The sequence below is a fragment of the Occallatibacter gabretensis genome (genome assembly GCF_001449115.1).
Classification (GTDB): Bacteria; Acidobacteriota; Terriglobia; order Terriglobales; family Acidobacteriaceae; genus Telmatobacter; species Telmatobacter gabretensis.
Genome location: NZ_LAIJ01000010.1, coordinates 230,686 through 461,371, shown reverse-complemented (window position 1 = coordinate 461,371; position 230,686 = coordinate 230,686). Strand labels below are relative to the sequence as shown.

General features: G+C 57.5%; 164 protein-coding genes, 2 tRNA genes and 3 pseudogenes (1 of these 169 cut by a window edge). 89 read left to right on the top strand and 80 right to left on the bottom strand.

Annotation, left to right across the window (positions count from 1 at the left end):
- On the bottom strand, positions 1-540 hold the 5' portion of the coding sequence (locus tag VO84_RS18125; protein ID WP_058189138.1) for a bifunctional YncE family protein/alkaline phosphatase family protein. 2,373 nt of this gene lie to the left of the window's left edge; the window shows 540 of its 2,913 coding nt (coding positions 1-540); its start codon is at positions 538-540; its stop codon lies beyond the left edge, outside the window.
- Between the two features lie 96 nt (positions 541-636).
- Here VO84_RS18125 and nagA point away from each other — a divergent pair, with 96 nt between their 5' ends.
- Positions 637-1,788: an N-acetylglucosamine-6-phosphate deacetylase gene (nagA, locus tag VO84_RS18120; RefSeq protein WP_058189137.1), complete on the top strand. Its 1,152-nt coding sequence runs from the start codon at positions 637-639 to the stop codon at positions 1,786-1,788.
- On the opposite strand, the gene VO84_RS18115 is transcribed toward nagA, so the two are convergent.
- Both VO84_RS18115 and VO84_RS18110 read right to left on the bottom strand, forming a co-directional pair.
- Complete coding sequence (locus VO84_RS18115) at positions 1,785-3,656, bottom strand: VWA domain-containing protein (RefSeq protein WP_058189136.1); 1,872 nt, start codon at positions 3,654-3,656, stop codon at positions 1,785-1,787. The two genes, nagA and VO84_RS18115, sit on opposite strands and share 4 nt — an antisense overlap.
- Positions 3,657-3,729: 73 nt before the next feature.
- Complete coding sequence (locus tag VO84_RS18110) at positions 3,730-4,668, bottom strand: N-acetylglucosamine kinase (protein ID WP_058189135.1); 939 nt, start codon at positions 4,666-4,668, stop codon at positions 3,730-3,732.
- Positions 4,669-4,795: 127 nt separating this feature from the next.
- On the opposite strand from VO84_RS18110, the gene VO84_RS18105 reads away from it, so the two are divergent.
- From VO84_RS18105 to VO84_RS18095, 3 genes are all read left to right on the top strand, one after another.
- The gene (locus tag VO84_RS18105) at positions 4,796-5,236 is read left to right on the top strand and encodes a VOC family protein (RefSeq protein ID WP_197414100.1); all 441 of its coding nucleotides are present in this window, start codon (positions 4,796-4,798) and stop codon (positions 5,234-5,236) included.
- 69 nt (positions 5,237-5,305) lie between these two features.
- On the top strand, positions 5,306-5,755 hold the full coding sequence (locus tag VO84_RS18100) for a BlaI/MecI/CopY family transcriptional regulator (RefSeq protein WP_058189133.1): 450 nt from the start codon (positions 5,306-5,308) through the stop codon (positions 5,753-5,755).
- Positions 5,752-8,127, top strand: coding sequence for a M56 family metallopeptidase (locus VO84_RS18095; RefSeq protein WP_058189132.1), 2,376 nt, complete (start codon positions 5,752-5,754; stop codon positions 8,125-8,127). Before VO84_RS18100 ends, VO84_RS18095 begins: the two co-directional genes overlap by 4 nt.
- An 84-nt stretch (positions 8,128-8,211) precedes the next feature.
- Here VO84_RS18095 and VO84_RS18090 read toward each other — a convergent pair whose 3' ends face one another.
- The 6 genes from VO84_RS18090 to VO84_RS18060 all read right to left on the bottom strand — a co-directional run bounded on the left by VO84_RS18090 (position 8,212) and on the right by VO84_RS18060 (position 14,042).
- Positions 8,212-9,138, bottom strand: coding sequence for a proline dehydrogenase family protein (locus tag VO84_RS18090; protein WP_058189131.1), 927 nt, complete (start codon positions 9,136-9,138; stop codon positions 8,212-8,214).
- A 42-nt stretch (positions 9,139-9,180) separates the two neighbouring features.
- Positions 9,181-10,554 (bottom strand): glycoside hydrolase family 27 protein, encoded by a 1,374-nt coding sequence (locus tag VO84_RS18085; protein WP_231738059.1) that lies wholly within the window; start codon positions 10,552-10,554, stop codon positions 9,181-9,183.
- A 482-nt stretch (positions 10,555-11,036) separates the two neighbouring features.
- Positions 11,037-12,002 (bottom strand): ferrochelatase, encoded by a 966-nt coding sequence (gene hemH, locus VO84_RS18075; protein ID WP_058189128.1) that lies wholly within the window; start codon positions 12,000-12,002, stop codon positions 11,037-11,039.
- Complete coding sequence (hemE, locus tag VO84_RS18070; protein WP_058189127.1) at positions 11,995-13,101, bottom strand: uroporphyrinogen decarboxylase; 1,107 nt, start codon at positions 13,099-13,101, stop codon at positions 11,995-11,997. The genes hemH and hemE overlap by 8 nt, the downstream gene beginning before the upstream one ends.
- A gap of 44 nt (positions 13,102-13,145) precedes the next feature.
- On the bottom strand, positions 13,146-13,571 hold the full coding sequence (locus VO84_RS18065) for a hypothetical protein (RefSeq protein WP_058189126.1): 426 nt from the start codon (positions 13,569-13,571) through the stop codon (positions 13,146-13,148).
- A 108-nt stretch (positions 13,572-13,679) separates the two neighbouring features.
- A complete protein-coding gene (locus VO84_RS18060; protein WP_058189125.1) occupies positions 13,680-14,042 on the bottom strand; it encodes a (2Fe-2S) ferredoxin domain-containing protein in 363 nt (120 codons plus the stop codon).
- A 120-nt stretch (positions 14,043-14,162) separates the two neighbouring features.
- Between VO84_RS18060 and VO84_RS18055 the strand changes: the two genes are divergently transcribed.
- From VO84_RS18055 to VO84_RS18045, 3 genes are all read left to right on the top strand, one after another.
- The gene (locus VO84_RS18055) at positions 14,163-14,645 is read left to right on the top strand and encodes a hypothetical protein (RefSeq protein ID WP_058189380.1); all 483 of its coding nucleotides are present in this window, start codon (positions 14,163-14,165) and stop codon (positions 14,643-14,645) included.
- A 44-nt stretch (positions 14,646-14,689) separates the two neighbouring features.
- Complete coding sequence (gene recJ / locus VO84_RS18050) at positions 14,690-16,435, top strand: single-stranded-DNA-specific exonuclease RecJ (RefSeq protein ID WP_058189124.1); 1,746 nt, start codon at positions 14,690-14,692, stop codon at positions 16,433-16,435.
- Positions 16,436-16,602: 167 nt separating this feature from the next.
- Positions 16,603-17,337 (top strand): Stp1/IreP family PP2C-type Ser/Thr phosphatase, encoded by a 735-nt coding sequence (locus VO84_RS18045; RefSeq protein WP_231738057.1) that lies wholly within the window; start codon positions 16,603-16,605, stop codon positions 17,335-17,337.
- Positions 17,338-18,169: 832 nt separating this feature from the next.
- Here the strand turns inward: VO84_RS18045 and VO84_RS18040 are convergent.
- A complete protein-coding gene (locus VO84_RS18040) occupies positions 18,170-19,918 on the bottom strand; it encodes an MFS transporter (protein ID WP_058189123.1) in 1,749 nt (582 codons plus the stop codon).
- A 157-nt stretch (positions 19,919-20,075) separates the two neighbouring features.
- Complete coding sequence (locus VO84_RS18035; protein WP_058189122.1) at positions 20,076-20,957, bottom strand: ROK family protein; 882 nt, start codon at positions 20,955-20,957, stop codon at positions 20,076-20,078.
- A 115-nt stretch (positions 20,958-21,072) separates the two neighbouring features.
- Between VO84_RS18035 and VO84_RS18030 the strand changes: the two genes are divergently transcribed.
- The 5 genes from VO84_RS18030 to VO84_RS18010 are packed head-to-tail and all read left to right on the top strand — an operon-like array spanning position 21,073 to position 28,013.
- Positions 21,073-22,410, top strand: a complete 1,338-nt coding sequence (locus VO84_RS18030) for an NAD(P)-dependent oxidoreductase (protein WP_058189121.1) — start codon at positions 21,073-21,075, stop codon at positions 22,408-22,410.
- A 2-nt stretch (positions 22,411-22,412) separates the two neighbouring features.
- The gene (preA, locus tag VO84_RS18025) at positions 22,413-23,795 is read left to right on the top strand and encodes an NAD-dependent dihydropyrimidine dehydrogenase subunit PreA (RefSeq protein ID WP_058189120.1); all 1,383 of its coding nucleotides are present in this window, start codon (positions 22,413-22,415) and stop codon (positions 23,793-23,795) included.
- A 34-nt stretch (positions 23,796-23,829) separates the two neighbouring features.
- Positions 23,830-25,230 (top strand): dihydropyrimidinase, encoded by a 1,401-nt coding sequence (gene hydA, locus VO84_RS18020; RefSeq protein WP_058189119.1) that lies wholly within the window; start codon positions 23,830-23,832, stop codon positions 25,228-25,230.
- Positions 25,220-26,473 (top strand): hydantoinase/carbamoylase family amidase, encoded by a 1,254-nt coding sequence (locus VO84_RS18015; RefSeq protein ID WP_058189118.1) that lies wholly within the window; start codon positions 25,220-25,222, stop codon positions 26,471-26,473. Before hydA ends, VO84_RS18015 begins: the two co-directional genes overlap by 11 nt.
- A gap of 4 nt (positions 26,474-26,477) precedes the next feature.
- Positions 26,478-28,013, top strand: coding sequence for a CoA-acylating methylmalonate-semialdehyde dehydrogenase (locus VO84_RS18010; protein ID WP_058189117.1), 1,536 nt, complete (start codon positions 26,478-26,480; stop codon positions 28,011-28,013).
- A 51-nt stretch (positions 28,014-28,064) separates the two neighbouring features.
- On the opposite strand, the gene VO84_RS18005 is transcribed toward VO84_RS18010, so the two are convergent.
- Both VO84_RS18005 and VO84_RS18000 read right to left on the bottom strand, forming a co-directional pair.
- Positions 28,065-29,459, bottom strand: a complete 1,395-nt coding sequence (locus VO84_RS18005; RefSeq protein WP_231738055.1) for an NCS1 family nucleobase:cation symporter-1 — start codon at positions 29,457-29,459, stop codon at positions 28,065-28,067.
- Positions 29,460-29,537: 78 nt separating this feature from the next.
- Positions 29,538-30,473 carry a LysR family transcriptional regulator gene (locus VO84_RS18000; protein ID WP_058189115.1) on the bottom strand — a complete coding sequence of 312 codons (936 nt, stop codon included), beginning with the start codon at positions 30,471-30,473 and terminating at the stop codon, positions 29,538-29,540.
- A 119-nt stretch (positions 30,474-30,592) separates the two neighbouring features.
- Here VO84_RS18000 and VO84_RS17995 point away from each other — a divergent pair, with 119 nt between their 5' ends.
- Positions 30,593-31,525, top strand: coding sequence for a YeiH family protein (locus tag VO84_RS17995; RefSeq protein ID WP_058189114.1), 933 nt, complete (start codon positions 30,593-30,595; stop codon positions 31,523-31,525).
- Positions 31,526-31,542: 17 nt separating this feature from the next.
- Here the strand turns inward: VO84_RS17995 and VO84_RS17990 are convergent, their stop codons facing one another.
- The 7 genes from VO84_RS17990 to VO84_RS17960 form a co-directional block, all read right to left on the bottom strand.
- Positions 31,543-32,445 carry an SCO family protein gene (locus tag VO84_RS17990; protein ID WP_058189113.1) on the bottom strand — a complete coding sequence of 301 codons (903 nt, stop codon included), beginning with the start codon at positions 32,443-32,445 and terminating at the stop codon, positions 31,543-31,545.
- Positions 32,446-32,511: 66 nt separating this feature from the next.
- The gene (locus tag VO84_RS17985; protein ID WP_058189112.1) at positions 32,512-35,160 is read right to left on the bottom strand and encodes an FG-GAP-like repeat-containing protein; all 2,649 of its coding nucleotides are present in this window, start codon (positions 35,158-35,160) and stop codon (positions 32,512-32,514) included.
- 283 nt (positions 35,161-35,443) lie between these two features.
- On the bottom strand, positions 35,444-36,904 hold the full coding sequence (locus VO84_RS17980; RefSeq protein WP_058189111.1) for an alpha-L-fucosidase: 1,461 nt from the start codon (positions 36,902-36,904) through the stop codon (positions 35,444-35,446).
- Between the two features lie 186 nt (positions 36,905-37,090).
- Positions 37,091-38,182: an NHL repeat-containing protein gene (locus VO84_RS17975; protein WP_058189110.1), complete on the bottom strand. Its 1,092-nt coding sequence runs from the start codon at positions 38,180-38,182 to the stop codon at positions 37,091-37,093.
- An 8-nt stretch (positions 38,183-38,190) separates the two neighbouring features.
- Positions 38,191-39,657, bottom strand: coding sequence for a c-type cytochrome domain-containing protein (locus VO84_RS17970; protein WP_058189109.1), 1,467 nt, complete (start codon positions 39,655-39,657; stop codon positions 38,191-38,193).
- Between the two features lie 72 nt (positions 39,658-39,729).
- Positions 39,730-43,272, bottom strand: a complete 3,543-nt coding sequence (locus VO84_RS17965; RefSeq protein ID WP_058189108.1) for a DUF1553 domain-containing protein — start codon at positions 43,270-43,272, stop codon at positions 39,730-39,732.
- 31 nt (positions 43,273-43,303) lie between these two features.
- On the bottom strand, positions 43,304-44,854 hold the full coding sequence (locus tag VO84_RS17960; RefSeq protein WP_197414099.1) for a DUF1501 domain-containing protein: 1,551 nt from the start codon (positions 44,852-44,854) through the stop codon (positions 43,304-43,306).
- Between the two features lie 358 nt (positions 44,855-45,212).
- Here VO84_RS17960 and VO84_RS17950 point away from each other — a divergent pair, with 358 nt between their 5' ends.
- Both VO84_RS17950 and VO84_RS17945 read left to right on the top strand, forming a co-directional pair.
- Complete coding sequence (locus VO84_RS17950) at positions 45,213-46,757, top strand: TolB family protein (RefSeq protein WP_058189106.1); 1,545 nt, start codon at positions 45,213-45,215, stop codon at positions 46,755-46,757.
- 30 nt (positions 46,758-46,787) lie between these two features.
- Complete coding sequence (locus VO84_RS17945; RefSeq protein WP_082662198.1) at positions 46,788-50,354, top strand: glycosyl hydrolase 2 galactose-binding domain-containing protein; 3,567 nt, start codon at positions 46,788-46,790, stop codon at positions 50,352-50,354.
- 272 nt (positions 50,355-50,626) lie between these two features.
- On the opposite strand, the pseudogene VO84_RS23385 reads toward VO84_RS17945, so the two are convergent.
- Positions 50,627-50,716 (bottom strand): annotated as a pseudogene (locus tag VO84_RS23385) (glycoside hydrolase N-terminal domain-containing protein); the annotation flags it as partial.
- Between the two features lie 48 nt (positions 50,717-50,764).
- A tRNA-Gln gene (locus tag VO84_RS17940) sits at positions 50,765-50,838 on the bottom strand.
- Positions 50,839-51,161: 323 nt separating this feature from the next.
- On the opposite strand from VO84_RS17940, the gene VO84_RS17935 reads away from it, so the two are divergent.
- From VO84_RS17935 to VO84_RS17920, 4 genes are all read left to right on the top strand, one after another.
- A complete protein-coding gene (locus VO84_RS17935; RefSeq protein ID WP_058189105.1) occupies positions 51,162-51,551 on the top strand; it encodes a hypothetical protein in 390 nt (129 codons plus the stop codon).
- 117 nt (positions 51,552-51,668) lie between these two features.
- Complete coding sequence (locus tag VO84_RS17930; RefSeq protein WP_231738053.1) at positions 51,669-52,919, top strand: TolC family protein; 1,251 nt, start codon at positions 51,669-51,671, stop codon at positions 52,917-52,919.
- A complete protein-coding gene (locus VO84_RS17925) occupies positions 52,916-54,070 on the top strand; it encodes an efflux RND transporter periplasmic adaptor subunit (protein WP_058189103.1) in 1,155 nt (384 codons plus the stop codon). Before VO84_RS17930 ends, VO84_RS17925 begins: the two co-directional genes overlap by 4 nt.
- Positions 54,070-57,228 carry an efflux RND transporter permease subunit gene (locus VO84_RS17920; RefSeq protein ID WP_058189102.1) on the top strand — a complete coding sequence of 1,053 codons (3,159 nt, stop codon included), beginning with the start codon at positions 54,070-54,072 and terminating at the stop codon, positions 57,226-57,228. Before VO84_RS17925 ends, VO84_RS17920 begins: the two co-directional genes overlap by 1 nt.
- Positions 57,229-57,230: 2 nt before the next feature.
- Here the strand turns inward: VO84_RS17920 and VO84_RS17915 are convergent, their stop codons facing one another.
- Together VO84_RS17915 and VO84_RS17910 are read right to left on the bottom strand one after the other, a co-directional pair.
- The gene (locus tag VO84_RS17915; protein WP_231738051.1) at positions 57,231-59,795 is read right to left on the bottom strand and encodes an ABC transporter permease; all 2,565 of its coding nucleotides are present in this window, start codon (positions 59,793-59,795) and stop codon (positions 57,231-57,233) included.
- 22 nt (positions 59,796-59,817) lie between these two features.
- Positions 59,818-60,525 (bottom strand): ABC transporter ATP-binding protein, encoded by a 708-nt coding sequence (locus VO84_RS17910; RefSeq protein WP_058189100.1) that lies wholly within the window; start codon positions 60,523-60,525, stop codon positions 59,818-59,820.
- Between the two features lie 80 nt (positions 60,526-60,605).
- Between VO84_RS17910 and VO84_RS17905 the strand changes: the two genes are divergently transcribed.
- On the top strand, positions 60,606-61,229 hold the full coding sequence (locus VO84_RS17905; protein WP_231738049.1) for an arylesterase: 624 nt from the start codon (positions 60,606-60,608) through the stop codon (positions 61,227-61,229).
- Between the two features lie 3 nt (positions 61,230-61,232).
- On the opposite strand, the gene truB is transcribed toward VO84_RS17905, so the two are convergent.
- The 5 genes from truB to VO84_RS17880 all read right to left on the bottom strand — a co-directional run bounded on the left by truB (position 61,233) and on the right by VO84_RS17880 (position 64,957).
- Positions 61,233-62,111, bottom strand: coding sequence for a tRNA pseudouridine(55) synthase TruB (gene truB / locus VO84_RS17900; RefSeq protein ID WP_058189099.1), 879 nt, complete (start codon positions 62,109-62,111; stop codon positions 61,233-61,235).
- 32 nt (positions 62,112-62,143) lie between these two features.
- Positions 62,144-62,746 carry a GTP cyclohydrolase I FolE gene (gene folE / locus VO84_RS17895; protein WP_058189375.1) on the bottom strand — a complete coding sequence of 201 codons (603 nt, stop codon included), beginning with the start codon at positions 62,744-62,746 and terminating at the stop codon, positions 62,144-62,146.
- Positions 62,747-62,808: 62 nt separating this feature from the next.
- Positions 62,809-63,216 carry a 6-carboxytetrahydropterin synthase gene (locus VO84_RS17890; RefSeq protein ID WP_231738047.1) on the bottom strand — a complete coding sequence of 136 codons (408 nt, stop codon included), beginning with the start codon at positions 63,214-63,216 and terminating at the stop codon, positions 62,809-62,811.
- 38 nt (positions 63,217-63,254) lie between these two features.
- The gene (locus tag VO84_RS17885) at positions 63,255-63,674 is read right to left on the bottom strand and encodes a 6-pyruvoyl trahydropterin synthase family protein (protein ID WP_058189097.1); all 420 of its coding nucleotides are present in this window, start codon (positions 63,672-63,674) and stop codon (positions 63,255-63,257) included.
- Positions 63,675-63,748: 74 nt separating this feature from the next.
- Positions 63,749-64,957: a glycosyltransferase gene (locus tag VO84_RS17880; protein ID WP_082662132.1), complete on the bottom strand. Its 1,209-nt coding sequence runs from the start codon at positions 64,955-64,957 to the stop codon at positions 63,749-63,751.
- 51 nt (positions 64,958-65,008) lie between these two features.
- Here VO84_RS17880 and VO84_RS17875 point away from each other — a divergent pair, with 51 nt between their 5' ends.
- The 3 genes from VO84_RS17875 (at position 65,009) to VO84_RS17865 (ending at position 65,989) form a co-directional block, all read left to right on the top strand.
- Positions 65,009-65,518 (top strand): TlpA family protein disulfide reductase, encoded by a 510-nt coding sequence (locus VO84_RS17875; RefSeq protein ID WP_157439984.1) that lies wholly within the window; start codon positions 65,009-65,011, stop codon positions 65,516-65,518.
- Positions 65,519-65,530: 12 nt separating this feature from the next.
- On the top strand, positions 65,531-65,806 hold the full coding sequence (locus tag VO84_RS17870; RefSeq protein WP_058189096.1) for a hypothetical protein: 276 nt from the start codon (positions 65,531-65,533) through the stop codon (positions 65,804-65,806).
- A 106-nt stretch (positions 65,807-65,912) separates the two neighbouring features.
- Positions 65,913-65,989 (top strand) — tRNA-Arg (locus tag VO84_RS17865).
- Positions 65,990-66,138: 149 nt separating this feature from the next.
- Here the strand turns inward: VO84_RS17865 and VO84_RS17860 are convergent.
- Both VO84_RS17860 and VO84_RS23380 read right to left on the bottom strand, forming a co-directional pair.
- The gene (locus VO84_RS17860) at positions 66,139-66,882 is read right to left on the bottom strand and encodes a substrate-binding domain-containing protein (protein ID WP_231738045.1); all 744 of its coding nucleotides are present in this window, start codon (positions 66,880-66,882) and stop codon (positions 66,139-66,141) included.
- Positions 66,883-66,954: 72 nt separating this feature from the next.
- Positions 66,955-67,131 (bottom strand): annotated as a pseudogene (locus VO84_RS23380) (helix-turn-helix domain-containing protein); the annotation flags it as partial.
- 337 nt (positions 67,132-67,468) lie between these two features.
- Between VO84_RS23380 and VO84_RS17855 the strand changes: the two are divergent.
- The 4 genes and pseudogenes from VO84_RS17855 to VO84_RS23080 all read left to right on the top strand — a co-directional run.
- Positions 67,469-71,140 carry an FG-GAP-like repeat-containing protein gene (locus VO84_RS17855; protein ID WP_157439983.1) on the top strand — a complete coding sequence of 1,224 codons (3,672 nt, stop codon included), beginning with the start codon at positions 67,469-67,471 and terminating at the stop codon, positions 71,138-71,140.
- A 90-nt stretch (positions 71,141-71,230) separates the two neighbouring features.
- On the top strand, positions 71,231-74,842 hold the full coding sequence (locus tag VO84_RS17850; RefSeq protein WP_058189093.1) for an Ig-like domain repeat protein: 3,612 nt from the start codon (positions 71,231-71,233) through the stop codon (positions 74,840-74,842).
- Positions 74,843-75,478: 636 nt separating this feature from the next.
- On the top strand, positions 75,479-77,689 hold the full coding sequence (locus tag VO84_RS17845; protein ID WP_197414098.1) for a GAF domain-containing sensor histidine kinase: 2,211 nt from the start codon (positions 75,479-75,481) through the stop codon (positions 77,687-77,689).
- A 163-nt stretch (positions 77,690-77,852) separates the two neighbouring features.
- Positions 77,853-77,966, top strand: a pseudogene (locus VO84_RS23080) (transposase); the annotation flags it as partial.
- A 58-nt stretch (positions 77,967-78,024) separates the two neighbouring features.
- Here VO84_RS23080 and VO84_RS17835 read toward each other — a convergent pair.
- On the bottom strand, positions 78,025-78,846 hold the full coding sequence (locus VO84_RS17835) for a hypothetical protein (protein ID WP_058189090.1): 822 nt from the start codon (positions 78,844-78,846) through the stop codon (positions 78,025-78,027).
- A gap of 221 nt (positions 78,847-79,067) precedes the next feature.
- Between VO84_RS17835 and VO84_RS17830 the strand changes: the two genes are divergently transcribed.
- Both VO84_RS17830 and VO84_RS17825 read left to right on the top strand, forming a co-directional pair.
- Entirely contained in the window at positions 79,068-79,421 is a 354-nt protein-coding gene (locus VO84_RS17830; RefSeq protein ID WP_058189089.1) for a PadR family transcriptional regulator, read from the top strand.
- Position 79,422: 1 nt separating this feature from the next.
- Entirely contained in the window at positions 79,423-82,116 is a 2,694-nt protein-coding gene (locus VO84_RS17825) for an ABC transporter permease (protein WP_058189088.1), read from the top strand.
- 7 nt (positions 82,117-82,123) lie between these two features.
- On the opposite strand, the gene VO84_RS17820 is transcribed toward VO84_RS17825, so the two are convergent.
- Positions 82,124-84,934: a serine/threonine-protein kinase gene (locus VO84_RS17820; protein ID WP_058189087.1), complete on the bottom strand. Its 2,811-nt coding sequence runs from the start codon at positions 84,932-84,934 to the stop codon at positions 82,124-82,126.
- A 264-nt stretch (positions 84,935-85,198) separates the two neighbouring features.
- Here VO84_RS17820 and VO84_RS17815 point away from each other — a divergent pair, with 264 nt between their 5' ends.
- Complete coding sequence (locus tag VO84_RS17815; RefSeq protein ID WP_058189086.1) at positions 85,199-86,836, top strand: phospholipase C; 1,638 nt, start codon at positions 85,199-85,201, stop codon at positions 86,834-86,836.
- Positions 86,837-87,043: 207 nt separating this feature from the next.
- Positions 87,044-88,603 (top strand): multicopper oxidase family protein, encoded by a 1,560-nt coding sequence (locus VO84_RS17810; RefSeq protein ID WP_058189085.1) that lies wholly within the window; start codon positions 87,044-87,046, stop codon positions 88,601-88,603.
- Here the strand turns inward: VO84_RS17810 and VO84_RS17805 are convergent.
- From VO84_RS17805 to VO84_RS17795, 3 genes are all read right to left on the bottom strand, one after another.
- Complete coding sequence (locus VO84_RS17805) at positions 88,600-89,349, bottom strand: response regulator transcription factor (protein ID WP_058189084.1); 750 nt, start codon at positions 89,347-89,349, stop codon at positions 88,600-88,602. The genes VO84_RS17810 and VO84_RS17805 overlap by 4 nt on opposite strands.
- Positions 89,350-89,378: 29 nt before the next feature.
- Positions 89,379-89,750, bottom strand: coding sequence for a PilZ domain-containing protein (locus VO84_RS17800; RefSeq protein WP_058189083.1), 372 nt, complete (start codon positions 89,748-89,750; stop codon positions 89,379-89,381).
- 147 nt (positions 89,751-89,897) lie between these two features.
- Complete coding sequence (locus VO84_RS17795) at positions 89,898-91,217, bottom strand: ATP-grasp domain-containing protein (RefSeq protein WP_058189082.1); 1,320 nt, start codon at positions 91,215-91,217, stop codon at positions 89,898-89,900.
- A gap of 274 nt (positions 91,218-91,491) precedes the next feature.
- On the opposite strand from VO84_RS17795, the gene VO84_RS22635 reads away from it, so the two are divergent.
- The 3 genes from VO84_RS22635 (at position 91,492) to VO84_RS17785 (ending at position 93,661) form a co-directional block, all read left to right on the top strand.
- Positions 91,492-92,073, top strand: a complete 582-nt coding sequence (locus VO84_RS22635) for a hypothetical protein (protein ID WP_157439982.1) — start codon at positions 91,492-91,494, stop codon at positions 92,071-92,073.
- An 86-nt stretch (positions 92,074-92,159) separates the two neighbouring features.
- The gene (locus VO84_RS17790) at positions 92,160-92,942 is read left to right on the top strand and encodes a hypothetical protein (RefSeq protein WP_157439981.1); all 783 of its coding nucleotides are present in this window, start codon (positions 92,160-92,162) and stop codon (positions 92,940-92,942) included.
- A 344-nt stretch (positions 92,943-93,286) separates the two neighbouring features.
- Positions 93,287-93,661 (top strand): hypothetical protein, encoded by a 375-nt coding sequence (locus VO84_RS17785; RefSeq protein WP_058189080.1) that lies wholly within the window; start codon positions 93,287-93,289, stop codon positions 93,659-93,661.
- Positions 93,662-93,788: 127 nt separating this feature from the next.
- Here VO84_RS17785 and VO84_RS17780 read toward each other — a convergent pair whose 3' ends face one another.
- From VO84_RS17780 to VO84_RS17745, 8 genes are all read right to left on the bottom strand, one after another.
- Positions 93,789-94,790 carry an aldo/keto reductase gene (locus VO84_RS17780; protein WP_058189079.1) on the bottom strand — a complete coding sequence of 334 codons (1,002 nt, stop codon included), beginning with the start codon at positions 94,788-94,790 and terminating at the stop codon, positions 93,789-93,791.
- 73 nt (positions 94,791-94,863) lie between these two features.
- Positions 94,864-95,910, bottom strand: a complete 1,047-nt coding sequence (locus tag VO84_RS17775; RefSeq protein ID WP_058189078.1) for an aminopeptidase — start codon at positions 95,908-95,910, stop codon at positions 94,864-94,866.
- A gap of 163 nt (positions 95,911-96,073) precedes the next feature.
- The gene (locus VO84_RS17770; RefSeq protein ID WP_058189077.1) at positions 96,074-97,180 is read right to left on the bottom strand and encodes a carboxylate-amine ligase; all 1,107 of its coding nucleotides are present in this window, start codon (positions 97,178-97,180) and stop codon (positions 96,074-96,076) included.
- A 75-nt stretch (positions 97,181-97,255) separates the two neighbouring features.
- Positions 97,256-97,744: a DUF3592 domain-containing protein gene (locus tag VO84_RS17765; RefSeq protein WP_058189076.1), complete on the bottom strand. Its 489-nt coding sequence runs from the start codon at positions 97,742-97,744 to the stop codon at positions 97,256-97,258.
- Between the two features lie 59 nt (positions 97,745-97,803).
- Positions 97,804-98,871: an ATP-grasp domain-containing protein gene (locus tag VO84_RS17760; RefSeq protein ID WP_058189075.1), complete on the bottom strand. Its 1,068-nt coding sequence runs from the start codon at positions 98,869-98,871 to the stop codon at positions 97,804-97,806.
- Between the two features lie 96 nt (positions 98,872-98,967).
- Positions 98,968-101,196 carry a DUF4139 domain-containing protein gene (locus tag VO84_RS17755; RefSeq protein WP_058189074.1) on the bottom strand — a complete coding sequence of 743 codons (2,229 nt, stop codon included), beginning with the start codon at positions 101,194-101,196 and terminating at the stop codon, positions 98,968-98,970.
- Positions 101,197-101,301: 105 nt separating this feature from the next.
- Complete coding sequence (locus tag VO84_RS17750; RefSeq protein ID WP_058189073.1) at positions 101,302-101,790, bottom strand: DinB family protein; 489 nt, start codon at positions 101,788-101,790, stop codon at positions 101,302-101,304.
- Positions 101,791-101,808: 18 nt separating this feature from the next.
- Positions 101,809-102,519 (bottom strand): esterase family protein, encoded by a 711-nt coding sequence (locus VO84_RS17745; RefSeq protein WP_058189072.1) that lies wholly within the window; start codon positions 102,517-102,519, stop codon positions 101,809-101,811.
- A gap of 199 nt (positions 102,520-102,718) precedes the next feature.
- On the opposite strand from VO84_RS17745, the gene VO84_RS17740 reads away from it, so the two are divergent.
- Complete coding sequence (locus tag VO84_RS17740; RefSeq protein ID WP_058189071.1) at positions 102,719-103,549, top strand: alpha/beta hydrolase; 831 nt, start codon at positions 102,719-102,721, stop codon at positions 103,547-103,549.
- On the opposite strand, the gene VO84_RS17735 is transcribed toward VO84_RS17740, so the two are convergent.
- Together VO84_RS17735 and VO84_RS17730 are read right to left on the bottom strand one after the other, a co-directional pair.
- Positions 103,546-104,952, bottom strand: a complete 1,407-nt coding sequence (locus VO84_RS17735) for a Gfo/Idh/MocA family protein (RefSeq protein ID WP_058189070.1) — start codon at positions 104,950-104,952, stop codon at positions 103,546-103,548. The two genes, VO84_RS17740 and VO84_RS17735, sit on opposite strands and share 4 nt — an antisense overlap.
- Positions 104,953-104,965: 13 nt before the next feature.
- On the bottom strand, positions 104,966-106,153 hold the full coding sequence (locus tag VO84_RS17730; RefSeq protein ID WP_058189069.1) for a Gfo/Idh/MocA family protein: 1,188 nt from the start codon (positions 106,151-106,153) through the stop codon (positions 104,966-104,968).
- Positions 106,154-106,257: 104 nt separating this feature from the next.
- On the opposite strand from VO84_RS17730, the gene VO84_RS17725 reads away from it, so the two are divergent.
- The 3 genes from VO84_RS17725 to VO84_RS17715 all read left to right on the top strand — a co-directional run bounded on the left by VO84_RS17725 (position 106,258) and on the right by VO84_RS17715 (position 111,191).
- The gene (locus tag VO84_RS17725; protein WP_058189068.1) at positions 106,258-107,238 is read left to right on the top strand and encodes an ABC transporter ATP-binding protein; all 981 of its coding nucleotides are present in this window, start codon (positions 106,258-106,260) and stop codon (positions 107,236-107,238) included.
- Positions 107,231-108,262, top strand: a complete 1,032-nt coding sequence (locus VO84_RS17720; RefSeq protein ID WP_058189067.1) for an ABC transporter permease — start codon at positions 107,231-107,233, stop codon at positions 108,260-108,262. Before VO84_RS17725 ends, VO84_RS17720 begins: the two co-directional genes overlap by 8 nt.
- Positions 108,263-108,377: 115 nt before the next feature.
- Complete coding sequence (locus VO84_RS17715) at positions 108,378-111,191, top strand: M16 family metallopeptidase (protein ID WP_231738043.1); 2,814 nt, start codon at positions 108,378-108,380, stop codon at positions 111,189-111,191.
- A 112-nt stretch (positions 111,192-111,303) separates the two neighbouring features.
- Here the strand turns inward: VO84_RS17715 and VO84_RS17710 are convergent, their stop codons facing one another.
- Together VO84_RS17710 and VO84_RS17705 are read right to left on the bottom strand one after the other, a co-directional pair.
- Complete coding sequence (locus VO84_RS17710; RefSeq protein WP_058189066.1) at positions 111,304-111,594, bottom strand: hypothetical protein; 291 nt, start codon at positions 111,592-111,594, stop codon at positions 111,304-111,306.
- Entirely contained in the window at positions 111,591-111,860 is a 270-nt protein-coding gene (locus VO84_RS17705) for a hypothetical protein (protein ID WP_058189065.1), read from the bottom strand. The genes VO84_RS17710 and VO84_RS17705 overlap by 4 nt, the downstream gene beginning before the upstream one ends.
- 708 nt (positions 111,861-112,568) lie before the next feature.
- Here VO84_RS17705 and rpsP point away from each other — a divergent pair.
- The 3 genes from rpsP (at position 112,569) to rimM (ending at position 113,983) form a co-directional block, all read left to right on the top strand.
- On the top strand, positions 112,569-112,823 hold the full coding sequence (gene rpsP / locus VO84_RS17700) for a 30S ribosomal protein S16 (protein WP_058189371.1): 255 nt from the start codon (positions 112,569-112,571) through the stop codon (positions 112,821-112,823).
- A gap of 239 nt (positions 112,824-113,062) precedes the next feature.
- A complete protein-coding gene (locus tag VO84_RS17695) occupies positions 113,063-113,332 on the top strand; it encodes a KH domain-containing protein (protein ID WP_197414097.1) in 270 nt (89 codons plus the stop codon).
- Between the two features lie 75 nt (positions 113,333-113,407).
- Positions 113,408-113,983 (top strand): ribosome maturation factor RimM, encoded by a 576-nt coding sequence (rimM, locus tag VO84_RS17690; RefSeq protein WP_058189064.1) that lies wholly within the window; start codon positions 113,408-113,410, stop codon positions 113,981-113,983.
- 3 nt (positions 113,984-113,986) lie between these two features.
- Here the strand turns inward: rimM and VO84_RS17685 are convergent, their stop codons facing one another.
- Complete coding sequence (locus tag VO84_RS17685; RefSeq protein ID WP_058189063.1) at positions 113,987-114,574, bottom strand: hypothetical protein; 588 nt, start codon at positions 114,572-114,574, stop codon at positions 113,987-113,989.
- A complete protein-coding gene (locus tag VO84_RS17680) occupies positions 114,571-115,758 on the bottom strand; it encodes a DUF2157 domain-containing protein (RefSeq protein WP_058189062.1) in 1,188 nt (395 codons plus the stop codon). The genes VO84_RS17685 and VO84_RS17680 overlap by 4 nt, the downstream gene beginning before the upstream one ends.
- Positions 115,759-115,830: 72 nt before the next feature.
- On the opposite strand from VO84_RS17680, the gene trmD reads away from it, so the two are divergent.
- Together trmD and VO84_RS17670 are read left to right on the top strand one after the other, a co-directional pair.
- Positions 115,831-116,646: a tRNA (guanosine(37)-N1)-methyltransferase TrmD gene (gene trmD / locus VO84_RS17675; RefSeq protein WP_058189061.1), complete on the top strand. Its 816-nt coding sequence runs from the start codon at positions 115,831-115,833 to the stop codon at positions 116,644-116,646.
- A 292-nt stretch (positions 116,647-116,938) separates the two neighbouring features.
- Positions 116,939-117,487: a hypothetical protein gene (locus VO84_RS17670; RefSeq protein ID WP_157439980.1), complete on the top strand. Its 549-nt coding sequence runs from the start codon at positions 116,939-116,941 to the stop codon at positions 117,485-117,487.
- A 51-nt stretch (positions 117,488-117,538) separates the two neighbouring features.
- Here the strand turns inward: VO84_RS17670 and VO84_RS17665 are convergent, their stop codons facing one another.
- Complete coding sequence (locus VO84_RS17665) at positions 117,539-119,509, bottom strand: peptidylprolyl isomerase (RefSeq protein WP_058189059.1); 1,971 nt, start codon at positions 119,507-119,509, stop codon at positions 117,539-117,541.
- A gap of 303 nt (positions 119,510-119,812) precedes the next feature.
- Here VO84_RS17665 and VO84_RS17660 point away from each other — a divergent pair, with 303 nt between their 5' ends.
- Positions 119,813-121,900 (top strand): putative bifunctional diguanylate cyclase/phosphodiesterase, encoded by a 2,088-nt coding sequence (locus VO84_RS17660; protein WP_058189058.1) that lies wholly within the window; start codon positions 119,813-119,815, stop codon positions 121,898-121,900.
- A gap of 76 nt (positions 121,901-121,976) precedes the next feature.
- Here the strand turns inward: VO84_RS17660 and VO84_RS17655 are convergent, their stop codons facing one another.
- The 3 genes from VO84_RS17655 to VO84_RS17645 all read right to left on the bottom strand — a co-directional run bounded on the left by VO84_RS17655 (position 121,977) and on the right by VO84_RS17645 (position 126,565).
- On the bottom strand, positions 121,977-123,320 hold the full coding sequence (locus VO84_RS17655; protein WP_058189057.1) for a BON domain-containing protein: 1,344 nt from the start codon (positions 123,318-123,320) through the stop codon (positions 121,977-121,979).
- 195 nt (positions 123,321-123,515) lie between these two features.
- Complete coding sequence (locus VO84_RS17650; RefSeq protein ID WP_058189056.1) at positions 123,516-125,384, bottom strand: sensor histidine kinase; 1,869 nt, start codon at positions 125,382-125,384, stop codon at positions 123,516-123,518.
- Between the two features lie 122 nt (positions 125,385-125,506).
- Positions 125,507-126,565, bottom strand: coding sequence for a YpdA family putative bacillithiol disulfide reductase (locus tag VO84_RS17645; RefSeq protein WP_082662127.1), 1,059 nt, complete (start codon positions 126,563-126,565; stop codon positions 125,507-125,509).
- 148 nt (positions 126,566-126,713) lie between these two features.
- On the opposite strand from VO84_RS17645, the gene VO84_RS17640 reads away from it, so the two are divergent.
- Positions 126,714-127,931: an SGNH/GDSL hydrolase family protein gene (locus tag VO84_RS17640; protein ID WP_058189055.1), complete on the top strand. Its 1,218-nt coding sequence runs from the start codon at positions 126,714-126,716 to the stop codon at positions 127,929-127,931.
- Between the two features lie 105 nt (positions 127,932-128,036).
- Positions 128,037-129,563, top strand: coding sequence for a fumarate hydratase (locus VO84_RS17635; RefSeq protein WP_058189054.1), 1,527 nt, complete (start codon positions 128,037-128,039; stop codon positions 129,561-129,563).
- A gap of 112 nt (positions 129,564-129,675) precedes the next feature.
- Here the strand turns inward: VO84_RS17635 and VO84_RS17630 are convergent, their stop codons facing one another.
- Complete coding sequence (locus VO84_RS17630; RefSeq protein WP_058189053.1) at positions 129,676-130,431, bottom strand: hypothetical protein; 756 nt, start codon at positions 130,429-130,431, stop codon at positions 129,676-129,678.
- Positions 130,432-130,662: 231 nt separating this feature from the next.
- Between VO84_RS17630 and VO84_RS17625 the strand changes: the two genes are divergently transcribed.
- The 4 genes from VO84_RS17625 (at position 130,663) to mqnC (ending at position 132,845) form a co-directional block, all read left to right on the top strand.
- Positions 130,663-131,286, top strand: coding sequence for a c-type cytochrome (locus tag VO84_RS17625; RefSeq protein ID WP_058189052.1), 624 nt, complete (start codon positions 130,663-130,665; stop codon positions 131,284-131,286).
- Positions 131,287-131,441: 155 nt separating this feature from the next.
- Positions 131,442-131,570 carry a hypothetical protein gene (locus tag VO84_RS23195; RefSeq protein WP_269431429.1) on the top strand — a complete coding sequence of 43 codons (129 nt, stop codon included), beginning with the start codon at positions 131,442-131,444 and terminating at the stop codon, positions 131,568-131,570.
- Positions 131,571-131,637: 67 nt separating this feature from the next.
- Positions 131,638-131,781: a hypothetical protein gene (locus tag VO84_RS22630; protein WP_157439979.1), complete on the top strand. Its 144-nt coding sequence runs from the start codon at positions 131,638-131,640 to the stop codon at positions 131,779-131,781.
- A gap of 17 nt (positions 131,782-131,798) precedes the next feature.
- Positions 131,799-132,845, top strand: a complete 1,047-nt coding sequence (gene mqnC / locus VO84_RS17620) for a cyclic dehypoxanthinyl futalosine synthase (protein WP_058189051.1) — start codon at positions 131,799-131,801, stop codon at positions 132,843-132,845.
- 9 nt (positions 132,846-132,854) lie between these two features.
- On the opposite strand, the gene VO84_RS17615 is transcribed toward mqnC, so the two are convergent.
- Entirely contained in the window at positions 132,855-133,334 is a 480-nt protein-coding gene (locus VO84_RS17615) for a MogA/MoaB family molybdenum cofactor biosynthesis protein (protein WP_058189050.1), read from the bottom strand.
- Between the two features lie 21 nt (positions 133,335-133,355).
- Positions 133,356-134,276 carry an alpha/beta hydrolase gene (locus VO84_RS17610; protein ID WP_058189049.1) on the bottom strand — a complete coding sequence of 307 codons (921 nt, stop codon included), beginning with the start codon at positions 134,274-134,276 and terminating at the stop codon, positions 133,356-133,358.
- A gap of 116 nt (positions 134,277-134,392) precedes the next feature.
- Here VO84_RS17610 and VO84_RS17605 point away from each other — a divergent pair, with 116 nt between their 5' ends.
- A complete protein-coding gene (locus VO84_RS17605; RefSeq protein WP_058189048.1) occupies positions 134,393-134,863 on the top strand; it encodes a CcdC family protein in 471 nt (156 codons plus the stop codon).
- Positions 134,864-134,919: 56 nt separating this feature from the next.
- On the opposite strand, the gene VO84_RS17600 is transcribed toward VO84_RS17605, so the two are convergent.
- Positions 134,920-135,849 carry a 2-deoxy-5-keto-D-gluconate 6-phosphate aldolase domain-containing protein gene (locus tag VO84_RS17600; RefSeq protein ID WP_058189047.1) on the bottom strand — a complete coding sequence of 310 codons (930 nt, stop codon included), beginning with the start codon at positions 135,847-135,849 and terminating at the stop codon, positions 134,920-134,922.
- Between VO84_RS17600 and VO84_RS17595 the strand changes: the two genes are divergently transcribed.
- From VO84_RS17595 to VO84_RS17560, 8 genes are all read left to right on the top strand, one after another.
- Complete coding sequence (locus VO84_RS17595; RefSeq protein ID WP_231738041.1) at positions 135,848-136,705, top strand: MarC family protein; 858 nt, start codon at positions 135,848-135,850, stop codon at positions 136,703-136,705. The genes VO84_RS17600 and VO84_RS17595 overlap by 2 nt on opposite strands.
- A gap of 88 nt (positions 136,706-136,793) precedes the next feature.
- Complete coding sequence (locus VO84_RS17590) at positions 136,794-138,863, top strand: beta-L-arabinofuranosidase domain-containing protein (RefSeq protein ID WP_058189046.1); 2,070 nt, start codon at positions 136,794-136,796, stop codon at positions 138,861-138,863.
- A gap of 90 nt (positions 138,864-138,953) precedes the next feature.
- Positions 138,954-139,991 (top strand): LacI family DNA-binding transcriptional regulator, encoded by a 1,038-nt coding sequence (locus VO84_RS17585; protein ID WP_058189045.1) that lies wholly within the window; start codon positions 138,954-138,956, stop codon positions 139,989-139,991.
- 219 nt (positions 139,992-140,210) lie between these two features.
- Positions 140,211-143,957: a TonB-dependent receptor gene (locus VO84_RS17580; RefSeq protein ID WP_058189044.1), complete on the top strand. Its 3,747-nt coding sequence runs from the start codon at positions 140,211-140,213 to the stop codon at positions 143,955-143,957.
- A 188-nt stretch (positions 143,958-144,145) separates the two neighbouring features.
- Positions 144,146-148,531 carry an alpha-mannosidase gene (locus VO84_RS17575; protein ID WP_082662126.1) on the top strand — a complete coding sequence of 1,462 codons (4,386 nt, stop codon included), beginning with the start codon at positions 144,146-144,148 and terminating at the stop codon, positions 148,529-148,531.
- Positions 148,532-148,609: 78 nt separating this feature from the next.
- Complete coding sequence (locus VO84_RS17570) at positions 148,610-150,931, top strand: GH92 family glycosyl hydrolase (RefSeq protein ID WP_082662125.1); 2,322 nt, start codon at positions 148,610-148,612, stop codon at positions 150,929-150,931.
- 18 nt (positions 150,932-150,949) lie between these two features.
- Positions 150,950-152,056, top strand: a complete 1,107-nt coding sequence (locus tag VO84_RS17565; RefSeq protein WP_058189043.1) for a glycoside hydrolase family 76 protein — start codon at positions 150,950-150,952, stop codon at positions 152,054-152,056.
- A 125-nt stretch (positions 152,057-152,181) separates the two neighbouring features.
- The gene (locus VO84_RS17560) at positions 152,182-154,266 is read left to right on the top strand and encodes a glutaminase family protein (protein WP_058189042.1); all 2,085 of its coding nucleotides are present in this window, start codon (positions 152,182-152,184) and stop codon (positions 154,264-154,266) included.
- A 69-nt stretch (positions 154,267-154,335) separates the two neighbouring features.
- On the opposite strand, the gene VO84_RS17555 is transcribed toward VO84_RS17560, so the two are convergent.
- Complete coding sequence (locus VO84_RS17555; protein ID WP_082662124.1) at positions 154,336-155,487, bottom strand: lactate/malate family dehydrogenase; 1,152 nt, start codon at positions 155,485-155,487, stop codon at positions 154,336-154,338.
- A 254-nt stretch (positions 155,488-155,741) separates the two neighbouring features.
- On the opposite strand from VO84_RS17555, the gene VO84_RS17550 reads away from it, so the two are divergent.
- Positions 155,742-158,504: a GH36-type glycosyl hydrolase domain-containing protein gene (locus VO84_RS17550; protein ID WP_197414096.1), complete on the top strand. Its 2,763-nt coding sequence runs from the start codon at positions 155,742-155,744 to the stop codon at positions 158,502-158,504.
- A gap of 68 nt (positions 158,505-158,572) precedes the next feature.
- On the opposite strand, the gene VO84_RS17545 is transcribed toward VO84_RS17550, so the two are convergent.
- Both VO84_RS17545 and VO84_RS17540 read right to left on the bottom strand, forming a co-directional pair.
- The gene (locus VO84_RS17545; protein WP_058189040.1) at positions 158,573-161,317 is read right to left on the bottom strand and encodes a GH116 family glycosyl-hydrolase; all 2,745 of its coding nucleotides are present in this window, start codon (positions 161,315-161,317) and stop codon (positions 158,573-158,575) included.
- A 202-nt stretch (positions 161,318-161,519) separates the two neighbouring features.
- The gene (locus tag VO84_RS17540; protein ID WP_058189039.1) at positions 161,520-164,831 is read right to left on the bottom strand and encodes a vitamin B12-dependent ribonucleotide reductase; all 3,312 of its coding nucleotides are present in this window, start codon (positions 164,829-164,831) and stop codon (positions 161,520-161,522) included.
- A 633-nt stretch (positions 164,832-165,464) separates the two neighbouring features.
- Here VO84_RS17540 and VO84_RS17535 point away from each other — a divergent pair.
- Complete coding sequence (locus VO84_RS17535; RefSeq protein ID WP_058189038.1) at positions 165,465-166,133, top strand: GNAT family N-acetyltransferase; 669 nt, start codon at positions 165,465-165,467, stop codon at positions 166,131-166,133.
- 45 nt (positions 166,134-166,178) lie between these two features.
- Here the strand turns inward: VO84_RS17535 and VO84_RS17530 are convergent, their stop codons facing one another.
- From VO84_RS17530 to VO84_RS17520, 3 genes are all read right to left on the bottom strand, one after another.
- Positions 166,179-168,650: a sodium-translocating pyrophosphatase gene (locus VO84_RS17530; RefSeq protein WP_082662122.1), complete on the bottom strand. Its 2,472-nt coding sequence runs from the start codon at positions 168,648-168,650 to the stop codon at positions 166,179-166,181.
- A gap of 416 nt (positions 168,651-169,066) precedes the next feature.
- A complete protein-coding gene (gene lptE / locus VO84_RS17525; RefSeq protein WP_058189037.1) occupies positions 169,067-169,588 on the bottom strand; it encodes an LPS assembly lipoprotein LptE in 522 nt (173 codons plus the stop codon).
- A gap of 53 nt (positions 169,589-169,641) precedes the next feature.
- Positions 169,642-170,496, bottom strand: a complete 855-nt coding sequence (locus tag VO84_RS17520; protein WP_058189036.1) for a class I SAM-dependent methyltransferase — start codon at positions 170,494-170,496, stop codon at positions 169,642-169,644.
- A gap of 170 nt (positions 170,497-170,666) precedes the next feature.
- On the opposite strand from VO84_RS17520, the gene VO84_RS17515 reads away from it, so the two are divergent.
- The 8 genes from VO84_RS17515 (at position 170,667) to VO84_RS17480 (ending at position 175,806) form a co-directional block, all read left to right on the top strand.
- On the top strand, positions 170,667-171,086 hold the full coding sequence (locus VO84_RS17515; RefSeq protein ID WP_058189365.1) for an EamA family transporter: 420 nt from the start codon (positions 170,667-170,669) through the stop codon (positions 171,084-171,086).
- 35 nt (positions 171,087-171,121) lie between these two features.
- Complete coding sequence (locus VO84_RS17510) at positions 171,122-171,652, top strand: shikimate kinase (RefSeq protein WP_058189035.1); 531 nt, start codon at positions 171,122-171,124, stop codon at positions 171,650-171,652.
- A gap of 104 nt (positions 171,653-171,756) precedes the next feature.
- Complete coding sequence (locus VO84_RS17505; RefSeq protein WP_058189034.1) at positions 171,757-173,181, top strand: hypothetical protein; 1,425 nt, start codon at positions 171,757-171,759, stop codon at positions 173,179-173,181.
- A gap of 57 nt (positions 173,182-173,238) precedes the next feature.
- On the top strand, positions 173,239-173,499 hold the full coding sequence (locus VO84_RS17500) for a hypothetical protein (protein ID WP_058189033.1): 261 nt from the start codon (positions 173,239-173,241) through the stop codon (positions 173,497-173,499).
- On the top strand, positions 173,477-173,926 hold the full coding sequence (locus tag VO84_RS17495) for a PIN domain-containing protein (protein ID WP_058189032.1): 450 nt from the start codon (positions 173,477-173,479) through the stop codon (positions 173,924-173,926). The genes VO84_RS17500 and VO84_RS17495 overlap by 23 nt, the downstream gene beginning before the upstream one ends.
- Positions 173,927-173,992: 66 nt before the next feature.
- Positions 173,993-174,961 (top strand): heme o synthase, encoded by a 969-nt coding sequence (gene cyoE / locus VO84_RS17490; RefSeq protein ID WP_082662121.1) that lies wholly within the window; start codon positions 173,993-173,995, stop codon positions 174,959-174,961.
- Positions 174,962-174,967: 6 nt separating this feature from the next.
- Positions 174,968-175,519 (top strand): DUF420 domain-containing protein, encoded by a 552-nt coding sequence (locus VO84_RS17485; RefSeq protein WP_058189031.1) that lies wholly within the window; start codon positions 174,968-174,970, stop codon positions 175,517-175,519.
- Between the two features lie 17 nt (positions 175,520-175,536).
- On the top strand, positions 175,537-175,806 hold the full coding sequence (locus VO84_RS17480; protein WP_058189030.1) for a hypothetical protein: 270 nt from the start codon (positions 175,537-175,539) through the stop codon (positions 175,804-175,806).
- A gap of 68 nt (positions 175,807-175,874) precedes the next feature.
- Here VO84_RS17480 and VO84_RS17475 read toward each other — a convergent pair whose 3' ends face one another.
- Positions 175,875-176,672 (bottom strand): hypothetical protein, encoded by a 798-nt coding sequence (locus VO84_RS17475; RefSeq protein WP_058189029.1) that lies wholly within the window; start codon positions 176,670-176,672, stop codon positions 175,875-175,877.
- 249 nt (positions 176,673-176,921) lie between these two features.
- On the opposite strand from VO84_RS17475, the gene VO84_RS17470 reads away from it, so the two are divergent.
- Both VO84_RS17470 and VO84_RS17465 read left to right on the top strand, forming a co-directional pair.
- Positions 176,922-177,404, top strand: a complete 483-nt coding sequence (locus VO84_RS17470) for a single-stranded DNA-binding protein (RefSeq protein ID WP_058189028.1) — start codon at positions 176,922-176,924, stop codon at positions 177,402-177,404.
- A gap of 189 nt (positions 177,405-177,593) precedes the next feature.
- On the top strand, positions 177,594-180,617 hold the full coding sequence (locus VO84_RS17465) for a glycosyl hydrolase family 28-related protein (RefSeq protein ID WP_058189027.1): 3,024 nt from the start codon (positions 177,594-177,596) through the stop codon (positions 180,615-180,617).
- Between the two features lie 90 nt (positions 180,618-180,707).
- On the opposite strand, the gene VO84_RS17460 is transcribed toward VO84_RS17465, so the two are convergent.
- Positions 180,708-184,136: an FG-GAP-like repeat-containing protein gene (locus tag VO84_RS17460; RefSeq protein WP_058189026.1), complete on the bottom strand. Its 3,429-nt coding sequence runs from the start codon at positions 184,134-184,136 to the stop codon at positions 180,708-180,710.
- Between the two features lie 65 nt (positions 184,137-184,201).
- Complete coding sequence (locus VO84_RS17455) at positions 184,202-188,227, bottom strand: protease pro-enzyme activation domain-containing protein (RefSeq protein WP_197414095.1); 4,026 nt, start codon at positions 188,225-188,227, stop codon at positions 184,202-184,204.
- Between the two features lie 348 nt (positions 188,228-188,575).
- On the opposite strand from VO84_RS17455, the gene VO84_RS17450 reads away from it, so the two are divergent.
- Positions 188,576-190,624, top strand: a complete 2,049-nt coding sequence (locus VO84_RS17450; RefSeq protein ID WP_058189024.1) for a winged helix-turn-helix domain-containing protein — start codon at positions 188,576-188,578, stop codon at positions 190,622-190,624.
- Between the two features lie 27 nt (positions 190,625-190,651).
- Here VO84_RS17450 and VO84_RS17445 read toward each other — a convergent pair whose 3' ends face one another.
- Both VO84_RS17445 and malQ read right to left on the bottom strand, forming a co-directional pair.
- Positions 190,652-192,832, bottom strand: coding sequence for a hypothetical protein (locus tag VO84_RS17445; protein ID WP_197414094.1), 2,181 nt, complete (start codon positions 192,830-192,832; stop codon positions 190,652-190,654).
- 138 nt (positions 192,833-192,970) lie between these two features.
- The gene (gene malQ, locus VO84_RS17440; RefSeq protein WP_058189022.1) at positions 192,971-194,509 is read right to left on the bottom strand and encodes a 4-alpha-glucanotransferase; all 1,539 of its coding nucleotides are present in this window, start codon (positions 194,507-194,509) and stop codon (positions 192,971-192,973) included.
- A gap of 138 nt (positions 194,510-194,647) precedes the next feature.
- Between malQ and VO84_RS17435 the strand changes: the two genes are divergently transcribed.
- Positions 194,648-197,341: a glycosyl hydrolase 2 galactose-binding domain-containing protein gene (locus VO84_RS17435; protein WP_082662194.1), complete on the top strand. Its 2,694-nt coding sequence runs from the start codon at positions 194,648-194,650 to the stop codon at positions 197,339-197,341.
- A 417-nt stretch (positions 197,342-197,758) separates the two neighbouring features.
- Here VO84_RS17435 and VO84_RS17430 read toward each other — a convergent pair whose 3' ends face one another.
- Both VO84_RS17430 and VO84_RS17425 read right to left on the bottom strand, forming a co-directional pair.
- Entirely contained in the window at positions 197,759-198,835 is a 1,077-nt protein-coding gene (locus VO84_RS17430) for a tetratricopeptide repeat protein (RefSeq protein ID WP_058189021.1), read from the bottom strand.
- Positions 198,836-199,567: 732 nt separating this feature from the next.
- Entirely contained in the window at positions 199,568-200,035 is a 468-nt protein-coding gene (locus tag VO84_RS17425) for a hypothetical protein (RefSeq protein WP_058189020.1), read from the bottom strand.
- 84 nt (positions 200,036-200,119) lie between these two features.
- Here VO84_RS17425 and rplS point away from each other — a divergent pair, with 84 nt between their 5' ends.
- Positions 200,120-200,491 carry a 50S ribosomal protein L19 gene (rplS, locus tag VO84_RS17420; RefSeq protein WP_058189019.1) on the top strand — a complete coding sequence of 124 codons (372 nt, stop codon included), beginning with the start codon at positions 200,120-200,122 and terminating at the stop codon, positions 200,489-200,491.
- 82 nt (positions 200,492-200,573) lie between these two features.
- Here the strand turns inward: rplS and VO84_RS23190 are convergent, their stop codons facing one another.
- A complete protein-coding gene (locus VO84_RS23190) occupies positions 200,574-200,705 on the bottom strand; it encodes a hypothetical protein (protein WP_269431428.1) in 132 nt (43 codons plus the stop codon).
- Between the two features lie 24 nt (positions 200,706-200,729).
- Between VO84_RS23190 and VO84_RS17415 the strand changes: the two genes are divergently transcribed.
- The 4 genes from VO84_RS17415 (at position 200,730) to VO84_RS17400 (ending at position 207,622) form a co-directional block, all read left to right on the top strand.
- Positions 200,730-201,407 (top strand): ribonuclease HII, encoded by a 678-nt coding sequence (locus VO84_RS17415; RefSeq protein ID WP_082662119.1) that lies wholly within the window; start codon positions 200,730-200,732, stop codon positions 201,405-201,407.
- A gap of 8 nt (positions 201,408-201,415) precedes the next feature.
- Positions 201,416-202,675: an MSCRAMM family protein gene (locus tag VO84_RS17410; RefSeq protein WP_058189018.1), complete on the top strand. Its 1,260-nt coding sequence runs from the start codon at positions 201,416-201,418 to the stop codon at positions 202,673-202,675.
- 30 nt (positions 202,676-202,705) lie between these two features.
- On the top strand, positions 202,706-205,507 hold the full coding sequence (locus VO84_RS17405) for a PIG-L family deacetylase (RefSeq protein WP_058189017.1): 2,802 nt from the start codon (positions 202,706-202,708) through the stop codon (positions 205,505-205,507).
- Between the two features lie 270 nt (positions 205,508-205,777).
- Positions 205,778-207,622, top strand: coding sequence for a hypothetical protein (locus tag VO84_RS17400; protein WP_058189016.1), 1,845 nt, complete (start codon positions 205,778-205,780; stop codon positions 207,620-207,622).
- A gap of 64 nt (positions 207,623-207,686) precedes the next feature.
- On the opposite strand, the gene VO84_RS17395 is transcribed toward VO84_RS17400, so the two are convergent.
- Positions 207,687-209,102 carry an amidase gene (locus VO84_RS17395; RefSeq protein WP_058189015.1) on the bottom strand — a complete coding sequence of 472 codons (1,416 nt, stop codon included), beginning with the start codon at positions 209,100-209,102 and terminating at the stop codon, positions 207,687-207,689.
- The gene (locus VO84_RS17390) at positions 209,099-212,518 is read right to left on the bottom strand and encodes an FG-GAP-like repeat-containing protein (protein ID WP_231738039.1); all 3,420 of its coding nucleotides are present in this window, start codon (positions 212,516-212,518) and stop codon (positions 209,099-209,101) included. The genes VO84_RS17395 and VO84_RS17390 overlap by 4 nt, the downstream gene beginning before the upstream one ends.
- 107 nt (positions 212,519-212,625) lie before the next feature.
- Here VO84_RS17390 and VO84_RS17385 point away from each other — a divergent pair, with 107 nt between their 5' ends.
- The 5 genes from VO84_RS17385 to VO84_RS17365 all read left to right on the top strand — a co-directional run bounded on the left by VO84_RS17385 (position 212,626) and on the right by VO84_RS17365 (position 217,316).
- Positions 212,626-213,834: a hypothetical protein gene (locus tag VO84_RS17385; RefSeq protein WP_058189014.1), complete on the top strand. Its 1,209-nt coding sequence runs from the start codon at positions 212,626-212,628 to the stop codon at positions 213,832-213,834.
- A gap of 16 nt (positions 213,835-213,850) precedes the next feature.
- Complete coding sequence (gene neuC / locus VO84_RS17380; protein ID WP_058189013.1) at positions 213,851-215,014, top strand: UDP-N-acetylglucosamine 2-epimerase; 1,164 nt, start codon at positions 213,851-213,853, stop codon at positions 215,012-215,014.
- Between the two features lie 296 nt (positions 215,015-215,310).
- A complete protein-coding gene (locus tag VO84_RS17375; RefSeq protein WP_157439976.1) occupies positions 215,311-215,688 on the top strand; it encodes a hypothetical protein in 378 nt (125 codons plus the stop codon).
- Positions 215,689-215,836: 148 nt separating this feature from the next.
- Positions 215,837-216,688 (top strand): 2,3,4,5-tetrahydropyridine-2,6-dicarboxylate N-succinyltransferase, encoded by an 852-nt coding sequence (locus VO84_RS17370; protein ID WP_058189011.1) that lies wholly within the window; start codon positions 215,837-215,839, stop codon positions 216,686-216,688.
- A gap of 148 nt (positions 216,689-216,836) precedes the next feature.
- Positions 216,837-217,316, top strand: a complete 480-nt coding sequence (locus VO84_RS17365) for a hypothetical protein (protein WP_157439975.1) — start codon at positions 216,837-216,839, stop codon at positions 217,314-217,316.
- 21 nt (positions 217,317-217,337) lie between these two features.
- Here VO84_RS17365 and VO84_RS17360 read toward each other — a convergent pair whose 3' ends face one another.
- From VO84_RS17360 to VO84_RS17350, 3 genes are all read right to left on the bottom strand, one after another.
- A complete protein-coding gene (locus VO84_RS17360; RefSeq protein ID WP_082662117.1) occupies positions 217,338-220,091 on the bottom strand; it encodes an ABC transporter permease in 2,754 nt (917 codons plus the stop codon).
- Positions 220,088-220,441, bottom strand: a complete 354-nt coding sequence (locus VO84_RS17355) for a PadR family transcriptional regulator (protein ID WP_058189009.1) — start codon at positions 220,439-220,441, stop codon at positions 220,088-220,090. The genes VO84_RS17360 and VO84_RS17355 overlap by 4 nt, the downstream gene beginning before the upstream one ends.
- A 296-nt stretch (positions 220,442-220,737) precedes the next feature.
- Positions 220,738-221,673, bottom strand: a complete 936-nt coding sequence (locus VO84_RS17350) for a LysR family transcriptional regulator (RefSeq protein WP_058189008.1) — start codon at positions 221,671-221,673, stop codon at positions 220,738-220,740.
- Positions 221,674-221,777: 104 nt separating this feature from the next.
- On the opposite strand from VO84_RS17350, the gene VO84_RS17345 reads away from it, so the two are divergent.
- Positions 221,778-222,551, top strand: coding sequence for an SDR family NAD(P)-dependent oxidoreductase (locus VO84_RS17345; protein WP_058189007.1), 774 nt, complete (start codon positions 221,778-221,780; stop codon positions 222,549-222,551).
- An 88-nt stretch (positions 222,552-222,639) separates the two neighbouring features.
- The gene (locus tag VO84_RS17340) at positions 222,640-223,512 is read left to right on the top strand and encodes an NmrA family NAD(P)-binding protein (RefSeq protein WP_058189006.1); all 873 of its coding nucleotides are present in this window, start codon (positions 222,640-222,642) and stop codon (positions 223,510-223,512) included.
- Positions 223,513-223,623: 111 nt separating this feature from the next.
- Here VO84_RS17340 and bshC read toward each other — a convergent pair whose 3' ends face one another.
- Together bshC and VO84_RS17330 are read right to left on the bottom strand one after the other, a co-directional pair.
- Entirely contained in the window at positions 223,624-225,249 is a 1,626-nt protein-coding gene (gene bshC, locus VO84_RS17335) for a bacillithiol biosynthesis cysteine-adding enzyme BshC (protein ID WP_231738037.1), read from the bottom strand.
- Between the two features lie 134 nt (positions 225,250-225,383).
- Positions 225,384-226,517 (bottom strand): ferritin-like domain-containing protein, encoded by a 1,134-nt coding sequence (locus VO84_RS17330; protein WP_058189005.1) that lies wholly within the window; start codon positions 226,515-226,517, stop codon positions 225,384-225,386.
- 336 nt (positions 226,518-226,853) lie between these two features.
- On the opposite strand from VO84_RS17330, the gene VO84_RS17325 reads away from it, so the two are divergent.
- The 3 genes from VO84_RS17325 (at position 226,854) to VO84_RS17315 (ending at position 228,657) form a co-directional block, all read left to right on the top strand.
- Positions 226,854-227,453 carry an NUDIX hydrolase gene (locus tag VO84_RS17325; protein ID WP_058189004.1) on the top strand — a complete coding sequence of 200 codons (600 nt, stop codon included), beginning with the start codon at positions 226,854-226,856 and terminating at the stop codon, positions 227,451-227,453.
- A gap of 205 nt (positions 227,454-227,658) precedes the next feature.
- On the top strand, positions 227,659-227,898 hold the full coding sequence (locus VO84_RS17320; protein WP_058189003.1) for a cold shock domain-containing protein: 240 nt from the start codon (positions 227,659-227,661) through the stop codon (positions 227,896-227,898).
- A gap of 141 nt (positions 227,899-228,039) precedes the next feature.
- Positions 228,040-228,657 carry a hypothetical protein gene (locus tag VO84_RS17315; RefSeq protein WP_058189002.1) on the top strand — a complete coding sequence of 206 codons (618 nt, stop codon included), beginning with the start codon at positions 228,040-228,042 and terminating at the stop codon, positions 228,655-228,657.
- A 34-nt stretch (positions 228,658-228,691) separates the two neighbouring features.
- Here the strand turns inward: VO84_RS17315 and VO84_RS17310 are convergent, their stop codons facing one another.
- Positions 228,692-229,519, bottom strand: coding sequence for a hypothetical protein (locus VO84_RS17310; protein ID WP_058189001.1), 828 nt, complete (start codon positions 229,517-229,519; stop codon positions 228,692-228,694).
- 202 nt (positions 229,520-229,721) lie between these two features.
- Between VO84_RS17310 and VO84_RS17305 the strand changes: the two genes are divergently transcribed.
- On the top strand, positions 229,722-230,651 hold the full coding sequence (locus tag VO84_RS17305; RefSeq protein ID WP_058189000.1) for a GntR family transcriptional regulator: 930 nt from the start codon (positions 229,722-229,724) through the stop codon (positions 230,649-230,651).
- Positions 230,652-230,686 lie beyond the last annotated feature (35 nt).

The following is a 230,686-nucleotide window of genomic DNA, read 5'->3' as shown; positions in this document are numbered from 1 at the left end:
CTTGCGGCCTGGGGCTAGTTGTTGAACAGGCAGCGGGATGAACCGCTGCTGCGCTACTTTGCCAGCACTAAAGCTGTACACGGCGATGCCGTTCCCGGTGTCGCCGGGCTTTTCGCCGTTAGGGTCTGAGATTGAGCCCATGCTGGCGTAGATGTGGTTTCCATCGTGGCTGAAAGCGAGGCCGGAATAGAGGGTTTGCTTGCCGCCGACGCGCATGCGGAGCTGCGTGCGGTTATCGGGAAAATCCGCTACCTTTCCGGTCTGCGTGTCATAGACGGCCAGCGACTGATCGTAGTGTGACTCATATGTGCTGTAGCCGTCATTGAGCGTGACTACGTAACGCTTATCGGGCGAGACGGCAATCGAGACCGGCAGGCTGTTGAGCCGCTGCGGATGCCCTGGGACTTCTTCCATGAGCTGCTTGCTGGTAGGTAGATCAATCGTCTGGGAAGGTGTCTGCGTGGCGCTTTGAGCAGCCAAAGCCGCTCCGCCCGTCAACAGAACCGAAATAGCGTACGCAACAAGGCTCTTCGGCTTCATGCAGACAACCGTAGCAAATTTGAAGCTGTCTGTTGTTACAAAAATGTAAGTTGTCGGCTGAAGGCAACGCCCTGCTGCCTGCGATAATGGCCAGTTATGCGTTCAGTATTTACTGCGGACCGTCTGTGGGATGGCCACACGGTTGTCGAATCGCCGGTCATTGTTGCTGAAGATGGCCGGATTGTCTCCATTGCAAGCCAGACAGCAGCTGCGATTCCGGGGGGCGAGTTGCATGCATTTCCCGGGCTCACGCTGGGGCCCGCGTTCTTCGACGTGCACATCCACGGCTCTGCCGGGCATGACGTGATGGAAGCTACGCCGGCGGCGCTGCTCACGATTGGAAAGTTCCTGGCCAAGCGGGGCGTGGGCGCGTACCTGGCTACCACGGTTACCGCGCCGATGGATGCGACGCTGCGCTCACTGAATGGGCTGGCGAAGCTCATCGAGAAGGCTCCTGAGGGCGCGCAGACTTGGCCTATTGGCATTCATCTGGAAGGACCGTTTCTCTCCCATGCCAAGCGGGGCGTCCATCCGCCCGATCTGTTGCTTGCCCCGCAGATTGATATCTTTGACAAGATGTTTGAAGCTGCCCAGGGCCACGTACGTCTGATGACACTTGCGCCTGAGCTGCCCGGAGCTGCTGAGCTTGCCGCTCATGCCGCGGCTAAGGGCGTGCGCGTGTCGGTTGGCCACTCAAACGCTACCGCTGCCGAGACCGCTCCGGTGCTGGCTGCCGGAGCTACCAGCGCTACGCATACCTTTAATGCCATGCGTGCGCTGGATCATCGCGAGCCGGGCATACTGGGCGTCGTGCTGACGAGGGACGATCTTTTTGCCGAGCTGATCTGCGATGGCATCCACACTGCGCCGGAGCTGGTACGGCTGTGGTGGAAGGCTAAGGGCGCCGAGCGCGGAATTTTGATTACCGACGGGATGGCTGCCGCTGGAATGCCCGATGGCGAGTACATGCTGGGCGGATTTCCTGTGCAGGTGGCGGATGGCAGGGCTACTGCAAACGGCGTGCTGGCCGGAAGCGTACTTACGCTGGATCGTGCGCTGAAAAACTTTATCGAGTTCACAGGTGCGACTGTGGAGAATGGCTTGCGGTTGCTGGGCGCGAACCCTGCTGCGATGACAGGGTTCAGCGATCGGGCTGGCTCTGTTGCGGTTGGGCAGCCTGCCAACCTGGTCGTTGTGGACGCGGCGGGCAGGCTGGTGCAGTCGATTCACATGGGGGCGCTGGTCTAGCGCGAGGCCAGGGCAAGCGGCACTACGTTCGGATGTACCTGGTCAACCGGAATCTCCACTGCGCCTACGCGGTCACTGCTGAGATCATGAACGCCTATGCGCAGGAAGTAATTCCCTTTTACAGGCACGGAGATTTGCAGCTTCACCGGCAACCCGTCTTTCAGCAGGTTGCGGTAACCGGCGTCCGTCACGTCGAGGTCGATCTTTCTCTCAATGGAGTTGATCATGTCGCCATCCGGCGTGTAGAGCGCGGCCACAAACTGCAGTGAGCCATGGCGTTTGCCGTCCGGCGACTGCGTAATGCTCAGCGCGCTCGGATCGGTGTGGATGTCGAGATTGAAGTTGTGGAACGGCTTGTCTTTGTATTCCGGCTTGAGGTAATTGTCCTTCGGCAGCGCGTCACTTTTGCTCAGCTTCACCAAGCTGTTATCAATGTCCACACTGGCTGTAAAGACAATTTCTGTTGGCGGAACTGCGCCGAGCGCCATGACTGCGTCAAAGCCGCCTTTGGGCCGCTTGATCGTTGCACCATTTTCGTCTACGACAGGGGCATCCTGCGATGCCTGTGGCTGTGCCTGGGCCACTTGCTGCCCGGCCGCCATGCGCTTCTGAAGCGAGGCAAGCTGCCTCTGCTCGAGCTGCGTGCGGTCCACGGCATAGTAGCCAGGTCGGTACTGCAGCTTTACGCCGGGGCGGTTGACCGCAATCCGGATGTGACGGAACTTTCCGTCCCACTGCTGGTTGGTGGTGGAATAGGCCAGAGTGTAGTAGTTGGAGCCGTTGTTTACGATCTCTGTGAGTGTTTCCTTGAGCCCGTTGGTGTTGTAGTAAGCCTTGCCGCCGGTGGCATCGGCAACCTGATCCAGTTCCATGTGACCGAAAGCCTGCCTGTTGTAGAAGCCGGTGTTGCTGACCGGCCGGCGGCGGGAGGCATCAAAGCTGGGCAGCGTCTGCAGGCCGCGGGCATCGATGGGATAGACAGCAACGCGGCTGAGGCTCATGGCGTCAGTGAGCCCGGCCATTTGATCGTCAAATACGTTGAAACTGTCTTTGAATGGGTTGCCGACACGGCGCTCCACCTCTTCCAGTGTGGGCGAACCAGTAGCCCATTGGGGAACGGAGCCGGTGAACCAGACCAGGTTCTTGCGTCCAGGGAAACCGGCCAGGTAGCGTCCTATCGATTGCATTCCTTCGCCCAGAATCTGGTTCTTTGAGACGACGTTGTAATAGTGGTCACCGCGGACCGGCTTCTGCAGCGAGGGCATGTTCCGTTTGCCATCGGCTGCCGACAGCAGAACTTTGGGGTCGGTGGAGAAGCCCTGGACCAGACGCATCTCGGTATCGAGCTGGAAGATGGCGATCGGCGTTCCCGGCTCCATGTGCTTGAGGTAGGAGATCAACTGCCCGCGCAGTTCCATCTGTGCGTCGAGGGGCGTGTTGAGTGCGTCGAGCAGAATGACGGTGTAGGCATTGCTGTTGGCCACTGGCGTGAAATTGGTGAAGGTATTCGACGGCAGAGGCGGCGTGGTTTTCAGTTTGGCCACGTCGGCTGCGCTCAAGGTTGCGTGCTCTTCCATATGCCGTAGGACCTGCGGCTGCTTCTCCTCCGTAATGGTGAAGTCCGCCGCGGTGAGGCCGGTTAGGGGACGGTGCTGCTGGTCAGTAACAACAAGATCGAGCAGAACCTCACGGCTGGTAATGGTAAGCGAGGGCGCTGGCTGCGCGGCGATACTGGCTGGATCAGGAGTGGGGTTTGAGGCTGGAGCTTGCGGCTGTTGGGGCGTCTGGGCTGTAAGAGCCGATGCCAGAATGGCTGCGAGAAGGGCGGAGATGCGAGCGGGGTTCGCAAGAGACACCAAGGTAGGCATACGACAGGTCTCCTAATAGTCCTACTATATGAGACATGACAGCTGGCCGGAAAGTTTCTTTGCGAATTGACATCTATGCGGTTGTTTGAGCAAATACGCCGGCCAACCGTTCGGCGCGCCATACCGCTCCATCAATCCCGTTGATTTCGCGGTCCAGCACCAGCATCTCAGGAGCTGCGGCATGTAGACCGGCGAAAAAGCCTTCCCGCACCAGACGCGCCTTGCCGACGACGCTGCCGATCCATGCGACGGGCACTTCCTGGCTGAGATTGTGCTTGCGGCGCAGCTTGGCGCGCACCAGCAACACCGATTCCACCAGATCCGCTGCGGCCTGTTTCAACACGCCCTGGGCCACAGCATCGCCTTCCTCGGCAAGCTGGCTGATGTGCGGTGCGAGGGCGGCAAAGTCCGGCCCCGGCGAGGCATCGCCAATATTGATCAGCTCGTCGATATCCTTTGCATCCCAGAGGTTGCTCACTACGTCGAGAATCCGCGTTGGCTGCTCGTGATCGTAAGCGCGCAGCGCGCGGCGCACGGCATGCAGGCCAATCCAGTAGCCGGAGCCTTCGTCTCCCAGGCGCGAGCTCCATCCGCCGCAGCTCTCCCAGCCGCCGTCCGGCGCGCGGCCAATGCAATTGGAGCCTGTGCCGGCAATCTGCAGAATCCCGGGGCCGCCCTTGAAGGCCGCGTCCAGTGCAATGACCTCGTCTCCTACGACCTCCGAGCGGGTGATTTTGAAATCGGTGAAGACGGCCTGGATCCACTCCTGGACGCCGGGCATCTTGGAGGAAGCCACTCCGGCACAGGCCGCAGCAAGCTCGGTTACGCCGGCCTGCTTGTAGACCTCTGCCAGCAGGTCGCGCAGATTCTCTTCAGCCACAGCCGCACCCACGCGCAGCCGCTTGATGGAACCGTTTTCCGCAAAGGCCAGAATGCGGCCTTCCTGGGAAACGGACACACGCGTCCGCGTTCCGCCGCCATCCAATCCCAGCACCATTGCGCTTTCGATCATTCCCTGCCTTGCCCCGCTGAACTGATAACCATTGTACGGGCCTGATGGTTAACAACGGCCCGAGCAGATTTCTAAAGACTCTTCTTTGACGATCTTTTCAACGCTTTGGTGTAACGTTACCACCATCATGAATAACCGCTCCGTACCCACCGATACCATTTTGCCTCACGTGATCTACCGGAACCTGCCTGAAGCGATCGCGTGGCTCACGAGCGTCTTCGGTTTTGTGGAGCACTATCGCTATGGCGACCCGAATTCTCCCTCAGGAGCGCAGATGCGCGCCGGCCGCGCATGGATTATGGTGCGCGACACGCGCGGCAGTGAGCAGACACCCGCCGAGCTCGGCTACGGAACCCAGAGCCTGACCATCTTGATTGACGACGTAGAGAAGCATTACGCGCACACTCAGACTGAGGGAGCAAAAATCGTGGAAGAGCTGCGCATAACCGAATACGGAGAATTCCAGTACGCGGTTCTCGACCTGGATGGCCATCATTGGGTTTTCTCACGCCATGCGCGAGACGCGGATCCCGCAAGCTGGGGCGCGCAGGTCACGAATTTGTTTTAGCACTCTGATTTTTTCACTAAAAAATTTCTTGTACGCTTACCTTCTTTGTATGTTACTGTCAGTAACACTATGACACGTAACACTAGCCCCATTCATGATCCGGCTGTTCACGATCCGAGTGACCTTGGCGAGCTGGAGCGGGATCTGCTCTCGATCGTCTGGCGGCTGGGCACGGTCACCGCTGAGCAGGCTCGCGAAGAGCTTGCCCGCCCGCTCAAGGACTCGACCATCCGCACTGTTCTGCGGCGGCTGGAAGAAAAAGGCTACGTGGCGCACTCGGTGGACAATCGCACCTTTCTTTACCGTCCTGCGGAGTCTCGCCAGCATGTTGCGGCGCGCGCGGCCAAGCGAATTGTGGACTGGTTCTGCGAGGGCTCGGTGGAGGCACTGCTGGTAGGCCTTGTGGACCAGAAGGTGCTCGACCGGGGCGAGCTGGCGCGGCTGGCCCGACGCGTCGCCGAGGCCCAGAATCAATCCGACCCAGCCAGAAAGTCCGCACAGAAGGAGGAGAAGCAATGATCGCCTTTGTTTCCTCAGCAGTGGTTCCGGTGGCCGCAGCGGCGCTTCGCGGCCTGGCTGCGGCGCTTGCCGTCGCGGGCGGGATTACGGTCCTGCGCCTGCGTCATGTGGTGGCGCAAAAGGCAGCCTGGACGCTGGTACTGGCCGGCGCGATGCTTATGCCGCTGACCTCTCCATGGCTTACTCCGTGGGTTGCGCGGCAGAACTGGCTGCCAGCATGGCTGCCAACCGCATCTAGCGCGTCTGCGGCCGCGTCCACAGTGATGACGCAATCGCAAGCCTGGCTGAAATCCTTCCGCACATGGCGAGAGGAGCATGTTGCAACACCTGTTGCAGCTCCGGTAAGCGAAACGCGTGCGCCGTCGTACGAAAACGCAGCTTCCGCCGCTCCCGTTTCCGCTGTGCATGCTTCGGAGATTCCAACAGTGGAACGCACCTCCGTGCCGCAGGAGCTTGCCGGCCCGCTGGGGCCGCAATATCCGCCCCGTGCGGTAGAAGCTTATGCTGCACAGCGCATCTCGCCGATACTGACCGCCGCTGCGGATGCGGCGTGGGCACTCTACCTTGTCGTTGCCGTAGCAATGCTGGGGCGACTCTTGTATGGACTGAGCGCTGCTATGCGCCTATGGCAATCTGCGTGGCCGGTTACGCTTGCGAACACAAGCCTTCCGGTTCGGGTGCACGGGGAAATTACTTCGCCCGTTACGATCGGCTCCGGCATTCTGCTTCCCGCCGATTACGCCGAATGGGATTCGGACAAGCTCGACATCGTTCTCGCGCATGAAAGCTCGCATGTGCGCCAGCGCGACTTCTACCTGCAGTTTGCTGCCGGCCTTTATGCGGCCATCTTCTGGTTCAGCCCGCTGGGCTGGTGGCTCAAGGGCAAGCTCTCCAACCTCAGCGAGGCTATCAGCGACCACGCCGCCGTAGCTCATGCGGCCAGCCGCACCTCTTATGCGCAAATTCTGCTGGAATTCGCAAGCCAGCCTAACACCACTCACTTCGAAACTCGACTGGGGGTCGCCATGGCGCGCAAAGAACGTATCACCGAACGCATTGAATGGCTGTTGAACGAAACCCGCTTCCGGCAGGCATTTGCCGGTGGCCGGTCGCGCATCTTCGCCGCGGCAATTCTTGCTCCACTGGCTGTCTTCGCCGCGACTGCTCTTGTCCGCGTGGAGGCCAAGGCGCAGCAGGCTCCTGCTGCGCAACAACCTAATCCGGCCCAGCAGACCGTGCCGGCACAAGGGCCGGCCAGCGCTCCGCAGAGCACACCAGCCCCCACGACCGGCGTCTCACGTCCTGATGAAGCACCTATCAGCATCCCGCTTGCTCCGGTAGTGACGGATCTTGCTCCGGCAGCGCCGGATATTGCCCCGGTTGCGGCTCCCGCCCCTGCTCCTATAGTGGCACCGGTTGTAATCCCGCCTTTCCCGCAGGCCTCCACGGATGTGAAGGTGTCCGTCGGCGCCATCCATCCGGATGTGAACGTTTCCGTCGGGTCGTACGCGAATGTCGATACCACCTCCTACGGGCGAGGCTACTCCTATGCTTATGCCAATTCCGGCCAGGACAAAGGTGATTCCTATGCCGTGATTACCGGCCAGGGGCAGCAGCATGTGCGCTTCTCGGGCGACTACCACACAGACACGCTCGACAAGGCTAAGCGGCAGGCGCATGGGGATTTTCTCTGGTTCACCCGGGACGGCAAGGAATACATCGTGGATGATCCCGCGGTGCTTGCGCGGATCCATACCATCTACCAGCCGATGGAGCAGCTTGGCGAGCAACAGCGGCAGAGTGCGGAGGCCGCGAAGGCCGAGGTTGATCGCGAGATGGCTGATTCCAACTTGAACCAAGCAGGATTCGACGAGCAACGGGTTGAAATGCTCGCCCGCGAGCCGGAGTTTCAAAAACAGATGGCCGAGTTGAGCGCGCAAATCGGCAAGATGCAAATGCCGAAGATCAGGGCGGTCGATCAGAAGCAACTCGATGACCTGAAACGGCAGATGGCGCAGCTTCAGGCGTCGCAGCCTGACTTCAATAAGAAGCTGAGTGATCTGATCAACAAGATGGTCAGTCTCGAAATACCGAAGATCGACGCGATTGATCAGGAGAAGCTTGCCTTACTGAACGCACAGATGAGCACGCTCAGCAAACAATATTCCAAAGATCAGCTACGCATTGCGGAAAAGTATTCCGTGGACGCGAAAGTTTACAGCAAGCAATACTCCGATGCCTACAGCAAGATGGGTGAAAAAATGGGCAAGCTGGGCGGCGAGATGGGACGCATGGCAGGCGAAGCGGACAAGCAGATGCGCTCCATTATCGATGAGAGCGTGAAGGACGGCAAGGCGCGGCCAGTGCAATAAGGCAGGGACTAGAGACTAGGGATTAGAAGCAAAAACCCGCTCGGAATTCATCCGGGCGGGTTTTATGTTTTCATTTTTCTTTCGTTATGATTTCAACAGACTTTTCGCCAAGAACAGCACATTCGCAGGCCGCTCGGCCAGGCGCCGCATGAAGTACGGGTACCACTCGCGGCCAAAGGGGATGTAGATGCGAACGTTGTAGCCCTCGTGTATCAGTTGCCGCTGCAGATCGCGCCGCACGCCAAAGAGCATCTGGAACTCAAAGCGACTGGGCTCAATGTCATGCTGCGCAGCGTAAGATTTTGCCGCTTCAATCATCTTTGGATCGTGCGTTGCCAGGCCGTGATAGACCGCGCTGTCCAACAGCTTGCAGCTCAGACGGATGTAGTTCGCATCCACATCGGCCTTGCTGGGAAAGGCTACGCCGGCCGGCTCCTTATAGGCACCCTTGCACAGCCGCACGCGAATGCCGTCGGCCAGCAGCTGATCAATATCTGCCTGCGAGCGATACAGGTACGACTGGATCACAATGCCGATGGCGCCACGCATGCCCGCCTGCGCGTGGACCCGCCGGACAATATCCAGCGTGACCTGCGTCAGCGAGGAATCCTCCATATCAATGCGGACAAAGGAGCCGATGGAGCGCGCGTGCTCTGCAAGATTGCCGGCGATTGTTTCCGCCAGATCGGACGAGAGCTCCAAGCCCATCTGGGTCAGCTTGACACTCACGTTGGCGTTCAGCTTGCGCGCGGCAATCGCATCCAGAAGCTGGTGATAAATCTCAGCGGCCCGGTGTGCTTCGGACTCGTTGGTGACGCTTTCGCCCAGGGCGTCGAGCGTCACCGCCATTCCCTGGCGGTTCACGGCTTCCGTTACGCGCAGTGCGTCGTTAATCTCCATCCCCGCCACAAAGCGGGAGCTGAGTTTAACACCAATGCGGGAGCGCTCACCAAAGCGGCGGAGGCTGCGATTACGGGAGAGTGCGATAAAAGTGGAGCGCAAAAAGGGCATACGTCTACAGCGCTATTTTCTCATGTTCGGCCTGCATCCTGGCTACTCTACGCGATACAGGGCACAAGCATGTGGCGCAAGCTCCATATGCAGAGTTTTCGAAGCGGGAATATGCTTTCCCGTCCATACGTCGTAGGCTGCGTGCGGCTTTTCAGCAAGGTGGAAACTGAGCCACGCAACATCGGTTTTGACTGGCTCATCGCTCACATTGAAGACCGCGGCGTAAGTCTTGCCGCCTACGTGGGCGTACCATGCCCGCCAGGACAGCGGAGAACCGTCATTCATCGGCATGAGCGCCGGTCCGCTTTTGTCAGCCTTCTGGTTCATCTCCATGACCTCTTTGTTCGTCAGCAGCGAGCGAGCGAGGTCATCCAGCTTCGTCAGGTTTCCGCCAAAGATCAGCGGCGAGCGGGAGATGGCCCACAGCGTGAACTCAGTCCGCGTCTCGTCCTGCGTGTAGCGGGACTGACGCGGCTGACCCCAGCCGGGATGCGGTGTCAGCGACCCCTCGGGCAACATATCCGGATCGGGCCAGAAGCCCGGCCGCGAATATTTGTTCCACGATGCAATGCGGTCGAACTCCTCATTTAGATCGAAGGGAAACTCTGTTTTCTTGTCAGGAGTTTTCCATGCGTCCCAGTGATCGTCGGCGATACGAGTCATCTGCGCGTATTTCATGACTAGGTCCGCATTGGAGAGATTCGTCGGCCCCGGCGAGAGACTCAGCAGAATGGGCCGGCCGGTCTTGCGGATGGCTTCGGCGACCTGGCGGATCTCGGTCGGACGGTATTTGTGGTCGGAGATGCAGTCCACCTTGATGAAGTCCAGGCCCCACTCGGCATAACGCTTCAGCATGGAGTCGTAATAGGCCTGACCGGCTGCATTATCCTTCACGCCGTAGTTGGCGTCATCCCAAGGGCAGGTTTCGGTGGTGTCCGCGGCGTCGGCTGCATGAAAGGCTGAGCCGCCGATGGGCAGATTCGCCTGCACTACCTGTTTAGGAATCCCTCGCACAATGTGGATGCCGAATTTGAGGCCCTGGCTGTGCACCCAATCGGCGAGCGGTTTAAAGCCAGCGCCATTGACCGCTGAGGGAAAACGCGCTTCGACTGGCATCAATAAGCCGTTGGGATCGTATAGGTACTTGCGTTCGGCGAGGTCATGCCCTGCCGGATTCTGCATATACCAGCCTTCATCAATGACCGCATATTGCCAGCCAAGCGCACGCATGGATGCAAAGACCTGCACGTTGGCTTTAAATTGCGCTTCATCGATGGTGAAGCCGTAGGCATCCCAGCTGTTCCAACCCATCGGTGGGGTTGCAGCCAACTTCTGGGCGAGGGACGAGGCGCACAGCGCCAGGACTAGAGACAAAACACCTGCCGTACGCTTGAACGGGAGGAAAGCTGGATTCACGATGGATGCGCTCCGGTTAATTCTGGAGAATTATACCGGCTCTTGAGCAGTGGCAGCACGCTTGTGCTTGCGTTCCCCGCGGCAGCGGAAGAGAGTCGTCTTGCGGCACTGCCCGCATTCCCACGGATACATGCCGAAGTGCGACCAAAATCTGAGTTGAAAAAAGCCTTCACGCTTGATGCGACGCAAATGGCCGCTTCCGCAGCGTGGACAAATCAATCCTTCAGGATTGCGCTCTGAACCCGGTTTGTAGGGTCGTGACTGCACGTTTTCGCCACCTGCAACGGCCGTAGCTTGGAGCTTCAGCCTGAAAGATTTTCAGCCCGCTCTCGACTGGGATCCGTTCGTCCGGATACCTGAAAATCGAGATCGTTCTGTTCATCCTACTTTGATACAAAATGCGTAAGTTGATTGCAGGCAATCCAAGAAATCAAAGGTAATAAAGTTTCACGTCGGGAATGTTACGCTCGATTCCATTTCGGTCAGGCGGTGCGGAGCTTTTTTAGCCCTCTTTCCGCCAGATTCGCAAGTGCGCGCGCCAGTGTGGCCGAAGCGTTCAGAGATTCCGGGCGCTCAAGATGAATTCCCTTCCCGGCAGCGTACTCTTTGAACGCTATATCCACATCGTACAAGATTTCGACGTGATCGCAAAGAAATCCTATTGGCTGCAGAATCAGATTCTTGACGGACTGTGACGCGAGTATATCCAGCGTTGCTTCCACTGTCGGCCCGATCCAGGGACCACCGCTGGCCCCCTGGCTTTGAAATGCGAAATACCATGCCGGAACCTCTGGCACGCGCGCGGCTACCAGTTCCGCTGTTTTACGCGCGTCCTTTTCGTAGGGGTCGACGCCCTCGCCCGGCCAATGCCGCGGCTGATTTTCGTCTGGAGCAGGCGGCTGGACTGTCCGCGCAGGCACGGAATGCGCGGTAAACAAAACCGGGGCGTACGCTCCTGTTTCAGCCTTTATGCGGGCCTGTGCGTCACGCAGCCGCTCTGCAAAGGCCTCCGCCAGCAGCGGGTGATCTGCCCAGCCATCCGTAAAGTCGATCCGTATGGCACCAGCCTCCGCCTGCGCCGCCCGCCGGTAGAGCCCCACACTGGTGCGCGAGTTCTGAGGCGCGAGGCAAATTACCGCAGCCTCTTCCACACCGTCGACGCGCATCTGCCGAACCACGTCCGGTATATACGGACGCCAGTTCCGCATGCCGACGTAAACCTGCACAGGCTGCCCTACCCGGGCCAGCTCCGCCTCTGTCAGCCCCGCCTGCTGGAGAGTCAACTCCGTCAACGGACTGCGGCCAATGAGCGAATACCGGTGCTGAATCTCTTCCACCACGTGCTCCGGCATGGGCCGCCCGCTTACCACGTTGCGGAGATAGTCTGGGATTTGCTCCACAGTCTCCGGCGTGCCGTGGGCCAGCAGCAGGACCGCTTGCTTAGGCAATTGCGTTCTCCAACTTGAAATCCCGCACCATTTTCGCGACCGCCTGCACGTTTTCTACCGGCGTTCCTGGCACAATTCCATGGCCCAGATTAAAGATGTGTCCTGGCCTGCCCGCCGCTGAGCGCAGAATCTCTTTTACCCGCATCTCCAGAATCTCCAGTGGAGCAAAAAGCGTAATCGGATCGAGGTTTCCCTGCACCGCTCGCGTGTGGCCTACCGAGGCCCAGCCTTCATTCAACGGCTGCCGCCAATCCAGGCCGATTACATCCGCACCGGTTTCCGCCATGGCTCCGAGCAACCCTGCCGTATCCACGCCAAAGTAGATCACCGGCACGCCCATCTCCTGCACGGCACGCACTAGCCGCTTGCTTGCCGCAAAGGCGTAGTCGCGATAATCCGTAAGCGAAAGCGAACCGACCCAGCTATCGAATATCTGTATGACATCTGCCCCAGCCTGCACCTGCTGGCGGCAATATTCTGTGAGCACGATCACAATCTTATCCAGCAGGGCATTCCATGCAGGAGCGTTCTGGTACATCAATTGTTTGGTGAAAATGTAATTCCTCGACCCGCCGCCCTCAATCATGTAACTAGCCAGCGTGTATGGCGCGCCGCAAAAGCCGATGATTCCAAGCCGGTCGCGGAAGTGTGACGCTACCTTCTGAATTGCGACTGACACATATTCGAGATCACTCGCGCGGTCGGTCCGCAGGGCGCGCACATCCTCGGCTGTTCGCACGGGGCGATGCACCACCGGTCCCTCGCCCGCCTGAAACTCAAAGTCCAGGCCCATCGGCTCCAACGGCAGCAGCAAATCGGCAAAGATAATGGCTGCATCCACACCGAGCTTTTCCGCGGCAGTAATAGTCACCTCGGCAGCCAACTGCGGTTGTTTACAAATCTCCACGAGCGTGTGGTGCTTCCGCACCTCGCGGTATTCCTGCATGTACCGCCCCGCCTGACGCAGAAACCACACCGGGGTGCGGTCGACGGGCTTTCGCAGGCAGGCGCGTACGAAGCGGCTGCCGGCCAGTATCGAATCAGCGTTCAATTCGACAGTCGATTGAGGATTCGTAACAGTCTTGTCTGTAGAATTCATCCGGTATCAATTTTACCGGGCCTGACTGGGACGTAACGACATCCTTAAAAGGTCAGTTCAACGTGCGCTGCACTCCCGGCCACCGGCGCCGGCAACGCAATTCCTTCACGCGCCACCGACCGCAGTACGCGCCCATCCGCGCTGACTGCGTTCACCTCGTAGCTCAGCGTTGCCGCCGGCTGCGGGCGGTTGGCCTGCCACGCAAACGGAAGCTCCAGTGCGCATCCGGACTGGTTGCCTGAACCATTTGCCGGCGGCGCCGCATTTGTGCTTGGCATGATCCTTGCGCGGCACACATACACTGCACCTGCCGGCAGCGCACCCGCCTCTGGATGAAACGTGAGCGCATAAACGCTCGTCATAGCACTGCCTGCATTCACGCTTGAATCAGTCGTATTCGAGCTACCTGGGTCCGGCTGCGCCGCGGCTGCCAGCACGCCACACAATACAATCGCGCATATCGTCTGCATCGGAGTCCTCCCTCTATTTCCATCGGGCTCCTGCATCTGCAGCTTAAGAAAAATCTCCGCCTGGCCGGCTAGCGATACGGTACGAAAGTGTTTTCATGCCCCTTGTTTTCACGATTTGTGGGGACATGTTTTGGCATTCAAGCAATCGTCTGCAATCCGCAGCCGTGCCACTGGCCGCCCGTTCACCAGATGCTCTTCCACAATCTCAGCAGCGTCTGCGGCTGTGACACCGCCGTACCAGACAGCTTCTGGATAGACCACGACCGTCGGGCCATGCTCGCACTGATCCAGGCACCCCGCCTTGTTGATCCGCACAGGACCCTTTAGCAATCCAGCCTGACTCGCCGCCTTCGTGCGAAGCTGCAATTCCGCAAGCAACTCACTCTTTCCATCCACCGTGCACGATGGGCGTGGCGCGCCTTCCGGCCTGCTGTTCTGACAGACAAACACATGATGTTCAAAAACTGGCAATCGAAATTTCCTCCACGTTTAGACTAATGCACAGCTCCTAAGTTTGCTGCGCGAGGATTTATGTTGCGCGGCGCAACTACCGCACCCCTGCCCGAATCTGCAACAATGAACTCTGTGAGTATGAGTAAGGACGATCTGATTTCGCTTAAAGACGACATGGTGGCCTTCATTGAAGGTCATGGCATGCAACGCCTCCCCGGCTTCATAACCGAAGATGTGCCCACTGTCCTCTGGGACGGCAAAGACAATCCCGATTCGTGGAAAGACTTTGTCGAGATGGCCAAGCATGCCGGCGCACCCTTTGTAACCTTCAGTGAGGTCACGCTTGAGCATGAAGAGCTTGACGCCCTGGTTGAAGAAGCCAACGAGATGAACTACCCCGACGGGGAGGCCTCCGAACTGGTGGAAGCCGATTGGCTCCGCAAGTACACCGGCATGCTGGGTTACATTCAGCTTGGCTTTGTCTATCAGGGACTGGTCTTTCTGCATGAAACCACTACCGAGTGGTACGAGCGCTACCAGGCACTCCTTGAAGATATCGAGAGCTTCCAGGACATTGTTATCGACAGCCATCATGACCACGACGACGAAGAGGAAGACTAGGCACCTGCGGTGCGGCTGGCTGCGCCTTCAGCGCGAAAGAACCGATGACTGTCAAGCAACGCTGGCAAATCTCTCCGCCACACCCGGAAGCTGACAAGCTCGCACGCGACGCTCACATTCCTCAGCCGCTCGCTGAGCTGCTTCTGGCCCGAGGCATCTCCACTACTGCCGAAGCCCACATCTTTCTCAACCCCGCTGCGGATCAGCTTCACTCGCCTGCGCTCATGCTTGGCATGGACGCAGGCGTCGAACGCATCGAACGGGCCATTGCTAACAATGAGCCGATCCTGCTCTACGGCGACTACGACGTGGATGGCACCACTGCCGTCGTGCTGCTTAAGACTGCAATCGAGATGCTTGGCGGCACGGTGCGCTTTCATGTTCCGCATCGCATTCGCGAGGGCTATGGTTTGCAGTCGAGCGTGTTGGAAGAGGCCCGTGCTGCAGGCATTCGGCTCGTCGTGACGGTAGATACCGGCATGCGCGCCTGCGCCGAAGCTGAAACTGCACGCAGAATCGGCCTCGATCTTATCATTACGGATCATCATCTTCCTTCCGCATCCGACCCGCTACCGTACTGTGCTGCCATCCTCAATCCCAACCAGCCCGGCTGCGGTTATCCGGAAAAATCCCTCTGCGGAGCCGCCATCGCTTTCAAACTGGCGCAGGCGCTGCTGGAAAATCATGAATCGCACCGGCGTGATCCCAGCCGCCTACGCGAAAAGATATTGCCCAGCTTCCTCAAGATGGCGGCCATTGCCACCATTGCCGATGCTGTTCCGCTGCGCGGAGAAAACCGCGTCATCGCCTTTCTTGGCCTGCGTGAGCTGCGTCGTCCTGCCGCGGCTGGCCTGCGCGCTCTCTTTCAGGCTGCCGCGCTCGACCCCGCATCGAAGGCCATCACCAGCTTTGACATCGCCTTTCGGATTGCGCCACGCATCAACGCGGCAGGACGCATGGATATTGCTTCCGAGGTCATCGAGCTCTTCACGACGAGGGACGTGAATCGCGCGCGTGACCTGGCAAACAAGCTCGAAGCTCTCAATCGCCAGCGTCGCGATGCCGAGGCCTCTGCGCTTGCCGAAATTGAAAGGCGTCTGGCCGAGGACGCGGAGTTGAAAGACGCGCCTCTGCTTGTTGTGGACGGGGAAGGCTGGCACCGCGGCATTATCGGTATCCTTGCCTCGCGTGTTGTGGAGCGCACGGCCAAGCCAGCCTTTGTTGTCAGCGTGGAAGACGGCGTTGCGCATGGGTCGGGCCGCTCGGTGGATGGTTTTCCGCTGCTGGAAGCGCTGGAAAGTTGTGCGCCGCTCTTTACACGCTTCGGCGGCCATGCCTTTGCTGTTGGATTTGCGCTACCTGCTGAACGGCTTACTGAACTCAAGCGCGGCCTTGTCGCTCATGCTCACGAAAAGCTTGCCAATCGCGAGCCGGAGCATTTGCTTCGCATTCACGCTGAGCTGCCGCTTGAGCGGATTACTCCGGTTCTGGCTGGGTGGTTGCGCCGGCTTGAGCCCTTAGGGCATGGCAACCAGGAGCCGGTCTTTGTTGCGCGTGGTGTTCGCGTTCTCAACGCGCCGCGCATCATGAAGGAGCGGCACGTTCGGGTGGATCTGGCCTCCGGTCCCGCCACTATGCGCTGCGTTGGCTGGGACTGGGCTGCTCGCTGCGCTGCCCACGGCCTGAAACAAGGCTCGGTCATCGATCTGGCTTACAAGATCCGCGAGAACGATCATCCCGATTATGGCGGCATCGAGGTGGAGATCGCCGGAATTGAGATTCCTCGGTAATTTCACGCTACGTCCGCGGTGGATTCGTGCATGCTGGACGGCAGGCCGGTTGCACGGCTTCTTGAATGAGTAACCCCGCTTCATCCGCCTCGGTAACCATTTTCTGCGCTCCCCGGGTGCCAATTATCCACATCGCGGTATACACTTCTTTACGGGAGTTTTATATAGTGGCCACCGCAGCTGTGCGCTTTACCGCTGCCGCCCTTACGGATCGCGGTCGGAAGCGCCCCTCCAATGAAGATGCATTCGGGTTCTCGGTCGAGGATGGAGTCTATGTCCTCTGTGACGGCATGGGCGGTGCTGCCGCCGGCGAAGTCGCCAGCTCGATTGCTGTCGATGAGGTATTGCGGATCTTTCATGAGCGCAATGGCTCCGCTGTGCTGCCTCATGATGCGGAGGAAGCGATTGGCATTGCCAATGAGGCTATTTACTCCCGCGGCCGCCGCAATTACAAGCTCAGTGGCATGGGTACTACGCTTGTTGCCGTGGTGGTTCGCAACCAGCATGTCTGGGTGCTCAATGTTGGGGACAGCCGCTGTTACCGGCTGCGCGCTGGAAAGCTGGAGCAGGTTACGCTGGATCACTCGCTTGTAGAAGAGCAGGTACGCATGGGCCGTATGACCAAGGCGGAAGCTGCCCGCTCTCCGATGCGCAACATGATTACCCGCGCGCTTGGGACGCAGGGCCAGGTTACGCCGGATTGCTTTAATTTTGACGCCCAGGCTGGTGATCTGCTGCTGCTTTGCTCGGACGGCCTGACACGCGAGCTTTCCGATTCGCTGATTCAGTCGCTTATTTCTTCCGATCTACCGCTCGAACAGCGCTGCTCGCGGCTGATTGAAGCAGCTAAAAAAGCCGGCGGGCATGACAACATCACTTGCGTGCTGGTTCAGGCTGATTAGCGGTGTTCGATTCCGGACGATTGCTTAGTTATCCTGTGCAGGGCTGACTCCGAACTGATTTATTTTGTGCGAGTTGTGACGAACTGCACAGTTCTTACGTAAATCTTTATGCGATCTTCATTTCGGGACTGTGCGATCCAGATTTTACAGAATTTCACAGTGCCAGTGAAAAAGGGTGGGGGAGGGGTCCCCTCCCCTCCCATAAACACGACGGCCCGAATCCATGGATTCGGGCCGTCTTTTTCCTACTGATTATGAGTGTGGCACAAATGGGCGTTATTTTATGCAAACTTTCTGGAGGCGGGAGACGGTACGAAAGGACAATGGACTTTGGTAACTAATGAGCAGGCGGATTAGCAGAGATACCTGAAGAGATAGCCATGAAAAAATTTGCCACACTTCGCGTGAAGCACGATTGACATGTAACTCACGTTCTCATGCGGGTGGACGAAGTACAACAACAAGAACAACCGCAGATCCTTCGACTTGTTTCACGCTGTGCGTGAAACTTCGCTCAAGATGACAATGTGTGAGGAGAGTGGGCGGGAGTGCTATCCCAGGTCCCAAAAACAGGGACCTGGGGCACCCATCGTTGTCGTAGGACTAACGAAAGGCAAAAGAGGCAAAAGCAGGTCCTTCGACTCACCACCCCCAAACTCTGCCCCAAAGAGCAAAGACCGCTCTTTGGGGACCCCTGAAGAAAACGTTTGGGGCCCCGTTCGCTCAGGATGACACGGTGTAATGGGAGAACTGGTGGGAGTGCTATCCCACCCTAGCGGCAAAAACAAAGACGCCGCGAGGATGGGGCACCCGGTTGGTGGGAGGACGGGTGTTACTTACCCTCAAAGAATTTCTCTATTTCTTCTAATGTCTTCCCTTTTGTCTCTGGCATGAAGAAGGCGGCGGTCAGGAAGTAGATCACTGTGAAGCCGGCGAAGAGATAGAACATTGTGGAATAGCCGTACTTGCCGACTACGGGCAGGAAGATGGCGGCGAGTGTGGTGGAGACCGTCTGGTTGAGGACGAGTGCGACGGACATGCCGTTGGAGCGGATGCGGGTGGGCATGAGCTCTGAGAGTGCGAGCCAGACGCAGACGCCGGGGCCCAGGGCATAGAAGCCTACGAATAGATAGAGACAGATAGCGACTAGCCAGCCGTTGGTGGCTGAGGGCACGGGTGTGATGTAGGCGTGCAGGATGCGGAGCGGGGCGGTCTGGGCGGCTTTGAGGTCGGCGAAGGGGTTTTGGAAGAAGGCCGCGACGCTGGTCTCAGGGATGGATGAGGCGCGGTCGATGGATGCCGGTTCGGCGTCATCGAGCAGGACGGGCTTGGTGCTGGAGTTGAAGTCGCCATAAGAGTAGATGATGGCGAGGGACTGCGGGCCGGTTGTGGCGGCGGGCGCGCCGAGTTGCTTCAGAGCTGCGTCGTTGAAATTGATGCTGATCTTGTTGTCCGCAGTGACGAGCGACTGGATGGCATCGCGTGCATCGTAGCGACTTCCTTCAGAGCGGAGGAAGAGGGTTCCGACGGCGACCATGGAGAGGATGATGCCGGAGGTTCCGGTGATGAGTAGGAACCGGCGGCCTTTTTTGTCGACGAGCTGGAGGCCGACGACGGTCATGAGGAAGTTGCAGAAGGTGAAGAGCACGTATCCCCAGTGGGCCATGACGTCTGACAGGCCGCTCTGGATAAGGATGTCGACGTTGTAACCGATGACGGAATTGATGCCGGTGGCCGTGTTACAGGCAAGGATGACGCAGGCCAGGATGAAGGGGATGACGTAACGGCGGCTGAAGAGCGAGCCCTTGTGCGCGGCTCCCGAAAGCGATTTACCTTCTGCCGCGATTTGGGCCATTTCTCCGAGTTCTGTAGTGGCCTGCTCGGGAGTGCGTGAACGCAACAATGCGGTGCGGGCTGCGTCTGTGCGACCGCGGCTGAAGAGCCAGCGCGGCGACTCCGAGATGAAGAAGGCTGTAACGACGAAGAGCAGGCCGGGCGGCAGGGACATCCAGAAGATGCTGCGCCAGGCGAGATCTTTGGTGTGGTGGAGCAGATCAGGTGAGGCAGTTTTGGCGATCTCAGCCACGTGATAACTGAGGAAGATGCTCATGAGAGCGGCGATGAAGATGCCGAAGGTGAGCAGCCACTGGAAGATGCCGGTGCCTTTACCGCGTGATTTGGCTCCGAGGCATTCCGCAAGATACAGCGGGACGACGACTCCGACTAGACCTCCGCTGACGCCCTGAAGGAGACGCCCGGCGAAGAGCGCTGCGAAGCCGTGGGAGAGCGCGATGATGGGTACGGAGGCAGAAAAGGCGAGGCCGGAGAGAAGCATGAGCGGCTTGCGGCCGAGCCAGTCCGCGAGCAGGCCGGCGAAGAGCGTGGAGAAGACGCTGCCGAGGAGCACGGCGGCGACGATGATGGAGATCTGGCCGCGGTTGAGGCCGGAGGTGGCTTCAAGATATGGGAGCGCGCCGCCGATGATGCCTACGTCAATGCCGTAGAGGAGCCCGCCGAGTCCGGCAACGATCAGGAGAAAGCGGTTGTAGCGGGCGAGAGTGGATTCGACGGCAGTGGGCATTGGGGCTCCGGAGGTTAATTGAATAGAGATGTCAGCTTATCAAGTGGAGGGTTGAGTTGAGGACTAAAGACAACAGCAGGTCCTTCGACTCACCACCCCGAGCTGAAAAACGCTCGGGGCCCCGTTCGCTCGGGATGACACTTGTTTATTGTGCGATTCAAACGAAGGTTTCGCGCCAGAAGTGGCCGGCGCCGGCGAGTGGGGCCTGATCGCCGAGGGCGGCGGTGACGACGGCGAAATTGAGGCCGGAGATTTCGCGCTCTGTGATGGGAAGAAAGAGATTTGCGGAGCGGGCGATGCCGCCGCCGATCATGACGCGATCGGGATGGAAGGGCGCGATGACGTCGCGGAGGACGCGGCCGAGGTCTGTGCCGAAGCCTTCAAAGACGATACGGGCGTCGGGGTCGGTTGCGGCAGAGGCGGCGAGTTCGGCGACTTCCCTTTCCTGCCCAGTGCGAGCGGCGTAGGCGGCTTTGATGGCGCGGGTGGAGATGAGGTCTTCGACGGTTCCGCCCTGGTAGGGGTAGTCCCATATCTCGCCGCCAGGCGGGACGCCGGGACCGCTGGTGACGTGGTGGCCATCGACGACAAAGGCGCAGCCGACGCCGGTGCCGAGGGTGAGGCCGGCGGAGCGGGTGGTGCCTTTGAGGCTGCCTGCGCCTACTTCGCCGAGGACGTATGCAGCTGCATCATTGAGAAAGAGGATGTGGGCGGGTTGGAAGTTGAAGCGGGTGGCGAGGGCGGCGCGAAGGTCCTTTTTATATAGATAGCGGAGCTTGTGCTCCATGAGGCTGTGGCCGGCTTCGTGATCGAAGGGGCCCGGGACGGCGAGCGACGCGCCGGCGAGTGGCGTGCCGGCGGCGGCCTGGGTGCCGAGCGAGTGAAGGAGGTCGGCGAAGGCGTCAAAGCTGGTGACTTCTGCGGTGGATCCGGAGGCGGTGTGGATGAGCGCGAGATCGGAGAGGCGGCAGAGGCCGGCACTGATGTGGCTGCCGCCTACGTCAAAGGTGATGAGGTGTTGGGAGTCGGGTGCGGTCAAGATGTCTCCTGCATACAGCAACGAACCTTTGTAGCATATGGATGCATGAAGCTGCTGACGCTTGATTCGCAGCGCGATTCCAATAGAATGAATACTCCTTTGGAGGAGTTTCTGAATGGAGACAGACCTGGCGCTGAGTGAGCAATTGCCGCCGCTGACAGTTCATGAGGCCACGGTGGAAGCCGACCGATGCCTGTACTGCTATGACGCGCCGTGTACGCATGCGTGTCCGACGCATATTGATATTCCGAAATTTATCAAGAAGATTGCGACGCGGAATTTAAGGGGTTCGGCGCAGACGATTTATGCAGCGAATTTACTGGGTGCGACTTGCGCGCGCGTTTGCCCGGTGCAGGAGCTGTGCGAGGGCGCGTGCGTGCTGGGCTCGGAACATAAGCCGATTGCGATTGGACGGCTGCAACGTTACGCGATGGATTCTGCGAAGGCGAGCGGTGTGACGCCGAGGGCGAGGGGCGTTGCGGCAGGTATTGCGCGGAAGATTGCTGTGGTGGGTGCGGGGCCTGCTGGGCTTTCGTGTGCTGGAGAATTGGCGCTGCGTGGGCATGATGTGACGGTGTTTGAGAAGCGCGAGTTGCCGGGTGGGCTTTCGACGTACGGAATTATTGCACTGCGCGAGCCGGTGGATGTGGCGATTGATGAGGCTCGGATGATTGAGGGCCTGGGCGTGAAGATCAGGACCGGAGTGGAGTTTGGCAGGGATGTGACGCTGGAGCGGGCGCGCGGGGAGTTTGACACGATTGTGTTGAGCGTGGGGCTGGGTGCTACGCCGGCGCTGGGCATTGAAGGTGAAGAAGCGATTGTGGATGGCTTGGCGTATATCGAGATGAGTAAAACGGATGCGGCGAGTTTGCGCGTGGGACGCAATGTGGTGGTGATTGGCGCGGGGAATACGGCGATTGATTGCGCGACGATTGCAAAGAGGCTGCGTGCGGATCGCGTGACGATGGTGTATCGACGCACCGTGAGCGAGATGACTTGCTATGAGCATGAGTATCTGTTTGCGCTGAGTGAAGGGATTGAATTTCGGTTCTTGGCGCAGCCGGTTGGTGTGGTGATGAAGGATGGTGAGGTTGCGGGGCTGGAGTGTTTGCGCGTGGAGTTGGGTAAGCCGGATGCGACGGGAAGGCCTGCGCCTGTTGTGGTTGCGGAGTCGGAGTTTGTGATTGAGGCGGATCAGATTGTGAAGGCTGTGGGGCAGGTGAAACCCAATCAGGAAAAGACTGGGCTGGCTGCGGCGATGGGGTTGAAGACCGAGAAGGGATACATTGCGGTGAGCGCGGATTTTGAGACGAGCGTTGCGGGTGTGTATGCGATTGGGGATTGTGTTCGCGCGCGTGGTGCGGCTTCCACGGTGATGGCTGTGCAGGATGGCAAGGTGGCTGCGCGGGCGATTGAGGCGAAGCTCAGTGCGGTTGCTGCGGAGGTGAAGTAGAGATGGCGGATCTCAAGATTGACTTTGCGGGAATCAAATCTCCGAATCCGTTCTGGCTGGCGTCGGCTCCGCCGGCCAACTCGGGAGCGCAGATTCATCGCGCGTTTGAGGCAGGCTGGGGCGGCGCGGTGTGGAAGACGATTGGCGCGCCGGTGCTGAATGTTTCGAACCGCTATGGCGCGTGGCGGCAGGGCCGGCGGATGATGGCGATCAATAATGTGGAGTTGATTTCAGACAGGCCGATCGAGGTGAATCTGCGGGAGATTGCCGAGGTGAAGCGCGCGTGGCCGGATCGCGCAGTGATTGTGTCGGCGATGGTGGAGTCGAAGCCGGAGGCGTGGCACGAGATTGTGCGGCGGATTGAGGACACGGGCGCGGATGGGATTGAGCTGAACTACGGCTGCCCGCATGGGATGAGCGAGCGCGGGATGGGTTCTGCGGTGGGGCAGGTGCCGGAGTACTGCGAGCAGATTACACGCTGGGTGATGGAGACGGCGAAGATTCCGGTGATTGTGAAGCTGACGCCGAATATCACGAATATTGTGATGCCGGCGCGGGCGGCTGTTGCGGCGAAAGCGAATGCGCTGTCACTGATCAATACGCTGAATTCGATTGTGGGCGTGGACCTGGAGACGCTGGAGCTGACGCCGAATATTGGTGGCAAAGGCGGCCATGGCGGCTATGCGGGACAGGCAGTGAAGCCGATTGCGCTGAACATGCTGGCGGCGCTGGGGACGGATGAGGTTGTGAGCCACGCAGGGCTGCCGATCAGCGGGATGGGGGGGATTTCAACGTGGGAGGATGCGGCGCAGTTTCTGCTGCTGGGCGCGAGCAGCCTGCAGGTGTGCACGGCAGTGATGCATTACGGCTATCGAATTATTGAAGACCTGTGCGACGGGCTTTCAAACTGGATGGATGAGAAGGGATTCGCCAGCGTTGCGGATGTGGTGGGACGGAGTTTGCATCGGGTTTCGGAGTTTAAGAATTTCGATTTGTCGTTTCGCGCGGTGGCGCGGATTGACGAGGCGAAGTGCATCCAGTGCAACCTTTGTTATGTGGCATGCAACGATACGGCACATCAGTGCATTGATCTGATTGCGGCGAATGGGAGTGTGGTGCAGCCGTATGCGTACGATGTGCGTGCGAATGGCAAGGAAGATGCAATTGAGACGCGTCCGCAGCCGAAGGTTCGGGAAGAAGATTGCGTGGGATGCAGGCTCTGCTATAACGTTTGCCCGGTGGAAGAGTGTATCGAGATGGTGGAGTTGCCGTCTGGCCGAGAGACTGTGACGTGGCAGGAGTTGACTGAGAAACGAACTAAAGTGACAGAAGACTGGGATGCGATGAAGGAATATCGCGAGCGGGTGGGGATTCACATACATTAGGGACACGGGACGAGGGACGATAAGGGCGGATTCGATGAGTTTGCTAATACAGGGCGGCGAAATTGTTACAGCGGATGGTCGGAAGCGCGCCGGCATTCTGGTGGAAGGCGAGCGGATTGCCGCGATTGGAACGGGTTTGACCGCGCCGGCGAATGCCGAAGTGATTGATGCGAGGGGCAAGCTGGTGTTTCCGGGATTTATCGATCCGCATGTACACATACACCTGCCGTTTATGGCGACATTTGCGAAGGATACCCATGCAACGGCCAGCCGCGCGGCGCTTGTTGGTGGGACGACGACGTATATCGAGATGGTTTGCCCTTCGCGGGGCGAAGATGCGCTGGCGGGATATACCGCCTGGAAGCAGAAGGCTGAAGGGAACAGTGCGTGTGACTATGCATTTCACATGGCGGTGACGCGGTGGGATGAGAAAACCGAGGCACAACTGCGCGAGATTGTGCGGGATGGGACAGCGAGCTTCAAGATTTTTCTCTCCTACAAGGATTTCTTCGGCGTAACGGATGAGGAGATGTTTCATACGCTAAAGCTGGCGGCAGAACTGGGCGTGATTACAACAGCGCATTGTGAAAATGCCGAGTTGGTGGGCCAGTTGCAGCAAGAACTGCTAGCTGAGGGCAAGAGTGGGCCGGAATGGCATGAGCCTTCGCGGCCGGAGTTTGTGGAGGCTGAAGGGACGACGCGCTTTGCAACTTTCCTGGAGGCAACGGGAGCGGCGGGGTATGTGGTGCATCTTTCATGCCGACCTGCGCTGGAGGCTGCGCTTGCAGCTAAAGCGCGCGGAGTGCGATTGTGGGTGGAGTCCGTGCTGCCGCACTTTTTGCTGGACAAGACGTATGCGGAGCGTGAAGGCGTGGAAGGCATGAAGTATGTGATGTCTCCGCCGCTGAGAAATAAGCGGAATCAACCTGCGCTGTGGCATTCGCTTGAGGCCGGGTCCATTGATACAGTGGGCACGGATCATTGTCCGTTTGATGCGGAGCAGAAGCTGCTTGGCGCGAAGGCGTTTACGCAGATACCGAATGGGATTCCGGGGATTGAAGACCGCGTGAACCTGATGTGGACATACGGGGTGAAACGCGGGAGGCTGAGCGAGCAGCGTTTTGTGGATGCATTGAGCACGCAACCGGCGAAGCTGTTCGGACTTTATCCGCGCAAGGGTGCGATTGAGGTGGGCGCGGATGCAGATATTGTTGTTTACGACCCGGAGTATCGCGGAAAGATCTCGGCTGCAACGCAGCTGACGAACAACGACTACAACGGGTTTGAAGGATTGGAGATTGAAGGGCGGCCAGCGGTGGTAACGGTGCGCGGCAAGGTGCAGGTGAGGGATGGGAAGTTTGTGGGCGAGCAGGGACGAGGGCAATTCTTGAGGCGCGAACCGCAATATTTCAGGAGTGATGCAAATGGCAGTTAATGCAGAGCTGGCGATTGAACTGTTGAAAGACTTGCGTGCGCTGACTGCGGATGAGCAGGGAGCACAGCGCGTGGCGTGGACGCCGATGTGGTTGAAGGCGCGCGAGTGGTTTCAAATATGGCTGGATAAATTACCTGTCAAACATCATGTGGATGCGGCGGGGAATAGCTGGACGACTTTGAAGGGCGAGTCAGAGGAGACACTGATTCTGGGGAGCCATCTTGATTCTGTTCCCAATGGCGGATGGCTGGATGGTGCGCTGGGTGTGCTGGGTGCTTATGTTGTGTTGAAGCGGATTTCAGATGAGTTTGACGGCAGGCCGCCGGTGACGGTGCGGCTGGTGGATTGGGCGGATGAGGAAGGCGCGCGATTTGGGCGGAGTTTGTTTGGCTCGTCTGCATTTGCGGGGACGCAGACGATTGAAGCGGACCGCAATCGCACGGATGCGAATGAAGTGCGGCTGGAAGATGCGCTTGCACAATGCGACGTGAAGATGGATGCGATTGGTGAGGCACAGCGCGAGCGTGAAAATGCGGCGGCTTACTTGGAGCTTCATATTGAGCAAGGGCCAGTGCTGGAGAAGCTGGGATTACCGCTGGGTGTGGTGCTGGGCACGAAGGGCGTGGAGCGGCATGCGATTACATTTCATGGGCAAGAGGCGCATTCGGGCTCAACGCCGATGACGGCGCGGCGCGATGCGCTGGCTGCGGCTGCCAAGCTTGCGCTTGAGATTCGGCCGATTGCGATGCGGCATGCCGATGCGGTGTGCACGATGGGCAGTGTGAAGACTTTTCCGGGGATTGTGACGGCGGTCGTGGGGCGATGCGAGACTACGCTGGACCAGCGTGACCTGGATGCCGGTGTGCTGGCGAGCATGTACGCCGAGGCGCAGGCGAAGAGCCGGCAGTTTGCTACTGAAGAAGGCTGTACTGTGGAATGGTCGCGGATATGGAATATTGTGCCGGAGCTGTTTCATCCGGAGTTGATTGCGCTGGCTGAGGATGCGGTTCGCGAGACTGCGGGCAACGCCTATAAGCTGCCGAGTGGGCCGCTGCATGATGCGGCGGAGGTTTCAAGAGCGGGGATTCCGACTGTGATGTTGTTTGTGCAATCGCTGAACGGGATCAGTCACAACAAGATTGAAGATACGCGTGAGGAACATCTGAAGTTGGCGGTTGAGGCGCTGGATAAGTTGGCGTCGAAGACGATGGATTGGATTCAGACTCGCGCAGAAGGCAGGTGAGGTTATGGGAACAACGACAGCGGTAGTAGCCACAGTGAACCACTGGATTGGCGGCAAGCATGTTGCGACGGAATCCGGACGCGTTGGTGCAGTGCACAATCCTGCGACGGGCGAGGTGATTGCCGAGGTCGGCTTTGCGACAGCGGAGGAAGTGGACCGCGCGGTTGCGACGGCGAAAGCTGCATTTGCGGAATGGCGCGCGACGCCGCTGTCACGGCGGGCGGAAGTGATGTTTCGCTTTCGCGAGTTGATTGCGAAGAACCGCGAAAAGATTGCCGAGATTCTGACGCGCGAGAACGGCAAGACGACTGCGGATGCGCTGGGCGAAGTGGCGCGCGGGTTGGAGAATGTCGAGTTTGCGTGCGGGATTCCGAACCTGCTGAAAGGTGGTTACACGGAGCAGGCAAGCAAAGGCGTGGATGTGTACCAGATTCGGCAGCCGCTGGGAGTAGTGGCTGGAATTACGCCATTTAATTTTCCAGCGATGGTGCCGCTGTGGATGATTTCGAATGCGATTGCGTGCGGTAATGCGTTTGTGCTGAAGCCATCCGAGAAAGTTCCGGGAGCGAGTGTGCTGATTGCGGAACTGGCTAAAGAGGCTGGCGTTCCGGATGGCGTACTGAATCTTGTGCAGGGCGATAAGGTGGCGGTGGACAGGCTGCTGGAACATCCAGATGTGAAGGCCGTGAGCTTTGTGGGCTCGACGCCGGTGGCGAAGCAGATTTACGAGACTGCGACGCGGAATGGCAAGCGCGTACAGGCGCTGGGCGGCGCGAAGAACCACATGGTGGTACTGCCGGATGCGGAACTGGCGATGGCTGCGGATGCGGCTGTGTCTGCGGCGTATGGAGCGGCTGGCGAACGGTGCATGGCGATCTCTGTCGTGGTTGCCGTGGGCGATGTTGCTGATCCGCTGGTTGCAGCAATACGCGAGCGGATTGCGCGCATCAAGGTTGGGCCGGGAAGCGAGCCGGGGATTGAGATGGGACCGCTGATTACGCGGGAGCATCGTGATCGAGTTGCGTCTTATCTGGATAAGGCTGCGAGCGATGGCGCGACTGTTGTGGTGGATGGGCGGACGGATGGAGCGACTTCGAGGGACGGATTCTTTCTTGCGCCGTCACTTGTGGATCATGTGAAGCCTGGGACGGCTTGCTATGACCATGAAATCTTTGGGCCGGTGCTGAGCGTGGTGCGCGTGGATACGTATGTCGAGGCACTGAAGCTGGTGAATGAGAATCCGTATGGAAATGGGACTGCGATCTTTACGCAGAATGGTGGAGCGGCGCGGCAGTTCCAGTTTGACGCCGAAGTGGGCATGGTGGGAGTGAATGTGCCGATTCCTGTGCCGGTGGCTTATTACAGCTTTGGCGGATGGAAGTCGTCACTGTTTGGAGATCTGCACATGTATGGGCCGGAAGGCGTGCTGTTTTACACGCGGGGCAAGGTGGTGACGAGCCGCTGGCCTGATCCGGGTGCTAGCAAGGTGGATCTGGGATTTCCGCGAACCAGGGACTTGGAACTAGAAAATAGAGACTGACGGGCTGCGCTTAGCGCAGCCTGTTTTGTTTGGGCTGATAAAGGAATTGCGTCAGATGGCTTCTGCTGGGGCGGCGAGCTTCATGAGCAGAATGTAGATGCTGCCTGCGAGGAAGAAACCGACGAACCATGCGTAGTCGTAGAGCGGGTGCAGGCTGGGGACTAATAGCCCGATGAGGGCGACGAGGACTCCGAGAACAAGAGCGATGATGGCGCGGGGGTTGAAGCCCTTGGTGTAGTGATATGCGCCTTCTCTGTGATAGAGCGAGTGGATGTCGAGTTGTGTGCGGCGGATGAAGAAGTAATCGGCGATCATGATGCCGGCGACGGGGCCGAGAAGGCCGGAGTAGCCGATGAGCCAACCGAAGATGTAGGCGTCAGGTGAGGCGAGGAGCTTCCACGGACACATCGCGAGGCCGAGGACGCCGGTGATGAGACCGCCGGTGCGGAAGCTGATGAGGCGTGGGTAGAGGTTGGAGAAGTCGTTTGAGGGCGAGACGACGTTTGCGCCGATGTTGACGTTGAGCGTGGCGACGAGAATGGCGATGAGCGCGATGAAGGCCACGACAGGCTGATGGAATGCGCCGATGAGCTCAATCGGGTTCCAGATGGGATGGCCGAAGAGTACTGTTGAGGCCGAGGTGACGGCGATGCTGACGAAGGTGTAGAGGGCCATGGCGACGGGCAGTCCGAATGCCTGACCCCAGGCTTGCGCGTTCTGGGAATTCGAGTAGCGAGTGAAGTCAGGGATGTTGAGCGCGAGCGTGGCCCAGTAGCCGACCATTGCGGTGAGCGATGGGAAGAAGACAGCGAGAAATGCGTGCGTGGAATGAAACTGGCTTGGCGTGGAGAGCATGGAGCCGAAGCTGCCGGCTTTGATGCGGACCCAGATGAGCAGTGCGGCGGCCATGACGAACATGAAGGGCGCACCGAAGGCCTGAAGGTGGCGGATGGATTCAACGCCGCGCCAGACGATAACCATGTTGAGCAGCCAGAAGCTGATGAAGCAGGCCCAGCGGATGCCATCGTTGGTCGCTGCTGCGGGCCAGATGACGGCGATCATCGAATGAATAGCAGTGCCGCCGATCCAGGATTGAATGCCGAACCATCCGCAGGCAACGAGGGCGCGGAGGATGGCAGGAATGTTTGCACCGCGAACGCCGAAGGGTGCGCGAATGAAGACGGGAAATGGAATGCCGTATTTTGCGCCGGCATGGGCGTTGAGAAGCATGGGAACGAGAACGATGAGATTGCCGAGGAGCACGGTGCCGACGGCCTGCTTCCAGTCCATGCCTTTGGCGATGAGCGATGAGGCAAGCTGATAGGTAGTGATCTCCATGGACATGGAGAACCAGAGGGCAATGTAGTTGTATGTGCTCCAGGTGCGGGCTTCAGGCTCGGTGGGGCGGAGGTCCGGGTTCGACAACGTGGGGTCGATTGAGCTCACTCGTTCTCCTATTTCTTAGCAGTATGCACTGAGATGGCGATTTGCCAAAGGAGAAATCTGGCTCGAACGGACGGTCGTTCATTTCTTCGCACGGCGAATGACCTGCGATGCTTCGTGCATCTGAGGCATGCTGCGGGCCACAAGATAGGCGCGGAATGCTCCGGGGTTGCCATCGGGAACGGGACCGGCTGGATACACGATGGAAAATTTGCGGGTAAGCTTGAGACCGGGGACTCGTGCTACTTTCAGGGCTCCCAGGGCAAGATGGTTGCGTGCTGCCCATTGGGAAACGAAGGTCACGCCGAGGCCTGCTTCGACTGCATTGAGAAGGCTCTCTGTGGAATCGAATTCCATGCGGATGTTAAGTTTCTTACTGCTGATGCCGACAGCTGAAAATGCTTTTTCGACGACGCGGCGCGAGCCCGACCCGAATTCACGCATGAGCAGCGGAGCTTTGATCAGCGCGGGGAGATCGACATTTTGCTCGGCCCACTCATGACTTGCAGGAACGACCAGGACAATGTGATCGTCCATGAACGGCTCGACGTGCACGTCTTTGCGCAGCGCGGGGCCTTCAATGAGAGCTATCTCGATGAGATGTGCGGCGAGGGCCTGGAGTATCTCGTCGGTGTTTCCGCTGATGGTAGAGATAGAGACGCGCGGGTTTTCTCGCAGAAAGCCTGCGATGAAAGTGGGAAGAAGATATTGCCCAATGGTCTGCGATGCGCCGATAGTAAGTTGACCGGCCAGTTTGCCGGATACGCGGGCTACTGCTGCATAGGCTTCCTCGGAGATTTCTTTGAGGCGGTTGGCGAAGGGCAGCAATGCTTTTCCGCTGGGCGTGAGAGTTATTTTTCCGCCGGAGCGATCAAAGAGTGGAACGCCGTACTCCTCTTCAAGCGCTTTGATTTGCTGCGTGACGGCGGGCTGGGTCAACAGGAGCTCTTCCGCGGCGCGGCTGAAGTTGAGATGTGATGCCACCACGCGAAAGACTTTCAAACGGAAGTTTTCCATGAGTTCTCCTGAAACCTGTTGAGTGCGGCGGCGCGGCCGGCAAGAACGATTAGAAATCCAAATAGCTCATCATAACTTCTGCTTGGACCAGGAGCGTATCAACGGACCATGCTAATTGTGTGGCGAAAAACCTCCTTTTCCTTGGGATTATCTTCGCGGCCAGTGGGGTTATTGGGCCGCCTGTTGCGCTTGGGCTGGGCCTGGCCTTCGGGCTGGCATTTCCGCATCCGTTTCCTCAGGATACCCGGCAGTTATCGAAGCTGCTGTTGCAGCTTTCCGTGGTGGCGCTTGGCTTTGGCATGGATCTGCGCCAGGTTCTGGAGGCCGGGCGCGCGGGCTTTATGTATACGGCACTCAGCATCGGCTTCGTTCTGCTTGCGGGTAGCGGACTGGGACGTTTGCTGGCAGTTAAGAAGCGTGTTTCATTCCTGATTTCTACCGGCACAGCAATCTGCGGAGGGAGCGCGATTGCGGCGGTGTCGCCGATACTCGGCGCGAGTGAGGAGGAGATTGCTGTTTCACTGGGGACTGTGTTTGTGTTGAATTCAGTTGCCCTGCTGGTGTTTCCTCCGATTGGCTCTGCGTTGCATCTTACGCAAACCCAGTTCGGTCTATGGTGTGCGCTCGCCATTCATGACACGAGTTCCGTGGTTGGCGCGGCTGCGCGGTACGGCACAGTCGCACTCAGCGTTGCCACTACTGTCAAACTGGTGCGAGCGCTGTGGATTGTGCCTGTGTCGATCGGCGTGTCTCTTCATCAGAGAGGCAACGCGCAGAGAAGTAAAACGCAGATTCAGTGGCCGTGGTTTATTGCGCTGTTCCTGGTGGCGGCTGGATTCAATACTTTCCTTCCCGGTTTTCGTCTGCAATATGCCATGCTTCAGCACCTTGGCATTACGGGGCTTTGTGTCACGCTGTTTTTGATTGGCACAAGCCTGTCCAGAGGCACACTGAAGGCGGTCGGATTTCGGCCGATGCTGCAGGGAGTCATCCTCTGGCTGGCAGTTAGTGTCGGGTCACTCTGGATGATTGAACGAGGCTGGATTCGGTGAGGCTTATTGGAGCGTCATTATTGAGGCATGCCTGCAGTCGACGCTGCTGGCTGCGGGCGATTCAAAACCATTTCCACCATGTCGCCGAGTTGGCCGGCGGAGAACTGATTTCCCTCCAGGTTCGCCGCGAGCTTTCCATCGCGGTCAATTACTACGGTGTGAAAGCTGTGCGTAAGAAACCCTTCGCCGCTCCAAAAATTCATGCCGAACAACTCGGCCACGTTCTGCACGTCCTTGATGGTTCCAGTGAGAAAGTGCCATGTGGCGGGATCGGCTTTCCATGTTCCCGCATATCGCTCGAGAGCTTTGCCGCGGTCCTGATCGGGATCGATCACGATGGTGATGAGGATCAAATTTCTTCCAGCCTGGGCATGAAAACGTCGCTCCAGTTGGGACAGATTATTTGATAGACGGAAGCAATAGCTGGGGTTCGGGCAACGGGAATAGGTAAAGGTGAGAGCCACCACCTTCCCTTTGAACTGCGCAAGATGAGTTATTTGCTGCGTCTGATCGGTAAGAGCGAAGTCCGGCACCGGATTGCCGACAGCTACGGCTTTTGCCGCCGCGGCTGGATCGAGTGTTTTGTGCAGGAGGGTCAGACGGCCAGCTTCCATGGGCTCGGATTCAAAATTTGTAACGTGCACCACCTGCAGATGCTCTGCATAGGCCTCTTTTTTCGTCGCCACCATGTTGAAGCGGACGGTTGCTCCGGGAGCGAAGGTTTTGAGATCTTCCGAACCATGCACGGTAAATGGCATGGTCATCGCTTCCATGTAGCCTGGAATTGCATCGCATGAGACCACGATTCGATGCTCTGCGGGATTTACTTCAAGGAGAATGCCCTGCGCAGAATGCTGCGCGAATGCCCATAAGTGAGCACTCGCGAGAATCAATACGCCGGATAGAAGCTTGTTACGCATCACACTTCAAATCTCCTCGAAATTCGGCAAAGCATTCCCAAAAAACTTATCACGAAACGCGGTTACTCATTTAGAGCTTTGTGACGTTGAGGCAGCAACGGGCGCGCTTTCACGCAGGTGGAAAGGCTGACGCTTAAGGGGCGTGTAACTGGGAGCGAACTCTTTGATTTCGATAAATTGATTCTTTGCGACATTCGTAAAGTGCTGCCGCGTGTTGGATGCAGGCCACCAGATGTCGAGCGTCACGGTGCTTGCATTGGGGCCGAGACCAATATGCTGCTCCATTGGATTGGCACCGAATGAACTCGACTGCCCTACCGTTCTATACATTGATCGCGGCGGCTGGTTTGCATCCTGAACGGTAACGTGGATTTGCGCGCCCAGAGCTTCACGGTTGCTCTTTACGCCGACCAGGCGCACATTCAACCAATCGTTGGTGGTGCCGGGATTCTCGAAGACGCGCATTGCATGTTTGTCGGCGGGTATCGCGCCGCCAATTTGAGCAACTATATCTTCGACGCCGCGCCGGCTCAAATCCGCAAAGGCGATCCCGTGGCCTTTGTGCAGTTCGCCTGTGCCTGAAGATTGCGTGATATCGTCGAAGGATTTCCCTTCATTGTTTCTCAACAGCACATGGGGAAGAAGAGCAGTCTGGGAGGGATTTCCCGAGCCAAGATATATGTCCAGGTAGCCATCGTTGTCGATGTCGCCAAAGTTTGATCCCATCGCCATGAATACCTTGTCGAGACCGACCTGCGCAGTTACATCTTCAAATGTTCCATCATGCTTGTTGCGGTAAAGCTTCAGGGTCTCCTGATTATGCGAGCCGCCGACGTATGTCTTGAGCGTTTCGTCCATCGAGGTCATGAACGTATTGACAAATAGGTCGGGCCATCCGTCATTGTCGTAATCGAAGAACCATGCGGCAAAACTGTACGCAGGCGCTTGGACTCCTGCCTGCCTGCCGACCTCAGTAAAGGTGAGGTTGCCATTGTTGTGATAGAGAAAATTGACGCCGTTCTGATTCGTTACGTAGAAGTCAGGAAGCCCGTCGCCGTCATAGTCAGCGGAAACGGCTCCCTTACTGAAGGCCGTCTGATCAATGTGCGCGGCGTGGCCAATCTCCTCAAATGTTCCGTCGCCTTTGTTGTGAAAGAGCTGAGCCGGCGAATTTTCATTGGCGATAAAGAGGTCGAGATATCCGTCGTTGTCTATGTCTGCCCATGCTGCTGCCTGAGTGGCAGTTACCGATGCCATGAGCCCGCTGGCCTCCGTCACGTCCGTGAATGTGCCGTCACAGTTGTTGCGAAGCAAGGATTTGCGCTGGGGAAACTCCCAACCGCCGCGCAGCATGAGGATGTCCATGCAGCCGTCATTGTTGTAGTCGGCCTGAATGATGTTCAGCGCGCCGAGCTGATTTTCGAGGCCCGCCTGTGCTGTTCTATCACTGAATGTGCCGTCACCGTTGTTGTGAAAGAAGTGAATTGGATCGCACACATTCTGACTGGACACTACGACATCGAGGAGGCCATCATTATCAAAGTCATCGACGATCAGACCTCCGGCGTCGCGCAGCACATTTAAACCTACTGCTGCCGCTACGTCTTTGAAGCGGCCGATGTTCTGCCTGGACTTAAAGTCCGCCGCGGGAATCCGGTATGCAACAGGCACGCCATCTGGATATTCGCCGAGCGTCATATAGGCGAGATTCATCAGCCAAAGGACTTCGAGATCACCTGGACGCAACTCCAGATACTTCTGAAAGTATTCAATTGCGAGTTTCGATTCGTCCTTTTTTTCATAGCTTGCCTTGGGGTCGAGGGGGGGAAAGATATCCAGATCGCGAGAGCCGCGATAGACATTGTTTTCCATCTCTGACATATGTAGATAAGAGGCGCCGAGAGCTTCTTCAATATCAGGAAGAAATCCAGGTTCTACTGTCTTTGCCAAATCATACGCGGCCTTCCATTCCCTTACCGCCTTTTCCATCTCGCCGCTGTAGTCATAGAGCTCCCCGAGCAGGCTGTGCCCCTGAATCTGCTCAATGGGTGAGAGACGGGCTCCGGTGGCGCTGTTCGGAGCCATGGCCTCCTGCATGGCGTCTTTCGCGTTCGCCAACGAATTTTTTCGAATTTCGCAGACCTGCTGGAGATTGCGATCCCAGCCATCCGGCTTTGGGTATTGCGCAAGTACCGCGTTGGCTTCACTGAGGCCCGCCACCATAGTTCCGTAGCGAATGGCTCCGCTTGCCAGCAGGGACGAGATCCGCTTGGGATTCAGATCGCTGGTGGGCGGCGCGGCAGGCAACACCTTGAGAATGGCATAGCCGGAAGGCAGATGGACTATATCCGTAAGTTCGCCGGCTTTGTGGCCGTGCAGTGCGTCGCGCACTTCGATGCGGAGCTGGGTGGGGTCCAGATTTCCCATGTAGCCGCCATCGGAGGCTGTGGCGTCGATTGACTTTTCTTTAGCCAATACTGAGAAATCGGCACCACTATTCAGCTGCTTGAGAATGGTGCGGGCTTCATCCTGAGTGGGCGTGACGATGATGCCAACATCGATCTTCCGGCCCGCATCGCTGGTCTGCGCGTGCGTGAGGATCACACTTACTGCTGCGATTACCAACAAGGTTAGAAACCTTAGCAACGTATATCTGTAAATCCAGCCCATATGCGCCTGGTTACGGGAGAAAAGCGTATGAAATTGCTTTGGCATCAGCTCGGAGTTTATTTGATTGGACGGATTGATGTCTCCAGCTTTTGATTGAGCTCGAAGCTAAAAACTATCGATTTTACTCTTCCTCTTCCTCCTGCAGGCCAAGCCTATCGATAATGTGGCCTGGTTCTTCAAAACGGTCGTCCGTGTCTGAAGCCAGCCAGTGTGATCCCTTTTACCGGCTCTGCATCCGGATTCTCGCCAAGCAATTCGTTCATCAGTAAAAAAGCTGAGCACTGTATTTGCATCTCAGAGAACAGCGCATTTCACGTCTTGCAACTAGCTAAGTGGTCTCAAGTACAAGCACGGATGCGATTGGATCTGGCGCCTGCTCGGGTAACGATATATCAATTCCGTGAGCATTCTTCGTGATTCTGAGCTGCTTCTTCGATTTGTCCGCAAGCAGATATACTCCAGCCACCGTACGAGGGGTTGAATCAAGGTGGAAGACGGAACCTGGCCATTCCAATAAATGGATGTATACCTTCTTCTCCGCCGTCGTGGAGCGCCATTTCCAGCTTGGAATAAACTTCGGCTTTCCGTCTTCGCCTTTTTGTGTCGCAGAGAGACTTCCTGCTTCCGCGCCAAAGAGTGTCGCTTTTGTTCCGTAGACAGCCTCGCCATTGACATTCAGCCATTGGCCTATTTTCCGCAAACGTTCCACCTCGGGCGAAGGAACTTCACCTGTCGCCATTGGTCCGATATTCAACAGATAATTTCCGCCTTTGCTGGCAATATCGATCAGATTCCGCAGCAAATCCTCTGTACTCTTGAAGTTTGTATCACCTTGTTTATATCCCCACGTATCGTTGATCGTCATGCAGGATTCCCAATCGCGTCCGGGAAAGCCCTGTGCAGGGACATATTGCTCAGGTGTCTCGGTGTCTCCTTGATAGCCGCCACCTAGCCGGTTATTCCAGATCAGCCTTGGATGTTCATTGAGGACCTTTACAATTTCTCCCGCCAACTCCGGCGTCATGTCTTTGGTGGGTGTATCAAACCAAACGATGGCTGGAAAATCTCCATAATCTGAAAGCAATTCGCGCAGTTGAGGAATAGCCTTGCTTCGCAGATACTTTGAGAAACTCCCATCCTGAGCCGAGTCCCAGTGATAAGCCGGCGGCTGATGATCGCCTGTTTTGTAGGCGGCTCCTCCCGGAGCGGTCCAGTCCTGATCCTGCGAATAATAAAAGCCTAGCTTGATGCCCTGTCTCCGACACTCCGCAGCGAGCTCTTTCAGCGGATCGCGTTTGAATGGCGCTGCCTGGATGATATTGAATGGGTCCGCCTTGGAATCAAACATTGCAAAGCCATCATGATGTTTGGCCGTAATCACGATGTACTTCATTCCAGCTGCCTTTGCCAGTCCAACAATCCCAGCAGCATCAAATTTGGTCGGATTGAACTGCGCCGCTAGTGATTTGTACGGAGCGACCGGAATCGAAGCATTATTCATAATCCATTCGCCTATGCCAGGAATATCCTTTCCATCCCAACGTCCTGCGGGGATTGCATAAAGCCCCCAATGGATAAACATACCGAACCGCGCCTCGCGGAACCATCGCATCCGGGAGTCTTTCTGCTGCGGTGTCTCCGTGTCCTGAATCGCATGTACCTGGTGGGTGTTCGCCGTTTCGATCTTATCTCCCTGTAACTGCGCAAAAGCACGCGTTGAATCGGCAATAGCCACGCTGGATGCGGCGCCGGCACAAACCTTTACGAATTCCCGTCTGGACCACGTCATAATTTTCACCTTGCGGATAGACCGCACTTCTATTGTGTCAAGCAACCTTAAATCATTCCCGGCCAAACTTATGAGTTCAGGGTCATCGCTAAGTTTGAAAGAACTGTCTCCGAGGCAATTCGCCTCCGCTGCTCACTTCTCATTTTGAATTTTCTCCCATAATAAAATCCAATGTTCGCTGGGCAGTTATGAACTGATTCTTGCCAGCTTGGTGATACGACCGGTGCTGTTCCAATCGGAAACGTAAATATTGGTGTTCTTGTCGATGAAGCAGCCATGGGCGGCGCTGAAGATTGCGGGCGCTACCTTGCCGGGATCGACGGTGTAATTGGCCCACTGTTTTTTGTCGCGATTATCGCCGAGGAAGGCAGTCGCAACGTTGTCCTTGTCAAGAATGGTCACGCGGCCCTCCAGTTCCGAAACTATTGCGTAATCCCCATAGAAACTGATCTGGCAGGGACGGCGCAAATGCTGAGTTACTGTCCGGACAAACTTTCCATCGAAGTCAAAGTGGCAGAGACGGCGGTTTTCGCGGTCGCAGATTAAGAGCAGCGGCTGGTCGTAACGCACATCGATGGCCATGCCATGACTGCAGTCCATCAGGCCGTCTGCCGCACCTTTGCCAGAGTAGGCGGCGAGATAATTTCCCTTCTTATCGAAGTGAAAAAGCCGCGAGTCGCCATAACCGTTGGCAATAAAGATGGAGCCATCCGGTGCGGGAACCGCTGCGGTCAGTCGCCAGGCGTCGGGAGTTTTGAAACCAGCTTCAGGAGGTGCGGTAATTTTCTGAGTCACACTGCCGTCAGGCCGGAACTTGATAAATAACCAGTTCTCCTGCGGCGTGCCCTTCTGCACTGTCGCATAAAAAACTTCTTCGCCGTTCTCGTCCGCGTGAACTATCGAATGCACCTCAGGATACTGGCTGAGAATTGTCTTCAACAACGTACCTTCGGGACTGTATACAAGCACGCCTGTCGCGCTCTGCGTGCTGATGTAAACGCGGCCCGCGTTGTCCGTGGCAATGCCTCCATGCGTGCCTCCAAATTCAGTTCCGGCGGGCAGATGGCCCCATTCGGAAACCACCCGGTAGGTCCATTCTCCATTGCCGGTCAGGAGCTCCCGCGGCTGCGCCTGGCAGGGAACCTGAGCGGTAGATGTGGCAGGCTCGACGAGTGTCGTAAGGGCTGCGGCGCCTGCAGCCGTGAGAAAGCCGCGGCGGTTAAGGCCTGACGGAATGGCGAGCGAGGCGGTGGGCCGTATGGAACCTTTGCGGGGCATAAGTTGCCTCATTCTTTCTTATCGCCGGTTGCAAGCCTTGGCTCGGCAATCACCGGCACAGGAGCGGGCGGCCGTGCGGGAGTGTCGAAAAGGTAGACGTGCTGGAGGTTCTTCATCGTGGCAAGCTGTGCAGCAGCTTCCTTCGTGAGCTTCGTGTTGCTCAGGTTGAGGTAGACCAGATGCGGCAACGCCGCCAGCTTCGAGATTCCGGCACCTGTGACTGCTGTTGCTTCCAGATGAATAGCGCGGAGGTTCTGGAACTTCGCGAGCGTGTCAAAGCAGGCATCGCTAACCGCAGTGTGTCCCAACTCAACCTCGACAATATATGGAGCAAACTTCTCGAATTGCTTCAGTTGTGCTTCGTCAAAGCTGGATGCCACATCGATTGTGTGAAGCACCAGTCCGTCGGAGGGCTTGGACGAAACAGTCATCAGCTTTGCGCCCTGCGCACTTTGCATCTGGTGGATCTCTGCCATCAGGCTGCTGTAGTCACCAACAGGTGTGATGGGCGGGTCTTTCGGCGTTTCCGCGAATGTAATTCCCGGCATCGAAGCCGCAGCAGGCGAAGCGCCCTGCGCAATCCACGTCCGAATCCACCCAATCTCCTCGGCACTCAGCGGCGGGTGCCCCTCAGCGGGCATGAACAACTTGTTGTCCGCCGGCAATGTAATACGTTGCAGCAACAAGCTCTCCGTGGGCTTACCCGCAAGGATAACCGCACCGTCTTTGCCGCCCTTCATCAGCTCGGCGTAGGAATCGAGCCGCAACCCACCCTGCACTTTACTCTGCCCGTGACAGCTCAAACAGTTCGCGTCAAAGATAGGGTGAATGTGCTTTGCATAAAAAGAGCCATCATTCTCCTTCGTCTGGCCCGACATCGCAAAACGTTGCAGCGGCGCAGGAAGATACTGCGTAAGGTAGTTGCCGCCGTAGGTCAACGAGCCTCCCTGGTGCGCGGTGTAGATGAGCAGAAGCAGCACGACCGTTAGCAGCAGGGGATAGATCCGCGAAACATCCGCGGCAACCCACTCGCGCCGCGCCATCAGGCAAAGCAGCACGCCTATCGTAAGCGCGATGCCGGCCCACATATGATGGACAACCGTTGCACCTTGCGCGCCGCTGCCGTATGCCAGCAGGTAGCCGAGCGTGAGGGCGCCCACAGAACTGAGAAAGGCGAGTGTGAGGACAAACCCGGCAGCTTCGCGCAGCGCTGGCCGTCTGCGCCCGGCAATTTCGAGCAGTGGCAGTAATACGAGGAAGCCAATGGGCAAATGCACCGCTAGCGGATGGAAGCGCCCGAGGAACTGTTGCCAGTTGGCGTGCTGTTTTCCGTCAAAATGAAACAACACTGGCAATAGCAGCAGCAATACACTGACACCGATCGCCGCGAGCGCGGTAGGTGTGCGCAGCTGTGCCAGTAAAGGCTTGTAGCGCGCGAAGGGGGATGGCTTGACTCGATCCTTTTGAACTTTCACTGGAGAGACTGTCACGGGAGAAGTTCCTTTCCCGCGCCGTGGGGCAGACTGCCGGTCAATGTACGTTCCCCTCTACTTTGTAATCGTTTCGTCGAGGTTGAGAATTTCACTGGCAACCATCGTCCACGCAGCCAGCTCCGATGCGGGAATCGACGAATTCGCCTTTGACTCTCCGACCGCCAGCAGCGCATGAGCGGCCTTCGGGTCAGCGTCATAGTGCTTCTTCATCTGCTCGTAGGAGCCCATCAGCACGGAGGTCATCTGCGTGCTCGGCTCGCGCGAAAGCAGCACTTCAGAAAGCATGTCAATGCGATCCTCGGGAGCTTTTCCTCCGGTCAGAATTACCCTCTGTGCCAGGTTACGTGCAGCCTCCACCCATTGCGTGTCGTTCATGGTCACCAGCGCCTGCAGCGGTGTATTCGTCCGCTGCCTTCGTGTGCAAACCATGTCGCGCATCGGTGCGTCAAAGACGTCCATGTCTGGCATCGGCGCCATCCGCTTCCAGAAGGTATACATACTGCGCCGGTAGAGCGCTTCTCCATGATCCTGCACATAGTGCAGCGTGTCGCTCCCCGAATAGCTCACCTGCTCCCATATGTTCGCGGGTTGGTACGGCTTCACGCTGGGGCCGCCGATCTTGCGCGCCAGCAGCCCGCCCGACTCAAGCGCAATGTCTCTCAACATCTCGGCATCCATGCGGAAGCGTGGCCCATGCGAAAGCAGCAGATTCTTCGGATCCTTGTTCAGTTGCTCGGGCGTCGACTTTGCGCTCTGCCGGTAAGCCGCTGACATTACCATCAGCTTGTACATGTGCTTCATGTTCCAGCCGCTCTCACGAAACTCGACGGCGAGCCAGTCCAGCAGTTGCGGATGCGTAGGCCGCTGGCCCATGATGCCGAAATCTTCAGTCGTCTCAACAATCCCCGTGCCGAAGATCTCGTACCACATGCGGTTCACCGTAACCCGCGCTGTAAGCGGATTCTCCGGACTCACCACCCATTGCGCCAACGCCATGCGATTGCGCAACTCGCCTGCGGGCAACGACGGAAGATAATGCGGCGTGTCTGCTTCCACGCGCTCAGTGCGGTCCGTGTACACGCCCCGCTTCAACACATCGGCATACGCCACCGTGGGTTTTTCCCACGCTACCTGCGTTAACGGTCCTCCAGCGGAGAGCTTCACGAGATTCTTCTCCAGCTCCGCGGCCTGCGATTGCATCGCGCGATACGAAGGGTCAACGCTGTTCAGGTAGTATTCGCTGACCGTATGCCATTGATCGCGGTTCCACTCCTTTTCGGGCCGCGAGAGAATCTCCGCAACCACGTCTTCCTTCGGCAACCGCGTTGCTTCGTCACTTGAAAGAACGCGGCTATAGAGCCGCAAATCCTGGTAACGCGTATCATGCAGCGCAGCCGACTCCGGGTAGCGCCAGCCAAGTTGCATTGGCGCCGTGGTGCGAATGCTTCCCTGCCCCAGCGTGTCCGCGACGATGCGCGTTTCTACCGGCTTGCCATCGATATACATCTTCACGCCCGCGGCCTTGCCCGAGCCGTCATACGTGAAGGAAATATGCCGCCAGTCGCCGTCCGGTGGAAGCTGTTCTACTGTGGCCACTGCGATGCCCGTCATTGGAGGCTCTTTCTTCTTTTCCTCCTCTGCTTTTTTCTTTTCTCCGGCACGCCTGGCAATTTCCTTCGGATCGTTCTTCTTTCTCTCGTCTTCTGCTTTCTTCTTTGCTTCCTCCGCCTTGTTTTTGGCCGCTTCTTTTGGATCTACAGGCGGCTTGTATGCGGCCAGGTCCTTCTTCGTCAAATCAACCGGTGAAGGATAGCGGAAGGTCTCCGCATTCGGAAGAGTGTTCTTGTTTTTTGCTTCCTCTTTCGCATCCTTCTTCGGCTCAGGAAACTCCTTCGGCGACTGATTGATGATATGAACCGTCAGGATGCCGTTCTTGATTGCGAGATCCCACCCGCGGTTGTGCTGCGTGGTGTCCATCTTCGACACCAGCGCCCCATTGGCATTGTCCAGTGTGTATCCGGGGCCAACCCCCAGCATGATCCAGCTCCCAAACGAGAACGGCTGGTTCCACTCATAATCACCCGTTTGCCCCAGGTCGATACGCGTCCCCGTATCAAGGCGGAAATCCGGCCACAGCAACGTGGTCTCGCCCCACTGCGGCTTAATCTTGCCGATCGGAAAGCTCGCCATCTGCGCATGGGGCACGCTGTTCTTCAACACCTCGCCGCCGCCCTCATCCAGCCGCAGCCGCAAGGCCAGCTTGTCGTTCAACACAGGATGCGGCTTCTTCTGCCCCTGGGCAATCCACTGCTTCACCAGCTCGCGCTCGTGATTGCGCATCTCTTCCAACTGCGCGTTCAGTGCCGTCTGCTTCGCAATGATCTTGTTGAACGCCGCCTCATTGGCCGGCAAAGGCACCCTCGCCACCGGCGTCCACACCGGCCGGTCCTTGTTGTACGGCACCTCGTCAATATTGTTGAAGAAGGCACTCAGCGCATAGAAGTCCTTCTGCGTTGTCGGGTCGTACTTGTGATCGTGGCAAACGGCGCAGCCCACCGTGAGGCCCAGGAACATTGCGCCAAAAGACTCTGCCCTGTCGCGCGCAATGTTCACCTTCAACTCCTGCGGAATCGTGCCTCCTTCGTTGCTGCTCAGCCCCAACCGCACATAGCCGCCACCGATCAGCGGATCCATATTGTCCGCCTTCATCATGTCGCCGGCGATCTGTTCCATTGCAAAGCGGTCAAACGGCTTGTTGCTGTTGAACGAACGAATCACGTAGTCCCGCCACGGCCAGATATGGCGGCTGTTGTCATAATGCAAGCCATACGTGTCTGTATAGCGTGCGTAATCCAACCAGTAATGTGCCCGCTGCTCCCCAAAGGCCGGGCTCGCAAGCAGCCGGTCGACCAGATGCTCATAAGCATCCGGCGATTTGTCGGCGTTGAACGCCTTCACCTCATCCGGCGTGGGTAAAAGTCCCGTCAGATCCAGCGTCACCCGGCGGATCAACGTCTCTTTATTGGCTTCAGGAGAAGGGTGGAGCTGTTCCTTCTGAATCTTCGCCAGCAGAAAAGCGTCAATCGGGTTCTTGATCCAATGAGCATTATCCGAAGGTTGCGGCACCGCAGGACGCACCGGCTTTTCAAAAGCCCAGTGCGGCCGGTAAATCGCTCCTTCCTGAATCCACTCCTTCAGAACAGCAATCTCTTCCGGCTTCATCGGGCTGGCCTGGCCTTGCGGATTCTGCGGCATCAAATAGTGCGTGTCATGGGATTCGATGCGCTTGATGATCTCGCTTTTCTCCGGATGATACGGAACGATAGCGTCCGGATGCCCGTCGCGCTTCTTCATGCCATACTCGGCCAGATCCAGCCGCAGCCCGGCCTTTCGCATCTGCGGATCAGGCCCGTGGCAGCTGAAGCAACGGCTCGCCAGCACGGGCTGCACATCCTCGTTAAAATCGAGATGCTGGCCTGCGCCAGTGCGGGCGACACTCGTTTGCGTGTTACGGCAGCCGTCGGCAGTCGCCAGCAGCAACGCCACTGCCGCCGCTGCATACAACAGGCGTTTGCGACCTTTCAACCGCTTTGGCAATCTGATCTCCAAGACACCAACCCAAAAAATGCTAAGCAAGTAATCCCTGCACCACACTGGCTGGCGTAGTTCCCGTCAGCTTTTGGTCCAGTCCCTGAAACTCATACGTGAACCGATTGTGATCAATGCCCAGGCAATGCAGGATCGTGGCGTTGAAATCCCGCACAGGCACCGGGTCCTTCACCACGTTGTAGCTAAAGTCATCCGTCTCGCCAAAGGTAATGCCGGAGCGCACGCCACCACCAGCCATCCACGTTGTAAAGCAACGCGGATGATGGTCGCGTCCGTAATTTTCCTTGGAAAGCCCGCCCTGGCTGTAAACCGTACGGCCAAATTCGCCGCCCCAGATCACAAGCGTGTCATCCAGCAATCCGCGCCGCTTCAGGTCCGTCACCAGGGCATAACAGCCGCGGTCTACCTCGCTGCAAAGCTGCGGCAAAAGCCCCGTCACATCCCCATGGGTATCCCAGCCGCGCTTGTAAATCTGCGTAAACCGCACCCCGCGCTCAGCCATGCGCCGTGCCAGCAGACAATTGTAGGCAAAGGTTCCTGGCTGCTTCGCCTGTTCCCCGTAGAGATCCCACGTTGACTGCGGCTCCTTGCGCAGGTCCACCAGATCGGGCACGGAGGTCTGCATGCGGTAGGCCATTTCGTACTGCGAAATGCGCGCATTCGTCTCCGGATCGCCCAGTTCGGCCAGCGTCTGCCGGTTCAATTCCTCCACCGCGTCCAGCATCTTGCGTCTCACCTCCCGGTCCACGCCGTCAGGATCCGACAGGTACAGCACCGGGTCGCCGCCTGACCGTAGACCCACGCCCGCAAATTCGGACGAAAGAAAACCGCTGCTCCACAGACGCGACGAAACCGGCTGATTATTCTCCTTATCGTTCAGCTTCGTTTGCAGCACAACAAAGGTCGGCAGATTGTCATTCATGCTGCCCAGCCCATATGCGAGCCATGAGCCCAGGCACGGTTTGCCTGCATTCATGTTGCCCGTATTCATCAGCATGATCGCGGGCTCATGGTTGATGGCGTCCGTATTGGTGGATTTAATGATCGTCAGGTCATCCACCATCTGCGCCGTGTACGGCAGCAAATCGCTTACATGCGCGCCCGACTGTCCATAGCGCTTGAACCCCCAGTGCGACGGAGCAATGGGAAAATGCGCCTGGGCGCTTGTCATGCCCGTCAACCGTTGCCCTCCGCGTATCGATTCCGGCAAATCCTGGTTAAATCGAGCGGCCAGAGCCGGCTTATAGTCGAGCAAGTCGATTTGCGATGGGCCACCGGACATGAAGAGGTAAATGGCGCGCTTAGCTTTCGGAGCAAAGTGCGGCAGGCCAAGTTGTTCCGCCCGGGAAATGTGCGCATTCGAAGCCCCGCCAGCATGAGCAACACGGCTCAGAATGCCTTCGCCTGCAAGACTGGCAAGCGCGGCCCAACCTAGCGCTTTTCCTGCCCGGCCCAGAAAATTACGGCGTGTCTGGACGGCCGCCCACTCCTGCTTCAAAGCCAGCGGTACGGGCATCTTCATCACATCCAGGGCAGTCTCGCAATCAGTGCAAAGCGGATGTTGCTTCATCGCATCTCCTTAACGTCTGATCTCCATGAGAATACGTTCAGGCTTCACGACAAAAATACACAGCCGCCAACCTCGATCAACATGATAATCCCCGCCGGGGAAGGCCGTATGCAATTCTCTGCTCAAATGGGCTGCGCTTGCGGACAAGTCATGAAGAATGTGCACTATACACTCCCGAAGAGAGCGCTGCAATTTGCTGGGGTGGCGAGAGACAGCATGTCCTTGTTGTAGTCCGTGACCGGTCAGAATTTTGACCACAGCTTGAACTGGGTGATAACGTTTCCACCGAACCATACCAGACACGTTGCCGCGCGACAAGAAAGGATTCGTCGTGCGCAGGACACTCCGGAGACATGTCATGAATATGCGAACCAGCCGCGTTTCCCCAGCCCTGATGACAATTGCCGCGCTGGCACTATTTTTCGCGCTTCATGCCCGGGCCGCCGAAGCTCAAGGCCAGACACATATCGAGCCGTTGGGAGTCTTTGAGAGCCACGGCGATGTGGGGACTGTGCTCCACGCCGGCGCAGCCCGCTATGATGCCGGGGCAGGAACGTACACCGTGACAGGCAGCGGCGAAAATATGTGGTTTGGCACGGATGATTTTCATTTTGTCTGGAAAAAAGCCTCAGGCGATGTGGCGATCTCGGCAGACATCGCATTTGAGGGCACTCAAGGCAACAATCACCGCAAGGCTGTGTTGATGATCCGGCAGAGCCTCGATGGCAACTCGCCTGCCGTGGACGTGGCCAGGCATGGCGACGGACTAACCTCGCTGCAGTTTCGGCTGGCGCCCGGCGACGATGATCATGAGGTGCAATCGAACCTTGTGGCTCCGGAGCGGGTGCGTCTGGAAAAGCGCGGCGACTTCTTTTATGCCTTTGTCGCGGGGAAGGACGGCAAGCTGCATCCCTCCGGCGCATCCATCAAGCTGCCCATGAACGGCGAATTCTATGTAGGCATCGGCGTGTGTGCGCATGATAAGAACGCGACAGAGACAGCTCGCTTCTTGCGCGTCAAAATCGAAGCCCTGCATGCTGCCGGTGATATGAAACCCATTCTCTGGAGCACGCTTGAAACGGTTCCGATTGCCTCCACCGATCGCCGCGTGGCTTACGTGGCGCAGGCGCACTTTGAGGCGCCCAACTGGTCGCACGATGGATCGTTCTTCCTGTTCAATCAAAACGGCGGCATCTACAAACTTGCCGTCGGCGGAGATACGCCCGAGCATATTTCCACCGGCGCGCAGGTACAGTGCAATAACGATCACGGTATCTCGCCGGATGGCACTATGATCGCCTTCAGTGATTCAACTCAGTTGAAGAGGTCTCAGGTCTATACGCTGCCAATTACCGGCGGCACGCCGAAGCAGATCACTCCGAATGCGCCGTCCTACTGGCATGGCTGGTCGCCGGATGGCTTAACGCTCGCCTTCACCGGCCAGCGCGGCGATAACTTTGACATTTACACCATTCCGGTTGCTGGAGGCGAAGAGAAGCGCCTGACCACCGCTCCGGGACTGGACGATGGCCCCGAGTACTCGCCCGATGGTGCGTGGATATACTTCAACTCTGAGCGCACCGGACACATGCAGATCTGGCGCATGCATCCCGACGGCGGCAGCCAGGAACAGGTCATTATGAGCGAAACCAATGACTGGTTTCCGCACATATCGCCCGACGGCAAATCCATGGTCTACGTCAGTTTTGAAAAGGGCGTTACCGGTCATCCGCCCAACAAGGACGTAACGCTGAATGTAATCACACTGGCCGACAAGAAGGTTAAGGTGTTGGCTCACCTTTTCGGAGGGCAAGGCACTATGAATGTTCCCTCATGGTCGCCCGACAGCACCAAGGTAGCTTTCGTCAGCTATCAACTCCTCATTGACGAGCCGCGCGATTAAGTCAGCAATCCATTTAGGATGGTGAGCGTCATGAACCTGTCCCTCTTTGCGCCCCGCTTTTCACGCATTGGCTCAGTCGTCTGCTTTGCTACCGTTGCATGCCTTGTGCTTGTGCCTTATGCACGCGCCCAGCAGACGCCAACCGAAGTCTACGGACCCTGGAACGTCATTGTTCTTCCCGACGGTCCCGGCCTCTCTGAACCTATGCCCGGAGCCTATGGCGGCCCGCCATCAGCAGGTCCAATCCCTGCGGAGTTGCTTGCCGCCCATGCGCAATGGACAATCTCCTTCTGGTTTCGCTCTACAGACACTCTCAGCACTGATGGAACTGTGCTTCTTGCCGGCTTTGGCGACCCAGCAGCCAAAGATGCCCGCTTCATCGGCCTTAAGGGCAATCATCTTGCCCTCTGGCTAGGCACTGGATCAGGCAAATTCATCACATCTGACAAGCCGCTCTCCAGTGCCGAGTGGCATTTTGCCGCCGCCGTCAGCGAAGGAGACAGAGTTACACTCTACGCCGATGGCAAAGCGGTCGCAGCGTCTTCTCTTTTGCAGGACGCCGTCGCCGCGCATCTGGTAATAGCTCCTTCGCAGACATCAGGTGTCTCCAGCCTGCACTTCGGCGGAAAGATCGCCTTCCTCAAGCTCTACTCCCAGCCCCTCACTGCCGCGCAGGTTGACAATTTTGCAGCAAATCCCCCGGACTTCGGGCTCCCGCAATACACGGAGACTTCCCTTCACTGGTCCGTCTCCACGCGCGGAATGCTCGGCCAGAACCAGCCGCAGGATCCCATGACGCTGCCGAATGGCAAGGGGGAAATTCAGAAGTCGGTTGCCAAGCCTCTGAGTGCCGCTGACCTGCACACTGAACTTGCCGGCGGCAATCCGTGGACACTGCGCGGCGGATGGAAGCTTGCCGCCGCTCCAGACGTGAAGGCTGCGGGTGAAGAGATTTCGCGCGTGGGATTTGGTGCGGACAGTTGGCTCGCTGCTACCGTGCCTGGCACCGTGCTGACCACGATGATTGATCGCGGTATCTATCCGGACCCCGACTACGGCCTCAACAACCTTGCCATTCCCGAGTCGCTGGCCCACCAGGACTACTGGTATCGCGTCGAGTTCAAGTCACCTGCAGTCTCGCAGGGAGATCACATCACGCTGACCTTTGAGGGAGTCAACTATGCCTCGGAGGTTTGGCTCAACGGGAGCAACCTGGGCGGCTTTACCGGAGCTTTTCTGCGCGGCAAGTTTGATGTGACATCCTTGCTGGCCGCGAATGGAGCCAATGCGCTCGCCATTCGCGTAAGTCCGCCACCGCATCCGGGATTGGCGCAGGAGGAGTCCATCAAAGCAGGCCCCGGTGAGAATGGCGGCATGGAGATGCTGGACGGACCCACCTTTGGCGCGGCAGAGGGATGGGACTGGATTCCGAGCATACGCGACCGCAACACCGGCATCTGGCAGGATGTTACCTTGACCAGATCCGGAGCTGTCGAAGTCGGCGACCTGAACGTGATTACGACACTGCCGAAGGCGGATCGAAGCGAAGCCGACGTTGAAATCGAAGTGCCACTGGTCGATACAGCGAACTCCGGCGTGGAGGGCGAGCTAACCGCGAGCTTTGACAATGTGACGGTGACAAAGCACCTGCACATAAGTCCCGGCGAGACCGTGGTGCGCCTCAAGCCAGAGGAGTTTCCGCAGCTCAAGGTGCAGCATCCGCGCCTGTGGTGGCCCAACGGCTACGGCGAGCCCGCGCTTCATGCGCTCACGGTGCGCTTCACGGCCGATGGAAAGGTTTCGTCGGAGCAACAGATCGATTTTGGCATGAGGGAAGTGAGCTACGAGCTCTCGCTGATGGACGCGACTGGCCACTTGCGCCGCGTGGAAGTGCTGCCGAGCCGCACACACGATGAGGCTGCTCCTCTCATCAACGAGTCGAACCAGGGCATTCGCAGCATCGAGGACAAGACGCCGAATCTGCTGAAGCCGGGGCAGCCCTCGCCGGAATGGATGCGGCAGGCCTGGGTACATTCGCTCGCGCCGGGTGCTGAGAAAACGCCGTCGATTCGCCCTGTCGATGGCGACTGGCCCAGTACGGACCTTGTGATTAAAGTAAACGGAGTGCGCATTGCGGCGCGCGGCGGCAACTGGGGCATGGACGACAGCCGCAAGCGCGTCAGCATCGAGCACCTGGAGCCGTATTTCAGGCTGCATCGCGACGCGCATGTGAACATCATCCGCGACTGGATGGGACAGAATACGGAAGAGAACTTCTATGCACTGGCCGATAAATACGGCCTGATGGTGTGGAACGATTTCTGGGAGTCCACGCAAAATTACAACATCGAAGCACAGGACCCGGAGCTGTTTCTCAACAATGCGCGCGACAGCATTCTGCACTTCCGCCATCACGCGTCGATTGTTCTGTGGTGCGGACGCAATGAGGGAGTGCCGCAGCCAATCATCAACGAGGGCCTGGCCAAACTGGTGCGCACGCTGGACCACACGCGTTACTACACCGGCAGCTCCAACCGGGTGAACCTGCGCAATTCCGGCCCGTACCAGTTGCAGACGCTCGATACCTACTACAACATCAATCGCGGCTTCAGCGTGGAGCTTGGAATTCCGAGCGTTCCCACGCTTGAGGGCCTCAAGGCATTCATCCCCGAGCCTGATCGCTGGCCCATCAGCGATACGTGGGCGTATCACGATTGGCACCAGTTGGGGAACGGAGCCGTGAAGCCTTTCATGCAGACCATGGAGAAGGATTTTGGCGCGCCGACGAGCCTAGAAGATTTTGAGCGCAAGGCGCAGATGATTGACTACGCCGCGCATCGCGCCATCTTCGAGGGCTTTGCGGCGCATCTTTGGCAGCCGAACTCGGCGCGCCTCATCTGGATGACACAGCCAGCGTGGCCCAGCACTGAATGGAACTTTCTCGGCTCGGACTACGACACACAATCGAGTTTTTTTGGTTCACAGAAGGCCTGTGAGCCGATCCACGCACAGCTCAATCTGGTCGACAGCTCCGTCGATCTCATCAACCTGCATGAAGCACGGCCATTCAAGGTGCGCGTGCATGTCGTGGGCGTCGACGGCAAAACTTTGAGCGATGAAACCACTTCCGTACAGGCCGCCGCCGATGCGCGAACGCCCGTAAGCAAGCCCGATCTCGAAAAGCTTGCCGCCGGCCACACTGTCTTCGTCCAGCTGCAGGTAAGCTCCGCCGACGGCGCGCCCATCAGCGATAACTTCTACTGGTGGTCGAGGGACGAAACCGCTCTCCGCGAACTCGGCAATCTCCCCGAAGCCACACTTTCCACCACTGCCACCGTGAGCGCCGCAGATGGCGAGCGCAAAGCTCTGGTGCGTATTAAGAACTCCGGACCTGCACCCGCTCTGCTCGTCAAGCTCACGCTCAAGGACGCCTCCACCGGTGACCGCATTCTTCCCGCCTACTACAGCGAGAATTACGTTTCGCTGTTGCCGGGCGAAGAGCGCAACGTTTCCATCGAGTTCCCTGGAGGAGCCATAAAACCTGCGATCGGCCTGCGTGGTTGGAATTTGGAGACAAGCACAGTTGCCGTGCAGTAAAGCCACGCCGAGCTAGCTTGCGAGACTTACGGCGAGATTCAGTAACCTGCAGCTTGTTCCGCCTCTCCGGTCAAGCGGGCGCGGCCATCTTCTCATCGGGAATGCTGTCGCAAGTCGGATACCACTGCTATGCGGCTCCGCAGATTGCCTAGGCCGTGGGCCCCAGCACCGTGGGATCAATGCTGGACGGCATCCCATCTGATTGCTTGGAGTTCTTCATCGAGACGAAATGTTTTGAGTTCGCGAACGCACCTTTAAAGTTGCGGATCCATTTACGGGGTCGAGGCGGAAATGAGATTGATGCCACCAAAGATCATGCCGCCAAGGCGGCCGTTCCCGATCGGCAACGCTTCCAGCCATCGTTCCGCGAACTTTCTCGAACCTTAATAAACCTTTTGGAATCAATTTATTGGTTGCCCCCCAGGGATTCGAACCCCGATATGATGCTCCAGAGGCATCTGTCCTACCATTGAACGAGGGGGCAACTAGCGCAGAAAATCCGGCTCGTAGCCTTATGTGAGCTCATCGTGACTGGCGCCACGTTTTTATGAGCGAACCTGTTGATCATAAGGGATTGGCTCCCTTAGGTCAAACAATCAGCCGTGGCAGGCGGTTGACTTATCTCAGGTCTTCTAAAGGCACAGCTCAGCACGTGCGTCGCCGGTTCAGCATCCACCGCAGATTTTTTGTACTCTCTTTATGACTCTGTTATGTCTAAGTGTGCAAAATCTTTATATAAACATTAGAGCTCCAAAAAGAGACGGAAGGTTTAATTCACCTGCTGGTAGGATAAGAACGGAATCGAGCGTGGAGATTTTTCTCAATTTCGCCTGGGCAGCTCTGGCCTCTACGCTTGTGGTCTTGTGGCTCCGTACCGGTTGCCGCCTGGATCAGAACAGGTGCAGCCAGATTATTGCTATTGCAGTTCTGATCGCAATTTTGTTTCCGGTGATCTCTGTCAGTGACGACCTGATGGCAGCCCAGAATCCCGCCGAAACAGATAATTCCTTGCGTCGGGATCACCTGACGCCGGGAAGCGCGCATCTTCTGCAAATAACTGCCGTAGCGCCGCCTTCGATCCGTACTGTATATGCTTTCGGTATTGTTCAGTCTCTTCCTCCAGGAAAGCCTGTGTTACGTGTTGTTGCTCGTCCTGCACTGACGTCCATTGCGAACCGTCCTCCGCCTGTTGCATAGCTGCGCCCCCATCTTTTCTCGCATAATCAGGCTTTTCCCCTTTCCGAGTCCGCCGTGCAAACCGCGGCGTAAGGCATGTGTATGAACAGAGTCTTTCCTTCCCTGTCTCCACCCGCGGTGGCAGTACTGCTCGCGCTCGCGCCTGTCTCCCTTGCCGCACAGCAGGGTCTCACCTGGGATCAGGTGAAAGCCCGGTTCGAAGCTTCAAATCCCGTTTTGAAGGCTGACGCCGACAATGTGGCCGAAATGAAGGCGCAGGAGATTACTGCCTATCTGCGTCCCAATCCTCAGCTTTCCATGACGCTGGACCAGACTTACCCTTTCGGCAAGCATTACGATCCAAATATTCCGGGCAGTGCGTATCGGCCGCTCTCCGACGCACTTACGACAGGAAATATCAGTTACCTGCACGAGCGCGAGCACAAGCGCGAGTTGCGCCTCGAAACCGCTCAGGAAGGCACGCGAATTACGCAGTCTCAACATGAAGATCTGGAGCGTAACCTGATCTTCTCCCTGCGTACAGCATTTGTGAATACGCTACAGGCGAAATATGTTCTCGGTCTGGCAAAAAACGATCTTGAGTTCTACGACAAGATCATCGACATCAGCCAGCACCGTTTCAAGGCCGGCGACATTGCGCAGATTGACCTGGACCGCATAGAACTTCAGCGCGTGCAGTATGAGTCCGAGCTTCAAACCGCGCTCGTAAATTTGCGCACAGCCAAGATTCAGCTGCTGCAGATGCTTAACGATCGCACTCCGATCGACCAGTTTGATGTCGCCGGCGCTTTCGATTTTGGCGACACACTGCAACCGCTTGAGACCTACCGAGACGCCGCAGCCGCAGCGCGTCCAGATCTCCAGGCTGCTCTGCAAACAATTCAGCAATCGCAAACCAACCACAAGTTGGCCATTGCAAATGGTTCGACCGACCCCACCTTTGCCGTGGACGGAGGCGCCAATCCTCCATTGGGTCCATATATTGGAGCCAATGTGACGATCCCGTTGCGTATCTTCGACCATAATCAGGGCGAGAAGCAACGCACACAGATCGACATGGATCGCGCAGCGCAAGCTGCCGAGGGCACACGCGCGCAGGTTTTCAGCGATGTAGACACCGCGTTTGAGCTTGTCCGCAGTAACATTGCCCTGCTTAAACCCTACAAAGAGAAGTACAACGATCAGGCCACGCGTGTGCGCGAGACCGTGAGCTATTCCTATCTTCATGGCGGAGCTTCACTGATGGATTTCCTGAGCGCGCAAAGCGACTATCGCCAGGTGCAACTGGCTTACGCGCAACTAGTGGGTGCATATATGACGGCCGCCGGACAACTGAATCTTGCAGTCGGACGCGAGGTGATTCCATGACGCAGCATTTCTGTGCGAAGAAGTATTCAGCAGCTCTTACACCGCTCGTATTGGGAGCTTTGCTTCTCACTGGATGTAAGTCGAAAGAGCAGGGCGATGGAGCACCGCCTCCGGCGCAGGTGGTTCAAGTTGCCGACATGAACCTGATCGCGATTGACAGCAAAGATGTAAACAAGTTCCCTCTTGTCACCGCGGAAAAAACTGAATCTGCCGCAGAATTGTCCACCACAGGCACGGTCTCGCCCGATATTTCGCGGGAGGTTCCGGTCATTTCTCTCGCGAATGGTCGCGTAGTCGACATCAAAGCGCGATTGGGCGATAACGTTAAAAAAGGGCAAGTTCTCTTTCAAGTCCAAAGTCCGGATATCACAAATGCATTCAACGCATATCTCAAAGCTGTCAATGATGAGCAGCTTGCTAAAAAAGCTGATTTACGCGCCAAGGATCTCTTTGATCATGGCGCCACCTCACAGGCCATGCTGGAACAGGCTGACGATGCGGAGAACAATGCAAAGGCTGATCTCAACGCCGCTGAAGAACAGCTGAAGCTCTTCGGAGTCGACAAGGATCATCCCAGCAACGTCGTCAACGTTGATGCTCCTGTCTCCGGCGTCATCATTGGTCAAAACATCACCAATGCTGCTGCTGCGGGTGTTTCGCTCTCAGGATCGGCAACTGCGTTTACCGTTGCTGATCTCTCTACCCTGTGGGTTCTCTGCGATGTGTATGAAAATGACATCCCCAAACTCGCGCTTGGGCAGGAAGCTCGCATCAAAGTAGACGCGTATCCCGATAAGCCGTTGCACGGCCGTATCAGCGACATTGGCCCTGTGCTCGATCCGCAATTGCGCACTGCGAAGGTTCGCATTCAAGTGGACAATCCCGGATTTTTGAAGCTGGGCATGTTTGTCACAGCGACATTCACCAGCCGCAAAAAGGAGCAGCACGTCGTTGTTCCTGCGGACGCGGTGCTTCATCTGCATGATCGTGAGTGGGTCTTTGTACCTGTCGGAGACAGCCGCTTCAGGCGCACTGAAGTACTCGCCGGGCAGACGATCGATGGCAATCGTCAGGTGATTCTCTCCGGGATCGATCCCGGCCAACAGGTTGTTGGCAATGCTCTCATGCTTGAAACAGCGGGGAACCAGTAATGATTCGCGCTCTTGTCGATTTTGCGCTCACGAACCGCTGGATTGTCCTCGGCGGAACGGTATTGCTGACCCTGTGGGGCGTTCTCGCCTTCCGCGATCTTCCCATTGAAGCCTATCCCGACGTTGCCAATAACTACGTGCAGATCATTACGCAGTGGCCCGGCCGCTCGGCCGAGGAGATCGAGCGCCAAGTCACGGTACCGGTTGAAATCCAGATGGCCGGCATTCCACATCTCACGCATCTGCGCTCCACCACCCTCTCTGGCATTTCGAGCCTCATGCTCATCTTCGATGACGAATCGAAGGGCGACGTAAACCGCGAGCACGTGCTGGAGCGGCTGAGCCAGGTAAACCTGCCGGCCGGCCTCACACCGCAGATGGGAACGGACTGGAGCCCCGTCGGGCAGATTTTCTGGTACACACTTGAAAGCACCAACCCCGCCTACGATGTGATGGAGAAGAAATCGCTTGAGGACTGGACGCTTGAAAAGACGTTCAAAGGGGTCAAAGGTGTGGTGGACGTTTCAAGCTTTGGCGGGTCCACCAAGGAATATCAGATCAAACTCGACCCGGAGAAGCTGGTCGCTTACGGCCTTTCCATCGCACAGGTCGAACAACAAATTGCCGCTAATAATTCAAATGGCGGCGGGAGTTTCATAGAGCAGGGATCACAACAGATCAACGTACAGGCGCTCGGCTTATATAAAAGTGTCGCGGATATTGAAAATACCGTCATTAAAACATCGAATGGGGCAGCAATTCGCGTCAAGGACATTGCCGTCGTCGAGCAAGGACCCAAGATCCGCTTGGGGCAGATTGGCCGCGCATGGCACAACCCTGACGGCACGATCGTCGACAATCCCGACACTGTCGAAGGCATTGTCCTGCTACAAAAAGGCGACGACTCCGACCCAGTGCTGCAGGGCATTCACGAAAAGGTCAAGGACATCAACGCGCAGATCCTGCCTAAGGGCGTACAGGTCAAACCGTTCCTGGATCGCTCCAAACTTGTGGCCTTTACCGTGGAGACGGTTGAGCACAATCTTACCGAAGGCATGATCCTTGTCTCGATCATCCTCTTCCTGTTCCTCGGCAATATCCGCGGCGCGATTGTCGTCGCGCTCACTATTCCCTTTGCGCTCATGTTCGCGTCCATCTGCCTTGATATAAGTCACATTCCCGCTAATCTGCTCTCGCTCGGCGCGTTGGACTTCGGCATGGTTGTGGACGGCTCAGTGGTAATGATTGAAAACATCATTCGCCACCTGGCGCATAAGGACGACACACGCACGCCGATACAGAAAATCCGCGACGCCGCGCATGAGGTACAACGCCCGGTCTTCTTTGCGCGCGGCATTATCATCGTCTCCTACTTGCCCATCTTTACCTTGCAGGCGGTCGAGGGCAAGCTCTTCAAGCCGATGGCGTGGACCGTAACCTTCGCCCTTATTGGCGCGCTCATCTTCGCCATGCTTGTGGCTCCCGTCATGTCCAGTCTCCTCTTCCGCAAGGGCGCAAAGGAATGGGAAAACCCTATCTTGCGATGGCTCACGAACCGCTATCGTGTTGCGGTGCGCGCCGCCATCGTGCATCGCAAGATCACTGTTGGCTTGAGCACCTTCCTCTTCGCAATTGCGGTTTATCTCACGGTCGGCGGCCCCATCGGTTCGGAGTTCCTGCCTCATCTGGACGAAGGCTCAATCTGGGTGCGCGGCACACTGCCGCCAAGCGAAGGACCGACGGCAAGCGTGGACTTCACGAATAAAGTGCGTGTCATCCTTGCTTCCTTCCCTGAAGTCACGCAGGTAGTAAGCCAGACGGGCCGCCCGGACGACGGCACCGACACCGCAGGCTTTTTTAATACTGAATACTTCGTCGACCTGAAGCAGAAGAAGGACTGGCGCCCGGTCTTCAACCAGGATAAAGAGGCCTTGATTGCCGCCATCGACAAGGAGCTCTCGAAGTTCCCCGGTGTGCTGTGGAACTACTCACAGCCCATCAGCGACAACATGGAAGAGGCCGTCTCCGGCGTAAAGGGCGAGCTAGCCGTAAAGCTCTACGGCGATGATCTTCGCACGCTCGAGCATAAGGCCGAGGAAATTCAAACCCAGTTGTCCGGCGTGCAAGGCGTGGGCGATCTCGGCATCTTCCGCATCGTCGGCCAGCCGAATCTCAACTTCACCGTGGACCGTAACGCAGCTGCCCGCTGGGGTATTAATGTAGCCGACATTCAGGACGCGGTGCAGACTGCCGTGGGCGCCAATGCCGTTACGCAGGTGCAGCAGGGCGAGGCTCGCTACGACGTCAGCGTCCGTTACCAGAAGCCGTACCGTGACACGCGCGAGGCGATTGAGAACATTCGCCTGCTCTCACCTTCCGGCGAGCGCGTCTCCCTTGCTCAATTAACTCACGCCACGACCGACGACGGAGCCGAACAGATCAACCGCGAGGGAGGGCAACGTTACATCGCCATCAAGTACTCCGTACGCGGGCGCGATCTTGGCTCCACGGTGGAAGAAGCCATCCGCAAAGTAGAGCATCATGTGAAGCTCCCTGCCGGTTACCATCTCGAATGGGCCGGTGAGTACGAGAGCCAGAAGCGCGCCAACCGGCGCATGGCGATTGTGGTTCCCATCACCGTGCTTGCCATCTTCCTCATCCTTTACGCGATGTTCGGCTCCTTCAAATGGTCCATGATCATTCTTGTTTCAGTAATCATGGCCTCCGTTGGCGGACCGCTGGCACTGTTCGTCACGCACACCAACTTTTCCGTCTCATCGGCGGTTGGATTCCTGGCACTCTTCGGCGTCTCGGTGGAAACCGGCGTCATCATGATTGAATTCATCAATCAGCTGCGCGCCCACCGCAGAGGCATGGAGGAATCGAGTCGCGAGCACATCGTCGAAGCCGCCGTCGAAGGCTCCGTCCTGCGTCTGCGCCCGGTGATGATGACGATGCTGGTAGCGACTCTGGGCCTGTTACCTGCCGCCTTGTCACATGCCATTGGCTCAGATTCACAGCGGCCATTCGCCATTGTGATTGTGGGTGGACTTTTGGCAAACCTTATCATTGGCATTTTTCTGCTGCCAACGCTCTATGTATGGTTTGCAAGCGCGGATGACGCCCTTCCGGCGGTAGACATGAACGAGGAGTTCTGAGCCTACTCCTCGCGTAATACTTCAAGCGGCCGCAGACCCAGGATGCGATAACTCGCAAGCCAGCCTGTGGCCGTAGCAAGAATGGCAGTGCCAATCAGTGCCGTGGCCAGGGCGATCCACTCAATGTGGAATGAGATCTGCATTCTATGCAGCAAGCGCTCGGTGAGAAGATTGGCGAAGATGGCGCCCACGAGCCCGGCGAGCAGGCCCAGAACACTGAACTCCACGCTGAAGGTGCGAATAATCCGCATTCGTGTCGCTCCCAGTGTTTTCATCACTACAGCTTCGCGCATCCGGCGAAAGCGTGTGCTGGCGATTGAGGAAGCGAGAATCATCAACCCGGCAAAGATGGAAAAACCGGCCAGAAATCGAATCACAAATGTGATTTGATCGACAACGGATTCAATGCGATTCAGCACGTCCGCCAGATTGATCGTGGAGACCGTCGGATAGGACGCGAAGAGAGCACGCTCGATATTTCCCACTTGCCGCGGGTCAATATGCGCGCCGCCATACCATGTGGCTGTTTCGCCTTTAAGCAACTCTGAAGGCAGAACAAACGGAACGCGCGCGCCAAGGTGCTGTCCGTCTGCTCTGTAAATCGCTGCTACTTTCAGCTTGTGGGTTCCATTCACAGCGGTCGATAGCTCAACTGAAGAACCGACGCCAAGGTGCAACCTCTGCGCTGCTCCTTCGCCGATGGCAATCTCCTGTGCATCCTGCGAGGACCACCACTTGCCCTGCGATATTTTGTCTCCCGCAGGCGGTGTATTTGCCCAGCTCAGATCCGCATTTTCCAGCATTCGTAGCGGAAAATGCTGGCCGCGAAGCTGCTCCAGCGAAACGCCGTTGATGGAAACAAACTGGCCCCGAACCACCGGCATCAGGTCGAGCGGCTCCGTAACCCCCGGAAGACGATCGAAGAAGGTCTTGAAGGCGCCTGCTTCTTCTGTCGTAACGTCCACCACAAAAAGATTGGGCAACCTGGGCGATACCGTCTCATGTATCTCATGCAAAATGGCGGACTGCATCAGATACACCGCGAGAATCAACATGACGCCTGTGCCAAGTGACGCAAGCACCGACGCGGACTGATTGCCGGGGCGATAGAGATTTGCCAGTCCCTGGCGAAGAAAAGAGGGAATGTGAAGCCGCACACGGTTCAGAAGGAAGCGCAGTGTGCGTAGTGTGATTGCAGAAAGAGCGAGCAGGACAGCAAGAGCCGTTGCGAGACCAATAGCGAACACTGTACCCACTGCGGGTGAATCCGAGAGTGCCCAGGCAATGCCGCCCAGAGCAGCAAGCACAACGAGCGAAAGCAAAAGCTGCAGCCTGCGCGACCAGAGCCGTGAGATTAGTCCACGCACTCCCTCTGCATCCTGCTCTACAAGTCTCCGCAACACGAGAACCGGACGCACGCCTCGCACATCGAGCAGAGGAGGCAGGCAGAAGAGCAATGTAGTTAACAAGCCCGTTCCAAGACCTGCACCGATGGAGCGCCAGGGAAAAGAGAATACCGCATGCACCGGCAGCAGTTTGCCGAATACTGCCGGCAGAACTGCCATTACGCCAAGCCCCGCAGCTACTCCAAACAGCGCGCCTGCAAAACCAAGCCCCAACGTCTGCAGAAGAAAAATGCGCAGCAGGTCGGCAGAATTTGCACCGATGGCTTTGAGAATTGCGAGCATATCCATGCGCTGTTCAAGATGTGCATGCATGGACATTGCTACGCCAATCGCTCCGAGTACCATGGCGACCAGACAGATCAGCGAGAGGATTGCCGTCGCTCGATCCAGGCCATCTGTCAGCGCGGGATTGCCTTCACGGTAATCCATCACCTGCGCGTCCGGCAGTGCGCTCTCCAGATCGTGCCGAACGGATTGTGGCGTAACGCTCAAAGGGAGATTGGCAGGCAGCTTGAATAGAAGCCGCTGACTGGCGCGGCTGCCGGGAGCAAGCAGATGCGTGCTATCCAGTCCCGCGCGAGAGATCATGACGCGCGGCCCCATCCCCGCTCCAGCGCTCATGCGATCTGGTTCCTGGCTGAGTACAGCTGAGATGCGGAAATTCTTTCCGCCGAGCCGCAACGTCTGGCCCACATGCGCATTCAGCCGAATGAGGAACTCGTCCGCTACAACCACTGAATCGCCTGCGAGCGCCTGCTGCATAGACATGGCTGGTTCCAGCTCCGCGGAGCCGTAATATGGATATTCCGCTGGATCAACGGCTTTGAGACTGACAAGCAGAGGCACAGGATCCGGTGGCGCGGAAGCCATCGAGATAGTTTCGACAATCCATGTTCCACGGCTGCCGGGAATCTTCTTTTCTATCGCATCGATTTTGCCTAATTGATCCTGTGTTGGAGCACCGAAGATTCGCGCATTCAGGTCGCCGCCCATCAGCGAGCGTGCCTCCGCGCCGAGCGTGCTGCGAAAGCTATCACTGAAGCCTCGCACGCCCACCAGCGCGGCCACACCGATTGCTACCGAGAGAACGACAAAGATGAACTTTCCCGGCGCCGATTTCAGGTCGCGCCAGGCAATTCCGGCCGCACGCTTCCAACTCAAGGGACGCTTCTTTAATCGAGGTCTATCCATGCTGCGCCTGCTCTTCTGCCAGGGGCTCATGAGGCAGTGTGTCTTCAACAATCTGACCGTCGCGGAGAACAATCTTGCGATCCGCCATGGCCGCCACTTCCGGGTCATGCGTTACCAGTACAAGAGTCGTTCCCGCACGTTTGTTGCGGTCAAGAAGCAGATCGAGAACGAGGCGTCCATTCGTGGAGTCAAGGTTTCCTGTGGGCTCATCTGCCATCACAATCGGCGGCTCGACTACAAAGGCCCGCGCGAGGGCAACGCGCTGCTGTTCGCCACCGGAAAGCTGAATTGGATAGTGATCCATCCGCTCTGCCAGGCCAACAGACTTGAGCAGGCTGCGAGCCTTGTCCAAGCCGTTCCCGCTTGAATTCAGCTCGAATGGCAACAAAACATTTTCAAGCGCCGTAAGCGTGGGAATGAGTTGATACGACTGAAAGACAAAGCCGATTTTGTTCCCTCGCACCGCGGCAAGCTGCCCTTCTTCAAGATTATGAATAGGCACGCCATCCAGCCAGATCTCGCCGGAGCTGGGCGAATCCAGACCGGCCAGCAAACCAAGCAAGGTGCTCTTGCCGCTTCCACTGGCGCCTACGATTGCCACAAACTGGCCTGCAGGAATTGTGAGCGAAATTCCTTTCAGAATCTCGACTCGCCGAGCGCCGTTTTGAATGACTTTCTTGGCATTCCGGACTTCAATCAAAGAAAACTCCGTTTCGGGGTCAAATAAGAATACGCAGCTTGCGCGCCCTGGTTCCCTGCTTCTGGTTTTACACTGTCGTGGTGGACGTTCGGCGCGCACTCTTCGTTTCATTGTCTCTGCTGGTACTGCTTCGCCCGTCATTTGCGGCGGACCAGCGAACCCTCGTCTGCCTTGGAGATTCCATTACGGCAGGATACGGCCTGCCGTCCGGTCAGGGCTATCCTGAAGCGCTTCAACGGAGGTTGGCACACAGCGGATACCACTACAAGGTAGACAATCAAGGAACTCCGGGAGCTACTACGAAAGATGCCGTTGCCAGCCTGCATACTGTTCTTGCATTACACCCGGATGTGGTCATCGTGGAATACGGGGGCAACGATGGGCTTCGCGGCCTGCCGCTCGATGTGACCCGACAGAATCTCGACCTGATCCTTACAGCGCTTGCGAACGCGCACATCAAAATTTTGCTGGCCGGCATTACGCTGCCGCCAAATTATGGCTCCGACTACATACAATCCTTTGAGGCTATCTTCCGGGAGTTAGCAGCGAAACACCATGTCGCGTTCATTCCGATGCTTTACAAGAATCTGGCCCATGTGCCGGGCACTCTGCAGGAGGATGGCATTCACCCCACGGCAAAGGGATCTGAAATTATTGCCGACACGCTGATGCCTACGCTGACGCCTCTTCTTCGCAAAAACTGAAATTCATCTCAAAACGACGACGGGCTGAAACAGCGTGCCGGCTACGCGTCGTGCGATTGCGGCGAGATCCCGCTGCGCTGCAAAGACCTTCACGAGCGGCGCTGACGAAAACTCCGGGAGATTGGCCTGATTGCCGTTCCGCATTCGACCCAAAGTCGGCGCGTCCGCAGTTATGGCCGGCATCTCAGGCAGCAGGCTGCGCGGATGCACGAACTTCTCCTCCATGGCGGATAGGTTTCCAGCAAGCTGCTGCAGTTCATCGAGTTTGTGCGCCTCAGAGAGGGTAAAGACACCTGCGCGGGTTCGGCGCAGGCTGCTTAGGTGTGCTCCGCAGCCCAGCGTTTGCCCCATCTCGTGAGCAATAGAGCGCACGTAACCTCCGGCGCTGATGCTCAGCGTAAAAGCGGCCTGATCGCCATCCAGCTTTGTGATCTCGAAAGACTCAATATGCACCGTCGCAGGCTTCAGTTCCACTTGCTTGCCGGCGCGAGCCAGCTTATAGGCAGGTTTTCCGGCGATCTTTTTCGCAGAAAAGGCCGGAGGCATTTGCTGCATGGTTCCGAAGAAGCGTGCTGCGACTTGGCGGACCTGCTCAAGCGTCAATTCAGGATGTATAGCTGCAGACGCCGGTTCACCTTCGGCATCATAGGTGTCCGTAGCAAATCCGAAACGGATGGTGCCTGTGTAGGATTTTTCTGCCGAAGAGAAATACTGCGCCAGGCGTGTGAACTTTCCCAGTAGCAGCGGAAGGATGCCGGTCGCCATTGGGTCCAGAGTGCCCAGATGCCCGATGGACTGCTCGCCTGTAATCCTGCGAAGGCGGCTCACCACATCGTGGCTCGTCATACCTCCTGGTTTGTCGATCACAAGCAGGCCGTTCACTTGTTTACTTTAGCCGATGCACCGGCTGGTGGTCAGATCGTGTTTGTTCCCGTTTGCCGCACCAACGAGAGAAACTCCGAACGCGTCTCCTTCTGCCGGAAGCAGCCTACCATTGCCGAGGTCACGGTGGAGGAGTTCTGCTTTTCGATGCCGCGCATCATCATGCAGAGGTGACGAGCCTCAATCACAACTCCAACGCCGTGCGGCTCAATGGCTTCCTGAATCGCATCGGCAATCTGGCGCGTCATGCGCTCCTGCACCTGCAGACGCCGCGCAAAGACCTCAACAAGACGTGCAATCTTGCTTAGCCCGATGACCTTGCCTTTAGGGATGTATGCGACGTGCACCTTGCCAAAGAATGGCAGCATATGGTGTTCACAGAGCGAGAACATCTCTACATCTTTCACGATGACCATCTCATCGTAATCCACATCAAAGAGCGCTCCGCGCAGGATTTCGTTGGGATCCTCACAATATCCCTTGGTGAGAAATGCCAGGGATTTTTCGACGCGTTTTGGCGTCGCAAGCAGCCCATCACGCTCGGGATCTTCTCCAATGCGGCGCAGAATCTCACGATGCAGGTCTTCTGTGCTGAACTCTGAGAGATCACTCTGCTTTACAAAAGCCTTCAGCATCGATTTGCTTACCGCCGCACTCTGCGCCATGTGAGATGTTCCTTTCTGTACAACACTCGTACTTACGCTGCTATAGCACCAGCTATAGATGGCGCATCAAAGCACTGGAAGAAATTGTTTTCTGTCTCTTCCACGCGAACGGATGCGAGCTTGCCTGCGCGCAAATTTTCCTTCAAAAGGCCGAATACAATGCTGCATAAATTTTCCGTCGTTGGAACTACGGAGGCAAACAAAGGATCAAGATTCAGATTTGTGTGGTCGAAGCGATCGATCACAAGTGCTCTTACTGTTTCATCCAGATCCGCCAGGTTTATGACCATGCCCGTTGCCTGTTTCACTTCGCCGCCGACAAGTACTTCAATCGTGTAATTATGCCCGTGGCCATGCGGATTGTTGCATTTGCCGTACGCTGCGCGGTTCTCTTCCGGTGTAAGTGAATCACTGTGCAGCCGGTGACTGGCGCTGAGCATGTATCTGCGGCCAAAGTATGCCTTCCCCGCGCTTACCATCACAGTCCACCTCGGTACTCGGCAAATATTTCTGGCGTCTCATAAACGCGAATCGCACTCAGGCTTGCTCCCTTGGCAGCCTTCACTGCAGGCTCCAGCCGCCTCCATGCCGCAATAGCGATATTTTCGGTCGTCGGGATGTCCTTGGCGAACTCGGGCACTTCAAGATTCAGATGACGATGATCCCAGGCGGAGAGCACTTCATGTTCAATCACATCCTTGAGCCACTTGAGATCGACAACAAAGCCAGTTTGCGCGTCCGGCTCACCGGCAACAGTGACCTCAAGCGTGTAATTGTGCCCGTGGCCGTTGCGATTGGCGCAGCGGCCAAAGACCTGTTCGTTCTTCTCAGCAGACCATGCCTCATTCCAGTAGTAGTGTGAGGCGGAAAAGGTGGCGCGCCGTGTAAGAAAGATCATGGAAGCCTCGAATATAGAGATGATCCGGCGTACGGATCAGGTTCATAACAATGCAATTGCCCCGCAGAGCAGGCTCATTGCGAGTATGTTCGGCCCTTCCAGCTTACCTGTTTCAGAATGCGGTGCTGAAACCAGCTGCGGTAGAGCAGAAAGATCATCAGCGGCAGTCCCAGGGGCGCGAGAGCACAGTCAGTGGCAGGAAAGTTCGACTTTGCCACGCGCACATAAAACCGGAACAGCGTCCGTACCCAGAGAAGAGCGAGGACCCATCCGGCAGCAAGCCACTGTATTCCTTTGGGCGTAAAGCGCGCACCCCACAGTTCCGCGGCAAGAATTGGCAGCACGATCATCAATACCAGATCGAGAAGACGCCAAGCCGCCAGCACCAGCGAATCGTTGAAGAGCAATGCGAGGTTTTTGGTCCAGCCTTCTATCATGGCGGCCGTAGAACGATACATGCGCGTAGATACCGCTTCGCCGGCATAACGGAAGCGCAGGCCCACTTTACGCCGCTTGGCCAGGAAAGCCAGTTCGACGTCCTCCAGCACGCGATTCTTTACGGCGACATGGCCTCCGATACGACGGTAAGCTTCACGCTCAACCAACAGAAACTGTCCGTTGGCTGCTGCGGTCCGCTGGTTCGGGTCAGAGACCTTTGCCGGCGGATAAGCCAGCGACAGCTCACTGAAGATGAGCGGCATGAGCGCTCGCTGCGCGAAACCAGTCACGATCTGGCGGGGGGAGTAACTGAGCATCCCCACTTTGTGCCGCTCAGCCTCATGGATGCTGCGGTACAGATTGCCGGGCTCGTGAATCGTATCTGCGTCCGTAAATAGCAGCCAGCGACCGCGCGCCTTCCGTGCAGCGGTCCAGATAGCGTTGGATTTGCCGGTCCAGAATTTCTGTTGCTTCGCGGATTCCCCTCGCTTCGCCCCAGGCTGGAATTTACCTGCCTTAAGAACCGTGACGCCGTGGAATCCGCGGGCGATTTCGGCGGTATGATCGGTTGAGTCGTCATCCACGACAATCAGCTCCCAGTCGCGGACAAGCTGAAAAACATCCTCAGACTGGGTGACGAGCGACTGAAGGCAGGCTCCGATGCAATCTTCTTCGTTGCGTGCGGGGATGATGACGGTCAGCTCAATAAGCGGATCGGGTTCGGGCTGGTCAAAGACCGTTCCGGGACGCGTATGCCATTCGATCGGCTCGTCGGAAAGACCTAGAACAGGCCTGAAGCCGCCTGTCCTCTGGCTTTCTCCGTTTTCCTCAGGATCATTCGCCATAGTTCGACGCAGTTGTTTCTGCTATTTCCTCTACTTCAGTATTATAAAAACGTGCGCTCCCGTAGTATTGTCTCCCGTCTTTCAGGCCTCTCCTTTCTGTGTGCGGCTGTCCTGACACTCTTCTGCGGATGCAGCCGGGGTGCGCATCCAGCGCAGGTGGGCAAGGCGGCACCGGATTTCACGGTTACGGACAACAAGGACTCGATTCATCTGGCCAACTATCGCGGCAAGGTGGTGGTGCTGAACTTCTGGGCAAGCTGGTGCGGACCTTGCATTCAGGAGACGCCGGGGCTGGAGGCGCTGCATCACGAACAACCGGATCTTGCAATTCTGGGCGTGAGCGTCGACGAGCATGAAGATGCCTACCGGGAGTTTCTGGTCCGGCACCATATTGATATGGCTACAGTATGGGATCCGAATGAAACAGCCGCCAAGCTTTACCACTCCGAGGGATGGCCGGAGACGTACATCATTGACCGGCAGGGCGTAATCCGACGCAAGATTGTGGGCGATCCGGACTGGACAAACCCGGAGATCCGGTCCTATCTCAAGAACCTCTAGTATCATCAAGCCATGACGACAGTGGAGATTCTCTACCGCTACGCCGCGCAGCCGACAGAGGCTGTGCTGTTTGCGCTATCGGCGGCGCGCGAGGTGTACGGCATCCGTCACCTGGCGTTTGACCGTGCGGCGCAGACGGTGCGCGTGGAGTATGACGCCACGCGATTGAATGCCGCTACGGTGACAGCGCTCGTGCGGCGTGCGGGACTCGATATTGCCGAGGAGCTGCCCCTTATTCCTCCTCCACCGCCAGAGCCAGCGGCGACACCGGAACCCGCCAAGGCTTAGCATTCGACCTCAACGAGAGAGGCTTGCCACCAGGCCCTCGGCGTTGCGTCCGGACCGATTCCTTGGTACTCTGGATGAAGTTCATTTCTGAACTTCAATTCACTTTGCGCCCGTAGCTCAGCTGGATAGAGCGACTGACTACGAATCAGTAGGCCGGAGGTTCGAATCCTTCCGGGCGCACCATGATTTTAAAGACCTTAGCTTCAAAAAAGCCCTCGCATCCTTCGGATGCGAGGGCTTTCAACGTCAGCGAATTTAATGCGCTGAAGATCCTTGCAAAAAACAATACTCGGAACCCGACGCCCGGTACTGATATTCAGGCGTTTGCCGGCTTATATTCCCTTGGCTTTCTTGCGTGACGGTTTGTGGTCGAAGACGGCTGCGATGTTGTGCGATTCCCACTCTGCGAGCGTTTCATCTGCCTCGGTAATAAGACGGCTGAGTTCTATGCCGAGCGGCGAAAGGATCCGGCTCTTCAAGCGAACGATTGAGAAGCTAGGTTTTGCCCACGGCTCCATGAAGGGTAAAGCTGCAAGCGCGCCCGCGTTAACCTCCGGAAGTAGGACGTTGAGCGGCAGAATGCCCACCGCATCCGACTCTGAAACAATTGTGCGGATCATCGCCACAGAATCGCAGCCGATGGAGGGAACAGATTCTGATGCCAGCTTCGCTTTGGGTTGCCGCACAGCAGCTCTGAAACGTTTAACCAAATTGGCGGGCAGTCGATTGGTCGCTGCAAGCGGATACTCCTGAATCTCTGAGAGAGAAATATCTTGGCCGTGGCGCAACAATGGATGTTCGGCACGCACTGAAAAAAACAACGGGTGAGGTTTGAGCTTTGTCACTTCGAGTTGTTGGCCGGCATCTGGCGTTGAGAGATGCATGACCGCGAGGTCGAACTCGCGCTTGAGCAAACGCGGCAGGAGCTGAAAAGCATTGTCATAGACAATCGACAGACGCGCCGCCGGATGACGGCGCACGAGTTGCCCGAGGGCGCGATCAAGAAACATTTGCCCCGGATAGACTCCTGCGCCAATGCTCAGCTCACTCTTCTGCAATCCGCGCAGCTGATTCATTTCATGCACCAGGTCGCTAGCGCGTCCTAGCACTCCGTCTGCATGTTCGAGAAGGATTAATCCTCCCGCCGTGGGCTCTACGCCATGCTGGCTACGCGTGAAAAGCGAAACTCCGAGGCGGCGTTCGAGCTCCTGGATGTTGCGGGAGAGAGACGGCTGCGACATGTGCAGCGCCTTGGCTGCGCGCGCAAAATTACAGTGCTCAGCAAGCTTTAGCGCACACTGCAATAGCCTGAGTTCGATGTCCATGCGTAAAACGTATCACGACAATTCAAACTTCTCATTGGACGCCGAACAGCATGGACGATAATCTTCGTCCTAACCCCTGATCAATCTCTAAAAGGGCAACAATACTATCGTGCGAATTTGTACCATTTGTTTCGCAAGCAATTTCCGTTTGGTTCACGAGCCGCTGCGATAATCAGCGCAGTTTTAGCATGCCTGCGTTATGGGGCCACGCTGTAAGTCGCTGGCCGGATAACCTATAATTCCCAATCAATCCAAATTTTTCCAGCGTTCAGCGAGCCAAAGGTCACTACCCTTGCCCGCTACACGACGTTGCCAAGCTGTATTTCCAGGAGGTGCTGTGAGAGCAAACAAGACTCAACGAAGTACTGCGCATTCGGCCGGAGCCGCGCATCCGGCGCTATTGTCTGAGCTAAACGCAAACGCGCGCCAGTCCCATACCCATGCATCGAATGCCCTCTGCTTCCTATTGACGCTGTTGCTGACATTTTCGTTTGCGGCGTCGGCGCAAACGAAATCGGCTTCCGAGCATATGATCGCTCCCCGCTACTCGCCGATTCCACACGCTACAGCGCGGCGCGCACGCACCACAGCAGGTAAGTGGACCGGGCGTGGTGTTATTACCGCTTCTGCCGCAAAGTCCGGCAATGGGCAGGCAGCGCAGCAGAGCCCGCGCTTGCCTCAGCACTCTCAATGGTTGACCAAAGCCAAGGCGAAGCCCGCTAAAACAGCTGCGGCAGATCAGCCCGCCCTGACGGCAACTCACAATTTTGGCGGCTTCCTTGCGGCTCCCTCCTATCAGGCGATTCAGCTGCCGAATGATGGCACGAACGGCATTCTCGTGACCCTGGCAGCCGACTTCAACAAGGATGGCTCGCAGGATCTTGTAACGCTCGATGGCAACGGAAGCCTGAACGTGATGTTGAATGATGGCAAAGGTCACTTTGGCGCGCCGATCACGACTGTCGGCAATGGCCATCAGTTCATCGGTGCGGCAGCGGCGGATCTGGACGGCGATGGCTATCCAGACATCGTGGCCAAGCCGTGGGTAAACTTTGTTGCCACCGCGCAGAGCCTCTACATCTTCCATAACAACCACGACGGCACCTTCGCAGCCCCCACTGTACTCTCCATCGCGGCAAGCAGCTACGAGGACATAGGCTCGTTCGTGATCGGCGACGTAAACGGGGACAAGATTCCGGATATCGTCAGCCTGAGCAGCGTTTACGACGACGTAAACAATCGGAGCACGATCACGGTGCAGACCTTTGCAGGTCTTGGCAACGGCAAGTTCAATACGACGAGTGTTCCGCAGAGCGTATTAACGATTGGCGCCTACGATATTGGATTACCTAACGAGAGCGCACTGCTCCAAACGTTGAACGGCAAGCTCAACCTGGTGTTTGAAGGCCAGGCGTATGACGACTTCAACTCCGGATTGCTGGTGGGTACCAGTGTGTTTGCGCTGGCCAGCAACGGAGACGGCACGTTCAATACCACTCCGACTGCAGAAGCGGACTTCGCGGCCTCCTACGGCGAGATCACTGACTCTTCAGGTGGCCTGAGCCTTGCGGATCTCAATGGCGACGGCTATCCGGACATCACGCTGAACTTCAACGACGATTATGTCTACTCCGCACTTGGCAAGCCTGACGGCACCTTCGGTGAACCGCAGGTCGCGATCACTACTTTTGCGCTGAATCCTGCCGGCTGGGCCGTGGTGGATGTGAACGGCGATGGTGTGCCGGATTTCATCGATCAGGACACGTATTTCACGGCGGTCTTCCTTGGCAATGGAGACGGCACCTTTGCAAACACGACAGCGGTCTATACCTCCAATCAAGCTTCAGCGCCATACGGGAATAATCTTCCCGGCTGGAACCTCGCGATGGCGGACTTCGACAACGATGGCCACCCGGATTTCGCCCTCGTCGACTCAGGCAACGCTGATTATGACCGCGCATGGGTCTTCATCAATCGCGGCAATGGCAGCTTTGCGGCGGCAACTTCGCCGGTTCCGCTGAGCGACCCTAACACCTTCCCGCAGGCGCTCGACCCCGTGCTGGCACTGGATCTGAACGGCGACGGCAAGATGGACATGCTTGTGCTGGACCAGATGGGCAGCGGGCCGTTCCCGTACCTGGCGGCGATCAGCGACGGCAAGGGCAACTTCACCTACAAGCCGGGCATTCCGGCAAGCCCGGGCGGCTTGAGCCTTACGGGCATCGCTCGAGTCACCGGCGACTTTAATGGTGATGGGCTGCAGGACATCTTGTACCTGACAAGCTCGGGCAGTGGTACATCACTTGCACAGGAGCTCGCTGTTGCGTTATCAAACGGTGATGGAACATTCCAGAGTCCTGTCGTCATTGACCCAGGCACGACCACAACTGAGGTTGGCTTAGGAGGAATCTCCATTGCCGATGTGAACGGCGATGGGAAGCTGGATATTGTTGCGGTATCACAATCGCTGTCAAACTATTTCTCACATGCCATTCTTTCGACTTCCGGCATTTACGTGGCTTTGGGCAATGGCGATGGCACCTTCAAGCCGATGCAGTTTACCGCGGCAGGTGCGTCGTTGCTGACGGCCGCAGTTACCGATCTGGATGGCGATGGCAAAGCCGATCTGGTATATACCGACGCGGGCAGTTCGTCAGCGCCAGCACAGGTCTCGGTTATCTATGGGACTGGGAGCGGGGTCTTTGATCCGACAAAGGCGCAAGTCATACAAACCGGCGACATCATCTTCCAGGTGCTTGCGGGTGATCTGAATAATGACGGCAAAAAGGATCTAGTTCTGCTGTCAGAAGGATCGCTGTCAAATGGTGATCTGGATTCGAGCCAGGCGGGAGCATTTGTCTACCTCAACAATGGCACGGGCTATGCACAGCCGTCTTTCGAATCGACTCTCTACGAGCCGGGACGTGAAGCCACCGACGCATATCTTGCTGATTTTAACGGCGACGGTGTACTCGATCTGCTCTATAGCGAGTATGCACCTGTTGACGAGACGAGCGACTATTACGGCCTTCAACTGCTTCCAGGCAACGGTGACGGCACCTTCGGAAAGCCATACGCCTCTCAGATTCCGACGGCTGCAAGCCTGTACCCTGGCGATTATCTGCAGGATGGCGCGCTCGACGTCGTGATCGATTCGTACTATGGCGTGCCGGGATTGCTGCTGAACCAGGGCGGCACGGCAATTGGTCTCAGTGCTGGAGCGCCGAGCATCACGGTGGGCGACAACGCTGTTATCAATGCCACCGTGCAACCGACGATGGAGTATCGCCCAACACCAAGCGGGTCGATGCTCTTCAGTGAGAACGGCTCAGTGGTAGGAATCGCCGAAGTCGTTGCCGGCGGAGCTACCTTCACTGGATCAAATTTTGCTACTGGCAGCCACACGCTTACTGCCTCTTACAGCGGCGACGCAAACTTCAATCAGTCAGTCAACGCAGGAACGGTGAATTTCACGGTCACAGGCGCCCCGTCTGCGCCCGCACCGAACTTCATTCTCCAATCGAGCGGGGGCACTTTATCGCTCACTCGAGGACAGGCTGGTTCGATCGCATTGACTCTAACCGCGAACAGCACGTTCTCGGGCAACGTTGCATTCGCCGTCTCTGGACCGCTCAACGGGCTTACAGCACAGGTTTCACCCACAAGTCTGACGCTTGCAGCGGGCCAGAGCGCTTCGGTTTCTGTGACTGTCAGCTCAGTCCAGAAATCGGAGAATCATCCCGCTTCCATGTGGGGACGCGCGGCGGGCGGACTAAGCCTGGCCTGTGTCTTCGGGTTGATTCTTCCGATGCGAAGAAAGAAGCTGTCGAAGTTGCTGATGCTGGTGCTTGGATTGGCTTCAATCGCCGGTCTTGCGGGACTCAGCGGTTGCGGCGGTTCCGGTTATAAGACTGCAACAACGGGCAGTTCCACGCTGGTTGTTACGGCGACGCCGTCCGTGCAGGGAGTGGCTTCACAATCTGTCAACCTCTCGGTCACGGTCAACTAGCGACAGTCCGGGCGGAGTGCGTTGATGCATTCCGCCCATCACCGGACAAGAATGCGTTCCGCTGAACTGCGGAAGAAATTACGGAGATCCATGAAGCATACATTCTCAAGTCGGTCCCGCATTGCCGCTCTCGCGCTCTGCGCAGCGGTCTCCGCTGTGCCCTGCGTCCTGCCACGCGCAAATGCTCAAAGCAGCGTTACACCAGAGGCGCGCATTAGCCAGGCGATCAGTGATCACAGCCTTGTTCGCCTCACCGGCAATACACCGCCGTTTACGCATAAAGCAAATGACCTGGGCGTTGCCGCTGACGATCTTTCACTCAGGCATCTCCAGCTGGTGCTCAAGCATAGCGATACGCAGGAAGCGGCGCTCGAAAAGCTACTGCACGATCAGCAGAAGTCGGGGTCAGCAAGCTATCACAAATGGCTTACGCCGCAGGTCTTCGGTGCCACCTATGGCGTGTCCGATTCGGACATCAGCAAAGTGACGGCGTGGCTGGACCAGCACGGCTTCACAGTGGAAGGCGTGTCGAACGGCCGCAACGTCATCACCTTCTCGGGTACGCAGGCCCAGCTTCGCTCGGCCTTCCACACCGAGATGCATCAATACAGCATCAATGGCCAGACACACTATGCCAATGCGACCGATCCGATGATTCCGGCAGCGATCGCTCCGGTGGTCACAGGCTTTGCGTCGCTGACCACGTATGGCAAAACACCGCTGCATACAACGCCTCAGATGGCGCGTCGCGCTGCGGGTGGCAAGTGGCAGCAGTATGCTCAGCAGCCCACAATGCGCTCTCAGACCGCGATAAAGAGCGCTTCACCACAGTTCACCGCCGCCATCAACGGGAGCAACTATTACTTCCTCGCTCCGGGCGATTTCGGCACAATCTACAACGTGAAACCCGTCTGGAATCAAAAGATCGACGGTAGTGGGCAGACCATCGCCATTGTTGCGCAGAGTGACGTAAATCCCGCAGATGTGGATGCATTTCGCACGGCATTCAATCTTCCAGAGAAGAAGCTCAACACAATCTATGTTGGCGAGAACCCGGGCTACACGGGAGACAGCACTGAAGGCGAAGCTGACCTCGATGTGGAGTGGTCGGGCGCCGTCGCCCCGAATGCAACCATCGACCTGATCGTTTCCGGCCAGACCAACACCGGCGGCGGCGTGACAGAAGCAGCGCAGTATGCGGTAGACAACAATGTTGCTCCCATCTTGAGTGTGAGCTGGGGCGGCTGCGAGCTGGCACTGGGCGCATCCGGCAACCAGTTCTTTAACGATATGTGGCAGCAGGCTGCGGCTGAAGGTATCACTGTCCTGGTGGCTGCCGGAGACTCAGGCTCTGCGTCCTGCGATCAGAACCAGGAACTGTCTTTTTATGGCGAACAGGTGAGCGGCTTTGCCTCAACGCCTTACAACACGGCAGTTGGCGGCACGGACTTCTCTGGCAACTATGGACATACCAGCCAGTACTGGGGCAGCACCAATGCTGCGGATGGCTCGTCGGCTCTGAGCTACATTCCGGAATCACCGTGGAATGAAACCTGCGCCAGCACCCTGGTGTTAGTAGCGGCGCAGCAGAACGGCTTTTCCGCGGATACAACCAACGAAGCGCTCTGCAACGATTTCAGCAATGGTGCGCCATTCCTGAACACCGCGGGCGGCGGCGGCGGCGCCAGCAGGTGCACCCAGTCGGATGCGTCCGATCCGTCAAGCTGCACAGGCGGCTATCCACGGCCAGACTGGCAGCTTTCTGTACCCGGAATGCCGCAGAATGGCGTGCGTAACCTTCCCGATGTTTCCTTCTTCGCAGGCTCCGGTCTGTGGGGATCTGCATACCTGTTCTGCCAATCGGATTCGACGCCGGACAGCACCTGTAACTATCAGAATGGTGACCTCGCATACCTGACCGCGGGCGGCACTTCGTTTGCCACGCCCGCATTTGCAGGCGTGGTAGCGCTGATGAACCAGAAGGCGCAGGGATCACTCGGCAACATTAATTACAGCCTGTACCAGATGGGCGCCGCGCAGTATGGCTCCAATGGCCCAGCGGTTTATCACGACATCACCACGGATAACAACGCGACTCCTTGTTTGGCGGGCAACGTTGCAGTTCCCCCGGGCACACTCTGCTCGGTAACCAATCCGGATGACGAAGTAGGTATGCTCCCTGACTACAATGCCAATGTTGGTTATGACCTTGCCAGCGGCCTTGGCTCGGCTGACGTATCGGCGTTACTCAATGCGTGGAGCAACGCTATTGGCGGCCTGTCCAATAGCACCACAACTCTGAATCTGAGCGGAACGGCACTCGTCTATGGCGCGTCGCTGAAAGCACAGGTTCAGGTGGCGGCGGCTTCGGGAGCTAAGGTTCCCACGGGCGCTGTTGCGTTGTTTGACCAGGACACCGCCACCGGGACTCCGCTCGGCAACGCGCAGCTTGCAAATGGGGCTGCAGCCGTTATGGAAAATATGCTTTCTGCCGGAACGCATATTTTGTACGCACGTTATACGGGTGATGGCTCCTTTGGCGTCAGCACCTCCAGCACTTCGTCCGTCACGGTCAGTCAGGCAGCAACCGCGATGACGCTTGGATCCAGCCAGAGCACGGTTGCGCCGGGCGGCAGCGTACTGGTGAAGGTGAACATCGGCACCGCGACGTCGGCTGCTTCGCCGACCGGCAGCGTTGTGCTTACAGACACCACAACCGGCAAGACGCTGACGACGGTTCCGCTGCTTGCATCCACAGACACGTCGGGCAACTCCATTGCTAATGCGGCGGTAAGTGTGCCAGGCCAGTGGCTTGCGAATGGTGCGAATGTCATCAGCGCTACTTACGCAGGCGATACCAACTACACCGGCTCCACTAACTCGCTCACAGTAAGCTATACGGCCCCGTTTGCTCTCACTCTGCCCCAGGCAACACTTACGCTATCCCCAGGCAGCACTACCGGCAACACGATGGCGATTACGGTGACTCCTGCCGCAGGGACAACACTCAATCCATCGTCGCTTATCTTCGGCTGCCCCGGAACGTTGCCAACCGGCATGACCTGCTCTTTCAGCACGCCGGTTGCCGCATCCAGCGGCGCAGTTTCCTCCACGCTGACGATCACCCTCTCAGGGCCTCTTGCCGCACAATCGCAGCCCCGCACAATTGCGTTGCTTGGAACGGGCGCAATGACCGGTCTGGCGTGCATCGTTCTGCTCGGCCTGCCGGGCAGGAAGCGCCGTTTTCACTTCGTTGTTCTTCTCGCAACGATCAGCGTGTTCGCCTTCGTGACGGGCTGCACCAATGGTTCGAAGCCGAATGTTGCGAATACGGGGACGTCGGCAACCGCGCTTTCCGTGTCGTCCGCCTCGCCTGCGCTGGGTAGTGCGGTGACGCTGACGGCTAGCGTAGGCTCAGCGACCGGCAGCGGCGGTTCACCCTCAGGGACTGTGACGTTTGAGGACGGAACCAACGTTCTCGGAACGGGATCGGTCTCCGGTGGATCGGCGACGCTGACGACTTCTTCCCTGGCCATTGGCAATCACAGCATTGTGGCCAGCTATGGCGGAGATTCGACCTTCACGGGATCGAATTCGGCCGCTACCGCAGTGGATGTGACCCTTACGGCACCCGTCACCGTTCAGGTGATGGACAATGCGGGGAACATTGCTGCCCAGTCGCTGACCGTAACTGTTCAGTAGCTGTAAGCATTTATGGCGCTGTGAGCATCTGCTCACAGCGCCATTTTTGTTGTTCGATTTCGGACAATTGCTGGAGTTATCCTGTGCAGCACAGTCTTTGAAGCAATTTAATTTCTTAGAGATACGAGCGATTGCAAAGGGCTTATAGAAATCTTTATGCGATCTTTATTCTGAAACTGTGCAGTGCACTGTGCGATACAGATTTACAGAAATGCAGTTTCTGGTGACGAGGGAGGGGGTGGGGGGTTCCCTCCCCTCCCGTAAACACGACGGCCCGAATCCATGATGGATTCGGGCCGTCTTTTGCCTGCTGATTATGAGTGTGGCACAAACAGGCCTAATTTTATGCAAACTTTCTGAACTAAGTTCCAGCACGAAAGTCCATTGGACCAAAGTAACGTCCGGGGCGGGGAAAGCAACTCACCCCCCCTAAGGCCCATCGAAGCCTACATTCGCGGCTTGGCGCGTCGCTCCCATCGATTCATTCCAGTTGGCACCTGAGTGGGCAAATCGACTATATATCTCTCTTCCACCGTTGTTTACATATGGAGCCTTTCTTAATAAATGAGCGGCAGCAATTTCCAGTCGAAGGCGCCCTATCCACCCTTTCCAGGTAATGGAATGATGGGAGGACTCATGCGCGCCACAGATTGGACCAAGACCCCTCTGGGGCCTCCGGACACCTGGTCGCCCGCCTTGCGCATGATGGCGAGGTTTCTTCTCGCCAACCGATTTCCGCAACTGCTCTGGTGGGGACCGCAGTTCTGCTGCCTGTATAACGATGCCTATATTCCGATCCTGGGAACAAAGCACCCCTGGGCGCTGGGCCGGCCAGTCAGCGACGTATGGGAGGAAATCTGGCATGTGCTGGAGCCGTTGATCAAGACCCCCTTTCAAGGCGGACCCGCTACCTGGATGGAAGATCTTCAACTTGAGCTCAACCGGCGAGGATTTTTCGAGGAGACACATTTCACCGTGGCCTACAGCCCTGTACCGGATGAGAGTGTTCCGGGGGGTATCGGCGGCGTGCTGGCTACGGTGCATGAGATCACTAGCCAGGTGATCGGCGAACGCCGGACGCGTGTGCTGCGGGAACTCGGCGCCCACTCCACCGAACCGAAATCCGCCAAAGAGGCGTGCGAGTTTGTCGGCAAGACGCTCTCAACCTACGCGAAAGACATTCCCTTTCTTCTGCTGTACCTATTCGATGAGAAGCAGCAGGTGGCGAGCCGGACATGCACGGCCGGCGTTGATACTGAGGATCGAGGCTGCCCAAAATCGATCGACCTGCTGGCGACAACGGATCAGGTCTGGCCGTTGTCTGCCGCCCGTGCGACAGGAAAAATTCAACTGATTGAGAACGTGAAGAACAAGTTTGATATGCCACCGCAAGGGCCGTGGTCTCATGGACCCAGCATGGCTGCAGTGGCGCCAATCCGATCCAACCTTCCGGACCAGCTATCAGGATTTCTCGTTGCCGGACTCAGCTCGCATATCCCTTTCGACGGACACTATCGACACTTTCTGGAGCTGATGTCGACGCAGATCACGACGATGATCGGGAATGCGCGCGCGTTCGAACAGGAAGAGAGGAGACCCGCAATAGATAGCGTGTCGCCCACACCTTGCGGTACACCTGCGGGCAGCGAAATGCGGATTGACGAGATTATGGCGCCAGAGCTGACGGCGCGACCGGGCGCGGATATTGCAATGTATCGTCTGCGGCAGGAAATGATGCGGAACGAAGAGGAGCTGCACCTGAAGGCCGAGAGCGCCGAGCGGCAATACCGCACGATTCTGGAAAGCATCTCCGAAGGCTTCGTTTTCATCGATCGCAAGTGGCGCATCGGATACGCCAATGAGCAATGGGCGGCTTTGGTTGGTGTAACTCTGCCCGAGGTGACAGGCAAAGATCTGTGGCAGGTATTTCCAGAACTGGAAGACACTGCCTTTGGCCTCTGCTATCAACAGGCAATGAAGACCTCCAGGCCCGAGCGGCTGGAAGAGTACTATGCGCCGCTGGGCCGCTGGTTCCACACCAACATCATTCCTTCCGCGGAAGGTATCTCGATCTTCGTCCAGGATGTAACAGAGAGACACATTCAGCAGGAACGGCTTCTACTCTCAGAAAAGCTGGCGGCCACGGGCCGGCTTGCGGCAACCACGGCACACGAAATCAATAATCCTCTCGAGTCTGTGCTGAACCTGATTTATCTTGCCCGGATATCCAATGGTCAGGCCGAAAAGGTAGAGGAGTTTCTTTCCACTGCCGAAAACGAGATGACTCGCGTCTCGGACATTGCCAGGCACACACTCGGTTTCTACCGGCAATCGTCTATTCCGGCCCAGATTGATATGCAGGTTCTGCTGGAAGAAGTCCTGACGGTGTACCACAGCCGGCTGCGGGTGGGCGGAATTGAAGTTCGGAGGGACTTTGCCACGGTGCCGACGATCAAAGCGCTGCGCGGCGAGATGAATCAAGTGTTCTCGAACCTGCTTTCGAATGCAATTGACGCCACGCGGAAGGGCGGCAGACTATCCATTGCGCTTCGCGAATCGGAGCACAATGGAACGGCAGGCGTCGATGTGCGGATCGAAGATAACGGCAGTGGAATTCCGCCAGAGAATTTGCCCCGGCTCTTTGAAGCCTTCTTCACCACCAAGCCGACCGCCGGCACCGGGCTGGGACTTTGGGTAGTCAAGCAGTTTGTTGAATCCTGGGGCGGCAATATCCGTGTGACAAGCAGTACCGGAGCCGATTCGCACGGCACCACGTTCACCGTATTTCTACCACTGGTCGCGGTGAAGCGGTCTTATCAGCAGGACGGATCGGCCCAGGTAGCATAATTCTGTTTTTTGGATAGTATGTTCACGTCATTATGACTGACGATTGGGGGCCGTATCAGCCAGCAATGAAACAAGCTGGGATTACACGAGATCACCATAAACCATCAATCACTACAGCGGCCTATACGTGGACGGAGACGTTACACCAACGGAATAGAGCGCATTCAGTTTGCTCAAGCGCGGCATCTTTGGTTCGTGGCACAAAATCTCCGCAAAGCATTTGTCAGCTTACCTCGACGAAATGGCATTCCGATTCAACAACCGTTTCAATCCGTATCTGTTTCGCGACACGCCCATCAAGCCAGTTGAAGCGCCGGTGCTGGAATATAAGAATCTCACTGCTGCGTGATGGGCGTGCCCAATACATGTATTCCCTTCTTGACGTTGCGATCAAGAAGGAAGTTAAACATCCTACACTGTCCAGACACTTTCTTTGAGAATCCGAACAATTGACTCGAACTATGCTCATTAAGACTGATGGGCTGAGGGTCGGTCGTAAAAAAACCGCTTTCAACCGAAGCTATTGCTTCGCCGGGTGCTGTGTGTATGAGATAAAAATCTCGACTCTCATGAGGAGCCATATGTCCCACGGACATCTCGAATATGACATTCTCGACATCATCGTGGCACAGTCCTCCAATGATGTCGGTATATTTGGCAGCATCTCCAGTGGCTTCTCCAATCGGTTTTCGCGATGAAGGTGAAGGATCTATATCAAAGAAAACTCTTGGGTCTTGTGAGGCGTTGGGAATCGTTATATCCAGTTCTGCTAAATAAAGATCGTGGTCTGATCTGTTCGTCAGCGATATAAGATATTGCTCGTTACCACCAGGAAAATTGCCGTGGAACTTCAATTTTCCTGGGCTGGCTTCTAGAGTGTGTGGCCATACAAAATGACCGAACCATACACACACCGCAAGAGAGAGAACTGTCAAAATCCAAAAAATTGGTTTGCGGAAATGCACCCTCTCACTCAATCCATAAAGAAAGAGACTCAACATCGCGACAAGCAATATTGTTGTCGTGATGCGCCCAGAATTGTCTGCGCTCAGACGGGGAGTGATTAACAGTAGGGCTATGGCCATAATGCCCGCCAATACCCACGGAAAATCAAATTGCCGTTTTGGAGTTCCTATCTCGTTGTATTTATCAGCCATGCATACCTCTGCTCACCCTCTTCAATAGCGGTTATAGGCGAAGCGTATTGCTTTGGGTTACTTTTCCCAAGGTGACAATCTTGCGAAATAATTTCTTCGAGTACTCCCTAAATCTTCATCCTGAAGAGCTTATCGTGCGATTGAAGGCGGACTGAATCCCGTCAAAATATTTTTCTAAAATACCTATTTTAAAAATAGGTATTTTGAGTTATCTTCATTGCATGGCGAAGAATCCCAAACACCGCGATCTTTTTCCGGGAGCGCTGGAGATCATGATTCTCCAGTCACTGCGCGTGAGGCCGATGCACGGCTATGCGCTTGTGAAGCACATCAAGGAAGTATCAGCCGACCTGCTCCAGGTGGAGGAAGGGTCGCTGTATCCGGCGCTGCAACGCATGCTGCGGGAGGGTTGGCTGGAGGCGGAGACGGGCACCTCGACGAAGGGCCGGCCTACGCGCGTTTACCGCCTGACGGATGCGGGAGTTCGGCACCTGGAAAAAGAAGTTGTGAGCTTTGAGCGGATGTTTGCGGGCATTACGCGCGTGCTGGCGGTTGTTACACCGCAGGAGGCTTGAGATGGGTTTGTTTTCAAAGTTATTTTCGCGACGCCGTCGCTACGACGACATTTCTGTCTCGATCCAGGAGCATGTGGCGGAGCGCGCCGAGGAGTTGATGGCGGAAGGGATGCCGCGCGCAGAGGCCGAGCAAACGGCGCGTCGGGAGTTTGGCAACGTGACGCTGATGGAAGAGCGCAGCCGCGAGGCGTGGCAGTGGGCATGGCTGGAGTCTGCGCTGAGCGATATGCGGTTTGCGCTGCGGCGGCTCAAGAAGGCGCCGGGGTTTGCTGTGACGATTCTGCTGACGCTGGCGATTGGGATTGGCGCGAATACGGCGGTATTCAGCGTGGTGAACAGCGTGCTGCTGAAGCCGCTGCCGTATCCGGATTCCGGGCAGCTGGTGGATTTACGGCTGGATGCGCCGGGCATGGGCGGGTTGTCGAGCACGAGTGATGGCTTGCGGCTTTCGGCGTCGATGTATCTGACGTTCTCGCGGCACAACCAGAGCTTTGAGTCCATGGGCGTGTGGGCGATGCAGAACGCGAATGTGACGGGCATGGCACAGCCGGACGAAGTGGACGCGGCGGTGGTGAGCGGAGGAGTGCTGGAGACGCTGGGCGTGCCTCCCCTGATGGGCCGATGGCTTTCAGCTGGGGACCAGGACCCGCGCGGCGCGAAGACGGTGATGCTGAGCTATGCCTATTGGCAGAAGCGGTTTGGCGGGGATCGTGGAGTGTTGGGACGGAGCATTGACGTGGACGGCGTAACGCGCACCATCGTGGGCGTGATGCCGAGGGACTTTCGCGTGGTGGACGATCACTTCGAACTGATTGTTCCAATAGCGTTTGATCCAACGAATGAGAAGCTGGCGGGATTCGGGCTTGTGGGAATCGGCAGGCTGAAGCCGGGAGTGACGCTGGCGGCAGCGAATGCCGATATTTCGCGGCTGATTGGCGTGTGGATGAATGAGTGGACGAATGGGCCGGGAACGAATCCGCATTACTACGAGGTGTGGAAGATTACGCCGCACTTTATGCCGCTGAAGCAGGCGGTGATTGGCAACGTGGGCCAGATTCTGTGGGTGGTGATGGCCACGGTGGGCCTGGTGATGCTGATTGCGTGCGTGAATGTGGCGAATCTGCTGATGGTTCGCGCGGAGGCGCGGCAGCAGGAGCTCTCGATCCGCGCGGCGCTGGGCGCGGGACGCGGACGGATTGCGCGTGAACTGCTGATTGAAAGCGTGATGCTGGGGCTGCTGGGCGGCGTGCTGTCTATTGGCGTGGCCATGGCTGGGTTGCGGCTGCTGGTTGCGCTGGGACCGACGGATCTGCCGCGGCTGAGCGAGGTTGGCTTTGATGCAGGATCGCTGGGATTCACGTTTGCTCTGGCGGTTTTCTCGGGGCTGCTGTTCGGGTCGATTCCGGCGCTGAAGTATGCAGGCGCGAAGGCCACAGCCATGATGGGAGGGACGAGTCGCACGGCGAGTGCAGGCAGGGCGCGGCAGCGGTCGCGCAACGTGATGGTTGTGGCGCAGGTCGCCATGGCGCTGGTTCTGCTGGTGTGCTCCGTGCTGATGATTCGCACCTTTATGGCTCTGCGGAATGTGGATCCGGGTTTCAACGATGCCGCGCATATCGAGACGCTGAATATCTACATACCGAAGCAGGTGGCGCAGGATCCGCACATGGTAGCGCGGATGCAGCGGGAGATCGGCGACAGGCTGGCGGCGATTCCGGGAGTGGCGTCGGTAGGATTTGCGGCCAATGTGCCGATGGATGGAGCCGGTGAGAACTGGGACGTGGTTGCCGTGGAAGGCAAGGTGTATCCGGGTGGGGACGGGCCGCTGGAACTCTTCAACTATGTTTCGCCGGAATACTTTCAGACGATGGGCGCGCACCTGGTGGCGGGGCGCGATTTTACATGGGACGATCTGGAAGGCGTGCGGCCCATGATCATGGTTTCTGAAAGCTTTGCGCGCGAAAACTGGGGTTCTGCGGGCGCTGCGATCGGCAAGCGCATGAAAAAGTACGACAAGTCACCATGGCAGGAAGTGATTGGCGTGGTGGAAGACGTGCATGTACATGGCGTGGATGCCAAGGCTCCGAAGATCGTCTACTGGCCGGCGGTGTTTTATGACCGCTTTGATACTCCGCCGACGATGAACGGGCTGCGGTTTGCCTGCTATGCCATTCACACCAGCCGCGCGGGCACAGAGGGGCTACTGAACCAGATGCAGCAGGCCGTGTGGGGCGTGAATGGAGATCTGCCGCTGGCGCAAGTGGGCACGATGCAGGAGCTTTATTCGAAATCGATGGCGCGGACGTCGTTCACGCTGGTGATGCTGGCGATTGCAGGCTCCATGGCGCTGGCGCTGAGCATCATTGGGATCTATGGGGTCATTTCGTACTCGGTGTCGCAGCGGACGCGGGAGATTGGCATCCGGCTGGCGCTGGGAGCGCAAAAAGACGAGCTGCGGTGGATGTTTGTGCGCTCTGCGATGGTGCTGACTGTGGTTGGTGTAGTGATTGGCGTTGGCGCGGCGGCCGGCCTGGTGAGCTTGATGAAGACGCTGCTCTTTGGCGTGAGTCCACTGGATCCGGTTTCATTTGTTGCCGTGCCGCTGGTGCTGGCCGCCGCGGCGGCGCTGGCCAGCTATCTGCCTGCACGGCGTGCTGCGTCTGTTGACCCTGTCGTGGCGTTGCGAGCAGAGTAATGCAGAGCTATTTCACCTGAGCGGCATTGCGCGCCTTGGCGATCAGTCCGTCGAAGCGTGGATCACTCCTCAGCGACTTGAGATCGTCGTCCTTTTCCAAATTGGCGGCATCGTTAAATCCGTGATCGATGGCCTGGTTCAGGTGCGCAAACGCTTCGTCTTTGTGTCCGGCGATGGCGGCTGCACAGGCGAAGTTGTACCACAGGTTTGGCTGCTGGGGCGGCCCGGCGCCACCGATCGCTTCCTGGAACAGCTTCTCTCCCTCGTCGTACCGGCCCAGATGGCTGAGCGAAGTGCCCAGATTCTCGAGCATACTCAGCAACAGGCGATCCCCAGGTTTCAGGGTCCGGCGACAGATTTGCAGGGCCTGGCTGTAGACGGACTCGGCCTGAGCGTAATTGCCCTCAAGGTAGTAGTCATAGGCAAGTTGTGACATCGTGGACATGGTAGAGCGGGCCTCGGGACCGGGCGCCCGACGCCGGATCTCCACGAGCTGGGTGAGCAGATCCTCAGCCTGCGCATACTTGCCTTCTGCGCGGTATACCCTGGCCAGTTGCTCCATTACTTCCAGGGTTGCGTTACTTTCGGGACCTAAGACACGCCGGATGCCTGGCAAAGTCTGGGTGAACAGATCCTCGGCTTGCGCGTTCTTGCCCTCTTCTGCGTACACCTCAGCCAGACCTGCCGTAGCATCCAGCGTGAAGGGGTCGTCCGTGCCCTTCGTCCGGAGACGTATTTCAACCAATTGCTTATAGAGCGCCTCGGCCTGCGCGAACTCTCTGGGTGAGAGAGAGAGGTTGGCTAGCTGTTGCATGGTCATGAGCGTTTTCGCATCTTCAAGGCCGAGCACTCGCCGCTGGATCTCAAGAATCTGGGTTAAGAGCGCTTTGGCCTGCGAGTATTCGTGCAGTTGATATTCAATATTAGCCAGCCCAGCCATACTCGAAAGCGTATCGGCATGTTCGGGCCCCAGTACACGGCGCTCGGTATCGATCGTCTTCCTTTCAAGCGCTTCAGCCTGTGCGTACTTGCCTTCACTGTTGTAAATACTGCTGAGTGCGGCTGCGAATCTCAGAGTCTTCGGATCATCGCTACCCAATTTACGGGTCAGCGCATCGAGGATTGGACTGACAAACGCATCGGCCTCTGTGTACTTACCTTGGTTGATCAGAGCTGAATCGTAGTTGTGCTCGTAGAGGAGAGTCTTGGGATCGGTATCTCCGTGCGCCCTGGTCTCCAGCGCAATAGACCGCTGAAAATGCTTCTCGCTCTGCGCGGGTAAGGCGAGATTCATGTAGGTGGCTGCGATGGTGTTCTCAATCTCAGCTTCCACCTCAGGTTGCTTATCAAACTTTCCGGCAACACTCTGAGATGCACGGTCAAGAGCTTTGCGTACTGTCAGATCAGGATCGACCTTGAATCCCTTTTCCGATTGCGAGAAAGCGCTGGCCTGATTCAACAAATCGTACTGAAGGAAGCGACTCACGGCCTTTGAAGTATCAGCTTCCGTGTTGGCCCGCTTTGTCTGCTCGTCGGCCAGATTGCGGTCGCGCAGGGCCTTGGCCTCGGAATCCAGCGCGCGATTGCGATCCTGCTCAGCCCGTTGCTCAGAAGCTTTGGCTTGTTGCTCCGCGGCTATGTCTTGTTGCTCTGCCTTCACTGCGCGGTCCCGTTCGCGGGTAGCTGCGCTCTGCGCTGAGAGCGCGGTATGTTCCGCGCTCCGTGCCCGCGTTGCCTCAAGGGTGCTGGCAATCACGCCAACCAGCAGCGCCAGGAAGACTGCGCTCACGCCGGCTACCAACGCCTTGTGCCGCCGCGCGAATTTCTGCACCTGGTAACTCACGCTGGGCGGCTGTGCCGCAATCGGTTCGTCCTTAAGGTGCCGCCGTATATCCGATGCCAGATCCGCAGCCGTTTCATACCGGCGTGTTCTGTCTTTCTCCAGCGCCTTGGCCACGATGGTTTCGATATCGCCGCGGTAACTGCGGTGAATCGAGCTCAGCGGCGCCGGATCCTCTTCGCGGATTACGCGGATCATCTCGTGAATCGCTACCCTGACCATGCTGTAGGGCAGCTTGTCGGCCAGCAGCTGGTAGAGGATCACTCCGAGCGTGTATACATCGCTGCGTATGTCGAGCTCTTCCGGGTTGGCCAGAGCCTGTTCCGGGCTCATGTACGCGATTGTGCCGACGAGTTGGCCTATGTCCGTCTGGCGAGTAGCATCTGCATCGGAATTGGTGACACGTGCCACGCCGAAATCCAGCACCTTGGGCTGGCCATCCGCATCCACCAGGATGTTGCCTGGCTTGAGGTCGCGATGAATGATGCCGCGCTGATGGGCATGATTGACGGCGTCGCATACCTTGGCCATCAATTCCAAACGGGCGCGCACATTCAGATGCTGCTCGGAGGCGTAAGCCACCAGCGGCTGCCCTTCGATGAATTCCATGGCGAAATAGGGCTGGGGTCCGAAACCGCTGTCGGCTGTGCCGGCCTCGTAGACCTGAGCAATGCCGGGATGCTGCAAGCGACCAAGCGCCTCAGCCTCTTGCTGGAAACGGCGAAAAAGGTCGGTCGTGACGATGCCAGCCTTAATTACCTTGAGAGCAACCAGCCGGTGCGGGTTCTGCTGCTCGGCCTTAAAGACAGTGCCCATCCCGCCTTCGCCGAGAAGGCTCAGGATGCGATAAGGACCGATAGTCTCTGGAAGGAGACTCGCCGCGTGGCTTGAATGCGGCATTGGCGCTGTCGTCGCAGTGGCTTCAGGATCGAAGACACCGGGATCAGAGGTTGGCGGGGGTGGCGTTGGCTTGTCCATGCGAGGATTTCCCCTTTCTTGCCGGGTAATTGCCGATGGGGAAGTGCGGCAAAGATAGCACAGCAATGCAACGATGGCTATAGTCTCAAGCGCAAAACCGGCTCTGACTTCCGGCCGTTTATAACTTCCTTACGAAATAAACTAAGTGGTGGATTCTGGTGAACTTATTGTTCGGGATGTAGCGGGCGATTCACGCCATGTTCACGTGAAACTTCTATTACTTCTGAGGCGCGATACTCAAGGCGCTCAGGAGGACTGTAAATTATGGAGAAGCTTGCGGCAGTTACGCTGGCCACATTGCTTGTGGCCGGGACCATGCCAAGCCAGATGTACGCTGCTGACCACGGCGGTAGCGCCCCGACTGCAACACCCATCAAGCATCTTGTGGTTATCTTTCAGGAAAATATCTCTTTCGATCACTACTTCGGTACCTATCCTTATGCGACCAACCCCAAGGGCGAGCCTGCGTTTTACGCCAAGCCCGGCACACCGTCCGTAAATAACCTGCTCGGCGGACTGCTCGAAAACAATCCGAATTTGCTGAACTCCGCAAACAGCACAGGCGCAACGAATCCCTTCCGTCTGGACCGCAGCCAGGCTGCGACGATGGATCAGGATCATGACTATACGCCGGAGCAGGCGGCCTTTGACCACGGCCTGATGGATGCGTTTCCGCTTTCGGTCGGCGTTGCCGGCCCGCCGCCCACTGGCGGCCCGAATGCAAAGATTACCGCGACGCCGGGCCTGACCATGGGCTACTACGACGGCAACACGGTGACGGCTTACTGGAACTATGCGCAACGCTATGCAATGAGCGATGACTCGTATGGAACAAACTTTGGGCCTTCGACCGACGGCGCGGTGAACCTGATCTCAGGCCAGCTGAACGGCGTGACCGAGGATGTGAATGCGAGCGGCTCGACGATCGGCGACGGCAATGGTGGTCTAACCCTGATCAGCGATGCCGACCCGGTAGGTGATGCATGCTCGACGACGACTGGCGAGCTGGTTCGCTTCGGCGGCAAGAATATCGGCGACCTTCTGAACAAGGAAGGCGTGACCTGGGGCTTCTTTGAAGGCGGATTCGATCTGAAGACCACAAACTCCAACGGGACCACAGGCTGCAAGCGCAGCACTACTTCCACCGTAACGGCCACCAACAAGGCTGACTATATTCCGCACCATGAGCCGTTCCAGTACTATCCTTCAACGGCGAATCCGACGCACGCACGTCCGTCCTCAACTTCCAACATCGGCTACTCCGATGCTGCCAACCACCAGTACGACATCAATGACTTCTATTCGGCACTGAAAGAGGGAAATCTTCCGGCTGTCTCTTACCTCAAGGCTCCCGGCTATCAGGATGGACATGCAGGCTACTCCGATCCGCTGGACGAGCAGAACTTTGTGACGACGACGATCAATGCACTGCAGAAGTCACCTGATTGGGATTCGACAGCGGTCATCATCGCCTATGACGACTCCGACGGTTGGTACGATCACCAGCAGAGCCCGATCATGAACCAGTCCGCAACGGCGGCTGACATCGTGAACGGTCAGCCCTCCTGCGGAACAGGCACCAAGGCGCTTGCCGGTGTTGCCTCCGGCACGGAGCATGCACAGGGCCGCTGCGGTTATGGCCCTCGTCTGGTGCTTCTGGTGGTTTCTCCGTGGGCCAAAGGAAACTTTGTGGACCACACGATCACCGACCAGACTTCCGTTCTGCGCTTTGTGGAAGACAACTGGCTCAGGGGCGAGCGGATCGGCGAAGGTTCCTTCGACTCGATCGCGAACTCGCTCGACAACATGTTCGACTTCAATCGCATGGGCAATGATGGACAGTTCATTCTCAACCCAAGCACCGGGCTCGTGGAACAGGAACGCCACGGTAACGGCTGGTAAGAAACGCAAGCGTCAACAAGTCTTAACAGGAAGGGAGCGCGGAGAATTCCTTCGCGCTCCCTTCCTTATATCGCGGGTTGCAGGAATATAGTCACAGCGAGAGAGCCTTTTCATTTGATTACACGAAGAAGATTTATCAGCCGCTCAGCATGGGCAGCCGCAGGTGTGTGCGCCGCGACACGAATGCAATCGCAGAACGCGCCAACAATGGGACACGGTGCTGGACATGCAACCGGCCACATGCAGGTTCCACTTGCAAAGAAGCAGATACCGAACATCGATCCCGACAGCCTGGCGCGTTGGGTGGATGCGTTGCCGATGCCGCAGATTGCGCGGCCCGTGGAACGCCGCGCAGCTCCGGATGGGAGCGGAAAGAGCGTGCCGTTCTACCGCGTATCGATGCGCGCGGCGAGTATGAAAGTACACCGTGATCTGCCGGCGACGAATTTCTGGGCTTTTGGCGGCGCAGTGCCCGGCGTGCAGTTTGAAACGCGCAGCGGCGAAGGCCAACTGATCGAATGGGCCAATGAGCTTCCGGCGAAGCACTTTCTGCCCATCGATCACACGCTGCACGGCGCGGAAAAGGGCCTTCCCGAAGCGCGCGGCATTGTGCATCTGCATGGCGGACGAACGCCGGCCGACAGCGACGGCTATCCGGAGGACTGGTATGCGCCGGGCCAGTCGCGCACGTATTACTATCCCAATCGGCAGGATGCCGCGCTGCTGTGGTATCACGACCACGCAATGGGGATTAACCGGCTGAACATGTATGCCGGACTCTTTGGCCTGTATGTTGTGCGTGATGAGGCCGAGGACGCGCTTGGCCTTCCGAGCGGAAAGTATGAGATTCCGCTGGTGCTGGCCGACCGCGACTTTACGCCGGATGGGCAGCTGAGCTATCCGATTTCCGCCTACCCCGGCCAGCCGTGGGTTCCGGAGGCATTTGGCGAAGCGCATCTGGTGAATGGCAAGCTCTATCCCTATCTCGACGTCGAAGCACGCCGGTACCGCTTCCGCATTCTGAATGCCGCCAATGGTCGCTTTTATCGGCTGTCGCTCTCCGGCGGTGGCGAGATAACGCAGATCGGCAGCGACCAGGGGCTGCTGAGCGCGCCGGTGAAGCTGAAGTATCTGCAGCTTGCTCCGGGCGAGCGCGCCGATGTGGTGATTGACTTTGCCGAGCATCGCGGCGAGAAGCTTGTGCTGGGCAGCGAACCGTTCGAGCTCGTTCAATTCCGCGTAAGCGCGCAGGCGGCGAACGATACCAGTTCCCTGCCCGCGACATTGCGGCCTGTGCAGCGCATTGGGGAATCAAACGCGGTGCAGACGCGAAGGCTGACGCTGGACGAAAACCTGAACCTGGTGGCCGAGTCGAAGGGCATGCTGCTGAACAACACGCCGTGGCACGCTCCGATTACCGAAAAACCGGTGCTGGATACGACCGAAATCTGGGAACTGGTGAACCTGACCGACGACGTGCATCCGATTCACCTGCACATGGTGCGGTTCCAGGTGCTGGACCGGCGGAAATTCGACGCTTTTGACTACATGAACTACGACAAGCTGCGCTTTACCAGCGAACCGCTGGCGCCGGATGCCAATGAGATGGGATGGAAGGACACGGTGCGCGTGAACTCGCACACGGTCACGCGGATCATTGTGCCGTTTGCGGGCTATGCCGGGAAATACGTGTGGCATTGCCACATTCTGGAGCACGAAGACAACGAGATGATGCGGCCGTATGAGGTGGTGGCAGCGAAGAGTTAGCGGCCTGCTGCCTTCTGCTGAGGCGCGGGCTCTTCTTCGGCATCCGGTTGGATGATTTTATTGTGCAGGCAGTAGAGCGCGAGCTCCAGGCGGTCGCTTACGCCGAGCTTGTCATAGATTTTGCGGAGATAGTTCTTGATGACCTGCTCGGTGGTGCCGAGCTGGTAGGCGATCTCCTTGTTGCGCTTGCCCTGCGTAATGCAGGTAATGATAGCCATCTCTTTGGGCGATAGACGGGGTTGGCTGCGCGGATTGACGAGCGCAGCGGCCTGGGCGCGGTAGGCCTCGATGACCCAGTTGACGGACTGATTGTCGATCCAGGTTTCGCCCGCAGCAATACGGCGAACGCAGCGGACGAGCAAGTCCGGCGAGATGGAGCGGGAGATGATGCCCCGGACGCCCCGGCGATAGAGCTCGACAGTGTGATTTTCGTCGTTGACGGGTGACTGGACTATAAGCTTGATGTCGGGCGCGATGGCCAAAAGCTCTGGAATGGTGTTGATAGAACTGGCGAGGAGTACGCCTTCCACCAGGACTACGTCCGTGGGATAGCGCTCGATGGAGGCCTTCAGGCTCTCCAGGGAATCAGCCTGCGCGACGACGCGGAGGTCGTCTTCAAGCGCAAAGATCTTACGAATGCCGACACGGAAAATAGCTTGCGAATCCGCGAGAATGATGCGGATGGCGCCTGGTTTTGCCGCAACGTCCTGCGTTCCGGTCTCTGGGGAATCTTCCAAAAAGTTCATGACGGGGTAACGTAACGCCCGCCCACATGTTACTGCTCTACAAATCGATAGTCATCAATTGTGGCGGCAACACGCGGCAGCGAGTTACTTAAGGAGCAGCGTACCACACGCCCACGGCACTCTACCAGCACATCCTTTGAGGTACCAAGGATAGTACCCGGCATTTCCATGGAAAAAACAATGGATTCGCCGACCGGAAATGCAATCTCTGTCTCGAAGAGGACACCACTGGCCGAGATATCGCAGGTAATTGCTGGCTCATTGCCACCGTCACGGAAGATCGAGACGGGCAGCGCGAGCGGAAAACGCACGGCGCAGCGCACATTCCGGGCCGGAGCAGCCGGCTGGTCGTCGTTTCCGTAAATCAATGTGAAGCCGAGTTTTGCTGCTTGCTGGTTCATATCTGGGCCCGCGCCGGGAGGTGTTGCATGTTTCACTCTATTTGACAATTCCTTCTGCAACCACGGCACAAAAGTATCCAGAAAAGTAACCGGCGAATGGCACTGTAGTGATAGCACTGGGCATGAAAATCGCACACACAGGCATCACTAAGCAACGGGGAAAAACGCCCCCGAGGCTCCTACCCACTCCAGATTACGATTGTGGTCTACACCCATCATACGACCTCTGCCCAGCCGGGCAAGCGAAATCGCAGGAAAAAGCTCGCCGCCATCCGGCCAGAGGTAGAGAATGCGGATTTCAAACTGGGTGGCGCCGAAGGGAGTTTCTATGGTGGGGACGAAGCTCATGCGCTGCTGGAGGAGGTAATCGCCGCGGTTTTCGGGCGGAATGGCCAGAAGCTGGGCATGCGTGGGGTCGAACTGGATGCCCTTGCCGGCGAAGGAGAAGAGCGGTTTTAGAAGAAGGCTGGAATAGACTGCATCAGTGGAAAGGGCCGGGAGAGGGACGCCGGCGGATTCGAGCTGAATGCGGCCGGGACCGGCGAGGAAGTCGCTGACAAAGACAGAGGGAGGGACGACGGGGTCGGGCTCGAGGGACGGCTGCCCATCGGATTGCGCTTCGGGACGGCAGAGAAACGGGATGGAAAACTTGCTGATAAGGAAGTACCAGTTTGGGTGGCCGGCCCATTCCACGTTCCAGGAGCGCTCCAGATCGAACTGGAGTTGGATATTGCTGGCAATAAGCTCGTCTGCGATGGCGCGGTTATAGATGCGGGAGATTGGGATGCGGCGGCCACCGGAACCCCGGTAGGTGAGGCGGGATCCTTCCGGCTCAATTGAGGCGATGTCGACGACAGCGATGCCGAGCTTCTGTGCCGTGAGGTTGAAGTCCGGAAGCGTTTTCTGATGGAACGGATCGACCTCTGTTAAGACTACAGTTTCCGGGTCGTGCGAACCGACGATCGTCTTGCCGAGGAGCTGCCAATAAGAATCTTCGTTAAGGCCAGACAAAAAAGTTTCCGGCCGAGCCTGTAACCTGTCATTAAATTTCGCATCCAACGAATAAATGTCGCGATAAGCAGCATTTAGAATAGCCTGGTAGGCATATACGGAAGGAAAGGCCTGTAATTCGACGAGGCGCGGACTGAGTTGGCCGTCGCTGTCACGGATAAGGGCGAAATCCGCGGTCAGGAAGTTAGGCCGGGATGTTTCCGAGGCCACACGGTAGCCGGCTGGAATAGCCAGGCGGGCTGCGGCCAGGTAAGCGGGATCAGCAGTGAGGCGCTCGGAGAGGCGGATCCCAGATTGAGCGATGCCATCGAGCAGGTCACGGGTCAGAAAGATGGGAGTCTCCGCCACCCGAAACTTCACTGGTACACCACAGCGCTGATGCAAAAGTGCGAGTAGCTCTGCGTATTGGGCAGGTGTATAGTCCTGGTTGAAGTGAGAACGAAGATTAACAATCACAAAAGATCCTTCCTATACCGATACATGTAACACTACGATTGCTCTTCCGTTCGCTATTCACTCTAATATGCCGGCTTAGGCCGGCTTTTGCCTTGTGAAGTGGTGTAGAAGCTGTCACTAGCGTGTCAGGTTTTAACTATAAGAATGGTACCTCTATGGTAACGCATCGTTATTACCAAAGAGTTTCTAAATTGTTACTTTTGTAGTGAATTTCACTCACGCTCTGACGTACCCTTTGGTTACAAAGTTCCACCTGGAAAAGGAGTTTTTCCCAATGATTTCAACAGTCAACAAGCTGCGTCTCGTTATGTTTGCCATGGTTTCTCTTGCCTCCGTAAATGCGTTTGCCGAGGGACCAATGCTGCCTACGCCGACCCCTCCAGGTGGTGGTTTTACCTCCAGTACATCTGCTCAGGGCCCCATGCTTCCCACGCCCACGCCTCCGGGCGGTAGCTACATCGGTCACGGACCGATGCTGCCCACACCCACACCTCCGGGTGGTGGAATGGTAGCGACCGTTGCGGCTGGTCCTATGCTCCCGACCCCCACGCCTCCCGGCGGTAGCTATGTTGGTCACGGACCAATGCTGCCGACACCCACACCTCCCGGTGGCGGAATGGTAGCTATTGCGGCTGGCCCGATGCTGCCAACGCCGACGCCTCCCGGCGGTAGCTATATTGGCCACGGTCCCATGCTGCCGACGCCAACGCCTCCAGGTGGAGGAATGGTAGCCGCCGTTGCTGGTCCCATGCTTCCCACGCCGACGCCTCCGGGCGGTAGCTACATCGGTCACGGTCCCATGCTGCCCACACCGACGCCCCCAGGTGGCGGAGTTGTGAGCGCTGACAGGGTGTAATAATGTTAGACTCGTATCGTTCTTATTCTTGCCGAAATAAGATTCACGTGTCGGGAATACTGCTTCCGTAGAACAGGAGACCCGCAGTGTCGCCGTTAGACACAGCATTAATGTGGAGCGGTTTCGCGGCGCAGGTGGGATTGGTTGCGCTGCTGATCTGGAGGCGTGCCTACAAGCGCTTGCCTCTGTTTTGCCTCTACGTTCTGTGGTCGGTGATCAGTGACTCGCTTGGTTTTTTGCTCGCTACGCGCTCTTGGAATTCCTACTCCCATTTCTACCCTTACGAGATGTCGCTTGACTGTGTGCTCCAATTCTGTGTGCTTGTGGAGCTTGCGTGGTCGGTATTGAAACCGCTGCAATCGTCCCTCCCACGCTGGACGGTACCGGCGATTGCAGGTCTAGTTCTAATTGCGGGAGTGGCTGTCTGGCCAATTTCGGGCACCACATTGATGCACGGGCTTCCGCCGGAATGGCATTTTTTCCTCCGCCTGCGACAGACGGCCTCAATGCTGCAGATTCTGTTTTGCGTGGTTCTGGCGGGAGGCAGCCATCTGCTTTCTATCAACTGGCGAGACCGCGAATTGCAGGTGGCCACAGGGCTGGGATTTTATTCGCTGGTGAGTCTGGCGGTGTCACTATTACATGCGCAGATGCCGCAGGTGGCCCACTACCATAAGGTAGATCAGCTCCTGCCGGGGGCTTATCTGTGCGCCCTCGTCTACTGGGCGTGGAGTTTTGCACAGCAGGAGGCAGTACGGCAGGAGTTCACCCCGCAGATGCGAAGTTTTCTGCTTACGGTTTCCGGAGCTGCACACTCAGGACGTATTGCATTGCAGGGAAATGATTTACGGGGAAATCGGCGGGGCTAAAACAGTGTTAATATGGATTAAGGACGTGAAACGTTACTTTAGTCCAATACACTATTGAGTGTACGGAAACGGTCGATTTTTATCATTTTGTGCTTGCATCGAACGACGGATTTGTTCAAACTTGGGTTCAAGCAGTTAATTAATATGAATGTGGTTGTTCATTCCCGCGAAGTGGCGAGGAATGCAATCCGAGGTAATCGATGATTTTACCTTTGCTGCAGGTATTAATTTTTGCGGCCTTGGTCACATGGTTTGTGCGTTGGCGAGCTGCCGCAAAGCGGCGTAGCCAGCAAACGTGGGACTCTTTGATGTCACGGCTCCGAGTGGATTGGAGCGCACGTGAGTTGAGCGACAACTTCCTTTGGAAGGAAGGCTTGAACGCCACTCCGGATGATGCCTGGACTCGTATGGAAGGTCCGCGCGGCCTGTGGGCGATTTATCAGAACGCTGGCGTGATGATGGAGATGGCTGGTTATGCGGCACGGAACTGCCCGGATGTGGATCTTGTGCTGGTCGCGACGCTTCGCAGTGACGCGATGCAGATTCGGCTGTGCGTGCTGATGGGATTGGCCCAATACGGTTTTACGCAGGCAAGTGAAGGCGTGCGGATCAATGCATATCGCGCAGCCGATATGTACTCCAGCATGGCGGCGCGCATGACGCAACTGCTCCAGGAGAATGCAGCGGTGGTACTGCCTGACTTTGTCGCAGCGATGTAAGCGAGGAAGGTTATTCCCCCGCAGAATGGCAACTGATTGCTTTCTGCCCTGATAAACAAGATTGCCCCCGGCCAAGGCCGGGGGCAATCTTTTGTGCTTTGCATTTGCAGACGGCTGCGCGCTTCGCTTATACCGGGTTTTCCGCCAGGAAGCTGTTGATGCGGGCATACTCCTCATCGCTGAGACGGAATTCGAGTGCGGGAGCAAGACCATCGACCTGTGTCGCGCTGCGGCCGCCGACGATAGCCGCTGTGATGGCAGGATTACGGAGCGTCCAGGCGACAGCAACGACTCCGGGCTCAATGCTGGCCTTAACACTACGGCTGGCCCCGATCTCGCGAAGCAACTCAACAAGACGCAGATTACGGCTGAGCCGCGGTTCGTTAAATTCCACTGCCTTGCGGCGCCAGTCATCAGCGGGCATGGCGGCTACGCGCTCTGCGCTCATTTTGCCGGTGAGCAGGCCGGAAACCATGGGCGAGTAGTTGATGACACCAATGTTGTTGGCCTGCGTGAAGGGCAGGATCTCTTCTTCGATGGCGCGGCGAAGCATGGAGTAAGGCGGTTGGAGGCTGGTGATGGGCGCAATCTGCTGCGCGCGCTTCATCTGCGCCACGTTGAAGTTCGACACGCCGATCCAGCGCAGTTTGCCCTGCTTCTGAAAGCGGGCCAGAGCTTCCCAGCCTTCTTCGATTTCGGCCTCAGGCATAGGCCAGTGAATCTGGTAGAGGTCGATGGTCTCGACGGCGAGGCGTCGCAACGAGCCCTCAATTTCCTCCGCCAGCGAGTCAGCCTTGAGCGAGCGATAGATGGAACGGTCCGCATCCCAGCGCATGGAGCACTTGGTGAAGACATAAGGCTTGTGGCTGGTGGTTTTGAGAGCGCGCGCAACAACTTCTTCCGAGTGGCCGAGACCGTAGATGGCAGCTGTATCGATCCAGTTGACGCCAAGGTCAAGCGCGCGATGAATGGCTTCGATGGATTCGCTGTCGTCCTGCGGACCCCAGCCATAATCCCAGTTGCCGCCGCCAATAGCCCACGCGCCAAAGCCGATAGGCGTGAGGTGCAGGTCAGAGTTGCCCAGAGTCCGAAGTTGATTGCGAAGTGCGGGCGAAGATGTAGTGGTCATACCATCAGCTTAGATGCACGCCGCAATACAAGGCTGCGGAAATCCATAGTGTTCGAGCGCGCTCCAGATGATGCTATGCGGCGATGAGGAACTTGCCGTCGCGCATAATCTGCTCTTCACCCTCGTCGGTTTCGAGCCAGATGTTGAAGCCAAGGCCGACAACGTCAATGTGCGTCGAAGAGCGCCAGGGAGCGCCGGTGTGCTCGCCGTAGGGATTGCCGAAGGCGATGTGAATACCGGGAAATTTTTCGTCCTGCAGGATGTTGCCAATCACGTGATCGACGCCAAGATTGGTGCCGATGGCGAACTCGCCCACGCGATCCGAGTTTTCATCGGTGTGGGTATATTCCCAGAAGTCGGCCTCAAGCTGTTTGTTCTTGCTCTTGCAGCTCACAATGCGATTCTCGCGAATTTCGATGGTCAGAGGAGTGCCCGCCAGCAGGCCATAGCGCGCGCAGAGCCAGTCGCCCACCACACCATCCACAACAAAGGTACCGTTCACTTCACCCGGCGAGGTGAAACACTCGCCGCCAGGCAGGTTGCCCCATTTCTCCGGCGAAATGATGCCGGAGGTCTTGAACCACTTGTAGCCGGGATTCATCTCCGAAACGATGTTCGTTCCCGCAGCGGTAGTGGCGCGGATACGGTGCGCACGGCGCACGCGATCGAGAACCTGCTGTGAGAGGCGATCCACGCGGTTGAAGTCGGCGCGCATGCCCTGGCACATCACATCCGATGTGATGTTCACCATGTGCGCGTGGCGCATGTGGCGGCGGTTCACCACGTCCGTCATTTGCATTCGAGAGCGAAGCTCATTGGCCTGCACCTGGACAGCGAAGATGGAGACCTCTGAAGTTTCCATGTCGGAAAGAACCTCGGCGGGCATATCGACGAGCGGGCGCGGAGCCAGGTCTTCGAGGATGAAGGCGTTCCATGTGCAGCCGTTCTTTTCAAGCTGCACAGCAAGCGAAGCACCAATCGCCTTGGTCTGCACGTCTGTGATGAGCGTGACCTTCTCCGACGGCTGAATTCGCAGGCATGTGGTCACGGCAGAGCGTGCACCCTCAATGAAGTCAGCGGGATATGGCAGGGAGAGCAGTTGCGAGGCGGTTGCAGTCATGCGTTGTACGATGTTGCTCCTTGCTGGATGCGTATTTATTCAGATTAACGGGAAATTCAACGAAATGGAACCATCCGCAGCTGGACCGGCTGCACCTTCGGCATCATTCCGGCGAAATTTAGTGCTATTACAGGCACATCTATCCATACTGCTTTGGCTGTGATCACAGCCCTTCCGCGGTCTCCTGCGCCATGTAATCGACGACGGCCTTGAGGTCGCCTTTCGTTTCCTCAAAGACCTTGAGCTGGCGATCAGCGCCGGTGCCTGTCTCCATGATTTTTCGAATGCCTTCAATGGCCCAGCGGCTATCGAGCTCATCTACAACAGGATCGATAAGCGCAAGATACTCTTCAAGAAGCTCGCGCTCGGGAACTTCGGTCTGCTTGCCGAAATCGATGAGCTTACCCTCCAGGCCGTAGCGTACGGCACGGAATTTGTTCTCCATCAGCAGAGGCCGCGCGTAGTGACGGTAATCCAGGTTGGACTCATGGAGCTGGTAGAGATAGGCAGCGGTGGCCTGGATGAGTGCGGCGATGGCGACGGTCTCTTCGGCGCGGAGTGGGATGTCGCAGGCGCGGACTTCAACGGTGTTGAAGAACGGATGCGGCCGGATGTCCCACCAGATCTTCTTGGCGTTGTCGATGCAGTTGGTCCGGATCAGCAGATTGACGTAGTTCTCGAACTCGCTGTAGCTTTGAAAAGCATCCGGGATGCCGGTGCGCGGAAAGTTCTCAAAGACCTTGGCACGGTAGCCCTTGTAGCCAGTGTTCAGGCCCAGCCAGAAGGGCGAATTGGTAGCAAGCGCCATGATGTGCGGGAGAAAATAGCGCATCGAGTTCATGATTTGGATGGCGGCTTCGCGATCTTCGATGCCCACGTGAACGTGCAAACCGAAGATGAGATTTGCGCGCGCGGCCAGTTGCAGTTCTTTGACAACCTGATGGTAGCGTGGGTCAGGATAAATCTGCTGCGTGCGCCAGTCAGCAAAAGGGTGGGTAGCGCCGGCAACGAGTTTCAGCTTGTGCTCATCGGCAAGGCGAATCATCTGGCGACGGAGATCGTAGATGTCTTCCTTGGCCTCAGTGATATTGCGGCATACGCGCGTGCCCACTTCGACCACAGACGTGTGCATTTCGGCCTTGACGCGCTCCTGCAGGCGCAGCTTGCCCACGGCGAGCATCTCGGTTTCAATGTGCGAACGAAGGTCGCGCGTGACCGGGTCGATGGTCTGGTACTCTTCTTCGATGCCGAGCGAGAAGGATGGCCGCATTAGTGCTCCTGATCTGGGAAAACGGAGTACAGCTTGCGGGTATTGTACGGGATGGTAGCGAAATATCCGCTGTGTCTACGAAATCGGTACGTCCTGCACCACTCTATTTCGGTGCCTCTGCATATGACGCAGGAGCAAATATCCAATGAGTGCGAACACGGCCCCGACGACGCCGAATACCAGTGAGTTGAGCCACAGTTGTGTGCCCGAATCGATACTGGCGCGCATCGGATTGGATGGAATATAGCGCACGTTCACGCCTTGTCCTTCTTCAAACTCAGGAGGATTGGAAGCAGCTGAAGCGTGAACGGTATAGTTCTTTCCATCTTCTGCAACGAAGGAAAAAACGGGAGCATAATTTACAGTGTGATTTTCCGAATCGGTTTGCGCTTCGAGGCGAATCACTTTGCCGGTTGTAGCAATGCTTTGTGCAATAAAAATGCGTGTGTAAACCCCAAAGCCAATTCCTACTAAAAAAAGACAACATCCGCCATATAATGCGCCTTTGGCAAAAGCCAATTCCCACAGAGCGAACGGGCGAGCGAGTAAACTACTGATTTTCATGCAGAAAAATCTAGCAGATCAATACTTCCTGCGGAAATAGAATCCGCAGGAAGATTCAATTATGCAGTAGGCGTGTTTCCTGTTTCAGGAGTGGGTGCGGCCTTCTTCGTCGCAGATTTCTTTTCCGTCTTCTTCTCGACCTTCTTCGCAGCCTTCTTTGCCGGCTTCTTTGGAGCGGACTTCTTCACAGGCTCGGGCTCAGCACCGAGAAACGCAGACCACTTGAGATTGAGGTGCTCGGGAGCGAGCTTCGCCTTGGCGATCGCGAGGTCCGCAACTTCCTTCACAATCCAGTCGAAGCTGGCCTGGCCGACGGAGTGCAGATCGGCGTCCGGAGCAGGGTTCATGAAGTCGATGGCGTAGGGAATGCCATTTTCGACGGCAAACTCAACGGTATTCAGGTCATAGCCCAGCGCGCGGCAGAGCTTGAGCGCATCCTGCTCCACGCGCTTGAGAAGCTTCTTGTCATAGGCCGGCGGATCCTGGATGTAGCGCTCATGGTGCGCGCGCCGCGGATCGTACGGCATGATGTGGACCTTCTTCTGGCCGACAACGTAGCAGCGGAAGTATTCATTGAAATCGACGGCCTTCTGGTACAGCATGCATAGCTCGTGCGATTGATCGAAGGCCGCGAAGAATTCTTCGCGGTTGTGAATGTGATACACGTCACGCCAGCCGCCGCCATCCACGGGCTTCATAAAGCCGTGCAGGCCAACGTATTCGAAGACTGATTCCCAGTTGAGCGGATATTCAAGGTTGCGCATCGACCGGTCTGTAGTGCCTTTGGGATGCTTTTTGTGCGGCAGAATGACGGTGGGCGGAACGGCGACGCCGAGCTTTTCCGCAAGCGTGTAGTTGAAAAACTTGTCGTCTGCCGACCACCAGAAGGGATTGTTGATGATAACAGTGCCGTTGATGGCAGCATGCTTGAGAAAGGCCCGATAGAAAGGGATGTCGTGCGAGATGCGGTCCACGATGACGGCATACTGCGGCGCCTTATTCATGTGCACGGCGCCGGTTTCAACGAACTCTGCGTGAATTCCCTCAACATTGCGCGCGTTGATGTGCTCCACAAGCGCGCCGGGGAAGCTGTTTTCCATACCGAAGAGTACGCCGATTTTCTTCATCCCTAATTGCCTCCTATATGTAGTGCGGAGCGGCATGCAAAATACTGCCCGTATATAGTCAGTTTACGGCAAACACAGGAAGCGCCACCGGCCCTCCTACCGGGTTGTACTCTGCGTAGTAACTGAGAGGTCGGAGTCGAAGGATATCTGTGCGATGAGCTCGTCCAGGTGCGCCTGCGCGGCTTCGCGATCTTTTTCGAGCAATTCACGCTGCTGGCGCGCCTGCTGCAGCGCGTCCTCTGCGCGAGTGAGTTCATCGACGAAACGCTTGGCGGCCTCATTGCCCTTGAGCGCGGTAACGTTCTCTCGCGCGCGGGCTTCATCGTCAGCGAGAGTTTTTTCCTTTTGCTGGAGCGCAACGATTTTTGCATTGAGATCGCTGACGGCGGTTTCGGCATCGATGAGCGGACGAAGCTTCTGCTCGAGATCAGGCGAGTACTTGCTGGCATTCACAAGATAATCCGAACGGAAGTTGTTCTGCTGGCTGATGTAGACACTTTCGTTGAGTTTGGCGCTTTCGCCTACGTGAAGAGTGGCCGTCTGATGCGGTTGCACGACGACGCGGAAGCGATAACCGGAAGCGGTGGTTTCAGCGGGAGCAAGATCTGATTTGAGATCGGCGTTGGGATAGCGCTGATGCTCGATGATGACGGTGCGCGGCTCATCTGCGCCGTTCGCGACAGTGTAGTTGGAATCCATGAGCAAGGTAGAGGACTCCACGATGACACCCTTGCGCATGGCGATATGGTGCAGGGTGCTCGTGTTGGTGCCGTTCACGCGGCGAATCTTCACCGCCTGATCGACAGCGTAAGAGAGCAGACGCTTTTCGCCGGGATGGATGGGGTCGAGCAGACCTTCACCGGCGAACTCGCCGCCTTCAAAGATGGAGAAGCTGCCCGAGTCAAGCGTGAGCTTCGATGTGTTGTTGAGCCAGACAGCACGCAGCGGCGCTCTCTCACGCTCAGACCAGAGGGTGACATGCTCGGCGGGAAGCTGCTCCTGCAGAATGGGCACCATGGCAGACTCATTCTTGCGAATAGTGACGGGCTGTGTGAGTGCGTAAGCGAAAAAATCATCGAAGGCGTTGGTAGAAACGCTGCCGGAATCAAACGCGTCCGAAGCGCGAAAAACTCCGCCAATGTGCTCGATCCCCCCGCCGAAATTGCCGCCGACACCTGCGCCGTAACCATTGCCGTTGCCAGAGCCAATACCTCCGCCGGAGCCGGTGCCGCGGGCTTCCAATGCGTCCATTGACCCGGCGTTGACCATGACTGTTTGTGAAGCAGCCCCAGGTGCCATCTTTGCCAGTTGGCTGACATCGCGCCCAGCCAATGGCGCATTTATGATCTCCGCCGCATCATGCGTCTGCGGGACGGTCTGCGCGTTGACAGCAATAGGAATCTCGGGACGATGTGTATACAGCGGCTGCGAGAGCGGCTGAATGAAACTTTGCGGCGCGCCGGCCACGAGCGAAAGCTGGACATTCTCCCAGTCGGAGCCGACAGTGTTATCGACGACAGCCCATCCCTGAATGGTGGCGTCGCCTTCCGCATGTGGGAAGACAATGCGGTAGGTAGATTTCCAGATGGGAACCTCACTGATGTAGCTGACGCGGAGCTGGCGTTGCCCTTGCCCAAGCGCGCTGAGAGTAAGATGACGCACCTGGCGATTCTGCCCGGAAGCAATCGTCTCAAGATAGCTTGCAAACTGCTTCTGCAGCCCGGTATCGGTCATGCGAACCGATACAGCATCTGTCAGGTCCGCGGTGCGCAATGCTCCTGCATCGGTGGCAACGATAAGAAAGTAGTGATCGTTTGTCGAAGCGCCGTTCTTATCCGTCATCGTGCGGAACTCAATGTTGACAATTCGTCCACTGATGGGCGCGCCAGATCCACTGACCTCAACATGTTGGCCGCGAAGAGCCTGGTAGATGGCAAGCGTGGGCGGAAACTCCATGAGGCCAAGAGCCAAAGTCCGCAACTGCTCGGCGATGGGCGTGGTGGAGTTGTAATTCACGCCCGCGATACGCCCACCGCCTTCATCAAGCACAGTAAGCGACTGCAGCACGTCGTTCAATTGCGACGAGGTGAAGTCGATGCCGACGCGCTGATTTCCGGTGACAGAGCCCGCGTGCTCAAAATAGCCGACGCCATTTTTGTAAAGCACAACGCGGCGAACGGGCAGGTCCCTGATCACGTTTGCGCTGGCGGATGAGGAGGAGTCGGATGCGGCGGGAGCAGTCTTTGGAGCAGGTTTCGGAGCAGGTTCAGCGTAGAGGTTGGTCAGGAGCGAAGCAAGGCACACTAAGGCAAAACCACGATTCACGGGGTCCTCCAATACAGCAGTTATCGCTGCTGAGTTGGACACCGTCCGGTGAAAAATGGTTCCAGCGCGTGAGAGGAAAATCTTTTTGCTGAATGAGAGTCCAACTTATGCGAACTGCGCAGCGATGCGCTCAAGCTGGACAAGATGATTCAGGTCGTGCCCAGCCATGGTCTCAACAATCGTCAGGAAAGTCATGGCGCCGCGCTCCGGATGCGAAACAGGTCGTGACGCAGCAGCAGGCAGAGCATTTGCGATGAGATGGAGATTCCAGTTCCTGATAGAGCTGAATACGCGGTGCGCTTCGCCGGCCGAGATACCGGAGTACGTTGCAGCCCACTTGTCCTGATCGAAAGGCTGAACGATGGGATGATCTTCCGCTAATGTCTGCCGCAGACGGAACCCAAAGACAAGCTCGCAATCTGCAAGGTGGGCGACAATTTCTGCGGGAGACCACTTGCCGGGCGCAGGCTGCACAGTGGACTTGTCGGCTCCGATCTCAGCGAGACAAATTGCGACTTTATTGGGGGTGAGCTCAAGAATCCGCTCCACCGGCCGTCCATCAAGAAACTTCTCGTAAGGATTCTGTGCGCTCATCGCTTGCCTCCGGTTGTCTTACAAGTACTCGCGCAGCATCTGCTGCCATGTGGGCCAGTCGTGCGAGTTCCACGTGTCCCAGACAAATAGCTTGTGCGGAATGCCCTTGTCGTTGAAGATGCGATCCATGTTCTGGTTCTGGCCAAGACACTGGTCGTCCCAGCCGGTGCCGAAGACCCATGTATTGCGGCGATAGCGCTCAAGAAACCAGGGATCGCCGAGACTCGGCAGAAACTGCGTTGGCTGATTGAAATACACATCCTGATCATGGTAGCCGTCGAGGAAGTTTGCCAGATCGAATGCGCCGGACATGGAGAGCATGCCGGTAAAAACATCCGGATGGCGCAGAGCCACGTTGAGCGCATGGTAGCCGCCAAAGCTGCAGCCCAGTGAGACAAGATGCGGGTTGCGGTTCTTCTGCCGGATCAGCGGCACCACCTCGTGAATGAGGTAGTCGTCAAACTGCGCGTGGCGGGCAACGCGCCAGCGGGGCGAGACGCGCCTGTTGTACCAGCTTTCGTGGTCAATGGAGTCAACGCAATAGACCTGCAGATGGCCGCCGTTGATGCGGTCGGCAAGCGCGCCGATCATGCCGCGATCTTCAAACTCAAAGAAGCGGCCGCCCGATGTGGGGAAGACGACGACAGGCAGGCCGGTATGCCCGAAGACGAGCAGTTCCATGGAGCGGCCAAGCCGAGGCGAGTGCCATTGATGATATTCGCGATTCATCTTTTTTAAATGGCCCCTGAAGAAGGTTGGAGAAGCGTCCGATTCTTGCTACTGTAACAGGGTACTGCGCGTACGGCGAACTGCGCCTTCGGCGCCGGCAGTTGCGCACAGGATGGCTTCGGAGACCTCTCACCGGTGTCCGCGGCACTACATTCGAAATCAGGATTGGTAACAACGAATTTTGGAACTGAGTTTGGAAATGCAAGCTGGAGCGCGGGCTGAGGGTCTGCTGGCACGCGATTTACTGACGCCACACCCACGGCTGAAGCTGCACCACGGCTTCAAGAGCCGCTATCTGCCAAACGAGCGCGACGTGGTTGTTTACCTGCCGCCGGGCTACAACCGCGAGACTGAGCGGAGCTATCCGGTGCTGTACATGCACGACGGGCAGAATCTGTTTGATCCCAAGACATCGTTCATAGAAGGGCGTACGTGGCAAGTGCGCGAGCAGGCCGATGCGGCCATTGAAGCTGGCGATGTAGAGCCGCTCGTGATCGTGGGCATTTACAACACCGGCGAGCACCGGCTGGCCGAGTACACTCAGGAACGCGAAGCGCAGCGCGGCGGCGGCGAGGCCGATAAGTACGGCAAGCTGCTGACGCGCGAGTTGCTGCCGTGGATTGCCTCGCAATACCGCGTACGCACGGACCGGGAATCGACCGGCATGGGCGGCTCATCCTTAGGCGGGCTGGTAACGCTGTACCTTGGGCTCAAGTATGCGTCGGTATTCGGCAAGCTGGCCGTGATGTCGCCGAGCGTGTGGTGGGCGCACAAGGGCATTCTCGGCTGCGTAAACGAGCATGCGCCGCAAATATGGGACAAGCCGCGCGTATGGCTGGATGTGGGCGACCACGAAGGCCGCAAGACGCTGCGCGATGCCGAGCAGTTGATGCGGCGGCTCAAAGCCAACGGATGGATTCCCGAAGAGTCAATGCACTTTGAGCGCGTAGAAGGCGGCACGCACGATGAAGCGAGCTGGGCAACCCGCGTGCGGCCCATGCTGCAGTTTCTTTTTCCTGGAGCAAGTTAGCTCAGCACATACGGCAAGCGCTGCGGACGCGACAACATGCCGTTCGCCTGCTGATCATCCTTGAAGCGCTCCTTGACCGGGTCCCAGTAAAGCTTGCGATTCAGCACCATGGCCATGTCATGCAGTAGGCAGGTGGAGCAGGCGCGATGGCCCATCTCCGCTGGCGAAATCGGTTCCCTGCGGCTGATGACGCACTCCAGCCAGTTGCCGTGCTGCTCCTTGCTCTCGTAGAGGTGAATCTCATCCGGGCCAATGACGGACTTGATGATGGCTGGATCGCTCGATGCCAGCGCCGTGTTGTCAGCAAGTTTTTTCACCGGATCAGAGCCAGTCACCTGCTCGTTGCCGCGCGAGACAAATATCCAGCCCTTGCTGCCGTAAAACTTGATGCCGTTCGCAAAGTCGCCGCTGATGGTCATGTGCACGCCTTTCGACGACACATCATTCGGCGCGTAGACAGCTTGAGTTTTGAAAGATCCGTGCACGTCCCATAGGCCTTCCTTCGGAAACTGCGCTTCGCCCCAGATTTCGATTGGGCCTGTGAACTCCGTGTTCATGCCCCAGTGCGCGCTGTCCACGTGGTGCGCGCCCCAGCCGGTAATCATGCCTGCGCCGAACTGCCGGCAGCGCAGCCAGCCCGGACGGCTGTAACCCTGCGGCGGATGCACGCGGTCCACTGTGTAGTAGACATCCGGCGTTTCCCCAAGCCACATCTCGTAGTTAAAGCCGGCTGGAACCGGCATCTGAGTCTTTTCGCCGCCTGCGGGGTCGCCGGGCAGGCCTATCTCCACGCGCTCCAGATCGCCGATGCGACCGTTGCGCACAAGCTCTGCTGCGTAGCGAAACTGCACCGTGGACCGCTGCTGGCTCCCGATCTGCAGAATGCGTCCCGTGGACTGCACAGCATTCGACATCGCACGGCCCTCGGAAATCGTGAGCGAGGCCGGCTTCTGCACGTAGACGTCTTTGCCTGCGCGCACAGCGTCAATCGCGATCAACGCGTGCCAGTGGTCGGGCGTGCTGATCACCACGGCATCAATGTCCTTGTTGGCAAGCAGTTCGTGATAATTCGCGTAGTCTGCGGTACCGTCATAGGTCTTGCCGGTCTTCTTGGTGTAGAAATCGTTGATGAACTGCTTCCCTTCCACCACGCGATGCGCATCCAGATCGCAGACGGCGACGATGCGTGCGTTGTCATACTGCAGAATGCCGGGCATGTCATGCACACGCGAGATGCGACCCACGCCGATAGCCCCGACGTTGACGCGCTTGGACGGCGCATACTGGCCGAAGACACTGGCTGGAACGATAGACGGAAAGCCAAGCGCGGCCGCTGTGCCAGCGACCTGTTGAATAAATTTGCGACGCGAACTAATTGAGAGATTCGACGGTAGTTTTTTCATGGCAGCTCCAGAATTATTCCTGAATTGTTACAAATTTTGCGCCTTTTTGGGCCTTGATGACAAGTTCGGCGGCGAGCAGGCACTGAGCCTGGTCCTGCGCAGTGTGCGTGCGGTTCACAATGTCAGAGACAAACTGCGGGCCAAAGGGCAGCGGCATGGCGTTGCAGTCAATGTAGCGAGCCTGCTTGTTGTCCACGATGAAAAGATTATTGCCCTGCTTGCTGACGGCTACATTCGTGTACTTGCGGACCTCAATGTAGCCATCCGTTCCGAGGATGAAGAGTCGCCCATCGCCCCACGTGCCCAGGCCGTCAGGCGTAAACCAGTCGAGGCGTACGTAGCCAAAGCCTTTGTTGCCGCGCAGCATCATATCGCCGAAATCCTGAAACTTGGGCCGCTTTGGATGGCGCACATTCGCAATCTGTGAGGCGACAACCTCAGCCTCTGTGCAGCCGGTGTAGAAGAGAAACTGATCCACCTGGTGTGAGCCGATATCGCAGAGAATGCCGCCGTATTGCTCAGGAACCCAGAACCAATCCGGACGACCGCCTGAGCCTCCGCCGGCATCGCCGTGTCCCTGCACAATCTGGTGCGGCGCAATGTTAATGGTCTGGATGACTTTGCCGATTGCGCCCTGCTTCACAAGCTCGCCCGCATACACAGCGGCCTTCACTTCCAGGCGCTCGGAATACATGATGGCGTAAATGCGCTTGGTCTCGGCAATCGTCTTGCGAACCTCCGCAAGCTGCTCAAGCGTCGTGATGCCGGGCTTGTCCGACAGATAATCCTTGCCGTGCTTCATCACCTGAACGCCGATGCCCGCGCGCTCATTCGCAATCTGCGAGCTCATCACGAGCTGAATATCCGAGCTCTCGATAATCTCCTTCTGTGTGGGAACAATCTTCACATCGGGGAAGCGCTTCTTGAAATTTGCGAGCTTGTCCTCTTCCCCACCCCACGCCATCACCAGCTCGCCGCCACCGTGTTGAATAGCGCCGATCATGCCATAGATGTGGTCGTGGCTCATGCCGCAGACGGCAAATTTGATCTTGTGCTGCGGAGCGGCTTCAGGCTGCTGCGGAGCATGGGTCTCTTCCACAATGGGCATGTTGCCGGCAGCAAAAGACGGAGCCCCCATCATTGCAAAGGAGCCGAGAAGGCTTGCGTTCTTAAGAAAGTCGCGGCGCGGAGTAGAACTCATCGTCTGAATCTCCTTGTTTGACGGCCAACAGTATTGCACGAAAGATGCACTCCACGGCAACGTCCCGTAACAATGGGTATGCGAAAATGGCTCTGAGATTGAGCATGAGTTTAACCGCACTCCAACCCGACCGGAAGGCTACTGTTCCCGGTGCAGCGCTCGCGCTGAGGGGGCTGAAGAAGGCCTTTGGAGATGTGCAGGCCGTGGATGGCGTGGACCTCGAGGTCCAGTCCGGCGAGTGCTTTGGTCTGCTCGGCCCAAACGGCGCGGGCAAGACCACGACGATTGAGATTTGTGAAGGACTTACCGAACTCGATGAAGGTGAAGTAAAGCTGCTTGGCCTCGATTGGAAGCGCAATGCCAATGAGCTGCGGCAGCGCATCGGGATTCAGCTGCAGGAGACGCAGTTCCCTGACAAGCTGACGGTAGAGGAAACTCTGCGGCTCTTTCGCAGCTTTTTCAAGCGCGGAATCTCAGCCGATGAAGCAATCCGCACTGCGCAGCTGGAAGAAAAGCGAAAAGCGCGCGTAGGCACGCTCTCTGGTGGTCAGAAGCAGAGGCTCGCCATGGCCACCGCGCTCGTCGGCGATCCGGAACTACTGTTCCTCGATGAGCCGACCACCGGACTCGACCCACAGGCACGTCGGCATCTCTGGGACCTCGTCGACGAACTGAAGCATGCCGGCCGCACCATCATTCTCACCACGCATTACATGGATGAGGCCGAGCGACTCTGCGACCGCGTGGCGATCATGGATCAGGGCAAGATCATTGCACTGGGCACCGTGCGCGAACTGATTGCATCCGTAGGCGGCGAACACATCGTGGAATTCGCGGTAAAGAGCAGCACGGATATCAATACGGCAGACCTCGCAACTCAGCTCAAAGCCATCGAAGGTGTGCATTCGCACCGCATCGATGCAGGCCTGCACCAGCTAAGCGTGACGAGCCTGCACACCACCGTGCCGCGCGTCTTTGAAGAGATGGAAGCCAGGGGCCTCACACTCACCGAGTTCCGGACGCACTCCGCAACGCTCGAAGATGTCTTTGTGGCGCTGACCGGGAGGAACCTGCGCGATGAGTAAGCTACAAGACAGCTCCCTCTTTCAGCTCACGGCTGCGCGGTTCCGGCTGTTCCTGCGCGAACCGGAAGCCGTCTTCTGGATCTTTATCTTCCCGATTCTTCTGGCCTTCGGGCTGGGAATCGCCTTCCGCAACCGGCCAGCGGATGTGCTGCCTGTAGCGGCCACAACGCTGCAACTGACTCAATCGCTGGCCGCCGACAAGGGCCTGACCGCGAAGACCCTGGACGAAACCGAAGGCATGCGCGAACTTACGATTGGCGCAATTCAGCTGTTGGCCATTCAAACGCCGCAGGGCGTGACCTACCAATACGACGACACGAATCCCGATGCACGGATTTCTCGGATGCTCGCCGACCGCGCCATCCAGGCCGCAGCCGGGCGCAAGGACCCAGTAAGCGCGCAGAACTCGTTGGTGCATGAAGCGGGTTCGCGCTATATCGATTTTGTGGTTCCCGGCCTGCTTGGCATGAACCTGATGGGCTCGGCCATCTGGGGCCTCGGCTTCTCCATCGTGGAGGCGCGCCAAAAGAAGCTGCTCAAGCGTATGGTGGCCTCTCCCATGCCGCGCTGGCAGTACCTGATGGCCTTTCTCCTCTCGCGGCTGATCATGCTCGTCATCGAGGTCATAGCATTCCTCGGCTTCGCGCGGCTCGTCTTCGGCGTACCCTTTCACGGCTCGTTGTGGGAGCTCGCATTGCTGTGCATTCTCACGTCGCTGGCCTTCTCGTCGCTCGGGCTGCTTATCGCCTCGCGCGCGCGCACCATGGAAGCCGCATCGGGCCTGATGAACCTGGCTATGCTGCCCATGTGGATACTTTCCGGGGTCTTCTTTTCGGCCTCGCGCTTCCCTGCCGTAATCCAGCCATTTGTGCACGCGCTGCCGCTCACCGCGGCCATTGATGCCCTTCGAGGCAACATGCTGCAAGGCATGCACCTGAATCAACTCATTATGCCGACAGCAATTCTGCTCGCGTGGATGGTGATCCCCTTCGCGGTGGCACTCAAAATCTTCCGCTGGCGCTAGACCCATCCCGCCAACCAGCGGTCGCCCACGCAGGCCCTTCACATAGGCCCGCTTTGGTATCATTCCTTCGAATTCATTCAGAGTTCGTCCGTTTCTCTCAAAGGAGATTTTCCTGGTGAAAAGTCTGTTTCGCTCCTCTCTCTGCGCTCTTGCTGCCGCTGCGCTGCTTGGCTCTTTCGTGGCCCAGTCGCAGTCCGGGCACAAGCTGCCTGAGATCAAGTATCAGGAGTTCAAGCTGCCCAACGGGCTGCAGGTCCTGACGCACGAAGACCACCGTCTGCCGCTGGTGGCCGTCGACCTGTGGTACCACGTAGGCCCGCTGAACGAGAAGCCGGGGCGGACGGGATTTGCACACCTCTTTGAGCACATGATGTTCGAAGGCTCCAAGTATGTGGGCGAGAAGGCTCACATCAAGTACGTGCAGTCGGCAGGCGCGACGGATGTGAACGGCACCACGGACTTCGACCGCACAAATTACTTCGAGACCATGCCCAGCAATCAGCTCGAGCTGGCAATGTGGCTGGAAAGCGACCGCATGGGCTTTCTCATGGAGGGCCTTGACCGCGTGAAGCTGACCAACCAGCGCGACGTGGTCCGCAATGAGCGCCGCCAGGGTGAAGGCCGCCCGTACGATGTGGCCGACGAAGCAGCCTTCCATCTGCTCTTCCCCAAAGGCCATCCGTATTACGGCTCGGTCATCGGCAGCCACGCGGATGTCGAATCCGCTCGTATTGCTGACGTGCGCGACTTTCATCAGCAGTTCTACACGCCAAACAACGCCACCATCGTCATCGCCGGCGACTTCGACCCGGCAATGCTGAAGAGCCTGCTCGAAAAGTATTTTGGACCCATTCCCAAGGGGCCGGCGGTAGAGGCGGTGAATGTGCAGACGCCGCCCATCACTTCGCAGAAGCGCGAAACGATCACGGACACGGTGAAGTTGCCCCGGCTCTCCGTGTCGTGGCTCACGCCAAAGGCGTTCACGCCGGACTCCTACAGCATTGATACAGCCATACACGCCCTCGGCGGAGGCAAGGCAAGCCGCCTGGATGAAGCGCTGGTCATCAAGGGCCAGACAGCGCAAAGCGTGAGCTGCAACAATGGCACCTACGCGCTAACCGGCATTACCTCCTGCGACATCACGGCCAAGCCGGGCGTCAAGCTCGAAGATCTGGAAGCAAGCTTCTGGGCTGAGCTCGGAAAGCTGCAGAAGGATGGCCCAACAGCTGAAGAGGTGCAGGCTTCAAAGGCACTCTCGCTGACCGAAAAGATCACCGGCCTGCAGCGCCTCGGCGGCTTTGGCGGCGTGGCCGACATGCTGAATTACTACAACCAGTACACCGGCAATCCGGGCTTCCTTCCCAAGGATGTAGCCCTGACGGATGCCGTTACCGCAGCCAGCACCAAGGCCGCAGCGGTGAAGTATCTCACCAAGGATTCCGCCGTAGTCGTCTATTGCGTTCCCGGCGAAAAGAAGCTCGAAGACGTGCCGCGCAGCCCAGCCGACACCGATGCAAACGTAAAGCTCGTCAATCCGTATACCCCCGAGTTTGAGGCGTCACAGGATTGGCGCAAGACCAAGCCCGCTCCCGGTCCGGCTCCGGCCCTTCATCTGCCCGTGCCCACGCAGTTCAAGCTGGACAACGGCCTCACGGTTCTGCTCGTCGAAGACCACTCGCTGCCGGTTCTGAGCGCTTCGCTCGTTTCGCGCGCTGGCAGTGAGAACAACCCCGCAGGCAAAAGCGGCCTGGCAACGCTGGTAAGCGAAGTCATGGGCGACGGAACAGCCTCCCGTGACCTGGCCAAGCTGGCTGGCGATCAGGAGAAGATCGGTACGCACATTGGCACGGGTAGCGGCCTGGAGTCCGGTACGATCTCAATGAGCCTGCTGACTTACAACTCCGCCGAGGGCATGGACCTCCTTGCAGATGTGGCGCAGCATCCCGCCTTCCGCGCCGATGACGTGGACCGCCGCAAGAAGCAGCGGCTCATCCGCATCGGACAGGAAACGGACAGCGTGCAGAGCATGGCCACGCGTGTCGGCCCCAAGCTGGTCTTTGGCGATAGCCCCTACGGTCAGCCCGGCAACGGCACCGCGGAGACCGTGGAATCCTTTACGGGCAGCGATCTCTCAAGCTTCTACGCAAGCCACTACGGACCGTCCGACTCAGCACTGATTCTCTCCGGTGACATTACACGCGCCGAGGCAGAAAAGCTGGCCAAGACGTACTTCGGCAAGTGGAATGCGACAACGGCGCCTCCCGTAGTGATCCCGGCACCGCCTGCGCCGCAGCCTACCCACATTGTGATTATCGACAAGCCGGGCGCGCCGCAGACAGCACTCTACGCATATGGCCTCGGCGTCCCGGTAAGCTCTCCGGATTCCGATACGCTGGACCTCGTCAACTACACCCTCGGCGGAGCCTTCGGCAGCCGCATCAACATGAACCTGCGTGAAGTCCACGGCTACACCTATGGCGCCCGCTCCGGCTTCAGTGAATATCGCTCCGGCGGCGCCTTCTATGCCGGTGCTTTGGTGCGAACCAATGTCACGGCAGAAGCTGCCAAGGAGATGATGGGCGAGATCAAGAACTTCCCGGATAAGCCCTCAACGGACGAAGAACTGGCTGCAGCCAAGGAATCGCTCATACGTTCGCTTCCGGGGCGCTTTGAGACGAACTTCGCCATCGCCAGCGCTCTGAGCAACATCTTTGTCTACAGCCGGCCCCTCGACTACTACTCCAACCTGCCTCGCAAGTATGAAGAAGTCACGCAGGCCGATATTGCCAGTGCGGCGAAAAAGTATCTGCATGCGGATCAGCTCGTCATCGTCACAGCAGGCGACAAGTCGAAGATTGAGCAGGGCTTGAAAAACGCAGGCCTCGGTCCCGTCGAAACACGGGACATCAGCGGCAAGCTCATTCAGTAACAACCATCAACGACTATCTTCAATGCAAGACCAAACGGGCATCCTCAGGGATGCTCGTTTGGTCTGCTGAATTGTTTTGCAGTTTTGCTAAAAAAGGAACTGCGAATCTCGACTATCGATCCATTCCAAAGGCCAGCCTGAGGCTCTTCCAGTAAAGCCATGCGGAAACCGCAAGAGCCAGAAACGCAACGGACGCAGCCAGGAAGAAGTGTGCTGAAAACACTGCGATACCCAGCATTACGGGAAACAAAATTACAGTGACGACAGCAATGACGGTAGCCGTGAAGCTGAGCCTCACCACTCGCCACAGCCTGCGGAAACGAGCCTTGTATATATCAACGGCATCCCGCAAAGTCAGACGCCCACTGTCCATGCCGCCGCTGCTCCAACTCGCTGCTCTCATTTGAATATCCTCTTAACTTCCTCTCGGAGCCAACCAAGAACGGTCAGAATTGCCGTTAAGTCAATCAGAGCTTCTGCACTAAGGAGCGTGATTCGAGTGAACAAACTGCCTTCACCGAGACGGTAAGTCAGCCATTCGCGTCCATCGTCTGCCAGAATCATCGCACCGGCAAACACGAGCAGAACCACCAGGTCGAATAGGATCATTCCGACGCCGACCAACTTATTGCCGAACTGATCCTTGAACTCCTCCCAATGCTTTCCCATTCGTGCTCCGAACAGCGCCAGTATAGTCCAGAATTGGCAGCGGACTACAAACCATCGTCATGACCGCTAAGATGGTCCCTCCCGCGTCAGGGCGGGCTGTCCTGGTTCTGGAAGTTCTTTCACCATGAAATTGAGTACCACCCAGATCGTCAAAGAGAGAGACACGATCGCTGCTCCCTTTTCTTTTGTGCAAATTTCTTTCAGATAATTTGCATATTAATTCGCAGATTCTGTCACACTCAAACCATAGCAAGATTCCGTAGCACCCTCGTTTGGGGTAAATGGCTGGAAACCCCGTCCAAAAAGGTGCATTAAGGCTGCATTTAGATCGGATTAAGGCATACTTCATTTTTAACTTAAACTATTGATATTAATAAACTTAAATCTATTTCATTCAAGAAAACGCAATTTTTTAGTTATCATTTAGTAACTCCTTGCTTCGGCGCCGAGCATCTCCAGCTGAAAAGAACCATGTTTTCAGCCGTGTTGAAACCAATCTGTACCGTATTTTGATACGTCTCTGGCTCAGTTCCACGGCGGTCGCGCACTTGATTCAAGCCTCCATTTCGGCGATACTTAGGTGTTGTGTCTTGCGCTCGCGTGGCCTCGTATGTCTGGCCCAAGTGGCCGGCAGGCTTTAGCGCCTCTCCGCTCCCGATTTGCGGACAAGTCCAGAACAGATTTCTGAAAGGAAGTATTCCCGTGGTCATGATTCGTCTGGCGCGTTTTGGCGCCACCAAGCAGCCCTACTATCGTGTTGTAGTCATTGAGAAGGATCGCGCCCGCAACGGGCGTTCGATCGAAGTAGTGGGCACCTACAATCCCCGCACCAATCCCGCCTCCGTAGACCTGAAGCACGAGCGTATCGCGTATTGGAAGAGCAAGGGCGCGCAGTTCTCTGACACCGTAGCCAAGCTGGTGCAAAAGTTCCCAGCTAAAGCTGAAGAGACCGTAGCTGCTTAAGGATCGACTTCCGCTCTGCATATAAAGTTGTAAAATGGCTGACGGCGACGGTCCGGTGCTGATACTATTCGCGCAAAGGCCGCACATATAAGTTGTGTAAGGCTGGAGCTGTTTTTCCAGTTTTCTGGTGCATTTGAGCGTCGCGCAAGGCTGTTTCTTCTCAAGGGAAAAACTTCCTGGCCGTTGGCAGATGCATGAAAGAAACTGGAAAGATCGCAGAGACGGTCAGGGGCACGAACATGACCCAACATGAGATGGTTGCAGTCGAAGAGCTGGTCCGCGAGATTGCGCGGGCCCTTGTGGATGAGCCAGAGGCGGTTGACGTTCAGACTGTCGCACGGGACGAAAGCACGATCCTGAAGCTGAGAGTAGCTCCGGGAGACGTGGGAAAAGTGATCGGCAAGCAGGGACGCACAGCGCGTTCAGTACGCACCATTCTGAGCGCGGTGAGCATGAAACTGCACCATCGCTATACGCTGGACATTCTTGAGGAAGACGAAGAAGTCTGATCCTTTCGTGTCTAGTCCTTTCGCAACAATCAGCACAGCGGCTACAGGCTTTTCCAGCTTTGGTCGGAGGCTTGCGTGAGCGCTTGGGTTTGGCTGGCGCGGATTCGTCGTCCGCAAGGGCGCAAGGGTGAAGTCTTCGCCGAAGTTCTGACGGATTTCCCCGAAAAATTTGCGGAACGGAAACAGCTGTGGCTGCTGCGAATCACCTCCGGCGCGGGCGATTCTTCGGAGCCGCGTTGCGTGGAACTCGAGCACCACTGGCCCCACAAGTCCGGCGGCCAAAGCGGCATTGTCCTGCATTTTGCCGGAGTCGGATCAATCTCTGACGCGGAAAAGCTGAACGGCTTGATTGTGGCTCTACCCCTTGAGGAGCGCGCGGCGCTGGGCGAGGACGAAGTACACATCGCTGACCTGATCGGCTGCGAGCTGGTCGATGTAGCAGGGGCGGAGCCGGTCGTTGTAGGCCGGATCGAAAATGTGGACCGAAGCGCCGGCCCGAATACAGCGGATGCGGTTCCTCTGCTGATCGTTCGCGGCGAGCGGGGCGAGGTTCTGGTTCCCTTTGCAAAGAGCTTTCTGCGCAAGCTGGATGTAGCCGGCAAGCGCGTGGAAATGGCGCTGCCGGAAGGGCTGCTGGAGCTGAACGGCTGAGACTCAGCGATACGTCAGCGGCTGCCATGCACCGCCCTGGCGCTTCAAAGCCAGTTGAATCGGACGCGGCGGTCCTTTAGGCGGAAGAGTAACTTCAATCCAAAGCTCATCGCCTTGTTTCACGGGCAGTGGGCTTTCCGCGTGTTCGGCTATATAGAAGTTCACCGGCTGCTGCAGCGTCATCGCGTCACATGAGGCTCCGGCACGCCAGCTCACATACTCTGCGCTTAAAGAAAAATCGCGATCCGGAACGCGGCGTGCAATCAGCTTGTTGTCCTGGACAGCCAGCACCGCCTCAAACTGGGCTATCTGCCCGTTTGGAACGCCTACCGGCGTTACGAATGTATTCGGCTGTTCCAATAGGTGCTCGCCCAGCGTCTTAGCAGCAGCGCAACCATCTACCCTGAGCTGCAGACTCAGGTAGCGTCCGCGCATGAAGAGATCCGGATCGTAAACGGCTGTGCGCGTCCAGACGCGAGGGCAAGTGGCTCGCTGATAGAGATACTTCGCGGCGATCAAAGAGACGAAGACGAGCTGAATGGCCAGCACGGCAACGGAGACAGCCGAGAGGCGGACAGCACCGATTCTCATGCTCCCTCCTCTCGCGCCGCTTGCGGGGTCATGGAGGCCAGTAGACGTCGGCGCATGCGTTCCAGCACCCATCCGCCTGCCAGGAAGAGGACGCCCAGGCCGATCAGTCCCAGCGAGCGGCCGATCTTGTCAAAGATGTTGCTGAAGTAAAACCAGAAGACCGAGATGGCAAAGGCTGCGATGCCGAGATTCACCAACATGCGGCTGGCCTGCCGCACTCCCCACCAGATGGTGAATATGCAGAAACCGCTCACGAGCGCGTGGGCAAGGAGATTCGGACCGTAAACAGTGTAGGTGCCCTGCTGGCCGCGACCATAGTTATAGTGTTCCACCCAGCTATGTTGGGTCCAGGGCAGCAGGATGGTGAGAACGATTGCGGCGGCAACTGGAATGAGGCTTCTGGCGGCATTCCGAAGGGAAATGGCCAGCGGAAGGCAAGCAATGACCATCCAGCCGATGCATTGCGGCCAGAATGGGACCGCTGTCTGATTTGAGGACCAGGAGCGCCAGCCTTCGATCATCATCACCGTGCCGGCTACAGAGGCGATGGCGCCCGCGGCAAAGAGGATTCCCTGCACCGCGCGATGACGCGAACCGAGAAAGACGGTGAGATAGAGCAGCGCCCAGACAAAGAGAAAGCGGCCCAGAAAAGCGGACTGGCCGATCTGGCCGTTCATGGCGTCGTCCAATTCGGAGAAAATCCACGCTGGTACAAGCAGCAATGCGAGTGTCTGCTGGGCTTGATCGCGCAGCAAAGCCCATCCGGCAAGCGCGGCAAGCGCCCAGAGCAGGATTGCGCCCGGCCAATGCTCCTGAATGTTGAAAATCTGCCCGACAAGCGCAATAGCGGCCCCGGTAGAGACAGTGCCCACGGCGTGTAGAGCGGTGGATAGGCCGCGGAAGCTCTCCCGGCTGAGCGCACCACCGATGTGAAAGACTGAGACCATGGCCAGAACCAGCGCAAAACGTGAGCCGGGGCCAAGCTCATCCCAGTGGGCGGAGACAAATAGAATGACGCCTGTAGCAAGCAGAATGGCGCCGAGAATCAGCGCGACGATGCCCTGCCAGCACAGGCCGGCGGGCTTTTTGTGCTCGGCTTCATAAGAACGGATGCGCGCGGCTGTTTCGGAGTCCAGAACTCCGGCAGACTGCCAGCGGGCGAGAAGGCTCTCAATCTCGGGCATGGTTCCTGCCAAACAGTAAAGCACAGTTACAGGATGCGAGCGGAATTATGTGCATCTATCATCAAAGAAGCGATGCAGTTTGAGATCATCACCATCTTCCCCGGCTTGTTTGCCGGATTTTTTGAGCACGGGATTGTGCGGCGGGCGCAGGCTGAAGGGCTTGTGACGGTAACCCTGCACGACCTGCGCGGCTTCACGCACGACCGACACCGTACGGTGGACGACCGGCCCTTTGGCGGCGGCGAGGGGATGGTTCTGAAGCCCGAGCCTCTGGCCGAGGCACTGGCTTCCCTGGAAATCGAACCAAAAAGTCGCCGTCCGCAGGACGATGGAACTCGTGTTGTACTTCTTTCCGCCCAGGGACGGCCATTTACGCAGGCCGTGGCGCGGGAGTTGGTTGGGCTGAAGCGAGTGGTCTTTGTCTGCGGGCGGTATGAGGGCGTAGATGAGCGCATCAACGAGCTGTACTGCGACATGGAGCTTTCGATCGGCGACTATGTGCTGAGCGGCGGCGAGCTGGCGGCAGCGGTGGTGCTCGATGCAACGATGCGACTGATTCCCGGCGTGCTCGGGAATGAGGCCTCAGGCGAGTTTGAGAGCTTTGGAGTGCAGGACGCGGCCATCTCTGCCCACGTGGAGGGGGTTCCGCGCTCACAGCATGGGGCTGGCGGACTGCTCGACTACCCGCACTACACGCGGCCGGCGGAGTTTGGCGGGCTTGCCGTCCCAGAAGTGCTGCTAAACGGCGACCACCAGGTGATTCGCAAATGGCGACGGGAACAGCAGCTCCGGAAGACGTTCAGAAACAGGCCGGACTTACTGGAGGGTGCCGCGCTGAGCAAAGAAGATCGGGCTCTTCTAGAACGAATCAAGAAAGATAGATACTGAACAATCTAATTTCGTGCTACAGTCATGCACTCTGGAAGCCGAAATGAAAAAAGTCTGTTGCGTTGTTCTGCTGTTTTTCGGGTGCCTCATCGCGCATAGCCAATCAAACAATGTCCCCGCGAAGCCAGATTTGAGCAGACTGTCGTCTGAGCAGCTCAAAGCATGTCAAGCAAAGCCCCAGGCATGCGGCACAGATGACTGGTTTGCGATTAACGAGGAGCTTGCTAAACGGCTGGGAGAGTACACAACTGACCAGATTCTTGCCTGCTACGATGACTGGAAAATTTGCGGAGTGGAAGAAGACAGGACGACGGGATGGCCGATCTCGGATTATCTCGCCAGCCGCGGTGATCCGCACGAACTTTTGATTCGTTATTGGAAAGAGCCAAAGTCTATCATCCGCAATGGCATTGAGCGCGTCGCGTATCACTTCAACACTCCGGAAGTGACGGAGTTTATGCGCCGAGTTGTGCGTGAACGAAGATTCGACGGGGAAGATCTCTACTGGCCGGCAAATTATCTTGCAAAGAAATGCGACCCGTTGGGTCTGGCATGGCTTCAGACGGGGCGAGGCAGAAATCAAGGTGGCTTGCAGTACGAGACGACGTTAGAGCTTTTCGGAAGATGCGGGCATCGGGCTGCGATTCCGCTGCTGTTGGAAGCCCTCGATGATTTCTCCGGGAATGTTGTGAATGGTGGCGAAGTAAGCCTGGAAGCTTTATATCCAGATCATCCCAAGGATGCGACTGGACTTCAGGAAGAGCAGACATACTATTGCAGAAGGGCAAAGAAAGAAGGATTCAAAGTGCGCTGCAGCGCAGAACTGAAAACTATCGAATAAACACAAGGGCCGAGGCAAACGCCTCGGCCTTTGTGCTTTCTGAGGCTCGTATTACTGGCCTGGTTCGGGCGCGTTGGCCTTGGGGTTCACGCGGATACGATTGTTCTTCTTGTAATCCGCAGCAATGTTGGCGGCGAAGAGCTGGAAGGCTTCCTCGCGCTTTTCGGCGAGCATCTGATCGCGGGTCTGGTCGAGGTTCTTCTGAATCTCGTCAGCAGTAGGCTCCTGCTTCTCGAGAATCTTGGCCACGACAGCAGTACGGCCCGCATTGATGGGTCCGCTCACCGCGCCCTGTGCAAGATCGAAGAGCTGCGGCGCTACCTGGCCCACTGCGCCGAGATCCGGCACCTGGCCGCTGGAGCCAACGAGATCGCTGGTCTTGACGGTAGCGCCGGCGGCCTTGGCGGCAGCAGCGAAGTCGCCCGATTTAGCCTTGACGGACAGATCGTTGACCTTCTGCGCCAGCAGGCCGGCAAGGTTGTCACTGCGATAGTCATCAAGAACATGGGACTTCCAGTCAGCAAAGGCCGGAGCATGTGCGGCCTGGATGCCGGTGACCTGGAAGATGGCGAAGCCCTCGCCGGTAGCCGCGTAGTCCGGCACCGCGTTCACCTTGGCCTGGAAGGCCTTGGCGAGAAGCTGCGAGCCGTCCGGCAGCGCTGCGATGGTGCCCTGCTGCGCGGTAGGCGGGGCGGTGACCAGTTCAAGGCCATGCGCCTTGGCAGTAGCGGCGAGACCGTTCTTGCCGGCTTCCGCTGCAAGTGAGTTGGCGTAACTGTCTTCGGCCTGCGAGATCATTTGGCGGCCAAGCGTGGCCTGGATGGTGGGCAGAACCTCGGAGATCGACTGGCTGTGCGCCGTCGTGCGCTCCTCAACCTGAACAATGTGGTAGCCGAACTGCGACTTCACAATATCGATCTCGTTGATGGGCTGCGAGAAGATGGCCTTGTCGAACTCGGGAACCATACGGCCGCGCTGCGCAAAGCCAAGCTCGCCGCCGGAGTCTTTGCTACCCGGGTCGTCGGAATACTTCTTCGCCAGCTCGTCCCACTTGCCGCCAGCTTTGAGCTGCTTGAGCACGTCATCGGCCTTGGCCTTGGCAGCGGCGTCCGTCTTGGCGTCAGCGCCTGCGGCCTCCTGAACCAGGATGTGGCGGGCGCGAGCCTGCTCAGGAACCGAGTACTCCTGCTGATGCTGGTTGTAGTAAGCCTGAATCTCCTGCTGGCTGGGCTGCGGCATGCCGCCGGGAAGCTGCTGCGGAGTGAAGGCGAAGTAGGTGATGGCGCGCTGCTCCGGAACCGCGTTCGCGTAGCGGGCAGTGTTCTTCTTGAAAAAAGCTTCAAGATCCGCGTCCGAGGGATTGATGGTCTTACGGAGATCATCGCCGGAGAGCACGGCATAATCGAACTTGATCTTGATGTTCCCCTTGCGATAGGCGTCGCGAATCTCCTGATCGGAGGCAGTAACGCCGGCCGTCACGTAAGACTGAAGGCGCTGCATGACGATGCCGCGCTTGATGTCAGCCTCAAAGTCGGCGACGGTCTGGTGGCGGTTCTGCGCAACCAGATTCGAATAAGCGTCCGTGCCAATGAACTTGCCACCGGGGTAAAGGACCTCAGCGTTCGGGCCGGTCTGCAGCGTGTGAGCCACATCGGCATCCGTCGCTGTGATGCCCAGGCTGGCAGCCTCGGCAAGAAGCATCTGCTGCTGCACCAGTCCCTGGCCAACCTGCTGCGTCATGAAGTTCAGCATCATCGGGTTGTCAGCGTACTGCGGGTAACGCTGGGCCAACTGCTGGCTCGCGACCTGGCGTACGCGCTGCAGGCTGATGGTCTCGCCAGAGCGGAAGAGCTTGTTGTACCAGTGCGGGTAAATCTCAGCGTACGTATCCGCGGCGGTGACCCCGGCGCTGCCAAGGCCAGGGATGAGGTAGACGCACATGGATACAGCGGCGGCACCGACAATCACGATGAAAAGGGCTTTGACGAGGCGGTTATTCGACTGTTGCAGAAAACGAATCATGGATGGGTTTTCGACTCTTCTTTCTACACAAAATTATAAAAGACGGAAAACCGGCATCAGGGCTGTGGCGGTAAGAAAAAGGCAGCTTCAGCGGACGATTCGCGGCTAATTGCAGGAGTGAATGAGGAAACAATCCTGGTGTGCCCGCCGGGAAGTGCCAAATTCGGTCAAAACTTCATTGAAAAACGTTTTCATGCCGATAAACGCAGGGTCATGCCATGCGTGGGGGGCCATCCCTTTGTCTGAAGCCCCACACCGGGCTGCGAACAGACAGCATGGTCCATCGACACGGAGAAAACCTGCATGATGACCGGCGTCTATAACCCTTGGCTTGTACTTGCTTCGGTCCTGATTGCAATGCTCGCTTCATTTACGGCGCTCGACATGGCCGAGCGGGTCACGGAGGCGCAGGGACAGTCGTCCAGATGGTGGTGGCTTGCCGGCGGATCGGTTGCCATGGGCATCGGCATCTGGTCCATGCACTTTGTTGGGATGCTGGCATTCAGTCTGCCGGTTCCGATGGGATACGACCCGTGGACTACTGCTCTTTCGTTGGCGATTGCGATTGCACTTTCCGCGTTTGCTCTCTGGCGGGTGTGCTTTGCCAAGATGAGCTGGGTGCGTCTGACGGGTAGCGCAGTGCTGATGGGGTCGGGCGTGAGCGCCATGCATTACACGGGCATGGCTGCCATGCGGATGAGCCCGTCAATTCAATATGACCCCCCGCTGTTTGCGGCTTCGGTCGCGGTTGCCGTAGCAGCATCCGGCGCGGCACTTTGGATTGCATTCCATTTGCGCAGGAACGGCAGGCTGGTGTGGCTGATGCGCTGCGGCGCGGCCGTGATCATGGGGCTGGCAATTGCGGGCATGCACTATACAGGCATGGCGGCGGCGCGATTTCCCATGGGCAGCGTGTGCACCATGGATCACCCCGGGATGGATACGGCGTGGATGGCTCCGGTGCTGATTGTCTTCACGCTGGCGGTGCTGGCGATTGCGCTGATTACCTCAGTGCTGGACTTCCGGATGGAGTCTCGGACAGCAGTCCTGTCATCGTCACTGGCGACGGCCAACCAGACGCTGCAATTCATGGCGCTGCACGACAGCCTGACAAAACTGCCCAACCGTATGCTGCTGGAAGACAAGCTGGACTACAAAATGGAGTCGGTCCGTCTCAAGGGCGGGCGGTTTGCAGTGCTGTTTGTGGACCTGGATGGATTCAAGCAGGTGAATGACGCATTCGGCCATCATGTGGGCGACCTGCTGTTGGTGGAAGTGGCGCAGAGGATTCGCGTGACGATTCCTGCGCACGATACGACGGCGCGCGTGGGTGGTGACGAGTTTGTACTGACTGCCGATGCACGGACACCACAGGATGCGGCAAACCTGGCGGAGAGGCTGCTTGGAGTGTTGCGGGAGCCAATTCCAGCAGCGGATAACCTGTGCATTGTTTCAGCAAGCATTGGAATTGCTTTTTATGATGGCGGCGAGACAGATCGCGAGAATTTGTTGAAGAATGCCGATGCGGCGATGTATCACGCCAAGGCAATGGGGCGAAATACATACTGCTTCTTTGACGACTCCATGAATGCCGATGTGCAGAAGCAGATGCAGACGCTGCACGATCTGAGGCTGGCGCTGGAACGCGGAGAACTCGTAATGCATTATCAGCCCAAGCTGAACGCGCAGACGAAAACGATTCTGGGCGTCGAGGCCCTGATGCGATGGAATCATCCCCAGCGGGGGATGCTTTTGCCAGGCGAGTTCATTCCCCTGGCGGAGCGAATCGGATTGATTGTGCCAATGGGCGAGTGGGCAATAGACGAGTCCTGCCGGCAGATGAGCCTGTGGTGCAGCCAAGCCCGTTGCCACTGGACCGTGGCAGTGAATCTGTCGCCGGTGCAATTCAATCATCCGGGGCTGGTAAGTGCGGTGCGACGGAGTCTGGAGAAATATGCATTGTCCCCCCGGAATCTGGTGCTGGAGATTACAGAGACGACGGCAATGCACAATCCGGAGGCCAGCCTGGCAATTCTGAACGAGCTGCAGCGCATGGGAGTAAAGATTTCGATAGACGATTTTGGGACCGGATACTCGAGCCTGATGTATCTAAAGCGCCTGCCGGCAAGCGAACTGAAGATTGACCGCGCATTTGTGCGGGATTTAGCGCGTGATACGGAAGATGCAGCGATCATCTCGGCGATTGTGGCGCTGGGTAAGACCCTGGATCTGGCTATCGTGGCCGAGGGGGTGGAAAACGAAGAGCAGTTTGCGTTTCTATCTGACCTGGGATGCAACACGCTGCAGGGTTACCTGATCGGCAAACCTGTTCCGCCTGATGAGGTGCTGGATTGGTCACTGAACAGCGAAGAATTGCGTAAGGCTTCGTGAGAGGCCTGAAGTCCGCCAGACAAATCGGGCATCCTCAGATTTGAGGATGCCCGATTTTATTCACGCGGTTGGAAGATTAGCGCCAGTAGTAGGCTCCGCCGACGATGTAGTAGGGGCGGTAATAGACCGGCGGGTAGCCATAGGGAGCCGGATAGGCATAATAGCCGGGACCGGGAGCATAGCCACGGCGATAGAGTGTGGGTCCGCCGGGGTAGAGGCCCTGGGCTAAACGAGCCGCTTCCTGCTGTGTGATCGGATCCAGAGTGATCGGGCTATTCAGGTGAAAGGTCACTAGAGCTTCCGCAGGAATCCAGGCACGGGGGTTGGGGCTGGCTGCTGAGACCGCGGTGCCCGCAGTGCCTCCTGCGGCTGCACCGATGGCCGCGCCGCCTCCGCCGCCAGCTGCACCTCCGATGATGGCTCCCAAGAGCGCTCCACCGATGGCGTTGCCGACCGTGCGACCGGTCTTGCTTGGGCTCTTGACCTGGAAGAGATCCGAATCCAGCGGATATTGACGGCCGCCGAGATCGAGCGAGACAAGCTTAAGACCGAGTTCTGCGCTTCCGGCTAGCTGACCCGAATGCTTAACATCGGTCACGACACCGTGAATCATGGCGCCGCGGGGAATGGCCAGGTAGCCGTTGACAGCGATATCGCGAATGACCTGGAAGTCGACGTTTGTGCCCGGAGTAGCCCTCTTCGAGTCCACATTGTCTACCGTACGAAGCTGCAAAACCGTTCCCGGCAACAAAGTAACGGGACCATTAGGAATGGTGAAGCTGGGCGCTGGAGCGTACGGCTGCTGGCCGTAACCAGGAGGCGGAGGTGGATAACCGGGACCATAACCAGGCTGGTACGGCGCGCGGGCTGACGGCGGAGGCGGCGGGTAATTGCCACCCTGCTGCGGATAGCCAGGCTGCTGAGGATAACCCTGCTGTGGTTGAGGCTGTGGCTGACCGTAGTTGGGATCAGTCTGCGGCGCGGACTGCGCATCGGGCTGGGGAGCCGGGGCACCATTGGCCTGTTGCATTTGCTGGTCCGGCTGGTCATCCGCAGGCGCCGGGATATTCTCGGCCTGGGCAGCGTCAGCAGGATTGCCCACCTTCAGGTTGTTCACCACTCCCGAGACGCCTTGTACCTTGGCCACGATGGATGCAGCCAGATCCTTGTTGGCCTGGCTGGCTACCGTACCTGAGAGAGTTACTTTGCTCTGAATGGTAGCGGCGGTGATCAGATCGTTTTTGAGGGCCTGGGAGTCGTCGAGGGCTTGTACAACATCCATCTCGATCTGGCCGTCACTGCGCGCGGCGCTCTGCTGCGCGGCAACAGACGCGGGAGCCCAAACCGGGCAAGAAAGGACCGGTGCAAGAGCAAGTGCTAGTGCAGCCGGCTGAAGTTTATGTAGGAACGCAATTTTCATGATGAATCTCTCTCCTCCGACGAGGGTTCAATTCGCGCAACATCAATATCTTAGATGGCTTTCACGCGCGAATGGTCACAGGAGTAGACACGAGATTGAGCGAAAAGTTGCAGGACGGTCCATCCACACGATTGCGTCTTTCACCCACCCAATCGAGGCGGATACCCGGGAACTCGGCACGACGGCGCTATGTGCTCAGGATTGCAGCGATGGCCGGGCAGACTCATCTTTCGGAGCGCGCTTGGCGGCGAGCTGAGTGGGAGCAGAGAAGGTTTCGTCGTCTGGTAAGAAAATCTGGAAGACAGTTCCAGAGGAATGATTAGATCCGGCGGAGCGGCTGCGGACGCGGATTGTGCCGTGGTGCTTCTGGATAATTTCATAGCTGACCCAGAGGCCGAGACCAGTGCCTGTGGCGTCCTTGGTGGTAAAGAAGGCCTCGAAGATGCGGGCGCGCACCTCCGGCTCCATCCCGGAACCACTATCGGCCACTGTGAAACGAATTCCTTTCAACTCAGGCTGGCGCCAGTCGTGTGAGGGGCGCGCACGTACAAGAATGCGGCCGCCCGACGGAACGGCATCAATGGCGTTGCCGAAGAGGTTGGCGAAGACCTGGCGTATCTCGCCGGAGTAGCAAAAGACGGTCTGCTGCGGATCGAAGCCGCGATCCACATTGATGCTCTGGTTACTGAGTCGTCCACGATAGAGATCGAGGACGGAATCGATGAGTTCCGCAAGAGTGGCGCGGCCGGGCAGCGTGGATTGGCGATAAAACCGAAGCGTCTGCTGAGCGATCTCCGCCACGCGGCGAACCTCATGCTCCGCCATGACGACGTACTCATGTGCCTGGGCGTCGAGCGTGGAGAAGTTGCGGAGGAGAAAGAGGATATTGGTAAGCGCTTCAAGAGGATTGTTAATCTCATGAGCGATGGAGGCGGCCAGGCGGCCTGTGGCGGCGAGCTTTTCCGTCTTACGGAGAGTTTCTTCGGCCCGCACACGCTCGCTGACATCGCGAACGATCATGCCTGCCCATCGAACGTGCTCCTGGCTGGTGAGGACGGGGTAAACGCTGACCAGCCATGTCCAGTCGCGAATGGGAGCAGGGCCTTCGCCGAGCAGCTCAATCTCGATGTTGTGAATCTTCTGGGAAAAGACCTGCTGGAACGCGTCTTCCAGGCGCGCCGCAGCTTCGGGGGACATGATGGCGGAGACGGTGCGGCCAAGATGGCGGCTGAGCGGGACGCCGGTGAGCGTGGCGAATACCTGATTGACGCGAACGATGCGGAGGTTGCGATCGACAAAAGCCAGGCCGATGGGCGCATTGGCCAGCATGGAATCAAGTAGAGAAAGTGTGTCGCTCAGGCCGGCGCGCTGCTCCGCGATGGAAGCGACCATGCGATTAAAAGCAATGATCAGGTCGCCAAATTCGTTCTTGACCGTCACCGGTAGTGGGAAATTTCCGCTTCCCTGCGGCATGGACATGAGCGAACGTGTACCTGCGTGGAGCAGCGTGAGCGGACGGGAGAAACGTCTGGCTACAAGCCAGGCCAGAAAGGTAGAGAGCATGATCCAGCCGCCACCAAAGAGCACTGTGGCCCGCAGGACGACAGAGACCAGATCTTTGTCCCATTGGGTGTAGCTTTCCACCCATGCATAGCCAAGAAGCACAGAGCCGTTATAAATGGGCTGTATCCCCTCCTGGCGCCCATCACCGAACTGGAAAACATGTAATGCGTCAGGTTTGACCTGCCTGATTTGAGCCAGTTCCTCAGCTGTCAGTGGGTGCGCAGCGGCGGTGTCCTCGCTGGTGAAAAGAACTTTTCCAGTAGGATCGGTAATGAAAGTGCGCACCACGCTGCCAAATCCAGCTTGCAGCTTCACCGCCTGCTGGATCAGGTCGCCGCGATGATCGAGAATCGGCTGGCTTGCCTGCGTCGCAAGAGATAAAGACTGTTGCTCAAGACGAGAATGGGCGCGACTGGAGACTCGATCTTGCAGATAATCAGTCAGCAAGAAGGCGAACAGCGCGATGGATAGAGTCTCGATGAGAACGAGACCGAGCAACATTTGCCATCGAATCGTTCTCGGCCACAAGTACATGCATCCAGCCCTTAGGGGTGTAAGAGCCGACAGTCGACTCGTGCACCCAGTTTAATGGATTGATTGCTGTTCCCCCATACGTCCATTAGTCACTTGTGTGCGGCTAAGCTTAGCACAAGTGACTGAGCGATCTGACGGCCATGGAAGCGGCCATTTTCAATAAAAATCTCATTGGTGCGCGATCCGGCAACTATCACTCCCGCCAGATAAATACCGGGAACGTTGCTTTCAAGCGTATCGGGATCGCAGATGGGCAGACAGTCCGGGCCTTCAAATTGGATGCCCATACTCTCGAGAAAACTGAAGTCTGGACGATAACCGGTCATTGCAAAGACGAAGTCATTCGGGAGATTGACTCGACCATCCGGCGTATCAAGCATGACACTGTCAGGCGTGATTTCGATGACGTTGGAACTGAAGTAAGCGGTAATTTCACCATTCTTGATACGGTTCTCGATGTCGGGCTTGATCCAGTATTTGACGTGGCGGTGAATCTCCGCGCCCCGGTGGACAAGCGTGACGCGCGCGCCGTGACGCCATAGTTCCAGTGCCGCAATGGCGGCGGAGTTCTTGCCGCCGATGAGGAGAACATCTGTGCCAAAGTACGGATGCGGGTCGTCGTAATAGTGATGAACCTTGGAGAGTTCCTCTCCGGGAATATTCATGTAGTTCGGCAGATCGTAATAGCCGGTGGCAATGGCGAGTTTACGTGCGAGAAGAATGCCCTGGCGGCCGAAGCGATCGACGATATGGACAGAAAAATTTTCATTTGAACCAGTAACACGCTCCACGCGCTGATACTGGCGGACGTCAAGCTTGTAGTGTGCAGCTACATGGCGGTAATACTCGAGAGCTTCATTGCGTGTGGGTTTGGCGTTGGGACTGGGAAAGGGGATATCGCCAATCTCGAGAAGCTCCGAAGTGGTGAAAAAGGTCATGTGAGAGGGATAGTGGAAGAGCGAGTTGCACACACAACCTTTGTCCACCAACACGACGCGCAGACCGGAGCGCTGAGCTTCAATGGCGCAGGACAGCCCGGTGGGACCGGCGCCGATGACGAGCAGATCGTAAAGGGTTTCTGCTGTGGGGCGGACAGGCGTGGTCTGCGGCGCGGCGTCGGGGACGGAGTCGGGCGGAAAATGCGGCATAGCTCTAGACTATTGGATACTGCGATCCAGGCAAAATTTTTATGAATACTCATTGCCAATGACGATTGCACGTATTGAATCGCCTTTGAAGTTGTGCAGGCGGTTCGCATGTATGATGAACCTTCCCTCAGGAGGATCATTCGACGCAATGCGTATTCGCACTCTTATGTTGGTTTTCATGGCCGCAACCACACTTTCCGCACAATCGACTTCCTCTAAAGTGGCTCCGTCTCCGTGGGTCGGCTCATGGGCAGCATCTCCATTCGATGGGGATTCGTGGCATACTGTGCCGACGCTCGTAGACTCCACGCTGCGGGAGGTGATTCACACTTCCATCGCGGGCAATCAGCTTCGCGTGCGGCTGACGAATGAGTTTGGCACGGAACCGCTATTCATTGGAGCTGCTTCCATTGCTGTGAGCACAGGGATTAGCAGCATCGATGCGGCCTCGCTGCATGACCTGACATTTGGAGGATTGCCTTCCATCGTGATTCCACCGGGTGCGCAGGCTCTTTCCGATCCAGTTCCGATGACTACCGCCGCATTTGCCGACTTGGCCATCAGCCTATATCTCCCTCTGCAGCAGATCAGCGATGTGTCGGTCCACTCAAGCGCACAGCAGGATAACTATGCAGTGACTGGCAACCATGTTCGCGAAGCATCGCTTACGACGCCGGTGATTGTGCCGTCCTGGTATTTCATCAAAGGCGTGGACGTAGAGAATGCCGGACCGCAACATGCCGCGGTGGTTGTCTTTGGTGACTCCATTACCGACGGCGCTTATGCCACGGAGAATGCGAATCACCGCTGGGGTGACTATCTGGCAGTTCGCCTGCATGAAAATCCTTCGACAGCGAACCTTTCGGTCCTGAACGAAGGTATTGGTGGCAACTGCATTTTGGTTCACTGTGTCGGACAGAATGCGCTGGCTCGCTTTGACCGCGATGTGCTGTCGCAAGCGGGTGTGAAGTACGTGATTGTGCTTGAGGGGATTAACGACATTGGAGGGCTGCACAATCCGAATCGGCCCGAGTACAAGCTAACTGCTGAGGATCTGGAGCAGGGACTGGCGCAGCTCGTAGCGCGCGCACACGAGCACGGGATCAAGGTGTTTGGCGCGACTCTTACGCCGTACAAGGGCGCCGGCTACTTTACGGAAAAAGGCGAGGCGATTCGGAAGGCTGTAAACCAGTGGATTTTGACCGGCGGCGTCTTTGACGGGGCAATCGATTTCGATAAGGCTACGAGCGATCCGGCGAATCCGCTGATGTTTGCACCGCAGTACGATAGCGGGGATCATCTGCATCCAAAGGATGCGGGGTATGCCGCGATGGCGAATTCCATCGATCTCGGCCTATTTCAATAGCTGCGACATGAGATTTCTTTAGTATCAACGGCATTGTGACATTAAGCCAAATATGTGGTACTTCCATTACCCTAATAGCGTCTGAATACAAGGGAGTTTGCAGGGATGACGGTCATCAAGCAGGACGATTTTATTGCAACAGTTGCAGGCGCGCTGCAGTACATCAGCTTTTACCATCCGGTGGATTACATTACCAGCCTTGCCAAGGCATATGAGAAAGAGCAATCGCCGGCAGCGCGGGATGCCATGGCGCAGATTCTGATCAACAGCCGCATGTGCGCCGAAGGCCATCGACCTGTCTGCCAGGATACGGGGATTGTGAACGTGTTTCTGAAGATCGGCATGGACGTGCGTTTTGAGGCGGCGGCCGGCGAGGAGTTACTGGATCTTCAGGAGATGGTCGATGCGGGCGTTCGCAAGGCTTATCTCGACCCGGACAACCCGCTGCGCGCTTCCCTGCTGGCCGACCCGGCAGGCGCACGGAAGAACACGAAGGACAATACTCCAGCAGTGGTGAATATCGAACTGGTGCGCGGCAATACGGTCGAGATTACGGTCGCGGCTAAAGGCGGAGGTTCCGAAGCAAAGAGCAAGTTCGCCATGCTGAATCCGTCCGACTCCATCGTCGAGTGGGTACTGAAGACTGTGCCGACGATGGGCGCAGGATGGTGTCCTCCGGGGATGCTGGGGATCGGCATTGGCGGCACAGCTGAAAAGGCGATGCTATTAGCCAAACAATCACTCATGGACCCGATCGACATTCAGGATCTGATTGCACGAGGCCCCAAGACAACCGCCGAGAATCTGCGCGTGGAGTTATACGACAAGGTGAATAGGCTTGGCATTGGGGCACAAGGACTTGGCGGACTGACGACGGTTCTGGACGTAAAGGTGCTTGACACGCCGGCGCACGCGGCCAACCTACCTGTGGCGATGATTCCCAACTGCGCGGCAACGCGGCATGCGCATGTGGTTCTGGATGGATCGGGGCCGGTCTACCTGGATCCGCCGGACCTCGGTAATTGGCCGAAGCTGACCTACGACGTGCACGGAGCGAAGCGCGTGAACCTGGACACGGTGACGCGCGAAGAAGCTGCCACATGGAAGCCAGGTGAGGTGCTGCTGTTGAACGGCAAGCTGCTGACCGGGCGCGATGCGGCACATAAGCGTATGACGGATATGCTCTCTCGCGGAGAGACGCTGCCTGTGGACTTCAACGGACGGTTCATCTACTACGTGGGGCCTGTGGATGCGGTGCGGGATGAGGTGATTGGGCCGGCCGGGCCAACCACCGCCACCCGAATGGATAAGTTCACACGGCAGATGCTGGCTGAGACGGGCCTGCTGGGTATGGTGGGCAAGGCGGAGCGCGGCCCGGTGGCGATTGAGGCCATCAAGGAGTTTGGCGCGGTGTATCTGATGGCCGTAGGAGGCGCGGCGTACCTGGTTTCGAAGGCGATTATGTCCTCGAAACGGCTGGCCTTTGACGATCTCGGCATGGAAGGTATCTACGAGTTCGAAGTGAAGGATATGCCTGTGACGGTAGCCGTGGACACAAAGGGCACAAGTGTGCACAACACCGGCCCGGCGGAGTGGCAGCAGCGGATTGCAGGGATACCGATATTACAGTGATCAGTTGTTAGAGATCAGTTTCGCCGTGCAAATAGACCAATTCGCATAACAAAATGGGCATCCTTTTCAGGATGCCCATTCGCTTTGTGATCTCTGACTACTGAGCTCTGTTTTACTGCTTGCCGAACCGAAAGACGAAGCCGCCTGTAAAACCGAGGCTGTTCTGTATCGTAGAGCCAAAGCCGGTAGCGACGTACTCCGGAGCGATGCGGAGGCTAAGCTTGGGAGAAACGTGGTAGTCAAGAGGCGCGCTGACAGAGATGATGAAGGTATTGCCATCCGGCCACAACCCAAACTGGTCAGATGGAATGCCATTGGTGTCACCAGAAAAATTGCTGTGAGCCAAACCAGCCATCACGCGCCCCGCGACTGAATACCGAGGCTCTCGAATAAAGCGGTACGTTGGCCCGCCCATGAAGTTGTACATGCTGATTGCCGGATTTGTGACCCCGGAGTTGAGTGGACCGCCGATGCCTACAAACGGCGTGCCGTAGTAGCCGCGCCCGTCAAGCGTGATGCCAAGCTTCTCGTTGTAATAGCGGGTCAGGCCCGTATCCCAGGCGTAGAGAGTAACGCGCTGGAGGCTTGAACCGGGGGTCCAGCGCAGGTATCCCATGCTGGTGTGGATTTCATACAGGTGCGAGTAGACATCGTGGATGGCCTGGGCGCGGCGCTGCTCACGACGGGCGCGGAGGCGAGCCTGCACGCTGACGGCACCCTGATTTGGGCTGGCCGGCGGCTGCTGAGCCTCTGGTTGCTGGGGCGCCTGCTGGGTGGAACTGCTGGAACTGGAGTCCTGGGCAAGAGCGAAATGCGCTGCGAATGCAGACAGAGCAAGCGCAAGAGCTAAACGGCGAAAAGAACACATCGGTTTCGGGCTTCCTCTACAAAATTGCGGGAACACACTTCAAGTGAAGTGATTCTGTTGTGGGTGAAAGACTCTTCTTCCCTATTAAATCACCTTGAGGTGAACTTTGGGTTGGACGCTTGGCGGCGCGAATGGACTGCAGAATGGGCCAGGACTGCCGATATTTCTCCTGAAGTGCCTTCTTGCGGCGCCGCAGCGCGCCGGGAAACGGCATTTTGGAGGCGAACAGATATGGGGCGCGTGTTGGTGGGCTTGTTGATCGGAATAGTGCTGGTTCCTGCGGCAGCATTGATGTATTTGAAGTATGGCCGCCCACCGGTGGCGGCTGCGGATGCGCCTTTTCCCTTTGAAAAGTTCGTCACAGCCGTTCCGCTGAAGGCGCGTATTGAGTACGAACTGGTGACCAAACCGCCGGTAAAGTCCGATGAAGACACCCTTGTGACGGGTGCCCACATTTACGCGCAGGAGTGCGCGGTATGCCACGGATACCACGGACAGGCCTCGCGCTTCGGGATGAAAATGTACCCCACCGCCCCGCCGCTATGGGAGAAACATGGCAATAGTGACGTGGTGGGCGTGAGCGACGATCCGCTGGGCGAAACCTACTGGAAGGTCGAGAATGGAATCCGGCTCAGCGGAATGCCAGGATTCAAGGGGATTTTGACCCCGGCGCAGATGTGGCAGGTAAGCATGCTGCTGGCGAATGCAAACAAGCCGCTACCGCCTTCCGCGCTTGCTATTCTGCGCGGAGACGGGCCTGCAGAGGGTTCGGCCGCTCAATCCGGGGCCGCTGCCGCTGCGGCACTGAACTTGCCTTCGGGATCCAAAGTAGAGATGAGCGGTTCGCCAAACTGAAGCGTCGAATCCCTTCTGCGTTAAGATGAACGCAGGAGTTGCATATGCTGGAGAAGCTGCGCGGCGCACTGAAGTTTGCTCTGATGAGCATGGGCATCTCCACGCCGGAGAAGAAGACGCCGAAGCCAGCGGCGAAACCTGAACTGTAGGCGCCCATGGAAAGCGTTGTTGAATTCGTCTTCTCTTCCCTTGAAGTCATTCTGATGACCATCCTCGAAATCGTTTTTGAGGAACGGCAGAGAAAGCGTCCGCCGCAAGCGATTGAGAAGTCCGTTGCGCGGTAAATCCCAGCAAATTTCGCAACGTTCCGCCGCATCGCGGAATCAAAGTAGCATAAGGTAGAGGTAGCTTATGACTGAGAAGAAAGGCTTCTGGCGCGCATTTCTCGACTTCTTTGTTCTCTTCGGCGGCGTCTCCACCGCTTCCAATCTTTCGCGGACGCGCAAAACGCCAGTAGAGGGACGCGGCCTGTTCCTGTTCCGCAAGCGCCCATGAGTTGTTAGAATTTCATTATGCCGATCACCCGTGAACAGGCCCAGGACTACTTCAACTCGCCCGATCTTATCGGCGTAGGCATGGAGGCTGATCAACTTCGCCGCCGCCTGCATCCGGAAGAAGTAGTCACCTACATCATTGATCGCAATATCAACTACACCAACTTCTGCACGGAGTACTGTACCTTCTGCGCCTTTTACCGGCCACTCAAAGGGCCCAGGGCGAATGAGGGTTACATTCTCGATTTTGAAAAGATCTACGAGAAGATTGCCGAGACGATAGAGATGGGAGGCACGGGCGTGCTGATGCAGGGCGGCATCCATCCCGATCTCAAGATCGACTGGTTTGAGCGGCTGTTTACCGGCATCAAGCAGCGCTTTCCGCAGATATGGCTGCACTGCTTGTCTGCAAGCGAGGTGTTGGCTATTGCCGAATACAGCGAACTGAGCCTGCGCGATACGATTTCACGGCTGCGCGATGCGGGTCTGGATTCGATTCCGGGCGGTGGCGCGGAGATTTTGGATGACGACGTGCGGAAGCGCATTGCGCGACTCAAATGCCGCACCGAAGACTGGGTGAGCGTGCATCGCACGGCACACCAGCTTGGCATGCGGACTACGGCGACGATGATGTTTGGCGTAGGTGAGAGCTTCGATCAGCGCATCAATCATTTTGAAGTGGTCCGGCGGCTGCAGGAAGAGACCGGCGGCTTCACGGCTTTCATTCCCTGGAGCTTCCAGCCCGGACACACGGCCCTCGGCGGACGAGGCTGGGATGAGGCGACTTCAGTTGAGTACCTGAAGGTGCTGGCGATCTCCCGGCTCTATCTCGATAACATCGATAACGTGCAGGCGAGTTGGGTCACGCAGGGCCTGAAGGTGCTGGAGGTGGGTCTGCACTTTGGTGGCAATGACGTGGGCTCTGTAATGCTGGAAGAAAATGTGGTGAAAGCCGCAGGCACCAGCAACTGCACCACAGAGGAAGAGCTTCGCCGCATTATTCGTGACGCGGGCTTTAAGCCTGTGCAGCGGGATACGCTGTATCGGACAATGTTCTTGAATTAGGCGCAGCGTTTATGGATGCTGCTGTCCACCGGCCACAATCTCCAGAGCGTGCTTGAGCAGGGCAATAATTGACACCAGACTTTGCTTCACTGCGCGCTCGCTTCCCGGAAGATTCACAATCAGTGTGTTTGCCTTCAGGCCAGCCACGCCGCGAGAGAGCCAGGCGTATGGCGTTTGCGCGGCGCCGCCAGCGCGCATAGCTTCAGCAAGGCCAGGAGCTTCGCGATCCAGCACGCGCCGCGTAGCTTCCGGCGTGCGGTCGCGAGGACCAAAGCCGGTGCCTCCGACGGTGAGTATCATCGCCATACCACCTGCCACAAGTCGCTCGAGCAATGCAGCAATCGCATCCTCATCGTCCGGCAGCAACGCAGTATCAATCGCGGCCTCCGGCCATTGCTGACGGAGCAACGCAACCGCTGCGGGGCCGGCTGTATCGGTCATCTGCCCTTGTGAGCAGCGATCAGAGATGGTTACGACAGCAAAGCGCATCAGCTTGATTGTAGATGCGCCTTACGGATGCGCAATTCCAATGGTGTGCAGCCATGTTTCCACCAGCTGCGGCCACGCGGTGACAGGCAACGCGGTTCGGCGTAGTCCGTAGCCGTGGCCGCCCTCGGCGTAGATATGCAGCTCTGCCGGAACACCAGCCTGCTTCAATTGCAGAAAATAATTTGTTGCATTTTCCACGTGGACCGGGTCGTCTTCTGCCTGCACGATAAACGTGGGCGGAGTCTGCGCGGTGGGACTAATGTCAGGATTGGTCCTCATCCCCTCTTTGTCCTGCGCCAGGTATCCGGGGTACACAATAACGGCAAAGTCAGGGCGACAGGAGAGCTGGTCTGCCCCGTCTACAGCGTCATAAAGACGCTTGTCAAAGTGAGTGCTGAGAGCGGCAGCCAGGTGTGCGCCGGCAGAGAAGCCAAGGACGCCGATACGTTTGGGGTCGATACCCCACTCGGCAGCATGCTGGCGTACAAGGCCCACTGCGCGCTGCGCATCCTGCAAGGCTACGGGCGATTTGGGGTATGGGCCAGTGTTCGGCACGCGATATTTGAGCAGAATGCAAGCGATCCCTTTGGAGTTGAGCCAGTCGCAAACCTCCGTGCCTTCTAGATCGATGGCAAGGATTTGATAGCCGCCGCCGGGGAAGACGACGACGGCCGGCGCGTCGTTTGCGTGATTTGCCGGTTTGTAAAGCGTGATGGTGGGCACGGAAACATTGCCAAGCCGGATGAGCGACTTCCCCGCAATAAGCTGCGATTTCGCATCGGAGGTATCCACCTCTGCGAGCGAATTGGCCGGAAGGCCGCCAGGAACTCCGTTCGGCCAGATGGGAATTTGTGTATGCCCCACTGCAGGCTGCCATCCGGACTGGGCAAAGGACGCAGTTGCCGTGAAGAGCGCGGCAAAAAGAACGAAACGGGTACGCATGAAATAAGCTCCGGGCCTGTGGGCTGTGAAAGCTGCGCAGCGATCATTGCAGGCAGCGCTTATGACTTGCAACCCACGACGGGACGATGGTGCGTTGACTTAGATTAGAAGGTGTGATGTTGAATACGCATTCCATCTGGTTCACTGCGATTGTTTCTCTCATCGGCTTTGCCGGAGTGATGACGTGGCGCGTTCGTGAAGGCCGTACTGCTGTCACAGTACGAAAGATTGTGATTCCTCCGCTGGGCATGTCCACTGGCTTCTGCATGTTTCTTGTGCCGGCTTTTCGCGTACCGTGGGCGTGGGCCGGGATCGCTTTTCTGGCCGGCGCGATTCTGCTCGCATGGCCGCTGGTGGCCACATCCAGGCTCATCCGGGATGGCGATGCCATTATGATGCATCGATCAGGCGCATTCTTCGCCGTCATCGTTGCACTCGCGCTGATCCGCTTTCTGGCGCGCAGCTATCTGGACTCCGTGATGACGCTGGAGCAGACTGGCGGTTTGTTTTTTATCCTTGCGTTCGGAATGATTGTGCGCTGGCGGGTGCGGATGCTGATGGAGTACCGCGCACTGACGCGCCCATAAATAGAACTTCTAACGGCCTGTAAGAAGCCGCGACGAAGCAAGCTCAGCGCAGTCCCTCAAACCGCACTGTTTCTGCGAGCCTGTTCAAAGATCTTCACAAACTCACTGTAATGGCCTGCAATCTGCGAGACTGCGGCCTCGCGGGTTTGCTTATTTTCGCGCCACGCAACGAGTGGATCCCAGAAGTCAGTGCGGCCAACAGCAAAGCCGATGAAGCCCGAAACTGTAGCTGCTGTGGTAAGCCACTCACGTACTTTTTGCTCATCTTCACCGCGCCCAAGGATGATGCAGCGAACCGCGTCACGGCCATCGCGCTGTGCAACGGCCACGATCTTCTCGCAGTCTTCACGGCTGTCGAGCCCTTCGATCTTCCAGATGTCCGGCTCGACGCCTGCATCCTGCAGTTCCTGAATAGCCCTGACCATGAGCGCTGGACGCAGCTTCTGGTCGTAGGCTTTCTTGTCGCCATTCACATTGTCGAGCTGAGATTTTTCCGCGGGTACGAGCAATTCAAACATAAACAAGCTGCGATTGGCCTGCTGAAGGTAGTCAGACAGTTGCTTCAGACGCGCCGCCTGACGCTGGTTCATCGTCGTATCGGCTTCAGGGTTGTAGCGAACGAGAACCTTGGCGAAGGTGGGATGAAAGGCCTCTATGTGCGCGGCAAAATCGTTGCCGTATTCGAAATCAAACTCATCCTGCCCGCTCTTTTCGACGGCACAGGCGATGTGATATCCGCTGGCCGCGGCGTCTCGCAGAATCTCTGCGCCGAACTGTTCGTCGACGAGAATCCCGGCATCTTCCTGACGCACGCCGGCAGCAAGAGCGGCCTTGAAACCGTCGTAAATTACCTGCTTGGCAGCGGCGATTTGCGCCGTCTGTTCGCTGGTGAGTGCTCCGTGCCAGTGAAACATCCCGCTCTCAAATGAGCCACGATGATCGAAGGGAAGAATGTAGAGAGGGTGTTTGTATCCACGTGGGGCCATGAAATTACCTCCATGCGTCTCCGCAACTTCATTAGATAGCACAACCAGCTGTGGGAAATCACTTTTCGGCTACGTTCTGATGGCAAGGCGCGGCACAGTGATCGAAATTACCGCCGCTCATATTTTGCTCATCTCATGTCAAGAAGAGCAGTTAGGATGGTTCGTAGAGGAAGCTGGATTGCAACTTTGGAATTCATTTTTGATCGCTTTTAGTGCTTTGCTTCCTGTCATCAATCCGTTTGGTTCAGCGTTGGTATTTCTGGGCCTGGTCGGGGATCAATCCCCATTCGCGTACCGATCGCTCGCGCGAAAGATTGCAATCAATAATGTCATTTTTTTAGGAGTTTTTGAGCTTCTAGGCTCAACCATTCTGAACTTTTTCGGGATATCGTTGCCGATTGTTCAAGTGGCAGGCGGCATTGTTATCGCTGCGATTGGATGGTCGGTGTTGAATGAACCCGATTCGGCAGCGAGCACCAAAGACAAGCGCGAGGAAGCCGACGTGCGCTTGGAAGACGGCCTCCAGAACCTTCAGACAAAAGCCTTCTACCCCTTGACGTTTCCAGTAACTTCTGGTCCCGGGACTTTGGTAGTACTTCTCACTCTCGGCGCGCGCTTCTCGGGGAACAGCACCGAGAGTACGATTCTGCGCCATCTGGTTCTCTTCGCAGCCATCGTGGTGCTGAGCGGCGTGGTATATATCTGCTACGCATACGCGGCAAAGATCACAAAGGCGATCTCGCAGCCAACGGCGCATGGCATTCTGCGCGTAATGGCATTCATCTTGTTGTGTATAGGTGTGCAGATTGCTTGGAATGGTCTTTCTACGCTCATTCTCACATTAACGAAGCACTAGGTGGATGGAATGCTCAGCGAGCCTGACGCGAACAGTATGCGATGAAATCTTTGCTCAGGTAGCATGACGTTAGGAGTGTTCGAAGCCAATGTTGTCTTCATCTCCGCCTCTCTTTGCCACGCGTCGTCAATTTATCCGAGGGGCCAGTCTCCTCGGTTTAGCATCAACCTCGCCAAGCACCCAGCTTCTTCTTAACGCCTCCCAGATTGCTCCTGACCTACAACCCTCAACCCCTCCCACCACGCCCATCAAGCATCGCGCGCCGCTCGCAGCGGGAGTGTTCTACTTTCTGCCTGCAGGGTCAATCCGTGCGCGTGGCTGGCTTCAAAGACAACTTCGCATACAGGCAAATGGGCTGGGGGGACACCTGGATGAAACATGGGCTGACGTAGGACCGAACAGTGGCTGGCTCGGAGGAAACGGCGAATCGTGGGAGAGAGGTCCATATTTCCTGGATGGCCTCATACCTCTGGCATGGCAGCTCGATGATGCAACGCTTAAGGCTAAAGCGCAGAAGTTCATCGATTGGACGCTCGAACATCAAGCAGAAAACGGCATGATCGGTCCGCAGTCGAATAGCGACTGGTGGCCGCGCATCGTCATGCTGAAAGCCCTGACACAGTATCACGAGCTGACCGGCGACCTCAGAGTGGTTCCTGTCATGGACAAGTATTTTCGTTACCAGCTTGCGGCACTACCCGCGCGTCCGCTGATTGACTGGGGAAAGTTCCGATGGCAGGATAATCTGCTCAGCGTGATCTGGCTCTACAACCGCACTGGATCCGCCTATTTGCTCGACCTTGCAAAACTGCTGCATCAGCAAGGCTACGATTGGATTGCAGAGTACGAATCCTTTCCATACAAGCAGAAGATCACGGCGGAGTTTTTACATCTTTCCGAGGGAAACGGGCTCAAAGATCTCGCCCTCGCCACTCATGGCGTGAATAACGGCCAGGCGATCAAGACCGGACCGGCCTGGTCACTCGTTTCCGGAAATGCAGCAGACCGTGCAGCCGTTCTCAAAATGATCGACGAATTGCATCGATACCATGGCCTTCCAAACGGCATGTTCTCCTGCGATGAACATCTCGCTGGTTTGAATCCGTCCCAGGGGTCAGAGTTATGCACGGTTGTCGAATACATGTTTTCGCTCGAACAAAGCCTTACTATCAATGGCGATCCTTCGCTCGGTGATCGCTTGGAACGGCTTGCATTCAATGCCCTGCCCGGCGCGTTCACGGATGACATGTGGGCTCACCAATATAATCAGGAACCGAACCAGGTGGAATGCAGTCTTCACCATAAGCCATGGACAACGGACGGGCCGGAGTCCAATCTCTATGGCCTGGAGCCGAACTTCGGCTGCTGCACCGCGAATTTCCATCAAGGCTGGCCTAAGTTTACCAACAGTCTGTTTTTACTCTCCGGCGTGCAAGGCTCCGATGAGCACGATGGCTTGGTGGCTGCTGCCTATGCGCCATGCGAAGTGCATACCATCCTCGGTGGCACGTCCATCCGCATAGTCGAAGAAACCGACTATCCCTTCCGTGGTCATGTGTTGCTCACAGTTGATCCCGCCGCGCCAATTCACTTCCCACTTCAGCTTCGTATTCCAGCATGGGCTGCCGGCACGACGATCACAGTAAACGGCCGGAAGATTGATCCCCCTCCTCCATCCTCATTCGCCCGCATTGACCGCACATGGAATGCAGGGGATCGTGTGGAAATCACATTTCCGATGGCTCCGCGCATCTCACGATGGTTCAACAACTCCATCGCAGTTGAACGTGGCCCGCTTGTCTTCTCCTATGGCGTGGCTGAGAGCTGGGTCAAGCTCCGTGACCGCGGAATGACTGCAGATTGGCAGGTGTTCCCTGCCAATGAATGGAACTACGCCTTAAGCGTAGATGCGAACTCCCTCGGGAAAAACATCGGCACCACGGAAACAGAAATTGGAGAGTTCCCTTTCGCACGTCGCCACGCTCCAGTTCAGCTCCATGTCAAAGCGCGCCGCTTGAATGAGTGGCGCGCCGAAGACGGAGTTGCGGCCCCAGTCCCACTCAGTCCGGCACAGACAAATGAGTCTGAAGAAACGATTACGTTGATCCCTTATGCTGCTGCAAAACTGCGCATTACTGCCTTTCCGCAGAGCAGCTGAATGCCATACAAGAACGCGCCAACCGTTGACAGCTACACCAGTCGAGTGAATACTGGTCCAGTCCAGACTGCTTTCTGATATTTAGCCTCCATGCATAAATCACATCCGCACCCAACCCTTGCCGAAGTGGCGCGCAAAGCCCGCGTCGGAACCACTACGGTTTCCCGCGTCATCAACGGCGGTGAGCGTGTCAGCCCGGACACGCTCAAGCGTGTGCAAGCCGTCATCGACCAGCTTGGTTATATGCCTAACCAGGCCGCACGCGTCCTGAAGGGCGAGCGGGCCAAAACTATCGGCATGGTGATCCCCAGCATCGCGGATCCGTTTTTTGCAAGCTGCGCCGAGGCCGCGCAGGCCATTGCACGCGCCCATGATTCGCTGCTAATGGTGACCGTGACAAACAACGATCCACGTACGGAGATGGAGAATTTAAATATCCTCACCCGGCACCGTACTGACGGCCTGCTGTTAGCACCTGCGAATTATCAAAACCAACCATTGGCCGAGTCTCTGCATCGCATGGGAATACCGGTCGTTACCTTCGACCGCCTGATTGTGAACTCCGGCATTCCCAGTGTGCTGGCTGACAATTTCAATGGCGCGCGAATAGCGACTGAACACCTGATCAGCCATGGATATTCGCGCATTCTTTGTCTTGGTGGCGAGCCTACGCTCTATACATTGCGCGAGCGGCTTCGTGGCTATCGCCTGGCAATGCAACACAAGGGGCTTGTGCCGCTGGTCGATATGTCCGTAAAAGATTACAAATCGGCAGAGTCTGCGATTGAAAACCTGCTGGCAACAGGCAAGCCGCCGGATGCCATATTTACACTGAAGAACAGCACGACGATTTACGCTTTTGAGACACTACAAAAGTTCAAGGTCCCTATTCCAAAGTCAATTGCGCTATTGGGTTACGACGATTTTGAACTGGCATCCGCACTGCGACCAGCGATCAGCGTAATTCAGCAACCGGTTGAGGACATCGGCCGCGTTGCTGCTGAGATTCTTTTCGAAAATCTTTTGAGCGTCGGCAAAGGGAAGAATCATGAAATCAAAAAGCGCCAGTATCCCATAAAACTGGAAACGAAACTTGTGTTGCGCCAATCTTGCGGCTGCCGTTTATAGATTAAATTCGCGGCCTGGGACAACAAAAAAAAGCGGTATCACTTGACAACATCAAAAACTCAGGTAGAAAATCCTACTCTGTGGAATCGTTACCATTTGAGATGGTAACGATTCCACTCTGAAACACTCATTGCCTTAAGAATCAGCACTCGATCACGATTAGGGCGCAATCGCTCCCCCTAACAATGCGTTACTGTTCGGTTTATTCGGAGGCTGTAAATGTATTCAATTCAAAGAAGTCCGGCGCGGCGTTGTGTCAACATCGCCCTTGTGCGTGGAATCATGGCCATCGTTTGTTTATTGGCCACACTCTGCGCGTATCCATCCTTCGGGCAAGAATTTCGCTCAGTTCTAGCAGGACAGATCACCGATCCTTCCGGCGCTGTCGTTCGCGGCGCGACCATAACAGCAGTGGAAGTCTCAAGCGGCACCAGCTACACCAACAAGACCACCGACAGGGGAACTTACTATATTCCCTATGTTGTTCCCGGAACCTATCGAGTAACCGTCGAAGCCAACGGATTCAAAACCGCTGTGCAGGATAACGTCCTGCTAAAGGCTTCCGATTCGTTCACGCAGAATTTCAAGCTTGAAGTCGGAACAGCGACCGAGAAAATCGAAGTCACGACGGCGCCGCCTGAAATTGAGACGTCCAGCGCCTCCAACAATACCGTTATAGACGCGCGCCAGCTTGAGAACGTGCCCTTGAATGGCGCGCAGGTGTATATGTTGCTCGGCACCACACCCGGCAGCCAGTTTACCCAAACGCAGTTCGGCCCCGGCGGCTACTCCGGAACCCGTGGCTGGGACGTAACGAACTCCTACACCCTGGGCGGCGGCGTCGGGGGTACTAATCAATTTACCTTAAACGGCACCAACATAACTCAGCAGACGGCTGCGCAAAACGGCGCAGGCTCTTGGATCGTGGCTCCCAACATTGATGCCCTCCAGGACACAAACGTCATGACCACCACCTACGATGTGCGCTATGGCCGCACAAGTGGCGGCACCGTCAACATGTCCACGAAGAATGGCACCAATCAATATCACGGCACGGCGGATGAAGCGTACGAAGGCGCGCTCATGAACGCCAATACCTACACCAACAATATCTCCGGTCAGCCGAAAGGCGGCTGGGTTCAAAACCAGTTCCACATCACGGCTGGCGGTCCGATCAAGCGGAACAGGCTGTTCTTCTTCTTCGGCTTCGAGGGATATCGCGAGTCGCTGGCAGGTCAGGTTCTTACGCATGTCCCTCCGGCGTATCTGCGGCCTGGCTACAACGGGAACCCGGGCGTGGACTATAGCTTGATCCAGACAATGGATCCTACGGAATACCCAAACGGAATCCCCATCTACCAGCCTGGAACGGCGTATTGCCAGACGCCCGGCACCACGCTGGCCCAGTGCAGCGGCGACCAGGTTGCGCAGGTGCAGTTTCCGGGCAACGCCATTCCCGGTTCGCAAATCAACCCTGTTAGCGCGGCAATGCTGAATTATGTTCCTCTACCGAACATTTCAAGCGCGGCAAATCTGGCGGGCGGAAACAACTTCATAGCCGGCACGCCCGATGTCTACGACTATAACCAGCCAATGATCCGCGTAGACTACAACATAACCCAGGCGACCAAGATGTACAGCTTCTTCGAGTGGCAGAAAGGCACCGAGAACCGCAACACGAACGGCCTCCCCGGCGTTGCGGCCACTGGCAATATCAACCACATTCGAGAGAACTGGGTTGCTACACAGGACTTTACCCATGTTTTCTCTCCCACGCTGCTGGGAGATTTCAAGGTCTCGTTCACTCGCTATCTTGAAAGCGCTTGGGATGGCAACCTGAACCAGGCGGTCGATCCAGCCAGTATCGGGCTGACCATGCCGCTGCCGCCTACCACTACGCTGAAACAACTTCCTGAAACCCACGTGACTGATATTGTTGGCAACAACATTATTTTCGGCAACACGCCGAGTGCTGGTGTCAGCAACAATATCGGCTTCGATACGGACTTCACAAAAACATGGGGTTCGCATAACATTCACGTTGGCGGCATGATCTACGAATTCCAATACAACGGTTTCGGCAACATTGGACAGGGCAACGGCAACTTCTCATTCAACGGTGGCTTCACGCAGTATGACCCCTCAAACGGGAGCTGCTACCAGGCAGTACCGGCTCCTAACAACCCTTGTAACTCAAACCAGGCCACAGGCTTGGGCTCAGCTTCATTCCTGCTCGGCGATCCATCCAGTGGCGGTATTACCTGGGACCTGACACAGGCGGTGGGACAGCCGGTATACGCCATTTACGCACAAGACGACTGGCGCGTGACGCCTCGCCTCACGCTGAACCTCGGTATACGTTGGGATATAGAGCGCGGATTGCGGGAACGGAACAATCTGCTTGATCGCGGTATATGTCTTACTTGCGTGAGCCCGATTACCAACGATCCAAATTACATAGCGAATATTAACAATGGAGCCAACCAGGCCGCCTGGGCGGCAGCTGGTGTTCCAACTCCCGGCACTGTGTACGGCGGTCTTGAATTCGCCGGCTACAACGGACAACCACGCAGCGCATACGACCTGGACTTGACGGATATCGGTCCGCGCATTGGATTTGCATATTCCATTAGCCCCAAGGACGTAATACGCGGCGGATGGGGACTCGTATACTCCTACGGACTGGAAGGCGGCAATGCCAGCGGCGCCAGTGCCAATACGCCCTACATTGGTAGTTTGGACGGCTATAACCCGACCGGCTACTTCCAGACCGGCAGTCCTTTCTCAAACGTAAACAATGTTGTAAACGCACCTCCGGGTAACTCACTCGGGCTGTTGACAGACGTGGGCGAAGGTATTGGCATGGAAGATTTCCCGGATCGCAAGATTCCGAGGGAAAAGGTGTTCTCGTTCGGAATCCAGCATGAATTTCCGGGTGCGGTGGTGCTGGATGCGCGCTATGCAGCCAATTACACCAGCAAGCTGCGTGTAGGTCTGTGGACCAACGGCACCGTGACCCTGGCAGAGCAAAAAGCGGCTCAGGCGAATCCTGCTATCTGGAATCAGCAGGTTCCGAATCCCTACTACGGAGTAGCCTCCATGGTGGCAAACGGCTGCGGCCAGGGTCAGACGGTGCAGGCCATTACCCTGTTACTAGCGCTTTCGCAATACTGCAATGCGGGCGGTAACTCTATTACCGGCCAGCCCAACGCTCCGCTGGGACACAACTGGTACAACGGCCTGGAAGTAAAGCTATCCAAGCGTCTGCAGGGAAATTCTGCAGCCAGCGGCCTCTCCTTCCAGCTTGCGTATACTTGGTCCAAAACAATTAACGGTGCCGGCTACCGCAATGGCTGGCCATATCAGGACCCAGAGCAGATCCATCAGCTTTCGGGAACGGACAGAACCCATGTGCTGGGCCTGACCACCGTCTATGACCTGCCCGTTGGTAAGGGAGCTCTCTTCTACAGCAACCCAAACCCGATCATAGGCTCAATCATCAGCCACTGGAGGCTCAGTTCCGTGGTTGCCGCGCAGAGCGGAGAGCCTGTTGGACTGAACGGCGGCTATCAGTACGACTGCGCACACAGCTTCCGTCCGGACAACGGAACCTCGGTTCGCCAGGGTCACTGGTTCTATGCCGATAAGTCCTGCTTTGCAGGCAACACGCAGTACCAGTTGGCGACTATAACCGACGTAACGGACGACGTGCGCACTCCAACCATCACAAACATCGACTTGTCCTTGATGAAGCAGATACCGATCAAAGAGTGGGCAAACTTCACCCTCCGGCTCGATGCCTTTAACGCCTTGAATACAGTGTTGTTCGGTGGTCCGGATACCAGCCCCGGCGACGCAAATGCAACCTTTACACCCGGAGCAGGCTGGAGCGGCTTCGGTACGGTAGGCGCTCAACAACTGAACTTCCCACGTATCTTGCAGGTCTCAGGCAAGATCACCTTCTAACCTTTAAATCGCCATTGCGGGCTTGCTCATGTTGTTCATGAGCAAGCCCGCAATGGCGAGTACTTAAAATCCCATCTGGTTTTTCTTTTAACCCTCTTTCGAGCAATCATCTTTAAGACAGGTCCGTCTCCTAATTCTGGCGCGTGATCGTTCGGGCCTTCATTACTGAAATCTTTTTTGGAGCTGCAATGGGAAAATTTCGTTTTGCTTTGCTTGCCGTTTCACTTGGTGCCACCGCTCTACCTTGGATGGCGTATGCACAAACACAGAACAAGCCCGATCTCAGCAAGGATCCTACGCTCTACGTAGTCGGCTATGCGCACCTTGATACCGAATGGCGTTGGGAATATCCGCAGGTGATTGACGAGTACATCCGCGGCACAATGGAAAAGAACTTCAAGCTCTTTGAAAAATATCCCCATTACATCTTCAACTTCAGCGGCGCCAATCGTTACCGCTTTATGAAGGAGTATTTCCCAGCAGACTTTGCAGAAGTCAAGAAATACGTCGATCAAGGACGCTGGTTCCCCGCCGGATCTTCTATGGAAGAAGGCGATGTGAACGCGCCAAGCGCGGAAGCCATCATCCGGCAGATCCTCTACGGCAATGAGTGGTTCCGCAAAGAATTCGGCAAGGCAAGCATGGAGTACATGCTGCCGGACTGCTTTGGCTTCCCAGCCTCATTACCCACCATTCTTGCCCACTCTGGCGTCAAAGGATTCTCAACGCAAAAGCTTTCCTGGGGATCATCTGCGCCAGGCGGCGGCCACGAATCGTTGGAACGGACTCCAGAAGGAACGCCCTTTAACGTCGGCGTCTGGGTCGGCCCGGATGGAGAAACCGTGCTCGCCGGAGTGAATCCTGGCTCCTATAGCGGCGGCATTGACACTGACCTCAGCCAGCCTCTGCCTGCAGAACAGGCGAATGCCGCTTCTGCTGACTTGCAGAAAAAAATCAGCGCGCTGCAGCAGAAGCTCCAGCAAGGCAGGCGTGATAATCAGCTCCCCGATGCGAAGGATATAGAAGAATTCATGGCCTTGCGCACGGAGCAGAATGCTTTAGCCAAGGAGCAGGTGGACCGCGATCTAAGCAGACATCAGGGCGATTGGGCCGCGCGTGTACAGCTTAACGGCAAGGTCACTGGCCTCTTCACTGACTATCACTACTATGGCACTGGCGACATCGGCGGAGCGCCTGATGAAGAATCGATTAAACGTCTTGAAGCCATAGTCACGAAGGGCTCCGTTGATATGCCTCCGGCAAATGGCTTTAGGTTCCGTGGTGGACCGAACGAATCCTGGCCGCAAGTACAGGTAGGCAATGGCCCCGTGCATGTCGTTTCCGTCCCAGCCGACCAGATGTTTCTCGACATCACGCCTGAGCAGGCTGCAGCTCTGCCTCGTTACACCGGCGAAATGGAACTGACGAATCACTCCGCCGGCTCACTCACCTCGCAGGCCTATCAAAAGCGTTGGATTCGGCAGGAAGAACTTCTTGCCGATGCGGCTGAGAAGTCTTCCGTCGCAGCAGAATGGCTCGGCGGACGCACCTATCCAATTGAGCGTCTCAATAACGCATGGACGCTCGCCATGGGCGCACACTTTCACGATCTCGCCGCCGGCACTGCAACTCCCCGCTCTTATGAGTTCGCATGGAACGACGACGTGATCGCCATGAACCAATTTGCCGGCGTGCTTAAAAGCGGCACAGAAGCAGTCGCCAGCGCACTCGACACACAGACACGCGGAGTTCCGCTGGTCGTATTCAATCCGCTGAACATCGCCCGGCAAGACGTAACTGAAGCTGAAGTTCACTTCCCCGGAGGATTGCCAAAGCAAGTGCATGTCATCGCACCAGGCGGCAAGGAACTTCCCGCGCAGATCGCGGACGGCAAGATCCTGTTTGTTGCAGATGTGCCCTCAGTGGCATACACGGTCTATGACGTACAGCCAGGCGCTGCACAAAGCACTTCTACACTGCGCGTTGCCGATAACGAACTTGAAAACGATTATTACCGTGTCCGCCTGAACGCCGATGGCGATGTTGCCAGCATCTTCGACAAACAACTAAACCGCGAGTTACTCTCTGCACCTGCACGTCTTGCGCTCTCCTATGACAATCCTCAGCAATGGCCCGCATGGAACATGGACTGGGATCAGGAGCAGGCCGCGCCAAGAGAATATGTGCATGGCCCTGCAAAAATCCGCGTCGTCGAGAATGGTCCCGTGCGTGTGGCCATTGAAGTCATACGCGAAACCGCCGGCTCACGCTTTGTGCAAACCATTCGCTTGTCAGCAGGGGATGCGGGCAAACGCGTGGAGTTCGCGAACGTAATCGACTGGAACTCACGCGAGGTCAACCTCAAGGCCACATTCCCCCTCACTGCGCACAATAATCTAGCCACTTATAACTGGGACATCGGAACCATTGAGCGCCCATCTGCTGTACCCAACAAGTTTGAAGTACCCTCGCACCAGTGGATCGATCAGATCGACATGAGCGGTAACTTTGGCGTGACGATTCTCACCGATAGCAAGAACGGCTCTGACAAGCCGAACGACGACACGCTCCGCCTCACTCTGTTGCGTACGCCCGGCGTCTCCGGCGGCTATGCCGATCAAGCCACGCAGGATATCGGCCATCACGAGTTCGTGTACGGCATTGCCGGCCATGCAGGCTCTTGGCGCGATGCTCAGACGGACTGGCAGGGACAACGCCTGAATACGCCGCTGATTCCCTTCCAAACTACAAAGCACTCCGGCGCGCTTGGCAATACCTTCTCGCTACTCAAGGTCAGCAACCCGCGCATTCGCGTGTTGGCTCTCAAGAAAACCGAACAGGGAGATGAAATCATTGTGCGACTCGTCGAGCTTGACGGCAAGGCGCAGAACAACGTTCAGGTTTCCTTTGCCTCTCCGATCACCTCAGCGCGGGAAGTCAATGGCCAGGAGCAGCCTGTTGCCTCTGCGACGACCACAGACGGCGCACTTGTAACCTCCTTCGGCGCATATCAACCACGTACCTTCGCCGTTCGTCTCGCACCGGCAAGTGCAAAGGCAAACAAAATTGAATCCGTGCCCGTTCCACTGTCCTACGATGTTGCCGCAGCCAGCAACGATGGCGAACGCACCACGGCAGGCTTTGATGGCAAGGGCAATGCACTGCCTGCGGAGATGCTGCCCGCGCACATGAGCTTCAACGGAATCGAATTCCAACTCGCGCAAGCCAAAACAGGCATCCCTAACGCAATTGTGGCGCATGGCCAAACCATCGCACTCCCTGCTGGCCAGTTCAACCGTGTATATCTGCTGGCCGCATCCACAGACGGAGATCAAAAAGCCACCTTCGACACCGGCAGCAAAAAGACCGAGCTCAACATCGAAGACTGGGGCGGATTCGTTGGCCAGTGGGATGACCGGATCTGGAGCTCGAAGGATACCGCGCATGGCAGTTATGGCCAGATGGTCGGCCTCAAGCCCGGCTTCATCAAGCGCGCAGACCTGGCCTGGTACGCAAGCCATCACCATAACCAGGCGGGTGAGAATGTTGCTTACGCATACTCTTATCTATTTGCCTACGCACTGGATCTTGAACCCGGCGCCACGAAACTCAAGCTGCCTAACAACAGCAACGTGCGTATCCTCGCCATCTCGGTGGCCAGGGAAAACCCTGAAGCTACGCCCGCACACCCGCTCTATGATGTTTTGCCTTCAACAAATGCCGGACCAGCAGACTTCTCACTCTCCACTGCGGCGCAAAAGATTTCCGTCTCGCAGGGAAAGACTGTTAGCACCGGCATCGTCATCATCCCCCGTGGCGATCTGAGTTCTCCCGTACATATCGAAGCCTCCGGCCTGCCTGCTGGCGTCAAAGTAGCATTCTCTCCTGCAACCTCAACAGGATCTGCTGCTGCAGCCTTCACGGCAGACCGGCCAGCCGCACCCGGGACAACGCAGATCACCATTACAGCCACAGCGGGCAATGTCGTTCACACCACAACCGCCACGCTCGACATTACACCGGTTCTTACCGGAACAATGCCTGTCGACCTCTCATCTGCCTACAACCTCACTGGGATCTATAAGGACGGCTCGAAGTTCTCTGACTCCGCCAGCATCGACAACGATGCTGCCTCCCTATCAGCAGAACAAGCAGGAAATGAAGAAATCGGCGCTGGAGTGGTATTCAAGCTAGGGCCGCCAAACCATCCCAACGCAATCAGCAGCAAAACCATTGAACTGCCTACAGGAAAATTTCAAAGCGTTCGTCTACTGGCTGTAGGCCTCAACGGCAATCAGCAGAGGCAGAGCTTCATCGTCAACTACTCTGACGGCACATCATCCTCATTCACGCAATCGCTCAGCGACTGGTCCGACCCCGGTAATGCAAGGGGCGAATCTGTTGCTTCTGAAATGCAATATCGGGTCATGGGAGACGGCAGTAAGGACGGGAATCCGTTCTACACACACGCCTACTCCTTCACGCTCGATTCAACCAAAACCATCAAAAGCATCAGCCTCCCTGCAAATCGTGACGTGGTAATTCTTGCCGTCACACTCGTTCCTGCCGCGTAAGCGTCAGGATTTAATGCAGCCAAGGCAGGCAGTGATTGTTCATCTGCCTGCCTTCTTTTTTCATCAGAGGATGAATTGATGATTGCGGCAAACAAACTGTCGAAGCAGGTTGGCCCATTGCTTTTCTTGGCGCTCATTTTCATTGCGCTTGCGCACACGCAAAGCACGGCGAGAACGGATAAATCGCCCCTCGCTTACGCCAACGGCCTTGTCGGTACTGCACCTCTGGACGATCAGAAGTTAATCGGCAACGCCCCACCTCCAGGCGAGCAGCTATACTCCGGTTTCACATCGCCCGGGGCACGACTGCCGCACAGTTCCACGGAGCTTGCGCCCATCAATGCCAACCTCGACCTCAGTTATCCCGCCGGCGTCCGCGCATCGTACTTCTATTCCAACCGCACTATCTATGGCTTCTCCAGCGGAGCCGGCAACAGCCCAACCGTTATGCCGGTCGTGGGCGACTGGACTGTGCCTCCTGAACGCAGCGGCTCCGTCTACGACAAGAAACAGGAAAGGGCTTCGCCCGGTTACTACAGCGTCTATCTCGAGGACTACCGTACACGAGTCGAACTCACTGCTACCACCTGGACCGGTATCTTCCGTTTTACTTTTCCGCAGACAGAAAAAGCCAATATCCTTCTCGATCTCGGCTTCTCCAGCGGCGACGTTGAAGTCGTCAATGACCACACCGTACGTGGCAAATCTCCCAACGGCAAATCCTGCTTCATCGCCGAGTTTTCGAAACCATTTCAATCCTTCGGCGTCTTCAAGCAAGTCCCATCGCGCAACCGAGATCCTCTGATTGGATTTAGCGATGTTGAGCCCGCAAATCGCGCAATCACCGGCCCATTCGCCGGAGCCTACCTGCATTATGCAACCACTGCAGGCGAACAAGTCCTCGTGAAAGTTGCCAGCGGCGTCAGCTTTGAGGCCGCCGAAGCGCGACTCCACAACGAGGATCCCAACTGGGATTTCGATGCCATTAAGCGTGAGGCTGAAAACGCATGGACATCCAAGCTGAATCAAGTCGAGGTGAAGGGAGGCACAGAAAAGCAGCGCATGCTCTTTTACTCCTGCCTCTATCACTCCTTCGCGAGTCCACGCCTGATTGCAAAAAAAGGGGAACAATTTACTGGTCTTGATCGCGAGCTTCACACAGCAGAGTACGACCGCTACGACACTGTTCCCTTCTGGGATACCGGCCGCAACCAGATCGTACTGCTGACGTTACTCGAGCCCAACACTAAGGTAGATATCCTCCGCTCGCAACTCGACCGCGCGCGCGAGTCCGGTCACATGGCCACTTCCTTTCACGGCGACAATGCCATCTTCATGTACCTCGGCGATTGGAAGCGCGGACTCAACTTCGACTGGGCCTCAGCATATGAGTATCTGCGGAAAAACGCGATGGACCCCAAAGGCCCACGCGGCCATCTAGCCGAATACATGCAGCGCGGCTGGATCTCCGATTTCATTCCCAAGGACAATCCCAGTCCCCCGTACGCCGACGGCAAAGCTGGTGCAGCCACCACGCTCGAGTACAGTTGGGATGACTACGCACTCGCGCAATACGCTCTCAAGCTCGGCAAACAAGATGACTACAAGATGTTTTTGAAGAGAGCGCACAACTACAAGAACGTCTTCGATCCGTCCATCGGCTTCATACGCGGGAAAACTGAAGACGGTCAATGGATTTCCCCCTTCGATCCACGCGAGCCCTACTACAACTTCATGATGAAGGAAGCCTCGGGCTGGTCAACACTCTGGCTCGTGCCGCACGACGTGCGCGGGCTCATCAATCTCCTCGGAGGTAGGGATAAGTTCGACGCCAAGCTCGACGAATTCTTCTCAACGCCCTACACCGCAAAAGGAATTTGCCGCGACTGCACTGGCGTCATCGGCCAATATGTTCAGGGCAATCAACCCGATCAGCAAGCCGCGTATTACTACGACTGGGGTGGCCAGCCATGGAAAACTCAGAAGCTAGTACGCCAGATTCTAGAGCAGATGTATGGCAGCGACCGTACCGGATACGCATTTCCCGGCATGGACGACCAGGGCTCAACCTCGTCCTGGTACGCCATGAGCGCGTTGGGCTTTTATCCTGTCGATCCTTCAAGTTCCGCATACATCCTTGGCAGTCCCATCTTTGATCAGGCGGCCATTCACCTCGGCAGCGGAAAAACCTTCACCATAATCGCCCATAACAATTCCACAAAGAACATGTACATCCAGTCAGCCACTCTCAACGGCCATCCGTGGAACAGAGCGTGGTTTGATCACTCAGATATTGCTGCCGGTGGCGAGCTCGTGCTTACGATGGGTCCGCTGCCCAACAAGAACTGGGCAAGTAGTCCCGCTTCCGCGCCCCCGTCTATGTCTGACAACGAACAATAGCGCAGTCAGGAGAGCAACGTGCCATCAGTTCAGAAGTTGAAATGGATTTTCTACTGCGTTCTCTTCGCAACATCATTCCGTTCGGCGGACACGCAGGGAGCCGCTGCGGCAAATGAAACTGTTTCTTATCACCAGCGAGCCGCACTCGGTATCAAGCGCCTTCAGGCATGGTACGACCCGGCCACCGGGCTCTATAAAACCACTGGCTGGTGGAACTCCGCCAACGCCATTACAACGCTCGCTGATTACACACAGGTGACCGGCGACAAACAATACGCAGACGTATTTCCCACGACTCTATCTGCGGCTCAGCATAAGTCTGCCGGCTTCCTGAACGACTATTACGACGATGAAGGCTGGTGGGCACTCGCCTGGATTGACGTTTACGACATCACCCGCGATCCGCGTTACCTGCACATGTCCGCATCCATCTTTGAAGACATGGCCAAAGGCTGGGATACAAACTGCTCCGGTGGGATCTGGTGGAGCAAAGAGAGAAAGTACAAAAATGCAATCTCCAACGAGCTTTTTCTGTCGGTCGCTGCGCATCTACTCACGCGCGAGAAAAATAAAAAGCTGCAAGCCCACTATCTTGATTGGGCCAATCGCGAGTGGGAGTGGTTTTCACACACCGGCATGATCAATTCAGACCATCTCATCAATGACGGCCTCGACGCGCAGTGTGCCAACAATCACAGAACTACATGGAGTTATAACCAGGGAGTTATCCTTGGAGGTCTATCTGAGCTGTACACGCGCACACATGATTCATCTCTCCTAGCTCAGGCCAGCTCCATAGTTGCGGCAACACTTACAAGCCCCATCTTGGTCGACGCGCACGGCATTCTCCATGATCCCTGCGAGCCCAACTGCGGCGGCGACGGCACGCAGTTCAAAGGCATCTTCGCACGCAATCTCGCCTTGCTGTATCACGTATCTCCATCGCCGCGATACAAGACCTTTCTTCTCACAAACGCTGAAAGCATCTGGGCTGGCATGAAGCCGCCTGATTACGGCATAGGCGTCACCTGGACGGCTCCTTACGGAACCATCGACGCCAGCACGCAAAGCTCAGGCGACGACGCGCTTATTGCGGCCGCCTCAGTATCTGGCATAACAAAGTAGTATCGTAATTGCTCAATTTTGCAATCGCTCGGTAAAAGAATATCTGGATCTAAATCTTGCAGTGTATTTGTCTCCCGAGCGAGCTGCGAGCATTCTCAAATGTGATCTATTTCAAGGGAGTTTCGATGAAAACCACCGTGCGATTTTTGACTTTTGTAGCAATATTTTGCCTGGGAGTTTGCGCCGCGTCGTCACAACAGAGGCCCCCTGCTACCCCGCTCATCGTGCATGATCCCTATTTCAGCATCTGGTCGAAAACTGATCAGCTAACCGGATCAGATACATCACATTGGACAGGCGCTCCGCAACCTATCGCAGGCATTGCACGCATTGACGGAAAAGCATTCCGCTTTATGGGGCGTCAACCCGAGTCTGTGCCAGCAATGGAGCAAACTGCCAGGTCCGTTTCGCCAACGCATACTCGCTATCAGTTTCGTCAGAATGGCATAACGCTCGAGCTAACGTTCTTTACGCCCGCAATGATGAATGATCTGGATGTTCTCTCGCGCCCCGTAACCTACCTTACCTGGAGCGTACAAGCAACAGATCAGCTGTCTCATCGGGTCTCGATTCTTCTCGACGTAGACCCCATAATTGCAGTCAATGACAGGGCTCAGAACGTCGTATTGCTCCGCAGCCAGACGTCACAACTCAATGTCCTCTCAGTGGGCTCTCGCGATCAGAACATTCTCAATCGTTCCGGCGACAATCTCCGCATCGACTGGGGTTACTTTCATCTCGCGATCCCTAAAAGCGAGAATTCAACAACCGCAATTGCGTCAGACAGTTTGCAAAGCTTTGCAGAGACCGGGAATTTGCCCACGAGCGATTCGATGAGCATGCCTCGGCCCGCAGACAGAGCCACTTCACACCTTGCGGCTAGCCTCGATTTCGGCACCATTGGTTCGCAGCCTGTTGTGCGACATCTCCTGGTCTCTTACACAGAAGACTATGCAATCCAATATCTGCAGCGAAATCTGAGGCCTTACTGGCAACGCGACAATATGCCGGTTGAGCAAATGCTCGATATGGCTGCTGAACAGTACTCTGCTCTGGAGCAACGCGCCACTGCATTCGATACTGAGCTGACAGCCGACTTAACCAAAATCGGAGGAGAACATTATGCTGCCATCGCAGTCCTGTCATATCGTCAAACGCTCGCTGCCCATAAGCTCGTGGCTGATGTAAACGGCGACCCAATGCTCTTTGCAAAGGAGAATTTCTCGAACGGCTGCATTGCTACGGTCGATGTGCTCTACCCCTCCGCCCCATTTTTCCTCTTTTTACAGCCAAAGCTGCTCGAGGCTCAGCTCATTCCTGTTCTCGAATATTCTGCGCTAGCGCGTTGGCGATTTCCATTCGCTCCGCACGATCTCGGCCAGTATCCTCTCGCTAATGGACAGGTATACGGAGGCGGAGAAAAAACAGAAGACGATCAGATGCCGGTCGAGGAGAGCGGCAACATGCTCATCCTTATTGACGCTTTGGCGCGTGCCGAAGGAAACGCAAATCTCGCTCAGCGCTTTTGGCCTCAATTATCGAGTTGGGCCCAATATCTAAAAGAGAAGGGCCTTGACCCTGAGAATCAACTAACCACCGATGACTTTGCCGGACACGTTGCCCATAACGCCAATCTCTCCATCAAAGCCATCGAGGCACTGGCCGCATATGGAGATCTTGCACATCTTCTAGGCCATGAAGACATCGCGAAAGACTATAGCCGTACGGCAAGGGCCATGGCGGAAAAGTGGGTCCCAATGGCGCGCGAAGGTGACCATTACAAGCTGGCCTTCAACAGCCCCGGCACCTGGAGTCAGAAATACAATCTGGTTTGGGATCAGATTCTCAGCTACAACCTGTTCCCGAAATCTGTTCGCGAAGCCGAACTCTCGTTTTATCTCGGAAAGATCAACACCTATGGTCTTCCGCTCGACAATCGCGCCGACTACACAAAGCTTGACTGGTCCGTCTGGACTGCGACACTTGCATCCAACTCGGAGCAATTCAATGCCATCATTGATCCCATCTATCGATGGACAAATGAAACACCGAACCACGTTCCGTTGACCGATTGGTATGACACAAAAACAGGCAAGCAGGTTGGCTTCCAGGCTCGCAGTGTAGTGGGTGGCGTTTTTATCAAAGCCTTATCGGATAAGCAGCTAACCACGAAATGGAACAGCTTGAACCTCATTCCGGGCATCAAGTAACGAACTTATAGAAAGCATCCTGGAACGAGCGACAACGTTGGGCAACGCGCTCTTAGAAATTGGCCATGCTTATGCCATGCAGAGGTTTGCAGATTCGTCAAAGATGCTTTCCGTGGGAATGGTCGAAATAGCATTCATAGGGCTTGCCTCTGCCATTTGAAGTAGAGACAAGTCCGAGTGAGTCGAACGAGTCTCAGTGACATATTTCTCAATCGAAGAAACCGCCCGTGAAATGCTTGATCTTTCCTCGGCCGTAAGCGAATCAAGCTGTCTAACTCGCCAGCCATCGCTGTCTACATTGATAGGCACGCCGCAAACGCCGTGAATGCCGGCAAACTCTCCCGCGAGTAAAACTTGCCCATGAAGCTGTTGTTGCTTTTTGGAGAGCAACGCGGTCAGAAAGCGAAGAGTGGCATTTGCCGTTGCATTCGGCGTCGAATGTATCGTGCTCCAAGTGATGAATGGTTGCACGAAAATGCGTGCATCGGGCAATTCCTTCCTTGTAGCCTCATAGGCTTCGTTGACGAGTCCATTCTGGAGAAGATCAAGCACGTCAGTCTTCAAGTCCGCTACTCTTTGAGCGAGCGAAGTTGCTTTGCTTTGAATTCGCATAGCCTCAAGACGCGCCAGAAGACATTCGTCATTCGTACTTAACTCAACACTACTCCAAAGAGGAACCATCGCCTGGCCGTGTTCGCCCAGGACAGAAGCGGATATGTCGTGTCTGCTTATACCAAGGTCGCGCGCTATTGCTCGCGAAAAACGAAGAGAATCTTGCTCTGCTCCCATCCCAATGACACGCTTGCGCCCCAGCTTCTCGGAGAAAATGCGCACCGCAAGCTCAACCGGATTACTGACGATAATGAAGAAGGAATCAGGAACCCGCTTCGAACAGGTTTCTGCGATCGATTCATGCATGTCACGATTGGCTCTTCCCCAGTCGCGGCGGTCGGTATTCTTTGAAGCTACGCCGGCACAAACAATAACGATGTCCCCATCCACGTCGTCAATATTTGCAACAACCTCGATGTTGATACCTTGATCGTCAAATGCATCCAGGAGGTCAACACGCATGCTCAACAACTTGCTCGAACTGGAGCCAGCTCCCCGTGCCACAAGTTGAAGCCGGTCGCCCTGCTGCAACAATCCGCTACGAAGGATATGCGTCGCCAGTGTGCTGCCAACAGCGCCAGATGCCCCGATGATTGAGATGCTTGACATATCAGCGATCCTTTCAGATCCATGAGAACTGTGCAGGTGAGGTCCGCTGCACAACTAGAGAGTATAAAAATGAGGTTGAAATCAACATAGAGGACGCTACACATTTATGCGTGTGGTTCCACATACCTTGCTTATGATGGAGTGTCTCGGATATCCCGGAAAATGCTATACGAAGGAATGATTCCCGCATACAATCGGGTGGCATAATTCATCAATGTAAAGGTAGACCGATGGAATCGACACGAAGAGAATTTTTGCGCGGATCTCTGGGGTTGGCTGTCGCTGGCAAGATAGATAGATCTGACGTTTGGCCCATCGAGTTGCCTGCGCCGCCCGATGTGCTCGCAAAGTATGGTTCGGGCAACTTCGGCGTATGGACGGAAGACGAGTTCGGCCTGCCTGCCTTTCGCTACACTGCGAACCAGACAACAGATCCGCGTGCAGTGACAGATGTGCGACCAGGCGCATTAAGTTCCACGGAGCATATTCATCAGGTTGGGAACGATCGCATCATTGCTATCGCGTCGAACTACGGCCACATACGCGTCCGTCAGGATGAAGGATCTCCAAAGTTCCTGAATGATTTCGATCCCGAAATGAGCCAGTTTGGAGGTGGCCTGGGATATCTCACGGACGGCGAAGAGTTGCTGAGCACTTACTACGACGGCAGTAGCACTGGCTTCGAACGTATCTTTGGAATCGGATATTACCGCAAAAAGATTGCGAGCAGGAGCTATGCAGTCGACCAGGTAATTCATGCACCATTTGGGGATGATCCGGTCCTGATCTCGCAAGCCACCGTAAGTAATCATAAAAACACTCCCGTGACGTTGCGATGGGTTGAGTACTGGGGATGCCAGCCTTATCAATTTTCCTTTCGATCGGCACTTGAGGGCACCTATGGAAAACGCTCGCAGACCGACTGGCGGCGAGATATGGGGCGCCGGTTCAATCATCACGTAACGCGCATCGCCAGCGGTAAGGGACTGCTCGACACGAAGAACTTTCTTGGTCGTGCTGCGGATGAGGAGGCCGCTTGGGAACAGACGAAAGCCGCGTTGAAAGCCAATCCGAATGGGTTTTATACGCCCGTCGGCGATCTCAAGTCAGGTACTGAGTTTGAAAGCCTTGAGATACCGCAGACATTTCTGGTCTCGCTGGATGGTGCCGCGAGCGGGCTCAGTTCCGGCGCCGCTTCTTTCTTTGGCACAGGCGGCGCGGCCAATCCCACTGGCTTAAAGCAGCCTTTCAGCGAAATGCTTGAAGACATCGGCCCACATGCCGGCTTATTGATCGAGCGCACGTTGCATCTACGAGCAGGCGAGTCGCTCACGCTCAGCTTTCTTTACGGGTATCTACCGCAGGGCTTTTCACTGGACGCGTTAATCAGCAAATATAAGCGATCCACAGAATCAGTGTTGCGCAGCTCGAGCGAACAGTGGAAGCGAACCGGAATGCGGTTTGATGTACCCGCAGAGCCCTGGATCAAGCGCGAGGCAACATGGAATCACTATTACCTGAGAAGCAGCCAGACTTACGATGACTTTTTCGAAGAACACATTCTGAATCAAAACGGATTCTATCAATACACCATGGGGTTTCAGGGCGCGCCGCGAGATCCTTTGCAGCACTGTCTGCCGTTCCTTTTCAGTAATCCGGAGATAGTGAAGAGCATCCTGCGCTACACACTGAAAGAGGTACGCGATGACGGGTCTCTACCGTACGCCATTGTGGGCCACGGTGTAATCGCGCCGATGCAGTCAGACAAGGCGAGCGATCTTCCCCTGTGGCTGCTGTGGACCGCAAGCGAGTACGTGCTGGCAACGCGTGATCTGGATTTTCTGAACGAGCGAATTCCAATGCGATTTTCAGCTACTTCGGGACGCACTGCACTGGTGAGCGAACTGCTTGAAAACTGCTATCGCCATCAAGTAAAGGACGTGGGTGTGGGCAAGCACGGCGTGATGCGCATGCTGGTCGATGACTGGAACGACGGTCTGATTTATACATGGGCCAGTTCCGCAATGAAAGAATGCATGGAAGAAAGCGAGAGCGTGCTGAACTCAGCAATGGCAGGATGGGTCTTCGATGAATACGCGCGCTTGCTGGACTATGCACAAAAAAACTCAGAACTGGCGCAAGAGGCGCGTAAGAGTGCGGACCAACACCGCGAAGCAACACGAGCGCAATGGAATGGAAAATGGTTTCGGCGTGCGTGGCTTGGGCCCACCCTGGGTTGGTTAGGCGAATCGACATTATGGATCGAGCCGCAGCCCTGGGCAATTTTGTCTGGAGCAACAACAGAGGCGCAAAGCCGCGATCTCGTGCGAAACATAAACGAACTGCTGCGGCATAGGCCGTTAGGAGCCGCGCAGATGAGTGATGGACCAGATATGCGTTCAAAGGGCGGCGACAATGTCGGCACGCTGGAATTGGGAGCGATCTGGCCGTCATTGAATCAGACGCTTGTATGGGCGCTGGCAGGCATCGATCCAGCAATGGCGTGGGAGGAATGGAAGAGGAACACGCTGGCATGCCATGCGGAAAGCTATCGGGATATCTGGTATGGGGTGTGGAGCGGAAACGACTCTTGGAATTCTCCGCTGAACAAGCATCCGGGGCGCGCAGCAGATGACCAGTACTTCCGCGGCACGGATTTTCCTGTTCTGAATGTCCATGCTCATGCCTGTTCGTTATACTCAGCAAGCAAGCTTCTCGGCATGGAATTTACAGGGGCAGGAATGAAGCTGAGCTTGAAATTGCCCGTAGATTCATATCGTTTCGATTCGCCGCTGGCGGGTGTGGTCAAGACAAATGGACGATATGAGGGATGGTACAAGCCTTCACGTTCCGGCACATGGAAGCTGGAGATTGTCTTACCTGAGGAAGCAGCCAAAGCGGTGTCATCGGCTGAGGTGAATGGCAAGCGATCACCAATCCAAAGACAGGCAGATGACTCGATTATCCTGAGCGATTCAAGCACGCCGGATAAACCTCTCCGCTGGGCCTTGTATTGATCAGCCACCAGTATGAACTTCGATCGCCGGCGACAACAACTCACGGCTTCAAACCTACATGCCGGCACTCATGCATGAACCTCAATCTCAAGCTTGTCTCCAGCTTTGAGCTGAAGAGGCTCTTGAAGATTGACTACGATTGTGGAGTTTCCACTCTCCACAGAGTTAGCCAGAATTGTTTCTCCGCGACGTACCGTGGCACTATGACCTGCAGCGGTGATTTCACAGGACCGGCATTGCAGAGTGCCCGTGACAATAGATAAAGAGAAGTGGGCACTCGTCTTTGAACTGCGGTAAGAGAACGTGCCCCAACCTGTCCCAGTGGCCCAGAAACAGTCGAAGTGATCGTGCGGGATGCGAGGCACGGCGACGACTGCAGACTTCACGCCGTCATAGCCAAAGCCGCTAAGCGTAATGAACGGGCTCCATGCAGCCATTGCACGCGCATAGTGATGCCCATACTCGGCTTCATCCCATGGACTACGTCCTTCTCCGTCGTAGCGCAGTCGCGTGTTGCGAACGACCTCGACACCTTCGCGCACCATTCCCCACGAGATCATGAGCGAAGCGAGGGTATATTCAAGCCCTGTCCAGGATTCGCTGAAATATGGGAAGGGGATGCGCGGACGCTCGGTCTTCGCATAATCGCAGATCACGATGGCGGCTTCATCATTGAGCGCGTAGGTGCGTGCCACGTTGTCATGATGTGCCAGACTGCGGCGGCCGTTGTATTTATAAATTGAAGCGAGAGTCTTGCGAATCTTGTCCGGTGAAACCAGTGGTCCCATGTGGCCAACATCTGCCAGATATTGGCCAACGAGCTGATCGACAAGGCAGCCTTCGCCTACCTGGAACTCCGGCGTCTCAGAATTCTCCGTACCCATGCCTCCGCGCAGACTCGGCGCAATCTCCGCGCTGCGAAAGCCACGAATTTTCTGCACGTAATACTCGCCGTTAAAGAGGTTGGAGTCAATCCAGCCACGGCCCTGGTCAAAGAGGCTTTGATACTGGCGGGAACTGGCACTATCGCCGACAGCATCCGCCATCTGCGCACAGGCACGCAGTGCGGCCAGGTAATAGATGCCGCACATCGGATTCGGCCCATAGAACTCGACATCGTAGGTGTTGTGCTGCACACCCTCAAGCACGCCATCGCGATTGCTGTCCCATCCACCTGTAACCCATGCAAACTCGATTGCTTTCTTGATTCGTGGCCAGAATGCGCGAAGCCACTCCATGTCACCGGAGAGCTTCCAGTCGAGCCATGCATGAACAATCTGGCCCATCTGGCCATCGGCTGCCGCGGTATTAAAGCGTGCCTTGCCATCGGGAAGCATCTGGCGGAAATGCATGGCGCCAGCTTCATCCATGGAATATCCGAATGCGCTGCGACGCAGAGATCGTGCGAAGCTGGGAAAAAAGAATGCGGTAGTTGTTTCGTAATTCCACACGTGAGTGCAGTTGCCAAAACCTAAGCCCGCTTTGTCGCCGCTTCCTTCAAAGCCGTGAAACTCCCCATCCGCTGTGCGAAAACACGTGTTTGTGGCCAGCGTGGAGAGATTCGCGCTCGCGGCTTCTTTGATCTCTGCAGGCAGCGTGCTGGCTTTGAATGCACTCGCAAAGGCCTTGGTGCGTGATTCGAGGCTTTCCCAGTGTTCAGCGGCATAGGAAACGGCCTCCCACGCATTGGCAAAGCGCGTTGCGTAGTAATTGCCAATGACGGTCTTGCCCTCGCCTTTAGGTGCCGCCCAATCGCACCACTGCGGTGTGCGATTAGGAAAATGCCAACCGAGAAGAAATCGAAAATCAACGGAGTGGCCTGGAGCAAGCGTGGCCTGCAGGCAAAGTGCTCCCACTGCGCTGTGTGGCTCAGGCTGAGTCCCAAGCCGTCCTTCCTTACTGAACTGGTCCCAGAAGAGCAGCGGTCCATTCCACCATTTTCCCTGTGGCCAGCCGTTCCAATGAGAGACCTCGACATTCGCGTCAGACAGAGCGCTAAGAGCGAAGCTGCCATGCATTGGGTCATCGGCTGCAAGCGCAGGATTGCTCATATAGAGCCCTGCAATATTTTTCCCCGTGCGATATTCGTTCGGTCGCGTTTGGGTCGTTATGGAGTGATTGTCTCCAGTCGCGGCGGCCTGGACGGGATTTTCAATCGAAAAGGCGATGCTGGCCTTGACCGTCTTACTGCCTGGATTGGTCACACGATAGTGGAGCATCGCCACAGGCAGGCCGGAATCATCCGGATCATGCGGGATAAACGGAGAAAATGCGTCAAGTTGCACCTGAACCGGTAGAGAGCTGTCATGAAAGTCGATGTGCGCAAGCGGATAAGCGCCAAGAAAGGTAGCCGATTCGAGACGGCTCATGCCTGGCACATTATCTGAGCCCAGCCCTTCATATCCTTGATAGGGAGGCTGAATCCGAGATTCAAGCACCCGCGTCACAGGAGCGCTTCCAGCCGCCTGTGCCCAGATTGAGGGGAAAGCATACTGAGGCCGATAGCCCTTGTTGGGGCGATTAAAAATCTCCCAATCGCACAGTTGTCCTCGACCGCCAAGGCTGATGCTGCCCGCAGCGACACCGCCAAGCGGGAAGGCAATCATCCGCAGCTGCCGCCCTTCAAAGCGGCGAGGAAATCCCTCTTCGCCTTGTTTAGCCCGGTCAACTCCAGCATGCTCCGGTTGTGCGCCAGGCTCACGCTGTTGCGCCTCTGCCGTGGCAGACCACTGGCTGGCCTGCGTTGCTGCTCCAAGCGCCCCGGCAGCCTGCTTCAGAAAGTCCCTGCGACCCGTCTTGAAACTCTCGCCCATGATGATGTCATCCCTCAGTCATGCCACTTTATGTCAATCTCGCATCAATTCTGACGCGTCACTGAAGGATAATCGAAACGTTACGATAAATCATAGCCCAGCTAGAAATTCTTCTGAGCAAAAGAAAAGGGCGGTGTCATCAGTGACACCGCCCTTAAGCATCTTTTGCACAGAAATCATGCTCGGCTACGAACTTTCTGCATTAACTGCAGCCGCTCGTAGACCCGCACTCCATGCACCGGTAGCAGCTTCCGTTGCGAACCATAATCGCTCCGCATGTTCCGCAGCTCGGCGCATCGCCCATCTGGTACATGTCCTTCATGCCTTGCGTTGCCTGGTAGAGTCCCCGGTCGGTCAACGGCGGTAGTTCTGACTGGGCCGTGGGACCAACCTGAACCTCCGGCGCAATTCCGCCCGCAGGCGCTGATGTTGAGCCCATGCCTGACACGCCTACTTGGTGCAGTTTGCGAGCTACCTCCTCGACCAGCCGGGAAAGCTGATCCGCAGGCATGGCAGCGGCTTGCTCCGGCTCACGATCAGCCAGAATCGTGGGCGGCGCTGCAGGCAACTGTGCCGGCTGCGGAGCAAGTCCCGCAAATAGCGTGAGCTGAGTGCCTGACAGGAACCGCAAGCTCAGCCAGCGGAAGATGTAGTCCATCAGGCTCTTCGCATAGCCAATCTGCTCGTTCCCCGTCCAGCCGGAAGGCTCAAAGCGCGTGTGCGCAAACTTCTCGCAGAGCACGCGCAGCGGTACACCATGCTGCAGCGCAAGCGAGATAGCCGTCGCAAACGAATCCATCAAGCCACTGACCGTAGAGCCTTCCTTTGCCATGCGAATGAATATCTCGCCCGGCTCTCCAGTCGGATAGAGTCCGACGGTGATGTAGCCCTCATGCCCGGCAATCGAAAACTTGTGCGTCACCGAAGCCCGTTCCTCTGGCAGCCGATGCCGTACAGCCTTCGGCGGAGCATTCAGATCCTGCGCAGGCGCAGCAGGCACCACCGGCGTTGCTGCAACCGTCGGAACCGCCGCCTTGGCAATCTCTTCAAGAGACCTTTCAAACGAAGCCCCTGCAGCCGCAATATGCTTGGCCGAAACCTCGATCTTCTCGCTCGCCTTGCCGTCCAGCGCCTTCAGGTCAGCCTCTACTGGAGCCTGACCTGCAGCAATGCTAGTCAACACGCGCGCGCCCACCACATCCAGCGCCGAGGGCTCCGTCTTCGTGTCCATGCTTACGTTCAGCGGCTGCGTACCCTTCGAGCCGTCGCGGTAAATAGCAACAGCCTTGATGCCCTGCCGCCAGCTCTCCGCATACGCCTCCGCCACATCGTCAATCGTGGCCTCCGTAGGCAGATTCACCGTCTTTGAAATCGCCCCTGAAAGAAACGGCTGCGTCGCCGCCATCATCTTGATGTGGCCCATGTAGTGAATCGATCGCGTGCCCTTGGACGGCTTGAAGCTGCAATCAAACACCGCCAGATGCTCCGGTTTGATTCCCGGCGCGCCTTCAATGGTGCCCGTCGCGTCAATGTAGCTCACAATCGCGTTCACCTGATCGTTGTTGTAGCCCAGCTTAAAGAGCGCGGACGGGACCGTGTTATTCACGATCTTGATCATGCCACCGCCCACCAGCTTCTTGTACTTCACCAGCGCCAGATCCGGCTCAACGCCCGTCGTGTCGCAATCCATCATGAAGCCAATGGTTCCCGTCGGAGCCAGCACCGTCACCTGCGAGTTGCGATAGCCATACTTCTCGCCTAGCGCTAGAGCCATGTCCCAGCTCTCGCGGCTCGCCTCAATCAGCGCATCGAGTTGCGGAGCCACGAAAGGCTCACTGCTCGTCTTACTTTTGCCAATCTTGTTCACCTCCGCACGATGCATCCGAATCACGTCCAGGAACGGCTCGCGGTTCACGTAAAAGCCGGGGCACGCACCGCCCTGCCGCTCAATGCTCGCCGTCAGCGGCGTCGCCGAACCAAGCTCCGGGCAAGCCCCCGCAATTACCGCAGACTGCAGATAGGCCTGTCCGCACATGATCGCCGTAAGCGCTCCAGCCAGATCCCGGCCCGCATCTGAGTCATACGGCAGACCAAGAGCCATCAGCAGCGCGCCAAGGTTCGCATAGCCCAGACCCAGCGGCCGGTAATCATGCGAGTTCTTGGAGATCGACTCCGTCGGATAACCGGAGTTATCCACCAGAATCTCCATCGCCGTAATCACCACTGCAATCGCATGCCGATACGCCGCAATGTCAAACTGCCCGCCCGCATTCACAAACTTCATCAGGTTAAAGCTCGCCAGATTGCAGGCCGAGTTATCCAGGAACATGTACTCCGAGCAGGGATTCGACGCATTGATCCGCGCTGTGTTCTTGCTCGTGTGCCATTTGTTGATTGTCGTGTCGAACTGCATGCCCGGATCGCCGCACAGCCACGTAGCCTCGGCAATCTTGTGCATGATCTCGCGCGCCTTGTAATTCTTCAGCGGCGTGCGCTCTTTCACTGTCTTAGTCGAGAACTCACCGTCATTCTCATAAGCACGCATAAACTCGTCGTTCACGCGCACAGAGTTGTTCGCATTCTGGAAGAAGATTGAGGAATACGCCTCGGAGTCCGGCCCTGAACCGTCATAACCTGCACGAATCAGCGCAAAGGCCTTCGCCTCTTCCTTCGCCTTGCAGTCAATAAAGTCCACAATGTCCGGATGGTCCACGTTCAGGATCACCATCTTGGCCGCGCGCCGCGTCTTGCCGCCGGACTTGATCACGCCAGCAAAAGCATCAAAGCCGCGCATAAAGCTCAGCGGCCCTGAGGCCTGCCCGCCGCCCGAAAGCAGTTCATTCGATCCGCGAATCGGCGAAAGGTTCGTCCCCGTGCCCGATCCCCACTTGAAAAGCATGCCCTCGGTCTTCGCCAGCGTCAGAATCGCATCCAGCGAATCCTCCACCGCATTGATAAAGCAAGCCGAGCATTGCGGATTCTTATACCCGGTCGGCTCAAACTTTACGCAGCCCGTCGCAGCATCCCAGTGCCAGCTCGCGCCGTCCGCCTGGGGCTCCAGCCGGTCGCAGCCCACGTTGAACCACACCGGCGAGTTGAACGCCACCTTCTGCGTCACCAGCATGTGCGCCAGCTCGTCGTAAAAAATCCCCGCATCCTCTGCCGTGGCAAAGTAGCCGCCCTTCAGGCCCCAGTCGCGGATCGTCTCTGCCACACGTTGCACAAGCACGCGCACGCCACTCTCGCGCTCCGGCGTGTCCATCTGGCCGTGCAGGTACTTTGAGGCCACAATGTTTGTCGCCGTCATCGACCAGTCAATCGGCACTTCCACGTCTTTTTGCTCAAAGATCGAGTTGCCCTTGCTGTCGGTAATCGACGCGGTGCGCTTCTCCCACTGCACCTCGTCATACGGGGAAACACCTGCCGTGGAGAAACGGCGGGAAAAAGTCAGCCGGGCTGGACCGGAGGCAGCTCCTTGCGTCGTTGCCGGAGCGTGAACGTGGGCCTCATGCATGGTGGAACTCTCCTTGGGGGATTCGTCAAACCTGGGTAGTCGAATTTGGGTAAAACAAAGAAAAATCTGCCTGTCTCCGGCAGCTCAGGGCCCCAGAGTATTAGATGTTTCAGCTCTCACAACGGACGAAAACGGACGTGCAATCGGAGTGCAGAATAAAAATCATTTGCGGTCTGCCGGCGATCCCTTCAGCCGGTCTTTCGTTAAAGCAGTTTTACAGCCGCAGATGAAAAAGTACCCCTCTCCATAGGCCAAGTCAAGCCCATGCCACAATATCTTGCGTAACCTTGGTGATCTGAGGAACCAAAACCCAAAACATTCGGCTTCAGCCTGTGGAAAGCGAGGGCCTATTTGCCTGGAGCGGATTTAGAGCAGGTTTCGGCATCCAAAATGCCCTTTTGACAGCCTAACTAGCAGTGGAAAACTGGTCTCCGCGTCACTTCGGAGCGCCATATGTGAACGCGCGATGAATCAGAGCCTAAGGCCAATGCCATGTGGGAAACAAGGCGGAAAACCGGTACATTTTATCCGCCTCCCTGTGCATCCTGTGGACATCCGGTGCCCCAATTCCCTTCCGGTTCTGACCCAATCCGGGAACGGTTGGCTCACACATCCCGCTGTTAGGCTTGAAAAATGCACGATCCACACCTTCTCCACTGGAAGCCCGCCCTCTATCCCCAGCCCGTTACCCTCCCGGGCCGCACCGTCACCCTGGAGCCGCTCGACGCCGAAAAGCACACCTCCGCCCTCTGGCAAGCCATCCACGGCCACGACGAGGTCTGGGCCTACCTGGCAGACGGTCCCTACGCCAATGAGACAGAACTACGGAGCGCGCTTGCAGAAAAACAGTCTGGCGCAAGTGCCCGGTTCTTTGCTCTCATAACCAAAGCAGACGGCCGTGCAAAGGGCTACGCTAGTTATATGCGCATCGAGCCCGCCCACGGCGTCATCGAAGTCGGCAATATCCTGCTCTCGCCCTCGCTTCAGCGCACCACCGCCGCCACAGAAGCCATGTACCTCATGGCCCGTCACATCTTTGAAGACCTCGGCTACCGCCGCTACGAGTGGAAATGCAACGCACTCAACGAACCCAGCCGCCGCGCCGCCCTGCGCCTCGGCTTCACCTTTGAAGGCATCTTCCGCCAGCACATGGTCATCAAGGGCAAGAACCGTGACACCGCCTGGTTCTCCATGCTCGACAACGAATGGCCTGCCCGCAAGCAAACCTTTGAAGCATGGCTCGATCCCGCCAACTTCGACTCCGAAGGCCGCCAGCTTCGCAGCCTCCAATCCTTCCAATAAAAAACGCCCCCGCCAAAACGGGAGCGTTTTTCTACTCACTACTCTCTACCTCTTTGCATCAATCCTCATCCCATAGAACGATTTCCAAACAAAGAACACCGACACCAGGAAGAACAACACTGCCAGCATGTGCGTGAGCAGCGGCTTGTCCGCACTGAGCGTTACCGCAAGCTCCACTGCCAGCAATCCGAACAACGTCGTGAACTTGATAATCGGGTTCATTGCCACGGACGAAGTGTCTTTGAACGGATCGCCAACGGTATCCCCGATCACGGTTGCGTCATGCAGAGGTGTCCCTTTCTGTTTCAGGTCAACCTCTACTACCTTCTTCGCGTTATCCCATGCGCCGCCGGCATTCGCCATAAAGATCGCCTGGTACAAACCGAAGATTGCAAGCGAGAACAGGTAGCCGACAAACAAAAACGGCTCCATGAATGCGAACGCGAGCGTAGCGAAGAAGACAGCGAGAAAGATGTTGAACATTCCCTTCTGCGCGTACTTCGTACAGATTTCCACCACCTTCTTGCTGTCCGCGACCGATGCCTTTTCGACGCCTTCAAGTTTGATATTCGCCTTGATGAACTCGACCGCTCGATAAGCGCCGGTAGTGACAGCCTGCGTGGAAGCGCCCGTGAACCAGTAAATGATTGCACCGCCGGATATCAACCCGAGCATGAAGGGTGCGTGCAACAGAGAAAGGTTCTGGACGCTGTGAGTCAGTCCACCTGTCAGCGCCATGATGATTGAAAATGTCATCGTGGTCGCACCCACTACGGCTGTGCCGATCAGCACCGGCTTTGCCGTAGCCTTGAATGTATTACCCGCACCGTCATTGGCCTCAAGCCAGTGTTTTGCGGCTTCAAAGTTCACATTGAACCCGAAATCCTTCTTCAATTCGGCCTCAATACCGGGCACATTTTCAATCAGCGACAGCTCGTAAACGGACTGAGCATTATCCGTCACAGGCCCGTAGGAATCGACCGCAATCGTGACCGGCCCCATGCCCAGGAAGCCAAACGCGACCAGTCCAAACGCAAAGACCGCAGGAGCCAGCATCAGCGCCATCATCGAAGGCCCCGTGCTGAAGTAATAGCCCATCCCCATCAGCGCCACCATGCTGAGGCCCAGCCAGTAGGCCGAAAAATTCCCGGCCACAAATCCCGACAGAATCCCCAGCGACGCTCCGCCTTCCTGCGCCGACGTGACAACCTCTTGCACATGGGCCGATTTGGTCGAAGTAAAGACCTTCACCAGCTCAGGAATGATCGCGCCCGCCAGAGTGCCGCAGGAAATGATCGAAGCCAGTTTCCACCAGAGCGTTCCATCCCCCAGAGTCTGAATCATCAGGTACGAAACGATGTAGGTCAGCGCGATGGAGAGGACGGATGTAATCCACACCAGCGAGGTCAGTGGCACCTCAAAGTCCATATCATCGGCGTTCGCGTATCTCGCGTGAGCAATTGCGGCATTGAGGAAGTACGCGACCGCGCTCGAAAGCAGCATGGCCACGCGCATCACAAAGATCCACACCAGCAGTTGCGCCTGCGTCGTAGGATCCTTCACCGCCAGCAGAATGAACGTAATCAAAGCCACGCCCGTCACGCCGTAGGTCTCAAAACCATCCGCGCTAGGCCCCACGGAATCACCCGCATTGTCGCCCGTGCAGTCCGCAATCACGCCCGGATTGCGCGCATCGTCTTCCTTGATCTTGAAGACAATCTTCATCAGATCGGCGCCAATATCGGCAATCTTGGTAAAGATGCCGCCGGCAATACGCAACGCCGCCGCGCCCAGTGACTCTCCTATCGCAAAGCCAATGAAGCACGCTCCCGCGTAGTCTCGCGGAATGAACAAAAGGATGAACAGCATGATCAGCAGTTCAACTGAGATCAGCGCCATCCCGATGCTCATGCCGGCCTTCAAAGGAATCGCATAAGCCGGATACGGCTTGCCGCGCAGCGCCGCAAATGCCGTCCGCGAATTCGCAAATGTGTTCACGCGAATCCCAAACCACGCCACCCCATAGCTGCCCGCAATGCCCACCAGGCTGAACCCGAGAATGATCGGCAGGGTAACTGCAATCGATTTCCCCGGGACCGGAGCCAGCCAGCCAAAGTACAGAGCAATAATGACTGCGATGAAAACCCAGAGCAGAACAATGAACTTGCCCTGCGTCACCAGATACGTCTTGCAGGTCTCATAGATCAGTTCGGAAATTTCGCGCATCGTGCGATGCACCGGAAGGTTTTTGAGCTGCGTATAGATCACCAGGCCGAACAGCAGTCCGCCCGCGCAGAACAACAGCCCAATCATCAGCAGGGTATGGCCGTTCATGCCGAAAAAACTTACGCTCGACAAATCCGGCAGCACCAGGTTGGCCTCGCCTCCGCCCCCATGTTCACCCTGTGCGGAAGCAAGTGAGGGAACTAGCAGGCCAAGGCAGGCCGCAACGATCCTGTACCGGTGTGTCAGTAACGCACCCGTGCGGCCTTGGATTGTTCCCACGGTCCGCCGCATGGCTTTCCCTTCGGTGGTACAGCTCCTCCAATGCCGCGCAAAGAACGCGGCTACCATCAGCGGTAGTATGCTAACTCCAACAAAAAAATAGACCCAACCCTGTGCTATCACTGGTCCTCCCGGATTCCGATTTATGCATGAAGCCGTTAAGAAATATTCAAATCCGTAAAAATAGCGACCTCGAAAAAGCCGGGGGAAAAGTCACGGGAAATGTAACATTCATATTCGGCGCTGTCGAGTGACGGTTATCACCGGCGCCTGACTGCCAAATCAGGCCCCAACTCACCCGGCTCTGCGCCGTTGGGATAATAAACAGAAAACAGGCATCCGGCAGCCGGATGCCTGTTCGATTCCTATGGCAATTTCAAAGCTCGCAGTACAAAACTGTGATGCAGTCTTTCACCTGCGCAATGCTTTTATAGCCCTTCCAGCACATCCGCCACCAGCGCCCGCGCAAAATTCCGCGCCAGCCGTTGCTCCGCCGCCGGGCTCTCGTCCAGATAAGTCGGCAGGTTGCTCGTGGACTGAAACTGCTCTCGATAGGTGTATTTTTTGTTCTCGTAGAGAACCTGCCCGTCCCGCCCGGTGAGCGTCACGGAGACCACAACCGTGATCAGAAAGCTCGAGGACTGCTCCGTCGCCGTGTTGTAGGTCAGCGGCATCACAGTCTGCTGCAGGATCGTTCCATGCAGCGTCACATCCGCATCGCCGTCGTTCTTAGGCGTCACCCGTAGCTTCGTCCGCGTGGCAAACTCGCGGATCACGGCCTCCGTCAACGCCGTCTCCGTGTGGTATGCCTCTGTATGCGTGGCAAAAACAGGCACAGCAAGCGTCTGCACTCCTGCCGGCAGATGCGTCGCCGCGCCTACTGTGTGGTAACCGCAGCCGGTAAGCATAAACACGCCGGAGACCAGCAACGCAAAAACAAACCTACGCATATGCCAATGGTAATAGGTCTGCCTTTTATCGAATGCCTTAGTCTCCCGGCCTCTTAAACCCACGCCGTCGTCCATATTCCAAAGCGCGCATCGCTCAACTTCAGCCCGTCCGCACGATCCGCAAAATATCGCTGGTTCATCTCGTCCGTGTCTACCTGCTCCACGCGATGAAACCCAGCCTGCCGAAACTCCGTTTCCATCTGCTCCTCCGTAAAAAAGAGCTGGAACGGCTCGCCGGCCGCAGCCACCCGCTCCGCAAGTCGGTCAAAAATCCCGCGTCGCTCCGGACTCAGTGTCTCCGGCGGAAACGCATAATCGAAGCTCACCGCAGAACCCGCCGGAAACCCTCCCACGGTCGCCAGTGTCGCTCGAAACGCCGGCAGCGTCAGATACGGCACCACGCCCAGCCAGCTGAAAAATGTCGGCTGGCTCGCATCCGCTCCCGCCGCGCGCAATCCCTCCGCCAGCGTCTGATGCTCAAAATCTACCGCCGCAAAGATCAGATTCTCCGGAACCGCCACGCCCGCCGTCTCCAGCACCCAGCGCTTCCACTCCTGCGTAGCCGGAAAGTCCACCTCAAACACTCTCAGCTCCGAAAACGGATTCCGGTACGCAAAGGTGTCCAACCCCGCACCCAGCACTACATACTGCCGTACCCCGGCCGCCACAGAATCCGCAAGCTGATCCTCTGCATAGCGGCTCCTCGCCGCCATCATGCACCGGAAATCCCGCCCTACCGGATGCATCGCCCGTTCCATATCGCGGTCGTATGACGGCCCGACCGTCTCCGGCGTCAGCAGCTGCGCCGTAATCGGGTCATTCAACACCGGCGGATGATCCGCCATCTGGTGCGCCGCGCGGCGTATCGCCACGCGCAGCGCAGTACGGCTTGGCTTTCCTGTCAGCATCCTCTTCGCAGTCTAACCAACTCCCCGGCGTACCATGAACTCCTGATGGCAGCTCAGTCTGAATTGGCTTTGTGTCAGGGCACGACTTCAGTCGTGCCGAAAAGGGCAGAAATAATGATTAGGCTTTAGCCCCCGAGGCGAAGACTGCTCAGCACACTATCATGAACTCCATGAACTGGATCGCATGGGCGCTTCTCTCCGCACTCTTCGCCGCCGCCACAGCCCTTCTGGCAAAAGTCGGCGTCGCGCATGTCGATTCCAACCTTGCCACCGCCGTCCGCACTAGCGTAGTGGTTCTCTTCGCCTGGGGAATCGCCATCGCCACCGGCAAGCACGTTGGCCTCCGCCAGCTCGATGGCCGCACCCTGCTCTTCCTCACGCTTTCCGGCCTCGCCACAGGTCTCTCCTGGCTCTGCTACTTCCGCGCCCTCCAGCTCGGCCCCGCCTCCCGCGTCGCACCGCTCGATAAGCTCAGTGTCCCCCTAGTCATGCTCTTCGCCTGGCTCCTCCTCGGCGAAAAGCTCACCATCCCCGCACTCTGCGGCGGCCTGCTGATCACCGCCGGAGCCGTAGTCATGGTGCTTGCCTGAACTCCGTGCCACATCCAGCCGATATTCTGAAAGCGATGACGGATCTGAGCACAATCTCTCACAGCATTCGCCAAATCGTCCTCACCGGCTTCATGGGTTCCGGTAAATCTACCGTTGGCCCGCTGCTCGCCACACGGCTCGGCTGGCAATTCATCGATGCCGACGACGCCATCGTGGGCGAGGCCCGCATGTCCATCCCCGAAATCTTCGCGCATCACGGTGAGTCTGCCTTCCGTCAGCGCGAGCACGAAACGATCGCCCGCCTCATTGCCACAGACTCACTCGTCCTCGCCCTCGGCGGCGGAGCCATCGAGACCGCGGCCACACGCGATCTACTCCTCACCAGCCCCGGCACACGTCTCATCCATCTCGAAGCCTCGCTCGAGACCTCCCTCACCCGCTGCAGCGGCACCGAATCCATCCGCCCCCTCCTCGCCGACACCGCCAACCTCCGTGCTCGCTATGAAAAGCGCCTCCCTCTCTATCGCATTGCGCATCATTCCATCCCCGTCGACGCGCTCACACCGGAAGAAGTCGTCCAAGCCATCCTCATGCGCCTCCAGTAGCCGGAAACATTCACTGCCCCCGCGGTGTCTAAATAAGCAAGCAGACAAACTGCGTCTCAAGCCAATCTCTCTTCGGAAATCTCCATCATCCCTCTGGAGTGCGAGTGACACCGAGCGGCCAGACTCTATCCATCGATCCAGCCTCGGCCGAAACCGAGGGCATCGCGCGCTTTCCCCGCCTCGCCATCGTCAGCGGAATCGTAAACGCGCTGCTGGCCGCATGGCTCCTCATGATGTGGCACAACAGCTTCCAGCTTCCGCCTGCCGCACTTTTTCTTCCCGCACTCGCTTACGTGGCCTGCTCCACGCTCCTCGCCGCCGCCGGAGCACGCTATTACTGGCGTCAGGCTAAATTCCGCTCGTCCTTCACGCAGCAGGAACTCATGCTCACCTGGGCCACAGCATGGGTCTGGATGCCCGCCATCGTCCTCTTCCTGCGCCGCGATTTCATCTGGGCGCCCCTGCTAGCAGCCCTCGCCGCCGCGCTCCCCGCCTGTTCCATGCAATGGCTGCGAACAAAAGCAGAACGCGTCCACCCCTCCGATACCATCGGCCAGCCAGTCCCGCAACCCATCTTCGCCGCAACCCTCCAACCCATCCCGTGGGACTGGCACGGCCTCATCATCGCCATCTGCGTCTACGCCACCTGTGCATCCTTTTTTGACGGAGACACCCCGCTCGCCTGCATTATCGCTGCCGCCGGAGCATTTCTGTTCGCACAGCGCCATGCAGTCGCATGGAACGGCCGCGCAGAAGTATTGAGCTCTTCCCGCCGCTCTCAAACGCGCCTCATCTGGTCCGCTCTGCTCGCCATATTGGTCACGGCGCTTGCGCTCATACCCGGCCAGCAATCCAGCGGAGGATTCGGCATCCTACCCGTAGCCGCAAAATCCACAAAAACCACCAAGAAGCCGGATATTACCGAACCCGGCGGCCTCGGCAGTTATCACAGCGTCATACTCTGGCCGCAAAAGCCGGAGAAGCAGCTCATCGTACCTCCGGATCTGCTAAACGCCGCGCCTTTGACCCAACCGCAGACCATCCATTTCAGCGGCGAGTACTGGTACTTTGAAGCTCCCGCGGAAGAGCCCGGCCCAAACGCGCACACGGCTCACGGCAACCCAATGGACGTCAGCATTCACACGCTGAACACCAGGCCGCTCATGATGCAGGCGCACCAGAAGCTCGCCAAACCCATCCCCCTCTCCACCGTCCGCGCCATCGACATAACCATGCTCAATCGCGATAACGACCCCGGCATACTTTCAATCGGCGTATTCCTGACGGATTCAGCAGCATCGGACTATAAAGGCGGCCTGGACCTCGGCCTGCAGCCGCTCACCTCAACCCAGCCGGATCACTTCGCAGTAAAAACCGTGCCAGTCTCCGAAAAACTGCACTTCGTCATTCCCGCACAATCCCGGCAGCACCGCTTTGACGGAATCACCGTAATGATCCTGCCCGCCGCCAACCGCATGCACTCAGGCGCGCGCGTCGCCATCGACCATTTCGACCTCGTTCCGCGATAAAATTGATTTTCACTGACTGCACGTGCTACACGTATTACACGTGAAAGGAGCCCTCCCATGCCTGCAACGGATGAAAAACAGAACATCACCGTCCGACTGAGCAAGGAGACCATCCAGAAGGCGCGCATACTAGCCGCGCGGCGTTCTACTTCGATCAGTGGCTTGCTGGCGAGCCAAATAGAAGAGCTTGCCGCAGAAGAAGACGCTTACGACCACGCGATGAAGCATGCCATTGCCATGATGGAGAAGGGGTTCCATCTCGGAGGCGTTCACAAGATCGACCGGGAAGAACTACATGACCGAGATAGTCTTCGTTGATACCAACATTCTTATTTATGCCTTTGACGCCGATGCGGCTCGTAAGCATGAAATCGCAAAAGAGATTTTGAAAAATCTCTGGGAACAGAAGACCGGCGCGATCAGTATGCAGGTCTTGCAGGAGTTCTACAACAACGTAACCCGCAAGATCGCTACACCGCTCTCGCAGGAGCTGGCGCGCATAATCGTGCGCCACTATTCGCAGTGGTGCATCCAAACAACTCCTGCGGAAATAAATCAGGCGTTTCAAATTGAAGACCGCCATCATATAAGTTTCTGGGACGCTCTAATCATCGCAGCAGCAGAAAAAGCCGGCGCGGCCCACATTCTGACGGAAGATCTGAACCACGGCCAGCTAATCGAAGGCATCCGGATCGAGAATCCATTCAAGTCCCATGCCTACATCGCTCCACTTGGTATCATCTAAAGAGAGGCCCCGCACGCCACGCAATCCATCCGGGCCACTTTTCCTGCCGAGGTTTCTACCCTCCCGATGGCTCCAGCTTCCCAGGCCGCAGTTCCGGATTCTGTTTCAGGCGCACTCCACGTGCCGAAGCCGGGAACAACCGCGCAGCTGATCCATGACATTCAGGAGCTCTTCAAGCCCCGCGTCACAACCATGGTCGTCGTCACCGGCTGGGCGGGCTTCTACCTCGGCTCCATGCAGTCAGGAATCTCCAGCCTCCAGCGCGGCCTCCTCGACACCCTCTTCGGCATCGCCCTCGTCTCCGCCGGCGCCAGCGCACTCAACCAGTCCATTGAGCGCAAATCAGACGCCCGCATGAAGCGCACCGCCGACCGCCCTCTGGCCGCAGGCCGTTTCCCGCTCGCCGTCGGCGTCCTCGCCGGCCTCGCAGCCCTCGCCCTCGGCGCAGGCTGGCTCGCGCTCCACACCAATCTCCTCACCGTAGCGCTGGCGCTGCTCACAGCCTTCACCTACGTCGCCATCTACACACCGCTCAAGCGCCTCACCACGCTCGCCACCTTCATTGGAGCTTTCCCCGGCGCCATGGGCCCTCTGCTCGGCTGGACCGCCGCCCGCGACCGCATCGAGTGGCCCGCCGTCGCACTCTTCGCCATCCTCTTCGTCTGGCAGTTTCCGCACTTCATGGCCATCTCCTGGATGTACCGCGCGGAATACGGCAAAGCCGGCATCAAAATGCTGCCCGTCGTCCAGCCCGATGGCTGGTCCACCGTCATTGAGGCTCTCGTCTACGCCGTAGTCATGATTCCCGTCAGCCTCGCGCCATGGTATCTCGGCATGACAGGCCTAACCTACGCCATCATCGCCGCCATTCTCGGCCTCTTTTATCTCGGCTACACCATCCGCTTTGCCGGAATCCTCCGCACCACCGACGAAGCCCGCAGCCGCATGCTCGCCCGCGACCTGCTCAAGGTCAGCGTCATCTACCTGCCGCTGCTCATGACCGCGCTCATGCTCTGCGCCATCGCCAAACACTAAAGGACTATGACGACTCTGACATCCGCTCCAAAAGACAACTCCCGCGCCGCCATCGCTGCCATCCTCGCCATCAGCACGGCAGCCACGCTTTTCCTTTTCTGGCTCATCTACATACATCCGGCCTCAGACACCACCGGCACGCAATATGCCTTCCTGCCCACGCTCAACGCTATCTTCAACGGTCTCAGCGCCGTCTCGCTGCTCATCGGCTTCACTTTCATCAAAGCACGCAAGATCGCCCAGCATCGCGCGGCCATGATCACGGCCTTTATCTTTTCCACGCTCTTTTTGATCGGCTACATCTTGCACCACAAACTGCACGGCGATGTACTCTACCCGGCTCACGCTGCCTTCCGCACCTTCTATCTCTGGCTACTCGGCAGCCACATCCTTCTCGCCATCGTGGCATTGCCGCTCGTGCTCGTGACCTTCTTCTTCTCGCTCACCGGCCGCATCCGCCAGCACCGCGTCGTCGCCCGCTGGACATTCCCTATCTGGCTCTACGTCTCCGTCACCGGCGTCATCACCTACGTGATGCTCCGCCTGGCCCTAAGCTAATCAGGTCCTAATACACAATGGGTGAACGAAACAGCCACGCAGCTCTCAACCGCCAGGACGGCACCATCCAGCTTCTCCGCTCGGGTGGAAGCATGCTCGGCACAGGCATCCTCGCGGCCCTGCTGCTGGAAGCGCTCCTCGGCGGCTTCTCCGCCACCGGCGCACACACCAACAGCGGCTGGCTCGCGCTCATCGTCGCACTCATGTGCATTCCCTTCGGCGTCCTCCTGCTCCTGCTCGGCACAGCCAAATGGTTCCGCAACCGCCGCATCAGCCACATACGTTAAACTCAAGCCCGCAAAAACAATCAGGGCGCGACAATCGTCGCGCCCTGTGAATCAAAGCTCAAAACAAATTACTGATTCGCAACCGTCCGCGGAGTAACCTCCCGCACCGTGTACCCCTCCGGCAAGCGGAACAGCGCCGCATCCGGCTCACCCGGCGTAAACTCCGTCACCTCGCGCGTCGTCGTGCCGGAGCGCGGATCATCATTCGTGCTCATCAGCACAATTGCGTACTCCCTCGACGACCACGTCTCCTGTATCGTCGTGATCGGCTGGTCGTTGCCCTCCCGCGCCGCCGGAATCACCCGCGTAATACGGATACCCTTCGCATTCACGCCGACAATGTTCTTCGTTCCCAGGTCTTCACGCTGCACATCCGGATTCTGCCTGCGAACCGGCTGCTCCGTCTGAATCGTCGGAGCTATCCGCGTAGCTGTCGTCTGAGTCGGTCTCGCCTGCATCGTCGCCGGGTCAGGCCGCTGGGTCACCGTCGCCTCCTTAGTAGTGGAGTTCCACGAGGTTGTTGTCCGCGCCACCGTATCGAAAATGTGGTAATTCACCATCTCGCGCGGCTGCCCATCCGATCCCGTCGGAAGAGTGTTGTGTGTCTCCGTATAGGACCGTCCGCTGGAGTCGCGCGCAAACTTCGTCGTCGATTCATGCGTAACAGTGGTGCCGTTGGCCAGCGTCTGCACCTGCTTTTCTGTCCACGTAGCCGAGTACGGCTGCTTGGACATGCCTTCCATCGACCCAGCACCAAAGGTCGATGTGCCAATCCCCTGGGCTAGAATCTGCGGCGCAGCAGCGGCAAACAAGGAACCAGCCGCAAGCACACACACAAACCCCGGTACAAATCCGGTTACGCGCATAGGAACCTCCTGAATTGAACTAAGGATAACCGCGAGAGAGGAGCTTCTGTCCGAATGGACGCCAAATTTTATCTTTAGTTAAAGCCAAATCGACCGGCACACGTGATTTTTCGTCCTAGGGGCAAAAAGTACAACAAAGTCGCAGGTCTTACCTCATCCGGTTTTTCGGACTCAATGAGGCGCTAAAGGCGCAGATGCCTGGACGGCCAGTCCTCTGCTATTCTTTTTCCTTACCGGAGAGCATTCACCATGGCAAAAAGCGTCAATAAAGTCATCCTGTTAGGCAACGTGGGCAAAGATCCCGAAATCCGTTCCACGGGCGGCGGCACCATGGTCGCCAACTTCACGCTCGCCACCAGCGACCGCTTCCAGGACGCCTCCGGCAACTGGCAGGACCGCACCGAATGGCATAATCTCGTCGCCTTCAAACGCACCGCGGAAATCGTCCGCGACTACGTCAAGAAGGGCACCAAGCTTTACATCGAAGGCAAGATCCAGACCCGCAGTTGGGACGACAAGGAATCCGGCCAGAAGAAGTACCGCACCGAGATCATCGTCAATGATCTCTCCCTGCTCTCCGGTCGCGAAGAGGGCGGCTCCAGTGGAGGATACAGCCGCGGGACGAGTTCCAGCTCTGGTTCCACCGCTGGCTTCGATCAGCGCCAGCCCTCTGGCGGCGGCGACGAATACGCCAACCAGGCCGAAATCTCCGACGACGACATCCCGTTCTAACAAGCGTCTCAGCACCAAGCTCCACAAAAAATCGGTAAAGCTGCTTTCCAAACAGCTTTACCGATTTTTTTGTTTGTCTCACACATTGCGCTTGAGCACGCTCGCAGCTCTCTCTGCTGCGTCCGATATGCTGGATTCCGCAGTTCAGTCGCCAGTTATCCAGTGGCCCTGTTTCCGGTGGAGAGTCCCATGAAGCTGTCCTTGCTGCTCGCCCTCGCGCTATCCCTGTGCCCCGCCTCATTCGCATCGTCCAGCACCATCACCACACGCCCCGACGATCCCCACGCCGTCTATCTCGATGCGCCCAGCGCAAATGCCGATAGCTCCGCTGCGCTGCAAGCCGCCATCGACAAAGCTGAAGGCCCGGCCCGTGAAGGTCTTGTCTTTATTCCCACTGGCCGCTATAGACTCACGCGCACTATCTATCTCTGGCCCGGAGTGCGTCTCATCGGCTATGGCGCAACACGTCCCGTCTTCGTGCTGCCGCCCAACACTCCCGGCTTTCAAAAAGGCATGGGCGTCATGGTCATCTTCACTGGCCTGTCTCGCACCCAGCCCACCCGCGCCGGCGGACCAATCCCCTTTCCACCGCCCGGCTCTGTACCGCCAAATAATAACGTCGCCGACGCCAACCCCAATACCTTCTATTCGGCCATGAGCAATATCGATTTCGAGATCGGCGAAGGCAATCCCGCCGCAGTTGCTGTCCGCTTCCACGTGGCGCAACACGCCTTTCTCACCCATATGGACTTCCACATCGGCTCCGGTCTCGCCGCGCTTTATCAGGTCGGCAACGAGGCCGAGGACGTGCATTTCTACGACGGACGTTATGGAATTCTCACCGAAAAGACCTCTCCCGCGTGGCAGTTCACCCTGATCGACTCCACCTTTGATGGCCAACGCGATTCCGCAATCCGCGAGCACGAAGCCGGCCTCACGCTGATCCGCGACACCTTCCGCAATCTGCCTACGGCAATCGATATCGACGAGGGCTATCCTGACCAGCTCTGGGTAAAGGACTCGCGCTTCGAGAACATCCCCGGCTCCGCAGTCGTCATCAGCATGGAGCAAAGCCCTCTCACCGAGATCGGCTTTGAGAACGCCAGACTGAATCGTGTGCCCACCTTCGCACGTTTTCGAAACAGCGCCAAAACCGTCCCAGGCAAAGGCAATCAATACATCGTGCGCGCATACAACTACGGCCTGATCCTACCCGGTGAAGGGCAAATGGGGCAGATGGGCGAGCGCTATGATGCATGGGCTACCGACACAGACGCGAACCTTCCACCCGCCATTCGCGCCCTCCCGCCCAGCAGCGAATGGATCAACGTCCACACCCTCGGCGTAAAAGGCGACGGCACAACAGACGACACCGCAGAAATCCAGCAGGCCATCGACACACACCGCGTTCTGTATTTCCCAAGCGGCCATTACATAGTGCGCAACACGCTCACCCTCAAGTCCGACACAATACTGATCGGCCTTCATCCCACACTCACGCAGATCGACCTGCTCGACGAAACTCCCGGCTACGAAGGCATCGGCGCACCCAAACCCGTGATCCTCGCTCCGTCAGGAGGCGCGAACATCCTCAGCGGCATCGGCGTGTTCACCGGCGGCACCAACCCCCGCGCCGTAGCAGTGCTCTGGAAAGCCGGCGAACAATCACTCATCGACGACGTTCGCTTTCTCGGCGGCCACGGCAGCGGCACCAACCCCTACAACAACAACCACACCGCCGACCCCGACCTGCGCAAGCGCTGGGACGGCCAGTATCCAAGCCTGTGGATTGCCGATGGCGGCGGCGGCACCTTCACCGACATCTGGACCCCGAACACCTTCGCGCAGGCCGGCTTCGTCGTCTCGAACACCAAAACCCCAGGCCATGTTTACGAGCTCTCGAACGAGCACCACCTCCGCAACGAGATTAAGTTCGATCACGTCGAGAACTGGGACATCAATGCCCCGCAAACCGAAGAGGAAGCCGGCGAAAGTCCCGAGGCGCTCTCGCTAGAAATCAGCGACTGCCGCAACCTCACCTTTGCCAACTACCACGCCTATCGCGTCACACGCTCGCGCGCGCCGTTTCCCGCCGCCGTTCGCATCTACAACTCATCCGGCATTCACTTCCGCAACCTTCACGTCAACGCGGAAAGCGGCTACGCCATCTGCGACAACAACGGCTGCGGAACATTCCTGCGACTCAGCAAGTTCCCATATGAAAACGCCATTGAGGACATAACCCATCATCTCGAAGTCCGCGAGCGCGAGTTCACAGTCCTCGACATTCCCTCCGATCCGCCCCAGCCGACGGCATCGGATGCCTCCGCAGTTCTTGCTCCTGATGCCACCGTAAAAAAACTCGAAGATGGTTTCTTCTCGATCTCCGGCGCAGCAGTAGACTCCACGGGCAAGCTCTACTTCGTCGATCATCACAACCAGCGCATCTACACATGGTCTGCAAAGCAGGGCCTGAGCATCGAGCGAGATAATCCTCTCGATCCCGTCAACCTCGCCTTTGACAAATCCGGCAATCTGCTCGTGCTCTCCTCGGCCGGCCCTGAAGGCACGGTCTACTCCTTCCATCCCGGCACATCGGCAGAAGAGCTCACAGTGCTCACTCCGCAACCAGCACAGCCCCATCCAAATGCATCCGTCATTCTCCCCGGCAACTGGTGGAACAACGGCGAATTCCAGGATCAGCTGAATCTCGATACGCTGAGATTTACAACCCTCGCCGAGCTATTCGCCACAGATGCAACCACACCGAAAGCCCGCGAATACGTCTCGCCCGACGGCAGCGTGTTTCTGCCCGCAGGCCGCGTCTTCCAGCAAGGCCCAGCCACGGATAGCTCAGGCTGGCGCTTCAGTGACAACCTTGACACCTACGGCTTCCTCACCGCGGAGCCCGGCCAGCGCGTCTACGTCTCAAGCGAATCCGAAGACATCACCTACGGAGCCAAAGTGAACGCCAACGGCACTCTCGCCGATCTCAAGCCCTTCGCACAACGCGGCGGAGAAAGCGTCGCGGTCGACAGCAATGGCAATGTGTACATTGCGAACGGCCAGATCTTCGTCTACTCGCCCCAGGGCAAACAGATCGCACAAATCGATGTGCCCGAGCGTCCACTTCAGTTAATCTTTGGCGGCTCCAACCATAAGACGCTCTTCATTCTCGCGCACCACGCATTATTCGCAACACAAGTTCGCTAACATTCTTCAGCAGCAACAATCAGCATCCACAAAAAGAAACGGCTGCCCTCTTCCATTTCTGAAGAGGACAGCCGCGTGTATATGCAGAGATTAGTTCGACTGCACTGTGAGTGTGATGGTTGCCGTTTGCACCGCCGTAGTGTTGGTTGCCGGCGTCGCTGTAACTGTCAGCGTGTAGGTGCCCGCCTTCGCCACAGCAATGCCTGACCCGCCGCCGGTGCAACCAGTCATCCCCAAAGCTGAGAAGCCCAGCAACACGATCGGCACAATCAGCAGCACCCGCTTGCGGAACTTCCATCCCGCAACCAGGCAGAAGATGCTGGCCAGGCTTGTGATTCCAGAAGCCTTCTGGAGCAGGCTTGGCTGCGTATTGCTTGCGGTCGTCGAGGTGGTAGCACTGACGACCAGCGATACGGACCCGGTGCCTCCCGCAGCCAGAGCCACGGATGTGGGATTCACTGTGCAGGTAGCATTCACCGGAGCGCCGCTGCAGGTGAAGTTGATGGTGTCGTTGAAGGTGGCGTTAGCCGCCAGACTAAACGGCATCACGCCAGTCTGGCCGGGTGTTAGGGTCATAGTACTCGCGTTGGTGAGCGTAAAGGCCGGCGCAAGCGTCGTAACCGTCATCGCGGAAGCAGTCGACGTAACAGGATTGCTGTTCGTATCGCCCGCGTAAACCGCCGTGATGGAGTGCGCGCCCACTGCCAGCGTCGAGCTGACAAAGGTGGCCACACCGCCGCTAAGGCTGCCCGATCCCAGCTGCGTGGTTCCGTCATAGAACCAGACTGTGCCGGTAGGAGCAGGCCGTCCGGTCATCGCCGCAGTGATCGTTGCGGTCAATGTCTCCGCCGTTCCAAAGGCAATCGATGAGCCGGAGCTCGTCAGAGCAATGCTGGAACCGCCCTGGCCAAGGAAGAGCCCTGGGCCGTAACCGGTCTGCACGATCAGGTCCGCCGCATTATCCGAGTAGAAGTTACCCGCAAACACCATTTCGGAGTTAAGCGACTCAAGCTGGTTGATGGGATTGGTGAATGCTCCTCCGCCCGTGCCAAGCAGCGTCGAAAGCCCATAGTAGGTGTTTGGCTGGCCAATCGTTTGATACAGCGCAACGTTCAGATCAGGAATCCCATCGTTGTTCACATCGGTCAGCGTACCGTTCAAGAAGAAGTTGCCGGTGCCAATCTGCGTAGGCACGTTAAAGGTGCCATCGCCGTTACCGGGAATAAGCAGGATGCCTGCGGTGGTGTAAGCATCGGTTGCGGTCTGTTCGCCGTCAGAAAGCAGAATCACATCCTGCTTGCCATCCTGGTTAAAGTCGCCCACGATAACCTGGCTCACCATATAGTTCGAATTGATAGTGATGCCGTTGCCGAACGTGCCATCGCCGTTGCCGGGAAGCAGATCGACGGAAAAAGTGCCGGGGGTATAGAACGGTGTGTCATCCACAACCAGGTCCATCTTGCCGTCGCCGTTCATATCCGCAATCGAGGCAGAGTAAAGCTCGGTACCGTATGCATTGAATACAGGAGCCGCATAACTGCCGTTTCCTTGGCCCAGCAGCACGTAATAGCCGGATCCCGTGGTGACGGTGCCACTGCAGATCGAGTCACCGGGATACGGCGCAACGATGTCGGGAATCCCATCCCCGTTGATATCGCCCACAGCCGCATAGGCAATCTCGCACGCAGATGTAATGCCCAGCGACTTCGGCGTCTGGTAGGTGCCGTCGCCATTTGAAAGCGCCATCGACAAGCTGCCGTCCCAGCCGGCCAGCAGAAGATCCTGCTTCCCATCGCCATTCAGGTCAGCCGTAATCGGTTCGATATAGGCCAGGTTGGGAACAGTGGCTTGTGCCAGGCCCGTCACATACGTGAAGTTGCCCTTGCCATCGCCCAGGCCGGTCACAATATCGCCCGTATAGTCGTCGATGTAAACAGCGCTGCTGAATCCCTTCCCTTGCACATCGGCCACTGTACCGAGTGAAAGCCAGAAGGGGCTGACCGGAGTGACGAGCGAAGAAGCCAGTGCCGGCGCGGCTGCCAGCGTAGTCGTTCCGTTTCCGGTGAAGATCGATACTTGCTTGTAGTCTTCGCCCAGATGGCCGATATCAACTTTGCCGTCGCCGTCAAAGTCAGCCACCATGGCGCTCTCATATCCGCCCGCGTCAATGGTATAAAAATTCCCGGTCGGCGGCTGCCAGAAGGTGCCGTCACCCTTGCCGGTCCATATGCCGAGAGTGCCGTTTTCCTGAATCAGGTCCGGAATCCCGTCGCCGTTCACATCAGCAAAGACATATTGATCCGCTCCGCCAATAGGACTGCTTACAGCCGTGGAACTGAAGCCGCCGGAACCAGTGCCGAGTGCCACAAGCAATACGCCATCACCTTCGGCCGTAATGTCCAGGTTCCCGTCATTGTTCACATCCGCAATCTGCACGCCGCCCTGGCTCATGCCATCAAACGGATTAAAGATTCCAGGCTGAAATGTTCCGGAGATAACCGCATTCGTGTTCAACGCGCTGAAGGTGCCATCGCCGTTGCCCAGAGAGGTCGTCACGGTCACCGTTCCCGATGAAACGTACTCCCAGTACTCAATCGCCAGGTCGAGCTTGCCATCCTTGTTCAGATCACCCAGCGCCAGGGCGGCAATGCTCAGGTCCAGCTGCGGAGCACCCGGAAAAGTATAGGTCTGCGTCTGCGCGCCACTCGGTGTCTTGAACGTCAGGTCGCCATTCCCGAGAAACGTCGACACCGTCATGCTGCTGCCGGTGAAGCCTGCATTAAATGCCACCGCAACAATGTCCGGAAAGCCGTCATTGTTCACATCGCCAATCGCTACCGAGGCAAGATTCCCGGGAATCGAAAAGCTGGTCGCTGTCGGCGTGCCGAAGGTGCCGTTCTTCAGATTCGGATACACGATAAAGGCGTCGTTGCCTGCGTCAAGAACAACCACGTCAGGATAGCCGTCATGGTTCACGTCGGCCAGAAACGACTGCTGGGCATACGTCGTGGAGTAATTCGGATTCGTGTACGCCACGAGAGAACCAAAGCCGCTTCCGCTGTTCAGCATCACGTTCAGTGTGCCGTCGGACTGCACAATAGCAATATCCGGCTTGCCGTCCTTATCAAAGTCTGCAGTCAGCGCCGCATTAACGCCGCAGTTGTAAGGGTCGACGATGCACGAAGATTCCAGGCGAGCCGGATAGTTCTTCGAATTCAAAAATCCGCCGAAGTTCGGCACAATGTTCGTCTGCCCGGCGTCAAACGGCTTCGCGTCAAGGCCATTGCGGGACTGTCCCGCGGCGCTCAGCCGCTGCTGCAAATGTGGAAGGAATATCTTTTCCAGTGGCGTGCCGCGCTTGCTGGCGCCCGGTCTGGTGGCTGCGGCTTCCTGCCTGCGCGCATTGATCCCCGCGTGAGGCACTGGAAGCAGAACGGTGGTCTTGCCGGTCTCGGCTGCGCCAGTCATTGCCGCGCAACCCAGGGTGATCGAGAGAAGTGTCCGAAACAATTTCGACATAAAGGCCTCACTGAGTGCGTGGTGTGTACTTCTGCAATGCTTTGAAACAGTTCACATCCGGGGATTTAGTTGACCGTCACGGAGACCGTGGCTTTTGAGGTGATCGTGCCGGTGGCTGCGTCTGTTCCGGTCACAGTAACTGTGTAGGTGCCGGCACTGGTTCCCCCAGTGGAACCGCCACCGCCGCCGCCAGTACCACCTCCACCACTGCCCCCAGAGCTCGCGCCTCCGCATCCCGTCATCCACGCCGCACTAAGAGCGAGGAGAACCAGGGCAAATGGAATCAAGCGTCGACGTCTTGGCACGGCGAAGATCAGAATTGCCGCAAGCACCGCGCCCGCACCGCCTGCCACTCCAAATCGGACCGGCTTATTCAGCGCGCTCGTGGCCGCAGTTGTTGTAACGGTCAGTGTTCCGGTTGCAGTTCCTGACCCGGTGATGCTCACCGAGGTAGGCAGAGCGCAAGTCGGCGGATCGACAGGACTCGCAATGCTCGTTGTCACCGCGCAGGCCAGGTTCACCTGTCCCGTAAATCCGTTGGCCGGCGTCACGGTGATGCTTTCTGTATTACCTGTCGTAGCTCCCGGTGCAACCGTAATTGCTCCGCTGCCGGTCAGGCTAAAGCTCCCGGGCATAGTCGGGCCGGTCACCGTCAGGTTCACATTCGTCGTCGCCGTAACCTTGCCGGTCGTGGCATCGGTGCCCGTTACGGTCACCACATAGGCGCCCGGCGTAGTGCTTGTTGTAGTCGTAACTGTCAGGGAACCGCTGGGCGAAGTAGACCCTGCGGCAATGTCAACCGATGTAGGAACGGTGCAGGTAGGTGTGCTCGTTGCTCCGCTTGGGCTCGTGCTCACGGCGCAGGTCAAATTCACCAGTCCCGTAAAGCCGTTGGTCGGTGAAGCTGTGATCTTCGAGGTGTTGCCTGTTGTCGCTCCAGCCTCTACGGTGATCGCGCCACTGTTGGCCAGCGTAAAGCCCGCCTGCGTCACGGTAATCGTGAAGTTTCCAGTCGAGCCCGTGTAGTTGCTGTCGCCGCTGTAAGTCGCGGTAATAGTGTTCGCGCCGGCATTCAACACGCTGCCCTGCAGTGAATAAACCACATACGGCCCATCCGCGCCGTTGTTGCCGTAGCCCGGAGTCAGGTTTGTGAAGGTCGCTAGCGTCGCGCCGTTTGCTGTCAGCGTAAGCGTTCCGGTCGGGTCCGCGCCAAGGCTGGTCGTTCCCACGGTGACGTTAAGCGGCGTGGAAGCCAATGAGCTGATCGTCGCACTGGGCGCACTAAAGACGATGGCCGTTCCGCCTTTCACTACTGTGAAGTTGAACGGCGCACTGGTGCTGGCCTTGTAGCTTGCATCGCCCGCATAGGTCGCTGTAATTGAGTGCGCTCCGAGAGCGAATGTGGACGCCGATGTATTGCTTGAGCTCTCGTACAGAACTGAATTGCTGGCATTCAACGGCAGGTTGGAGGCAAGCGCCGCGCCATTGTCCAGTACAGACACGGTGCCGGTTGCAATTCCCTGCGTGTTCTGACCTTCTACAGTCCCCTCGATCTGCGCCTGTATCACTGCGTACGATCCATACGGCACGCTCGTCAACGTCGTGACGGGAACCAGTGTCGTGTTGACCGCATACAAGCCCACCGTCGTCGCTACGGTGCTGTCTTCGGCTGAAATCGTCACCGGGATGCCGTTCGAAGTGCTCCCCGCATCCGAGGTGTCACCGGCATAGTAGCCATTGACCGTATAGCTTCCGCCAGGCAAACCGTTGTAGATCGTAGTGCCGCTGCCGCCGGTCAGCGGAATGATCGTCTGCCCGTTGTTCTGCACGCCACCGGCAGTCTCATTGGCGTTATCGATGACGCTCACCGAACCAGTCGCTGCCGTTGGCGAAACAGAAGCCGCAAAGGTCAGCGCAGTTCCATGCACCACGTTGATCGGCCCAGTCGTCCCGTTAATCGTCAAGGATGTCGTGGTGTTAGCCAGACTCACCGAACTCCAGTTGTTCACCAGCTGCGCCACGTCGACGCTGCCAAGACCGGAAGCCTGGTCGTAGCCCGTGCCCGCGTTATACCCGGTCAGGAACCCGTTGCCGCCGCAATTTGGCGACCCGCTCGCGCAGACCACTGAATTGTTGCCCTCCGTCACGTCATGGAACACCGTGTTGTACTTCGATTGCGCCAGCTGGTAAAGCACATAGTCAGCCTGCCCCAGCCGCGAACCTGTCTTCTGCTCCACAAGTGCCAGCACGCCGGCCATCGTCGGAGCAGCAGCAGAAGTTCCGCCGTAGCCGCTGAAGCTTGTGGCACTCGTAAATGCGCCATTGTCGGTTATGCAGTCGGTATAAGGTGCAGGTGAACCATTGGCAGTGCTGTCCGAGCAAACCACCCACACAGCCTGGTACAAACCGTTTGCCGCGAGGAAAGAAACATCCGGAACGTCGCGCGAGTTATCATTCGGCGTCAGCGAACTCTGAAAAGCTGGCTTCGCGTATCCGCCCTGGCAGCTCGAAATGTCTCCAGTAGTTGTCGGGCTGATGCAGCTGCTCGCACCGCCGCTGCCCGCCACGATACTCGTTTTGCCGCCATTCAATAATGGCGAATTCGAGCTCAGGTCGCTATTCGTCTCAGTCGAGTTGTTCCATGGCTCTTCAGGAATGTAGGAAAGCGCCGTCCGATAATACGGCGGAGCACCGCTGTCTTCACTGCCGTTGCTGGAATCAACGGCATACATGCTGAAGTTCGCCGGCAGCACATCGTAATCCGTGCCGCCCACCGCAATGTTGTACGGAGTAGAAGCCAGGCCGCTTACCGCAAGTCCATACTGTGCCGACGTTTCAGCATTCGGGTTATCGCAGCTCGCCGAACCGTTGTCACCCGTGGAAACAGTAACGCTGATGCCTTGCGCCGCAGCCTGCTCCATCATCTCAAGTGCAAAGGTGTTGCCCGCCGTACCCAGCCCCGCCTCGCATCCCCCGAAACTGAGGTTAAGAATGCTCACCTGGTTGTCGTCCAACGCGCGCACTAGCGCATCGAAGATGCCCGTCTGCAGATCGGTGTTCGCGGCTACATATAGATAAAGCTTGGCCTTGGGCGCAAGGCCGCCGGAGATCTCGTTATCCAGCAGCGCTTCGCCCTCATCTCCGTTAATCCCCGGATCAACTCCGTCCACAATCACCGTAGGAAGGTTCGCGGTCGCCGCCGTCTCGTTCAGAAACGCCACCCGGTAGTTGCTCACATCGCCGATCGTGATATTCGAATCGCCGATAATGCCGATGTTGATCCCCGTGCCGTCGTAAGTCGTGCTGGTGTAATTCGCATTCAGCGTCGCATTCGGCGTGTCGTAGATCGTCGCCGCGTCCGCGGGATTCACATACAGATACGGCGTGCCGGTGCTGGTAAACAGCGTCAGATCCGGCTTGATGCTGCGGCTGGAAGTGTCATAGCGCGCCTGGCCGCCATACTGCGCCTGCGAAGTCGGACGGAAATCGTGCAGCGGCCCGACTCCAGCCACAACCGGCTTCAGTGCCGCCGGAATCTGAGGGTCTGAAACGTTTGCGAAGTGCGATGCGTCATTTACTTCGAAGACATGGATCGACGTATGAAACGCGCTCTCAACCTGGCCGAAGCTGCCGGAAAACTGAATCGTCGTTCGCGCCTTCGCCACGCGCTCGACCTTGAAGCCATGTCCCTGGAGCCAGGTTTTCAGCGTTTCGAGATCGGCGTCGCCCACTCCAAACTGTTTTCCGAATGCATCCGGCGTCAGCCACTTGTGGTAGCTCGCCGAGTGCGGATTCTGCACATCCGACAGGTACTGCGTCAACGCGTGCTGCTGCGTAGCGCTGCGCCGCAAAACAAGCTGAATGCTTCCGGTCGGCGTCGAAACAGCCGCCTCGCCTTTGTCGTATCTCGCCACGGCGAATGGATGCACGTTGCCCGACAGAGTGGCTCGATGCGCCTCGTCAATCGCCTCCGTAATCCGTGGAGTCGCCTGTACTGAAGATGCTGCTTGCGCCCACAAGCCGGAGCTGCTCGCTCCAGCCAATATCAGGGAAAGGGTTAAGCCGGAAACAAACGCCGAGATCGACCGCATTCTACGCAGAAAACCGCAAACCATATTCGCAATCCTTTGGAGGGTCTTTGAAGAAAGAAAGGTGAAGCCGGAAATGCAGTCGTGCAGAGGTGGTGGAAATTGAGTATTTGAACTTGCTGTGAATGTGATCCTAAGAACTGCCACGCATATGAGCAATTCTGGGAACCTAATTTTTTTCTAAACAATCTCTCGCATCGTATCTCTCACTATATCTAGCAATTGCGCCCCTTCCCGATCCGGGACTGCACGCAGATGGCGCCCTGCTGCGTGTTAATCTAACTTTGCATATTCATCCAGTTGTGCCTTTTGTGCCCTCATGGGTAGTGGAGCGGGTACAACCTTGGGGCCATGGCTAAACAGGTATTCGCATTTGCCGAGTTCACGTTTGACGCAGAAACCGGTACCTTAACGCGCAAAAAGCGCAGCGCACACTTGCCCGAACAGACCGCGCTGCTGCTTGAGGTGCTGCTCGAAAATGCGAACCAGCTTGTAAGCCGCGATGAGCTCCGTCAGGTCCTCTGGCCGGACGAAGAATTCCTCGACTACACCCAGGGAATCAATGTCGCCGTCAACCGGCTCCGCAACATCCTGCGCGACGATCCGCGCAATCCGCGCTTCCTCAAAACCATCCCCAAGCGCGGCTACAGTTTTTGCGGCGAGATCACAGTCATTCCCCGTTCGGCCCGGCCTGACAACCCGCCGGAGATTGTCTCGCCTGCCTTCGCACTTCCCTCTGACCTGCCCGACCCGCCCGCTCTGTTAGTCGCGCCTGCAGTAGATTTCTCCGCCGGCTCCCCGGTGACAGAAGAATTTCCTTCCGCTCCTCCGGCTTCCACATCAGAGACCCCTCCACGCACTACCTCACGGCCCCGATGGACCTGGATAGTCGCCTTGGTCGCCCTGGCCGCGGCAATTGCCATCATCGCCATCATTCGCTTGAAACCTGTACCCCCACCAGCCGCGCCCAGCCTCAGCCTCGGCATTGCGCCCATTCATGTTCACGGCGAGCCACAGGACTCCGATGTAGGCGAAGGCTTCCGGCTCGAGCTTAGCGATGCGCTTTCCAAGCTCCCGCGCGTCCAGGTGCGTGCGGCCAGCACCTTCACATCGTCAGACGCAGCGGAAGTGCCGCGCATCTCGAACGCATTGAATCTCGACGACGTGCTGCTCGGCAGCATGGTCCGCCAGGGTGACCAGTACGACCTCAAATTTGAGCTGGTGCGCGCCTCGGACGCCGTCCATCTCGCTTCCTTTGAATACAGCGGAGCAAAGAAGGACCTACCCGCACTCTGCGAGCGCCTGCAGCGGGACGTCTTCCACTACCTGCAATCGAACACCACAACCCTGCAAACGCTGAAAGGCAGCACAAACGACGCGCAGGCGTATGAGCTCTATCTTCAGGGCGCATATCAGATGTATGAGCGCGATCCCGATTCCCTCAAACGCGCGGCTGCCAATTTTCAGCTGGCCACGCAGCGTGACCCGAACTTCGCCGCTGCATACGCCGGAATTGCCACGGCATATTTAAAGCTCAGCGCCTATGACACCAACCCGCGCAATGGCCTGCTGAGCAAAGCCGAGGACGCGGCCCAGCGCGCAATTCAACTCAACCCCTCGCTGGCACAGGCGCATGCCGTCCTCGGCTGCATTGCCTATAAGCAGGATCGGAATTTTGTGCGCGGCGAGGCCGAGCTGCGCAACGCCATCCAGATCGATCCCACGCAGGCCGAGTATCGCAACTGGCTGGCTGTTTTGTTAGCCGTGGAAGGCCGCTTCAATGAAGCCCTCGACCAGCTTCACTATGCGCAGACCAACTCACCCTTCCTGCCTTCGGTCTATGCCATGCAGGGCCTTGTCGGCACCTATGCCCGCCAGAACAACATCGCCGTGGACGCGGCCAAGAAATACGTCGATCTGCTGCCCAACCTGCCCATCGCGCACAACACCTTGGCGTGGGTCTACTTTGAAACGGGCCACTATGAAGACGCAGTCCGCGAATGGCGTTACATGGCACAGTTGCAAAACGATCAGGCACGCATTGAGCTCGAAGACAAAGGCATGGATATCCTCAAAACCAAAGGCATCCGCGCCTATGCACAGTTGCGGCTTGAAGCCATCCACAATCGGCGAGGTGTGAGCCAGCTGAATGATTTTTCGCCCGCCGAGTGGCACGCCTGCGCCGGCAATCGCGACCAGACGCTGGCTGAGCTTGAACGGCTCACTGCATCACAGGACCCATACATGCTGCACGTCGCCGTGGACCCGCTCTATGATGCCTTCCACAAAGATCCAAAGTTTCTCGCTCTTGTAGCCAAGGCAGGCCTGACCGTCCCAGCCTCGCTCGAAAGCATCAACTCTCATCTCTGTGACTCAAACGGCAAAGCCAGAATCCAATAAGCGCATGACAGCACTCCTTGAACGCCTCTAGCGCATCCGCACTTCAGTTCTTCCCGTCGGCAACATGGTCAGCACGTAATCATCCTTCTGGTTCGCCCAGCGCAACTCCAGCAGGCCATTCGCCGAGACTTCAGGAAGCGCCTCGCCCTCGCGGTACGGATAAAGAAGCACTTTGAATCCCGGTTCCACACCGCGCACGCTGTACCTCAGCCGATTTCCCATTCCAAACGAAGCCGTATCCCCCGATTCAGGCGTGCGCTTCACTTCGTATTTTTCAAATACCCAGCTTCCCCCGCCGCTCACGCCGATCATCTGCACCAGCAGCCTGCGATTGTCCTTCGCATCCGCACTACCCAGCACCATCGAGTTTCCGTTCGTGCTCTTGACCTCCAGGTCATCCGCCACCTGCATCAGCCAGTCATATTGGTGACTGCTCCCATCCTTATTTATGTCATCGACAATCAGCGCGTAATCATGCGATCCATTCCTCCGCAGAGCAGCAGTGCGAAACGCCTTTTCTACCGGGTTGTAGACCGCATGAAAGGTATACTGCGTCGCCTGTCTGTCGTGCCAGGGCTCCGCCTTGTTCATGACTAGGGCATATTCGTCGAATCTCCGGACAACATCGGCTCTGGTATCCGGCTCCCAGTGAAATGCCGATATTGCCGGATCGTTGAGGCGGATCTGGGCCCGCAAGATCCAGTGGTATGGCTCCGAGGCATCGCCTGCCATCACCGTGAGGTTCGGTTCTTCGCGACGCTCCACAGTGGCCCCTCCAATCGGGAAAAAGCCCTGTCCGCGTCCGTCAATCAGAATGCAGGAACTGTCCTTGGTCTCCGCAACATGAAATCCGCGGTCGATCGCCCACTTTCTCCCCAGCGCCGAGAGCGTAAACTCCCCGGAATTGGAATGCGCGTGAGCAGCGGCATAATTCGCCTGGGTATTCATGTCCAGGTGCAGAACCATTCCGTCTCTGCCCCATTTATTCCGGGTGATTTGCAGGCCACGCTCCGGATCCCAGTAGGTAAGTGGAAGGTTCAGAGCCTCAATTCCGCTCACCGCATCAGGGTAATTGGCTGGAATCGCTGCCTCATTCAAGCCCCATTTTGTGTGCGGATTTGGGCCGCTGTAGGGCTTCCATCCAACGGGGTCCGAAGGAAAAAGCAGCACGAAGAGCCAGTCTCCGTAATTACCCAGCCCCGCCATTGGATCTGTTTCCACCCGGTTGCGCCAGATCATGTCAACAACGGGATCTTTGGGCCAGAGCCATTTCAGGATCAGATAGTTGGTGAGAACACCGCCTTGATCATTTGGCGTGTCCTGATGCATTGAGAAGGCATCCCCGTATGGCTCCATAGCTGCCACCAGCCAATTCGGAAGCGCGCGGTAATGGGGTTCTATAAAAAGATCGTCCCCATGCCTCGCAAAAGCCACCAGCGCCAGCGCGCCAACGCTCATTCCGTAATGGAAATAGTGCATCTCCTCAATGCTGCCGCCCGCCTGCGTAATCCCGTAGTGCAGGAAGTTCTTCATCACCTGCCGGCACGACGGATAGATCGCAGCATCGTATCCTTGCTCTCCCTCAATCGCCAGCGCCGAGAGCACAAGACCCATTCCGCCGGGCATCCAGTTGGACGTATTCCAATCCGCGGGCATGCCATCTCCGAAGACTTTTTTGCCCACCGTGGACAGGGAGATGGCCTGCCGGACAACCCGCCGTTGCACGTCGGTCATATAGACGTAATCGAAGTCGTACGCTAGAGCCAGATGAACGTCGGGATCTATCTTCGCCCAGTTTCTTGGGATAGAAGCGTACGTGGCAAGAGCCGCGGCTGCTTGCTGCCCTCTCACCTGATCCTGTCGAAGCAATGCCTCAAAACATTCCAGGCTGAGCACATAGACAATCTTGTTCTGCCAGAATCCATCCTTCACATACGTGGTTGCATTCAGGTCGCCTTTGACAAGTCCGTCAAATTCCGCGCCCAGCGGCTGGCCTGTGTGAAGCACTTCCACGTAATGGTCAACCCTGCCCAGCGTGTACTTGCCCACCTCCGTCTGCTGCATCACCTGCCGCAACCGGACCAGCTCATCCGGCCCCATCACAACCCTGGGGTGAACTCCCGGCGCAGGCACACGCCCAAACCGCTCCACCAATGTCGAGCCGACATCAGGAAGCAGCCGCGTCTGCGCAAATAAACTAGTTTGCAAAAAGGAAAGAACAAAGATCAGGAGAAGGAAAAAGCGAATCAGGGGGCTCAGCTTTCTCACGGGAGAATCCTCCGCGTCCATCCTCGCACTCTGCTCTTCCCCGTGTCATCCTGACACGCCACGCCGGAATGCCCGCTACTACGCCGGCGTCGCTTCACCCTTCGCCAGCGGATCATTCTCCCGGTCCATAACCTCGGCCAGCGCAGCCAGTCGCGCCGCAATCTCCGGCGTCCACGCGCCCTCCGCAGCTCTCCAACCCCAATTGCCACCCGCCACAGCCGGAGTATTCATCCGCGCCTCATCTCCCAGTTCCAGCAGATCCTGCGCCGGCGCAATCGCAATCTCCGCCACGCTCGCCTCCATCGCGCGAATCAGCGGCCATACCGGCCGGTCCGCAACTGGCCCCACATACGCCTCCACCGCCGCGCGCTCTTGGTCGTTCGCTCTATTCCACCAGCCCTGCGTCGTGTCATTGTCATGCGTTCCCGTGTACGCCACCGTGCCCGGCGTATACCGGTGCGGCAAGTGCGGATGCGCCCCCTTGCCGCCAAATCCAAACTGCATCACCTTCATCCCCGGCATGCCCGCCTCCAGCCGCAGCGCATCCACCGCGGGCGTAATCAAGCCCAGATCTTCCGCCACCAGCGGCAGCTTTCCCAGCGCCACTTCCAGCGCGCTGAACAGCGCCATCCCCGGTCCCTTCACCCATTCCCCATTCACCGCCGTCTCTTCCGCTCCCGGAATCGACCAGTACCCCTCAAACCCGCGAAAATGATCCAGCCGCACAATGTCATACAGCTGACATGACCGCCGCACGCGATCCACCCACCAGCCATACCCCAGCTCTGCCAGCACATCCCACCGGTACAGCGGATTCCCCCACCGCTGTCCCGTAGCAGAAAAATAATCCGGCGGAACTCCCGCCACATGCACCGGCCTCAACTCCTCATCCAGCTCAAAAATCCCCGGATGCGTCCACACATCTGCCGAATCCATACTCACAAAAATTGCAATATCGCCCAGCAGCCGAATCCGATGCTTAGCCGCAGCCTCCCGCAACGCATTCCACTGCATTGCAAACGCAAACTGCATCGCCTGCTCTACCGCCAGCTCGCGCCCACGCTCCGCAACCAGCGCCTTCAGCGCCTCAGGCTCGCGCCGCCGCACCGGCTCCGGCCAATGCGTCCATGCTCCGGTCCCATGCACATTGCGCAGCACCGCGTACATTGCATAGTCGTTCAGCCAGTGCGCCTCCGCCGCGCAAAACGCCGCAAACCCCTGCCACTGCTCCGCGAGCTTCGGATCGCTCGCCCCGCGGTCCAGAAAACTCCCCGCCGCCTCCCGCAACAGCGGCAACTTCTCGCTCTCCACCGCTCCATAGTCAACGGCGCTTTTCTGATCTCTGATCTCTGACAACTGATCTCTGCCCATCCATTCCCAATCCCCCAACACCTCCAGGCTGATCAGGTTCGGATTCCCCGCAAACGCGCTCGTCCCCGCATACGGAGAATTCCCGTACCCCGTCGGACAAAGCGGCAACACCTGCCACACATGCTGTTTTGCAGCCGCCAGAAACTCCACAAACTCATACGCCGCCGGTCCCAGGTCCCCAATCGGACCCCGTGAAGGCAACGAAGCCACATGCAGCAAAACTCCAGAAGAACGCGCAAATTCCATGTCCTCATTATGGAGGCTGAACACACTACAATTGGTTGGTTTACGAAAAACCATCTCTACGCACATTCAAATTTCATACCTCAAGCGAGGACTCTCTCCGTGCATGATCGTCTCGTCGGTTTTCTCCGGGCCTTGGCAATGACATCTCTCGCAATCCCCGCCCTAAGCGCCGCCGCGCAGGCTTATCCGCCTCCGCAGCTTGAAATCGCTTCCGGCTGGCAGCTCCAGGACTCCGCGAAAGTCACCGATACCGGCGCGCAGATCTCCTCCGCCGCGTACGCCCCAAAAGATTGGCACGCCGCCGTAGTTCCCGGCACCGTCCTCACCTCGCTCATCGCCGATAAAACCTATCCGGAAGCGCTCTTCGGCGAAAACAACCGCCCAGAAATCATCCCCGAGTCGCTCAACAAAACCCCATACTGGTACCGCACCGTCTTCACCGTCCCATCTATATATGTAGGCCATCGCATCTGGCTCAACTTCGACGGCATCAACTACTCCTCTGAAATCTGGGTCAACGGCCAGCAAGTCGGCACCACCAAAGGCGCCTTCATCCGCGGCAGATTCGACGTCACCGCTATCGTTAAGCCGCACGAACAAGCCGTCATCGCCGTCCTCGTCGCCCCGCAGCCCCACCCCGGCAACCCGCACGAGCACACCCTCAAAGGCGGCATGGGACCCAACGGCGGCATCACCGCCATCGACGGCCCCACCTTCCTCTCCACCATCGGCTGGGACTGGGTCCCCGCCATCCGCGACCGCGATACCGGCATCTGGCGTAAAGTCTTCCTCTCCGCCTCCGGCGACGTCACCATCAAAGACCCGCTCGTCACCACCGATCTCCCGCTTCCCAAAATCGATTCATCTGACGTAGCCGTCCAGGCCACCGTAGAAAACGTCACTGACGCCCCGCAAAAAGGCATCCTCAAGGGCACCATCGAAAACATCTCCTTCGAGCAGCCCGTCGAAATCCCCGCTCACTCCAAGCAAAAAGTCACCTTCGACCCCAAGTCCACTCCAGCGCTCCACATCCAGAACCCGCACCTCTGGTGGCCCAACGGATACGGCCCGCAGAACCTCTACAAGCTCCACCTCACATTCCTCGACTCAAAGAAGCACGTCTCCGACGCCACAGACGTCACCTTCGGCATCCGCAAAATTACCTACTCCGTACCAGATTCCGAAAACCTCACCATCTCCGTCAACGGTGCGCGCGTCTTCATCCGCGGCGGCAACTGGGGCCTCGATGAAGCCCTCAAACGCATCCCGCGCGAGCGCCTCGAAGCCCAGATCCGCATGCACAAGCTCGCGAATCTCAACCTCATCCGCAACTGGGTCGGCCAGTCCACCAATGAGGACTTCTACGAGCTCTGCGATAAGTACGGCATCCTCGTCTGGGATGAATTCTTCCAGCCCAACCCCTCCGACGGCCCCGATCCCACCGACCTCGACGCCTACATGGCCAACGTGCGCGACAAGATCCTGCGCTACCGCAACCATCCCTCCATCATGCTGTGGTGCGCGCGCAACGAGGGCTTCCCGCCAAAGGAGATCGACGATCGCCTCCGCGTTCTCATGGCAGAACTTGAACCCACCCGCCGCTATCAGCCCAGCTCCACCTCCGGCGGCGGCGTCCGCTCCAACGGCCCATACCACTGGCGCACTCCGCGCGAGTATTACAAGATCGGCGATGACTTCTTCAAGACCGAAACCGGCTCCATGTCCATCCCTACCCTCGAATCCACTCGCGGCATGTTGGATAAGAAAGATTGGGAGATGATCACCGACGCCTGGGCCGAACATGACTTCGCCAACGGTGCAGTCCAGGGCGGCAAATACCCCGGCATCGTCAGCGCCCGCTACGGCAAAATCTCCAATCTCGCCGACTTCGTCCGCAAGGGTCAGCTCATGAACTACGAGGCCTATCGCTCCATGTACGAAGGCCGCAACGCCGAACTCTTCCACCCCACCACGGCCATCATCACCTGGATGAGCCACCCCGCTCAGCCCAGCTTCGTCTGGCAGCTCTATCACTACGACTACGAGCCCAACTCCTCGCTCTTCGCCGTGCAGAAAGCCGGTGAGTTGCAGCACATCCAGCTCAACGAAGGCACGGGACCAAACGCCGGACAGGTGCAGGTCATAAACAACCTTCCCGACGCAATATCCAAAGCCACCGCACACGCCACCGTATACAATCTCGATGGCCGCGTAGCCTGGGAGCGCGACTGGCCTGTCGAGGTTCCCGCAGCCACAGCCGCAAATCTCGGCCAGCTCGAGCTATCGAGCGCCATATCCAACGTCAACTTCATCAAGCTCGATCTGAAAGACGCCGCCGGCAAGCTCATCTCCACCAACTTCTACTGGCGCAGCAGCCGTACCCCGGATGTCGTCGAAGCCTCCCCGTCGAAAGAACCGCTCAACGACGACCTCACCGATCTGAATAAGCTGCCCACGGTCACCCTTGAGCCAACCATCGCCCGCCACGACGACAACGGCACGGCCCACTTCATGGTCACCCTTCGCAACCCATCCACATCCATCGCACTCATGGCGCACATCCAGCTCCGCCGCAAGTCAGGCGACCGCGTCCTGCCCGTCTTCTATTCAAATAATTACGTCTCGCTCACGCCCGGCGAAAGCCGCACCATCGAGATCGAAGCCGACCTCAAAGACCTCCACGGTGAAGAAGCCCTCATCGTCCTCGACGGCTGGAACACTTCGGTCACCAGAACCGCAGCCAAAGGCGTCTCCATAGCCCCCAACCTTGCCGCCGACCCCGCCAACTCACCCATCACCAACCTCCCCTTCCAAACCGAAGGCCTCCGCTAGACATCCTGTTTCTTGTTGCTCATGGTCCCGTTCTCCTCATTGGGTCCGCTGAATCCGAACCGCCGAGAAAATCAGGGCCGGGCGCTACTCAAGTGCTCTATCACCGAGAGCGTTGGGAAGGCGAACGGCCAACACGGGAGCGCGAGCGAACGGAGCGGGCAGCGCCGTTGACGGGACGCCGCGCCCGCCACTGTCGAGGCGTCAGGTTCGTGATTACCGGCCCGGAGAACGGGGCCAAATTTGAGCGAGGGGATGTCGCATGCGCGGCATGAAGGGGAGGCGGAGGAGGGGTTTGAGCGGGGATGGGCTCTTGCGGGAAAACATTCGCCGTGCCGAAGATGAGGAAAGGCGCTCGAAGCACGGCGGGGGCCGCAGCCCCCGGTTTGAGATGGGATTTGAAGTCGGGTTAAAGGCGCGCTATTCGGGTGGGGTTCCACCGCTCTGGGCACAGGCGTTGGAAGACCCCCCGGCGCAACCCGCCTTGAGTTGCTCGTAGCGATTAGGCCCGGAACCACTACTGCTGTGGCTTTCAGAATCTACCGAGAATGCGCCAAGCAAGAGCTGCAGCATAAGCACACCGGCCTGCTGATTTTGCTGGGCCTGTGCTTGGGCGCGCTGTTGTCGCGCTTCCTGCGCTTGTTGCTCCGCGCGGTCATTCGCCAGTTTGTCCTTCTCGTACCGGGCTCTCCAGAACTCCGCCTTGGCAGGATCTTTAGGCTTGCCCACTCCGCTGGCGAACATGTTCGACAATACGTGTTCGCCAAGATAGTAATTCTGCGCGGAGGCCTTTTCGGCCCAGTGTGCGGCCTCGGGAATATTCACCGGTACTCCGACGCCCCGATACAGAATGGACGCGAGGGCACCCTGGGCCATGGCATCGCCCTGTGTTGCCCCAATGCGCATCCAGCATATGGCATGAATGAGATCGTCAGCTTCCAACAGTTGTTCCGCGCGTTCACTGGCTTTCTCGATGGAGATGTGGGAGGACGCGTCACAAGGGACGTCGAGCCACCACCGTTGTCCTTCATACGGGTCTTGCGAGAGTATCCTGCTGCCCCATTCAGCGGTGAATGGACTTGAGCCGGAGTTGCCCGATGTCCAGTCGATCTTGCCGTTCACGACACTTTCGCCGTCGTCGGACATCCGGCCGGTCAGCGTCGCGGTCAGCGGAAAACGCCCCTTATCCGTGCGATGGATAATAACCGACTCGCGGGTGAAGCTCTCGACCGTGTAAATGCTGGTATTCTCCGGCCCAAAATTAATGTAGTGCCCGTTGTCCCACATGAGCGGTCCGCAATGGGCCATGCAAATGTGAATCACCGGGGGAAGTGTCGGTTCCGCAATCTTCAGCTCTCCAACGGGTGGCCGTGGCCCTGCGGAAGTATGAGAAGGGCGGCCTGAAGGCTGGTTTGCGGTGGCGGTCGTGTCCTGCGCGCGCAGGACGGTGATGGAGAACGCGGCCAGTAGGAGGGCCGTGAGTCGTGTGCCCGGCATGGATCTGTTCCTCGCTGATTTTCACATTTGGTTCTATGAACACCCGGCGGCGGATAAAGTTTCCAAATATTATTGCCGCCCGGACTGGACTGGCGTGCATCCGCGCTGAAAGGCCGTCCTTGCGTGAGCGGATCATCTCACGGATTGTCTATACACATCCACCAACTTATCTATAGTGTCGATTTAATTTAGCTTAATAATGCTTCACGTCGGGTGCTTGCAGAGGATCAAGAGGTTGTACCGGCGTCCCTGCCGTTGAGACCTGGGATACCCCGACAGCCGACCCACATCCATCCCGTTCATCGTCACCTGATTCGAGTCGAAAGCCCAACTTTTGCTCTGCGCTAACCCGCTAACTCGCTACGCGTAGCGCTAACTTGCTAACTCCTCCATTACGAAAGTCCATTGTCCTTTCGTAACGTCCCCAGCGCTCAGAAAGTTTGCATGCAATTAAGGGGTTTTCTGTCACACTCATAATCAAGCAGAAGAAAAGCCACGGCCCGAACCTTCACTGGTTCGGGCCGTGGCCGTTTTGGGGAGGGGACGGGACCCCTCCCCCACCCCTGGTGCACTAGAACTGGTGCAAAACTGAACAGAAAATACAGGTACAGCTGCACAGTCCCGGAATAAAGATCGCATAAAGATCCTTCCAGAAACTGTGCAATCACCCACAACCGGCACAAATCAAATCACTTCGGAACCACAGCTGCACAGGATAACTCGCCGGAATCGTTAATACTCAAAAATCGGAGCCGCCTGATCCACGCCAACCCGACCCGCAGCGATCGCAGCACGGAAGAAATCCTCATCCTTCTTCGTGTACTCAGCCAGCCGCCGCAGCATGGCAATCTGCCCGGTATGCGTCAACGCATCGGCCACCGGCCCCTGAAACAACCGCTCCAGCGGAGCCTGAATCAGCTCTTCACTCGCCAGCAACGCATCAAAAGCCTCGAGCGCCGCAAAAAAACGCAGCTTCTCCTCCGCCCACGGCAGCGGCTCAGAGCTATGCCACGTCTCCTCGCCTCGCGAAATGCTCAGCGCCCAGTCGAACAGATCGCCCATATGCGCCAGAATCTCTCCCGGCGTCCGCCCCGCGCCGTCAAAACCTGCAAACTCGTCAGGCGCGCCCGTCACAGCCCGCGCCGCGCGATACGCAAGCGTGGCCAAAGTATGCCGCAAAAACTCTCGCCTCTCGTCCATCCCGCCAATATACTCTGCGGGATAGGCACAAAGGCTCAATGTTTGTTAAACTAAAAGTTCTGAGTTCAAACGCAGGAAGAGTCTATGTCCATCCATCCAGTAATGCAGCGCCTGGCCGATAAGCTCAAGCGCACCGATCTGCCCAATTTCGTTCCCGGCGACCAGATTCGCGTCCAGGTCAAGATTAAGGAAGGCGATAAAGAACGCCTCCAGGCCTTTGAAGGCCTCGTCATCGCCATCAACAAGGGCCCCCAGGGCACCTTCACCGTCCGCAAGATGAGCTTCGGACAGGGCGTCGAGCGTATCTTCCCCTTCAACTCCAGGGTCGTTGACCGCATAGAGAAGATTCGCAGCTACAAGGTTCGCCGCGCCAAGCTCTTCTACATCCGCGGACTCCGTGGCAAGGCCGCCCGCCTCAAGGAAGTCGATCGCGAAGTCGCTGCCAAGAGAGCCTAGCTTTTTCGGGTCTTTCCGCCTCATCAGGAACAAAACCCCGGCCATCAGGCCGGGGTTTTTCTTTGCGCGCTGAAGTCCCACGTTATTTGTGCTGATAGCGCTTCACCATCTGGTAGCTCAGCAGCGCGGCCGCGCCGGCTGGTATCAGAACTACAAAGTACGCATCTGCCGTGTCGAACGCGATTACTCCTTCGAGAAGGGTTGATCCCGTCATTCCGGCGATCACTATACTGGATGCATGGTCAGACCCCCCCGGCAAAATCCCACTTGCGGCTGGAAGCATGAAAACGCCGCTCATCGTGGCGGCGCGTTTCGCATTGCCGGAGTGGATGAAGTCGGCCGCGGTCCAATGTTCGGTCCAGTCGTCGCCGCCGCGGTCATTCTGCCAAGAGGCTGCCGCCTGCAGGACCAGGGCCTGAACGACTCCAAGAAACTCACCGAGAAAAAGCGTAACGAACTCGACATCGAAATTCGCACACAGGCCGTCGCCTGGGCCATCGCCGCAGTCGATGTCGAGACCATCGACCGCATCAACATCCGACGCGCCTCATTGCTCGCCATGCACCGCGCCATCGAACAACTTGCCCTCACGCCGGACTACCTGCTCATCGACGGCATCGACACCATCGCTACCATTGAGTTTCCCTGCCGCCAGCAATCCGTCATCCAGGGCGATGCGACAAGCGTCTCCATCGCCGCCGCAAGCGTTCTCGCCAAAGTGCATCGCGACCGGCTCATCGTCGAACTCGATAGCCAATACCCCGGCTACGGTCTCGCGCAGCACAAAGGCTACAGCACCGCCATCCATCTCGAAGCTCTCACGCGCCTGGGCCCCACGCCGCTGCACCGCAAAAACTGGAGCCCCGTAGCACAGACTCTGCTCTCATTTTCCTCGGCCATCGATCTCAATCTCTAGAGAAGCCTATGCGCCTCATCCCCGGAATCGTGCTTTTTGCCATAGCGTGCACTGCATCCAGTTCTTCTCAGGAGCAGCGTGCCGCAAAGTCCCGGCCTCCACGCGGTGTTATCACCGGAACCATCTACTGCGCGGATACCAATACCCCTGCGCGCCTTGCGCACGTCACGCTGTTGCCTGCAACTAACCAAAGCGGCCAGACTTTCATGGCGCAAAGCGATCTCGAAGGACGCTTCGCCATCGGCAGAGTTCCTGAAGGCACGTACTATGTCTCCGCCAAATTAGACGGATATCTCGATCCCTTTCCGAGGCCTGGTGCTCGTGGTCTTAACGGAATGAGTTCTGACGAGAAAAAGCAGCTGGATGCGCAAGCAATCCGGGTCTCGGTAGCCGCCGACCAGACAGCCTCCATTGCTGTGCGGCTTGAGCGCGCCGCCGTTATGGAAGGAACGGTTCTCTATGACGATGGAAGTCCTGCCATCGGACTGCAAATCACCATCCACCCTAAACAGGACCAGGTCGAGAAAAAAGTTCCCGAGGAAGGCGTCGCCATCCTCATGGCCATGACAGAGGCATTTCAGCGTGTCACCGACGATCACGGACATTTCCGTGCGCTTGGCCTTGCGCCTGGCGAATATCTCGTCAGCACAATGGTCTCCACGGCATCCGGCGCGGCGCCACCCGCCAATCCAATCGCGGATGCCGTCAAGTTTTCCCAATCGGGCGGACTCACAATCTATTACGGAGACACCCCGAGAAAAAGCAACGCGAAGCCGGTAAAGATTGAGGGTGGAGAATCTGTTCCAGGAATCGACATCACAATTCCACTCAGCAAGCTGCACTCGATTCAGGGTCAGGTGCTCCTGAAACGCACAGGACAGCCGCCTGCCATGGCATCCCTGCAACTTCTCTACGCGGATTCTCATGAATTCGCGCGCACTGCAGTAGCGGTCAATGGCGAGTTTGCGCTCGATTACGTCCCCGAAGGCTCCTACATTTTGCAGGCTTCGGCCTCAACCGATCCTGTGCCGGCAATGGACCAGGACACTGGCGATCTCGTCGTCTCCGGCAGTCTGGGATTTTTTGTGGCCACAGGAGATTTCGATATTCCCTCGAATTTCAAGCAGGACAGCAGCGCCGAAACTCCGCTCGATGTGCATGGAGAAGTCGCCGCAGTCACGATCTACGTACCCGACCCCGCGGCAAAAAAACCCGCCACTGCCTCTATGCCTTACCCCACAGTCTCTGTCCAACCTCCACAGCAATAACACCCGCCAGAATGTAAACTGACCCCACGTATGTTGCCAGCGATCAGAGTGCAGCGCGCCTCGGCGCGCACCAGTGTAGTCCGTATGAGTGCAGTAAGTTTCCTTTCGGCAATCGTCCTTGCCGCCGCGCAGGCTCAGGGCCCGGACCCTGCAGCGCTTTCTCCGCATGAAGCCGGCTCAATCGCGCTTCCGCTCGCTGAAGATCGCGGTTCCGCCGCTCTCGAACAGGCCCTGCGCCGTCTCAACACCACAGCCAGTGTCATGATGATCGTCGCGCATCCTGACGATGAAGATGGCCCGCTGCTCACATACCTCAGTCGCGTCCAGGGCGTTCGCACCATCCTCTACACGCTCACCCGTGGTGAAGGCGGTCAAAACGCCATGGGCGCAGAAACCTACAATGCGCTCGGCCTCATCCGCACCAATGAACTCCTCACCGCAGATCAGTATTACGGCGTCACGCAGATGTGGGGCACGCAAGCCGATTTCGGCTTCTCTAAAACGCAGGAAGAATCCTTCGCCCGCTGGGACCACAACCGCGTTCTCTATGACGCAGTCCTCGCTGTCCGCCGCATGCGTCCGCAAGTCATCATCTCCACCTTCGTCGGCGCAGTCAGTGACGGCCACGGCCACCACCAGGTCTCCGGCGAAATCGCGCAGGAAGTCTTCAAAGCCGCAGCCGATCCCAAAGTCTTCCCCGATCAGCTCAAGGACGGCATCGAGCCCTGGCAACCGCTCGCTGTCTACGGCATGACGCCCTTCGCGCCCATCACGGACAAAGGCATCTTCGACTACGCAACCGGCAAATGGGCCCCCGCGCGCTTCAAAAATTACGTCACCGGCGAAACCATCTCCACCGCACTCTCAGCCGACGTCACCATCTCCGTCGGCGACCGCGATCCCATCCTCGGTCGCAGCCCCGTGCAGATCGCGCGAGAGGGCTGGGGCATGCAGAAATCGCAGTACGGCGGCGCAAGCCCCGCACTCAGCGGCCCGTCAACCACCAGCTATCACCTCTGGGCCGTCGCGCCATCCGCAGCACAAAAGGCAGATACAGCCGCACCCGATTTATTTACCAACTCTCGTGTCACAATCCCCACACACATCTATCTGGCGGGATCAACCGCGCCGGCATGGCTCACTAACGAGATTCACTCAATCGGCGATTCTTTCCATCTTTTCTTCATCCAGCGGTTGAAGGGACATGAAGATCCAACTCGCTTAGCTAAAATCTATAAGCAAACCCTCGACCTCCGCACCCACATCGGCGCCGCCACCGATCTCACCCCGCAAGCCAAAGCCAGCCTACTCCTCGAACTCGATTACAAGCTCGACACTTTCCAATCCGCCCTCAAAGAACTCCTCGGCCTCAACCTCACCGCCTTCCGCACCAACGGCGGCGGTGGAGGCGGTGGCCGCGGCGCATCCGCCGATGAAACACCCGCCAGCGTCTCTCCCGGCGAAGACTTCCACGTCCGCATTCACACCACACAATCCGGCAACGCCGCCACGCTGTCCAAAGCCTGGCTCGAAAGCCGCACCGGCGATCCATGGTCTGCGGAATCGGACGCAAAAATCGGAACCGACACGCTCTTCCGCGTAAAAGCCTCAGCCAACGCCCAGCCCACGGCGCCTTACTTCACACGTCCCACCACAGAGCAGCCATACTACGACATCTCCAACCCCGCCTGGCGCGGCCGTTCCCTCGCACCCTGGCCGCTTGAGGCCCACGTGGAATACACCTTCGACGGCGCACCGTTGCGCCTTTCAACAGTGGTCCAAACCCTCCAGCACGCCACCGGTCCCGGCGGCTTCTACGAACCCCTCGTAGTCACGCCCGCCATCGGCGTCAGCATGACGCCCGAAGCCCGCATCGTCCCACTCGACGGCAGTCCACTGCCCGTCAAAGTCGTCGTACACACACAAACCGCAGCTGAAGGCACAATCTCGCTCAAGCTTCCCGCCGGCTGGCACTCCGAACCTGCGGAAGCACACTTCGCCCGCAAGTCCTCCGGCGACACCGAACCCATCCTCTTCTCTGTCACTACTGATGGCGCTCAGTCAGGCGCATATACCGTCCAAGCCGTGGTGAAATCCGGCAACGCCACCTACACCAGCGGCTGGAGTCGCATCGGCTACCAGGGCCTTCGCCCTTACAATCTCTACAAAGCCGCCGAGCTCAAGACGCGCAAGATCGACGTCAAACTCGCACCTAGCCTCAAAATCGGCTACATCATGGGCGCGGGTGATCTTGTCCCCGAAGCCATCGAAGCCCTCGGCGTCATGCCGCACATGCTCTCATCCTCTGAACTGGCCTCATCCAATCTCTCCGCTTTCAATGTCATCGTCATCGGCATCCGCGCCTATCAAACCCGTCCCGAGCTCGCCGCCGCCCAGCCCCGACTCGATGCCTTCGTCCGCAACGGCGGCAACCTCATCGTGCAGTACCAGCGCTCAACCTTTCCTGCCCCGGTACCGCTCAACCTGGGATCGCGCCCCGAAAATGTCGTCGACGAAACCGCACCCGTCAAGCTTCTCGCGCCTCAGGATCCGCTCCTCCGCTCACCAAACATCATCACCACAGCCGACTTCGATGGCTGGGTTGAGGAGCGCGGCCATTCCTTCCTCGACACCTGGGATTCCGGCTACACCGCCCTCACTGAAACCGCTGATGCCGGCCAGGATCCGCAGCGCGGCGGCCTCATCGTCGCCCATCCCGGCAAAGGCACGTATATCTATGTCGCCTACGCACTCTACCGGCAGCTTCCGGAGCTGGTCCCCGGATCTTATCGTCTGCTGGCCAATCTTCTCAGCGCCAACGCGGCTAAATAGCTCTTCCCGGCACCCCGTAGGTTAATGCAGTGTAAATCTTTTATTACTAATACGTTACAACTATTAAATCCCTGTAAATTCGTCATATTTTCATCTTTCCCTGCCACTCTTGAACCAGAAACAACCGGAAAGCGGCGGGACCTCTCGTCGCGCGCATACTCTGTGCGCGTTCGTAATCGAAGCGCATAGCGGGCATCGGGGGAACTACAAAAATGCCCGGCATAAGCAGTGTGTGAAAAGCAACAAGCCGTATTTAAAAAGAGAGGCACAATGAACTGGAAACTCAAATCGGTTGCCGTAATCGCACTGGCAGCCAGCGCAATCGGCAGCTTTGCCTATGCGAGCGACGCCACTCCGCCCAAAAAGCACAAGCCAGCAGCCAAGAAGGCTGATGTTCCTTGCTGCGCGGCGACAGAAGATCAGATTAAACAGCTGCGTCAAGATCTGCAGAGCCAGATCGACGGCCTGAAGTCCGATCTGGCCGCCAAGGATGCCGCGCTGAGCGCCGCGCAGCAGAAGGCTGCCGATGCTGAGGCAGCAGCAGCCCGTGCGCAGGCCGCTTCCGCTGGCGTGGCTGATAACGCCGCCGCCGTCAGCGCTCTGCAGGGCACAGTCAACGACCTGAAGGCCAATCAAGTCTCGCTTGCCACTACGGTTTCCGATGAAACCACCAAGATCAAGCAGTCGATCGAGAGCCCGAACGTGCTTCATTACAAGGGCATCGCAATCACTCCCGGCGGCTTCACCGCGGCTGAAACTGTGTGGCGTGCGCACTCCACCGGATCAGACATTCCCACGCCGTTTACCGCCATGCCCTTCCCGCAGGCTGAGGCATATCACCTGAGCGAGTTCTACGGCACGGGTCGCCAATCGCGCGTCTCGCTGATGGCTGAAGGCAAGGTGAACTGGGGCACCATCCGCGGCTACTTCGAGGGTGACTGGCTCGGTACCGGCGTCACTTCAAACAACAACCAGTCCAACAGCTACGTCTTCCGCCAGCGCGTTGTCTGGGGCCAGGCTCTTACCAACAGCGGCTGGGGCTTCGCCGGCGGCCAGATGTGGTCTCTGGCTACAGAAGACGCCAAGGGACTCTCCAACCTCTCCGGCGACATCAAGACGCCGCAGACCATCGACCCGAACTATAACGTCGGTTTCGTCTGGACCCGTCAGTATGGCTTCCGTGTTACCAAGTCCTTCGGCGACAAGTTCGCCGTTGGCATCTCAGCGGAAAACCCACAGGTCCTCTCACCCGGCGGCACAATCTCGCTTAACCCGGGCGTCAGCTATATCTGGGGCAATCCCGGTTCAGGCGCAGGTCTCTATAACGGCGGCGTCAACGGTTCCACCTGCACCTCCACCAGCACCACCACCCCGGTCAGCATCACCTGCATCCCGGGCTACCTCACCACCTACGCGATCAACCCCGTTCCCGATTTCATCGCCAAGCTGGCCTTCGATCCGGGTTACGGCCACTATGAGATCATCGGCATCACTCGCGCCTTCCGCGATCGTATCTACGAAGGTGCCAACAGCACTCCCTGGAACGATACCCAGTGGGGTGGCGGCATCGGTGGCAGCGCACGCCTGCCGGTTACGCACATGCTCGACGTTGGTGTGAAGGCTCTCTACGGCCATGGCACAGGTCGCTATGGTGCTTCCACCATTGCGGATGTCACCGTCGGACCCGACGGCCGCTTCAAGCCCCTCGAGAGCCTTTCGGCCCTCGGCACGCTTGAATTTCATGCCACTCCGCGACTGGAAATCTACGCCGACTACGGCGCCGACTACATCGGCAAGTGGCTCTATGAGAACTCGGCCGGTAAAGCGGGCGGTTACGGTATCGGTGAAAGCAACTCCGGTTGCGGCACTGAGAACATGACACCCACCTCTCCCGTCATTCCCTCCAGCGGCAGCTCCTGCAGCGGCGTCAATCGCGGCGTTCAGGAAGGCACCCTCGGCTACTGGTATGACTTCTACAAGGGCCCCCATGGCCGTCTGCGCCAGGGAATCCAGTACAGCTACTCAAGCCGCGTAATCTGGGCCAACCTGTCCGGTTATGCTCCAAAGGGCATCGAGAACATGTTCTGGACCTCCTTCCGCTACTACCTGCCGTAGTCAACAGGCAGCCAACAATAGAAGGGCAACCCGCAAGGGTTGCCCTTCTTACTTTGTGCCCATGCTAAACAAGCGGAGGCGGACGGTATCCAAATTCACGATCCACAATCTTCGCAATGCCCAACACAATCTCGTCCTCGAAAGGCCGCGCCGCAATCTGAACGTCAATCGGCAATCCCTCGGGCGACCGTCCCACAGGAACCACCGCCGCCGGACACGCCAGCGCATTGAACCATTGCGTGTAGCGCACCGCATCCAGATACGCCACGGCCTTGCCTTCCACGCTCCACTCGCGCTCTCCGTGCTTCCACGCAGGCACGCTCGCCACCGGGCACAGCAGCACCGGATAGTCCCGCATCGCATCGAGCGTCTTTGCACGCAACAGATCCAGCTCCGCCCACGCATTCAGCAGTTCAGCAGCTGTCAGTGGCCCCGCAGCCTCAGCAATACCGCGAAACTCCGTAAAGATCGGGCTCAGTCGCTCGCGCTTCCCGCGAATTGCAGGCTCATAAAACATCGCCCCGCACTGCACAAAAAAGATGTTCCATAGCTTCCGCAACCGCTCCAGAGTATGTGGCCGGAACGGCTCCACGCGAAAACCCGCAGCCCGCAGCGCCTGGGCCGCGGCCTGCACCGCCCCACGCGTCTCGGCTGTCACCGGCACAACGCCATCGTCTTCAAAAAATCCGATTGTGCTCTCACGAAGCTCATCCAACGAAGGCGAACGCAAAGCCACGGGCGGACTCACCGGATCGCTCACATCCTGCCCGCTCAACACACGAAACAGCAGCTCCACATCTTCCATCGTGCGCGCCATCGGACCAATCGCACCTAGCGTAGAGAACGGCCCCACGCATGGCGGCAGATGTCCTCGCCCCGGTACGCGTCCCGGCGTCGGCTTCAGCGCGCAGATGCCGGTAAAATGCGCCGGCACACGCACCGACCCACCGCTGTCGCTTCCCAGACCAGCCGCTGAAAGCCCTGCCGCAATCGCCGCTGACTCCCCGCCGCTCGACCCTCCCGGAGTCCGCTCCAGATCCCACGGATTGCACGTCCGCCCATGCAGCAGATTCTCAGTCTCATACGCCATCAGGAACTCCGGGCAATTCGTCGTGCCCAGAATCAGCGCCCCAGCCCCGCGCAACCTCGCCACAACTTCCGCATCCTCACGCGAAGTCTCGCCCTTATTCAGCAAACTCCCAATCTCGCAGCGAAACCCAGCCGTTGCAATTGACGATTTCACCGTCACCGGTAATCCATGCAGCGGATCATGCGGCCCAAAACCAGGTCCGGATGAATCCTCCAGCACCCGGGCCTGCACCCGCACCCGCTCCGCATCAAAATCCGCAAAGGCATTCAGCTTCGGATTCAGCCGCTCAATCCGCGCAATATGCGCCTCGGCCAGTTCCGTCACGCTGATCACACCCGACCGCAGCATCTCCAGTTGGCGCGTCGCAGACAGCAACGTAATTTCACTCACGGCTTCACCGCGCCAGTTCCAGTCGCCCCATCCTCCCTCGGCGTCGAAGGCATCTCGTGGTAATCAAACCGATACGATCGCACCGGCTCACCCGAATCAAACCGCGTATTCCAGTCAAGCTGATACTTCAACGCACCCGCATCATCCGGAAATTGCTCCCGCTCGCCATACGGATACGCGCTCATCCCATGAAACGGCAGCGGAGCCACTGTAAACGGCGCGGCATCCCACCAGTCCATGTCCTTCACAAAACCATTCGCGTAGAAGAAGTAATCCCGCTTCCAATGCGCAGGCAGCGCAGGCAGCTTCGCCGCATCAAACTCCGCCGCAATCTCCTCACCGCTGCCAAAGATCACGTAGCGGTCGTCCACGCCCTTCACCAGCTCCGTCACATCGCCCATCCGCGTATAGTTCCCGCGCTGACGCTGGAACGGCCCCGTCAAACTCACGCGATTGTAGTCATAATCCAGATCGCCAGAACTAGCTCCCTCAATCTGTTTCGGATACCCCCGAAAATGCAGCGTCGCCTGCGCCAGCGGTACATCGTGCGTCCGCGCCTCCGCACCACTGCTCTGATCCACCAACACCTGGTCCCAGTAAATCTCCAGGTTCGTCATCAACCGGATTCGCCGTACCCCCGCCGGAATCTTCCCCGTCAGATCCACCACAATCGTGCGCTCCAGCCCCGCCGGAAATCCCACCTCATCCGTCACACGCCGCCACTCGCCATCCGGCATCTCGGCTTCCACATACGGCGCAATCGGTTTAATCCTAGCCTGCCATGCGGCATACAGCGAAGTCGCGCTGAAGTAGTTCACGTATCCAGTCATCAGCAACCGCAGCGGGGACTTCGCATCCAGCGAACCCAAATCGAGCGTCAACGAGTGTAAATTCGCAAACCCGTCATACGGCGTCGCAGTAAACCCACTCGCAAAGCGATGATCGCTGCTCTTCAACGCATCCATTGCCTCGCGCCCCTCGCCATCCCACGCTCCCACCGGCAAACGCGCACCCGCCGAAGCCACCACGCGCCCCGAAGCAAACGGCGGATCATCCAGAAACTTCTCATCCGGATTCACTTCCACCTTCTCCGGATGATCCACCGCCACCAGCCGCAACTGATCGACGTAATTCACCTCTTCCATCGGCTCAATAAACCGCAGGCTCAGTCTTCCATCCACTGGCTCCAGCCGCCCGCCATCTATCTTGATCCACTCACCCGGATTTGGCGTATTCCTCCGCGACGGCGTAAACCAGTGCCCCACCACCGCCGCGCCAATCGCATCCGTCACCAGCCGGTACTTGTGCCCATCCCACGCAAACAGCACCGGACACGAGCTCCCCCGCCGATCCGCTTCCTTCAGCGCAATCACCTGCTTATGAGGCAAATCAATCTCATCCTGCAGCACGCCCGTCGGCCAAAGAATCCGCAGCAGATCAATCCCCTCAGCCCGCCCCAACCCCACCAGCACCTGCGCTGGTCCCTGCGTCGCATACCCACTCGCCCCCGCAACCTCAAACTTCTGCCATTGGCCGTCCGCAAAGACTTCTACCTTCGCACCCAGCGCCGTCTTGTTATCCGCCAGCCCCGTCAAATCAATCCGCGCAAAATGATTCTTGTTCGCGCCAACATTCCTAAGCAGCACCGGCGGAGCATTCTCTTGCGTCACAATCAGGCCCGGTGCTCCATCTCCCACATCCACTGCAATCAATCCGCGCGGGGCCTTCATCATCTTGTCGAGACCCAGCCCATCGGTCACATCCGCAAAGCTTCCATCTCCTTGATTGCGAAATACTCGGAGCTCGTGTCCCAACTCCGTCTCCACAATCACTGTCAGATCAATCCAACCATCGTTGTCAATATCAATCGGTGTCACTCCCCATCCGCGCACCGCACCCTTCAGCGGAAGCTCCACACGCTCGAATCGCTTCCCCTCCACATTCCGCCAAAGCGTCACACCCGGCGCGCCGTCATGCGTCACCGCAATATCCATCCAGCCATCCTTGTTGAAGTCAAAGACAGCAACCCCCTCACTCGCCGGCAGCTTCGCGTCAAACAGCGCCTGTGCCGGATACTTCCCCTCACGCGGATTCACATAAATCACCGGCGAAGCCCCATCGCCAGTAACCGCCAGATCCACCGCCCGGTCGTTATTAAAATCCGTCAGAATCGCCGCCGCAGTCTTTCCACTTCCACCCAATCCAGCCTGCTCCGTCCATTCCGTAAAAGTCTTGTTCCCGTTATTCCTCCACAGCACATTCGGAGCGCCGCCCGCAGCCAGCGGAGCCCCCGTCAGCAACAAATCCAAATCCCCATCATGGTCATAATCCGCAAACGTGATCCCCGTAGGCCGGTTCTTCGCCGCCAACCCAGCCTCCGCCGTCACATTCTGAAACTTCCCGCCACCCAGATTCCGAAACAGCAGCACGCCATCCTCCAGCGCCACCGCCAGGTCGTTCAACCCATCGCCGTCGTAGTCACCCACCGCACAAGCCACAGCATGCCCCGCAGCCTTCAACCCCGCAGTCTCCGCATCCATCGGCTGCCACGCCCCATCTGCTCCCTTATGCAGCACCGCAATCGCCTGCGCCCCCGCCTGCATCAGCACCAGGTCCATCTGTCCCGCGCCAGTCACGTCCATCATGCAGGCGCCTCCCGTCGCGGCCTTACTCGTCCCCATCGTCTCAGCCATCAGCTTCACAGGAATCATCGCGCCAGCCTTCGCCGCGCCTTGTTCCACCGGCATCACCAGCGAAAGCCGTCCTTGCTCTCCATACGCCAGCCCAATAGCTGCCGAAATCTTCGCGTTCGTCAGGTGCTGAAAGCGCTTGAAGTGCTCCTTAGCCTCATCTGTCTTTCCCTCCCGCTGCAGCGCCCGCGCCAACCCAAACTCCGCCGAAGCATGCATCGGATCGATATCGAGCGCCTTCTTCAGAACCGCAATCGCTTCGTCATACCGCTTCAGCTCCTGGTAACACGCGCCCGCAAAGTAGAACGAGTCCGCATCCTTCGGATCAAGCTTCGTTGCCTCCAGAAAGCTCTTCAGCGCATCTTCCATCTCGTTGCCGGCATGTTGCGCCAGCCCCAGGTTGTACCACGCCGCCGCGCTCTTCGGGTCGATTTCAACTGCCTGCTGCAGAGCCACCTTTGCCTCATCCAGCTTCTGCAGGGTCATCAGCGCAATGCCATCGTTGATCGCCGCCCGCGCCAGCTTCCGGTCCGCCTTGCGCGCCGCCTCAAAACTCGCCGCAGCCTTCGCCGTCGCCTGCTGGCTCATCAGCGCCACGCCGCGATTGTTCAGCCGCACAGCCTCCTCGCGCGCCCCACCCTGCGCCATAACCGATGCAGCCAGCACCGCTGCAACCAGCACCCAAACCGCGCTCTTCCGCACTCTCACCGCTCTCAAATCCCTCACGTGAAAACCCTACCAGTGTATGCGAGCAACACCTCACTGCACCTCGATCCAATAGCCAGTCACCGCCCATGTGATACAAAGACATGTTCCCGGAGAATCCAGCAAAGATGCCCTTCCAGGTCGACGCGTCGCGTCACGAGTATCGACTCACAAGCAGAGATAAAGGATTTTCCCTTGTAGCCGGAGTCGCCCTTCCCTGCCTCGGCGTCTTCCTCACATGGAATACCTCAGAATCTTCCGCAAACTTTCTCGTCACAATGCTCTCGGCATTTTTCATTGGCTATGGACCATACCTCATCGCTTATGCCGTCCGTTCCCGCTTCATACTTGAAGCCACACGCCTCACCGTACGCGGTCCATTCCTCGAGAGATCCGTCGACCTCAGCGAAATCGAAGGCTTTAGAACCGTCTCCACGCGCAGAAGTTCGTATATGGAGTTGCAGCTCAAGAACGGACGCAGTAACATCGCCATCCGTGAATCCTTCGAATCAGACGATTACTCCGAGGGATGGTTCGGCCAACTCGCCGACCTTGACTTGACCGACCGCGATTCCATGATCGAAGCCATTGCAAATGAAGCAGAACTAGGCGCAACACCAGAACAAAGGCTCGCAGCTCTTTCAATCGCTCAGCTCTGGAACATCGCTCTCTCAGCCATCCTGGCAATCGCCGCCCTCACTCTGAATCTCAGCCATCCCCCTTACAGAGGCCTCGGAGCCGTCATCCTCATAGCAGGGCCGGCCGCCGCATTCTTTTTCGCCCAGCGCTCTCCTCTTCTCTTCACCGCGTTCAGAAGAGACAGCGATCCCCGAATAGAACTCGCAGTGCCCTTGTTCGTCTCTTCAGCAGGACTGTGCATCAACCTGTTCGTACAAGGCGCGAAATTTGTCTTTATCGAAGGTTCTTTTCTCGTCGCCACTCTCATTGCTGCTGTCTATCTCATCGTGTACTTCGTCACTGTCCGCAAAAGCCTTTCCCGCTCCAGGCTGGCTTTCCCGCTCCTACTCTGCGCGCTTAGTTTCAGTTATGGACTCACCTTTGTTGCGAATGTCGTCTTCGATGACTCCGCCGGCACACCATTTCAGACCGCCGTCTACAACAAGTACGTCAGCCATGGAAAATCCGACACCTATCACCTGCTGATTTCCCCATGGGGCCCAATTACCGACATCTACGATATGCAAGTTTCGGGCCCTGACTTTGATTCATACGCCCCCGGCGATCCCATCTGCTTCAGGCTTCATCCCGGCACACTCCGCCTCCAGTGGTACCAGCCAATCGCCTGCCCCAACGATGCCCCTCCCTCGCAACCGTAACGCTATACTGCCGAAGATGAATCCCCGTCCTCGCCGCATCGGCGTAGTCACCACCTCCCGCGCCGACTACAGCCATCTCTACTGGCCCCTCCGCGAGCTAGCCGCCCGCCCCGATGTCGAACTCGGCCTCTTTACCCTCGGAGCGCATCTCTCCCCCGCCTTCGGCAACACCATCCGCGAAATCGAGCGCGACGGCTTTCCCATCCAGTCCCGCATCGAATGCCTCCTCAGCTCTGACACGGACACAGGAATGGCCAAAACCATCGGCCTCGCCATCCTCGGCCTCGCCGACGCATTCACCGCTTGGCGCCCTGACATCCTCCTCCTCATCGCCGACCGCTACGAGATGCTCGCGCCCGCCTCCACCGCGCTCGCCCTTCGTATCCCCATCGCCCATATTGAAGGCGGAGAAATCTCCCAGGGAGCCATTGACGACGCTGTCCGCAACGCCCTCACCAAGCTCTCCCACATCCACTTCACATCTACGGAAACCGCCCGCCGGCGCGTCATCGCCATGGGCGAAGAACCTTGGCGCGTCCATCACGCCGGAGCCCCATCGCTCGATCACCTCCGCCGCTCCAAACTCCTCGATCGCTCCGCCCTCGAAGCCAAACTCGGCATCTCCCTCACCCCTCCAACCATCCTCGCCGCCTGGCACCCCGTCACCATCCTCGCCGACACCAACACCGAAGCCGACGCCTTCTTCGCCGCACTCGCCGCGCACCAGGGCCAGCTCATCTTCGTCTACCCCAACTCCGACGCCGGCAGCCTCGCCCTCATGGAACGCACCCGCGCCCTCGCCCAAACCCGTCCTGGTACTCACCTCTTCGTCAATCTCGACCCCATCACCTACTGGAGCCTGCTCGGCCAGGTCGACGCCATGATCGGCAACTCCTCCAGCGGCATCATGGAGGCCGCATCCTTCGCCCTGCCCGTCGTCAACGTCGGCATGCGCCAGCAGGGCCGCGAGCGCGCTCGAAACACCATCGACACCCCAGCCGACGCCGCCCTCATCCTCGACGCCCTCCGCCGCGCGCTCTCTCCGGACTTCCGCGCTGCCCTGCGCGGCATGGAAAACCCCTACGGCAACGGCACGGCCTCTCAAACCATCGCCCGCATCCTTGCCGAAACCTCGCTTGAAGGTATCCTCATCAAGCAGCCCACCCCCCTGCCCTATTAGGAATATCTCTTGCTTCCCGCGCGTTAAAACTCCACATCCTCCACACCGCAACGCGAACCTTGCCGTCTTCTCCCGCGTCTAATCCAATAGACAAGGCCATCGACGCTCGCTTGCAAGCAAGAATGAATTTGCACCCCAAATGCGGCAACCTCACTTCGTCAGCCCGCATCTATTTAGAACGGCACGCATGAATAACAAGTCGCCTATAGAGGCTCTCAAATACCGGACTTCCGGTGTTTCAAATCACGGCATTTGAAGATTCCTACTACAGGCCCACAAGTTTCTGCCGATAGCTCATGAACCCCCAAGAATCGTTGAAGGCAGGTTTTGCCATGATCGTCGAAGCTCAAAGTAAAGGTCTCGGCCGTTGCAGATTGTACGTAGGCGCTGAAAATGTCCGCCTCTACTTTCCCCGCAATCTCTCGGCCATCGAATTCAATCTGGGTCATCTCAAGATTGAGTGCAAACTAAACCCTGACTTCTGGCAGGGCCAGCCGGAGATCAACGATCCCCGGCTCGGTGCCTGGCTGGATTCCAAAACCATGCACGAAAGCCGTCACCGGGCCGCAGTTCGTCTGGCCATGATTCCCACCGGTGAGAACGCTTACAAGCTCCAGCCCGCCACTGCTGAAATGACGGCGCGCCCGAAGCTTCGCGCCACCGTGGCCGCGTAAGTCTCTCTCCATCCGCACATCCTCTGTGCGCTCCATCCTTCTCGTGTCTTTACCGGGAAGGATGGGTTAACCTCTTCCCACGTCCCGCATCTCAGCCTCCCTCCTGGTCCCACCACCGCTTGATCCAGGTTGATAAACTGAAGCCGGTATGACGACCCCAGAAATCTTAGAAGAAGAGATCCAGCGCCACTTTGCCGCCGGCGCTTCCGCCGCAAACGATCCCTCCGCCCGCGATGCTTTCTCCCGCTTCCGCTCCGCTCTCGAACGCGGTGGAATCCGCGCCGCCTCCCCTGATCCGACATCGCCCACAGGCTGGCGCGTCAACGTCTGGGTCAAACAAGGCATTCTCCTCGGCTTTCGCATTGGCAAAATGATCGGTTCATCGGCAGGCGTCATGTCCTTCGTCGATAAGGACACCTATCCGCTCCGCAATTTCACAGAAGCGGACAAGGTCCGCATCGTCCTCGGCGGCTCGTCCATCCGCGCCGGAGCCTACCTTGCGGAAGGAGTCATCTGCATTCCGCCCATGTATATCAATGCCGGCGCTTACGTCGATGAAGCCTCTCTCGTCGACTCCCACGCTCTCGTCGGCTCCTGCGCCCAGATCGGCAAAAATGTCCATCTCAGCGCGGCAGCGCAGATCGGCGGCGTGCTCGAACCCATCAACGCCAGCCCCGTCATCATTGAAGACAACGTGCTCGTGGGCGGCAACTGCGGCGTCTATGAAGGCGCCATCGTCCGTACCGGAGCCGTCCTCGCCGCAGGCACCATCCTCACCCGCGGCACTCCCGTCTTCGACCTCGTCAACGACACCGTGATCCGCGCCACGGAAGAACTTCCGCTCATCATCCCGCCCAACGCCGTCGTCGTCCCAGGCTCCCGCGCCGTCACCCGCGGCAAAGGCGCGGAGTGGGGCCTCAGCCTCTATGCCCCGGTCATCGTCAAATACCGCGACGAGAAAACAGACCTAAGCACAGCCCTCGAAGACCTGATTCGGTAAGACCTGATCCGATAAGACCTGATTCGGTAGCGTTCCGGCATCAGCCTTAACCCCTTTTGACCTCATCGCGGCCTTTGGACAGCGAAGCACGTCTTTTGATATGGATTGACGCCGTAAGTAAAATCACGCCAGTCCGGGGGCCGCAACCATGAAAAGGATCTTCGTCTTCACGTTGACTGTAGTTTTGTACGGCATAACGCAGCAATACTCAGCAGCCCAGACTCAAGTCGAAGTCCATCCCTGCACAGAGCACGGAAATACCTACGACTGCGACCGCCACAGCTTTGAACAACTCCTTCGAACCGCCAAAACAATATCAATCCAGGTCCCTCGCCTTGACGGAGGCTCATCGAAGCAGCTCCAGCAGCTCGCAGCCTCACTCGGCAAGATCGTGCAGCCCGACTCCGCGGACCTCACCTTCATTCTCGTCCGCCCGGATCCCAACGGCGTCTACTTCGGTCCCTCTGACCGCAAGCTAGCCACCATCAACATCTACTACAAGTCATCTTCGCCTGACCCCAGTCAGCTCATCTGGTCAGAAAGTTACTTCGGCCAGCCCGACACCCCGTGGCCCACCGCCGTCCACGCCGTCATTCAACAACTCCGCAAAAACATCAAGAACCCCTGACCCGCTCGCAACAGAATTCCATCACTCCGTTCGTAACGCCCGTATCGGGTCCACCGAGGCAGCACGCATAGCCGGAATCAGCGCCGCCACAGCCGCGCAAACCCCAAGCACCGCAACCGAGCCAACAAATGCCCAGGGATCGTCGCTGCTGATTTCATACAGCAGATGCTGCATCATGCGCGAAGCAAATAACGCAGCCGGAACTCCAATCACCAGTCCCGCAAAAAACTGCACAAACGCGCTGCGCAGCATCAGGGAGACGATCATCGAGCGCGAAGCTCCCAATGCCATGCGAATACCAATCTCGCTCGTGCGCCGCACTGCGGAATACGAAATCACTCCATAAAGGCCCACGGAAGCCAGAAGCAAAGCCAGGATCCCAAACGCCTCCGTAAGCCGGGCCAGCAGCCTGTCCTGGTTAAAGTTGTTTGCAACCATCGCCGGATAGCTCAACACGCGAACCACCGGGATATTCGGATCGACCTTCGCAATTGTGGACCGGACCAGTTGTTCCACATCCTGCTGCGGGCGGTCGAACTGTAAAACCATCCGGGTCAGGTACAGAGAGCTCACCTCAGCGGCCTGCTGATCCGGGGCGTTATAGCCCATATACTGCTGGCCACGTGGACGCAAAAAGAGCGGCCGAACATCACCGTGCGCATCCTCCAACTTGAAATCGGCAAAGACCCCTACAATCTGGAATGCGCTGGAAAATTCAAGATCATTGACGCCGAATCGCTGTCCCAACGCATCCTTGCCGGCAAAGAAATGTTTCACAAAGGCCTGGTTCACGATCACAACCGGTACCGCACTGGTTTCATCGTCCTGTGAAAATCCTCGCCCGCGAAGAACGGGCACCCCAATCGACTGGAGAAAATTCGTGCTCACTCGATTCCAGTTGGAAAAGCAATCGTCCTTCGGGCCGGGGGCCGGATGTCCCTGCAGAAGGACGCACGATCCCCATATGTTGTTCTCAAGCGGAAGATAACGCGCAAAACTCACAGCGGTCATTCCCGGCAGCGCCGAAAAGTGGTCCTCGATCTCGCGATAAATTCCATTCAGCCGATCACTGGTGTAACCAGGCCCATTCAGATCGATCTGCACCGTATATCGATTCGCCGTCTCAATCCCTGTCCGCTGATGCTCCAGGTTGTAGAGCGATCGAGTCGCAAGAAAGGCGCACACGATCAGAACCATCGACAACGCAACCTGAAAGACCAGCAGTAACCGTTGTGGAATAGAAGCATGATCCCGCGTCGATCGGTTCATGCCGCGCGCGGCGTCTGCGGGCTGCGTACCCGATGACACCCATGCCGGTACGCCCGCAAATAACAGCCCGGTAAGAATTGACGTCCCAAAGGCAAATGCCAGTACGACCCATGACGGATCGGCTGAAACCGGCATATTGCGCGAGAGCGGAAATGCCAACGCCAGAATCGCTCGCGATCCGAAGTAAGCAACACCCAGGCCCACAACTCCACCAATCACGCTCAGGATCAGACTCTCCATAAGAATCTGCTGAATGATTCGTCCGCGCGTCGCGCCTAACCCGATTCGCACCGCAATTTCAGCCCGCTGAGCCATACTCCGAGCCAGCAGAAGATTCGCAATATTGGCGCACGCAATCAGCAGCACCACGCTCGACAAAAACAGAAGTATGCGAAGTCCGGTCCCCGTCTGCTGTTGAACCTTCTGGATTCCACCGCCCGCCGGCGATAGCACCACATGTTGCCTGGGAATCTCTGCCGCTCCCCCACGAGCAGTGAACGTCGAAAGCGTGCCCATCCATTGCCGAAGCACACCAGAAAGCTTCGTCTGCAGCACGCCCAAATTCACGTCCGGCCGCATTCGGCCTATGGCATAAAGCCATGCAGTATCGGGTTGCAGTAAGGATGAATTGGCCCCTTCCATCACCGGCTCGCTCGCCAGCGGCATCCACATGTCAGGTGGGAACGGCGCAACGCGATCGCCATAGAATCCGGGCGGCGCAACGCCCACCACTACAAAGGCATGTTGATCCAGGTGCAGAGTTGCGCCGATCACATTTGGATTACCATCAAACTCTCGTTGCCACGCGGAATAGCTCAGTACAACCACGGGAGCCGCTCCCTTGGTGTCGTCGCCCGGCGAGAGCGGACGCCCGGCAAAGGTATTCACCCCGAACGTCGTGAAGTAATTGCCGGAAACATATTCCGTGCGCAGGGACTTCGCGGGAGAATCACCCCATCGCACGGTGTAACTTCCGCCACCAGCCTGCACCGCAGCTAATTGCTCAAACTCCGGCGACGCTTGCTGAAACTGGCGAAAAAGATCGTAAGAAAAAAGATCAAAATCACCGTCATTACTCTCAAACGAGCCAAAATAGCAGCAATGCATCTGGTCGCCAATGCGGTAAAGCCGCGACGGGTCTGTAACCGGCAAGGAACGCAGCAGAATTGCATGCACCAGCGTGAAAATAGCCGTATTCGCGCCAAGGCCAAGCGCAAGCGTCAGCACAACCATGCAGGAAAACACGGGAGCCCCGCGCAGCCTGCGCAGCGCGTAGCGCACGTCACGCCCAATCGTTTCCAGCCACATGGTTCCGCGCTTCTCCCGGCAGTCTTCCTTCACCTGCTCCATGCCGCCAAACTCGAGGCGCGTGAGACGGCGCGCCTCATTCTCGGAAACGCCGACACGAACCTTATCGGCAACCTGCGATTCAAAGTGGAAACGCACTTCCTTATCCAGTTCCGTCTCCAGTCGTTCGTGCGCAAAAAATCTCCCTAGCCAGCTCATCCGATCCCCTCCACGGTTCCCTTCAGCACAAGGCCCACCACATCGGTGAGCCGCGTCCAGTTTTCGGTCTCGGTCTTCAGTTGCGCGCGACCCCTGACCGTCAACTCATAGAACTTGGCTTCGCGGCCCGTGTCAGAAGGCTTCCACTTAGAGCTCAGAAGCTTCTTGTACTCCAGTCGGTGGAGCGCCGGATACAGCGAGCCCTGCTGTACCTGCAGCGCCTCGCGCGACATCTGCTGAATTCGCTGCGCAATGGCGTAGCCATGAATCGGGCCCAGCGCAACCACCCTCATGATGAGGAGATCGAGCGTGCCCTGCGGGAGGTCGAACTTGTCTTCAGTCTTCTTCATACCTTTGGCTTCTACATATACATGACAACGTGTAGAAGGTCAAGGTATGTTCGACGCAAACGACCGCCGCCGGATTCTGCCGATAAATGGGATAAGCAGATCTTCCGGGAGAGAGACTGTATTCCATGAAGAAGACGACGCAGCGGCAATCACCAGCAGATTGGGAGTCTGGCTTCGATTCAGGGTAGTGGGTCAATTTGAATTTTTGTGTGTCAGGGCACGGCTTTAGCTGTGCCGGATCGACGTCGAAAAAGAATGGGCCTTAGTCCCCCCCTCAAACTGACCCACTACCCGATTCAGCCCGGAATTGTTTTGCGCGAAGGCGACGCCTGCACCGTCGCAGATAGAAATTCAAGAAATGCACGCGTCTTCGGTGCAAGGTATTGGCGCGACGGATAGTAGGCATATAGCGGAAAGCGCTCCTCCTCCCAATCTGAAAAGAGGGCCACCAATCGACCACTCGATAGATGGGCGTCAACGCCAAGTTCAAGAACTTGGGCAATCCCATATCCTGCCAGGCACACCGCGTGCATCGTTGCAACATCACTCAACGTGAGCTGACCTTGCGTCTCAACCTTGATCTCCCTTCGACCCTTACGGAATGCCCACTCGAAGGGGCGGCCTGTCTCCGGGTCTCGAAAATCGATCATCCGATGTCGTTCCGCCTCCAGTTGTTGTGGATCGGCAGGGTGGCCGTGTTTCTTCAGGTAGCCAGGCGAGGCTACTGTAAGAACTCTCGTGTCCAGCAATCTACGGGCAACAAGAGTGGATGGGGGCGGCTCGCCGAAGCGAATTGCCAGATCGTATCCATCTGAGATCAGATCTCCGAGGCCCTCCCGCGTGATCAGGTCTACCTTAAGCTCCGGATATGCTTTGAGAAATCCACTGAGTTGCGGTCCGAGAATGAGCTGTGAGAAGTAAGGGTCCATGTTCACACGGAGCCTCCCTCTGACGGTCACTTTACCTTCGGTCAGAGCGGCGGTCGCGTCTTCGAGCGCCAACACAATCGGGCCAATGGTCTCGTAAAATCGCCGGCCTTCGTCCGTGAGAGAGACAGAACGCGTCGTGCGCTCCAGCAACCGGATTCCAACCTGCGCCTCGAGCCGAGCTACCGCACGGCTGATACCCGGCTGGGAGACGTTCAAGGATCTCGCCGCAGCCGCGAAGCCTCCCGATCTCACCACGGCTGCAAGGGCGCTCACACCATTCAGAAGACGGTCATCGAAGCTCATGCATTTATGCTAATCGGTTATAAGTGAAATGCCGCGAATATTAGTTCCGAATCAATCCCCGTGAGTCAGATACTTGGAAGCACTGAGAGGGAAAGGCAAGGAGCATGGCACGCATATTCATCACTGGATCTGCTGATGGTCTCGGCAGGATGGCAGCTGAGCTGCTGATTGAGCAGGGTCACAGGGTCGTCCTGCACGCCCGAAGCCAGACCCGCGCCGATGAGACAAAGAAGAACGTCCCGGAGGCGGAGGCAGTCGTTATCGGCGATCTCGGCACAATTACCCAGACCAGACAGGTCGCAGAACAGGTCAATGCGCTCGGCGCGTTCGACGCCGTCATCCACAATGCTGCCGTCGGCTACAAGGAGCCAAAGCGAATCGAGACGGAAGATGGTCTCTCGCAAGTCTTCGCGGTCAACACCATGGCTCCCTACATTCTGACGGCCCTGATCGCGAAGCCGAAGCGACTGGTCTATCTCAGCTCCATGCTTCACCAGAACGGCGATCCCACCCTTGAGGACCTGACATGGAAGGCCCGCGCATGGGACGGAGAACAAGCCTACTCCGACACGAAGCTGCATGACGTCCTCCTCGCCTTCGGTATCGCACGGCGTTGGCCGGCTGTTCTCTCGAATGCACTGGAGCCAGGCTGGGTCCCGACGAAGATGGGTGGCGCTAATGCAACGGATGATCTGAATGAGGCACATCGCACCCAGGTTTGGCTTGCCGCAAGCGATCAACCTGAGGCATTCGTCACCGGAGAGTATTTTTATCACCTGAGGAAGAAGAGCGCTCTTCCAGCTGCCCACGACGTTGCCAGGCAAGATCGGCTCCTCGCGATTTGCGAGCGCCTAAGCGGCATTGCTCTGCCCGATTAGCAAGCTTGATACGAATCTCTTGGTGATAGACGCCGCTTCGGTTGGCGGATGTCACCCATAACCAAAATACAAACCAGGAGGCATCAACATGTACGCAGTCATGGGAATCACAGGAAATGTAGGCGGTGCCGTTGCCCGCACGCTTCTTGCAAATGGCGAGAAGGTTCGAGGAATCGTAAGGAATCCCGAGAAAGCGGGAGAGTGGCAAAAGCAAGGTGTGGAGCTTTTCAAAGCCGACTACGACGACGTAGACGCGCTCACGGCAGCGTTCACCGGTGTCGCTGGCGCCTTCGTCATGGTCCCTCCAAACTTCGCGCCGTCACCGGACTTCGCTGAGACCAGGGCAGCTTTGAAGGTTCTGCATGATGCACTCTCAAGAGCTCTGCCGTCGAAGGCGGTCTACCTGTCATCCATAGGAGCGGAACAGGCCAGCGGATTGGGTTTGATCACAAGCTCGCATCTTCTCGAAGAGACATTCAGCGATCTTCCGTTCTCTCATGCCTTCCTGCGCGCCGCCTGGTTCTTTGAGAACTCGGCCGGCGACGTAGCGAGCGCGCGGAATGAAGGCAAGATCCTGTTTCAGCTCCATCCTCTTGACCGGAAGTTTCCTCTGGTTGCCACGGCGGACATCGGCAAGGCAGGTGCAGAAACGCTCACCCAGAGCTGGACCGGAATCCGCCATATCGAAGTTGCGGGCCCAGAGGGCTATAGTCCCCTCGACATAGCAGATGCTTTCGCAGATGCCGTTGGACACCCCGTTGAGGCGATCGCCGTTCCGAGGGAGGAATGGGAGACGCTATGGGTTTCGCAGGGGATGCCGCAGGGGCGAACAGCGCCTCGGGTTGAGATGGTCGATGGATTCAACTCCGGCTGGATTCACTTTGGCGTACCAGGAGCAGAGCATGTGGATGGCGCTACGCCGCTTCGTGAGGTGATAACTCAGCTCGTGACTCGCAGCTGACTTGATAAGAATGTGAGTTAAGAGACTGCCCTGGAACGCCCTAACTAAGTGCCGAATCAGCAGATCTGAACCAGCGCACAAGCTGAAACTCAAAAACGCCTCCCGCATCAGTCAGAGCCAGACGACAGTGTGCCCAGGACAGTCGCTGGCGGCATGCGTCACCATCTCTTCAGCCAGCTCAAAGCCATGACGCGCAAAATAGTATGCCGCTCCGTGGACGCGCTCCTGCGGCGCGCCATTGGGAAAGAGCGCTTGCACCATGGACTGCGCGTGGCGGCCAAGCGCGGCCTCTTTTTCAAGCTGGAAGTTGGCGGCCAGACGTCGCAGGCGATTCATCTGGTAGCGCATTTTGCTCCCAGCGGTACGGGCTGAGCGGCCTAGTCCTTCGTCAACGAGATTCATCCACTCTTCGACCTCGGTCAGCTCGGCATCAAGAGCATTCCCAGCAGCAGCAAGCTTGCGTTTGCCTTCGATAGGCATGGCGCGAGCGGCAAGAAGCTGCGCCAGGCCGTCTTCCGTCTGCGAAAACACGCGCTCCGGAGCAAGGTCGTGGCGGCGAAGCAGATCCCCAATTGCGGGCTCAATAAGCGTGGCGGAAAACCGCGCCTGCACAGGCGTGGCACGGCCCAGAATCCGCTCAAAGAGGACAGCGGATTGCGCAAAATAGGCGATCTCCGCCGGTCCGCCAATGGTGAGTGAGGTTCCAAAGAGGAAGTCCTGAAAGACTGGCCGCAGCAGCGCCGAGGGCGAAATTCGATGCGGCTCCGAGGCGAGAATCCCTGCAAGCTCGGAGGTGGAGTAATGATTGCGGCCGGCCTGCCAGAGCCCGTCCGGCTCGACCGCAGTAGGCGGCGTACGCTTGAGGGACTGACGCACTCCACTTTCCGCATCGATGAGGAAGAGCAGGCTGGAACCAGAGCCGACAGCAACCTGCGCATGATAGCCGGCCTCCGTCAGCTCACGATTTCGATCAAGAAGCGCAGCATGCAGCTCATCGGCACGTTCAATGGCAGCAAGCAGCACAGGCGCGCCCAGCCGATGTACTTCCGCTGACGCGGCGTCAAAGACGAGAAGACCCTGCGCAGCAAAGACTTTGGAATAAAAATCCGCGAACGCCTGGGCAAAGGTACGGCCGGGACGATAGGCAGCCTGAAGTGCTTCGAGAGCCTCAGACCAGCCGATCAGCTCGGCAGCTTCGTCCAGGAGCGGCGCAATCGTCTCGTCCAGAACAATAGACCCGACCGGCACCGCGGCTGACGGCTTGCTACGGTAGGCAAGCTTCTTAAGTTCATGGCGACCCGGAAAAACGACATGATCAATCTCGGCAAAATCGTGATCTTCGCTCGCAAGCCAGAAGATGGCCGAGTGAGGCTGTCCGGAAGCTGTGGCCTGCCGCGCGCGAGCCAGCGCTGTGGCTGCCTTGAAGCCGGTGAAAAGCGGTCCGCCAAAGAGGCCAACCTGCTGGCCGGTGAGGACTGTTCCGGCGCCGTCGCGCAGGGCAGCGATGGAAGCAGTAGCTGAGGGATTTTGCGCTTCCAGCAGATCAACAATTCTGGACCAATGAGCGGGACGGGCAGGGGCCTGCTGCCAGGAGCTGCCTGCTAGTGCGGTGGCGTAGAAACGGCGCACCTGGTTCGAAGCAACACCGGAGCCTGCATCGGACGCGGCGCAGAAATCCACAAAGAGCCGGGAAGCACCGGGCGCGATGGTGATGGGATGACACTCGATTGTCGACACTGCGGACACTTTTCTGGGATCCCTTTGAACAGACGCGATTGAAATAAGGATGACATGGAAGGGTGGAGGGATGCAGAAAGGCGGGCATAGAGAGCACGCAAGGGGACCAGGGACGAACCCGGCCCCCTACGCGGTTAGAAGTTGCGGAAGGCCGCGTCCGCTTCTTCGGCCATTTGCTTGAGGAGGTTGAGAAAGGACTTCGGCTGGCCGGTGAAGAGACCATCGTTGGTAAAGGCTGCAACGGCAGCCTGGGCGCCGGCAAACTTATCCGTGATGGGGCGGATGGTGGCGCAGAGCGGTAGTTTGGTGCTGATGAACTGCGCGGGGATTGGGAAGATGAGACTGGGCTGGATCTGAGGATTGTGAGTAGCAAAGAAATCGGGGAAGGTAAGCCCGCCGAAGGAAACCGGCGCAACTGGCTGCTGTACGCCGTTGCCGGCAAAGTCTACCCACTCGAGGAAATGCGCGATCTCATCCCCACCGATGCCGAGAACGATTTGCAGGACTTCAGGATGGTTCACTTTCTGGGCCATCGTGGCGTAGAGGCTGGTACCGCCTCCTTCGATAAATCCAAAGTGGAAGGCCGCGGTGTTGGCGATGACCTGGATGCCGTTGGGATCGTTGAAATCAGCGTCGGTAAGGGGAATGGCGCGGCGGTTGGTGATGGTGACAGCTTGCGGAAACGTGGCGTCGGGGGTCACGTCGGGGTTGGGAGTGCTCCGGTAGCGAGTGAACCAGCTGGTGTCGACATTGAGATGGCCAAGATTGGTAAGCCGTCCGATGTTCTGTGCACCGCTGGCCATCGACCCCTGAAGGGTGCGGAACTCATCAAAGTTGACTGACTCCGCTCCGCGTGACTCGAGATAGGCATTGAGGAAGGTTGCGTGGCTTATCTCGTCGTCGGTGTTGCTGGTAATGTATTGCGGGCCGTCTGTGTCGAGGTTACTGAGCGCCGTCTGATAGGCATTGAGGGTCGGCGGGTTGGGGTTGTCTTCGACCGGAACGCCGGAAGTAAGACCGCCGAGTTCGTTGTACTGCACCCAAAGATCGCTTTCGATGATCTCGGCAGCGGCAAGGAACCGCAGGATGGCGACATCTCCCCGGTCAAGCGGACGATGGGAGTTGAATTCGCCTTGTGCCAGGGCTGGAGTTGCTTTGGTGAGAAGGTCAGTGCCGAGAGCGGCAGCGCCACCGGCCATCAGGCCGCCTTTGATGAGAGCACGGCGATTGAGCTTGCTTTTGGCCGGGCTGATTGGGGTATCTTGCATCGGAATTCTCCTTGGAAACCTACGTCAAGTGCGTTGGCTCCGGCCCGAACATAGGCGTCGGCGAGAGCGCAGTTGTCATGGGGGAGTAAGACCATTGTCGGAACCACACGACAAAAAAATGACAAGATATAGGGCGGATTTCAGCAAACTCAGGCGGCTCAGCGGCTTCACCGCAAGATTGCGGAAATTCCAAAGCAGGCGCAGGAAAATAAGTTTTCATAAAGTCAATTCAGGCTGAGCCACCATCATGCGAAGTCAGAAATATAAAATCCGCGGCGCATGGGTATACTCGTGGTGATTGTGGCAATTACACGCGAAGGAGAACCAGATCACCCTATGGCAAAAAAGGCAACCGAGCAGAAGAAAAAGACGGCGAAGAAGCCCGTGGAAGTAGCAAAGGTGCTCAGCTCGGAGGTGGCTTACCAGGGGCCCCTGTTCCGCGTAACACGCGACCGAATTGTGGAGCCGGAGGGCAGCGAGAGCACGCGCGAGGTAGTGCGGCATAACGGGAGCGTGGTGATTCTGGCCATTGATTCCTCCAGGAGCAAAAAGGATCCGTGGGTGGTGATCGAGCGGCAGTATCGTCATGCCGCGGGGCAATATCTTTGGGAGCTGCCGGCAGGCAAGCTGGACCCCGGCGAAGAGCCGCTAACCGGCGCGCAGAGAGAGCTGGAAGAAGAGACCGGATATCGCGCAAAGAAGTGGAAGTTGCTGATTGAGTACTGGGCAAGCCCGGGTTTTCTGGGCGAATCGATGAAGCTCTACCTGGCCGAGGGGCTGATTGCAGGCGAGGCGCATCCGGAGGAGGACGAGAAGATCGATTTCCGGCTGGTCAAGCTGTCTGAGCTGCTCAAGAAGATTGCCAAGGGCGAAATCAAGGACGGCAAGACACTTGTGGGCACATTGCTCTATGCCAGAAAACTGAAGAAAAAGTAGCTTGAGGACAAAGTTCATCTTGCGTAAATACTTGGTGTTAGCGGATAAAGCAGCAAGTTCGTCCCACTTGCTGCACCGCGCGGAGCAACCTTTCATCAACCTTTGAACAGGCTGCAACGTCAGTAGAAATGGAACATCGCCGGGGAATAGAAGTTGTCCCCTGGTTCGCGAAGCTCCTATTACGACGCAAGGAAGGCAGCCGCCAGTGGCTCAGCATAAAGGGAAAGTGAAGTGGTTCAATAATGCCAAGGGCTATGGATTCATTGGGCGCGAGGACGGGCCCGATGTGTTCGTGCATTACTCCGCAATCCAGTTGGACGGCTACAAGACCCTGAAAGAAGGCGACGATGTGGAGTTCGACATCGTACAGGGTCAAAAAGGCGCTCAGGCCGACGCGGTAATTCGGCTGAGAGACGCCGCTGTAGCGCAGCATAACGCGGCGTAAGCCGGGCCGCTATGCGGCGGCAGGGTTGCAGTGCACCCAGAGGCTGGGCGCTGAGGATAGGTTTGCCGGGCGAAACCCACAAGCTGATTCTCTCAATATGCCGGTACACCTCTCGGCAAAGAGGCGTATCATGAGTTCGCCATGAGCCTCTTGCAGCAGAACTCCCCTGACCTGGATGATGCGGCGCGCGGCGAGGATTTTACTCGCGGCAGTAGCCATATTGTGTGGGCCGCAGTGATTGCGGCGATTGCGGTTTCAATTGCCGTGGTGGTCTATGCAGCGGTGACGAAAGAGATGCCCGCGGCCACGGGGCAGGTAGCGCGCACTACGGTGCATTTTGTGCATCGCGAGTCGAGCGGGTTGGATGCAGCGGGCAATCCAATGCCGAAGGAACCCTTCGACCAGGCACTGGTTTTCAGCCATATTCAGATACATAATCAGAGCAAGAATCCTCTTTTCGTGCGCCAGATCATGACCAACGTGACGCTGGACGATGGAATCCACACAAGCTATGCGGCGGTTCCGCACGACTACGAGCGGCTGTTCCAGGCAAACCCGGATCTGGCGGCTCTGCATGGCACGCCCCTGCCCGCAGATATGACGATTGTGCCGGGGCAAAGCCTGGAAGGCGACGTTGTGGCAGCCTTCCGGCTGACAGAAGCGGAGTGGAATGCGAACAAGGGAATTAACTATACGGTGAGCCTGCAGTATCAACCGGATTTGATTCTGCCGGGTCCAATGAGGGTGAATGTGCAGTGAATCAGGCGGCAGAACTGTCACCTGCCGCATCCTCTTACATTCCTGCTGGAGCAGGGCTCGTCTTGGGCGTAGAAAGATAACCGGTGATCTCGTTCTTTGAGCTGATCGTATTGACCACAATCTCAAACAGGCCGCGATCCTTGCCGCTGTAGAACTGGAGCGGCTCGTTAACGTTGCGATCCTTCTTTTCGTACTTCATGTCATCGGCATAGACGACGAGAGTAAAACGCGCCTTCTTGGAGTCAGTCTTTTTAAGTTCGATGCTGACGGTGCCGACAGGCTTTTTGTCGCCCTTGTTGAGAGTGAACTCGTAGTAGTTGCGGTCGCCCTTGTGCTTCAGAATCTCGAGTTCGTCGTGGTTGCGCGCGATGAGGCTGGAGTGGTCGCTGAGATCGCCCTTCATGGACTGGAGCTGGGTGATGGCGCCGGCGAGATCGGTCTGAGTCTTGGCGACATCGGTTTTCACGCCGCCCACGTCGGTCTTCACGGTAGAAACATCGCTCTGCACGGCAGTCACCTGCTGCGCGGTCTGCTGCTGAGCGGCCTCAAGACGCTTATTCTCAACCTGTTCCCGGGCAATGATCTGCTGCGCGCGAGCATCCATCTGCCTTTGTGTCAGGCCAAGCGATTGGGCGGTCTCTTCGCTGGTCACGCGGAGGCGGGCGTTGGTCTCGCGAAGATCGGCGGCAAGCTGAACGTTCTTCTGCTTCGCATCGGCAAGCTCGGTTTGCGTGGTGGTGAGCTTACCGTTCAGGCTATAGGACCAGACAAGGCCGCCCAGGGCGGCAAGAAGCGCGGCTCCAACGGCGACGATAAGCGCGACCGGCGTGCTGCGCGGGGTGGTTTCAATGGAATCGCTCATGATGACTACGTATATCTCCTTGCGGCTTCAACGCCGCGCAACAATAGAAGAAAATTCAGCTCTGTGTTCTCTTGTATTAGACGCAGCACAGGGCCGATGATGTCTATGTTACGTGCCTGAAAACACACTGAAAGCGGCTCGCCGTGTAGTTTAAAAGAATCTCTGGGCATTATAGAAAGAAAAATCGCGCGGAGGCGGCGAAATGCAATTCTGGCTGAATCGGACAGGCGAGGTCTCGCTGCGGGAGCAGCTGACAACGCAGATTGTGCTGGGAATTCTGTCCCGCGACCTGAGAGCAGGCGAGCGCCTCCCGAGTACGCGGGAGCTGGCGCGAAGGTTTGGGATCCACGCCAATACAGCAAGCGCAGCCTATCGCCAGCTGGAGCGCGAAGGCTGGCTGGAGTTTCGGCATGGGAGCGGAGTCTACGTGCGAACCCGCAGACCGGAGACACCGGAGACTCCCGAGAGAATGCTGGACGCACTGTTGGGGGAACTGGTGGTAAAGGCGCGCCGACAGGGACTGCCGGACCTGCTGGTGCGCAGCCGGCTGCTGCACTGGTTACAGACGCAGCCTCCTGGACGATGGCTTGTAATCGAACCGGACGCGGAGTTACGGCGCGTCGTGATGACGGAGATGGAGCAGGCATTGGCGCTGCCCGTGACCGGCTGCGCGCCGGAGGAATGCGGGCGAAACGGCACGCTGGATGGAGCGATGGCGATTGTTCTGCCGAGCAAGGCCGCAACGGTAAAAAAGCTGCTCCCGGCAGGCGCAGAACTGACGGTTCTCGACATACACCCGGTAGCGCCGGCACTCGGAAAGTATTTGCCTGCGCCCGCAGGCGCTCTGATCGGCATCGCTTCTCGATGGAGCGAGTTTCAGCGCATTGCGCGAACCATGTTGATAGCAACTGGTATCTCACCCGACGCGATCCTTGTCCGGGACGCCGCCGCACGCAGTGCGTGGAAGCGCGGCCTGGCTGCGACAGCAGCCGTGGTATGCGATGTACCCACTGCCGCCGAACTGCCTAAAGATTGCCATGCGATTGTCTTCCGGCTGCTTTCAGAGGCGGCGATTACGCAGCTTCGCAACGCGGAAGAGACTTTAGGTGTTACAGCTGCAAAAGTGTCCTAAACGCAAACCATCTAGTGCCGCGTGCCGCCTACGCT

Coding starts and splice junctions, on each gene's coding strand:
- nagA (WP_058189137.1), top strand. CDS start 637: ATGCGTTCAGTATTTACTGCGGACCGTCTGTGGGATGGCCACACGGTT.
- VO84_RS18115 (WP_058189136.1), bottom strand. CDS start 3,656: ATGCCTACCTTGGTGTCTCTTGCGAACCCCGCTCGCATCTCCGCCCTT.
- VO84_RS18110 (WP_058189135.1), bottom strand. CDS start 4,668: ATGATCGAAAGCGCAATGGTGCTGGGATTGGATGGCGGCGGAACGCGG.
- VO84_RS18105 (WP_197414100.1), top strand. CDS start 4,796: ATGAATAACCGCTCCGTACCCACCGATACCATTTTGCCTCACGTGATC.
- VO84_RS18100 (WP_058189133.1), top strand. CDS start 5,306: ATGACACGTAACACTAGCCCCATTCATGATCCGGCTGTTCACGATCCG.
- VO84_RS18095 (WP_058189132.1), top strand. CDS start 5,752: ATGATCGCCTTTGTTTCCTCAGCAGTGGTTCCGGTGGCCGCAGCGGCG.
- VO84_RS18090 (WP_058189131.1), bottom strand. CDS start 9,138: ATGCCCTTTTTGCGCTCCACTTTTATCGCACTCTCCCGTAATCGCAGC.
- hemE (WP_058189127.1), bottom strand. CDS start 13,101: ATGAATTCTACAGACAAGACTGTTACGAATCCTCAATCGACTGTCGAA.
- VO84_RS18065 (WP_058189126.1), bottom strand. CDS start 13,571: ATGCAGACGATATGCGCGATTGTATTGTGTGGCGTGCTGGCAGCCGCG.
- VO84_RS18055 (WP_058189380.1), top strand. CDS start 14,163: ATGAGTAAGGACGATCTGATTTCGCTTAAAGACGACATGGTGGCCTTC.
- recJ (WP_058189124.1), top strand. CDS start 14,690: ATGACTGTCAAGCAACGCTGGCAAATCTCTCCGCCACACCCGGAAGCT.
- VO84_RS18040 (WP_058189123.1), bottom strand. CDS start 19,918: ATGCCCACTGCCGTCGAATCCACTCTCGCCCGCTACAACCGCTTTCTC.
- VO84_RS18030 (WP_058189121.1), top strand. CDS start 21,073: ATGGAGACAGACCTGGCGCTGAGTGAGCAATTGCCGCCGCTGACAGTT.
- preA (WP_058189120.1), top strand. CDS start 22,413: ATGGCGGATCTCAAGATTGACTTTGCGGGAATCAAATCTCCGAATCCG.
- hydA (WP_058189119.1), top strand. CDS start 23,830: ATGAGTTTGCTAATACAGGGCGGCGAAATTGTTACAGCGGATGGTCGG.
- VO84_RS18015 (WP_058189118.1), top strand. CDS start 25,220: ATGGCAGTTAATGCAGAGCTGGCGATTGAACTGTTGAAAGACTTGCGT.
- VO84_RS18010 (WP_058189117.1), top strand. CDS start 26,478: ATGGGAACAACGACAGCGGTAGTAGCCACAGTGAACCACTGGATTGGC.
- VO84_RS18000 (WP_058189115.1), bottom strand. CDS start 30,473: ATGGAAAACTTCCGTTTGAAAGTCTTTCGCGTGGTGGCATCACATCTC.
- VO84_RS17990 (WP_058189113.1), bottom strand. CDS start 32,445: ATGCGTAACAAGCTTCTATCCGGCGTATTGATTCTCGCGAGTGCTCAC.
- VO84_RS17985 (WP_058189112.1), bottom strand. CDS start 35,160: ATGCCAAAGCAATTTCATACGCTTTTCTCCCGTAACCAGGCGCATATG.
- VO84_RS17980 (WP_058189111.1), bottom strand. CDS start 36,904: ATGACGTGGTCCAGACGGGAATTCGTAAAGGTTTGTGCCGGCGCCGCA.
- VO84_RS17975 (WP_058189110.1), bottom strand. CDS start 38,182: ATGCCCCGCAAAGGTTCCATACGGCCCACCGCCTCGCTCGCCATTCCG.
- VO84_RS17960 (WP_197414099.1), bottom strand. CDS start 44,854: ATGAAGCAACATCCGCTTTGCACTGATTGCGAGACTGCCCTGGATGTG.
- VO84_RS17950 (WP_058189106.1), top strand. CDS start 45,213: ATGAATATGCGAACCAGCCGCGTTTCCCCAGCCCTGATGACAATTGCC.
- VO84_RS17945 (WP_082662198.1), top strand. CDS start 46,788: ATGAACCTGTCCCTCTTTGCGCCCCGCTTTTCACGCATTGGCTCAGTC.
- VO84_RS17925 (WP_058189103.1), top strand. CDS start 52,916: ATGACGCAGCATTTCTGTGCGAAGAAGTATTCAGCAGCTCTTACACCG.
- VO84_RS17920 (WP_058189102.1), top strand. CDS start 54,070: ATGATTCGCGCTCTTGTCGATTTTGCGCTCACGAACCGCTGGATTGTC.
- folE (WP_058189375.1), bottom strand. CDS start 62,746: ATGCTGAAGGCTTTTGTAAAGCAGAGTGATCTCTCAGAGTTCAGCACA.
- VO84_RS17890 (WP_231738047.1), bottom strand. CDS start 63,216: ATGCTCAGCGCCAGTCACCGGCTGCACAGTGATTCACTTACACCGGAA.
- VO84_RS17885 (WP_058189097.1), bottom strand. CDS start 63,674: ATGATCTTTCTTACACGGCGCGCCACCTTTTCCGCCTCACACTACTAC.
- VO84_RS17880 (WP_082662132.1), bottom strand. CDS start 64,957: ATGGCGAATGATCCTGAGGAAAACGGAGAAAGCCAGAGGACAGGCGGC.
- VO84_RS17870 (WP_058189096.1), top strand. CDS start 65,531: ATGACGACAGTGGAGATTCTCTACCGCTACGCCGCGCAGCCGACAGAG.
- VO84_RS17860 (WP_231738045.1), bottom strand. CDS start 66,882: ATGAATCAGCTGCGCGGATTGCAGAAGAGTGAGCTGAGCATTGGCGCA.
- VO84_RS17850 (WP_058189093.1), top strand. CDS start 71,231: ATGAAGCATACATTCTCAAGTCGGTCCCGCATTGCCGCTCTCGCGCTC.
- VO84_RS17845 (WP_197414098.1), top strand. CDS start 75,479: ATGCGCGCCACAGATTGGACCAAGACCCCTCTGGGGCCTCCGGACACC.
- VO84_RS17835 (WP_058189090.1), bottom strand. CDS start 78,846: ATGGCTGATAAATACAACGAGATAGGAACTCCAAAACGGCAATTTGAT.
- VO84_RS17830 (WP_058189089.1), top strand. CDS start 79,068: ATGGCGAAGAATCCCAAACACCGCGATCTTTTTCCGGGAGCGCTGGAG.
- VO84_RS17825 (WP_058189088.1), top strand. CDS start 79,423: ATGGGTTTGTTTTCAAAGTTATTTTCGCGACGCCGTCGCTACGACGAC.
- VO84_RS17820 (WP_058189087.1), bottom strand. CDS start 84,934: ATGGACAAGCCAACGCCACCCCCGCCAACCTCTGATCCCGGTGTCTTC.
- VO84_RS17815 (WP_058189086.1), top strand. CDS start 85,199: ATGGAGAAGCTTGCGGCAGTTACGCTGGCCACATTGCTTGTGGCCGGG.
- VO84_RS17810 (WP_058189085.1), top strand. CDS start 87,044: ATGGGACACGGTGCTGGACATGCAACCGGCCACATGCAGGTTCCACTT.
- VO84_RS17805 (WP_058189084.1), bottom strand. CDS start 89,349: ATGAACTTTTTGGAAGATTCCCCAGAGACCGGAACGCAGGACGTTGCG.
- VO84_RS17800 (WP_058189083.1), bottom strand. CDS start 89,750: ATGAACCAGCAAGCAGCAAAACTCGGCTTCACATTGATTTACGGAAAC.
- VO84_RS22635 (WP_157439982.1), top strand. CDS start 91,492: ATGATTTCAACAGTCAACAAGCTGCGTCTCGTTATGTTTGCCATGGTT.
- VO84_RS17780 (WP_058189079.1), bottom strand. CDS start 94,790: ATGACCACTACATCTTCGCCCGCACTTCGCAATCAACTTCGGACTCTG.
- VO84_RS17775 (WP_058189078.1), bottom strand. CDS start 95,910: ATGACTGCAACCGCCTCGCAACTGCTCTCCCTGCCATATCCCGCTGAC.
- VO84_RS17770 (WP_058189077.1), bottom strand. CDS start 97,180: ATGCGGCCATCCTTCTCGCTCGGCATCGAAGAAGAGTACCAGACCATC.
- VO84_RS17765 (WP_058189076.1), bottom strand. CDS start 97,744: ATGAAAATCAGTAGTTTACTCGCTCGCCCGTTCGCTCTGTGGGAATTG.
- VO84_RS17760 (WP_058189075.1), bottom strand. CDS start 98,871: ATGAAGAAAATCGGCGTACTCTTCGGTATGGAAAACAGCTTCCCCGGC.
- VO84_RS17750 (WP_058189073.1), bottom strand. CDS start 101,790: ATGAGCGCACAGAATCCTTACGAGAAGTTTCTTGATGGACGGCCGGTG.
- VO84_RS17745 (WP_058189072.1), bottom strand. CDS start 102,519: ATGAATCGCGAATATCATCAATGGCACTCGCCTCGGCTTGGCCGCTCC.
- VO84_RS17740 (WP_058189071.1), top strand. CDS start 102,719: ATGCAAGCTGGAGCGCGGGCTGAGGGTCTGCTGGCACGCGATTTACTG.
- VO84_RS17735 (WP_058189070.1), bottom strand. CDS start 104,952: ATGAAAAAACTACCGTCGAATCTCTCAATTAGTTCGCGTCGCAAATTT.
- VO84_RS17730 (WP_058189069.1), bottom strand. CDS start 106,153: ATGAGTTCTACTCCGCGCCGCGACTTTCTTAAGAACGCAAGCCTTCTC.
- VO84_RS17725 (WP_058189068.1), top strand. CDS start 106,258: ATGAGTTTAACCGCACTCCAACCCGACCGGAAGGCTACTGTTCCCGGT.
- VO84_RS17720 (WP_058189067.1), top strand. CDS start 107,231: ATGAGTAAGCTACAAGACAGCTCCCTCTTTCAGCTCACGGCTGCGCGG.
- VO84_RS17710 (WP_058189066.1), bottom strand. CDS start 111,594: ATGAGAGCAGCGAGTTGGAGCAGCGGCGGCATGGACAGTGGGCGTCTG.
- VO84_RS17705 (WP_058189065.1), bottom strand. CDS start 111,860: ATGGGAAAGCATTGGGAGGAGTTCAAGGATCAGTTCGGCAATAAGTTG.
- rpsP (WP_058189371.1), top strand. CDS start 112,569: ATGATTCGTCTGGCGCGTTTTGGCGCCACCAAGCAGCCCTACTATCGT.
- VO84_RS17695 (WP_197414097.1), top strand. CDS start 113,063: ATGACCCAACATGAGATGGTTGCAGTCGAAGAGCTGGTCCGCGAGATT.
- VO84_RS17685 (WP_058189063.1), bottom strand. CDS start 114,574: ATGAGAATCGGTGCTGTCCGCCTCTCGGCTGTCTCCGTTGCCGTGCTG.
- VO84_RS17680 (WP_058189062.1), bottom strand. CDS start 115,758: ATGCCCGAGATTGAGAGCCTTCTCGCCCGCTGGCAGTCTGCCGGAGTT.
- trmD (WP_058189061.1), top strand. CDS start 115,831: ATGCAGTTTGAGATCATCACCATCTTCCCCGGCTTGTTTGCCGGATTT.
- VO84_RS17665 (WP_058189059.1), bottom strand. CDS start 119,509: ATGATTCGTTTTCTGCAACAGTCGAATAACCGCCTCGTCAAAGCCCTT.
- VO84_RS17660 (WP_058189058.1), top strand. CDS start 119,813: ATGATGACCGGCGTCTATAACCCTTGGCTTGTACTTGCTTCGGTCCTG.
- VO84_RS17655 (WP_058189057.1), bottom strand. CDS start 123,320: ATGAAAATTGCGTTCCTACATAAACTTCAGCCGGCTGCACTAGCACTT.
- VO84_RS17650 (WP_058189056.1), bottom strand. CDS start 125,384: ATGTTGCTCGGTCTCGTTCTCATCGAGACTCTATCCATCGCGCTGTTC.
- VO84_RS17645 (WP_082662127.1), bottom strand. CDS start 126,565: ATGCCGCATTTTCCGCCCGACTCCGTCCCCGACGCCGCGCCGCAGACC.
- VO84_RS17640 (WP_058189055.1), top strand. CDS start 126,714: ATGCGTATTCGCACTCTTATGTTGGTTTTCATGGCCGCAACCACACTT.
- VO84_RS17635 (WP_058189054.1), top strand. CDS start 128,037: ATGACGGTCATCAAGCAGGACGATTTTATTGCAACAGTTGCAGGCGCG.
- VO84_RS17630 (WP_058189053.1), bottom strand. CDS start 130,431: ATGTGTTCTTTTCGCCGTTTAGCTCTTGCGCTTGCTCTGTCTGCATTC.
- VO84_RS17625 (WP_058189052.1), top strand. CDS start 130,663: ATGGGGCGCGTGTTGGTGGGCTTGTTGATCGGAATAGTGCTGGTTCCT.
- VO84_RS23195 (WP_269431429.1), top strand. CDS start 131,442: ATGGAAAGCGTTGTTGAATTCGTCTTCTCTTCCCTTGAAGTCATTCTG.
- VO84_RS22630 (WP_157439979.1), top strand. CDS start 131,638: ATGACTGAGAAGAAAGGCTTCTGGCGCGCATTTCTCGACTTCTTTGTT.
- mqnC (WP_058189051.1), top strand. CDS start 131,799: ATGCCGATCACCCGTGAACAGGCCCAGGACTACTTCAACTCGCCCGAT.
- VO84_RS17615 (WP_058189050.1), bottom strand. CDS start 133,334: ATGCGCTTTGCTGTCGTAACCATCTCTGATCGCTGCTCACAAGGGCAG.
- VO84_RS17610 (WP_058189049.1), bottom strand. CDS start 134,276: ATGCGTACCCGTTTCGTTCTTTTTGCCGCGCTCTTCACGGCAACTGCG.
- VO84_RS17605 (WP_058189048.1), top strand. CDS start 134,393: ATGTTGAATACGCATTCCATCTGGTTCACTGCGATTGTTTCTCTCATC.
- VO84_RS17595 (WP_231738041.1), top strand. CDS start 135,848: ATGAAATTACCTCCATGCGTCTCCGCAACTTCATTAGATAGCACAACC.
- VO84_RS17600 (WP_058189047.1), bottom strand. CDS start 135,849: ATGGCCCCACGTGGATACAAACACCCTCTCTACATTCTTCCCTTCGAT.
- VO84_RS17590 (WP_058189046.1), top strand. CDS start 136,794: ATGTTGTCTTCATCTCCGCCTCTCTTTGCCACGCGTCGTCAATTTATC.
- VO84_RS17585 (WP_058189045.1), top strand. CDS start 138,954: ATGCATAAATCACATCCGCACCCAACCCTTGCCGAAGTGGCGCGCAAA.
- VO84_RS17580 (WP_058189044.1), top strand. CDS start 140,211: ATGTATTCAATTCAAAGAAGTCCGGCGCGGCGTTGTGTCAACATCGCC.
- VO84_RS17575 (WP_082662126.1), top strand. CDS start 144,146: ATGGGAAAATTTCGTTTTGCTTTGCTTGCCGTTTCACTTGGTGCCACC.
- VO84_RS17570 (WP_082662125.1), top strand. CDS start 148,610: ATGATTGCGGCAAACAAACTGTCGAAGCAGGTTGGCCCATTGCTTTTC.
- VO84_RS17560 (WP_058189042.1), top strand. CDS start 152,182: ATGAAAACCACCGTGCGATTTTTGACTTTTGTAGCAATATTTTGCCTG.
- VO84_RS17555 (WP_082662124.1), bottom strand. CDS start 155,487: ATGTCAAGCATCTCAATCATCGGGGCATCTGGCGCTGTTGGCAGCACA.
- VO84_RS17545 (WP_058189040.1), bottom strand. CDS start 161,317: ATGGGCGAGAGTTTCAAGACGGGTCGCAGGGACTTTCTGAAGCAGGCT.
- VO84_RS17540 (WP_058189039.1), bottom strand. CDS start 164,831: ATGCATGAGGCCCACGTTCACGCTCCGGCAACGACGCAAGGAGCTGCC.
- VO84_RS17535 (WP_058189038.1), top strand. CDS start 165,465: ATGCACGATCCACACCTTCTCCACTGGAAGCCCGCCCTCTATCCCCAG.
- VO84_RS17530 (WP_082662122.1), bottom strand. CDS start 168,650: ATGCGGCGGACCGTGGGAACAATCCAAGGCCGCACGGGTGCGTTACTG.
- lptE (WP_058189037.1), bottom strand. CDS start 169,588: ATGCGTAGGTTTGTTTTTGCGTTGCTGGTCTCCGGCGTGTTTATGCTT.
- VO84_RS17520 (WP_058189036.1), bottom strand. CDS start 170,496: ATGCTGACAGGAAAGCCAAGCCGTACTGCGCTGCGCGTGGCGATACGC.
- VO84_RS17515 (WP_058189365.1), top strand. CDS start 170,667: ATGAACTGGATCGCATGGGCGCTTCTCTCCGCACTCTTCGCCGCCGCC.
- VO84_RS17510 (WP_058189035.1), top strand. CDS start 171,122: ATGACGGATCTGAGCACAATCTCTCACAGCATTCGCCAAATCGTCCTC.
- VO84_RS17500 (WP_058189033.1), top strand. CDS start 173,239: ATGCCTGCAACGGATGAAAAACAGAACATCACCGTCCGACTGAGCAAG.
- VO84_RS17495 (WP_058189032.1), top strand. CDS start 173,477: ATGACCGAGATAGTCTTCGTTGATACCAACATTCTTATTTATGCCTTT.
- cyoE (WP_082662121.1), top strand. CDS start 173,993: ATGGCTCCAGCTTCCCAGGCCGCAGTTCCGGATTCTGTTTCAGGCGCA.
- VO84_RS17485 (WP_058189031.1), top strand. CDS start 174,968: ATGACGACTCTGACATCCGCTCCAAAAGACAACTCCCGCGCCGCCATC.
- VO84_RS17480 (WP_058189030.1), top strand. CDS start 175,537: ATGGGTGAACGAAACAGCCACGCAGCTCTCAACCGCCAGGACGGCACC.
- VO84_RS17475 (WP_058189029.1), bottom strand. CDS start 176,672: ATGCGCGTAACCGGATTTGTACCGGGGTTTGTGTGTGTGCTTGCGGCT.
- VO84_RS17470 (WP_058189028.1), top strand. CDS start 176,922: ATGGCAAAAAGCGTCAATAAAGTCATCCTGTTAGGCAACGTGGGCAAA.
- VO84_RS17465 (WP_058189027.1), top strand. CDS start 177,594: ATGAAGCTGTCCTTGCTGCTCGCCCTCGCGCTATCCCTGTGCCCCGCC.
- VO84_RS17460 (WP_058189026.1), bottom strand. CDS start 184,136: ATGTCGAAATTGTTTCGGACACTTCTCTCGATCACCCTGGGTTGCGCG.
- VO84_RS17455 (WP_197414095.1), bottom strand. CDS start 188,227: ATGCGGTCGATCTCGGCGTTTGTTTCCGGCTTAACCCTTTCCCTGATA.
- VO84_RS17450 (WP_058189024.1), top strand. CDS start 188,576: ATGGCTAAACAGGTATTCGCATTTGCCGAGTTCACGTTTGACGCAGAA.
- malQ (WP_058189022.1), bottom strand. CDS start 194,509: ATGGAATTTGCGCGTTCTTCTGGAGTTTTGCTGCATGTGGCTTCGTTG.
- VO84_RS17435 (WP_082662194.1), top strand. CDS start 194,648: ATGACATCTCTCGCAATCCCCGCCCTAAGCGCCGCCGCGCAGGCTTAT.
- VO84_RS17430 (WP_058189021.1), bottom strand. CDS start 198,835: ATGCCGGGCACACGACTCACGGCCCTCCTACTGGCCGCGTTCTCCATC.
- VO84_RS17425 (WP_058189020.1), bottom strand. CDS start 200,035: ATGGACGAGAGGCGAGAGTTTTTGCGGCATACTTTGGCCACGCTTGCG.
- rplS (WP_058189019.1), top strand. CDS start 200,120: ATGTCCATCCATCCAGTAATGCAGCGCCTGGCCGATAAGCTCAAGCGC.
- VO84_RS23190 (WP_269431428.1), bottom strand. CDS start 200,705: ATGACGGGATCAACCCTTCTCGAAGGAGTAATCGCGTTCGACACGGCA.
- VO84_RS17415 (WP_082662119.1), top strand. CDS start 200,730: ATGGTCAGACCCCCCCGGCAAAATCCCACTTGCGGCTGGAAGCATGAA.
- VO84_RS17410 (WP_058189018.1), top strand. CDS start 201,416: ATGCGCCTCATCCCCGGAATCGTGCTTTTTGCCATAGCGTGCACTGCA.
- VO84_RS17405 (WP_058189017.1), top strand. CDS start 202,706: ATGTTGCCAGCGATCAGAGTGCAGCGCGCCTCGGCGCGCACCAGTGTA.
- VO84_RS17400 (WP_058189016.1), top strand. CDS start 205,778: ATGAACTGGAAACTCAAATCGGTTGCCGTAATCGCACTGGCAGCCAGC.
- VO84_RS17385 (WP_058189014.1), top strand. CDS start 212,626: ATGCCCTTCCAGGTCGACGCGTCGCGTCACGAGTATCGACTCACAAGC.
- neuC (WP_058189013.1), top strand. CDS start 213,851: ATGAATCCCCGTCCTCGCCGCATCGGCGTAGTCACCACCTCCCGCGCC.
- VO84_RS17375 (WP_157439976.1), top strand. CDS start 215,311: ATGAACCCCCAAGAATCGTTGAAGGCAGGTTTTGCCATGATCGTCGAA.
- VO84_RS17370 (WP_058189011.1), top strand. CDS start 215,837: ATGACGACCCCAGAAATCTTAGAAGAAGAGATCCAGCGCCACTTTGCC.
- VO84_RS17365 (WP_157439975.1), top strand. CDS start 216,837: ATGAAAAGGATCTTCGTCTTCACGTTGACTGTAGTTTTGTACGGCATA.
- VO84_RS17360 (WP_082662117.1), bottom strand. CDS start 220,091: ATGAGCTGGCTAGGGAGATTTTTTGCGCACGAACGACTGGAGACGGAA.
- VO84_RS17355 (WP_058189009.1), bottom strand. CDS start 220,441: ATGAAGAAGACTGAAGACAAGTTCGACCTCCCGCAGGGCACGCTCGAT.
- VO84_RS17350 (WP_058189008.1), bottom strand. CDS start 221,673: ATGAGCTTCGATGACCGTCTTCTGAATGGTGTGAGCGCCCTTGCAGCC.
- VO84_RS17345 (WP_058189007.1), top strand. CDS start 221,778: ATGGCACGCATATTCATCACTGGATCTGCTGATGGTCTCGGCAGGATG.
- VO84_RS17340 (WP_058189006.1), top strand. CDS start 222,640: ATGTACGCAGTCATGGGAATCACAGGAAATGTAGGCGGTGCCGTTGCC.
- VO84_RS17330 (WP_058189005.1), bottom strand. CDS start 226,517: ATGCAAGATACCCCAATCAGCCCGGCCAAAAGCAAGCTCAATCGCCGT.
- VO84_RS17325 (WP_058189004.1), top strand. CDS start 226,854: ATGGCAAAAAAGGCAACCGAGCAGAAGAAAAAGACGGCGAAGAAGCCC.
- VO84_RS17315 (WP_058189002.1), top strand. CDS start 228,040: ATGAGCCTCTTGCAGCAGAACTCCCCTGACCTGGATGATGCGGCGCGC.
- VO84_RS17310 (WP_058189001.1), bottom strand. CDS start 229,519: ATGAGCGATTCCATTGAAACCACCCCGCGCAGCACGCCGGTCGCGCTT.
- VO84_RS17305 (WP_058189000.1), top strand. CDS start 229,722: ATGCAATTCTGGCTGAATCGGACAGGCGAGGTCTCGCTGCGGGAGCAG.